The organism is Emticicia sp. CRIBPO, from assembly GCF_009905725.1.
Taxonomy (GTDB): Bacteria; Bacteroidota; Bacteroidia; order Cytophagales; family Spirosomataceae; genus Leadbetterella.
In genome coordinates this window covers 57,672-288,357 of the sequence record NZ_JAAAKV010000001.1, presented here as the reverse complement: position 1 = coordinate 288,357, position 230,686 = coordinate 57,672, and the positions used below count along the sequence as shown (strand labels likewise).

General features: G+C 43.3%; 202 protein-coding genes and 2 tRNA genes (2 of these 204 only partly in view). 92 read left to right on the top strand and 112 right to left on the bottom strand.

The window, feature by feature from the left end; genetic code table 11:
- Positions 1 to 995 carry the 5' portion of a D-alanyl-D-alanine carboxypeptidase/D-alanyl-D-alanine-endopeptidase gene (dacB, locus tag GVN16_RS01265; protein ID WP_166562018.1) on the bottom strand. 427 nt of this gene lie to the left of the window's left edge, so the window shows 995 of its 1,422 coding nt (coding positions 1–995); its start codon is at positions 993 to 995; its stop codon lies off the left edge, out of view.
- A gap of 93 nt (positions 996 to 1,088) precedes the next feature.
- Between dacB and GVN16_RS01260 the strand changes: the two genes are divergently transcribed.
- Genes GVN16_RS01260 through GVN16_RS01235 form a run of 6 tightly spaced genes read left to right on the top strand, consistent with a single transcriptional unit; the run spans position 1,089 to position 7,013 of the window.
- Positions 1,089 to 2,513, top strand: coding sequence for an MBL fold metallo-hydrolase RNA specificity domain-containing protein (locus GVN16_RS01260; RefSeq protein ID WP_166562017.1), 1,425 nt, complete (start codon positions 1,089 to 1,091; stop codon positions 2,511 to 2,513).
- Positions 2,514 to 2,523: 10 nt separating this feature from the next.
- Complete coding sequence (locus GVN16_RS01255; protein WP_166562016.1) at positions 2,524 to 3,477, top strand: acetyl-CoA carboxylase carboxyltransferase subunit alpha; 954 nt, start codon at positions 2,524 to 2,526, stop codon at positions 3,475 to 3,477.
- Between the two features lie 21 nt (positions 3,478 to 3,498).
- Positions 3,499 to 4,128, top strand: coding sequence for an HAD family phosphatase (locus tag GVN16_RS01250; protein ID WP_166562015.1), 630 nt, complete (start codon positions 3,499 to 3,501; stop codon positions 4,126 to 4,128).
- Positions 4,128 to 5,267, top strand: coding sequence for a site-2 protease family protein (locus GVN16_RS01245; RefSeq protein WP_166562014.1), 1,140 nt, complete (start codon positions 4,128 to 4,130; stop codon positions 5,265 to 5,267). Before GVN16_RS01250 ends, GVN16_RS01245 begins: the two co-directional genes overlap by 1 nt.
- Positions 5,268 to 5,286: 19 nt before the next feature.
- Positions 5,287 to 5,835 carry a 1-acyl-sn-glycerol-3-phosphate acyltransferase gene (locus GVN16_RS01240; protein WP_229243992.1) on the top strand — a complete coding sequence of 183 codons (549 nt, stop codon included), beginning with the start codon at positions 5,287 to 5,289 and terminating at the stop codon, positions 5,833 to 5,835.
- Positions 5,836 to 5,843: 8 nt separating this feature from the next.
- Complete coding sequence (locus tag GVN16_RS01235; protein WP_166562012.1) at positions 5,844 to 7,013, top strand: PLP-dependent aspartate aminotransferase family protein; 1,170 nt, start codon at positions 5,844 to 5,846, stop codon at positions 7,011 to 7,013.
- 45 nt (positions 7,014 to 7,058) lie between these two features.
- Here GVN16_RS01235 and GVN16_RS01230 read toward each other — a convergent pair whose 3' ends face one another.
- Positions 7,059 to 7,349, bottom strand: a complete 291-nt coding sequence (locus GVN16_RS01230; RefSeq protein ID WP_166562011.1) for a hypothetical protein — start codon at positions 7,347 to 7,349, stop codon at positions 7,059 to 7,061.
- Between the two features lie 307 nt (positions 7,350 to 7,656).
- Complete coding sequence (locus tag GVN16_RS01225) at positions 7,657 to 8,313, bottom strand: DUF2461 domain-containing protein (RefSeq protein WP_166562010.1); 657 nt, start codon at positions 8,311 to 8,313, stop codon at positions 7,657 to 7,659.
- Between the two features lie 150 nt (positions 8,314 to 8,463).
- On the opposite strand from GVN16_RS01225, the gene trpS reads away from it, so the two are divergent.
- The 3 genes from trpS to GVN16_RS01210 are packed head-to-tail and all read left to right on the top strand — an operon-like array spanning position 8,464 to position 10,451.
- Complete coding sequence (gene trpS, locus GVN16_RS01220; protein WP_166562009.1) at positions 8,464 to 9,441, top strand: tryptophan--tRNA ligase; 978 nt, start codon at positions 8,464 to 8,466, stop codon at positions 9,439 to 9,441.
- Between the two features lie 16 nt (positions 9,442 to 9,457).
- Positions 9,458 to 10,015, top strand: coding sequence for a phosphatase PAP2 family protein (locus GVN16_RS01215; protein WP_166562008.1), 558 nt, complete (start codon positions 9,458 to 9,460; stop codon positions 10,013 to 10,015).
- A gap of 10 nt (positions 10,016 to 10,025) precedes the next feature.
- On the top strand, positions 10,026 to 10,451 hold the full coding sequence (locus GVN16_RS01210) for a DUF2147 domain-containing protein (protein WP_229243990.1): 426 nt from the start codon (positions 10,026 to 10,028) through the stop codon (positions 10,449 to 10,451).
- 44 nt (positions 10,452 to 10,495) lie between these two features.
- Here the strand turns inward: GVN16_RS01210 and GVN16_RS01205 are convergent, their stop codons facing one another.
- The 5 genes from GVN16_RS01205 to GVN16_RS01185 all read right to left on the bottom strand — a co-directional run bounded on the left by GVN16_RS01205 (position 10,496) and on the right by GVN16_RS01185 (position 16,007).
- A complete protein-coding gene (locus GVN16_RS01205) occupies positions 10,496 to 11,227 on the bottom strand; it encodes a hypothetical protein (protein ID WP_166562007.1) in 732 nt (243 codons plus the stop codon).
- Between the two features lie 214 nt (positions 11,228 to 11,441).
- The gene (locus GVN16_RS01200) at positions 11,442 to 12,002 is read right to left on the bottom strand and encodes a DinB family protein (RefSeq protein ID WP_166562006.1); all 561 of its coding nucleotides are present in this window, start codon (positions 12,000 to 12,002) and stop codon (positions 11,442 to 11,444) included.
- Between the two features lie 34 nt (positions 12,003 to 12,036).
- The gene (locus GVN16_RS01195) at positions 12,037 to 12,501 is read right to left on the bottom strand and encodes a DinB family protein (protein WP_166562005.1); all 465 of its coding nucleotides are present in this window, start codon (positions 12,499 to 12,501) and stop codon (positions 12,037 to 12,039) included.
- A 298-nt stretch (positions 12,502 to 12,799) separates the two neighbouring features.
- On the bottom strand, positions 12,800 to 14,155 hold the full coding sequence (locus tag GVN16_RS01190; protein WP_229243989.1) for an MFS transporter: 1,356 nt from the start codon (positions 14,153 to 14,155) through the stop codon (positions 12,800 to 12,802).
- 46 nt (positions 14,156 to 14,201) lie between these two features.
- On the bottom strand, positions 14,202 to 16,007 hold the full coding sequence (locus tag GVN16_RS01185; protein WP_166562004.1) for an alpha-amylase family protein: 1,806 nt from the start codon (positions 16,005 to 16,007) through the stop codon (positions 14,202 to 14,204).
- Positions 16,008 to 16,108: 101 nt separating this feature from the next.
- On the opposite strand from GVN16_RS01185, the gene GVN16_RS01180 reads away from it, so the two are divergent.
- From GVN16_RS01180 to GVN16_RS01170, 3 genes are read left to right on the top strand one after another with little or no spacing between them, the layout of a single operon-like run.
- Positions 16,109 to 17,989, top strand: coding sequence for a glycoside hydrolase family 13 protein (locus GVN16_RS01180; RefSeq protein WP_166562003.1), 1,881 nt, complete (start codon positions 16,109 to 16,111; stop codon positions 17,987 to 17,989).
- Between the two features lie 2 nt (positions 17,990 to 17,991).
- Entirely contained in the window at positions 17,992 to 18,642 is a 651-nt protein-coding gene (pgmB, locus tag GVN16_RS01175) for a beta-phosphoglucomutase (protein ID WP_166562002.1), read from the top strand.
- 35 nt (positions 18,643 to 18,677) lie between these two features.
- Entirely contained in the window at positions 18,678 to 20,999 is a 2,322-nt protein-coding gene (locus tag GVN16_RS01170) for a glycoside hydrolase family 65 protein (protein WP_166562001.1), read from the top strand.
- Positions 21,000 to 21,078: 79 nt separating this feature from the next.
- On the opposite strand, the gene dnaK is transcribed toward GVN16_RS01170, so the two are convergent.
- The 4 genes from dnaK to rpmI all read right to left on the bottom strand — a co-directional run bounded on the left by dnaK (position 21,079) and on the right by rpmI (position 24,651).
- Complete coding sequence (gene dnaK, locus GVN16_RS01165) at positions 21,079 to 22,977, bottom strand: molecular chaperone DnaK (RefSeq protein WP_166562000.1); 1,899 nt, start codon at positions 22,975 to 22,977, stop codon at positions 21,079 to 21,081.
- Positions 22,978 to 23,262: 285 nt separating this feature from the next.
- The gene (locus GVN16_RS01160; protein ID WP_166561999.1) at positions 23,263 to 23,868 is read right to left on the bottom strand and encodes a DUF937 domain-containing protein; all 606 of its coding nucleotides are present in this window, start codon (positions 23,866 to 23,868) and stop codon (positions 23,263 to 23,265) included.
- Between the two features lie 150 nt (positions 23,869 to 24,018).
- Positions 24,019 to 24,363: a 50S ribosomal protein L20 gene (gene rplT, locus GVN16_RS01155; protein WP_166561998.1), complete on the bottom strand. Its 345-nt coding sequence runs from the start codon at positions 24,361 to 24,363 to the stop codon at positions 24,019 to 24,021.
- 93 nt (positions 24,364 to 24,456) lie between these two features.
- Entirely contained in the window at positions 24,457 to 24,651 is a 195-nt protein-coding gene (gene rpmI / locus GVN16_RS01150) for a 50S ribosomal protein L35 (RefSeq protein ID WP_166561997.1), read from the bottom strand.
- A gap of 306 nt (positions 24,652 to 24,957) precedes the next feature.
- Between rpmI and GVN16_RS01145 the strand changes: the two genes are divergently transcribed.
- The 5 genes from GVN16_RS01145 to GVN16_RS01125 all read left to right on the top strand — a co-directional run bounded on the left by GVN16_RS01145 (position 24,958) and on the right by GVN16_RS01125 (position 31,285).
- Positions 24,958 to 25,368, top strand: coding sequence for a VOC family protein (locus GVN16_RS01145; RefSeq protein ID WP_166561996.1), 411 nt, complete (start codon positions 24,958 to 24,960; stop codon positions 25,366 to 25,368).
- A 143-nt stretch (positions 25,369 to 25,511) separates the two neighbouring features.
- Positions 25,512 to 29,102, top strand: coding sequence for a DNA polymerase III subunit alpha (gene dnaE, locus GVN16_RS01140; protein ID WP_166561995.1), 3,591 nt, complete (start codon positions 25,512 to 25,514; stop codon positions 29,100 to 29,102).
- A 539-nt stretch (positions 29,103 to 29,641) separates the two neighbouring features.
- Positions 29,642 to 30,076, top strand: coding sequence for a hypothetical protein (locus GVN16_RS01135; protein ID WP_166561994.1), 435 nt, complete (start codon positions 29,642 to 29,644; stop codon positions 30,074 to 30,076).
- Between the two features lie 34 nt (positions 30,077 to 30,110).
- A complete protein-coding gene (locus GVN16_RS01130) occupies positions 30,111 to 30,644 on the top strand; it encodes an AraC family transcriptional regulator (protein ID WP_166561993.1) in 534 nt (177 codons plus the stop codon).
- A 446-nt stretch (positions 30,645 to 31,090) separates the two neighbouring features.
- Positions 31,091 to 31,285 carry a hypothetical protein gene (locus GVN16_RS01125; RefSeq protein WP_166561992.1) on the top strand — a complete coding sequence of 65 codons (195 nt, stop codon included), beginning with the start codon at positions 31,091 to 31,093 and terminating at the stop codon, positions 31,283 to 31,285.
- 27 nt (positions 31,286 to 31,312) lie between these two features.
- Here the strand turns inward: GVN16_RS01125 and GVN16_RS01120 are convergent, their stop codons facing one another.
- The 5 genes from GVN16_RS01120 to GVN16_RS01100 all read right to left on the bottom strand — a co-directional run bounded on the left by GVN16_RS01120 (position 31,313) and on the right by GVN16_RS01100 (position 34,462).
- Complete coding sequence (locus tag GVN16_RS01120; RefSeq protein ID WP_166561991.1) at positions 31,313 to 31,687, bottom strand: cupin domain-containing protein; 375 nt, start codon at positions 31,685 to 31,687, stop codon at positions 31,313 to 31,315.
- Between the two features lie 271 nt (positions 31,688 to 31,958).
- Positions 31,959 to 32,417: a PA2169 family four-helix-bundle protein gene (locus tag GVN16_RS01115; protein WP_166561990.1), complete on the bottom strand. Its 459-nt coding sequence runs from the start codon at positions 32,415 to 32,417 to the stop codon at positions 31,959 to 31,961.
- 12 nt (positions 32,418 to 32,429) lie between these two features.
- On the bottom strand, positions 32,430 to 32,942 hold the full coding sequence (locus GVN16_RS01110; protein ID WP_166561989.1) for a pyridoxamine 5'-phosphate oxidase family protein: 513 nt from the start codon (positions 32,940 to 32,942) through the stop codon (positions 32,430 to 32,432).
- Between the two features lie 272 nt (positions 32,943 to 33,214).
- Positions 33,215 to 33,775, bottom strand: coding sequence for an acyl-CoA thioesterase (locus tag GVN16_RS01105; RefSeq protein WP_166561988.1), 561 nt, complete (start codon positions 33,773 to 33,775; stop codon positions 33,215 to 33,217).
- A gap of 105 nt (positions 33,776 to 33,880) precedes the next feature.
- Positions 33,881 to 34,462: an outer membrane beta-barrel protein gene (locus tag GVN16_RS01100; RefSeq protein ID WP_166561987.1), complete on the bottom strand. Its 582-nt coding sequence runs from the start codon at positions 34,460 to 34,462 to the stop codon at positions 33,881 to 33,883.
- Positions 34,463 to 34,639: 177 nt separating this feature from the next.
- On the opposite strand from GVN16_RS01100, the gene GVN16_RS01095 reads away from it, so the two are divergent.
- Positions 34,640 to 36,544: a hypothetical protein gene (locus tag GVN16_RS01095; protein WP_166561986.1), complete on the top strand. Its 1,905-nt coding sequence runs from the start codon at positions 34,640 to 34,642 to the stop codon at positions 36,542 to 36,544.
- A 56-nt stretch (positions 36,545 to 36,600) separates the two neighbouring features.
- Here the strand turns inward: GVN16_RS01095 and GVN16_RS01090 are convergent, their stop codons facing one another.
- From GVN16_RS01090 to GVN16_RS01080, 3 genes are all read right to left on the bottom strand, one after another.
- A complete protein-coding gene (locus GVN16_RS01090; RefSeq protein WP_166561985.1) occupies positions 36,601 to 37,254 on the bottom strand; it encodes an OmpA family protein in 654 nt (217 codons plus the stop codon).
- A 156-nt stretch (positions 37,255 to 37,410) separates the two neighbouring features.
- The gene (locus tag GVN16_RS01085) at positions 37,411 to 38,319 is read right to left on the bottom strand and encodes a lysophospholipid acyltransferase family protein (protein WP_166561984.1); all 909 of its coding nucleotides are present in this window, start codon (positions 38,317 to 38,319) and stop codon (positions 37,411 to 37,413) included.
- 4 nt (positions 38,320 to 38,323) lie between these two features.
- Entirely contained in the window at positions 38,324 to 38,920 is a 597-nt protein-coding gene (locus GVN16_RS01080) for an NTP transferase domain-containing protein (RefSeq protein WP_166561983.1), read from the bottom strand.
- Positions 38,921 to 39,022: 102 nt separating this feature from the next.
- On the opposite strand from GVN16_RS01080, the gene GVN16_RS01075 reads away from it, so the two are divergent.
- From GVN16_RS01075 to GVN16_RS01065, 3 genes are all read left to right on the top strand, one after another.
- Positions 39,023 to 40,033 (top strand): VWA domain-containing protein, encoded by a 1,011-nt coding sequence (locus tag GVN16_RS01075; RefSeq protein ID WP_166561982.1) that lies wholly within the window; start codon positions 39,023 to 39,025, stop codon positions 40,031 to 40,033.
- 112 nt (positions 40,034 to 40,145) lie between these two features.
- The gene (locus GVN16_RS01070) at positions 40,146 to 40,358 is read left to right on the top strand and encodes a hypothetical protein (RefSeq protein WP_166561981.1); all 213 of its coding nucleotides are present in this window, start codon (positions 40,146 to 40,148) and stop codon (positions 40,356 to 40,358) included.
- Positions 40,355 to 40,777 carry a putative toxin-antitoxin system toxin component, PIN family gene (locus GVN16_RS01065; protein WP_166561980.1) on the top strand — a complete coding sequence of 141 codons (423 nt, stop codon included), beginning with the start codon at positions 40,355 to 40,357 and terminating at the stop codon, positions 40,775 to 40,777. The genes GVN16_RS01070 and GVN16_RS01065 overlap by 4 nt, the downstream gene beginning before the upstream one ends.
- A gap of 57 nt (positions 40,778 to 40,834) precedes the next feature.
- On the opposite strand, the gene polA is transcribed toward GVN16_RS01065, so the two are convergent.
- Entirely contained in the window at positions 40,835 to 43,657 is a 2,823-nt protein-coding gene (gene polA / locus GVN16_RS01060) for a DNA polymerase I (protein ID WP_166561979.1), read from the bottom strand.
- A gap of 114 nt (positions 43,658 to 43,771) precedes the next feature.
- Here polA and GVN16_RS01055 point away from each other — a divergent pair, with 114 nt between their 5' ends.
- The 10 genes from GVN16_RS01055 to GVN16_RS01010 all read left to right on the top strand — a co-directional run bounded on the left by GVN16_RS01055 (position 43,772) and on the right by GVN16_RS01010 (position 59,704).
- Positions 43,772 to 45,151, top strand: a complete 1,380-nt coding sequence (locus GVN16_RS01055) for a vanadium-dependent haloperoxidase (RefSeq protein ID WP_166561978.1) — start codon at positions 43,772 to 43,774, stop codon at positions 45,149 to 45,151.
- A gap of 541 nt (positions 45,152 to 45,692) precedes the next feature.
- Positions 45,693 to 46,220, top strand: coding sequence for a hypothetical protein (locus tag GVN16_RS01050; RefSeq protein WP_166561977.1), 528 nt, complete (start codon positions 45,693 to 45,695; stop codon positions 46,218 to 46,220).
- Between the two features lie 230 nt (positions 46,221 to 46,450).
- Positions 46,451 to 47,113 (top strand): RNA polymerase sigma-70 factor, encoded by a 663-nt coding sequence (locus tag GVN16_RS01045; RefSeq protein ID WP_166561976.1) that lies wholly within the window; start codon positions 46,451 to 46,453, stop codon positions 47,111 to 47,113.
- Positions 47,114 to 47,176: 63 nt separating this feature from the next.
- Positions 47,177 to 48,178 (top strand): FecR family protein, encoded by a 1,002-nt coding sequence (locus tag GVN16_RS01040; protein ID WP_166561975.1) that lies wholly within the window; start codon positions 47,177 to 47,179, stop codon positions 48,176 to 48,178.
- Between the two features lie 29 nt (positions 48,179 to 48,207).
- Positions 48,208 to 51,681, top strand: coding sequence for a TonB-dependent receptor (locus tag GVN16_RS01035; protein ID WP_166561974.1), 3,474 nt, complete (start codon positions 48,208 to 48,210; stop codon positions 51,679 to 51,681).
- A 20-nt stretch (positions 51,682 to 51,701) separates the two neighbouring features.
- The gene (locus tag GVN16_RS01030; RefSeq protein WP_166561973.1) at positions 51,702 to 53,132 is read left to right on the top strand and encodes a RagB/SusD family nutrient uptake outer membrane protein; all 1,431 of its coding nucleotides are present in this window, start codon (positions 51,702 to 51,704) and stop codon (positions 53,130 to 53,132) included.
- Between the two features lie 254 nt (positions 53,133 to 53,386).
- Entirely contained in the window at positions 53,387 to 54,967 is a 1,581-nt protein-coding gene (locus GVN16_RS01025; RefSeq protein ID WP_166561972.1) for an FAD-dependent oxidoreductase, read from the top strand.
- Positions 54,942 to 56,585: an FAD-dependent oxidoreductase gene (locus GVN16_RS01020; RefSeq protein ID WP_166561971.1), complete on the top strand. Its 1,644-nt coding sequence runs from the start codon at positions 54,942 to 54,944 to the stop codon at positions 56,583 to 56,585. The genes GVN16_RS01025 and GVN16_RS01020 overlap by 26 nt, the downstream gene beginning before the upstream one ends.
- A gap of 317 nt (positions 56,586 to 56,902) precedes the next feature.
- Positions 56,903 to 58,144 (top strand): MFS transporter, encoded by a 1,242-nt coding sequence (locus GVN16_RS01015; protein WP_166561970.1) that lies wholly within the window; start codon positions 56,903 to 56,905, stop codon positions 58,142 to 58,144.
- 237 nt (positions 58,145 to 58,381) lie between these two features.
- Entirely contained in the window at positions 58,382 to 59,704 is a 1,323-nt protein-coding gene (locus tag GVN16_RS01010; protein ID WP_166561969.1) for a Gfo/Idh/MocA family protein, read from the top strand.
- 85 nt (positions 59,705 to 59,789) lie between these two features.
- On the opposite strand, the gene GVN16_RS01005 is transcribed toward GVN16_RS01010, so the two are convergent.
- Positions 59,790 to 61,190: a DUF4932 domain-containing protein gene (locus tag GVN16_RS01005; protein ID WP_229243985.1), complete on the bottom strand. Its 1,401-nt coding sequence runs from the start codon at positions 61,188 to 61,190 to the stop codon at positions 59,790 to 59,792.
- Between the two features lie 348 nt (positions 61,191 to 61,538).
- Here GVN16_RS01005 and GVN16_RS01000 point away from each other — a divergent pair, with 348 nt between their 5' ends.
- Positions 61,539 to 62,435, top strand: coding sequence for an AraC family transcriptional regulator (locus tag GVN16_RS01000; RefSeq protein WP_166561967.1), 897 nt, complete (start codon positions 61,539 to 61,541; stop codon positions 62,433 to 62,435).
- 143 nt (positions 62,436 to 62,578) lie between these two features.
- The gene (locus GVN16_RS00995; RefSeq protein ID WP_166562530.1) at positions 62,579 to 63,565 is read left to right on the top strand and encodes an aldo/keto reductase; all 987 of its coding nucleotides are present in this window, start codon (positions 62,579 to 62,581) and stop codon (positions 63,563 to 63,565) included.
- Positions 63,566 to 63,645: 80 nt separating this feature from the next.
- Here the strand turns inward: GVN16_RS00995 and GVN16_RS00990 are convergent, their stop codons facing one another.
- Positions 63,646 to 63,984 (bottom strand): zinc ribbon domain-containing protein YjdM, encoded by a 339-nt coding sequence (locus GVN16_RS00990; RefSeq protein WP_166561966.1) that lies wholly within the window; start codon positions 63,982 to 63,984, stop codon positions 63,646 to 63,648.
- 207 nt (positions 63,985 to 64,191) lie between these two features.
- Between GVN16_RS00990 and GVN16_RS00985 the strand changes: the two genes are divergently transcribed.
- Positions 64,192 to 65,508, top strand: a complete 1,317-nt coding sequence (locus GVN16_RS00985; RefSeq protein WP_166561965.1) for a glycoside hydrolase family 28 protein — start codon at positions 64,192 to 64,194, stop codon at positions 65,506 to 65,508.
- Here the strand turns inward: GVN16_RS00985 and GVN16_RS00980 are convergent, their stop codons facing one another.
- The 5 genes from GVN16_RS00980 to GVN16_RS00960 form a co-directional block, all read right to left on the bottom strand.
- Positions 65,509 to 66,180: a hypothetical protein gene (locus GVN16_RS00980; protein ID WP_166561964.1), complete on the bottom strand. Its 672-nt coding sequence runs from the start codon at positions 66,178 to 66,180 to the stop codon at positions 65,509 to 65,511.
- A 104-nt stretch (positions 66,181 to 66,284) separates the two neighbouring features.
- Positions 66,285 to 67,382 carry a hypothetical protein gene (locus GVN16_RS00975; RefSeq protein WP_166561963.1) on the bottom strand — a complete coding sequence of 366 codons (1,098 nt, stop codon included), beginning with the start codon at positions 67,380 to 67,382 and terminating at the stop codon, positions 66,285 to 66,287.
- Positions 67,383 to 67,484: 102 nt separating this feature from the next.
- Positions 67,485 to 68,000 (bottom strand): DinB family protein, encoded by a 516-nt coding sequence (locus GVN16_RS00970; RefSeq protein WP_229243984.1) that lies wholly within the window; start codon positions 67,998 to 68,000, stop codon positions 67,485 to 67,487.
- Positions 68,001 to 68,031: 31 nt separating this feature from the next.
- Positions 68,032 to 68,688 (bottom strand): NADPH-dependent F420 reductase, encoded by a 657-nt coding sequence (locus tag GVN16_RS00965; protein WP_166561961.1) that lies wholly within the window; start codon positions 68,686 to 68,688, stop codon positions 68,032 to 68,034.
- A 101-nt stretch (positions 68,689 to 68,789) separates the two neighbouring features.
- Positions 68,790 to 69,368: a Crp/Fnr family transcriptional regulator gene (locus GVN16_RS00960; protein WP_166561960.1), complete on the bottom strand. Its 579-nt coding sequence runs from the start codon at positions 69,366 to 69,368 to the stop codon at positions 68,790 to 68,792.
- A gap of 182 nt (positions 69,369 to 69,550) precedes the next feature.
- Between GVN16_RS00960 and GVN16_RS00955 the strand changes: the two genes are divergently transcribed.
- Positions 69,551 to 70,888 (top strand): Fic family protein, encoded by a 1,338-nt coding sequence (locus tag GVN16_RS00955; protein WP_166561959.1) that lies wholly within the window; start codon positions 69,551 to 69,553, stop codon positions 70,886 to 70,888.
- Between the two features lie 145 nt (positions 70,889 to 71,033).
- Complete coding sequence (locus GVN16_RS00950) at positions 71,034 to 73,184, top strand: xanthine dehydrogenase family protein molybdopterin-binding subunit (RefSeq protein WP_166561958.1); 2,151 nt, start codon at positions 71,034 to 71,036, stop codon at positions 73,182 to 73,184.
- A 51-nt stretch (positions 73,185 to 73,235) separates the two neighbouring features.
- Here the strand turns inward: GVN16_RS00950 and GVN16_RS00945 are convergent, their stop codons facing one another.
- On the bottom strand, positions 73,236 to 73,733 hold the full coding sequence (locus GVN16_RS00945) for a hypothetical protein (protein WP_166561957.1): 498 nt from the start codon (positions 73,731 to 73,733) through the stop codon (positions 73,236 to 73,238).
- A gap of 253 nt (positions 73,734 to 73,986) precedes the next feature.
- On the opposite strand from GVN16_RS00945, the gene GVN16_RS00940 reads away from it, so the two are divergent.
- Entirely contained in the window at positions 73,987 to 74,568 is a 582-nt protein-coding gene (locus tag GVN16_RS00940) for a hypothetical protein (RefSeq protein ID WP_166561956.1), read from the top strand.
- A 199-nt stretch (positions 74,569 to 74,767) separates the two neighbouring features.
- Here the strand turns inward: GVN16_RS00940 and GVN16_RS00935 are convergent, their stop codons facing one another.
- Entirely contained in the window at positions 74,768 to 77,725 is a 2,958-nt protein-coding gene (locus GVN16_RS00935) for a PVC-type heme-binding CxxCH protein (protein WP_166561955.1), read from the bottom strand.
- A 584-nt stretch (positions 77,726 to 78,309) separates the two neighbouring features.
- On the opposite strand from GVN16_RS00935, the gene GVN16_RS00930 reads away from it, so the two are divergent.
- The 4 genes from GVN16_RS00930 to GVN16_RS00915 all read left to right on the top strand — a co-directional run bounded on the left by GVN16_RS00930 (position 78,310) and on the right by GVN16_RS00915 (position 82,679).
- On the top strand, positions 78,310 to 80,700 hold the full coding sequence (locus GVN16_RS00930; protein ID WP_166561954.1) for an ABC transporter permease: 2,391 nt from the start codon (positions 78,310 to 78,312) through the stop codon (positions 80,698 to 80,700).
- A gap of 395 nt (positions 80,701 to 81,095) precedes the next feature.
- A complete protein-coding gene (locus GVN16_RS00925; RefSeq protein WP_229243983.1) occupies positions 81,096 to 81,650 on the top strand; it encodes an alpha/beta hydrolase in 555 nt (184 codons plus the stop codon).
- 29 nt (positions 81,651 to 81,679) lie between these two features.
- Positions 81,680 to 82,156 (top strand): SRPBCC family protein, encoded by a 477-nt coding sequence (locus tag GVN16_RS00920; RefSeq protein WP_166561953.1) that lies wholly within the window; start codon positions 81,680 to 81,682, stop codon positions 82,154 to 82,156.
- Between the two features lie 100 nt (positions 82,157 to 82,256).
- Positions 82,257 to 82,679: a hypothetical protein gene (locus GVN16_RS00915; RefSeq protein WP_166561952.1), complete on the top strand. Its 423-nt coding sequence runs from the start codon at positions 82,257 to 82,259 to the stop codon at positions 82,677 to 82,679.
- A 71-nt stretch (positions 82,680 to 82,750) separates the two neighbouring features.
- Here GVN16_RS00915 and GVN16_RS00910 read toward each other — a convergent pair whose 3' ends face one another.
- Positions 82,751 to 83,383 carry a 7-carboxy-7-deazaguanine synthase QueE gene (locus GVN16_RS00910; RefSeq protein WP_229243982.1) on the bottom strand — a complete coding sequence of 211 codons (633 nt, stop codon included), beginning with the start codon at positions 83,381 to 83,383 and terminating at the stop codon, positions 82,751 to 82,753.
- 199 nt (positions 83,384 to 83,582) lie between these two features.
- On the opposite strand from GVN16_RS00910, the gene ispG reads away from it, so the two are divergent.
- Genes ispG through GVN16_RS00885 form a run of 5 tightly spaced genes read left to right on the top strand, consistent with a single transcriptional unit; the run spans position 83,583 to position 87,088 of the window.
- Positions 83,583 to 85,562 carry a (E)-4-hydroxy-3-methylbut-2-enyl-diphosphate synthase gene (gene ispG, locus GVN16_RS00905; RefSeq protein ID WP_166561951.1) on the top strand — a complete coding sequence of 660 codons (1,980 nt, stop codon included), beginning with the start codon at positions 83,583 to 83,585 and terminating at the stop codon, positions 85,560 to 85,562.
- 8 nt (positions 85,563 to 85,570) lie between these two features.
- Entirely contained in the window at positions 85,571 to 85,762 is a 192-nt protein-coding gene (locus GVN16_RS00900; RefSeq protein WP_166561950.1) for a DUF6728 family protein, read from the top strand.
- A gap of 4 nt (positions 85,763 to 85,766) precedes the next feature.
- On the top strand, positions 85,767 to 86,123 hold the full coding sequence (locus GVN16_RS00895; protein WP_166561949.1) for an MmcQ/YjbR family DNA-binding protein: 357 nt from the start codon (positions 85,767 to 85,769) through the stop codon (positions 86,121 to 86,123).
- Positions 86,124 to 86,125: 2 nt separating this feature from the next.
- Complete coding sequence (locus GVN16_RS00890) at positions 86,126 to 86,641, top strand: tetratricopeptide repeat protein (RefSeq protein ID WP_166561948.1); 516 nt, start codon at positions 86,126 to 86,128, stop codon at positions 86,639 to 86,641.
- 18 nt (positions 86,642 to 86,659) lie between these two features.
- Positions 86,660 to 87,088, top strand: a complete 429-nt coding sequence (locus GVN16_RS00885; RefSeq protein ID WP_166561947.1) for a gamma-glutamylcyclotransferase — start codon at positions 86,660 to 86,662, stop codon at positions 87,086 to 87,088.
- Between the two features lie 66 nt (positions 87,089 to 87,154).
- Here GVN16_RS00885 and gldC read toward each other — a convergent pair whose 3' ends face one another.
- Positions 87,155 to 87,493, bottom strand: a complete 339-nt coding sequence (gene gldC / locus GVN16_RS00880; RefSeq protein ID WP_166561946.1) for a gliding motility protein GldC — start codon at positions 87,491 to 87,493, stop codon at positions 87,155 to 87,157.
- Positions 87,494 to 87,800: 307 nt separating this feature from the next.
- Positions 87,801 to 88,520: a DUF4197 domain-containing protein gene (locus GVN16_RS00875; RefSeq protein ID WP_166561945.1), complete on the bottom strand. Its 720-nt coding sequence runs from the start codon at positions 88,518 to 88,520 to the stop codon at positions 87,801 to 87,803.
- 130 nt (positions 88,521 to 88,650) lie between these two features.
- On the opposite strand from GVN16_RS00875, the gene GVN16_RS00870 reads away from it, so the two are divergent.
- Together GVN16_RS00870 and GVN16_RS00865 are read left to right on the top strand one after the other, a co-directional pair.
- Positions 88,651 to 89,907 carry a competence/damage-inducible protein A gene (locus GVN16_RS00870; protein WP_166561944.1) on the top strand — a complete coding sequence of 419 codons (1,257 nt, stop codon included), beginning with the start codon at positions 88,651 to 88,653 and terminating at the stop codon, positions 89,905 to 89,907.
- A 21-nt stretch (positions 89,908 to 89,928) separates the two neighbouring features.
- Positions 89,929 to 91,188: a dihydrolipoamide acetyltransferase family protein gene (locus tag GVN16_RS00865; RefSeq protein WP_166561943.1), complete on the top strand. Its 1,260-nt coding sequence runs from the start codon at positions 89,929 to 89,931 to the stop codon at positions 91,186 to 91,188.
- An 80-nt stretch (positions 91,189 to 91,268) separates the two neighbouring features.
- Here the strand turns inward: GVN16_RS00865 and GVN16_RS00860 are convergent, their stop codons facing one another.
- Genes GVN16_RS00860 through GVN16_RS00845 form a run of 4 tightly spaced genes read right to left on the bottom strand, consistent with a single transcriptional unit; the run spans position 91,269 to position 95,351 of the window.
- Complete coding sequence (locus GVN16_RS00860) at positions 91,269 to 91,925, bottom strand: DUF4159 domain-containing protein (RefSeq protein WP_166561942.1); 657 nt, start codon at positions 91,923 to 91,925, stop codon at positions 91,269 to 91,271.
- A gap of 2 nt (positions 91,926 to 91,927) precedes the next feature.
- On the bottom strand, positions 91,928 to 92,614 hold the full coding sequence (locus tag GVN16_RS00855) for a 16S rRNA (uracil(1498)-N(3))-methyltransferase (protein ID WP_166561941.1): 687 nt from the start codon (positions 92,612 to 92,614) through the stop codon (positions 91,928 to 91,930).
- Positions 92,614 to 93,153 (bottom strand): hypothetical protein, encoded by a 540-nt coding sequence (locus tag GVN16_RS00850; RefSeq protein WP_166561940.1) that lies wholly within the window; start codon positions 93,151 to 93,153, stop codon positions 92,614 to 92,616. Before GVN16_RS00850 ends, GVN16_RS00855 begins: the two co-directional genes overlap by 1 nt.
- Before the next feature lie 5 nt (positions 93,154 to 93,158).
- Positions 93,159 to 95,351, bottom strand: coding sequence for a glutamine synthetase III (locus GVN16_RS00845; RefSeq protein ID WP_166561939.1), 2,193 nt, complete (start codon positions 95,349 to 95,351; stop codon positions 93,159 to 93,161).
- A gap of 105 nt (positions 95,352 to 95,456) precedes the next feature.
- On the opposite strand from GVN16_RS00845, the gene GVN16_RS00840 reads away from it, so the two are divergent.
- The 3 genes from GVN16_RS00840 to mtaB all read left to right on the top strand — a co-directional run bounded on the left by GVN16_RS00840 (position 95,457) and on the right by mtaB (position 100,399).
- Positions 95,457 to 97,298, top strand: a complete 1,842-nt coding sequence (locus tag GVN16_RS00840) for an LTA synthase family protein (protein WP_166561938.1) — start codon at positions 95,457 to 95,459, stop codon at positions 97,296 to 97,298.
- A 649-nt stretch (positions 97,299 to 97,947) separates the two neighbouring features.
- Positions 97,948 to 98,961, top strand: coding sequence for a glutamine synthetase beta-grasp domain-containing protein (locus tag GVN16_RS00835; RefSeq protein WP_166561937.1), 1,014 nt, complete (start codon positions 97,948 to 97,950; stop codon positions 98,959 to 98,961).
- A 91-nt stretch (positions 98,962 to 99,052) separates the two neighbouring features.
- Positions 99,053 to 100,399 (top strand): tRNA (N(6)-L-threonylcarbamoyladenosine(37)-C(2))-methylthiotransferase MtaB, encoded by a 1,347-nt coding sequence (gene mtaB / locus GVN16_RS00830; protein WP_166561936.1) that lies wholly within the window; start codon positions 99,053 to 99,055, stop codon positions 100,397 to 100,399.
- Positions 100,400 to 100,404: 5 nt separating this feature from the next.
- Here mtaB and GVN16_RS00825 read toward each other — a convergent pair whose 3' ends face one another.
- On the bottom strand, positions 100,405 to 101,277 hold the full coding sequence (locus GVN16_RS00825; RefSeq protein WP_166561935.1) for a thioredoxin family protein: 873 nt from the start codon (positions 101,275 to 101,277) through the stop codon (positions 100,405 to 100,407).
- Positions 101,278 to 101,693: 416 nt separating this feature from the next.
- Between GVN16_RS00825 and GVN16_RS00820 the strand changes: the two genes are divergently transcribed.
- Positions 101,694 to 101,945, top strand: a complete 252-nt coding sequence (locus tag GVN16_RS00820) for a hypothetical protein (RefSeq protein ID WP_166561934.1) — start codon at positions 101,694 to 101,696, stop codon at positions 101,943 to 101,945.
- A gap of 617 nt (positions 101,946 to 102,562) precedes the next feature.
- Here the strand turns inward: GVN16_RS00820 and GVN16_RS00815 are convergent.
- The 3 genes from GVN16_RS00815 to GVN16_RS00805 form a co-directional block, all read right to left on the bottom strand.
- On the bottom strand, positions 102,563 to 103,894 hold the full coding sequence (locus GVN16_RS00815) for an ammonium transporter (protein ID WP_166561933.1): 1,332 nt from the start codon (positions 103,892 to 103,894) through the stop codon (positions 102,563 to 102,565).
- A 46-nt stretch (positions 103,895 to 103,940) separates the two neighbouring features.
- The gene (locus GVN16_RS00810; protein ID WP_166561932.1) at positions 103,941 to 105,050 is read right to left on the bottom strand and encodes a porin; all 1,110 of its coding nucleotides are present in this window, start codon (positions 105,048 to 105,050) and stop codon (positions 103,941 to 103,943) included.
- Positions 105,051 to 105,592: 542 nt separating this feature from the next.
- Positions 105,593 to 105,940, bottom strand: a complete 348-nt coding sequence (locus GVN16_RS00805; RefSeq protein WP_166561931.1) for a 4Fe-4S dicluster domain-containing protein — start codon at positions 105,938 to 105,940, stop codon at positions 105,593 to 105,595.
- A 115-nt stretch (positions 105,941 to 106,055) separates the two neighbouring features.
- On the opposite strand from GVN16_RS00805, the gene GVN16_RS00800 reads away from it, so the two are divergent.
- Complete coding sequence (locus GVN16_RS00800) at positions 106,056 to 107,084, top strand: acyl-CoA reductase (RefSeq protein WP_166561930.1); 1,029 nt, start codon at positions 106,056 to 106,058, stop codon at positions 107,082 to 107,084.
- Here the strand turns inward: GVN16_RS00800 and GVN16_RS00795 are convergent.
- Together GVN16_RS00795 and GVN16_RS00790 are read right to left on the bottom strand one after the other, a co-directional pair.
- Positions 107,081 to 107,806 carry a murein L,D-transpeptidase family protein gene (locus GVN16_RS00795; RefSeq protein WP_166561929.1) on the bottom strand — a complete coding sequence of 242 codons (726 nt, stop codon included), beginning with the start codon at positions 107,804 to 107,806 and terminating at the stop codon, positions 107,081 to 107,083. The genes GVN16_RS00800 and GVN16_RS00795 overlap by 4 nt on opposite strands.
- 14 nt (positions 107,807 to 107,820) lie before the next feature.
- Positions 107,821 to 108,627 (bottom strand): esterase family protein, encoded by an 807-nt coding sequence (locus tag GVN16_RS00790; RefSeq protein WP_166561928.1) that lies wholly within the window; start codon positions 108,625 to 108,627, stop codon positions 107,821 to 107,823.
- A 105-nt stretch (positions 108,628 to 108,732) separates the two neighbouring features.
- On the opposite strand from GVN16_RS00790, the gene GVN16_RS00785 reads away from it, so the two are divergent.
- Genes GVN16_RS00785 through GVN16_RS00760 form a run of 6 tightly spaced genes read left to right on the top strand, consistent with a single transcriptional unit; the run spans position 108,733 to position 114,938 of the window.
- A complete protein-coding gene (locus tag GVN16_RS00785; protein ID WP_166561927.1) occupies positions 108,733 to 109,443 on the top strand; it encodes an alpha/beta hydrolase-fold protein in 711 nt (236 codons plus the stop codon).
- 35 nt (positions 109,444 to 109,478) lie between these two features.
- Positions 109,479 to 110,546 carry a RimK family alpha-L-glutamate ligase gene (locus GVN16_RS00780; protein WP_166561926.1) on the top strand — a complete coding sequence of 356 codons (1,068 nt, stop codon included), beginning with the start codon at positions 109,479 to 109,481 and terminating at the stop codon, positions 110,544 to 110,546.
- A gap of 7 nt (positions 110,547 to 110,553) precedes the next feature.
- Positions 110,554 to 111,654 (top strand): carboxylate-amine ligase, encoded by a 1,101-nt coding sequence (locus tag GVN16_RS00775; RefSeq protein WP_166561925.1) that lies wholly within the window; start codon positions 110,554 to 110,556, stop codon positions 111,652 to 111,654.
- Positions 111,655 to 111,694: 40 nt separating this feature from the next.
- On the top strand, positions 111,695 to 112,528 hold the full coding sequence (locus GVN16_RS00770; protein ID WP_166561924.1) for a type 1 glutamine amidotransferase: 834 nt from the start codon (positions 111,695 to 111,697) through the stop codon (positions 112,526 to 112,528).
- A gap of 12 nt (positions 112,529 to 112,540) precedes the next feature.
- Positions 112,541 to 113,740, top strand: a complete 1,200-nt coding sequence (locus tag GVN16_RS00765) for a hypothetical protein (RefSeq protein ID WP_205748761.1) — start codon at positions 112,541 to 112,543, stop codon at positions 113,738 to 113,740.
- Position 113,741: 1 nt separating this feature from the next.
- Positions 113,742 to 114,938: an aspartate aminotransferase family protein gene (locus GVN16_RS00760; protein ID WP_205748760.1), complete on the top strand. Its 1,197-nt coding sequence runs from the start codon at positions 113,742 to 113,744 to the stop codon at positions 114,936 to 114,938.
- Between the two features lie 32 nt (positions 114,939 to 114,970).
- Here GVN16_RS00760 and trxA read toward each other — a convergent pair whose 3' ends face one another.
- Positions 114,971 to 115,294 carry a thioredoxin gene (trxA, locus tag GVN16_RS00755; RefSeq protein WP_166561923.1) on the bottom strand — a complete coding sequence of 108 codons (324 nt, stop codon included), beginning with the start codon at positions 115,292 to 115,294 and terminating at the stop codon, positions 114,971 to 114,973.
- Between the two features lie 305 nt (positions 115,295 to 115,599).
- Here trxA and GVN16_RS00750 point away from each other — a divergent pair, with 305 nt between their 5' ends.
- The 3 genes from GVN16_RS00750 to GVN16_RS00740 all read left to right on the top strand — a co-directional run bounded on the left by GVN16_RS00750 (position 115,600) and on the right by GVN16_RS00740 (position 119,143).
- Positions 115,600 to 116,520, top strand: coding sequence for a hypothetical protein (locus tag GVN16_RS00750; protein WP_166561922.1), 921 nt, complete (start codon positions 115,600 to 115,602; stop codon positions 116,518 to 116,520).
- Between the two features lie 92 nt (positions 116,521 to 116,612).
- Positions 116,613 to 118,250, top strand: a complete 1,638-nt coding sequence (locus GVN16_RS00745; RefSeq protein ID WP_166561921.1) for a hypothetical protein — start codon at positions 116,613 to 116,615, stop codon at positions 118,248 to 118,250.
- 5 nt (positions 118,251 to 118,255) lie between these two features.
- Positions 118,256 to 119,143, top strand: coding sequence for a DUF1080 domain-containing protein (locus GVN16_RS00740; protein WP_166561920.1), 888 nt, complete (start codon positions 118,256 to 118,258; stop codon positions 119,141 to 119,143).
- Positions 119,144 to 119,211: 68 nt separating this feature from the next.
- Here the strand turns inward: GVN16_RS00740 and GVN16_RS00735 are convergent, their stop codons facing one another.
- From GVN16_RS00735 to GVN16_RS00710, 6 genes are all read right to left on the bottom strand, one after another.
- Complete coding sequence (locus tag GVN16_RS00735) at positions 119,212 to 120,132, bottom strand: OmpA family protein (protein ID WP_166561919.1); 921 nt, start codon at positions 120,130 to 120,132, stop codon at positions 119,212 to 119,214.
- Positions 120,133 to 120,311: 179 nt separating this feature from the next.
- Positions 120,312 to 120,938, bottom strand: coding sequence for an L-threonylcarbamoyladenylate synthase (locus GVN16_RS00730; RefSeq protein ID WP_166561918.1), 627 nt, complete (start codon positions 120,936 to 120,938; stop codon positions 120,312 to 120,314).
- A gap of 6 nt (positions 120,939 to 120,944) precedes the next feature.
- Positions 120,945 to 122,294, bottom strand: a complete 1,350-nt coding sequence (locus GVN16_RS00725) for an amidohydrolase (RefSeq protein WP_166561917.1) — start codon at positions 122,292 to 122,294, stop codon at positions 120,945 to 120,947.
- Positions 122,295 to 122,370: 76 nt separating this feature from the next.
- Positions 122,371 to 123,237, bottom strand: coding sequence for a glycerophosphodiester phosphodiesterase family protein (locus GVN16_RS00720; protein ID WP_166561916.1), 867 nt, complete (start codon positions 123,235 to 123,237; stop codon positions 122,371 to 122,373).
- A gap of 69 nt (positions 123,238 to 123,306) precedes the next feature.
- Positions 123,307 to 126,135, bottom strand: coding sequence for a leucine--tRNA ligase (leuS, locus tag GVN16_RS00715; protein ID WP_166561915.1), 2,829 nt, complete (start codon positions 126,133 to 126,135; stop codon positions 123,307 to 123,309).
- 167 nt (positions 126,136 to 126,302) lie between these two features.
- Positions 126,303 to 127,121 (bottom strand): glycosyltransferase family 92 protein, encoded by an 819-nt coding sequence (locus GVN16_RS00710; protein ID WP_166561914.1) that lies wholly within the window; start codon positions 127,119 to 127,121, stop codon positions 126,303 to 126,305.
- A 267-nt stretch (positions 127,122 to 127,388) separates the two neighbouring features.
- Here GVN16_RS00710 and GVN16_RS00705 point away from each other — a divergent pair, with 267 nt between their 5' ends.
- On the top strand, positions 127,389 to 128,927 hold the full coding sequence (locus tag GVN16_RS00705; RefSeq protein WP_166561913.1) for a hypothetical protein: 1,539 nt from the start codon (positions 127,389 to 127,391) through the stop codon (positions 128,925 to 128,927).
- Here GVN16_RS00705 and GVN16_RS00700 read toward each other — a convergent pair.
- The 6 genes from GVN16_RS00700 to GVN16_RS00675 form a co-directional block, all read right to left on the bottom strand.
- Positions 128,922 to 130,061: a DUF1624 domain-containing protein gene (locus GVN16_RS00700; RefSeq protein WP_166561912.1), complete on the bottom strand. Its 1,140-nt coding sequence runs from the start codon at positions 130,059 to 130,061 to the stop codon at positions 128,922 to 128,924. The genes GVN16_RS00705 and GVN16_RS00700 overlap by 6 nt on opposite strands.
- Positions 130,062 to 130,193: 132 nt before the next feature.
- Positions 130,194 to 130,706 carry a hypothetical protein gene (locus GVN16_RS00695; protein ID WP_166561911.1) on the bottom strand — a complete coding sequence of 171 codons (513 nt, stop codon included), beginning with the start codon at positions 130,704 to 130,706 and terminating at the stop codon, positions 130,194 to 130,196.
- 43 nt (positions 130,707 to 130,749) lie between these two features.
- Complete coding sequence (locus GVN16_RS00690) at positions 130,750 to 131,694, bottom strand: MBL fold metallo-hydrolase (protein ID WP_166561910.1); 945 nt, start codon at positions 131,692 to 131,694, stop codon at positions 130,750 to 130,752.
- A 147-nt stretch (positions 131,695 to 131,841) separates the two neighbouring features.
- A complete protein-coding gene (locus tag GVN16_RS00685; protein ID WP_166561909.1) occupies positions 131,842 to 133,011 on the bottom strand; it encodes a thiolase family protein in 1,170 nt (389 codons plus the stop codon).
- A 91-nt stretch (positions 133,012 to 133,102) separates the two neighbouring features.
- Positions 133,103 to 134,362 (bottom strand): sugar MFS transporter, encoded by a 1,260-nt coding sequence (locus GVN16_RS00680; RefSeq protein ID WP_166561908.1) that lies wholly within the window; start codon positions 134,360 to 134,362, stop codon positions 133,103 to 133,105.
- A 142-nt stretch (positions 134,363 to 134,504) separates the two neighbouring features.
- Positions 134,505 to 135,845, bottom strand: a complete 1,341-nt coding sequence (locus tag GVN16_RS00675; RefSeq protein ID WP_166561907.1) for a Gfo/Idh/MocA family protein — start codon at positions 135,843 to 135,845, stop codon at positions 134,505 to 134,507.
- Positions 135,846 to 136,019: 174 nt separating this feature from the next.
- Between GVN16_RS00675 and GVN16_RS00670 the strand changes: the two genes are divergently transcribed.
- The gene (locus tag GVN16_RS00670) at positions 136,020 to 136,436 is read left to right on the top strand and encodes a 6-carboxytetrahydropterin synthase (protein WP_166561906.1); all 417 of its coding nucleotides are present in this window, start codon (positions 136,020 to 136,022) and stop codon (positions 136,434 to 136,436) included.
- Complete coding sequence (gene folE, locus GVN16_RS00665) at positions 136,399 to 137,100, top strand: GTP cyclohydrolase I FolE (protein WP_229243981.1); 702 nt, start codon at positions 136,399 to 136,401, stop codon at positions 137,098 to 137,100. The genes GVN16_RS00670 and folE overlap by 38 nt, the downstream gene beginning before the upstream one ends.
- A gap of 67 nt (positions 137,101 to 137,167) precedes the next feature.
- On the opposite strand, the gene GVN16_RS00660 is transcribed toward folE, so the two are convergent.
- Positions 137,168 to 138,667, bottom strand: a complete 1,500-nt coding sequence (locus GVN16_RS00660) for a c-type cytochrome domain-containing protein (protein ID WP_166561905.1) — start codon at positions 138,665 to 138,667, stop codon at positions 137,168 to 137,170.
- A 1-nt stretch (position 138,668) separates the two neighbouring features.
- Positions 138,669 to 139,664 carry a cation diffusion facilitator family transporter gene (locus GVN16_RS00655; RefSeq protein WP_166561904.1) on the bottom strand — a complete coding sequence of 332 codons (996 nt, stop codon included), beginning with the start codon at positions 139,662 to 139,664 and terminating at the stop codon, positions 138,669 to 138,671.
- Positions 139,665 to 139,716: 52 nt separating this feature from the next.
- On the opposite strand from GVN16_RS00655, the gene GVN16_RS00650 reads away from it, so the two are divergent.
- The gene (locus GVN16_RS00650; protein ID WP_166561903.1) at positions 139,717 to 140,265 is read left to right on the top strand and encodes an NUDIX hydrolase; all 549 of its coding nucleotides are present in this window, start codon (positions 139,717 to 139,719) and stop codon (positions 140,263 to 140,265) included.
- Positions 140,266 to 140,299: 34 nt separating this feature from the next.
- Here GVN16_RS00650 and GVN16_RS00645 read toward each other — a convergent pair whose 3' ends face one another.
- Complete coding sequence (locus tag GVN16_RS00645; RefSeq protein ID WP_166561902.1) at positions 140,300 to 141,856, bottom strand: GH3 auxin-responsive promoter family protein; 1,557 nt, start codon at positions 141,854 to 141,856, stop codon at positions 140,300 to 140,302.
- Positions 141,857 to 141,903: 47 nt separating this feature from the next.
- A complete protein-coding gene (surE, locus tag GVN16_RS00640) occupies positions 141,904 to 142,680 on the bottom strand; it encodes a 5'/3'-nucleotidase SurE (protein WP_166561901.1) in 777 nt (258 codons plus the stop codon).
- A 98-nt stretch (positions 142,681 to 142,778) separates the two neighbouring features.
- Here surE and GVN16_RS00635 point away from each other — a divergent pair, with 98 nt between their 5' ends.
- Complete coding sequence (locus tag GVN16_RS00635) at positions 142,779 to 143,276, top strand: GNAT family N-acetyltransferase (protein WP_229243979.1); 498 nt, start codon at positions 142,779 to 142,781, stop codon at positions 143,274 to 143,276.
- 59 nt (positions 143,277 to 143,335) lie between these two features.
- On the opposite strand, the gene GVN16_RS00630 is transcribed toward GVN16_RS00635, so the two are convergent.
- On the bottom strand, positions 143,336 to 144,322 hold the full coding sequence (locus tag GVN16_RS00630; RefSeq protein WP_166561899.1) for a rhodanese-related sulfurtransferase: 987 nt from the start codon (positions 144,320 to 144,322) through the stop codon (positions 143,336 to 143,338).
- 106 nt (positions 144,323 to 144,428) lie between these two features.
- Between GVN16_RS00630 and GVN16_RS00625 the strand changes: the two genes are divergently transcribed.
- The 5 genes from GVN16_RS00625 (at position 144,429) to GVN16_RS00605 (ending at position 152,814) form a co-directional block, all read left to right on the top strand.
- Positions 144,429 to 145,061 carry a deoxynucleoside kinase gene (locus GVN16_RS00625; protein ID WP_166561898.1) on the top strand — a complete coding sequence of 211 codons (633 nt, stop codon included), beginning with the start codon at positions 144,429 to 144,431 and terminating at the stop codon, positions 145,059 to 145,061.
- Positions 145,062 to 145,160: 99 nt separating this feature from the next.
- Complete coding sequence (locus GVN16_RS00620) at positions 145,161 to 148,151, top strand: DUF2723 domain-containing protein (RefSeq protein ID WP_166561897.1); 2,991 nt, start codon at positions 145,161 to 145,163, stop codon at positions 148,149 to 148,151.
- Positions 148,152 to 148,258: 107 nt separating this feature from the next.
- Positions 148,259 to 150,619, top strand: coding sequence for a TonB-dependent receptor (locus GVN16_RS00615; protein WP_166561896.1), 2,361 nt, complete (start codon positions 148,259 to 148,261; stop codon positions 150,617 to 150,619).
- A gap of 58 nt (positions 150,620 to 150,677) precedes the next feature.
- Entirely contained in the window at positions 150,678 to 151,223 is a 546-nt protein-coding gene (locus GVN16_RS00610) for a hypothetical protein (protein ID WP_166561895.1), read from the top strand.
- A 235-nt stretch (positions 151,224 to 151,458) separates the two neighbouring features.
- On the top strand, positions 151,459 to 152,814 hold the full coding sequence (locus GVN16_RS00605) for a hypothetical protein (protein WP_166561894.1): 1,356 nt from the start codon (positions 151,459 to 151,461) through the stop codon (positions 152,812 to 152,814).
- A gap of 40 nt (positions 152,815 to 152,854) precedes the next feature.
- On the opposite strand, the gene GVN16_RS00600 is transcribed toward GVN16_RS00605, so the two are convergent.
- The 3 genes from GVN16_RS00600 to GVN16_RS00590 form a co-directional block, all read right to left on the bottom strand.
- Complete coding sequence (locus GVN16_RS00600; RefSeq protein ID WP_166561893.1) at positions 152,855 to 154,006, bottom strand: glycosyltransferase; 1,152 nt, start codon at positions 154,004 to 154,006, stop codon at positions 152,855 to 152,857.
- Complete coding sequence (locus GVN16_RS00595; protein ID WP_166561892.1) at positions 154,003 to 155,154, bottom strand: glycosyltransferase family 4 protein; 1,152 nt, start codon at positions 155,152 to 155,154, stop codon at positions 154,003 to 154,005. The genes GVN16_RS00600 and GVN16_RS00595 overlap by 4 nt, the downstream gene beginning before the upstream one ends.
- Positions 155,155 to 155,251: 97 nt before the next feature.
- On the bottom strand, positions 155,252 to 156,484 hold the full coding sequence (locus GVN16_RS00590; RefSeq protein ID WP_166561891.1) for a hypothetical protein: 1,233 nt from the start codon (positions 156,482 to 156,484) through the stop codon (positions 155,252 to 155,254).
- Positions 156,485 to 156,702: 218 nt separating this feature from the next.
- On the opposite strand from GVN16_RS00590, the gene GVN16_RS00585 reads away from it, so the two are divergent.
- Entirely contained in the window at positions 156,703 to 157,608 is a 906-nt protein-coding gene (locus GVN16_RS00585) for a glycosyltransferase family 2 protein (RefSeq protein WP_166561890.1), read from the top strand.
- Between the two features lie 56 nt (positions 157,609 to 157,664).
- Here GVN16_RS00585 and dnaJ read toward each other — a convergent pair whose 3' ends face one another.
- Entirely contained in the window at positions 157,665 to 158,819 is a 1,155-nt protein-coding gene (gene dnaJ, locus GVN16_RS00580) for a molecular chaperone DnaJ (protein ID WP_166561889.1), read from the bottom strand.
- A gap of 29 nt (positions 158,820 to 158,848) precedes the next feature.
- Positions 158,849 to 159,403, bottom strand: coding sequence for a nucleotide exchange factor GrpE (locus GVN16_RS00575; protein WP_166561888.1), 555 nt, complete (start codon positions 159,401 to 159,403; stop codon positions 158,849 to 158,851).
- Positions 159,404 to 159,540: 137 nt separating this feature from the next.
- Between GVN16_RS00575 and GVN16_RS00570 the strand changes: the two genes are divergently transcribed.
- From GVN16_RS00570 to GVN16_RS00555, 4 genes are all read left to right on the top strand, one after another.
- Complete coding sequence (locus GVN16_RS00570) at positions 159,541 to 160,293, top strand: hypothetical protein (protein ID WP_166561887.1); 753 nt, start codon at positions 159,541 to 159,543, stop codon at positions 160,291 to 160,293.
- 81 nt (positions 160,294 to 160,374) lie between these two features.
- On the top strand, positions 160,375 to 161,067 hold the full coding sequence (locus GVN16_RS00565; protein ID WP_166561886.1) for a GNAT family N-acetyltransferase: 693 nt from the start codon (positions 160,375 to 160,377) through the stop codon (positions 161,065 to 161,067).
- Positions 161,068 to 161,168: 101 nt separating this feature from the next.
- Positions 161,169 to 161,513 (top strand): YciI family protein, encoded by a 345-nt coding sequence (locus tag GVN16_RS00560; RefSeq protein ID WP_166561885.1) that lies wholly within the window; start codon positions 161,169 to 161,171, stop codon positions 161,511 to 161,513.
- Positions 161,514 to 161,568: 55 nt separating this feature from the next.
- Entirely contained in the window at positions 161,569 to 162,789 is a 1,221-nt protein-coding gene (locus tag GVN16_RS00555; protein WP_166561884.1) for an RNA polymerase sigma factor, read from the top strand.
- Between the two features lie 67 nt (positions 162,790 to 162,856).
- Here GVN16_RS00555 and GVN16_RS00550 read toward each other — a convergent pair whose 3' ends face one another.
- Positions 162,857 to 164,542 (bottom strand): FAD-dependent oxidoreductase, encoded by a 1,686-nt coding sequence (locus GVN16_RS00550; protein WP_166561883.1) that lies wholly within the window; start codon positions 164,540 to 164,542, stop codon positions 162,857 to 162,859.
- Positions 164,543 to 164,713: 171 nt separating this feature from the next.
- Between GVN16_RS00550 and queG the strand changes: the two genes are divergently transcribed.
- Complete coding sequence (queG, locus tag GVN16_RS00545; protein ID WP_205748759.1) at positions 164,714 to 165,661, top strand: tRNA epoxyqueuosine(34) reductase QueG; 948 nt, start codon at positions 164,714 to 164,716, stop codon at positions 165,659 to 165,661.
- Here the strand turns inward: queG and GVN16_RS00540 are convergent.
- From GVN16_RS00540 to GVN16_RS00410, 27 genes are all read right to left on the bottom strand, one after another.
- Positions 165,645 to 167,015, bottom strand: a complete 1,371-nt coding sequence (locus GVN16_RS00540; protein WP_166561882.1) for a HAMP domain-containing sensor histidine kinase — start codon at positions 167,013 to 167,015, stop codon at positions 165,645 to 165,647. The genes queG and GVN16_RS00540 overlap by 17 nt on opposite strands.
- A gap of 11 nt (positions 167,016 to 167,026) precedes the next feature.
- Entirely contained in the window at positions 167,027 to 167,719 is a 693-nt protein-coding gene (locus GVN16_RS00535; RefSeq protein WP_166561881.1) for a response regulator transcription factor, read from the bottom strand.
- Between the two features lie 3 nt (positions 167,720 to 167,722).
- Positions 167,723 to 169,414, bottom strand: coding sequence for a sodium:solute symporter (locus GVN16_RS00530; protein ID WP_166561880.1), 1,692 nt, complete (start codon positions 169,412 to 169,414; stop codon positions 167,723 to 167,725).
- A gap of 133 nt (positions 169,415 to 169,547) precedes the next feature.
- Positions 169,548 to 171,692, bottom strand: a complete 2,145-nt coding sequence (locus tag GVN16_RS26265; RefSeq protein ID WP_166561879.1) for a tetratricopeptide repeat protein — start codon at positions 171,690 to 171,692, stop codon at positions 169,548 to 169,550.
- Positions 171,693 to 171,785: 93 nt separating this feature from the next.
- Entirely contained in the window at positions 171,786 to 172,544 is a 759-nt protein-coding gene (locus GVN16_RS00520) for a patatin-like phospholipase family protein (protein ID WP_166561878.1), read from the bottom strand.
- 60 nt (positions 172,545 to 172,604) lie between these two features.
- A complete protein-coding gene (locus GVN16_RS00515; RefSeq protein WP_166561877.1) occupies positions 172,605 to 173,456 on the bottom strand; it encodes an MBL fold metallo-hydrolase in 852 nt (283 codons plus the stop codon).
- Positions 173,457 to 173,637: 181 nt separating this feature from the next.
- The gene (locus GVN16_RS00510; protein WP_166561876.1) at positions 173,638 to 174,072 is read right to left on the bottom strand and encodes a YMGG-like glycine zipper-containing protein; all 435 of its coding nucleotides are present in this window, start codon (positions 174,070 to 174,072) and stop codon (positions 173,638 to 173,640) included.
- A gap of 327 nt (positions 174,073 to 174,399) precedes the next feature.
- Positions 174,400 to 175,275 carry an aldo/keto reductase family oxidoreductase gene (locus tag GVN16_RS00505; RefSeq protein ID WP_166561875.1) on the bottom strand — a complete coding sequence of 292 codons (876 nt, stop codon included), beginning with the start codon at positions 175,273 to 175,275 and terminating at the stop codon, positions 174,400 to 174,402.
- Positions 175,276 to 175,375: 100 nt separating this feature from the next.
- Positions 175,376 to 175,960, bottom strand: a complete 585-nt coding sequence (locus tag GVN16_RS00500) for an alpha/beta hydrolase (protein WP_166561874.1) — start codon at positions 175,958 to 175,960, stop codon at positions 175,376 to 175,378.
- A gap of 26 nt (positions 175,961 to 175,986) precedes the next feature.
- On the bottom strand, positions 175,987 to 176,631 hold the full coding sequence (locus GVN16_RS00495; protein ID WP_166561873.1) for a redoxin domain-containing protein: 645 nt from the start codon (positions 176,629 to 176,631) through the stop codon (positions 175,987 to 175,989).
- 197 nt (positions 176,632 to 176,828) lie between these two features.
- Complete coding sequence (locus tag GVN16_RS00490; RefSeq protein ID WP_166561872.1) at positions 176,829 to 178,049, bottom strand: peroxiredoxin; 1,221 nt, start codon at positions 178,047 to 178,049, stop codon at positions 176,829 to 176,831.
- A 154-nt stretch (positions 178,050 to 178,203) separates the two neighbouring features.
- Positions 178,204 to 179,364, bottom strand: coding sequence for a methionine aminotransferase (locus GVN16_RS00485; RefSeq protein ID WP_166561871.1), 1,161 nt, complete (start codon positions 179,362 to 179,364; stop codon positions 178,204 to 178,206).
- A 64-nt stretch (positions 179,365 to 179,428) separates the two neighbouring features.
- Positions 179,429 to 180,718 (bottom strand): O-acetylhomoserine aminocarboxypropyltransferase/cysteine synthase family protein, encoded by a 1,290-nt coding sequence (locus tag GVN16_RS00480; RefSeq protein WP_166561870.1) that lies wholly within the window; start codon positions 180,716 to 180,718, stop codon positions 179,429 to 179,431.
- A 116-nt stretch (positions 180,719 to 180,834) separates the two neighbouring features.
- Complete coding sequence (locus GVN16_RS00475) at positions 180,835 to 182,091, bottom strand: TPR end-of-group domain-containing protein (RefSeq protein ID WP_166561869.1); 1,257 nt, start codon at positions 182,089 to 182,091, stop codon at positions 180,835 to 180,837.
- 36 nt (positions 182,092 to 182,127) lie between these two features.
- On the bottom strand, positions 182,128 to 182,928 hold the full coding sequence (locus GVN16_RS00470) for a DUF2490 domain-containing protein (protein ID WP_166561868.1): 801 nt from the start codon (positions 182,926 to 182,928) through the stop codon (positions 182,128 to 182,130).
- Entirely contained in the window at positions 182,925 to 184,184 is a 1,260-nt protein-coding gene (locus GVN16_RS00465) for a YeiH family protein (protein ID WP_166561867.1), read from the bottom strand. Before GVN16_RS00465 ends, GVN16_RS00470 begins: the two co-directional genes overlap by 4 nt.
- 401 nt (positions 184,185 to 184,585) lie before the next feature.
- Positions 184,586 to 186,019: an NAD(P)/FAD-dependent oxidoreductase gene (locus GVN16_RS00460; protein ID WP_166561866.1), complete on the bottom strand. Its 1,434-nt coding sequence runs from the start codon at positions 186,017 to 186,019 to the stop codon at positions 184,586 to 184,588.
- A gap of 91 nt (positions 186,020 to 186,110) precedes the next feature.
- A complete protein-coding gene (locus GVN16_RS00455; RefSeq protein ID WP_166561865.1) occupies positions 186,111 to 186,557 on the bottom strand; it encodes a hypothetical protein in 447 nt (148 codons plus the stop codon).
- Positions 186,558 to 186,561: 4 nt separating this feature from the next.
- Entirely contained in the window at positions 186,562 to 186,990 is a 429-nt protein-coding gene (locus tag GVN16_RS00450; RefSeq protein WP_166561864.1) for an Rrf2 family transcriptional regulator, read from the bottom strand.
- A gap of 209 nt (positions 186,991 to 187,199) precedes the next feature.
- The gene (locus GVN16_RS00445; protein ID WP_166561863.1) at positions 187,200 to 188,087 is read right to left on the bottom strand and encodes a DUF1684 domain-containing protein; all 888 of its coding nucleotides are present in this window, start codon (positions 188,085 to 188,087) and stop codon (positions 187,200 to 187,202) included.
- A 23-nt stretch (positions 188,088 to 188,110) separates the two neighbouring features.
- Positions 188,111 to 189,322, bottom strand: coding sequence for a sterol desaturase family protein (locus GVN16_RS00440; protein WP_166561862.1), 1,212 nt, complete (start codon positions 189,320 to 189,322; stop codon positions 188,111 to 188,113).
- A 58-nt stretch (positions 189,323 to 189,380) separates the two neighbouring features.
- A tRNA-Met gene (locus tag GVN16_RS00435) sits at positions 189,381 to 189,450 on the bottom strand.
- 372 nt (positions 189,451 to 189,822) lie between these two features.
- The gene (locus GVN16_RS00430; protein WP_166561861.1) at positions 189,823 to 191,115 is read right to left on the bottom strand and encodes a hypothetical protein; all 1,293 of its coding nucleotides are present in this window, start codon (positions 191,113 to 191,115) and stop codon (positions 189,823 to 189,825) included.
- 165 nt (positions 191,116 to 191,280) lie between these two features.
- Positions 191,281 to 192,885: a SulP family inorganic anion transporter gene (locus tag GVN16_RS00425; RefSeq protein ID WP_166561860.1), complete on the bottom strand. Its 1,605-nt coding sequence runs from the start codon at positions 192,883 to 192,885 to the stop codon at positions 191,281 to 191,283.
- A 33-nt stretch (positions 192,886 to 192,918) separates the two neighbouring features.
- Complete coding sequence (locus tag GVN16_RS00420) at positions 192,919 to 194,787, bottom strand: proton-conducting transporter membrane subunit (RefSeq protein WP_166561859.1); 1,869 nt, start codon at positions 194,785 to 194,787, stop codon at positions 192,919 to 192,921.
- 9 nt (positions 194,788 to 194,796) lie between these two features.
- Positions 194,797 to 197,298, bottom strand: a complete 2,502-nt coding sequence (locus tag GVN16_RS00415; RefSeq protein ID WP_166561858.1) for a YbcC family protein — start codon at positions 197,296 to 197,298, stop codon at positions 194,797 to 194,799.
- 180 nt (positions 197,299 to 197,478) lie between these two features.
- A complete protein-coding gene (locus tag GVN16_RS00410; protein ID WP_166561857.1) occupies positions 197,479 to 197,811 on the bottom strand; it encodes a hypothetical protein in 333 nt (110 codons plus the stop codon).
- A gap of 409 nt (positions 197,812 to 198,220) precedes the next feature.
- Here GVN16_RS00410 and GVN16_RS00405 point away from each other — a divergent pair, with 409 nt between their 5' ends.
- The 3 genes from GVN16_RS00405 to GVN16_RS00395 are packed head-to-tail and all read left to right on the top strand — an operon-like array spanning position 198,221 to position 201,532.
- Positions 198,221 to 198,811: a hypothetical protein gene (locus GVN16_RS00405; protein WP_166561856.1), complete on the top strand. Its 591-nt coding sequence runs from the start codon at positions 198,221 to 198,223 to the stop codon at positions 198,809 to 198,811.
- A gap of 2 nt (positions 198,812 to 198,813) precedes the next feature.
- Positions 198,814 to 199,986 (top strand): glutathionylspermidine synthase family protein, encoded by a 1,173-nt coding sequence (locus tag GVN16_RS00400; protein WP_166561855.1) that lies wholly within the window; start codon positions 198,814 to 198,816, stop codon positions 199,984 to 199,986.
- 25 nt (positions 199,987 to 200,011) lie between these two features.
- Positions 200,012 to 201,532 carry an FMN-binding glutamate synthase family protein gene (locus GVN16_RS00395; RefSeq protein WP_166561854.1) on the top strand — a complete coding sequence of 507 codons (1,521 nt, stop codon included), beginning with the start codon at positions 200,012 to 200,014 and terminating at the stop codon, positions 201,530 to 201,532.
- Here GVN16_RS00395 and GVN16_RS00390 read toward each other — a convergent pair.
- The 4 genes from GVN16_RS00390 to GVN16_RS00375 form a co-directional block, all read right to left on the bottom strand.
- Entirely contained in the window at positions 201,529 to 202,539 is a 1,011-nt protein-coding gene (locus tag GVN16_RS00390; RefSeq protein WP_166561853.1) for an AI-2E family transporter, read from the bottom strand. The two genes, GVN16_RS00395 and GVN16_RS00390, sit on opposite strands and share 4 nt — an antisense overlap.
- Before the next feature lie 126 nt (positions 202,540 to 202,665).
- A complete protein-coding gene (locus tag GVN16_RS00385) occupies positions 202,666 to 204,066 on the bottom strand; it encodes a rhodanese-like domain-containing protein (protein ID WP_166561852.1) in 1,401 nt (466 codons plus the stop codon).
- A gap of 102 nt (positions 204,067 to 204,168) precedes the next feature.
- Positions 204,169 to 204,657 (bottom strand): DUF6691 family protein, encoded by a 489-nt coding sequence (locus GVN16_RS00380; protein WP_166561851.1) that lies wholly within the window; start codon positions 204,655 to 204,657, stop codon positions 204,169 to 204,171.
- A 1-nt stretch (position 204,658) separates the two neighbouring features.
- Positions 204,659 to 205,234, bottom strand: coding sequence for a YeeE/YedE family protein (locus GVN16_RS00375; RefSeq protein ID WP_166561850.1), 576 nt, complete (start codon positions 205,232 to 205,234; stop codon positions 204,659 to 204,661).
- A 279-nt stretch (positions 205,235 to 205,513) separates the two neighbouring features.
- Here GVN16_RS00375 and GVN16_RS00370 point away from each other — a divergent pair.
- The 8 genes from GVN16_RS00370 to GVN16_RS00335 all read left to right on the top strand — a co-directional run bounded on the left by GVN16_RS00370 (position 205,514) and on the right by GVN16_RS00335 (position 214,807).
- Positions 205,514 to 205,587 (top strand) — tRNA-Ile (locus GVN16_RS00370).
- Between the two features lie 57 nt (positions 205,588 to 205,644).
- Complete coding sequence (locus GVN16_RS00365; protein WP_166561849.1) at positions 205,645 to 206,874, top strand: HD domain-containing protein; 1,230 nt, start codon at positions 205,645 to 205,647, stop codon at positions 206,872 to 206,874.
- A gap of 40 nt (positions 206,875 to 206,914) precedes the next feature.
- On the top strand, positions 206,915 to 207,931 hold the full coding sequence (lpxD, locus tag GVN16_RS00360; RefSeq protein WP_166561848.1) for a UDP-3-O-(3-hydroxymyristoyl)glucosamine N-acyltransferase: 1,017 nt from the start codon (positions 206,915 to 206,917) through the stop codon (positions 207,929 to 207,931).
- Positions 207,932 to 207,958: 27 nt separating this feature from the next.
- Positions 207,959 to 209,356, top strand: coding sequence for a bifunctional UDP-3-O-[3-hydroxymyristoyl] N-acetylglucosamine deacetylase/3-hydroxyacyl-ACP dehydratase (locus tag GVN16_RS00355; RefSeq protein WP_166561847.1), 1,398 nt, complete (start codon positions 207,959 to 207,961; stop codon positions 209,354 to 209,356).
- Positions 209,357 to 209,370: 14 nt separating this feature from the next.
- Entirely contained in the window at positions 209,371 to 210,162 is a 792-nt protein-coding gene (gene lpxA, locus GVN16_RS00350) for an acyl-ACP--UDP-N-acetylglucosamine O-acyltransferase (protein WP_166561846.1), read from the top strand.
- A gap of 2 nt (positions 210,163 to 210,164) precedes the next feature.
- Positions 210,165 to 210,788, top strand: coding sequence for an ABC transporter ATP-binding protein (locus GVN16_RS00345; protein WP_166561845.1), 624 nt, complete (start codon positions 210,165 to 210,167; stop codon positions 210,786 to 210,788).
- Between the two features lie 100 nt (positions 210,789 to 210,888).
- Positions 210,889 to 214,341: a gliding motility-associated C-terminal domain-containing protein gene (locus GVN16_RS00340; protein ID WP_166561844.1), complete on the top strand. Its 3,453-nt coding sequence runs from the start codon at positions 210,889 to 210,891 to the stop codon at positions 214,339 to 214,341.
- A 10-nt stretch (positions 214,342 to 214,351) separates the two neighbouring features.
- A complete protein-coding gene (locus tag GVN16_RS00335) occupies positions 214,352 to 214,807 on the top strand; it encodes a DUF4920 domain-containing protein (protein WP_166561843.1) in 456 nt (151 codons plus the stop codon).
- A gap of 20 nt (positions 214,808 to 214,827) precedes the next feature.
- Here GVN16_RS00335 and GVN16_RS00330 read toward each other — a convergent pair whose 3' ends face one another.
- From GVN16_RS00330 to GVN16_RS00290, 9 genes are all read right to left on the bottom strand, one after another.
- Entirely contained in the window at positions 214,828 to 215,271 is a 444-nt protein-coding gene (locus GVN16_RS00330) for a hypothetical protein (RefSeq protein WP_166561842.1), read from the bottom strand.
- A 12-nt stretch (positions 215,272 to 215,283) separates the two neighbouring features.
- Positions 215,284 to 215,775, bottom strand: a complete 492-nt coding sequence (locus tag GVN16_RS00325) for a hypothetical protein (protein WP_166561841.1) — start codon at positions 215,773 to 215,775, stop codon at positions 215,284 to 215,286.
- Between the two features lie 45 nt (positions 215,776 to 215,820).
- Positions 215,821 to 216,366, bottom strand: coding sequence for an RNA polymerase sigma factor (locus GVN16_RS00320; RefSeq protein ID WP_166561840.1), 546 nt, complete (start codon positions 216,364 to 216,366; stop codon positions 215,821 to 215,823).
- Positions 216,367 to 216,416: 50 nt separating this feature from the next.
- Complete coding sequence (locus GVN16_RS00315; RefSeq protein ID WP_166561839.1) at positions 216,417 to 217,370, bottom strand: transketolase family protein; 954 nt, start codon at positions 217,368 to 217,370, stop codon at positions 216,417 to 216,419.
- A gap of 21 nt (positions 217,371 to 217,391) precedes the next feature.
- Positions 217,392 to 218,258 carry a transketolase gene (locus tag GVN16_RS00310; RefSeq protein ID WP_166561838.1) on the bottom strand — a complete coding sequence of 289 codons (867 nt, stop codon included), beginning with the start codon at positions 218,256 to 218,258 and terminating at the stop codon, positions 217,392 to 217,394.
- A 158-nt stretch (positions 218,259 to 218,416) separates the two neighbouring features.
- Positions 218,417 to 219,283, bottom strand: a complete 867-nt coding sequence (locus tag GVN16_RS00305; RefSeq protein ID WP_166561837.1) for an ion transporter — start codon at positions 219,281 to 219,283, stop codon at positions 218,417 to 218,419.
- 120 nt (positions 219,284 to 219,403) lie between these two features.
- Positions 219,404 to 219,850 (bottom strand): thioredoxin-dependent thiol peroxidase, encoded by a 447-nt coding sequence (bcp, locus tag GVN16_RS00300; RefSeq protein ID WP_166561836.1) that lies wholly within the window; start codon positions 219,848 to 219,850, stop codon positions 219,404 to 219,406.
- Between the two features lie 6 nt (positions 219,851 to 219,856).
- A complete protein-coding gene (locus GVN16_RS00295) occupies positions 219,857 to 221,761 on the bottom strand; it encodes a M23 family metallopeptidase (RefSeq protein WP_166561835.1) in 1,905 nt (634 codons plus the stop codon).
- Positions 221,762 to 221,767: 6 nt separating this feature from the next.
- Positions 221,768 to 222,376: a fumarylacetoacetate hydrolase family protein gene (locus GVN16_RS00290; protein ID WP_166561834.1), complete on the bottom strand. Its 609-nt coding sequence runs from the start codon at positions 222,374 to 222,376 to the stop codon at positions 221,768 to 221,770.
- A gap of 103 nt (positions 222,377 to 222,479) precedes the next feature.
- On the opposite strand from GVN16_RS00290, the gene GVN16_RS00285 reads away from it, so the two are divergent.
- Positions 222,480 to 223,313, top strand: a complete 834-nt coding sequence (locus GVN16_RS00285; protein ID WP_166561833.1) for a M48 family metallopeptidase — start codon at positions 222,480 to 222,482, stop codon at positions 223,311 to 223,313.
- 53 nt (positions 223,314 to 223,366) lie between these two features.
- On the opposite strand, the gene GVN16_RS00280 is transcribed toward GVN16_RS00285, so the two are convergent.
- Together GVN16_RS00280 and GVN16_RS00275 are read right to left on the bottom strand one after the other, a co-directional pair.
- On the bottom strand, positions 223,367 to 225,046 hold the full coding sequence (locus tag GVN16_RS00280) for a serine hydrolase (protein WP_166561832.1): 1,680 nt from the start codon (positions 225,044 to 225,046) through the stop codon (positions 223,367 to 223,369).
- Positions 225,047 to 225,130: 84 nt separating this feature from the next.
- Positions 225,131 to 225,652: a DinB family protein gene (locus GVN16_RS00275; RefSeq protein WP_166561831.1), complete on the bottom strand. Its 522-nt coding sequence runs from the start codon at positions 225,650 to 225,652 to the stop codon at positions 225,131 to 225,133.
- A gap of 92 nt (positions 225,653 to 225,744) precedes the next feature.
- On the opposite strand from GVN16_RS00275, the gene GVN16_RS00270 reads away from it, so the two are divergent.
- The gene (locus GVN16_RS00270; protein WP_166561830.1) at positions 225,745 to 226,197 is read left to right on the top strand and encodes an FKBP-type peptidyl-prolyl cis-trans isomerase; all 453 of its coding nucleotides are present in this window, start codon (positions 225,745 to 225,747) and stop codon (positions 226,195 to 226,197) included.
- Positions 226,198 to 226,255: 58 nt separating this feature from the next.
- Here GVN16_RS00270 and GVN16_RS00265 read toward each other — a convergent pair whose 3' ends face one another.
- From GVN16_RS00265 to sucC, 3 genes are all read right to left on the bottom strand, one after another.
- Positions 226,256 to 227,908 (bottom strand): serine hydrolase, encoded by a 1,653-nt coding sequence (locus tag GVN16_RS00265; protein ID WP_166561829.1) that lies wholly within the window; start codon positions 227,906 to 227,908, stop codon positions 226,256 to 226,258.
- A gap of 76 nt (positions 227,909 to 227,984) precedes the next feature.
- Positions 227,985 to 228,794: an AraC family transcriptional regulator gene (locus tag GVN16_RS00260; RefSeq protein ID WP_166561828.1), complete on the bottom strand. Its 810-nt coding sequence runs from the start codon at positions 228,792 to 228,794 to the stop codon at positions 227,985 to 227,987.
- Positions 228,795 to 228,982: 188 nt separating this feature from the next.
- Positions 228,983 to 230,194 carry an ADP-forming succinate--CoA ligase subunit beta gene (gene sucC / locus GVN16_RS00255; protein ID WP_166561827.1) on the bottom strand — a complete coding sequence of 404 codons (1,212 nt, stop codon included), beginning with the start codon at positions 230,192 to 230,194 and terminating at the stop codon, positions 228,983 to 228,985.
- Positions 230,195 to 230,314: 120 nt separating this feature from the next.
- Here sucC and GVN16_RS00250 point away from each other — a divergent pair, with 120 nt between their 5' ends.
- A protein-coding gene (locus tag GVN16_RS00250) for an ABC transporter ATP-binding protein (RefSeq protein ID WP_166561826.1) crosses the window boundary here: on the top strand, positions 230,315 to 230,686 show its 5' portion. It continues 279 nt past the right edge of the window; only the first 372 of its 651 coding nucleotides appear in the window; its start codon is at positions 230,315 to 230,317; its stop codon lies off the right edge, out of view.

Below are 230,686 nucleotides of genomic sequence, written 5' to 3'. Positions count from 1 at the left end.
GTCGGAGCCACTCCTGAGGCTCTGCAGACCGCTTTTGCGAGAGCGTCGGCATAAATATTGATGCTGTAAAAATTACATTCGGCGATCAAATCCCTGAGCGGAACGGAGTTTACAGTCGCTATGATTTTACGCTCACTCAGGACCAGGTTCATGGTTTTGTCTTCCACTAAAATACTTCTTTCCAGGAGGGCGTTCCTGAATAATTTCTGAAGCAGATCCGGCGGGTTCGGGATTGACCCCTTGACCGGGAACGCAGGACTGCCGACGGGGATGGTACCTTTCAGTAATATAGTATTGGAAAGGGGAGAGGTGAATATCCTCACCTGGTCACCCGTGCCTCTTTCGGCTGACTTTACCTGGTTGATGATTTTCCAGTCTTTGTCAAATGGCTTGAAATTGATGATCTCGACCGGCTCACCGGTTTTGATGCCCGATTTAAAGAAAACGGTAAAATAATTTTCGTTGAGGTTGACATTCAGCGGAATGGCCCCGTAATAATTACCCATGTCTCCCCAGAGCCAGTTGTCGGGGATGTCATAAGTCTCGAATTCACTTTCAGGAACGATGATTTTCCCTTCTATTTTGTGAATGCCCATTTTTTTCAATTGCCAGCTCCATTCGTTCAGCAGGGTGTCAATGGGCCTGCTGTTTCGCGGAGAACCGAATGTGGGGTCGCCGTTACCTGTAATGATCACATTTCCTCTTAAGGTGTTGTTGATCACCGGGCCGTCGATCTGGAGATGGGTCTGGAATGTGAAGTTTTCGCCAAGAGACATCAGGGCGGTGGATGTTGTGATCAGCTTCTGGGTGGATGCAGGCGAAATCGCCAGCCCCTGGTTATATTCAAGGAAAACCCGATTGTCTGTTATGTTCCTGATACTGGCTGAAACCGTCAGCTGATTGCTGCCGGTACTCTCCTGAAAATCGGCTAATTGTTTCAGTAAATTGTCTTTATAACTGAGGAATTGTAAAATAACGAAACAAAAGATTTTCATCAGGTTTTCTCTATTTTAAATGTTCGGGAAACAGAATGTATTATCTTTGCAATCTTTGCAAAATTAAATCATACTCAAATTTAGTAATTTTTAATGAGGTTAACATTCTATGGTGCAGTAAGGAAAGTGACGGGGAGTAAGTTTCTGTTGGAACTGGATGATGAATACCGAATATTAATTGACTGTGGGACTGATCTGGATACTAAAAGTGACCAGAATAATGAAAATGAAAACTATTTCGGAAATTTTCCTTTTGACGCTTCTTTAATAAATCTTGTTTTACTCACACACGCTCACATTGATCATTCAGGACAAATACCTAATTTATATGTAGAAGGCTTTGAAGGCCAGGTTTTATGTACAAGCCCGACGCTGGATCTTACAGAGCTGTTATTATACGATGCGGCTTCGCTGAATCAGAACAAGCTGAAGAAACTGGAGAAAATTAAAAACCGTTCAAAGAAATTCAGGGCGATTGACTCCAAAGGCCTGTTTTTGAGCCGCCAGGTAAAGGAAGCCATCGGGAATTTTGTGCCGATCGCCTTCAACAACCGCTTCAGATTTAAAGAGAATGGTTATGTTACTTTTATTCCGGCAGGCCACCTGCTGGGTGCCGCTCATTTGCTGATTGAGGTTATGGACGGCGGAGTGATGAAAAAGATATGTTTTTCAGGTGACATCGGACGGGAGAATTATCCGCTGCTGGTAGACCCTCAGAAAATCCCTCAGGTCGATTACCTGGTCATGGAGTCCACCTACGGACGCAGGGGGCACTATAATCAGGAAAATCCGGAAGATTTACTGGAAGAAATTATCAGGGAAGCCTGTATCGATATCCCCGGAAGGCTCATTATACCGGCTTTCAGTGTGGGACGGACGCAAGCCATGCTGTATACGCTCAACAGGCTTTATGCTAAAAATGTGATCAAACCGATCAAGGTTTTTACGGACAGTCCGCTGGCCAAAGCCAGTACAAAAGTGTACGAAAAATATTCAAAGAGCCTGAATACTGCCGCCCGGGAATTTAAAGAAGACAACGATCTGCTTTTTGATTTCGAAAATTTAATATATTTGGAGTCTGATAAGGCCAGCCGTGAGATTTCGAACCATGGCGAGCCATGTGTAATTATTTCTTCATCCGGGATGATTCAGGGAGGAAGAATTGAACATCACATCGAAAAGAATATTGAAAATCCTTATGCCACCATTCTTTTGATTGGTTATGCCACTGAGGGTTCAATAGGGGCCAAACTGGCTTCGGGGGAGATCAAAGAGCTGACGATCAATGGCAAAAAGCTGGAAGTAAGGGCCAGAATCAGGAGGATTGATGTTTTCAGTGGTCACGGAGATATCCATGATTTGCTGAGATTTATCAGTTCCCAGGAGGTTTCAATGCTTAAAAATGTATTTTTGGTACACGGAGACTTTGATTCTATGGTCAGTTTTAAAGAGGTGCTTAACCAAAAGGGATTTGACAATGTGCTGATCCCGGAACTTAATCAATCATACGAAATTTAATTTTTTTTTAATGAGAACTTTGCTGGAATTTGAAAAACCAATCGCCGAACTGGAAGCGAAACTGGAGGATATGAAAAAATTGGCTGAAGAGAACAACGTGGATGTGAGTTCAGCTGTAAGAAATTTAACAGAGAGTATTGAAACATTGAGAAAAGAAACTTTTGAAAACCTTACCAGATGGCAAAGGGTTCAGCTTTCAAGGCATCCGGACAGACCTTACACACTTGATTACATTGAAAAGATCTGTTCGGAATTTCATGAATTGCATGGAGACAGGACGGTTAAAGACGATCCGGCCATTGTGGCAGGTATGGCTGACATCGACGGTAAAGCCGTGATGATCATTGGTCAGCAGAAAGGCCGGAAAACCAAAGAAAGACAATTCCGTAATTTCGGGATGCCTAATCCGGAAGGTTACAGAAAAGCCTTGAGGTTGATGAAAATGGCTGAGAAATTCAATGTGCCTATCGTTACCCTGATCGATACTCCGGGTGCTTTTCCGGGGCTGGAAGCTGAGGAAAGAGGACAGGGAGAGGCCATTGCCCGTAACATCAAGGAAATGATGACCCTTAAAGTGCCTGTTATCTGTATCATCATCGGCGAAGGAGCCTCTGGTGGTGCCTTGGGCATTGCGATCGGCGACAGGGTATTGATGCTTGAAAACTCATGGTATTCGGTAATTTCCCCAGAAAACTGCTCGACCATCCTGTGGCGTACCTGGGAGTTTAAAGAGCAGGCGGCTGAAGCGTTGAAACTGACGGCTACCGATATGAAAGGCAATGGTCTGGTAGATGACATCATCAGTGAGCCTAAAGGCGGTGCCCACCTGGACTATGATCAGATGTCCCTGACTTTAAAAAAGACCATTTTGTCTGAAATTAAGAAACTTGAAAAAATGTCTGCCCAGGACAGAATCAACAAAAGAATTGACAAATTCTGTTCAATGGGTGTGGTTGTAGAGTAATTCACACTTAATATTTACTTGATGAAAAAGAATTACAAAGCAGTCATTTTTGATTTTGGAAACGTAATTATCAACATCGATCTTAATCTGACTTACGAGGCTTTCGGTAAGCTTTGTTTTAAAAGCCCGGAAAGAATAAAGCAGATTTTTGATGAGAATGATATTTTTAAGCGATATGAACTCGGACTTTTTGAAGATGACGAGTTTCGCGAGATTGTCAGACAATCTATCGGTTTTCCATTAAATGACGCTGAAATTGACCAGGCCTGGAATGCTTTGTTACTGGACATTCCACTTGAAAGAATAGAATTGTTAAGAAATCTGAGAGAAAGGGTGCCGGTTTACCTGTTGAGCAATACCAGCTCTATTCATATCCAGGCCTGCGAAAAGTATTTCCAGAAAGAGTTCGGGATTTCAGGACTGGATGAGCTTTTTACGGAATCTTTCCTTTCCTATAAAATGGGGCTGTGGAAACCTGATCATCAGATTTATCTTAAAGTACTCGAAGAAATAGGTTTGAAACCCGAAGAAGTTTTGTTTCTGGATGATAACCCTCATAATGTTGAGTCAGCGGCCGAACTTGGAATTAACGTCATAAAAGTTGACCCGCCAAAGGGAGCCACTGCCTATATCAATTACCTTGAATTTTAATGAATAAACCCCGGAGAATAATTTATATACAGCTTAGTTTGTTCATTATTACGCTGATTACCACCACCCTTGCCGGTGCGGAATGGACCTTCGGGAAATCTTTCTTTTTTCACTCCGGTGAAATGGGCTGGAACGAGTTCAAAAAAGGGTTTTTATTTTCAATCCCTTTTCTGGGCTTCCTGACCACCCATGAGTTCGGTCACTACTTTATGGCCAAATACCGGAAAATTAAGGTGACTTTACCTTATTATATCCCTATATGGCTGGTGATATTTACAACCATCGGTACCATGGGGGCTTTCATCAGGATCAAGGAAAAAGTCAGGACCAAAAACGATTACTTTGACATCGGCATTGCCGGTCCGCTGGCGGGTTTTGTGGTTACGGTGGCTATTCTGATCTATGGTTTTGCCAATTTACCGACGGATGAGTATGTTTTCAGCATCCACCCGGAATATTTCCAGCACGGAGCAGATTACCGGGCTTACCTGGAAAACAGGACAGACGCAGGAGAGGCCGTGGTGATCGGAAAGAGTATTCTTTTCCAATTCCTGGAAAGTACTTTTGCCGACCCTTCACGTATTCCCCATGATTTTGAGCTGACTCATTACCCTTTTCTGCTGGCCGGGTTTCTGGGTTTGTTTTTTACGGCCCTTAATCTCATTCCCATCGGACAGCTGGACGGAGGGCATATTCTTTTCGGGTTGATCGGTAAAAAAGCTTTCGACATTGTATCTCCTGTCTTTTTAGTCATCCTGGTGACTTTCTCAGGACTGGGAATGTTCAGGATATCTGACTTCGGATATGGAGCCACTGAAGAGGCCGGGACACAATTGCTCTATTTTTTACTGTTTGTGTATTTCAATTATCTTTGCTTTTCGAGGATTTCCGAAAAAAGGATGACGAACTGGGCCCTGGCTCTCGCTGTGGTGCTGTTTCAGCTCCTTTTGACACACTGGTATCCTCAGGTAATGGGTTATTCCGGTTTTCTGGCTTTCGGGTTTCTGATCGGCAGAGTGCTTGGTGTATATCATCCCCCGACTGAAGACGTAAGGCCGTTGGGTTGGGTCAGGGTCGTGCTGGGATGGTTAACTTTAGGGGTTTTTATTCTTTGTTTTTCGCCTTACCCGATCAATTGAAATGAATGCCATTTTCAAAATGTTTTTTTATCTTTTCGGCTGGAAAATAGCCGGCAGGATTCCCTATGAAGTTAAAAAAGGGGTTTTTGCCGTTTGTCCGCACAACACCTGGAAAGACTTCTTTCTGGGTATCGGCGTGAGGGCCGCTTTGAAATTAAACATAGGATATTTTGGTAAAGAAGAACTTTTTAAGCCGCCGTTCGGCTTTATATTCAGGTGGTTAGGCGGGACACCTACGGTCAGAAACAAGAATACCAACCTGGTGGCCAGCCATGTGGAAGCAATTAATAAAGCAGAAGATAAATTATTCGCCCTCGCTCCTGAAGGCACCCGGAAGAATGTCTCAAAACTGAAGACCGGGTTCTATTACATGGCTCACGGGGCAGGCATACCCATTATCATGGTGGGTTTTGATTTTGAAAGCAAAGAGGTGAAACTGGCTGAACCATTTTACCCCTCAGGCGATTATAAAGAAGACATGAAGAAATATTTCGTGCCGTTTTTTGAGAACATCGGAGGTTTTCAGAAAGACTGGATTAAAAATTATAAAAATAATATATTCGAATAGTTGATTTGATGAAGAAGCAGACAAAGTTAATCAGGATTCAAACCGAAAAATCGGGTTTCAGGGAGCATTCGACTCCCTTGTATTTGACCAGTAGTTTTTGTTTTGAAGACGCTGAAATGGGTAAGGATCTTTTTGACAATACCCTGGAAGGAAATATTTATTCGAGATTCTCAAATCCGACGGTACAGGAGTTTGTAGATAAAGTGTGTATGCTCGAAGATTGTGAAGATGGTATTGCTACAGCCACAGGTATGGCGGCTGTTTTTGCTGCTTTTGGCGGACTATTGCAGAGCGGAGATCACATTGTGTCTTCCAAGGCTTTATTTGGCTCGGCACATCAGATCATTACACAGATTTTACCTAAATGGGGTATTACGCATACTTATCTGAATGCTGATGCTACTGAGCAGGAGTGGGAGAGTGCCATTCAGCCTGCTACAAAGATGATTTACCTGGAAACTCCTTCCAATCCGGGTCTGGAGCTGGTGGATATGGAAATGATCGGCAGACTGGCTAAAAAGCACGAGCTGATCTATTGCGTGGACAATTGCTTTGCCACACCGGTGATTCAGAATCCGGTGGAATACGGTGCCAATCTGATCATTCACTCGGCCACCAAGTTTATGGACGGACAAGGCCGTGTTTTGGGTGGGGTCATTTGCGGAACCAAAGAGATGATTGAACCACTTCGTTTCTTCTGTCGCCAGACCGGCCCTTCAATGTCCGCCTTTAATGCCTGGATATTGACGAAAAGCCTGGAGACGCTGACACTGAGAATGGAAAAACACTGCAGCAATGCCCTGAAAGTGGCAGAAGCTCTTGAAAAAATAGAAGGTGTAAACTCTGTTAAATATCCTTTCCTCAAATCACATCCCCAGTATGACCTGGCGGTGAAGCAGATGAGTTCAGGCGGGGCATTGGTAACCTTTGACCTGGAAGGTGGTTTTGAAAGGGTGGTCCGTTTTACGAAATTACTGACTATTCCTTCACTGACGTCTAATCTTGGTGACAGCCGTACGACGCTGACCAATCCTAATACGACGACGCATGCCAAAGTACCTGCAGACCTTAAAAAGGAACTGGGGATTACGGAAGGCCTGATGAGGCTTTCGGTGGGACTTGAAGATCCCGATGATCTGATTGAAGATTTTATTCAGGCAATACAGAATTCAAAATAAAAAAGGGGCTTTAAGCCCCTTTTTTATTGTATATATAACTGTATATCAGAATAATCTGTAGATCGCAGAGAAGATCGCCACAACAGCCGAAGCTATCATCGGCACTCTTCTTGTTTTGTAAGAATTGAAATTGTAAAGTTTCAGGTACTCAACCCTCACCCATAAAGAAACACCCAGCAACAATAAAAGAGTAGCGTTGGCAAAACTTGTTGTTTGCGGAGTATATGTTGTCGGATTGAAGTACAACATAATATTAATGAAAACTAAAAGTATTCCGAAAAAACTAAGGATTTTGAATAACCAATTGTAAGTCTCTTTGTCGATATTGTTTCTCATAATTAATTGATGTTTTGTTGAAACAAAGTTAATACAAAAGTTTTGCTATTTCCAAATTTTCGAAAGTATATTTTGTTTAAATGTTTAATAAAAGAATATAATTCTGATAATAAATTTAAATAGTTAATTAAATAATAAGAATAGTGCAATTTATTTTTAACTATTTCCGGAAAATGCGTTTAAAAATCTGTTATTGTTGAATAATATTTTATAATATTTTGAAAAACAGGTTTAAAATTATCAGATTTAATAAATTTTGACCTTTTTGATAAATGGAGAATTTTATTTGGTTTGGTTCTTCTGCCTTTTATTCGAAAACCTCATTCACATAATCCAGGTAGGGTTTCAGGTAAGTGCAGGCTTTTACTACCTGTGCCCGGAAGTCTTTGTTCAGGATTTCTCTGGCGGTAAACTCTTTCGTGTAGAAAATCTCCTTGAATTTAAGAAGTTCGATATCCGGGTGATCTGCCGGGTAGTTTTTAGGCGTTGTCTTTAGTTTCTCTCCATGCGGTTCACCGAAATATTCGAGGAAAGTCTTATCATAAATGATCGATTTCAATACTTCCGGATTATAGTCAATCTCCTGCCTGAACCTTGCCAGGTTCTGAGGCGAAGGCTGCCAGATACCGCCTCCGATAAATGCCCGGTCGGACTCCATCTGGAAATAGAAGTCTATTTTACCCGAATTACGGCCGTTAGGTCCGAAAGCCGCCGAGAAATGATTTTTGTAAGGGCTTTTATCCTTGGAAAAGCGGATGTCCCGGTTGATCCTGAATATACAGTCTTTAATGGAAGTGTTGAGTAAACTAGGTTGCAAAACCTTCAGGTCGGAGAGCAGTTCGTCGCAAAATTCGACAAAATTGGTCCGGCTTTCATCATAGCGGTTTCTGTTTTCTGCAAACCATTCTCTGTGGTTGTTTTCTTTAAGATCTTTTAAAAAGATTAATGTACTTTCGTTGATCATTTTATTTACCTGATTGGGATTTTTAATTAATTCATTTTATGCTCAAAAATAACTTTATCTGCTTAAAAAAAAGTATATTATTCCATTAAGGCAAAAAGTTCTTATATTTTTGTGAAAAAATAAGTAATATCTAATAGTCAAGTAAAAGTAATGGCAAGAATTCTTACAGGAGTACAAGCTAGCGGCAGACCACATTTAGGAAATATTCTTGGGGCGATTCATCCGGCAGTTCAACTATCTCAAAATCCAGAAAACGAATCATTTTTATTCATAGCGGACCTGCATTCCATGACCAGTATCAAGGATTCGGCTACGCTGATAGACAATACCAAAGCAGTGGCCAGTTCGTGGCTGGCGTTTGGTTTTGATGCAGAGAAAAATTACTTCTACAGACAATCAAGGCTGGCAGGTTATCATACTGAGTTAATGTGGTATCTCAGCTGTCTGACCCCTTATCCGATGCTGGCGAATGCCCACTCGTTCAAGGACAAGTCAGATAAGTTGTCGGATGTCAACGCGGGCTTGTTTACATATCCTGTGCTTCAGGCGGCTGATATCATTTTATACCAGGCCAATTTTGTGCCTGTCGGAAAAGACCAGAAACAGCACCTGGAAATGTCAAAAGACATGGCAGAAGTGTTTAACCGCACCTATGGTGAGGTATTTACCCTTCCGGAGCCGATGATCGATGAAAATTCGATGGTTATTCCGGGTATTGACGGCAATAAAATGAGCAAGTCGTATCATAATTTTATTGATGTCTTTTTGCCGGAAAACGAGTTGTATAAAGTGGTGAAGAAAATCGTAACGGATGCTACGCCTCTTGAAGAACCGAAAGATCCCGATACCTGCATTGTCTATAAGTTGTTTGCCCTTGTAGCAGATGAAGCTTCTGTAAGCACGATGAGAAATAACTTCCTGAACGGCGGTTATGGCTACGGACATGCCAAAAAAGAGCTGTTTGAAGTCCTTTGGAAGAAATATGAAAAAGAACGTGAGTTGTTTAATTTTTATATGAGCAACAATGAAGCCCTGGAAGCCAAACTGAAAATGGGAGAGGCCCGGGCTGAACTCATAGCCAGAGAGACCATCACTGAAGTAAGAAACAAGCTGGGATTCATCAGCTGATTAAATAGCCGGGAAATTGATAGAACATTTAAATAACGCGGAGTACGACTGGTTTTTATGGTTGAATGGCCATCATTCTCCCTTCTTTGATGTGCTGATGCACTGGATCAGTTACAAGTTTACCTGGATTCCGCTTTATTTGTTTCTCATTGTTCTGATATTCAGAACATTCCCTAAAAAGCAGGCTTTTCAGCAAATCCTGTTTCTCCTGATTGTGGTGGGATGTTCTGACTACCTGGCCTCGGGTATCATCAAGCCTTTTTTCCAGAGACCCCGGCCGTGCCATGACCCGGTTATCGGTTCGCTGGTTCATATAGTAGACGGCTGCGGCGGAATGTACGGTTTCGTGTCTTCTCATGCGTCCACTTCTTTCGGACTGGCGTGTGGCATCATCTTTGTATTCGGATGGCTGCATCCTGTCTCCAAATTCATGCTGATATGGGCAATAATTGTATCTTACAGCCGTATTTATCTTGGCGTTCACTATTTCAGCGATATATTTCTGGGGGGACTAGTGGGTGTCTTTTTTGCTTTTCTGTTTCAACTCTTACGAACAAGAATTATTAAAACCTAAAATTTTTACTATGAAGAAAAATGTTTTTTTAATGCTCTTTTTCTTTGCGGCATTCGCCGCCAGGGCCCAGGACATTACCAAAGGCACCTGGTATAATGAAGAAAAGAGTGCCAAAGTGCAGTTTTATAAGCAAGGAGATAAGTTATTCGGCAAGATTGTATGGCTTGATGATCCCAATAAAAACGGGAAACCCCGCACCGACGAATTTAATCCCGACCCGAAAAAGAAGGAGCTTCCGCTCATGGGACTTATCTTTCTGAAGAATTTCAAGGCAGACGGAGCTAAAAAGTGGGAAGACGGTGAAATCTACGACCCGAAAAACGGCAAGACTTATTCCAGTGAAATGACTTTGGTAAGTGCCACCCAGCTCAATGTCAGAGGATATATCGGCATTTCGCTGATAGGCAGAACAACGAAGTTTACAAAAGCGGACTAAATATAAAAACCGGGGATGTTCTCCCCGGTTTTATTTTTCATGTCTTATTTATCCTCTGAATTCCCTTCCATATAAGTTTCTGAGACAGACCCCGCAATTATTTTTGAAGCTACATTTTCGTGAAATTCCGAAATGACTTTCTCGTGGATTTTCGGATAGATCCTGGCATCTCTGAATTTGGATTTACTCCTGTAGAACGTCTCGTGTACAATTTCTGTATATCCGTTTTCCAAAGTCCTCATTTTGATGTACTGACTTCCTGCCGAAGCCCCGTTTTTAAGATAACATATCTGGATGAGCTTCTTTTCAGCATCTATGCCGGTTACTTTGTGGGCCACAGCGAGCTTATAAAGTCCCTTGAACAGCTTCAGCTGAATGAACAGGATCTGGCCCACCTTGAGTCCTTCATAAGGATCGTTGGCATAAATCAGTGGTTTTGACGAGGAGTTGAATAAAGTCCCGAATGACACCATTTTACCACACCAGCTTTGTTTGGGAGAGATGGTGCAATAAGTTTTCCAGACATTTTCAATGCTGTCATGCACATAGAAAGTCTTGGTGTGCCGGCTATAGGTTTCTTTTTCTTCCGTCAGTGTGCAAACCTCCTGCAGGTGCTCAAAATCATAGCTTTGGTGCAGGTCGTTTTTGAGCATCAGGCTCCGGATCTTTTTTTGTTTTATTTTGCCAAACTCGATGTCAGGGCTTACCTGGGCGAATGTGAGGGTGGAAAAAAGGCATAATGAAAGGAGGGAAGGTAATGTTAAGGTTGATTTCACAAGGTTATAAATTAGAGTATATTTAAAATTAGTATATTTATATTTATAAACCAGACTTTCGCGAAAAATTTCAGGAATAGTTTTTAAAGAACGCCGGAATGCTCTTTTTATGCAGTAAAAACGGGGAGAATGTGCAGAAAGAATTTTTAGTGGGGTGTGAGCCGGCAGGAGGGTGTTAAACAAAAAAGCTCCGGATCACTCCGGAGCTTTTTTGTTATATCAGGTTGTCATCAAAATCATCTTCGAAATAGCGGCTTCCTTCAAAGTCGTCATCGTCAAACTTGCCCGATGACTTGGCGGCCAGTTTTTTGAGGATGGCCATCTGGCCCGTGTGATAAAGGTCATGCTGAATGATCCCGTGAATCAGTGTATAATAGTTATACTCACTGCCCGGAACAATTTCATTCAGGAAATCATCATTTTTACTTTCCAGCTCCTTGATGAGTTCGTCATGACTCAGGGTCATTTCCATCATCAGGGTTTCGAGTTCAAAGGCGTCGATTTTATCGAAATTTCCCCAGTTCATTTTTTCATTTTCGATGTTGTACTCTGCATCACCCTGGAACCTCTTCAAAACGAAGATCCTCCAGCTGGTCATGTGATAGATCAACTCTGCGATAGTATGAACGTTACCGGCCTTGAAAGCGGCTTCTTTTACCTTTAATCCTTTGGTTACTTCCAGCACCGACGGCCCGTGCCATGCTCCGCCGTGAAAAGAAGCGTTTAATAATTCTTTGATTCTCAGAACGAGTAAATTGTCTGTTTTATCTGCCATTTGATTTATATTTAGTCAGGAAATTTCACCTTCATTATTCCCACAGAATCCATATCATCCCCAAATGATAGGTGTCATGCTGAATAATACCTGTTAAGAGTTTGTAGTAATCGTAATATTCACCGGGAACCCGTTTTTCGAGCAGCTCATCATCAAAAGTCTCCAGTTTTTCAACCAGCTGATTATGGACACTCTTTAATTCCGCTACCAGGTTTTTCCAGTTGGCTTCTGAGGTTTCGGTTTCTGTACCCCAGTTTTCTTCCTCAGAAGGCAAACTGAAGTGGATATTATCATTCAGTTTTTCGAGGACAAACTTTTTCCAGGACAGGATATGATAAACGTGCTGGGTGATGGTTCGTTTCGAAAAACCGTTGTTGAGATTGACTTTGTCGAGCGGAAGGCTGTTGATGATTTCCATGACGGAAGGCCCGTGCCAGGCATCCCCTCTGAAAACAGTGTCAAGATTGTCGATGATCCTTTCTAGTTCTTTATTATTCATACTTTCAAAATATTCACAAAAATGCTAAAAAACTTAATTTGTTTAGCCATCAAGGCCTTTAAATTTTTAAAAGTATGTTCCGAAAGGGTTAATCTGCAACTGAGATATTGCCGGATGAGACTTCAGTTTTGAAGGAATTTTGAAAACACCGGGATAATACTCAAAGGGGATGGGATAACAGAACAGATATGATCAGACGAATAGAATGAAGATTCATCCGTAACCGGAGGATAATAAAAAAGGATATAACATAAGCAATTACATTATACCCCTCCATATCACTCAGACTTAGTACTTTTCACTTCTCATCATCTTTGTCATCCACAAAAATGACGCTCGCTGCTGCGATAATAAAACAAACCCCGCCAAATACAAGACTGAAGATGGCCTGGTTGTCAAACAGGTGTTTAACCATGAGCCCGCCGATCAGTGCATTGACAATCTGGGGAATGGTGATGAAGAAATTGAAAATACCCATGTAGATCCCTATTTTTCTCGGCGGAATAGAGCCGCCCAGGATGGCATAAGGCATGGCAAGGATACTGGCCCAGGCCATACCGACGCCTACCATTGAAACGATAAGCATCTGGTGATTCTGAACAAAATAAATGGATATCAGGCCTATGGCACCGCAGATCAACGAAAAAGCATGGGTTTGCCTTCTTCCTATTCTTTCGGATATTTTGGGCAACAGGAAGGCGTAAATAGCTGATATGGCGTTGTAAACACCGAAAATAATGCCCACCCAGTTACCGGCTTCGTTGTAAGCCTCTGAACTGGTATCGCTTACCGGTAGCTTGTAAATATGCTGAGCGATGGCCGGCGTCGTGAAAACCCACATGGAAAAGAGGCCGAACCAGGAAAAAAACTGAACAACTCCCAGCTGACGCATGGTTTTGGGCATCGAAATGATGTCTGAAATGATGTTGGTTTTGTGATGTACTTCCGAAGCTTCTTCAAAAGCCAGCAGTTCGTCAGGTGAATATTCCGAAGTTTTCGCTACTGTCCATATAATGGTGGCTACCAGAAAAGCTGCTCCTATAAAAAATGACAGGATAACGTTTAAGGGGACCTGGCCTACGGCTGCATTTTTTTCTATGCCTACCCATTCAGCCAAAACGTAAGGAAGCCAGGAACCGAACACCGAGCCTACCCCGATCAGGACAGTCTGGATGGAAAAGCCTTTGGTCCTTTGAGAAGAATTTAATTTATCAGCCACCAGGGCCCTGAAAGGCTCCATGGCAACATTGAACGAGGCATCCATGATCATCAGAAAACCGGCACCTATCCACAAAGCGGGCAGTATGGAAGTGAAACTTCCGGCATTGGGCATCAGCAATAAGCCGATGGCCGACAAAAGGGCCCCGGCCAGGAAGAAAGGCCTCCGGCGTCCGAGCCTGGTCCAGGTTTTGTCACTGTAGTGTCCGATGATAGGCTGGACAATCATCCCGGTGAGCGGTGCTACGATCCAGAACCATGATAAATGCTCCACGTTGGCACCGAAAGTCTGCAGTATCCGGCTGGCGTTGGCGTTTTGCAGGGCAAAACCCATTTGAATACCCAGAAAACCGAAACTCATGTTCCAGATAGCATAGTTAGACAGGTTGGGCTTTTTGTTGAAGCCCCCGGAATTAAAATTAGAATGGCCAGCCATATTTTTAAGGTTAAAGTTTTGTTGTAAAGACCGGCAGACCGAGTCTTTATTTTATCTCAAATATGAGAAAGGAATCGGGTTTTAAAGTAACTTCAATACCCAGGTCTTTTCCGGTAAGGTCGGTCACTTCACTGATGTTCACTTTTCTCTGATCTTTTTTGTCAAATACGTTTTTCAACTGTATGTTTTTTGCTTCACCGAACTGTGTCTTTAAAACACCGGCAGGGAGCTTCACATGCGTAGAAATGGTATTATTCAAATCAAAGTTATAAATAAACAACAAAGTTTGGTGATCTGTATGTCTCAGGTAAGAATAAATTCTCGTCTGATCATAGTTTTCCGATTTACCATGATGATTCAGATATTGAAGGTCGTGGAAATGGCCATGGCTAACGGCTTCATTTTCAGTAGCAAAAGTGAGTATCTTTTTGTAAAAATCCCTGATTTCTTTTTGGTGGGGGCTTAAGGTTTTTTCTGAGAATTTCCCCTCATTGATCCAGCTTTGCATTTCTGTGATGCCCCAGTAGTCGAAAATGGTGGTCCGGCCGTCTTCTCCCTGAAATCCTTCGGCTTTGACAGGGTTGACACCCAGTTCCTGACCTGAATAAACCATCACAGGCCCGGTATGAAGTGTCGCCGAAAGCATCATGGACGTAAAGGCACTTTCCGGCCTTTTTCCGAAATATTTTGAAGCAATTCTCTGTTCATCGTGGTTTTCAAGGAATCTGAGCATGTGGCTGGAAAATTCCCCCGATTCTTTTTGCCAGACCCGGGTAATGTCTTCAGCATTGCCATGGCCCTCAATCAACCTTCTCAAAGCATCATAAAGGCCGACTTTGTCATATAGATAATCAAAATGTCCCTGGCGGATATAAGAGGCGTACAAATCAGGATTATAGATTTCGGCAATGAATATAATGTCAGGATTGATCTTTTTTACCTGCGGAATAACCCATCCCCAGAATTCAACCGGTACCATTTCGGCCATGTCGCAGCGGAATCCGTTTACCCCTTTTTCAGCCCAGAAAGAAAGGATATCTTTCATCTTGTTCCAGGTGTCGGGTACCGGATCAAAGTTCTTTTTCCGGTTGCTCAGGTAATCTATGCCGTAATTGAGTTTAACGGTTTCAAACCAGTCGTTGATCGTCGGTCTGGCACTGAAAACATCATTTCCGGTGGCTTTGGCCGGAAACTCCTCATACTTTTTGTCAAATTTTACGGGAGGGTTTACTTCTTCCGGAACTGCAAATGCCTGCCCGGGTATATAATAGAAGTTGTTCTGGTTTGAGAAAACGACATTTTTGTCGTCCGTTTCACCGAAATCCTTAACACCGGCCGGTTTTTTATCGGAAGCATACTGTCTGGCCACATGGTTGGGCACGAAATCAATGATGACCTCAAGGCCCGCCTGATGAGAGCGTTCAAGGAGTGCCTCAAACTCTTCCATTCTTTTGCTGACGTCTATGGCGAGGTCAGGGTTGACATCATAATAATCTTTTATGGCATACGGCGATCCCGCAATGCCTTTGACCACCTGTGGATGATCTTTAAGAATGCCATAGGCTGAGAAATCGGTCATGGTAGCATGTTCGATTACCCCGGTATACCATATGTGCGTAATGCCCAGTTTCCTGATAGAGTTCAGGGCATTTTTATTGATGTCATTGAATTTGCCTACCCCATTCTGTTCTCTGGTGCCATTGAAGGTGTTGGTGGTGTTCTGATTGCCGAATAAGCGGGTAAATACCTGGTAAACCGCTATCTTGTCTGTTTTTTTTTTCTTGTCCGTTTGAGCGAGGGCCATGTTCTTAAATACTAATAGGGCAATAATAATGGATAAAATTGATTTCATTCTAAGTTAAAGTAAAGTTTTCAAAGGTAATTAGGTTTTTTTTATGATAAAACACTCTTATTGCTTTATTTTGTACAACTGTAATACTTTAACAATATAAAATGAAATGTAAACTATCAGCCGGAACAGTGGTGTTTTGGTGGCTTTGTTGTAGTTTAACCGCTGGTGCCCAAATCCCCGAAATCAAAAGAATTGACCCATCCAACTGGTGGGTAGGGATGAAAAACCCTGAGGTGCAGTTACTTGTCTACGGACGGGACATTTCAGCTTCTAAAGTGGCTCTCAGGAAATATCCGGGAGTAAAACTGAAAAAAACACAGGAGACAGAAAATCCCAATTACCTTTTCCTGGACATTGAAATTTCAAAAACTGCCAGACCCGGAAAAATCACTTTCGTTTTTGAGAATGCTTCAGGAAATGTTGAAAAAACATATGAGTTGAAAGCCAGAACGGGTTTTCAGCCTGCCGGAGTGGACGCCAGAGATTTTATTTACCTGCTTTTACCGGATCGTTTTTCGAACGGTGACCCTTCCAATGATAAATTCAGTGACATGGCCGATACCCAGATGGACAGGAGAAATCCATGGTCAAGGCATGGGGGAGACCTTCAGGGCGTGATCAATCACCTGGATTATTTCACGGAGCTGGGGGCCACAGCCCTCTGGCTTAATCCGGTCATAGAAAACAACCAGCCGCTGACCAATGAAGGTGGGCAGATGAGGAGTGCTTATCATGGTTACGGTTTTACGGACCATTATGCCGTAGATAAACGCCTGGGTGGAAATGAAGCTTATAAAAAACTGATTGATGAAGCCCACAAAAAGGGCCTCAAGATTGTGCAGGATGCGGTTTACAATCATGTAGGGGTTAATCACTGGTTTATCAATGACCTGCCAATGGCCAGCTGGCTTAACCGCTGGGATAATTATACCAACACCAGTTATAAAGACCAGGCTTTGCTGGATCCGCATGCGTCGGCTTATGACCGCAAAGTAGCCAGAGATGGGTGGTTTGTGCCTTTTCTGCCTGATCTGAATCATGCCAATCCGTTTGTAGCCAACTACCTTATTCAGCATGCCCTCTGGACCGTTGAATATTTTGGTATAGACGCCTGGCGTATCGATACTTATTTTTATAACGATATGGAATTCATGAATCGCTGCAATCAGGCACTGCTGGATGAATATCCTAAAATTCATATATTCGGAGAGTCTTGGGTGAATTCTGTGGCTAACCAGGCTTATTTTACAAAGAACAACATCAACGTACCTTTTAAATGCAATCTGCCCGGAACGGTTGATTTTCAGCTGTATTTTGCCATCAATGCCGCTCTGAATGAAAAACCGGGCTGGAATGACGGCGTTCAGAAACTTTACCAGGTGCTTGCACAGGATTATCTTTATCAGCATCCCGAAAAACTTGTGAATTTCCTTGATAACCATGACCTGGACAGATTCTTATCGGTGATCGGAGAAGATGAGAACAAATTCAGGACCGGGCTGATCTGGCTCATGACCCTGAGGGGCATTCCCCAGTTGTATTACGGTACTGAGATCATGATGAAAAATTTCAAGAATCCGAGCGATGCTGAGGTCCGCAGGGACTTTCCGGGTGGCTGGGAGGGTGACGCTGCCAATAAATTTGTGAAGTCGGGCCGGACCGACAAAGAAAATGAAGCTTTCGCATTTGTTAAATTACTGGCTGATTTCAGGAAGAATTCTTCAGCACTGACCACCGGGAAATTCGTCCAGTTTACGCCTTTTGACGATGGTATCTATGCCTATTTCAGGGTCTCTGCCAGTCAGAAAGTCATGGTTATTTCAAATACTTCGGATCAGCTGAAGGAAGTCGGCACTTCCAGATTTGAAGAGATCATTGGTAAGACACCAACGGCACGCAATATCATCAATAATACTACACACGACCAGTTTAGCACATTAAAAATAAAACCAAAGGAAACCTTAGTGTTCGAAATAAAATAAGTATGATTAAAGGATTTTTATTTGATCTTGACGGTGTGATCGTCGACACCGCTGTATTTCACTATAAGGCATGGAAACGCCTCGCCAACGAATTAGGATTTGATATTGATGAAGAATTTAACGAAAGACTGAAAGGCATCAGCCGGATGGATTCCCTGAATGAGGTCCTGCTTCATGGTCAGATTGAGATCACGGAAGAAGAAAAAATCAGGCTGGCTACCCGCAAAAATGAATGGTACCTCGACCTGGTCGAAGACATGACCCCGGATGATGTGTTGCCCTATGTACTGGATTTCCTTGAGCTTTCCAGGGAGGCAGGCATCAAGATAGGTTTGGGCTCTGCCAGCAAAAACGCTCCGAAAATATTAGACAAAACAGGCCTTATTGAATACTTCGACGTCATCATTGACGGTACGAAGGTGTCCAAAAGTAAACCTGACCCTGAAGTGTTCCTGAAGGGGGCACAGGGGCTTCAGCTTGAGGCAGGGGAATGTGTCGTTTTTGAAGATGCCTTTGCCGGAGTTCAGGCGGCGATCGCTGCAGGGATGAAGTCTGTGGGTATCGGCAAAAAAGAAGTTCTTTACAATGCCAGCATGGTCATTCCTGATTTCAAAGGGGTAGATCCTGAAAAACTGGCCCGGAAAATTAAATAGTACGTTGAAATTATAATGTTTATACTCGCTTAATTATGAAAAATTATATCACACATGACGAATGGTGTGTCATCGAAGAGGGCTTTCATCCTGAATATAACGAAATAACAGAGAGTTTGATGAGTCTCGGCAACGGCCGGATGGGACAGAGGGGAAATTTCGAAGAAAGGTATTCAGGACATTCGTTGCAGGGTAACTATGTAGCAGGGGTCTGGTTTCCGGACAAAACCCGGGTGGGTTGGTGGAAAAACGGTTATCCGAATTATTTTGCTAAAGTCATTAACGCCTGTAACTGGATCGGGATCCATGTGGAAATAGACGGCGAAGCGGTTGATTTGGCCGAAAGTAACATCCTTGGTTTCAAAAGGGTGTTGAACATGAAAGACGGAACGCTCTGGCGTTCTTCTGAAATTGAACTGAAAAGCGGCAAAAGGCTGAAAATCGAATCTTACCGTTTTTGTAATATGGCTTTTGACGAATCAGGAGCCATTAAGTATGCCATTACACCGCTGAATTTCAGCGGAGAAATTGTCATTAACCCGTTTCTTGACGGTGACGTGAGCAACAGGGACTCCAATCACGGCGAGAAATTCTGGAATGAAGTAGAGAAGGAAACAGCCCATGGAGAAGGTTACCTGACGCTTGAGACCCGGAAATCTGCCTGGGATACGGTGCCTGTTTTCCAGGTTTGCTCGGGTATGAAGTTCGAAATTTACCAGGATGGTAAGGCTTTTGATTTTAAATCCCTGCCCGTTAAATCTGAGAAATTTGTAGGTTCGGAAGTGAAACTGTATGTTTTCGAGGGAGAAGAAACCATTATTTATAAATATGCTGTGAATCTGTCTTCTGAAAACTATAAAACAGAAGAATTGCTGACGGCTTCGAAAGCTTATATTGATAAGATTTTTGACCTTGGTTTTGAAGCTTTGCTGGATGCCCATAAATCGGCCTGGGCTGAGAAATGGAATCAGAACGATATCATCATCAAAGGCGATGTGGCTGCACAGCAGGGTATCAGGTTCAATATTTTCCATCTCGAACAAACTTACACAGGTGAAGATGCCCGTCTGAATATCGGCCCTAAAGGCTTTACAGGAGAAAAATACGGTGGAGTCACTTATTGGGATACCGAGGCATATTGTATTCCTTTCTATTTGTCGACAGCTGATAAGAAGGTAGCGAGAAACCTGCTGGTGTATCGTCATAATCAATTGCAGAAAGCCATTGAAAATGCTGAAAAACTGGGCTTTAGCGGCGGAGCTGCCTTGTATCCCATGGTGACCATGAATGGAGAGGAGTGTCACAATGAATGGGAGATTACCTTTGAGGAAATACACCGTAACGGGGCGATTGCCTACGCCATTTACGACTACATCAATTATACCGGCGATCAGTCTTACCTGGGTGAATACGGACTGGATGTCCTGATTTCTATTTCAAGATTCTGGTCGCAACGTGTCAACTGGTCGACTGATAAACAGAAATATGTGATGCTGGGGGTAACCGGCCCGAATGAGTATGAAAATAACGTCAATAATAACTGGTATACCAATTACCTGGCAGTCTGGACGCTGAAATATACCCTGGAAGCTATTGACCTGGTGAGAAAGGATGAGAACAGGTTTGCTGAGATAGCCTCAGGCCTGGCTTTTGATGTAACTTCAGAGTCTGAAAAATGGCAGCATATCATTGATAATATGTATTTTCCTTATGACGAAGAGCGTCAGGTGTTTCTGCAGCAGGACGGTTTCCTGGATAAAGAATTGCTCACGGTTGATCAGATCACAGAACATCGTCCTATCAACCAGAAATGGTCATGGGACCGCATCCTGAGGTCATGTTTTATCAAGCAGGCGGATGTTTTGCAGGGAATGTACTTTTTTGAAGATGATTTTGACCTGGAGGCACTGAGAAGGAATTTTGATTTTTATGAGCCGATGACTGTTCATGAATCTTCGCTTTCTCCGTGTGTGCACGTGATCCTGGCCAATAAACTGGGCAAGAATGAGAAGGCTTACGAGATGTATGTCAGAACTGCCCGTCTGGACATTGACGATTATAACAATGATACGGAAGACGGTCTTCATATCACGTCTATGGCAGGCACCTGGATGTCTGTCATCAAAGGTTTCGGAGGAATGCGGGTAAAAGGAGGGAAGTTACATTTCAGCCCGGTTTTACCTGAGCAGTGGGAATCGTTTTCATTCAGGATAGGATTCGGAGGATCGCTGATCCAGATCAATATAGAAAAAGAAGCGGTTCTGGTTGAAAACCTGTCGGATAAAGATGTGGTGATCAGGCTTTATGACCAGGACGTGGTGGTTGAGGCCGGAAAGGTGGCAAGACAATCAAAGTAATATCCTGAGAAGATCGATAAATAAAAAAAGGAAGCCAGACGGCTTCCTTTTTTTATTGAAATAATCTCTATTCTGTCAATTATTTAACTTCTTCGTAATTAACATCTGTAACGCCTTCGTCAGCTTTACCGGTGTTTTGGGTGTCTCCACCTGCTTCACCAGCCGGAGCCGCCGCTTGCTGGGCATTGTAAATGTCCTGGCTGGCTGCCTGCCATGCCGCATTGATTTTCTCAAGTGAAGCGTCAATGGCAGCGATGTCTTTGGTGCCATGAGCAGCTCTCAGCTCAGTCAACGCAGCCTCGATGGCTGATTTATTGGCTTCAGAAAGTTTGTCACCGTATTCTTTCAGTTGCTTTTCAGTACTGAAGATGGTTGAATCGGCCGCGTTTACTTTCTCGATTTTTTCTTTTTCAAGTTTATCAGCTTCTTCGTTAGCTTTGGCTTCGTCACGCATTCTCTGAATATCCGCATCCGACAACCCGCTTGATGCTTCGATCCTGATTTTTTGTTCTTTACCTGTGCCTTTGTCTTTGGCTGTTACATTCAGGATACCGTTGGCATCGACATCAAATGATACCTCGATCTGAGGAATACCTCTCTGGGATGGTGGAATACCATCCAGGTGGAATCTACCCAGTGTACGGTTCTGAGCCGCCATTGGTCTTTCTCCCTGAAGGATATGAAGCTCTACAGAAGGCTGGTTATCAGCAGCTGTCGAGAATGTTTCAACTTTGTTGGTCGGAATGGTCGTGTTGGCTTCGATCATTTTGGTAAACACACCGCCAAGGGTTTCGATACCTAATGAAAGAGGGATAACGTCAAGAAGCAAGATGTCTTTCACTTCTCCTGTTAACACACCACCCTGGATAGCAGCACCGATGGCTACGGCTTCGTCAGGGTTAACACCTTTCGAAGGTTTTTTGCCAAAGAACGCTTCCACTTCTTCCTGTACTTTAGGAATACGGGTTGATCCGCCCACTAAAAGTACTTCTGTGATCTGGCTGTTTGAGATACCTGCATTTTTCATAGCTCTCTTACAAGGCTCCATCATTCTTTTCAGAAGTGAATCTGCCAGTTGTTCGAATTTCGAACGGGTAAGAGATCTTACCAGGTGTTTAGGCACACCGTCAACAGGGAAGATATAAGGAAGGTTGATTTCAGCCTGAGTAGAGCTTGAAAGTTCGATTTTCGCTCTTTCAGCAGCTTCTTTCAGACGTTGAAGAGCCATGGCATCATGTCTCAGGTCAACACCTTCGTCTTTCTTGAATTCTTCAGCCAGCCATTCGATGATTACCTGGTCAAAGTCGTCACCACCCAGGTGAGTATCACCATCGGTAGCTTTTACTTCGAACACGCCGTCACCAAGGTCAAGGATAGATACGTCGAAAGTACCACCACCAAGGTCAAATACCACGACAGTCATGTCTTGTCCCTGTTTGTCAAGGCCGTAAGCCAGTGCAGCAGCGGTTGGTTCGTTGATGATCCTTTTGACATCAAGACCGGCAATGATACCGGCTTCTTTAGTGGCCTGACGTTCTGCGTCATTAAAGTAAGCAGGAACGGTAATAACGGCTTCTGTGATGGTTTGTCCAAGATAATCTTCGGCAGTAGACTTCATTTTCTGAAGAATGAAGGCTGAGATTTCCTGTGGTGTGTATTGACGGTCACCGATTCTTACTCTTGAAGTATCGTTTGCTCCTTTTTCAATGTCGTATGCGATGGTTTTAAGTTCGCTTCCAACGTCCGAATATTTTTTACCCATGAAACGCTTCACCGAAGCAATCGTGTTTTTAGGGTTTGTAATAGCTTGTCTTTTTGCAGGGGCACCAACTTTTTTCTCACCATTGTCCAAAAAAGCAACAATTGAAGGGGTTGTTCTGGCTCCCTCACTATTTGCAATAACTACAGGCTCATTACCTTCCATTACGGCTACGCACGAGTTGGTAGTTCCTAAGTCAATTCCAATAATTTTTCCCATTTTGTATGTCAGTATTATAAATTAAAATGTTTCTATGTCTCTGTTTCATCAATGAATATGCCAAGCAAAAAATCGGACAGAAATTCTGACAGATTGTCATGGTTTGAATTTGAAAAATGTATTTTGAAGCAATAAGGGCCGGTTTTCGGAGAATTATAAAATCAAATACTGACTAAATGAATGGATTTAAAATAAAAGACAGGCGTAATATTACTACACCTGTCAGGTTCGTGCCTCGATAAAAGTACGTTCGTGCCTCGAGGCACGAACCTTCAATTATGCTGTTTATTTTTTGCCGAACAATCCGCCCAGTCCACCCAGAAGGTCTCCCAGTCCGCCACCGCCGGCGTTAGGTTTTGATCCGCCACCTGAAGCGAGGTTAAGAAGGTCGTTCATGTCAAGTTTACCATCAGCCAGGGCATTGCTTGCCTGACCCATGATGCTTCCGAAGTCAATACCATTGGTTTTCCCGCCTGAAAGCGTACCCATCAGGCCGCCAAGATCTACTGAGTTGTCATTAGGATCATTGGTTTTCGAAATCAAACCTCCCAAAACCGAAGGAAGGATGTTTCCGATGATGCCTGAAGCTGCATTGTTGGATAAGCCGTACTTCTGCATGATGTTGCTGATTACATTTTTGGCAATCATCTGAACCATCGGGTTGCTCATCAGGCCGTTCACGCCTTGCGACTGGCTTGCACCACCACCTGTGAAAAGGCCTAAAAGGCTTCCTAAGCCGCCCTGTGCGTTAGCCTGTTTGGTCAGTCCGCCAAGGATACCCTGCGTGACATCCTGAATAATTCCTTCATTATGCTCATTAGGAACTTCCTTATTTTCGACTACGGCTCCCTGTCCGTATTGTCTTACCAGGCCTTCTAGTACGTCTAACATAGTTGTTTTATTTTTGAGTTTTGAATTTGGGTACAAATGTGAAATAAATTTTCATATTGCCACTATCATTGAGACAGAATCTTTGGTAAAAAGTAACAAAAAAAAGGACGCTTTTTAAGGGCGTCCTTTTTTCCGGATAAAAAAAATCAATTATTTTACTTTTTCTACGATAGCCTTGAAAGCTTCGGGATGATTCATCGCTAAATCAGCCAATACTTTACGGTTAAGCTCGATGCCAGAGTTTGAAAGTTTGTTGATGAATACCGAATATGACAAACCGAAAGGTCTTACACCGGCATTGATACGAACAATCCACAAACGACGGAAATTTCTTTTTTTCTGTTTACGGCCTATGTAAGCATAGCCTAAACCTTTTTCGACAGCGTTTTTAGCAACTGTCCATACATTTTTTCTACGACCAAAATAGCCTTTGGCTAATTTTAAGATCTTTTTGCGTCTTGCTTTAGACGCGGCATGATTGACACTACGTGGCATAAAAAATTAAGTTTTTTGACTAAAGGCGGCTTCGTTTCCGAAACTCTTTTAACGGCCTTGGGTCTGGTGAAACAATTGAACCTCTTTATTGAATTATAAACTCAACAAAGTTTTGATACGTCCCTCGTCAGAAGGACTTACGAGCGTAGCCGAAGCAAGATTTCTTTTTCTCTTGGTTGACTTTTTCGTCAAAATGTGGCTGTGAAAAGCATGCTTACGCTTGATTTTACCAGTACCAGTGATTTTGAAACGCTTTTTCGCTCCTGAATTTGTTTTTTGCTTTGGCATTTTTACAAAACAGATTTAAGTATTAGAAAAAGTTAATTGGGGTGCAAAAATAGTAAAAAAACTTATAATTAGCAAATTTAGATTATTTGTGCCGGTATAAAAGTGTGAATCAACGAGGGGACGGAAAAGGGGAGAAAGGACTCTGTCGCAGAAATGAAAGCGTTATGTTTTGATAATAAGGTGATTGTGTATTATTCCTGTCGCTAAATCCGGCCCCGGGCAGATTTGAATTCCCGGTATTTTTCCGGATTTTTATGTTGATTATTGACTATTTTTGATAGATTCATCATTTATTAGAGACTGAAAATGAAAGATTTAGTGTCAATTTCTCCGTTTTTTATTTCAAAACATGTGCCGTCTTCACTGGCATTCTACCGTGACCGGCTTGGGTTTGAAGTTACCTTCCAGGGGCTTGAGCCTGATGATATTTACTTTGGTATTGTTCAGAGAGGTGGTGTGGAGATACTGCTCAAACATATCGGCGTGACCCCGGTGCCGAATTACACCCGTGATGTTAAAATGGGAATCGCCAGCTGGGATGCGTTTGTGTATACCCCGGATCCTGATGCCCTGGCCCTGGAATTTGCTTCCCGTGACGTGGCGTTTTTTAGGCCATTGGGAAACACCGCTGATGGCCTGCTTGGATTTGAGATTGAAGATGCAGACGGATACGTCCTGTTTTTCGGCCGTACGAACCCCGTAAATGAAAGTCAGTAATTTTGTTCAGACCATATAAGCCTTGATCCGCGTTCCCTTTTTCCGTTCTCCGGAAGAAGAGCTATTTTTCAAAACATAATGGTATTGCATCACTATTTATCTTAAATTTGTTTAATCAAAGAAAGGTGAATCAACAATAACGAATGCAATTCTCTCATTTACATAATCATACCCAATTCTCACTCCTCGACGGGGCTTCCAATATTAAGAAACTTTTTGCCAAAGCAGAAAAAGACAACATGCCGGCCATGGCCATTACAGACCACGGCAATATGTTCGGTGTCTTTGATTTTGTGGCGGCGGCCGAGAAATTTAATGTCAAGCCGATTGTGGGATGCGAGTTTTACGTGGTAGAAGATCACACAAGAAAACAATTTACAAAAGAACAGAAAGACATCAGGTCGCATCAGCTGCTGCTGGCGAAAAATGCCCAGGGATATAAGAACCTGACAAAATTATGCTCCCTGGGTTTTATGGAGGGTTTGTACAGCAAATACCCGCGTGTTACCAAAGCCCTGATCGAAAAATATAAGGAAGGACTTATTGCCACTACCTGTTGCATCGGTGCAAGCGTTCCCAGGGCTATCCTGAAGCATGGGGAAGATGCCGGTGAAAAAGAATTCAGATGGTGGCTGGACATGTTTGGGGAGGATTATTATGTGGAGATACAGCGGCATGACATCCCTGAACAAAATACTGTAAATAAACTGCTGCTGAAGTGGGCCAAAGAATATAATGTAAAAGTAATTGCCTCGAATGACAGCCACTATGTAGACCAGAGTGACTGGGTGGCCCATGATATCCTGCTTTGTGTCAATACCAACGAAAAGCTGGCTACACCGTCAGCGAAGGATTTCAGTGACGACGAATCAGGCGGGTCAAGAAATACGCGTTTTGCTTTTTTTAACGACCAGTTTTACTTCAAGTCGACGGCTGAAATGACGCAGCTGTTTTCGGACATCCCGGCGGCGATTGACAATACGAATGAGATTGTAGGCAAGGTAGAAAAACTGCAGCTGAAAAAAGATATTTTACTGCCTAACTTCCCCATTCCTGAAGAGTTTAAAATCCACCCGGAGGATACACTCAATCAATGGGAGTATCTGAAGCACATTACCTACGAAGGGGCAAAGGCCAGGTATCATGAAATTCCCCTGACTACACAGGAAAGGATTGACTTTGAATTGTTTACGATCAGGACGATGGGTTTTGCCGGGTACTTCCTGATTGTAATGGACTTTATCAAGGCCGGGCGTAACATGGGTGTGATGATCGGGCCGGGCAGGGGATCTGCTGCAGGTTCGGTGGTGGCTTACTGTATCGGTATCACCAACATTGACCCGATCAAGTATAACCTGCTTTTTGAGCGTTTCCTGAATCCTGACCGTAAGTCAATGCCCGATATTGATACGGACTTCGACGATGAAGGCAGGCAGAAGGTCATCGATTATGTGGTTGATAAATATGGTAAAAACCAGGTAGCCCAGATCATTACTTATGGTACGATGGCCACCAAGTCATCCATCAAGGACGTGGCGAGGGTAATGGACCTTCCGCTGGCCGATGCCAACTACATTGCCAAGCTGATTCCGGATAAGCCCTCTTATGGTATTGATTTCAATAAACTGATCCATTTCCCGATTTCGGGAGAGGGCAGCCTTGAAAAGCTGGGACTTCAGCCCGAAGAGGTGGAGAATGTGAAGAAAGTAAGGGCCATGTATAATGGCTCCGACCTGACCAGTAAGGTACTTAAACAGGCTGAAAAGCTCGAAGGTACGGTCAGGAACACGGGTATCCACGCTGCAGGTATCATCATTGCCCCAAGCGACCTTTCGGACATTATCCCGGTATGTGTGTCTAAAGACTCGGATTTGCTGATTACCCAATATGAGGGTAAGATCATTGAAGATGCCGGTGTTATCAAGATGGACTTTTTGGGGCTGCGTAACCTTTCGATCATCAAAGAAGCCCTGAGAATGATCAAGGAAAATCATGGCGTGGATATCGAAATTGATGAGGTGCCCCTGGACGACACAAAAACTTTTGAGCTTTTTCAGAGAGGTGAAACCAACGCGATTTTCCAGTTTGAATCCGACGGTATGAAAAAGCACATGAAGGACCTTAAACCCGACAGGTTTGATGACCTTATTGCGATGAATGCCTTGTATCGTCCGGGTCCTATTGCTTATATCCCGAATTTCATTGCCAGAAAACACGGGCGTGAAGAAATTAAATATGACCTTCCGGAAGTAGAAGAGTTTTTGGGTGAAACCTACGGGATCACCGTTTACCAGGAACAGGTAATGCTTTTGTCGCAGAAACTCGGGAACTTCACGAAAGGGGATGCCGACGTTCTGCGTAAGGCCATGGGTAAGAAACAGAAGGCGGTACTGGACAAAATGAAGGCCCAGTTTATTGACGGAGCCAAGTCCAACGGCCACGATCCCAAAATATGCGAAAAAATATGGACAGACTGGGAAGCCTTTGCCCAATACGCCTTTAACAAATCGCACTCTACCTGCTACGCGTTTGTGGCCTATCAAACGGCTTATCTGAAAGCCCATTATCCTTCGGAATATATGGCGGGGGTATTGACCTCGCAGCTGGGTAACATCGATAAGATTACCTTCTTTATGGAAGAATGCCGGGCGTTGGGTCTCGAAATTCTCGGGCCCGATATCAATGAATCTTCCAAAAGATTCAGCGTAAATAAAAAAGGAGAGATCCGTTTCGGACTGGGTGGTATCAAAGGGACAGGCGATGCGGCCGTGGATGCCATCATAGAAGAAAGGGAGAAAAGAGGGCCGTTTAAAGATGTTTTTGATTTTATAACCCGCGTCAACATCAGGACGGTTAATAAAAAGACGTTGGAATCGCTGGTGTATGCGGGGGCATTCGACTGCTTTGAAGACATACACAGGGCGGTCTATTTTAACATGACAGAGAACTCTACTTTCATAGAGCGGCTGATCCGGTATGCCAATAAATTTCATGAGGATAAGTCTTCTGCCCAGAACTCTTTGTTCGGGTATATGGACGGAGACACCGGCTTTGATATTCAGAAGCCGAAGATTGAGCATGTGGAGCCCTGGGGGAATATCGAGAAGCTGAAGTATGAGAAGGATGTGGTTGGTTTTTATATTTCAGGACACCCGCTTGACCAGTTTTCGATTGAAATGAATCTTTGCAAGCCGCTGGACCAACTGATGCTGAAAGAAAACCAGGACCGTGAATTTTCGATCGGCGGGGTGATTTCCAGTGTACAGCTTAAGCAGGCTAAGAATGGAAACCCTTTCGCTATTTTTAAGATTGAGGATTATAATTCATTTATTGAACTGATGCTTTTCGGGAAAGATTATGTCAATTTTTCTAATTATCTGACCCAGGGACTCTTTGTGTTTGTCCGAGGGAAAGTGCAGGCCAAATGGAACCGGGAAGATGATCTTGAATTCAAACCAATCCAGATGGAACTGCTGAATGATATCAAGGAAAAGCGGTTCAGAGAGGTGAATGTCAGGCTTAATCTTCAGGAGATTGATGAGGTGATGATTGATGAACTGAAGTCTGTGAGTCAGGAGTATCCCGGCAAATTCGATCTTAAACTCAATGTTTTTGATGAAGAAGAGAGGATCGACCTGATGCTTTTCTCGCGAAGTACGAAAATTGAAATCAGCAAGGAAGTACAAAAAAGGCTGGCGGTCATTGCCGGATCCAAGAACGTTACTTTTGCCTGATCTTATATATTGAACGATGACAGAAACCCTGTCTGAAGAAACTGTCATAGCTTTTTGCCCGAACAAGGGGGATTTAGCTATGACGGGAATTTCTCCCATAGCTAACTCCCCGTCACCGGCCTCGCCTGCTGATTTCCGATCTTGATGATTCCCTGCTGATGCAACCTGAACATAACCAATAAGGGATACCTGTCTTTTGTTTTTTCAGGAGATAAGTATTTGAGTACCAGCGGATAATTAGGTAATTTGAAAAGTAGTAATTATGCAAGTTATTTCTATAATTGTGTAACGACATTTCTCATTAATAGGACGACCTTTGCACTAAGAATCCATATTGTTTCTTTGAAAATAAAATCTACCAACATAACTTCTGATTTCATATTTACTTCTGATTTTGAGCATTTTACAGATTATTTCAAAAGATATTTGAAATGAATCTCCGTGCCGGATCAGTAAGGGTTCTCAATGCCATGTTAAATCCACACACCATGTTAAATACTTCAAATCGCATTACAGACGATCATATAATTCTTATGATCATGCAAAATAACCGGGAAGGTTGGGAATGCATGTATGAAAAATACGGCTCCATGATGTATTCTTCGATCTTATGCCTTACTGATGAAAAGGATTTAGCTGAAGATATCCTGGCGGAATGCTTCTTTCAGCTAAAAAAAATGAAGAAAATTGAGGAAAGTACCAAACCCTTATACCTGTGCCTTTTGCACCAGACCTATATCACTTCTTCACAGGTTCTGAAACTGAAAGGACTGCCGGTGATTGAAAGCCGTTTCGGCAACAGCCTCTTTCCGGTCCTTAATATGGTCATCCAAAATCCTGTAACGATGGAGGAAATTACAGTTTTTTTCGGCACCACAGAAAGTAAAATAAAATCTACACTGCTTTCAGATTTTAAGAGAATCAGGGAGATATTTCTGAAGGAAGGTGATCATACATCTGCCGATAAGTACTAATAATTTCCGCGGATTTGTTAAAACGCCCTAAGTTATGAAACTCTATATTAAATTCATGGTCAGTATACGGTGCAAGATGATTGTGAAATCAGAGTTAAGCAAACTCGGATTAAAATACTTCAAAGTGGAATTGGGAGAAGCGGAGATTGAAGAAGATATTACTTCAGATCAGAAGGACAAGTTGCAAGCGGGCCTGATGCGGTCAGGACTGGAACTCATGGATGACAGAAAAGCCACTTTGATCGAAAAGATCAAGAACGTCATTGTTGAAATGGTCCATTATTCAGATGAACTTCCCAAAGTAAAGAATTCTGAGTTTATCAGCAAAAAACTCAATCATGATTACACTTATCTTTCCAATATTTTCTCTGAAGCAACGGGAATCACAATAGAGCGATTTCTGATTAATCATAAAATTGAAAGAGTTAAGGAACTCATCATTTATGATGAACTCAATATTACCGAAATTGCCTTCAAACTTCATTACAGCAGTGTAGGCCACTTGTCTTATCAATTCAAAAAAAATACTGGTCTGACTCCGTCCTTTTTCAAAAAAACTGGGGGATAAAAGGCGTAATCACCTTGAAAATCTGTGAATAATGTAAATTCTAATCATTATTTTGTAATAATTATTTGTTGAGAATCAGTGACTTTTGTAGGGTAATTAACGACGAGATATTGCACTAAAGCCTTTTCCTTTTAAATTATACTTTAATGAAATTCAGTTTAACTCCCGAAAGAATGGAACCGTTCCTTTTACGAAAAGTGAAAGTTCTTAAATATGTCCTTCTCAGTACGAGATTGCCGGAGCTTATCTTATACCAGCATCCGGAAAGGCTCTCAATTCAAAGAGTCTTTAAAAAAAGCGAGCAGTTTATGTATAGGTAATTGTAATGGTTACCAGATTTGATTCTTTATATAATAAAAGCACCACACCCTTGATGGTGCTTTTTATACCTTTCCCAAAACAAGTCCCCGGCTTAAATCATCTTTATTTTAAACTCAGTTACCATCATGCCAAATCTAAAATATGATCAACAACTCCCTGAAGGAAACGAACAGGTTAAACCTACGGCAACAGAAAATCAATCTTTAGCCAAAAGCCTCATTGTTCTTAATTTACTAAACCCGGAATTCGAAAATCTGAGCAGGGAAGGAAAACAGTTTATTATGCGATTACAAAATATCCTGGAGTACGGAGAAGCCTGATTTTTTGATGTAACAGACTTTGGTATCCTAATCTTCTTTAAAATCTTTGATAATGGTGGTTAACATTTTGAACTGCTTGTCAGCCTTAAAGCAATGCAATGCGTGTGCCGGGATGATCATCCCCTCTCCCAGATTAAGTTTGTAATCTTTATTGCTGACGGTGACTTCTGCTTTTCCGTCAATAATCTGAACGTAGGTGTCATATTCAATACTTTTTTCACACAGCTTTTCTCCTTCGTCAAAAGAGCTTGCGGTTACATCCCCGCCCGCTTTTTTTACAACAGTCTTACTTACGATGGAATCAGGAACGTATTCTGTGAGTTCAACGATAATATGGGATTGCGGCTGGGGAAAGCCGGCATTGCCGGTTTCTTTACCTGATTGATCTTTATGTTTTTTCATGGTCTTGATTTATTGAGCGGTGATTTTGACACTAAGAAGGAGTTAAAAAAAAGTGAATGTGAAGTCTGTGCGATTTTTGCTGTCTGATGAGATTTGTGTGGTTTCCGGGGGCGTTACCAAAGAAAAGGTATTGATAAATAATTCAGTTTATCTGCTGCATAGCCTTGATAACAGGTATAACAGTTTCAGAAACTGACTTTTCTGAAACTGTTTCTATTGTTGAACCCGATGATCACTGAAGGTGCGGTATGACATGTTCTGTTTAGCGTTATCAGGCTTCTGACAAGGCGTCACGCAATGACTTGACTTCGTTATGATCAGCTTTTATCAATGTATGTTGTGATTTGATCATTGCCGCTTGTTCATCTGTAATATCGGAAAGATGCTCACTCAACACTTTTTCGTAGGTGCTAACCGCTATATCTTCTCCATACTCACATGAATTAAGTATGGCTTTGCGGTCTTTCATGGTGATTGCGGCTTTTACATCCATCCAGACACGGAAGAATTTTCCGGAGATCATAGTTCCTTCGGCAGGAATGCCCCCCAGTTTACCGACTTCGCCTTCCAATTCTTGTCTGCATTTTTGACTGGTATTCGAAAACTGAGAAAACAAGCCTTTTAATTCCTGTTCATCTGTTTCTTCAAGGGCTGTCTGATATCCTTCAATCCTGTCGTTATTAATAGTAATAAGTGTATTTAGTACTTCGATCGATTTGGCATTTTCCATTTTAAAGACATTTTAATTTACATTTATAGATCCTTCCTGGCTATCAAGAAGCGTTGTTCCGGTGGCCACTGAAGCTACCATCTTTAAGAAGTTTATCATTTTATTACCCTCAGTGTCCCAATAATAGGCACTTACCGGAGCCACTTTAATTATAGAAATGTCAGGATCGTCTTTGCCGTCTTTAAACCATGTTTTTACTAATGGTGTCCATAGTTCTTCTGTCTTACTCCGGTCAATAATTACTTCTGCCTCACCGTTTACGACCAGGTATGAGCTTTTGCCAGGATGTGAAAAAAATAGCTGAACATTTTTATTTTGCTCAATTTCTTTGTTTTTGTAGCTGTTTACGTCGCTGAAAAACCAGATGTTTCCTTGTTCACAAACCTTTTGTGCTCCCATAGGACGGCATGTGGAACCGTCATCTGTTTTAAGATTGGTGCAGAACAGGCAAATGTTTATCTCCTCGACCAGTTTCTGAAGTTGTTTGATGGCTTCCTCATCGTGGAAATTGATTTTTTCGTTCATTTTGTATCAGCTTTAATTGTGATTGATTGTCTTATACAAAAGTCACCAAATCTACAGGTTAATGCATTACACAATTTTGGGTAAGGTTTATATAATACACACTTATCAACAGCCTCTGAGGTTTGAAGCCCGGTTTATTAACCAAAAAATGTGAAGGGAAAGAGATGTCAGTCTGCCGGTTTTATTACAGGCAGAAACGTCTCCTGCATGTCTCACTAAAAGCCGCGATTGTTCCGGCAGGGCGGTTTATCAGTGAGTATTGCGTACAGGTATTATTGAATCAGTTTTTTCTTTAATTTGATCCGTTGCCCGTCAAGTAAATGCAGGTCTTCATCCAGGTGCAGGCACGATTTTTCGTTATCGAAATCATCTTTGAATTTTTCTCTTAATTGCTTTCTTTTGATGGCTTCAAGGCACCTTCGTACATCATCTTCTGTTTCCAGGGTAAGGAAAGGGACTTCTTTGGGTTTACCTTCTTCGTCCTTGGCCACCATGGTAAAGTATGAATTATTGGTATGTTTCTGCTCTCCCGTAATGACATTTTCTGAAATTACCCTTATCCCGACCACCAGGGAACTGCGTCCGACGTAATTGACTGAGGCCATCAGGGAAACGAGCTCACCGACTTCTATGGGTTGTAAAAAATTAACGCCGTCGACAGAAACCGTCACCACATAGGCTCCGGCGTGTTTTGAGGCACAGGCATAGGCTACTTTGTCCATGAGCGACAAGAGTATTCCTCCGTGTATTTTTCCGCCGAAGTTGGCATAAGAAGGGATCATCAGCTCGGTTATGGTTGTCCGGGAATAAGAAACGGGTTTTGATTTTTCCATGAACTGGTTTTTTTGGGTAAATTAGAAAAGGATATCCGGGAATAAAAAAAATACCGCTTTAATTTTCATCAAAGCGGTAATCAGATGCCACAATATCGTAAAGGATCAGAAAAGTTTAAGGCCTGCAGTTATCTGCCAGCCGCTGCTTTTTTGCTTGAGATCTTCAACAGAAGAAACATTGCCAAAGCTGCCCAGATAGCGGACATCAATGTCTATACCCCCGAAAGTAACCCCGGCTCCGGCCTGGTAGCCGAATTTGGCATCTTTAAAGGTGTCTTTGGTGTTGGGGTCCTTGATGGCTTCGCCGAAAGCTTTTCCTTCTGCTATTTTAAAAGAGGCTACAGGCCCGGCATTCAATCTAAGAAAAGGAATGACTTTGATACCGACCAAAACAGGTACATCAATATCGGTGTAAGTGGCTTTGATGGGGTTATTGTCAACGACCACTTCTCCGCCTTTGGAGGCAACGATGAATTCGGGCTGCAAATAGATGGTTTTTCCCATTCTGGCCCATACCCCAAAAGCAAAGTTTGTTCTGTTTTTGAGACTTTCTTCAACATTGGCAGAAAATGAACCGGCATCTGTAGAGATTTTGGTAAGGTTTACTCCGGCTTTTACGCCAAACTGAGCAAATGCACCGACAGAAGTAATGGAAAGAATAATGATTAAACTTAGGATTTTTTTCATGGTGATTTTTAATTTGTATGTAGAACTGATAATATTGAAGACAAATTTAAAATAATATTGTAAAAAGTGAGAGAAACTGCCGTTTTTCTTTTAAAATCTCTGTTAATTGCCTGGGTGTTGTAATTATTCCGGTTTGTTGTCGTTAAATTACTTCCTTTGAAAAAATAACCATTGTCCATGAAAAAAATACTTTTAATCCTTTTATCCGCCGGCGGCCTTCTTTATTCAGTTTCCTGGATCCAGTCTTCTGAGAAATCAAATCCGTCTCCATCCAAACGAACAGATATTGTCGCTAAGAAAGCTGCTGAGCCCGTAAAAGGTGGCCCTGCCAATTCAGTAATTGTTCCGTATCAACTGGAAACCACCCAGAATACCTTTAATATTTCGCAGTTTAAGGACATGGCCCTGCCGGACAATCACAAAGCTGTATTGGGTTTCGGGTCTCCGGCTTTTATAGAGTGGAGCAGAAGCGAACCTCTTGAGATATATAAAAAGGGATTTACGCATTTTTCAAACAGCAATGCTTTTACGGCCAGCCAGGCTCCGGCCAGAACCCAGCACTGGTTTGTCGGCTTTACCGACTTGCTTAAGGAAGTGGCGGTAGAACTGGCCCCGAAATATCCTGATGCCATCAATGTGACCACCTCCAATTGGTCAGCTGTTTCGGAGAAAACAGCCATTGAGATGGGTAAAAGATGCTGGCAACGGAGGGGGATTGGCTACGATTATCCGGCCAAAACGTACAACAGGAAGTCAGATTATGGGTATTTTTTACTGGATGAGGAGCAATTTTCAGGAGGTGTAAACGCCTTTTTGGGAAATGTGCTCAAAGGCTGGCGGATGGAAAATGCCACCTGTATCATCAACCTCTACGGAAAGGCATTCAACTTTTTTTACCTGGCTAATCTTACCAGTTATCCGCATAAATTCACGCAAAGTGATATCCTGAATATCAGGGAGTTGCGAAGTTTTGCCTTTAACTTTCATTCTTATGCACAGGCCCGGGCCACCCTGGAAGTTTCAGGAGGGTATTTTAAAGTACCGGTAATAAAGGGTTCCATTTACCAGAAAAATGGCGGTAAATATGTGCTCGATGCTTCAGGAAAGAGGGTGCTCAGAAAAGATAATTTTACAGAGGAGATTTTCGGCAGGAAATTCAGGATGCTTAACCAGCCTGACGTGCAGTTGCAGAAACACAGCCAGATACCTGATAAAAAAGACTGGAAAACGGATGTGGAATGGATGCTGCAGGAGCTTTATCTGTACCAGGACTATCTCACGATCGCTTCCCTGAACTTTGCAAAATCCGAATTCAATGATTTTGATATTTCAAAATGGCGGCCATATGGTAAAAAGAAGGCGATCACATTCAGGCCGAGAACCGAGCCATGGACTTATGGAGGAAACGAGTACAAAATAAGAGAGACAGGAGAATATGCGATTTTATACCAGGTGTTGTTTGCCTTTTTTAACGGCGTGGATTACGTTGAAAGCTGGGATAACGGCTGGGCGGGAGAACCTCTGGCTTATGTGGGGCAGGGAAGGCAGGATATTAAACATATAGGAGAGAAACTCTATCCTGTGCCCGGATACAGCTGGGATAAGCCTAAGGATTACTGGAACAATACGGACGATGCTTCATACAACGATAACATTGCCGGAGATGACAATTATTCAAGGTATGTGGTCTATACGGCTGCTGTTCAGACTTTTGCCAAGGTCTGCAGAGATAATCAGTATAAGTTTGACCAGACTTTACGCTACATCAGGTTTAATCCGCCGGTGAATACCTTCAGAAATAAGGAAATCCTTGCTTCCGGAATTTACCAGGGGGATAAGCTGAGCCTGGTGATGATGTATCCGTATCATGATGAAACGGACAAAACAAACATAGAACTTAAGGTGGGTGATAAAATCATCAATTTTACGCTGAGCTCCAGGAAACCGGCTGTGTTCAGCTGGACGGTTCCTAAAAACGTTGACCCCCGCCGGATTACCATGCGATATGTAAATATTGATGGTCAGGAGCGGAAAATCAGGGGTTTTGTCGATGGGGACAAGAACAACACATACATAGAATAAAAAAGACATGGCTTAGCAGCCATGCCTTTCTAACGTTCTTACTTTTTTAAGCTGCGTTAATTATTTTTAGCCACTTCCTCTCTCATAGCGTTGGAAGGGATGATTACAAAGTCTACTCTTCTGTTTCTGTCACGTCCGGTGAGGGTTTTATTGGTGAATCCCGGGATTTTCTCTCCGTATCCTTCATAAAATAACCGGCTTTCTTCCACGCCGAACCTGTTCATGAAATTAGCTACCTGGTGAGCCCTTTCTTTGGAAAGCTTGTCATTGAAAGCTTTTGAACCGGTATTATCGGTGTGTCCAGAAACCTGGACATAAGTATCAGGAATCATCTTAAGTGAGTGCACTACTTTAAGGAAATCATGTTCACGGTCTTTTTTGAGCATGAATGACTCCACGTCAAAATAATCTCCTTTTTTCATGGTAACAATGATACCTTCGCCGACCTGGCTTACGGTGGCTACATCACTCAGGTTTTCGTTCAGCACTTTGGCATAATCTCCCATTTTTATATAGAGTTGCTTGCCGATTTCTCCTTTTTCTGAGTATTTATCGACGGTTCTCTCCATGTCATTGGCAGGAGGTGCCGAGTAAGAAGTCGCTTCAGTTTTTGATTTTGAGATCGTCCTGCTTGATTTACAAGATACGAAGGCTGACAGCACAAGGGCTGAAAGTACTAGTTTTACGATGGTGGTTTGATTGGTTTTCATATGTTATAGATGTTTTATGCCATAGAATAATAAAACATCGTTCCGGCTTATAATCAGTGATTTAGCTGGTATATGAGCCAAAGGCCTGCAGGCTTCGGGGATTTTATTCCCCAAAAAAGGTAGAATTCCTGTAAATTTAAGGATAAGAAGGGTGGGTCAGTCTTTTTTCGCTATGTTAAAACCATAGCTGACTCCTTCAGGCATTTTGTGTTTCCAGCGGCGGTGCGACCAGAGCCAGAATTCAGGGGCTGCTTTTATTTCATCTTCCAGGATTTTCGCATGTTTTTCCATCAGGGCTCCTTCAGGTTCTTCGGCCGGGTTTTCACTGATCAGTTCAAATGACACATGATAGTAACCACGTTTAACCTGTTTGATTTTGGTGAAAAATACCGGCATGTTAAATCGCTTGGCAATTTTCTCCGTACCCACAAAAAAAGAAGTGTCCTGGTTCAGAAACCTGGTCCAGTAAGCTTTGTCGGGTTGGGCCGACTGGTCGTTGGCCAGGCAAACAATAAAAGGTTGTGTATGTTTCTGCATGATTTCCCTGTAAGTATTGTGGGTAGGAAACATGTGAGCTCCGAAAATAGACCTGGCCCTGTTGAAAAGCCCTTCCATATAGGTATTGCTGAAAGCCCGGTACGGTACCTTGATTTGATGCGGCATATAAAGCGGCATGGTCATACAAACCCATTCGTGATTGCCGTAGTGTCCTGCCGACATGACACAGTCTTTGTTTTCATCGTACCACTTCTGAAAAATATCATTTTTTTCAAAACTTATTCTTTTCCTGATCTGGTCTTTTGAAATGGTGAAGCCTTTGAATATTTCAATGAAAAGGTCGGAGAGGTAATGGTAAAATTTAACTTCGATGGCTTTGATTTCTTCCGTTGTTTTCTCCGGGAAAGAATTGACAAGGTTTTCTCTCACTACTTTTCTCCTGTATCCGGTCAGATGGTACATTAAAGGAAATACCAGGTAATCCGAAAAACCATAAAGGACACTTAAGGGTAAGGAAGAGAAAAGGTAAATAAACGGTAACGAAAGATAATATAAGATTGCCTGCACCTGATTAGTTTTTTGATTGGATAAAATTAAAGTAGTCGGTCTGCGTATCAAGATCCACGACTCCCTTGTCAAAGTCAACAAAAAGTGCATTGGATTTGTTGCTTTCAATTACTTTTTTTGCCCCTGACTCTCCTTTTAGGTCAAGAAGCTGCTCCAGGACCTTCCTTCTGAACAAGGCGGGCACACCGACTGTTCCGGCATATTTACTGGCGATGACGTCTTTCTCGGGGTTTTCTATAGCCTTCTGGATGAGTGCCTTGATGCAGTGCCTGTTGACAAACGGCATGTCGGAGGTCATGATGATCAGGCCTTCAATGTCTTTACTGACCATATAAGTGCCTACCACGCCCATTTTGACGGAACTGCCGATGCCGGTTTCCCAGGCGGGGTTATCGACAATACTGATGGGCATATTTTTGAGTTCAGGAACGATCTTGGCTTTGTGGGCACCTACCACCACCGTGATAGGGTAGCATGGGGTTTCCATGGCTTCTTCAATAAAATATTTGATAAGACTGGTGCCAAACACCGGTAAAAGCTGCTTGGGAGTACCCATTCTCTGGGACGATCCGGCTGCTAAAATCACAATTCCTGTATTCATTCGATAAAAATTTACGCAAATTTGGCCATTTTTTTCGAGGTATTTAAAAGTTTTGGCAGGATTGTTTCGTTATCCGGATTGAAATTTATTAAATTTGGTACTATGAAAATAAAATATGCTTTCTTAATTACAAGTCTTGTGTTAGTTTCCCTTATTATGTTCAATTGCGGGGGGAGCGGCATAAATCCCAAGGGGAAAACCTTCGAAATTTATCTTGACTTCTGGAATATCTCGGGCAAAAGCCCTGAGGTGAGGTTCGACGAACAAAAAACTTCCAGGGAAATCAAGATTGACTTTACCAAAACTTTTGGCGGAGTAACAGAAGGGCAGAGCTTCACGAAGGTGATCATTGACAATTTCAGGATTGTAGATGCTTCGTCAAACAATTACAACATTGAATCTATTACTGCCTATGAGTATAGAAACAGTGAGTGGAAAAAAGACATTGAGTTTACGATGGACTTTAACCAGTCTGAAGACATCAGTGTCATGTTGGTTCTGGACCGCAGTGAATCATTAGGTGCTGATTTTGAAACGATCAAGCAATATGCCTCCGACTTTGTCGATAAGGTATTTACCGACCGGAAGGTTGTCCAGATGGGTGTGGTCGATTTTGCTGATGATGTCAGAAGCTATCCGCTTACGACAGACAGGGAAGCCTTGAAAAAGTATATCAAAGGGCTCAAGCAAGGGAAATTTACGACACTTTACAATGCGGTTGACGAAGGGATTGATAAACTACAGATGTCTACTTCCCAAAGTAAGGTTTTATTTATTTTTACGGATGGTGCAGACAACAACTCCAGCCCTAACGTCAATGTGGATTACCTGATCAATAAAATCAAGGGAGATAAAAATACCTATAAGATCACCAGTTTTGCGATCGGTCTGAACGGTAACGGCGGCGTGGATAAAACAGTCCTGAACAAGTTGGCGAGCAACGGAGGATCTGCCAGTTTCCCTGAGAATGTAAAGGAATTGAAAGGTGTATTCGAGAAATTCTCTAAAGTGATTTCCAATGTTTATAATTTAACCTACCTGAGAAATCAGCAGGTAATTCCGAGACTTTCACCCGCCAAATTGAAATTTGAGATAAAGACGATTCCGAAGTAATTAATAACCGGAAAAATATTTCAGAAAGAGAGTCATCGTTAACAAATGGCTCTCTTTTTTTTAGTACGAATTTTTTAGAGTTAAAAATGTCATATTTGTAAAAATGAGTTTTATGGAAACACTTACTATAGAAATCAAAAACCCCAAAGCAAGGAAGCTGATTGAAGATCTTATAGATCTGGATTTAATTTCTATTAAAACTTCGTGGCCGGATTTGTGGAATAAGCTGGAATCAAAACTGCCCCAGAATGAACCTGAAATGAGTGAAGATGAAATTCTTGAAGAGATTAAAGCTTTTAGAAGGGAGAGAAAGTCTGGTGTATGAATATTGTAATTGATACTAATGACTTTAAAAGTGCTTTGATCGGTAAAAAACACAGAGATAAGTTGTTCAGTGTTTTGGCTAATCCTGAGATCAGAATTTATGCTGACAAAACTTTATTAGAGGAGATCAGGGAAGTTGGGTACAGAGAGAAATTTCGTAAATATGTAAGCCTAAGTCATGTTGATGAATATATTGAGGTGTTAGAATACAGACTTACTTTTATAAATTCTGATATACAAATTTTTGATAGTATAGATCCTGATGATAACTATCTTTTAGAATTGGCAGTCTCTTCTGGGTCTGAATATCTTATCACTGGTGATAAAAAGCATTTACTTAACTTAACTCCTTTTCGCGGAATAAGAATTGTAAGGTTGCAGGAGTTTTTGGATACTCAGGACGCAGAGAAAATCACCTGAAGTTAAAAATGAAATTAAAATAAAAAATCCCCGGTTTCGCCGGGGATTTTTTATTTATCAGTGAGCTTCCAGCCAGTTTTTACCTACTCCGATGCCCGTGTCAATCTTCACCGACAAAGGAATGGCTGTGGACATCAGCTCGTGTACTTTTTCTTTCATCAGGTCTATCTCCGATACGTGTGTATCGAAGACCAATTCATCATGTACCTGCAGTATCATTCTTGATTTGAGTTTCTCTTCTTTGATAAACTGGTGGATGTTGATCATCGCCACCTTGATCAGGTCGGCCGCACTGCCCTGTATCGGGGCGTTGATGGCATTTCGTTCCGCAAAACCACGATTGGTCTGGTTTCTGGAGTTAATGTCTCTCAGATATCTTCTGCGGCCCAGGATGGTTTCTACAAATTCGTTTTCCCTGGCATTGACGATACAGCTGTCCATAAAGCCTTTTACTTTCGGGAATTGTTCAAAATAGGCGTCAATGATGTCTTTGGCTTCACCTCTCGGAATCCCCAGCCTCTGGGCCAGACCGAAAGCCGAAATACCGTAAATAATACCAAAGTTGACCATTTTGGCTTTTCGTCTCATATCAGAACTGACCTCGGCCAGGGGCACTTTGAAAACCTTGCTGGCAGTGGTCGAGTGGATGTCGATGTTCTGGTTGAACGCCTCAATCATACTTTCGTCCTCGCTGAAAGCCGCCATGATCCGCAACTCGATCTGCGAGTAATCGGCAGAGAGTATCACGTGCTGGTCGTCTTTCGGAATGAACGCTTTCCTGATTTCGCGGCCTCTTTCTGTCCTGATCGGGATGTTCTGTAAGTTCGGGTTGGTTGAACTCAGACGCCCGGTGGCTGTAACCGCCTGGTTATAAGAAGTATGTATCCGGCCTGTTCTCTTGGAAATCAAAGCAGGAAGGGCATCTACATAAGTGCTTTTCAATTTTGAAAGCTCTCTGAAATCAAGAATTTTTCTTACGATTTCATGTTCTGCTTCATAATTGGTCAGGATATCTTCTCCGGTGGCGTATTGGCCGGTAGGCGTTTTCTTCGGTTTGGCATCGATCTTCATCCTTTCGAACAGGATCTCACCCAGTTGTTTTGGAGAGCCTACATTGAACTCAAATCCTGCGATATCAAATATCTGACGCTGGGCATCCAGGATATCTTTGGTCAGCACTTCTGAAAGGTCATAAAGGGCATGTACATCCAGTTTCACACCTTCCATTTCCATGTCGCTCAACACCCGCACAAGCGGAACCTCAACTTCATAAAGCAGTTTTTCCTGGCTGGTTTTCTTTAATTCCTCATCCAGGATATGCTTGAGCTGCAGGGTGATGTCCGCATCTTCAGCCGCATATTCTTTGATCTGCTCGAGGTCTACATCACGCATGTTGGTTTGTTTCTTGCCTTTTTTGCCGATCAGCTCTTCAATCGAAACCGGTTCGTAATTCAGGTAATTCACGGCCATATAATCCATACCATGTCTCTGCTCGGGCTCCACAATGTAGTGTGCCAGCATGGTGTCATATAGTTTTCCTTTTATCTCTATGCCGTAATTAGCCAGGATAGTGAGGTCATATTTAAGGTTCTGGGCGATTTTGGTGATGCCGGGATGTTCAAAAACTTCCCTGAACTCTTCCATGATGGCCTGGGCCTCTTCCCTGTTGGCAGGGAAATTCACATAATAAGCTTCGTGAGGAAGATAGGCAAAGGAAAGCCCGACAATTTCAGCATCATTGGCGTCAATGTCGGTTGTTTCTGTATCAAAACAAAGTTCGTCCTGCACCAACAGGTATTGAATCAGGTCAGCTCTGGCTTCAGGGGTATCAATGAGATGATATTCATGTACGGTATTGTTGATCGTATCCCTGTTTTTAGGCGTGTTGTCTTCTCCTTCTTCCGGATCATCAGAAGGGGCATCGCCAAACAGAGAGATCTGGTTGTCAATTGTTTTTGTCTTTTTCGGAACAGGTGTAGAAATCCCTTCCGTTTCAGGAACAGCCCCTGATTTGATAAGCCTGCTTTTGAGGGTCCTGAATTCCAGTTCATCAAGCAGCTCAGCCAGTTCATCATTATTAGGATCGCCGACAAGAAGTTTTTCTTCCGAGAATTCAACAGGAACATTGATGTCAATTCTGGCCAGGTGTTTTGAAATGATGGCACTTTCTTTTCCTGATTTTATTTTCTCTCCCAGTTTGCCCGGAATCTGGTCCGCGTTTTCCAGTATCTGTTCCACAGAACCGAACTGGGCCAACAACTTGGCTGCGGTTTTTTCGCCCACTCCCGGAATACCCGGAATGTTATCCACTTTATCACCCATCAGTCCCAGCATGTCAATCACCTGGTCGATGGTGCTGATTTCCCATTTGGCCAGGATTTCGGGTACTCCCAGGATTTCCACGCCATTGCCTAGGAAAGCCGGTTTGTACAGGAAAATGTGTTCGTCCACCAGCTGACCGTAATCCTTATCAGGTGTGTACATATATACATCAAACTCATCTTTGGGGGCTTTTTTGGCCAGCGTACCAATGATGTCGTCAGCCTCAAAACCATCGAGCTCTATCAGTTCAAGGTTCAGGGCCTTAACCAGTTTTTTTACGTAGGGGATGGCAATGGTGATGTCTTCGGGCTGGGCCTCACGATTGGCTTTGTATTCAGGAAACTGATCATGTCTGAACGTCGGGGCTTTGGTGTCAAAGGCCACGGCCAGGTGAGTGGGTTTCTCTTTTTTTATGACTTCAAGCAGAGTATTCGTAAATCCAAAAACCGCACTGGTATTGATTTTAGTAGAAGTAATCCTCGGGTTTTTTATGAACGCAAAGTGGGCACGGTAAATGAGTGCCATCGCATCCAGCAGGAAAAGTTTTTTGGGCCGCATAGTTTTGTCTTTGAAAACTTTGATTTATTGGTACTTATAATTATTGTTACTAAATTGTATTAGAATTTTAGGATTCAATATTCGTTATTTTTAGCGTAGATTAAAACCAAAATCATGAAAAAAACCATATTATTATTTTTACTCAGCTTTTACGGATACGCACAAGTTCAACCTCAGAGACAATTTCAGGAAGGAAATACCACCCAGCTTATTCTTTTTGAAAACCGTCTTCCTTACAAGAAATATGATCTCAATACCTCCGATCTGCTGGTTAAATGGAACGTACTTATACTGGATCTGATAGAACAAACGAACGGATATTCGCCCAATGTGGCGGCGAGGTCCCTGGCTTATATCAACCTGGCGGCTTATGAATCTATTCTGCCTGCCTATCCGAAGAGCCTGTCGATGAGCGGGCAGATCCAGGGTTACATCCGGCCTCCGGAATTTGAACAGGATTCTTCCAGTTTTATTCCCCAGATTGCTCTGAACAATGCGGTTTTTAAGATGGTCGATTATATGTTTCAGCCCGCACCGTATATCTGGATGGAGAAAGTGATGGCTTTGAGAGACTCCGTCAACGCCAGTCTGACGAATGGAGTGGATCATTTGACCCTGATGAAGTCTACCAATTACGGCCTGAGTGTAGCCGACCTTATTTATCTGTATTCCATGAAAGACGGTGGCCACCAATCTTACCTGAGAAGCTACAGCCTGGGCTATAAATTACCGAAATGTGATGCATGTTTTGAAATCAACCGGGTGGCAGACCTCGAGAATACAGGACCCTTGCACCCTGATTGGGGTAAAACCAGGGCTTTCCATCCTGAAGACACCACTGATTTCGGCATTAACCCGAAGGTGCCTTTTTCCAAATACAAAAACTCGCCTTTTTATAAGCAGGCCCTGGAGGTTTACGATGAATCCAAAACCGTGGTAACCGGTTCTGAAAAACATACGATTGCCAACTTCTGGGATGACGCCGCTTCCTTCACGTCTACCGCCACAGGGCATTCTATTTCGATCCTTACCCAGGTGCTCAGAAATAAGTCCGTTCCGCTAGACGAGGGTGCCAGGGATTACTGCCAGCTGGGCCTGGCCATTCACGATGCGATGATCATCTGCTGGAAGTCGAAGTACAAGCATAACCTGATCCGGCCGGTTGCTTATATCAAAAAGTACATCGACAGCCGTTGGGAGGCTACACTCTTAACCCCCCCGTTCCCGGAGTTCCCTTCCGGCCACTCTGTTCAGTCTGCTGCCATGGCTACCGTGCTGACTTCCCTGATGGGTGACAGTGTCGCCTTTACTGATTATTCCAAGTATTGGGTAGGTGAGCCCCGGAACTTTAAAAATTTCTGGACTGCTGCCAATGAAACCAGTATTTCAAGATTATATGGAGGAATCCATTTCAGAGATGCCCTGGTTCAGGGTCAGGAAATGGGCAGGATGGTTGGCAGGAATGTACTCAAACTTAAATTTTTCAGGGAATAGTCCTGATAATCAGAGCTTCCGTTAATCAGTATTTATGTTGCACAAATTTGCATGTTATTACATGTTTTGTAATGACATGTATATATAAGAGTTTGTATTTTTCCAACACGTAAACGTACCTGAACGGTCTGATAATATATTTTATTAGATTTAATAAATATTGATGGTTTTACTTCTTTTATTTTTTGATTCCGGCCTTATATTTGCGGTACTTTTCTAAGTAAAAATTTAACTTATTCAAGTGAACAGGTTGAAAATCATTTATTTAAAAATGCTTTTTAATTTGAATTTTACTTTTTAACTTTATACGTAACAAATAAAAATTTTACCAATAGCTTTTTTAATAATAACCGGCCTTATAGCAGGCTTAGTGGTTACGACCGAAGGTGAATTCTGGTCAGAGATTCATGTTTCAACAATTGCATCTGTTATTCTGGAATTTATTCGTGTTTTCCGACACTTTTCATAATGTTATTATGCACAACAGACTATAAAAAACGGGGGGTATGGTACTTTTATAAACCTAGAACAAATCAAAAAAATGGAAGAAATCAGAAAAGCCTATGAAGAGATTTTTGATTCGATTGAAGATGCTGTACAAATGAAGAAGATGACACCTGCACTTATCCTTTTGTACACTTCGATGGACAGTTTTAGTGCCTTGACAGGATCATGCACGCATAATCCTGATGCTGAGAAAGGCTTTATGAGCTGGGTGAAAACCTGGATGTTGAAGAAAAACCCTTTGCCTTGTAATGAAAGAGACCTTTATTCGGAGAAATGCCGCATACTGAGTCATCCGGTTTCGGACCAGGAAAAAGAGTTGCTTGCTGACGCCAGGGAAATTTACTATGTTTCAGGGAATGCAGACATTCATTTTCTGCAAAACCTGATCGAAATGACAGGAAAGTCGGACACCGCTGTTTCCGCCAGGTTTGAGGATATCTTTGAAGCTTTCAGGAACGGGGTAAAAGACTGTTTGCATCACTTTGAAATGGACATGAGTGTTAGGAATATTTTTAAAGACAAAGCCAGGGATTCTTTTGCTATGGCTGCTTTACAGGTTTAATCTTATGACGTAAATTTATCTGTTCCGGATGACTTATTGTTTTTTTGAGTCAATAAGTCATCCGTCCGGTTTCCGCACCTTTATCAGCCTCTTTCACTACCCCTCAGAACCCTGAACGGGCAGTTGAAAATCTTTTTTTGCAAATTTTTAAAAAATATCCTGAAGGATGTGGGGTAAAATAATGCAATTTTGTCTTTGGTTAGTTCAATAAATAACCAACAGGTAAAATTATGGCAGAAATATATCCTGATCAGGGTGATCAGTCAGGTTCAAAAGGGCTGAGGATACACAGTGACGACAGTAAGGCTCCCGGGGTGATAGCAGAAGAACGTTTTATCCAGGCGGTTTTCGTACAGGATGCCGCAAAGGGCTGTGAGATGTTGTTCAGGAAGTATTACGGCAACTTATGCAACCACGCCATCAAATTTGTGTATTCCAGAGACATTGCAGAGGAAATCGTTTCTGAGGTTTTTGCCAACTTCTGGCAGGGACGTATTTTTGAACACATTACTGCTTCTTACCAGGCTTATTTATACAAGGCTGTCCGCTACAGGGCCTACAATTATCTTAAATTTGAACTGAACCGCACGACGTCGCTTGACGCCGTGGATTTCCGCTACAAAGTGCCGGTGCTCAAACCGGATGAAGTACTTCATTATCACGAACTCAGCCGCAAGCTCGACAGCATCATTGAACAGCTTCCCCCGCAATGCCGCAAGGCGTTTCAGCTCAACAGGCTCGAAGGAAAGAAATATACAGAAGTGGCTTCCGAGATGCAGATTTCGGTAAGTGCCGTAGAGAGACTGATCAGCAGGGCACTATCGAGGCTGAGATCTGAACTCAAGGAGGACTGGCTTTTGGGACTGCTGTTGATATCACATCTTCTGATCTGATTTTTAACTGTACGGTGTGGGGTAAAACTATTTGGATTTGTCTATGTGCTAAATATTTTAAAAATGGAAAAATCAATTCCGAAAAACGTAATATTTGATTTCTTTGAAGATAAGGCGACTTCTATCCAGAAAAAAATGATAGAGGCCTGGCTGACCGATCCACGCAATGAAGCCACTTTTTATCAGTACCTGGACGAGTGGGAAGGCATGCATCCCCAATACCTCCCGGATACTGAAGAAGCCCTGGAAAAATACCTGACGCTGATGGAAAAACCACGGAGCCAGGAACGAGCCTCAACGGAGGAAAATGTTTTCACGCCTGAAGTCTCACGAAGCTGGTGGGCCTGGTGGAAAATAGCCGTGTCTGTAACGCTGCTGATGGGGATCAACCTCTATGTTTTCAAAAAACAATGGATCTACGAGCGTTATGAAACCGGAAACGCCCAGACCCGTACCGTGTCACTCACAGACGGGACGGTGGTAACCCTGAACGCCAATTCTACGCTCTATGTGCCCAGATGGGGCTTTAATGTAAACAAAAGAGAGGTGATGCTGGAAGGGGAGGGCGAGTTCAATGTGACTCACACTTTTGACAATAAGCGTTTTAAGGTAGAAACGGATGGTGATTTCGGTGTAGAAGTTTTCGGAACCGAATTTATCGTCTACTCAAGGGAAAAGGGGAAAAAAGTGATTCTCAACAAAGGTAAAGTGCAGGTCAGCTATAATTCCGGCCGGAAACTGACCATGAAACCCGGAGATGTTGTCACTTTTAACCATAACTCGGGTAATCTGCTGCTGACTAAAACCAAACAACCTGAACTGTATGGCTCATGGAAGAACCATCAGTTCTATTTCGACCAGACCCCGCTTTCTGAAGTGGCGGTTATTCTCAAGGACCATTTCGGACTGGATGTGGTTTTTGAAGACAGTACGCTGGTGAACAGGCGGCTGGCAGGGTATTTCAAGGCGGAAAGCTCCCAGGAAATTATAGATGTGCTCACGGCACTTCTTGACCTGCCCGTCGAACAGAAAGGGAATGCGGTCATTATTCATTCCGACCATTAAGATTAGAAACAACCAAACCATTTTTAAGTATGAAAAAACAACTATCCAGGCTTTTACGGATCAAAATGCTGGTGATGTTCCTATTGACCTACCAGACTTTCGTAATGGCTCAGTTTGTGGCGTTTGCTCAACCGAAATCTTCTAAAACAGAGATAAAAAACAGCAAAACCGGGGCTAGAAGGCTCAAAGACGTTCTCAATACCTTAAGTAATCAGTATAAAGTAAATATCCTTTTTGACGAAACCATCGTACAGAATATCCTGATTAACCAGGACCTCAATTTTAACGGCAATAAGCTGGAAAAACAGCTTGACAACCTGCTGAAACCACATGGTCTTAAGTACAAAAAGATCAGTGAGAGCCAGTATGTGATCATCCAGGATCACCGGAAAACCGGTGACAGGGCTTCGTCTGAAGCAGCTGATCTGCCCGGAAAAGACGACTACAAACCCGCTACACAGGTGGCCGGCAATGTACAGGATGAAAAAGCGTCAGCCCAACTTCAGACGAGGGTGGCTGACGTATCAGTGTCAGGAACAGTTATTGATGATGCGGGCGAGAAACTCCCGGGTGTCAGTGTCATTATCAAGGGTACTTCCAATGGCACCACAACAGATTCCAACGGCTCATTTAACCTCACTGTTCCTGATGAAAAGGCCGTACTTGTGTTCTCATTTGTAGGCTACCTGGTCCAGGAGGCCACGGTCGGCAACAGGACTAAAATCGATATCGTTATGAAAACCGACACCAAAGCCCTGGAAGAAGTGGTGGTGGTAGGTTACGGTACGGTCAGGAAGAGAGACCTGACGGGTTCTGTGGTGACGATCGGTTCGGCAGAGTTGAAGGAACAACCCATCAGCTCCTTTAACCAGGCTTTGCAGGGACGGGTTTCGGGTGTGCAGGTGACCAATGCCTCCAATGCCCCGGGCGGGGGGATGACCATCCGTGTGAGAGGTGGGAATTCCATTTCTGCCAGCAACGATCCTTTGTATGTAATTGACGGTTTTCCGATGACGAATCCGGCTCCGGCGTCCGGGGCTTCCAATTCAGAATCATATCCCAACCCGCTGGCTACCATTAATCCCAATGATATAGAATCTATTGAGATACTCAAAGATGCTTCGGCGACGGCCATCTATGGCTCACGCGGAGCCAACGGTGTCGTGCTTGTGACCACTAAAAGAGGCAAGGAAGGGGTGGCCTCGATAGACTTCGAAGCCTATTACGGGGTTCAGAACATCACTAAAATGCTTGATATGGCTACTGCTGAAGACCATACCAATGCCAAAAACGAGCAGCTTCGTAACCTTAATTTTGCAGAAAGGTACGGTGTGGCCGGAGGAGCCTATCCCAAAAAGCCTTCAGAATACGGAGTGGGTACCAACTGGCAGAAGGAAGTCTATCGCCCGGCACCCATTCAGAATTATCAGCTGGCTTTTTCCGGAGGTAACGAAAAACTGAGATATGCGATCAGCGGTAACTATTTTAACCAGGATGGTATCGTGATCACCTCCAATTTCAAACGCTACACTTCCAGGATCAACCTGGACGCCCGGATAAGCAAGAGGCTGAAAATCGGGACTAATTTTATCGTGACCCGCAGCTACAACAACAGCGTTAATGAGCTGGGAGGCAGCAGCCTTGTAGGTTTGACGGTAAGGGCCTCTCCTGCGAGCCCTGTGTACGACGCCAACGGAAACTACCAGTTGCTGAATGTAGGGTCCGGTTCAGGATTCAGTTCTATCGCCAACCCGGTGGCTGTGGCCAATACCACCACCAACCTGCTGACCAGCGACAGAATTCTGGGTAATGTTTTCGGAGACATCAGCATCGCCGAAGGCCTGAGTGCCAGGATCAGCGTCGGTACGGATATTCTGAACACCAGAAGGAACATCTTCTATACCCCTCAAACGCTGATCGGGAACACACTGAACGGTTACGGCAGCAATGGTACCTCCAACAATATCAATTTACTGAATGAAAATATTCTTACTTATACCAAATCTTTCGATATCCATGCCTTTGACGTGGTGGCAGGGGTGACTTTCCAAAGTAACAGGGAGGAAAGGACTTATGCTGAAGCCCAGGATTTTCCGAATTATACCCTGGGTGCCAATAACATTGGTCTGGGTAACAAGCCGTTGCCTCCGAGAGGAGCGGTGCAGGAATGGGGACTGAACTCTTATCTCGGACGGGTAAATTATCGCCTGAGTGACAAGTACCTCTTTACCCTGACGGGCAGGATTGACGGTTCGTCGCGTTTCGGAGCGAATCATAAATACGGGTTTTTCCCTTCCGGAGCTTTTGCCTGGCGTATTTCTGACGAAGAATTCCTCAAAAACAATAAAACCATCAATGACCTGAAACTGAGGTTGAGTTATGGTATCACGGGTAACGACGGTATCGGGTTGTACAATTCATTGTCTCAATATGCTACTTTCAGAACCGTCTTCGGTGACCAGGAGGTGTTGGCTATCCAGGCCGACAAAATTGCCAACCCAGATCTGAGATGGGAAAAAACCGCCCAGTTTGATGTGGGTTTTGACCTGGGATTGCTGAACAACCGTTTCCAGTTTACAGCCGATTATTACACCAAAACCACAACGGATCTGCTTTTGGGCGTGGAATTGCCTGCTACCACAGGATTTACGACGGTAACCCGCAATGTGGGCAGTCTTAAAAACCAGGGTTTTGAATTCGGACTCAATACGGTGAATATCGACGGCGTTTTCACCTGGAAAACCAATGCCAATATTTCATTCAATAAGAATGAGGTCATCAAGCTGAACAACTCAGACCAGTTTTTTACCGGGAGTTCCATCGTGAAGGTTGGTGAGTCGGTAGGTTCATTTTACGGGAACGTTTTTGACGGTATCTGGCAAACCGCAGAAGAGATCAAGGCTGCCGGAACGCTGGCCAGACCTGGTGATCTGCCTGGTGCAATCAGGTACAAGGACCTGAACGGTGACGGGGTTTTTAATGAAGCCACCGACCGCCAGATACTTGGAAGCGGCCTGCCTACATTCATTTTCGGATTGACGAATAACTTTACTTTCAAAGGGTTTGACATGTCGGTTTTCCTACAGGGCGTACAGGGTAACAATATCCTGAATGCCACCCGCAAGTCGATGGAGCAGTCGGATCCGAGTGACAACCTGCTGAAAACGGTCATCAACGGAGCCTGGAGAGCGGATAAACCTTCCAATACCCTGCCGTCTATCAGACAATGGAGAAACACCGGCACCGATTCATTTTATATCGAAGACGGGTCGTTTCTCAGGGTCAAAAATGTGTCGCTGGGTTACCTGGTACCGCTTAAATCGAAGTATATCAGAAGGGCGAGGGTGTATATCAGCGGTCAAAACCTGCTGACATTTACGAAATACCGCGGGTATGATCCTGAAGTCAACTCGGATTTCAACAGCAATGTGCAGTACGGGGTCGATAACTACGCGTATCCTGCTGCCAGAACTTACACTGTCGGAGCTTCCCTGTCATTCTAACCACCTTAAAGTTTAACAATATGAAAATCAGAAATTTAATACTTTTCGGCTTCTGCCTGCTGGGCTCAGTGGCTTGTGAGAAAAACCTCGAGGAAGTGCCGCTCAGTTTCTTTGAAGAATCAAATTCCTTTAAATCTGCCGCAGATGCCACATCTGCCATCAATGGGGTGTATTCCCGTCTGAGGGGGATATATGGAATGAACATGATCGACCTGGCTGACCTGAACTCCGATGAGTGTGAAGTAAGGGAAGACAACGGGGGCGGAAATGAAATCCACAAGAACCTGTTCAATAGCGGCACCCGGCTTTTTGACATGTTTTATACCAACAGCTATGTGCTGATAGACCGGGCCAACCGCGTGATTGCCAATGTGCCCAAAATCAACATGGACATCAAGCTGCGTGACCAGATTGTCGGAGAAGCCAAGTTTATGAGAGCCCTCGCTTATTTTAACCTCGTGCGGGCTTTTGGTGATGTGCCTTTGGTAACGGTGATTTCCAATGATGTGGTGAATGTAAGAGTGCCGAGAGACCCGGCAGAGAAAGTTTACCAGCAGGTTATTCTTGATCTTCAGGATGCTGAAAAAACACTGCCTGCCAAATATACAGCTGCCAGCGAAAATGGCCGGGCCACTGTCGGGGCTGCCAAATCTATCCTGGCGAAAGTTTACCTGACCAGGAAAGACTGGACCAACGCCGCTGCTAAAGCCAAAGAGGTGATTGACAGCAAGAGTTACAGCCTCGTAGCGGATTATCGCGATGTTTTCCTGCCGGAAAAAGAAAACGGACCTGAACACATCTTTTCTATCCAGTACAGCTGCTATTTGCCTGCTTACGGAAGTGGAATGGCGGTCAGTTTTGCCATCTATTTCAGTTACCCGATCAACCTGACCGGCGGCAGCTACCAGGTGGTACCAGCCCATGTGGCTACTTACCTGCCGGGAGACTACCGCAAGGAGGTGACCGTGATCAATGAAAAGAAGATAGCCAATGGTACAACGGTACTTTCCCGTACTGGTCCGCACATGGATAAATACTGGGACCCGCTCGCTTGTGGAAGCGAGTCGGCCCGGAACAATTTCCTGGTGATCAGGTATGCCGACGTGTTGCTGATGTATGCTGAGGCGATCAACGAATTGGGCGGACCGAATGCAGATGCTTATGCGGCCATTAACCTGGTAAGGGCCAGGGCCAGAAAAGGTAATGAAGCCTCGATGCTGAAAGACCTTGTTGGTTTGAGCCAGGCCCAGTTCAGGGAGGCCGTCTTGCAGGAACGTAGCTGGGAATTGTGTTTTGAAGGACACAGACGCTGGGACCTGCTTCGTTCAGGCAAGTACATTGATAACATGAAGAAAATCGGTATCACCGCAGAATCAAAACACCTGCTTTATCCCGTTCCGATCCAGGAAATGGACGTAAACCCTGCCCTGACGCAGAATCCGGGGTATTGAGGGGAGTGTAGAATGATTGAATGTTCAATGCTTCAATGTTCAATGCTTCAATGTTCAGTGAATGAATGCTTTAATGATTGAATGTTTCAATGAATGGGTTTTCAATACGTAGATATTGGATATAAATTGCAGAGACGTTGCACGCAACGTTTCTGCAAATATCTGTCATAGTTATTTTGTTTCATCGGGAAGTGGTTATTGGAGTGTACGTTAATGTCTTCCTTCTTTTTCCCTTCTCCTTTCTCCAACAAAAAATGATTAAAAAAATAATACTTTCGTCGTTTTTGCTTTTTGTGTCTGTGTTTGGTTTTGCACAGACTTCGTATGATGTGGTTGTTTACGGCGGCACACCCGGTGGGGTGATTGCGGCAGTGGCTGCAGCCAGAGAGGGTTCCAAAGTATTGCTGATCGAGCAAACCAGGCATGTGGGCGGACTCAATACGAGTGGTATCGGCACGGCTGAATCCGAGCACATGATTGAAGAGACCATTTCAGGCTTGCCCCTGGAGTTTTACAGTCGGATGAGTAAGTATTACGGAAGACCTAAAACCGGGTTCTATTTTGAGTCGCACGTAGCTGAGAAAACATTCCTTGAATTGCTTTCTGAGGCTAAAGTGAAAGTGATTTATGAAGCATTTGTCAACAAAGTAGGCAAAAAAGGCAATGTGATCCAAAGCATCGGGCTGACCAACGGGCAGACCTTCAAAGCCAATGTGTTCATTGATGCCACCTACGAAGGCGACCTGATGGCCCGGGCGGGTGTGTCTTATACCTATGGCCGTGAGAGCAAGGAACATTATGGTGAATCACTGGCAGGCGTCAGGTTCATTGACGAGCCGATCGAAGCGTCTCCTTACGATGACTCCGGTAAACTGCTTCCGGGTTTTACAGAACGCAACACCATGACAGAAGGACAGGCTGATAACCGCGTCATGAATTACAATTTCAGGGTGATGATGTCTTCTAATCCTGACCGGGTGGCATTTCCGAAACCGGATAAATATGAACCGCAACGTTATATTTTGCTTACAAGACTCTTGAAAAACAAGCCGGATACCAAGTTCAGGGACATCATTGACATGTATTCATGGACTTACCCCAAAGGCAAGTTTGAAACCAATAACAAACAGAAATCGGTAATTTCGCTGGGGCACTTCGGAGGCAACGTCGAATATCCGGATGCAGATTATGCGAAAAGACAGGTCATTTATGATGATCACAAAAACTGGACCCTGGGCCTGCTGTATTTCCTGGCCAATGACCCGTCCGTGCCGAAGGGGCTCCACGATGAAGTTAATCAGTATGGTTTTACGGCAGATGAATTCAAGGATAATGGTAATTTTCCCTCTTATCTCTATGTAAGGGAAGCCAGGAGGATGAAGGGGGCCTTGGTTCAGACCCAGAAGGATATCCTGGAGGAAAGGAAAAAATCTGACGCCATCTGCCTGGGTTCACACTGGATCGACAGTCACCACGTGCAGCGTGTAGCGGTTTCAAAGACGCAGTTTGTCAACGAAGGCCGTATCTGGGAATCTATCTCAAAACCTTATGAGTTTTCGTATCGTACCATTACTCCCAGGAAGGAAGAATGCAGTAACCTGCTCGTGCCGGTGTGTTTATCGGTTTCTCATGTGGCGTTCTGTTCGGCCAGGGTGGAATGTACCTGGATGCAGATTGGTAACAGTGCCGGGATAGCGGCTGCTTTGGCTTCAAAACAGAAAAAAGCCGTTCAGGCTTTGGATATCAAGATGTTACAAAATGAACTGAAAAAAAATGGGGTGATATTCAGCATTGATCACCAGGAATGGAATGGAGAAAAAGACATTAGGAAATAAGCTGAGGAGCTTCACAGGGCTCATTCTGCTGCTGATCACCTCTGAACTCAATGCCCAGCATGTTTTTGACGTGGTGGTGTATGGCGGCACAGCCGGGGGAATCACCGCGGCCATACAGGTGGCTAAATCGGGCAGGACCGTGGCGATTGTAGAACCCGGCAGGCACATCGGGGGTATGAGTGTGGAAGGGCTCGGCGGTTCTGACATAGACAATCACAAGGAATTTCAGAACAGTCCCGCCGTAGGTGGTTTGTCTCTTGAGTTTTATAAGAGAATTGCCGGAGCTTACGGAAGGGAAGCGTCCCTTGAAAGTGCCATCAAAAACCGCATCAAAGACCCTTCGCTCTGGAGATTTGAATCTAGTGTGGCTGAAAAAGTTTTTAATGAGTGGGTTAAGGAGTATAAAATCAAGATTTTTCTGAATCAACAGCTGAGCGAAAACAAAAATGCAGTCATTAAAAAGGGTACACAAATTTCTGAAATAAAAACAGAAAACGGGGCCTCCTTCAAAGCTAAAATCTTTATTGATGCTACGATAGAAGGCGATTTGCTGGCCGGAGCCGGGGTAAGCACCGTGGTGGGCAGAGAATCAAATCATCAATACGGTGAAACCCTCAACGGCATCAGGGCCGTAACAGATCACGCCCAGTTTTCGGTGAAAGTGGATCCTTATAAAATACCCGGTGATCCGAAAAGCGGCCTCATTCCTACGGTTCAGGACGAACCTTTGGGAATGCCCGGTGCAGGGGATAAAAGATTGCAGGCTTTTTGTTTCAGGGTTTGTCTGACCCAAAATCCGGATAACAGGATACCTTTTTATCTGCCTGAAAAATATGAAAGAAGCGAGTATGAGATCTACCTGCGGTATCTCAAAGTGGGAGGGAAGTTGTACCGCCCCGGTGCAGGCCTTCCCAACGGTAAAACCGACCTGGGAGCCTGGCATGACCTTTCTCATAATCTTTACGGGATGAACCCGGACTATCCCGAAGGAAGTTATCAGGTAAGGGAGAAAATACTGGACCAGCACAAAACATTTACCCAGGGGCTTTTTTATTTTCTGGCTAATGACCCGGAGGTAGGGCAGCTGGACGCCGGATTGCAGAAAGAGTGGAAGTCATGGGGGTATGCCAAAGATGAATTTACAGACAACCGGGGTTTTCCGAGGATGTTTTACGTCAGAGATGCCCGCAGGATGGTGTCAGATTATGTTATCACAGAGCATCACGTGAAAAAACAAAAACCGACACCCGTGGAAGACCCGGTAGCCATGGCCTTCTGGCCGACCGATGTGCACAGTGTCAGGCGGATCGTGAAAGATGGTTATGCCTACAACGAGGGCTTTGTTTTCGGGGGTGATTACTGGCGGCCTTTGCCGGTTTCTTACCGTTCACTGGTTCCGAAGGCATCAGAGTGTACCAATTTACTGACACCTACCTGCCCTTCGTCGAGTCATATTGCCTATGGGGCTATCCGCCTGGAGTGGACTTTCATGGCCCTCGGCGAAGCGTGCGGAGTGGCGGCTGCGGAGGCAATAAAACAAAAAAGTACAGTTCAGCAACTTCATTATTCAACCCTAAAAAGAATCCTTCTTGATAATGGTGCAGTCATCAGTCTCTGAAGATCAGAATCACAGAACGGCGTAAATGATAATGTTAAAAGATTGATATCTCCGGCGGATTTCTGCCGGAGATATTTTTTGACCTGGCAAACCACTATGAGAACCACCAGAGGGTTGAAAAGTGATTTTGTTACGCAGAAAATTAAACGGGACAAAGTTTCATGAAGCATGACTAAGGGTTTTGGCTGACTTTTATGTCTTTAACTCTGATAATAACGACGAGAAAAGTAATTATAAAAAAAACATCTTCGTATGTAAGGATTCCCGGTTTCTTTTTGTCTCTCCTGAAACGATTGAGTAATTTTTAAACAACAACCATGAACGATATCCCTGATCAGAAAAACAAGTTTCAGCACCTTTTTAGTATTCCGGTTATTGTAGCCGCCCTGGGCTATTTTGTAGATATATATGATTTGCTTCTGTTCGGGATCGTGAGGGTGCCCAGTCTGAAAGATATGGGGCTCTCAGAAAATGAAATATCAACCACCGGGGCCAGTATTCTCAACTGGCAGATGACCGGGCTTCTGCTGGGAGGTGTACTCTGGGGAGTTCTGGGGGATAAAAAAGGAAGACTTTCCGTTTTATTCGGTTCTATCCTGACTTATTCCCTGGCCAACATCGCCTGTGGATTTGTGAAAGACCCGGAAGTGTATAAGATTTTCAGATTTGTGGCAGGCGTTGGTCTGGCAGGTGAGCTGGGAGCGGGTATTACCCTGGTTTCAGAAACCTTACCCAAGCACCTCAGGGCTATCGGTACCTCGCTGGTGGCAGGAATCGGGCTGTTGGGGGCGGTTTTTGCTTTTATTACCGTGGAGCTGTTCGACTGGAGAACTGCCTATTTTATTGGAGGAGGCCTTGGTTTCTCTCTGCTTTTACTCAGGATCGGCGTTTTTGAATCCGGTGTTTACAAGGCTGTTCAGAAAGATGCCCATGTAGTCAAAGGTGATTTCTTCTCTTTTTTTACCAACAGAAAACGCCTGGTCAAATACCTGAAGTGCATCGCCATAGGGCTGCCAACCTGGTTTGTGATCGGCATCCTGACCACCTTCAGCAATGAGTTCGGAAAGGCTTTGCATATCGAAGAAGTGATCAAACCCGGTCTGGCTATCATGTGGTGTTATGTGGGCTTGTCTGTGGGCGATTTACTGAGCGGGGTGATCAGCCAGCAGCTCCATTCCCGTAAAAAAGCCGTAGGTCTGATGATGCTCTTTACCTTAAGTTTTGTGTTGGTTTATCTCTTCTGGGGTTTGAACACCGCTTTTTCATTGTATGCCATCTGTATGTTAATGGGCATCGGCATCGGCTATTGGGCGATGTTCGTTACGATAGGGGCAGAGCAATTCGGTACCAATCTCAGAGCCACCGCAGCCACCACCATCCCTAATATGGTGAGAGGTACTGTAGTGGGTATGACTGCCTTATTCGCTTTCTTCAAGCCTTCCCTTGGGGTGATCTATGCCGGGGCGGCCATAGGTGTGATTTGTTTTGTCCTCGGGTTCCTGGCGATTTCCACCATTGAAGAAACGCACGACAGAGACCTGGACTTCCTGGAGAACTAAAAGGCCGGAAGGCCTTGATTACGATATTTTGAACTAAATGAGAGTGGGTTTTAGGTTAAAAATCACTTATCCCCGGCAGGCTTTGCCGGGGAATATTTAAAATCAGGCAAGATTTCACCGGAAATATCTGGAATTTAATAATCGCTTTCGATCCCTGCATTGTATTTTTGATGCCTGCCCGATCCGTCGGGGCACAGATACCAAATAACCTTATTATTAACAGAAAAAATAAAATTCATGAACAATCGCCGGGATTTTGTAAAAAAAGCTGCATTGGCCGGAGCCGGTCTTTTTGCCAGCCCCAACCTTTTTGCCTTTCATGGTTCTCCTAACGAAAAAGTAGTCATCGGTGCGGTAGGTACCAACAGCCGTGGCTTTTTTGTCTCCAGGATGTTTGCCCAGCTGCCCAACGTCGAGATAGGCTATGTCTGTGATGTAGACAGCAATGTATTGGCCAAAACCATTGCAGAAATTGAAAAACTGACCGGAAAACGCCCGAAAGGCTATACCGATGTCCGTAAAATGCTGGAAGAAAAAGACATGGATGCTATTTTAGTGGCTACACCTGACCACTGGCATGCCCCGGCGGCGTTGATGGGTGTTCAGGCGGGTAAACACGTCTACGTCGAAAAACCATGTTCACATAACCCTGCGGAAGGAGAAATACTGGTGGCGGCTTCTGCGAAATACAACAAACTGATACAAATGGGAAGCCAGCGTAGGTCATTCCCTAAGGTCATCCAGGGCATCAAAGAGCTGCATGACGGGATCATCGGCAGGGTATATTTTGCCAGGGGATGGTATGCGAATGCCCGCAAGCCGATTGGCGTGGGTAAAGTAGCTCCTGTACCTTCAAATATTGATTACGAACTATGGCAGGGTCCTGCCCCCAGAAAAGCCTATAAAGACAACCTGATACATTATAACTGGCACTGGTTCTGGAACTGGGGCACAGGCGAAGCCCTGAACAACGGTACGCACGAACTGGATGTGATGCGTTGGGGACTTGGGGTCGATTTTCCTAAAAAAGTGAGCTCTATGGGTGGTCGATTTGCCTACAAAGACGACTGGGAAACACCGGATACCCAAACCATCAACTATGAGTTTGCCAATAACACGGCCATCGCCTGGGAAGGCCGCAGCTGCAACGGATTTAACAGCGAAGGAGCCGGAAGAGGTGTGATATTTTATGGTGAAAAAGGCACGATGACGATTCCGGGCGGAGATGATTATAAGGTTTATGACTTGGATAATAAACTGGTGAAAGCCGTCAAAACCGACCTTGAAGAAGCCCAGAGGACCAATACCATGGGCATGGGAGAGCGTCTGGACAGCATTCACCTCAATAATTTTGTGGAGTCTATCAGGGGCAAATCTCAGCTGACCTGCCCGATCTCGATCGGACATGCCTCAACATTGCTGCCGCAGCTGGGCAATATTTCATACCGCACCGGCCGCACGCTCAACTGCGACGCCAAAAACGGTCATGTCCTGAACGACAAGGAAGCCATGTCATATTGGAAGCGTGAATACGCCAAAGGCTGGGAAATGAAATTGTAATGTTTTCTGGAAGCCACTTTCTGTTTATCCTGTCCGATCCCTTTACCTGGGACGGACAGGATTTTTTCAAATGCAGGCACTGCAATCATTTATTATCTTCAAACCATTTGACAATCAGAGGATATAAATCAGCTATAGTCTGACCTTTTGCCCTGTTCCGGTATATTTTAATCAGGTACTGATTAAAAAGTCCGAATTTTTTGAATCCCCTGATTTCTGATTGTTTCTTTTCGATATTTGCGATTAACTTTCCCTGTTCAGCAGCTGGAGCGTAGTCGAGGTACCTGAGACTTGTCAGACCCCAGTTCATGTACTCATTAAAGCAGGCATAAGCATTATTGTAGTATTGCCCTGCAGGTTTTGTTTTTTCATTCCATACCGACAGGTCGGAAAATGCCTTCGCTAATGATTTCTGATAGGATGGTTTTTTACCTTCCGGATTGATAAAACTATGATTTAATTCTGTAAATACGATATTGCCGTCTTTCACTTTTAGTGCCGCGACGGAAAAATCTTTCTCATCTTCAATGTTTCTGTACGGGAAATTGACATGTGCCTGGGCTTCTTTAAAGCCATTGTTTTCAAACCAGGCAGCTGATTGAATATTGCCTGCCAAAGGAGAGAAAATGACTTTAAAAGAATTGTATTTTGCAGAAGGGAAGTGATACGTCAGCCATTTTTGCATTTCCTGTAAACCGATGCTGTCTTTATATATCCTTATCTGATCGTTGTAAAATGAGGTGTTTTCTTTATAGAATCTCTGGAAACCGGATTTATCGGAGAAAGATTGAAGTTCCGCCAGAAAGGGTTTCAGCGTATTCACCCGGCCTGTATTGATCCGGTCATACACTTTGCTTTGTGTTATTTTCCCATTACCGTTCATTTCAAAAGCATAGGCATCCATTTTCAACGGAACAAAAGCCATCAGGTTGCCGGCTAAAATCTGCTCTGTTTTTTTGACGACAGGCTCGTCTTTGTACGCGTCAAACCATTGTAGTACCTGCTCATAGTATTTTGTGTTTTTGATGATCAGGCCATTGTCTTTCCTGCCGTAAGCGGTCAATGCCGATATGATATTGAATAATTCATAGACTTGGGGGATTTCCACAAATGACTTCTGATCATGTGATGTTACATATCGTCTATTAAATTGAGCTCCCGGAATGTTTTTAATACCATCAATCCTGGTGTAAGCACTGTCTTTTTCGTTTAGAACAACTATAAACGGGTAACTTTTGCCTGCTTTTACTTTAAACCGGATAGAGTCAACATCGGAAATAAAAGTAACCCACTTGTATTTTTTGTCAATGGTGGTTTCAAAAATGTCGGGCTTTGTTTTTGAGTCTATATTCCAGCGGTTTTTCCTGAGCTTATCCCCGTCCCGGATGTCGAGACTTAACCTATTTGATTTGAGAACCGGTAGTTTTTGGGCAAAACTGTTTGTAATGACGGTCAGGAGTAAAAAAAGAGAGATGGATCTTTTCATATTCATCAGTAAGCTTTTCATTTTTTTTCAATATTCATTTTTTTATCATAGAAAACTATTTTTCAAAGAAATTATTGAGGATAGGGCGACAGACAGCCGGACTTCTCCATTCGACCTGTCTGTCACGTCTGCGTCCTTTCTCCTTACTCCTTTCTCCAATACCGGAATTATTTGAAAATCGTAAGATTTGGTTTGAAAAACGTTATTCATGCTTTGAAACGGCTTTTACTTTTGCAGATTAAGTTTTAAATCCGGTGATTTTCCATTGGTCAGGAAAATTCACAGGGTAACTGATCGTAGTTCATCTAATTATGATTAGTTTTATTTCGGTTTTTTTAATTAAAAGGCATGGAAAAGGTTGAGAGTTTAGAAGATTTATACAAAAGGAAATTTGATTGGATACCCGATAACCTCCGCAATGAAATCGGGCATTTTAACCTGTTCCGCCTGGAACCTCTCAGTGAGGGAACAAAGCCATTGCCTTACAAAAGGCGTGATTTTTATAAGATCATGCTGATAAAGGGCAACAGCAGGGTGCATTATGCCGACAGGGTTATTGAAGTGCAGAAACAAGGGCTGTCTTTCTCAAACCCCCAGATACCTTACAGGTGGGAACATGCAGACAGCCACAGAGAGGGTTTCTATTGTATTTTTAATCAGCAGTTCTTTCATCAGTATGGTAACCTGAACCAGTATGATGTTTTCCAGCCGAACGGCACCCACGTATTTGAACTGACGGATGATCAGATGGAAAAAATCACTGCAATTTACGGACGGATGTTTGAAGAGATTGATTCAGAATACATTCACAAATATGATGTACTGCGTAACCTTGTTTTCGAATTGCTGCATTTTGCGATGAAAACGCAACCTTCGACCAAGTTTGATAAACAGCACATTAATGCTTCCCAGAGGATTTCTGCCTTGTTTTTGGAATTATTGGAGCGGCAATTCCCGATTGATGAAAGCCATCCGAACATCAGTCTGCGTGCAGCATCTGACTTTGCTGGGCAGCTGAATGTCCATGTAAATCACCTGAACCGGGCGGTGAAAGAAGTAACGCATAAAACAACCTCTCAGCTGATTGCCGACCGGATACTTCAGGAATCGAAAATCCTGCTGAAACACAGCAACTGGAATGTGGGAGAAATAGCTTTCTCCCTGGGTTTTACAGAAGTGACCCATTTCAATAATTTCTTTAAGAAACATACCCAGGTGAGCCCGACAAAATTCCGGAATGTTTGATTTTCGTAAGCTATTGTTTGGTTTTAGTTATTTTAGAAAGCAGACCGGGGCTAATTTTGTATCATTAAAAAAACACAGACACGGCTGTTAAGGCTCATTAAATCATAAGCATAATCTGTGTCTTATCTAAACAATTTAAGATGATGAAAAAACGTAAATTAGGAAACAGTGGCCTGGAAGTTTCAGCCATAGGGTTTGGTTGTATGGGGATGAGCTATGGCTATGGCCCTGCGAAAGATAAAAATGAGATGATACCTGTGATTAGAGCGGCAGTGGAGCAAGGCATTACTTTCTTTGACACCGCAGAGGTTTACGGGCCATATATCAATGAAGAACTGGTGGGAGAGGCTCTGGCACCGTTTAGAAACGAAGTGGTTATTGCTACCAAATTTGGTTTCAATATCCGCGATGGTAAAATGGCCGGTGTCAACAGTCGTCCGGAAAACATCAGGAAAGTAGCCGAAGCGTCTTTGAAAAGGCTCAATATTGAAGTGATTGATCTGTTTTATCAGCACCGTGTTGACCCCAGCATACCCATTGAAGAAGTAGCAGGGACTGTGAAAGACCTCATCAGAGAAGGAAAGGTGAAGCATTTCGGACTTTCTGAAGCCGGGGCGGGTACCATCCGTAAGGCACACGCCGTTCAGCCGGTCACTGCCCTTCAGAGTGAGTTCTCGATGTGGACACGTCAGCATGAAAAAGAGATACTTCCGGTTATCGAGGAACTGGGTATCGGTTTCGTGGCATTCAGTCCGCTGGGCAAAGGCTTTCTGGCCGGGAAAATTGATGCTAGTACCACTTTTGAAGAAGGGGACATCAGGAATATCCTGCCAAGATACACTGAAGAGGCCCGCGTAGCCAACAAGGCATTGCTGGATCTGCTGGATCGGTTTGCGGCGAAAAGGAATGCGACCCCGGCACAAATCGCGATAGCCTGGGTGCTGGCCCAGAAGCCGTGGATCGTGCCGATTCCCGGAACGACAAAGTTGCACAGACTGACTGAGAACAACGGAGCGGCTTTAATTGAACTCACTACAGATGAATTACTGGAAATCGAAGCGGCTTCTGCACAGATAAAAGTGATCGGAAGCAGGTATACTGAGGCAATGGAAAAATCAACGGGCTTGTAAAAGAACAACCATATGCTTTGATTAATAGCGAAAAAAAGCCTTCCGGATCAGTTCGGAAGGCTTTTTCTTTCAGTGGCATCTTACGCCTTTCGCACAAACTCCGACTTCAAAGCCATCGCACCGAAGCCGTCAATTTTGCAGTCTATGTTGTGATCGCCTTCTTTCAGGCGGATGCTTTTTACTTTTGTACCGGCTTTGATGGGTTTCGGAGCCCCTTTTACAGGCAAATCTTTAATAATCACTACGCTATCGCCGTCTTTCAGTTCATTGCCGTTGGAGTCCAGCACTTTGGTGCCTGTGTCTTCTGCCTCGGTTTCTTCAGGATTCCATTCGTGAAAACACTCAGGGCAGACCAAAAGGTTATCACTCGGATAGGTATATTCACAATTGCATTTTGGACAAGGAGGAAATTCAGACATTGGTTTTTTTGTTTAACTTTGATCAGATACCGCTTAGGTTTATATCATTTAATCGGCAATCCAGATTTTGTTCGATCCGGGCTGCAAATGTATTCAAAACTTCTGTAAATCTTTTTCTTATTCTTGGATTTCCATAAAATACCGAAGGGTCTCTCTGATCCATGGTTTATATTTGTATTTCTGAATGCATCTCATTATTACCATCTCATGAATAAAATACTGGCTCTTTTTCTGCTTCTTTCCGGTTCTATAAATAAAGCCGATGCCCAGGGGAACAAATTTCCGGACGGCACCGTCATTCCCAAATGGTTTTCTGACTATAAAAAGATCAGGGTTGAAAAACTGGGAAAACAGTTTGTGCTGACGGACTACGGCGTCAAAAATGACAGTACGATCGTGCAGACAGCGGCGATCCAGTCTGTTATAGACAAAGCTGCTGTGTCAGGCGGAGTAGTGGTGGTTCCGAAAGGGGTTTTTATGTCGGGAGCTTTGTTTTTTAAACCCAAAACACACCTGTTTGTATCAGATGAAGGCAAACTGAAAGGTTCAGATGATATCAATGATTACCCGATCATGCCTTCAAGAATGGAGGGTCAGAACCTGGATTATTTCCCGGCCCTGGTCAACGCATATGGGGTAAACGGTTTTACGATCTCCGGCAACGGCAGTATTGATGGCAATGGTCTTAAATATTGGGAGGCTTTCTGGCAAAGGAGAAAAGAAAATCCGAATTGTACCAACCTGGAAGTATCAAGACCACGGCTTTTGTTAGTCTGGAACAGTAATGACGTACAGGTGCAGGATGTCAAGCTTAAAAATTCGGGTTTCTGGTCAAGTCACTATTATAAATGTAACAATGTCAAAATACTGAATGTCAGCATCACCTCGCCGCATCAGCCGGTAAAAGCTCCGAGCACAGATGCTATCGACCTGGATGCCTGCACCAATGTATTGATCAGGGGTTGTTACATGGCCGTTAATGATGATGCCATTGCTCTGAAAGGAGGTAAAGGCCCTTTTGCTGATACCGATCCCGACAATGGCGGCAATGCCAACATTATCATAGAAGATTGCGAGTTTGGCTTCTGTCACGGAGCCCTGACCTGTGGCAGCGAAGCCATACAGATCAGGAATGTGATCATGCGAAATATCAGGGTAGACGACGCCCAGCGGGTCTTATGGCTGAAGATGCGTCCTGATACCCCTCAGAAATATGAATACATCAGTGTCGAGAATATAAGCGGCAAAGCCCGCAGCCTGATTTATGTAAAGCCGTGGACGCAGTTTTTTGACCTCAAAGGCCGCAAAGACGTGCCGCTGTCCTACTCCGAGCATATCACGCTTAAAAACATCAAACTGGACTGTGAAATCTTCTTCGATGTAGCCACCACAGAATATGATGTCCTCTCTGATTTTCACTTTGAAAACCTTAATGTAACGGCTAAGAAAGCAGATGTCAATAAGGGTATTGTCAAAGGGTTTACTTTGAAAAATGTGGTGGTTAATGGAGAAGAAGTAAAATGATTATAGCTTCGTGACGCTCAGGTCTGTGAAATAGCCCTCTGTACCCACGTCTACGAACAGGCCGAGTGCACCAGTTGCGTTTTCACCCAGTTTTAAGTCTTTGATGACTAATGAAGGCTGTCTGTTGTCATTCAGATACAACCTGGCCTGTTTGTCATTTACGATAATTCTGATATCGATCCATTCATCCAGGCCCATGTCTGCGTATGATTCATAGGCTTCCGGACTTATTTTTCTTAGTTTATCAAATTTAAAATCCGGATAAGAAAAATACTGAATGGAGTGGTTACGCCGGACCTGGTCATCGGACCGGCCGTTGGCAGGGCGGATATAAATACATTCAAATTTCGTGTTGTCTTCGTTGATCCTGAATGCTACGCCTATGAATCCGCGGGCGGTCGGCGAGGCGTCTTTTGTCATGCGGCTCAATACTTTTACTTTGATAGCCCCATCTTTAAAATCCAGGTCTTTTATGCGTACGAAAGTGGCTTCATCGACTTCCTTAACTGAAGCATCTTTCACGACCCTGACCACGTCTTTGCCTTGGAACTTCTCAAGAGACATCGTGACCTGGCTGGCTATAAGGCGTTTGGACTCTAAACTGATTTTTTGAGCATTGATAGTCAATGTTATCAGCAAAAATACTAGTATTAATGATGGTTCTTTTTTCATAACAGGCACACGATTTGAAAATTAAGTTTTGGACCAGGCCATTTAAATTAACTCCTTATTTATTCAAAGTAATAGCGTAATTGATAATCCCGCTTCTTTTCTTATCATTTTATATAAAACAACCCTGCTCCTATTGATGACCCGGTGGTGCCAGGTTTTATGTGAAGATAATTTCTTTTGGTCTGATCTTCTTCAATTTCCAGGTTATCGTCTTTTTTAATCACCACTCCCTCGGCAAACTTCAATTTATTTATGTCGGCTTTTAAACCAAAATCTGCCGGGCCGCCTCCTTTGGTTATCATCTCTTTAACTCCGATAACCATAGAGTTTGTTACAGTAAAGGAACGCTTTTCGTCTTTGTTCAGAACCCAGAAAATATTACCGTTACCTACCACATTGTTGTAAAATTTGAAATCTTCAGCTGCTGACCAGGTCCATACTGCTGCTCCGTAATGTCCCACGACCAGGTTATGATGCATCTCACAACGCTCCGCAGGGCGGTCTGAGAACCAATAAACCACCGCATCTTTAACATTGTAAAAAACACAATGATCAACCACAACACCATGGCCACTCGCAAGAATTGCCAGGTGATTCGGGACGGCATGTTTATCACCTATAAACAGACATTGTGTTATTCTGAGATCGTCCAGGTCCCGGCCTTCCCTGACGATCGGATAATTTCTTCTGACAAAGCCGTCTGCCGGTTTTTCATGCACCGGTGTGCCCAAAACCCTTAGCCCCTGAATGGTCACAAAATTAGTTTCTACCTGGATACCATAGGACGCCCCTTTGAATGGATCATTATTGCCATAAGGTTTGAAATTAAGCGGCATGGTTGATATAATGATAGGCATTTTCGCCGGATTCCATTCAGGATCATCAGGCAATATTTCAGCCCTTATGGTCAGCCTTTCCGTTTTAGAAAAATGCCAGTTGACCGGGTGGAATAAAACAGTAGCATCAAGGCCATAAATACCTTCAGCGAGATAGACAGTAACAGAACCTTTACCGTTCGCACTGTTGATTCTTTGTGCGGCTTCAAATAGCGTTTTAATCGGTTGGTCTTTTGAACCCTTGTTGGCATCGGACCCAGATTCAGGGTTCAGATAGATGTTTCCATCGCCGGGAATAGAAAAAATTGTTTCATTTCTTTGACCAGTAACGACATTTGTTATGGTCAGAGAGATAAAAAAAATCATAAGTTTTACCATAATCCTACTTTGCATTTTCATTAGCCTGCTTTATTAATTTTGAAATTGGAAATGGAGTATTCATCCATTTCCAATCATGAACCGGTTATTTTAAAACAATTTTTCCTGTGGTGGTTTCGCTCCCGCCAGACGAAGATAGACGGTGGTCTGCCCTCTGTGATGAGTCTGGTGCTCAAAACATTTCAGCAGTACCGTTTCTTTTGTCATATCAAACTGGCCGAACAATCTGACAGATTCCTCAAACTGGGAAGGCGTCATTTTCGTGATGTTATCGATCACAAAATCATAACCGGCTAAAACCAGACGGGTAACATTTGCTTTCGACTTATCAGTTGTTTTCTCTGACTCACCCATCCCAATGGGGCTTTTTATGCCGGTTGCAGCTGGTCCGAAACTGTAATTGGCGTCGGTCAGGTGCAGCATTTGTTCGGCAAAAGAACGCATTTCAGGCGTTGGCTTTAGGGCATAGCCTGATTCAGGCATTGCGTCAAGGTATTCTTTGGTATAGGCCTTGGCTCTTTCCCAATCTTTTATCGCAGAAGTCTGGGCATAGGAAGCGAGTGTTACTCCAAAAATGAAGCATAGGGTGGTGACAAATTTCGTCATGGTCATTTTTAATTTAATGTGTTCGTTATTATTATAGCTTCTCTTTTGCTTCCTGTAGGGTAACTGCTTTGCCGAGGGCTCCGAATTCATGCAGATCACCGAAGACTTCGATACGGATGGATTGGTCCAATCCTCCTACACGCAAAGGGACAAACCCGTTGTCAAGAATCAGTTTTTCCACTTCTTCATTAATGCTTAAGTCATCAGTAGCATAAAACAGGACTGAGGATTCAGGTTGCTGATTGGCTGCAGCGTCCAACGTGGCCGCACCCAGCGTTCCGAGGGCCTTGGCCAGTTTTGCACCTTCAGGCAGAACAGAGGCATTGATCAATCCGGCCGATTCGTTTTCTCCGATGATCTTGTCAAATCCTCCTTTATCGTTGGGGGCAATCGGGTTGGAAGGGTCAATGATGATTTTTCCTGCCAGCAGGGCTTCGTACTGGTAAAAGATTTCTTTTATGGCATTGAACCAGACGGCCATCACGATAATGTCAGCTTCTTTTATGGCGTCGCTGATAGACAGAGGCCGGGCCGTGTCACCGAGTTGTCCGGCTAATAAAGTTGCTTTCTCAAGGTTTCTGTCCGCAACAATGACAGGACGGTTGTTTTTGGCAAGATTTCCGGCCACTACACGACCGATATTTCCGAGCCCGATAACGGCTACTTTGGTGTTTGCTGAATTTTCCATAACGTTTGTATTATTAATTTGATGATACAAAGTTCGGTACTCAGCGAGCCATCTGCCCTTAACCTATTTTAATAAATACCCTTAACATAGTTTAAGGGTAACTACTGAGGCATGCTCAGTTCTTTGCGGATTTTACTTAAAAATTCCGGCGTAATGCCCAGATAGGAAGCTATTTGTGTGTTGGGTAAGCGTAAAGCCAGTTTAGGGTATTGCTCCAGGAAGTTGAGATACCGCTGCTGGCCTGTGGAGCTGATATTTTGTAAAACCCGGTTTTGTAATTCGATAAACTTGTTTTCGATGATTACCTTAAAAATGCGGTCCAGTTTCGGAATGTTGATGTAAAGAAAGTACAGGTCCTGCTGCTCAATCTGCAGGATAACGGAAGGCTCAATGGCTTCAATGAACAGCTTGCTCTGCTTTTGTGAATGAAAGCTCCCCAGGTCGGCTATCCAGTCGTTCTCGGCTGCAAATTGAAGATTATGTTCATTGCCTTTGTCGTCAACGGCATACATTTTAAAGCAGCCCTGCACTACAAAAGAATAATGTTTACAAATAAATCCTTCCTGCAAAATCATCTGTTTCCGTTTGATACGGCGTAAGGTTATTTTTGATTCCACTAATTTTGTTTCTTCTGCATTCAAAGGGATATAGCCCTGGAAATATTCTATGAGTGCCTGCATGAGGGGTTTTCTATCGTTTGATTAAAGGTAATTATAAATATTTACTTTCATTAAAAACTATTGACCGGATCGTTGTTTAGTGATTACTAAAAACTACTAATTCTGTTAAAGAATTAGTAATAAAATTATGATGTAATTGAATAATTACTAATTTTACATAACAATTAGTAATTATTAGTAGTATGAAAAAGCCGGAATTACCTCCGAACAGCATCATTGATCCTGATAAAGATATCAGCGATTTGAATCTTGTCTTTACAAGTACAGAATTACAAAGGAAATTAAGTGAGATTGAAGAAGAGTACCTCTATTGGGACAAGTTTAAATACAAAGTGAAAGATCTTGGAGTTTCACCTGAGTTGCTTTGGAAATTTGTAAAGCTGGGAAGAGGCAGATCAATCAACTTTCTGAAAATCAGTGAAATCAATGGATTTGTGTTTAAATATAACCAGACATCGGGTATCAACAGACAATTGCATGAGTTTGATCTCAACATGGGAGGCGTGCTGGAAGGCTCAGCGTTAATTCCAAAAGAAGATAAGAAAAGATACCTGATCAGTTCGATCATGGAAGAGGCAATTGCTTCAAGTCAGTTGGAAGGGGCCGTCATGACCCGGGAAGATGCGAAAGAAATGCTCAGAACAAACAGAAAGCCAAGGAATCATTCCGAACAGATGATCTTGAATAACTACCTTACAATGCAGAGAATACTCGAACTGAAGGACAAGCCGCTATCTGTGGAATTGGTTCTTGAGATTCACTCAATTATATCAAAGGATGCCTTGGATAAAGAACAATATGAGGGTAAATTCAGAGATAATGACCTGGTGAATGTAGTAGATGCCATTTCGGGGGAGATATTCTACTGTCCGCCAACGTACAAAGAACTGGAGGAATTGATGCAGGCGGTCTGTGTATTTGCAAATGCCCGGAATGATAAAACCTTCATCCATCCTATTGTCAGGGGAATTATCCTGCATTTTCTAATCGGGTACATCCATCCGTTCTTTGATGGTAATGGCAGGACAGCCAGAGCGGTTTTTTACTGGTACCTGATTTCGAAAGGATATTGGCTGATTGAATACCTTTCCATCTCGAGGATTATACTGAAATCGCCGACGCAGTATGCCAAGGCATATTTACATACTGAATACGACGAAAATGATCTGACCTATTTTATTGATTACAACTTAAAATCAATGGAACAGGCTTTAAGCAGTCTTAAGACCTATATTAGCAAAAAAATAAATGAAAAGAGCCGGCTGTTTGATGTGATAAAGAATGAAAATATCAATGAAAGACAAATAGAGATATTGCGGAATATCTTTAATAATGATGAGAGAATCATTACCATTTCGGAGGTTCAGGAAGAGTTTAATGTGGTTTATCAGACTGCGAGAACAGACTTGTTAAATCTTGAGAAAATGGGATACCTCGATTTAAAAACAAGAGGCAAAAAAATGTTGTTTTTTAAATCCGAAAACTTTGACAGTAAGATAAAAAAACATATAAATAAGTAAGACGTGTTTCCTTAAACATATTTTTCATTGTCTCACTATTTAAAAAAACATAGACTCCTGTTTGAAAATCGTAATGGAAAAGACATTCAATTCGGATACTTTTACATTAGAATAGTATGTTTGAATAACCTGTTCAGTGCAACACATGAAAAGCAGTCATTTATCCAGAAGAAATTTCCTCAAAATATCAGGGCTTACGACTTCAGCTTTTTCGCTTGGGGTTTATAATCGTGCGGATGCGGCGGCTGTTATCAGTACCATTGAGGCGGAGAGTCTGGGTATCGGGCTCAATGCCTGGATGTATATCAGTACTGCAGGAAAAGTGACACTGGTCTGCCACCGGGCGGAAATGGGACAAGGTGTTTATCAGGCCATTCCCCAAATCATTGCAGAGGAACTGGAGGTGAGTCTGGATGAGGTTAATGTGGTGTTTGCCCGTGGGGATAATAAGAAATACGGTAGCCAGGTGACAGGAGGGAGTTCAACCGTCAGAGGATCTTACAAAAACCTGCTCACGCTGGGAGCCACTGCCCGTGAAATGCTGATAGAGGCAGGGGCAGAATTTTTGAAAGTGCCTAAAACAGAATGTTATGCAGAATCCGGTCATGTGATTCACGGCTCATCAGGTAAAAAGGCGAACTATGGAGTACTGATAGAAGAGGCTGCTAAAATTACGCCTCCTCAACATGTTAAACTGAAGGAAGTATCCGAATACAAGCTGATCCGCAAGCCATTACCCCGCCTTGATGTTCCCGCGAAGGTGAACGGCGAGGCCATATTCGGCCTGGATAAGAGAATTCCCGGAATGCTCTTTGCGGCTGTGGAGCGGAACCCGCGTTTGCGTGGTAAAGTGAAAAGTTATGATGACTCAGCTGCACTGAAAGTGCCTGGCGTGAAAAAGGTCTTCAGGGTAAAAATGGGAGTGTACAGCACCTACCGGGAGGGCGTGGCGGTGGTGGCTACTTCTACCTGGGCGGCTTTCCAGGGGAAAAAAGCCCTGAAAGTAGAGTGGGACGACGGCGGGTTTGAGCATATAAGCTCAAAGGAGATTTATCAGCGGCAGCAGGAAGCACTGGCTAAGGAAGAGGGTTTGTTGTTCCGTCAATCCGGCGATCCGAGTGCGGTGATTGCCGGAGCCGGAAAGAAGATAGATGTGATGTATCAAACACCCTATCAGTCGCACAGCTGTATGGAGCCGCTGAACTGTATTGCCCATTACCAGCCGGATAAGCTGGAAATCTGGGGGCCGATACAGGCTCCGGAATGGGTGCAGGATTATATCACCAGAGAGATGGGAATACCAAGAGAGAAGATCATCGTTAACATGACTTTCCTGGGTGGTGGCTTCGGCCGGAAAGCTTTCATGGATTATCCGCATGAGGCAGCTGTTATTTCGAAAGAAATGGGTGTACCCGTACAGGTGGTCTGGACCCGTGAAGATGACATGACCCAGGGACCTTACCGGCCGGGTATTTCTTACCGTTGCGAAGGCGTGGTAGAAAACGGCGAAATCAGGGCGATGAAAATCAGGATGGCCGGACAGAACAATGACCACTGGAGAGGCGGCAGTAAAGATGTGGCCAACCGCAGCACTTCCGAAGGCTTTCTGAAACCTTATTTTGACTCGGTTAAAAACATCAGTTTTGCAGACGTGCCCTTTGAAACACCCCTACCAACGATGTGGTGGCGATCGGTATATGCTTCTACGAATGGGTTTGCATTTGAGAGTTTTATAGATGAAATGGCCGCCAAAGCCGGGAAAGATCCGCTGGAATTCAGAAAACAACATTTGAAAGACAAGCGGCTTCATCTGCAGATCGATAAAATCGCAGAAGTTTCCGACTGGAAGAAGCGGAGGAAGAATGAGGGTTTTGGGGTGGCTATGACAGAATGTTTCGGCAGCACGGCAGCACATGTGGTCAAAGTGTCAAAAAAAGAAAGCGGGGGCGTAAAGATAGATAAAGTCTGGGTGGTGATGGATTGCGGGTGGTATGTCAATCCCGATACCATCAGGGCCCAGATAGAAGGGTCAGTGGTGATGGCCCTGGGGGCTGCAACTCTTCATGAAATAACCTTCACTGATGGCATAACGGAACAACAAAACTTTCATCAGTACCTCATACCGAGAATAACAGATATCCCGGAAGTAGAAGTACACATCATGGAAAACCATGCAGATGCAGGTGGGGTAGGAGAGCCGGGTCTGCCACCTTTTGCCCCGGCCCTGACTAATGCCATTTTTGATTTGACGGGTAAGCGGATAAGAAAGCTGCCGTTCAGTATGGATGAGGTTTAATGCTGCCTCACAAAATGTTCCATCTGAAACTACCCTCTGCCATGGTCATCCTTAAGGAACTTCCACAACTTTTACCCTGGGATGTCTTATAAAGCTGATCAGTAATATCCCTCCGGATAAAACACCGAAACTGAGAACCAGGAAGGCTTTGAAGACAGCAAGATCATTGCTTTTTTCAGTCACGAGAAGGCTGTCCTCATCTATGATCCAGTCGGCACCGCCCGGTTTCTGTGAAATGTTTTCGTTGAAGGCCATGAGACAAGGTGCAGCGATTTCCTGGATCGACATCATCATCCTTATGCGTTTTTTGTCGTCTTCTGAAAAAACGGGATAGAAAGTCATCTTTTCAATAAGGAAAGGATCATCTCCGACATTCATACTTAAGTCTCTTACTTTGATTTTGTCAGGAAACGCTTGCGGAGGCAGCCCGGTAAGACAAGCCAGGTTAGCCTGTCTTGTTTTCAAGTGATACGACAGGTCTTTTGACCCTTGCAGAATCAGGGAAAAGGATAAAATTCCCCATGCAATTTTAATCAGTGTTCTTTTCATAAGGGATTGCGTGATTTAAATGAATTATAATAAAATCTGTACTTTTCGGGATTTTTGTTTTGTTATTAAGTGGATACAGGTCCGGTATAAGTGTTTTATAATTAGTTAATTGTGTACGCGACGCATGACTTAAACGCAAAACAAGGTAATAATACAAAAACATATTGAGATAATCATGCATTTTATGGAAAAAATATTTGCTAATTTTGACCCCTCGTTCATACGTTTCACATAAATAAAAACTAAAATGAAAATGTTCAAATTGTTGAGATCAGGACTTTTGGTTCTGGGTTTGTTTGCCGTTCAATCTTCGTTCGCACAGGGAGACCTGATCAAATTGCTGGACAGTGCCACCAGTTTACAGGCCAAAGGAGACAAAGAAAACCTGTCAAAAGTTTTGACTTCTGCGGCATCGGGTATCGAAGAAGAGGCTAAAAGCACAAAAAGTGCATTTGGCGGGAAGTTGTTGAATCAGGCAGGCTTGTTGAAAAAGCTGATTCCCCTGGCACAGAAAGGTCTGGCTCAGAAGGGTGCCCTGGAGAAGATCATCAATACAGTAAAAATGTTGCTGGGAGCCAATAAGATAAGTAACCTGCTGGGCAGCGGATCAAGCCTGATCGGACAAGCCGCTTCACTGAAAAGTAACCTGGGATTGATACAGACCGGTATGTCGGTGCTGAGCGGCGGAGAAGGACAAAAACTTGGTTCGTTGGTAACTACCGCTCTTGGCAGCGTAGGTAAGCTGGAAAAAGGCGGTATCACTGGCAAAGCCGCAGAACCGGTGCTTAAGAGTCAGCTGGGTGGTATTACTGAAATGGTCAAAGGTCTTTTCTGATTCAATTATCAGTGTTCAATGATTGAATGATTGAATGAGTGAATGGCTGACTGACGGAATAAGAATAGTCTTCTCGTCTGCCATTCACTCATTTTTTTTGTGTCCTCCGAAATCGCCACACCGGGCTGGCGTTTTCCTCGTCCGACAAAATTGCCGGCCCGTGTATGCTTTTTCCTTTCTACCTTTTTCCATCACCCCATCACTCCTTAATAAAAGCAATCAAATCAGCCATTTCTTTCACTGTAATGCTGTTTTCGAGGCCGTTAGGCATGGCAGAGTATGTCATTTTTTCTTTTGTGGCGATTTCACTTTTCTTTAATGACAGTTTGTTGCCACCCATCTGGTTGATGGTCAGGGATTCGTTGTTTTCATTGATGACAATGCCAAATAACACTTCTTTGTTTTTAAGGGTTACCTGCCAGTAGTCAAATTTATCTGCGATCGAGTTATTCGGGTTGATGATCTCCGTCAGGATAGAATGGGTATTCCTGTTTTTCAGCGAAGAGAGGTCAGGGCCGAAGTCGGTGCCTTTTTTGGCTTTCTGATGACAAACCGTGCAGTTTTTCTCAAAGACTTCGGCACCGTTGGCAGCATCTCCTTTTTGTTCCGTTGCGGTGAGGTATTGCTGCAAAACGGCTTTCCGGTCTTCGTTGATAGAAAACACCTTGCGGGCTTTGGCCCTTACTGCTTCGTCGTAATAATTCATGAGGTTGACGGTCTTCGGCCATTCTATGTCTGTTTTATTGATCTTTTTGTTTTCAATGGCCGTCAGCAACTGGATGGCGGAGGTGTTTTCATTGCTGAGCAGGTCGATGATCCCGTTTTTAGATTTAACAGGAAGCTTGTTCCATTGGTCAAATACGTCGGAAGTACTGCCTTTTTTAATGAGAATCGTAGCCACACGGGAAGCCAGCTGATCTGCAGGTTTCTGGTCAAGGATAGCTAATAACTGTTCATCTTGAACCGGATAACGGGCGGCCTGCAGGATGCTTAGTGCATTGGCTCTGATAGCAGGACTGACCTTTGGATCAAAAGCTTTTGCAGCTACTTCCGCGAGTTTATTTTTTGAAGAAAGCGGAAGCCCGGTGTAGCTTAAAAGTCCGGCAGAAACGGTTCCGTATTCATTGTCAAGGGTAGTGGCGTTCTGATACAGGTATTCCCTGGCGACATCCGAGATATTATATCGGGGTGCCTGGTATGTCCAGAATTTAAGCAGGCCTTTGGCCAGGTCAAGATTAACGGAAGGGTGCTGCGTATTGGTTTTCAGTATTTCAAATAGCTTGTTTACTTCTGCTGCGTTTCCGGAATTAGCAATGCCGGCAGCCAGGAAAGAGAAAAACGCAGAGGGGGTTTGTTGTTTATTCTTCTCAATGCCCGCTGAAATAAGGGCGGTCTCCTCATTTTCAGAGGCGGCCAGCAAGGCCACACCCAGCCATTTGTCATCCATGGCTTTTTCGATGAGCACTTTCCTGTCGGTCAGCAAATTCAGTCTTCCGAGGGTATTGATCGCCTGGAAAGCCAGTTTAGAGTCTTTGTCTTCCGCCATTTTCAGCACCAGGGGTCTGAGTTCCGGATACGGATTTTGCTCATATAATTTGAGGGCATTTTCTTTTACTCCAGCGACAGGGTCTTTCAAAGCCTGCTCAAGAGTCGCTTTATCCAGGGCTTTCAGATCATTGAGCAGCCAGAGGGCATGTATTTTTGATTCGTCGTGTTTCGGGTTGGCAAGTAGTTTTTTCAAGGGACCTGCTGCCGAGGCATCTTTTCCCTGGAAAAGTAAACGCTGGGCTGTTCTTCTGTACCAGATGTTGCTGTGGTCAAGTAAGCCTACCAGGGCCTCAGTGGATTGTTTTCCCAGGTCCAGCTGATTGGCCCAATTGGCTGCATCCGTTCCTTTTTTGGTAATCCGGTAGATTCTCCCTTTGTCTTTGCCGTTATAAAGAGCTCCTGATTTATTGACTTCATCAGACATCCATTCCGGGTGTTCGATCAACTGGCGGTAATAGTCAATCACATACAGGGCTCCATCCGGACCAATGTAAAAGTTGACAGGTCTGAACCAGGGATCTTTAGACGCCAGAAATTCTTTCTTTTCCAATAACCGCTTCGCCTTGAAAGTAGCCCCGGCATCCTCAATCACGTCGGCGTGCACCAGATTGTGTACGGGTTCACCCACAAAAGTCACGTTTTTGAACTCGTCGCCAAAAGCCCCGCCGAGGTACCAGGTGACGGCACAGGAAGAGGTCACTACGCCTACATCAGTCAGAAGCTGATGGTTGGGGTTTTCTGTGATAGGAAACACCTCGCAGGCGTCTCCATGGTCAGGAATCGACTCTACCACACCGGATAGGATCAGGTTGGAGTTATTTTTCAGGTATTCGGCTCCTATGACTTCATGAAAAAGGTGATTGGCATTGCTGGTGTAGAGTCTGTGGCCCCAGGCGTCGCGGGTATGCCCGAACTGGGTGGCACCTGACAGTTCTTCTGCCTCAAAAGTATCCGGTTTAAACCTCACCATCTTGCTGTCGGCATTTTTACCGAGGGCTTTTTTGCCTTTGAGTTGCGGCCAGGTGATGTCGGTTCCTTCATCGCCGAATTCTTTGGTGAAGGTAAACGGGGTGACGTTTTCTTCATGGCCCAGGTAAATCCAGTTGTCGGCCTCAAAACGCGGCGTGTTGAGGTTATGTTGCGGATTGGAAAGGGCAAATCCGGTCAGCATGACTTCCTTTTTATCGGCTTTGCCGTCGCCGTCGGTGTCTTCGAGATACAGGACATCGGGAGCATCTGTGACAATCACACCCTTCTTCCATTTCTGGATGCCGTTGGGTAGTTTCAGCCCTTCCGCAAAAACGATGGAGCTGTCCGGAAAACCATCTTTGTCAGTGTCTTTTAATAGTTTTATTTTACCGGAATTGGAAAGATCCAGCGGATAGCCCGGCATTTCCACCACATAAATATCGCCGTTTTCATCCACCTCCATGGCCACAGGGTCCAGTACCAGGGGTTCGGCGGCAAACAGCTCAATTTCGAAGCCATCCATCAATTCAAAATCCGAGAGGGCTTTCTGAAGTTCAGGACTTAACTGACGGGGAGATTCCTTTTTGCAGGATACAGTGAGGGCTAAAATGGCCGCAAAGGCGAGTAGTTTTCTTTTCATTAGAGGAGTTTAAGGCTGATGAAACGAAGATAAAAATTTTATGTGTCACTAAAAAGTCACCGGGCTTATTTCTCTCAAACGGCGTTTGGTTCAGGATCATTCCTCCCTTTCCATCTGAGAAATATCTCAGGTAATTTGACACAGTTTCATTTACAGACCCGCTCGTGTCGGTATGTTCCTCCGTGCAACGAGGCAAATCATACTTGCAGCGAGGCAAATCATACTTGCAGCGAGACGAATCATACTTGCAACGAGACAAATCATACTTGCAACGAGGCAAATCATACTTGCAGTGAGACGAATCATACTTGCAACGAGGCAAATCATACTTGCAGCGAGACGAATCATACTTGCAACGAGGCAAATCATACTTGCAGTGAGGCGAATCATACTTGCAGTGAGGCGAATCTATAATGTATCTGACAGGATTTCAGGATTGACAGGATAGATTTAGGTCCTCTACCCCGGCAGATATAGGCCAGTGTGTTAAATCATGTTAAAAATCAATGGTTTAGCTCTTTGCGTCACTGCAACTGACATTTTATCTTCTTAAATTCGCTCTCCATCATTCAATCATAACCGCCATGGTCAAAAACTACTTCAAAATAGCCTTACGTAATCTCAGGATGAATAAAACCTATACCTTGTTGAATATCATTGGTTTAAGTATGGGTATGGCGGGGACTATCCTGATATTCCTGTTTCTGCAGTTTCACTGGAAAACCGACAGACATCATCCTGATTCCAGCAGGATTTACAGGGTAGTGCTTGATCTGTTGCTGGATGAAGGCACGGAGTACGGCACAGGCTCGTCCTTACCGCTGACGGTGTCTCTTTCTCATGATTATACAGCGGTGGAAAAGGCGGGAATGATCAGGAAATTCCCGGATGCGACTTTGTCATCTCAACAGGGTGGGGGAGTGAAAAGGTTTATAGAAAAGGAAAACGTGGTGTTTGCTGATCAGGGTTTTATGGAAATGTTTGCCTTTGAAGGCAGACAAGGGAAAGGTGTCATGAATGAACCGGGTACGGTGGTGATCAGTGAGGAGATAGCGGAAAAGTATTTCGGAACAAAAGAAGCCAACGGCATGATCCTGAAGCTGAACAACGCCCATAACCTGCGGGTGACAGAGGTGCTGAAAAATCAAAAGCTGCCTACCGACCTGAATTTTGATATTTATATTTCTCTTCCGACACTCAAAATGGTGGAGCCTTCTTATGAATTTGATAATTATCATTGGTTAAGCGGCAAAAACGCTACGTTCGTTAAGCTGTCAAGCCCCGGGCGGGCCGCTGAAACCGAAAAACAGATCAGGGCTAACGGGCAGAAATACTACGGGGAGATCGCGAAATATTACAGTCACCAGCTTCAGCCACTCGCAGATGTACATTTTGATGAAAAATATGATGGAAAAATACGCCGCTCTGTTCTGTGGATCCTGGCGGGAGTAGGGTGTTTCCTGTTGATCATCGCTTGTATCAATTTTGTAAACCTGGCTACCGCCCAGGCTCTGAAACGTTCAAAGGAGATCGGAATACGGAAGGTGCTGGGGAGTACACAAAGACAACTATTCTGGCAGTTTATGAATGAAACGGCCTTGTTGGCTACCTCGGCTGCGGTGGTGGCTCTTGTCCTCACTTTACTTTTATTACCTGTGCTGAACAACTGGACCCATACCCGGGCTTTTGAGGCGGGGATGTTGCTGCAATGGGAATTGTTGTTGTTCTGGTTCATAAGCCTGGTGGTGGTGATTCTGCTGGCGGGATTCTATCCGGCGGTCATTGTTTCAGGATTTAACCCGGTGGCAGCTTTAAAAAACAGGGCGGCCCTGATGCAGGCCGGGGGCATCGGTCTCCGTCGCTCGCTGATCACCACACAGCTGGTCATTGCCCAGGTGCTGGTGATCGGCAGCCTGGTGCTGATGTTGCAGTTGAAATTTTTCCGGGGTGCTGACCTGGGTTTTGACCAGCAGGCGGTCATTACCGTTACATTGCCTAAAACAGCTTCAGACTGGCAGGTGAAGCAGTCACTGAAAAACGAATGGCAACAATACCCTGATGTAAGTTCCGTCACCTTCCAGTACGAAGCCCCGACTTCCTCGATGGGTTATGGCGGATCAGTCAGGTTTGACAATCGCAAGGACTGGGAGAAATTCGTGATCCGCGACCGCTTCGGAGATGAGCATTACCTGGAGACCTATAAGATGAAATTGCTGGCCGGCCGTAGTTTCATGGTTCGTGATTCGCTGATTGAATTTGTGGTCAATGAGGAATTCATGAAAAAAGTGGGCTTCAGGAATCCGCAGGAAATATTAGGCAGACAGCTGGAAGAAGGGAATTCGGGTTTCAAGGGTAAAATCGTGGGGGTGGTGAAGAGTTTCCATCTGAAGTCTCTGCAGGAGGCGGTGGAGCCCTGTGCGATTTTTGCTAACCCGAAGTTGTACAAAGAGGTGGCAGTTAAAATGAACACAAAGGATGTTACCCGGACGCTTGCCAATGTGCAGGCGGCCTGGCAGAAAGTTTATCCGGATGAGGTATTCAGTTACCAGTTTGTGGATCAGCAAATCGCCCGGTTTTATGAGAAGGAGCAACAACTGACGAGCCTGATCCGAACGTTTTCGATGGTCGCGATCCTGATCTGCTGCCTGGGATTGTATGGGATGATTTCTTTTATGGTGACCCAAAAGAGAAAGGAAATAGGCATCAGGAAAGTGCTGGGGGCGGGAGTGGATAGTATCATTTTGTTGTTTGGCAAAGAGTTTTTTGTGCTTGTTGTTATTGCCTTCCTCATTGCTGCCCCGGTGTCCTGGTACGTGATGAGCCATTGGCTCAATAACTTTGCCTATCGCATCAGTCTGCAATGGTGGATCATGGCTTCGGGAGGCTTAGCTATTCTTGTCATCACGCTATTGACCGTGAGTTATAAAGTTGTCAAAGCTGCCCTGATGAATCCGGTGAAGAGTATTGAGGGATAGAATGATTGAATGCTTGCCCGACCTGGGCTTTGCCCGGGCGGGAGTGAATGCTTGCCCGACCTGAGCTTTGCCCGGGCGGGAGTGATTGATTGAATGATTGAATGATTGAGTGAGTGAATGCTTGCCCGACCTGGGCTTTGCCCGGGCGGGAGTGATTGAATGATTGAGTGATTATGGGGAGCTATTGCAAGCCCGGGCCCGACAAAAAGACAGCCCCTTGGGGGCGAAACATCGTTAACCGTGAATTAACCGAAAGGAAAGCAAAGCCCTGTAAGGGCGACATATTCGTCTTGTCGCTTTCTTGGCTTTTTTACCCGCATAACAGAAGTAGTGTTTCAAAAGCTATAAATTTTATCCGCTATGTCCTGCCAATCTGTCCCTTCAAAAGCATAGATTTGCAGAAAGCATTATCTGATATGACCCATTATTTTATCTTACCCGGATTAGGCAACTCCGGACGCGAGCACTGGCAGACCTGGTTTGAACAATCCGGAGAACATTTTACAAGAATCAACCAGGTCGACTGGGACGCCCCGCTCTGTCAGGATTGGGTCGACACCATCGATAAGGCATTGGAGGACTACGATCTTGAAAACGTAGTGCTGGTCGGCCACAGCCTGGCCTGTGCCACGATTGCTCATTGGGCAAAGCAGACAGGGAAAATCGTTAAAGGAGCCTTGCTGGTAGCCCCGAGCGACCTTGAGGCTCCTCAATACAAAGATGCTTTTCCGGCCAAAGGTTTCGCCCCGATTCCTAAGGAGAAATTCAAATTTAGAACCGTCGTAGTCGCGAGTGAAGACGACATCTGGGTTTCTTTTGAAAGGGCCCAATACTTTGCTGAACAATGGGGTTCTGAATTCATCAACCTGGGAAATGCAGGACACATCAATGCTGCGTCGGGTTATGGAAAGTGGGAGGAAGGGCTGGAGATTCTGAGGGGTTTGGGGTGATAGCATAAATACGTAATTCAATTCTTAATATGCCCGTCATCAAACTCCAGACAAGAATAAAATCTGACATTGACATATGTTTTGATCTGTCAAGAAGTGTGGAATTGCATCAGATATCTACTTCTTCCAGTCGTGAAAAGGTAGTCGGTGGTGTTATGAAAGGTCTGATGGGATTTAATGATTCTGTAACCTGGGAAGCGACTCATTTCGGAGTGAGGCAAAGATTGACAGCCAGGATCACGGCTTTGGAGAAACCATTTCATTTCAGAGATGAGATGGTAGAAGGAGCTTTTAAAAGCTTTTCACATGACCATTTTTTTGTGCTGAACGGAGACCAAGTAATTATGGAAGATGTTTTCAGTTTTGAAACGCCTTTCAATATTTTCGGAGAACTATTCAACAGCATTATGCTTACCCGTTATATGACGCGATTGTTGTCGGAAAGGAATGCGGTTATTAAAGAATACGCTGAAACAGATAAATGGAAAACGGTTCTTTTTGAATAGTTTTTCTCATTAAAATTGAATAATCATTTGGAAATAAGGGTTATAGTAGTAATTTTATATAGATTGAAAATTGATCTTGAAAATACAAAACAACTGAGAGATGTCCCGGATAAAAATCACCAGACTCAAAGAGTGGTACAACAGGAAATTTAATTATGCCATTGTAGCTGACGGAAAGGAAATTCTTCAACTGGCCAACGGACAGGGACAAGTCATTGACCTGGAAGGATCTAAAACCCTGCAGGCAAAAATCATGTGGTGCGGTTCTAATAAACTCAAGCTGGATCAGAACCTGGGAAGTAATTCAGAAATAAAGGTAAGTGCCAATAAACTGATTCATAGATTCATTTCTTTTGCCCCGGTGCTTCTGCTGATTTCTGTAGTGCTGAGTAATCTCTTCGCAGGCTCGAAAATCGCCGGCTTTTTAACCCTGATGATCTTCGAAATGATGTTCTCCTGTATTATGCTGCTGACATTCTGGAGAAACAAATGGCTGTGGATAGAGGTAACAGAAAAACCATAAAAGAATAACGATTCGTAGTCCGTCCTCCCTGTCCGACGTGCCCCCCAGGCCGGGCGGGCTTTCTCCTTAAATCATGGGATCTCCATAAACTTATGCGTCTGCAGACTCACCTTCCATTTCGGATTGGCTTTGACGTAGTCTATGATCAGGGGAAGCATCTGGCTTTGCTTGTCCCATTCAGGCTGAAGCAGCAAAACACAATCGGGGTTAACCAGTGCAGCATATTTCTCGGCAAAAGCAAAGTCGGATTTATTGAAAATAATCACCTTCAGTTCGTCCGCTTTCTCATATATTTCAGGTTCGGGCTTCTTGAATTTCTTAGGAGAAAAACAAACCCAGTCCCAGTGACCCGAGAAAGGGTGGGCACCGGAAGTTTCGATATTGGTCTGGAAACCCTTGTTTTTTAAAGCCAGGGTGAGCTCGTCAAGGTTGTACATTAAGGGCTCTCCACCTGTAATGACGGCCAGCCTTCCCGGGAACTCCAGGGCGGCGTTCACGATTTCGTCCAGTTGCTGCACCGGGTGCAGCGAGGCATCCCACGATTCTTTGACGTCACACCACACGCAGCCCACGTCGCAGCCTCCCAAACGGATAAAATAGGCGGCTTTGCCCGAGTGGTAACCTTCACCCTGTAGTGTGTAAAAAGCCTCCATGATCGGAAGACCTGTCTGAATCGCTATGCTTTCCTCTGTCATTTTCATCATCTAAGCGGCAAAATTAATATATTTCAAACAGAATCCCTCTATTTCTTGTTAGTAAGTGAAGGAAAGCCCTTGATTCTGACTATTTTTTCCTGTATTCATCTCATGCGTCGCCACTCAATCTTTGCAAGTTTTTAGACCATTGTATTGTTTAAAACCGTAATTTTGTCAACTGAAAAATGATTTTCATAATTAATTCATAATGAGTTATATACCAACATATTGTGATTCGCTGTTCAGATATTCACGCAGAAAAACCCACCAGGTAAATATCGGCGGACTGGGCATGGGATCAGATTTTCCGATCAGGGTTCAGTCCATGACCACGATCGACACCATGGATACACCGGGTTCTGTAGAGCAGACCATCAGGATGATCGAAAGCGGCTGTGAGCTGGTCAGGATCACCGCCCCGAGCGTGAAAGAGGCCCAGAATCTCGACAATATCAAAAATGAACTGAGAAAGAGAGGATATACCACTCCGCTGGTGGCGGACATACATTTTACGCCCAACGCTGCCGAACTGGCCGCCAGGATCGTAGAAAAGGTGAGGATCAATCCGGGTAATTACGCCGATAAGAAACGCTTTGAAGTCATAGATTATACAGACGCCTCTTATCAGCATGAGCTGGAGAGGATCAGGGAGCGTTTTCTGCCTTTGGTTAAAATCTGTAAAGAATACGGCACTGCCATGAGGATCGGTACCAACCACGGTTCACTGTCCGACAGGATCCTGAGCCGTTACGGGGATACGCCGGTGGGCATGGTAGAGTCGGCCCTGGAGTTCCTGAGGATTTGCGAAGATGAGAATTACTTCAATATCGTTATTTCCATGAAGTCGTCGAACCCGCAGGTGATGGTAGAAGCCTACCGTTTGCTGGTGAAAAGACTGGATGAAGAAAAACTGAAACCGTATCCGCTGCACCTGGGCGTTACAGAAGCCGGGGAAGGGGAGGACGGAAGGATCAAGTCTTCCATGGGTATTGGTACCTTGCTGGAAGACGGGCTGGGAGATACCGTGAGGGTTAGCTTGACAGAAGACCCTGAATTTGAAGCCCCTGTGGCCCGGTCGCTGATTGACCGTTACACCGGAGCGGAAAAACTGGAGGCGGTCCCTGCTTTTGATCACTATCCCGTTGACCCGTTTCAGTATCAGAAAAGAAAAGTACATGAAGTCGGTAATTTCGGCGGACTGAATGTGCCGAGGGTGGTTTCGGATTATTCGGGACTGAAAGACGTCGAAATAGATGATCTGAAACCGGTGGGGCATTTTTACCTGCCGCTACCGGATAAATGGAGAATGAATGACCTGGGAACAGATTATGTTTTCTCCGGCGATACCCCGATCTCTTATATGCTTCCCAACGGGCTGAAGGAATGTCTGAATTATAATACCTGGCTGAACCAGGAAGATAAAACGCATAAAATTCCGGTGCTGACAAAAGAACAATTGCTCAGCGATCCTGTTCTGCATGCTGACATCAATTTCCTTTTCCTGAATACCGATGAGCTGGTTCCTGAGCTGATTACTAAGATTAAAGCCACTTCGAAGTTGGTTTTGGCGTTGAAATCATCAAGAAGCCTTCCCATGACCGATATCAGGAGGTTTTTTGTGGAACTGGTCAATCATGGCATCAGTAACCCGGTGGTGTTGAGAGCGGGTTATGAAAAACTGGATCTGAGTGATTTCCAGCTTTTTGCTGCTACTGACCTCGGAGGGGTGCTCGTTGATGGTTTTGGTGACGGGATTCTCCTGGAAATTCCCGCAGGACTGAACCGCGAAGAACATCTGGCTTTGACAAAAAGCTATAATTCTACGGCTTTCGGGATATTACAGGCGGCCAGGACCAGGATGTCAAAAACAGAGTATATTTCCTGTCCGTCTTGCGGACGTACGCTTTTTGACCTGCAGGAAACCACCGCGATGATCAGGAAAAGAACTGACCACCTCAAAGGTGTGAAAATCGGGATCATGGGTTGTATTGTCAACGGCCCCGGTGAGATGGCCGATGCGGATTATGGTTATGTGGGAATCGGAAAGGATAAAATTTCGTTATACCGTGGCCAGGAAGTGGTCAAAAGATCTGTGGTGGCGGCCAATGCCGTAGACGAGCTGATTGAACTCATCAAAGAAGATGGGAAATGGAATGAGCCTGAATTGATGGAAGAAATGATGAACTGATAAATAGTATGGAAAAGTTTTTGTCGTATTTAAAAATAGCCCCTGTATTCTCTTATTTTCTCAGGGTTTTCAAAAAAGATACTGAAGGGAAATACCCGGTGAGCACCAACCTCAAATTGATGCATGGAATCAACAGGATTTCCATCATTATGTTCCTGGTTTGTATCATTGTGTTGATTGTCAGGGCTTTTACCAGATAATCTGATGGACATCGAACAAGTCAGAGAATATTGTCTTGGTTTTAAGGGCGTCACAGAAGAGTTGCCTTTCGGTCCCGATGTCCTGGTTTTCAAAGTGATGGGAAAGATGTTTTGCCTGATGCCTTTAACGGGTGAAGACAAGAGGATCAGCCTTAAAAATACGCCGGAGAAAAACATAGAACTCAGGGCTGAATATGATTTCATCGCGGGAGCTTATCACATGAGTAAGACCCACTGGAATTCTGTGGATTTAAGATCGCCGGTAAAGATCAGTTTGCTGAATGAGCTCATCAGGGAATCTTATGACCTGGTAGCTGCCGGTCTGACCAAAAAACTAAAGGAAGAGCTTAACGCTTTGTAACAATGGAATTGCTGCTGTTTCTGGTTCCGAGTTTTATCCATGGCTGGCTCATGGGTAATTTTTCTTTTACCGAAACCGAAGAAGAAATGGCCAGCAAGCCGATCATAGAAGGGATAAAGCTGTATAATGAAGGTAAAATTGCTGAAGCATTCCGGTTTTTTGAAAGCCGGTCCGGGCAGACACTTAAGATTGCCTACCTGCATCTGTACCTGGGCAAGTGCCATTATCATTTTGAAAATTATGAAGCAGCCCTGGCCGCTTTTGAACAATGCATCCGCCTGGACTCTACCGTAAGAGAAGGATATTATTACAAAGCCAAAAGCCATTATAATCTTCAGCAGTGGCAAAAGGCCTGCTTCGAACTGAAAAAAGCATCAAGATTACACCTAGACAGGAACCCTGAATTGTTAAGATTACTGGCAGAGGTCGATTATCGCCTCGGAAATTTTGAGAATGCCCGAAAAAACCTTAGAATTGCCTTTGATTTAGACGGCCTCAATAACCAGATTAGTCATTGAAACGTATTTTTAATTGGAATGGAAGATAAGAAAGCAACGGAGTATATATTTGTATACGGTACATTATTAAGTGATTACGGTAAGCTGGACAGCCATAAATACCTGGAGACTTATGCGGAACTGATGGGCAAAGCCACCATGAAAGGCAAGCTTTATATGGTTGATTATTATCCCGGAGTCACGCCCTGCGGTTCGGACGAGAATTATGTGGTGAAGGGCGAACTGTACAAGCTGACGAACCCTGACGAGTTGTTTAATTTCCTGGATACTTATGAGGAATTCTATCCTATGGATCCTGATCACTCTGAATATGTCAGAAGGACTTCTGAAGTGACTTTAACCAAAACAGGGGAGACTTTCCTGGCCTGGGTATATTATTTCAACCAGGACACTACCGAACTGGAATGGCTGCCTAAAGGGGATTTTCTGAGAGAGTATCACAAATAAGCTCGCTGAATAGCATAAAAAAAGGCCACCCGATATCCTCAGGTGACTTTTTTATGAAAACATGACTTAGTTTTTCTTTGCTTCCTCGTTCAGGTGCAATGTCATTTCTTTACCTGCTCTCTCCAGGATTTCGATAATTTTCTGGTCATTAGTTGAATCCTTCAGCATTTGCGAAAGGTTTCCTACCACATCTATGGCAAAATGATTCATTTCATCCACCGGCATATCTTTAGTCCATAGATTGATTCCCAGCAAACCCCTGTGGTAATGATCCCATACACTGATTGATATAGCTTTGGTTTCATTGATCCCTTCGTTAGGGTTTTCAGTAGCGTCCCAGAAAATTTTCTCCGGCACCCTCTGTTCGTCCAATTCTACTGTAAAATGTATTTCTGATTTTGTCATAATTATAAATTTGGTGCAAAATTAGGCAATCGCCCCGTATTGTCCGTAATAAATTTAATATTTAATGATAAGCCCAAACCGGAAAATAAAGTTTCCGGCCCATCAAAATTTTAGTTCTTTTCTCAGAAATTTTAACGAGAGAGTGACCTGCACCCCGCCACTTATGTCCCGGGCCTTCAGGTCCAGAGAACAAAAAAGCCCCGGCACCAGCCGGGGCTTATCTAAAGGAATCTCAGTAAATCTTCTTTTCTCCCCGTCCGACATACGTCAGGCCGGGCGGGCGTTTTCCTTTCTCCTTATATGCTCCTTATATACTCCCAAAAACCCTTCTCAGCAATTCCGTCGTTCTTGCCAAAGGATTTTCCCTGATCTTGGCCTCTTCATCGGCTACAAGCAGGAACAATCCGTCAATGGCTTTCTGAGTGGCATAACCCTTAAGATCCGGGTTTACTTTGGTCACGAAAGGCACTTTATTGTACACATTTGCCAGGTCTGTGTAGTAACGGCTGGCCTGGGTCTTTTCAAGAGCCCTGACTACCGACGGCTCAAAAGCCGCAGCCAGCTGGGTAGAAGTCGTTCTTTTCAAAAACTGCGTAGCAGCATCTTTTTCGCCTTTCAGGATATTAATGGCATCGGTGATGGTCATTTGCCTGATGGCAGAAATAAAGATGGGCTTGGCTTCTTTGGCGGCTTCTTCGGCTCCCCTGTTCAGGGCCAGTACAAACTTGTCCACCTCTCCGCCAAGACCTACGTTTCTGAGTGTGGTTTCAATTTTCTTTACATCTTCAGGGAATGGAATTTTGATCCTCGGGTTTTTGAAATAACCGTCGGTAAGTGAGGCTTTGTCAGCCCCGAGATTGATACCCACCTGGAGAGCTTCTTTAAGTCCGGCTGCAATTTCGCCCTGTGAAAGACCTCCCTGTGTGCTTTTTGATACTTCGTCGAGGATTTTACCGAAATTAATTTTTTGTCCGCATGAAGATAGTGTCATTGAGATAAGAAGTGTAAAAACAAAAATTCTTTTCATTTTGATAATTAAATTGATTTAATAAAGTTTCATAAATTGGAATTCTCCTAATATTTAGAGAACTTCGAACGCGTTTTCAACTAGAACGCAAATTTAGCCTAAATAGTAATACAAAAAAGGATATTAATTAATGCAGCTCATCAACGCAGAAGTAATTACCATAGGAGATGAAATTCTGTTTGGCCAGATTACAGATACAAATACGCAGTGGATCAGTGCCGAAATCGATAAAATAGGTATCAAAACCGTCAGAAAATCCTCAGTCGGTGATACCCGAGAAGATATTGTCAATGTACTCAACGAAAGTTTAAAAAGAGCCGACGTGGTGTTTTTTACCGGCGGACTCGGACCTACCAAAGACGACATTACCAAACATACTCTGGCAGCCTATTTCAATGATGAACTGGTGATCAATAAGGAAGCCGAGGCATTCATCAAGGATTTTTTTGAAAAACGCGGCCGTGAATTTACAGAAATCAACAGGCAGCAGGCCGCCATTCCATCGAAGTGTACCTATTTACCTAATAAAACAGGCACTGCCCCGGGAATGTGGTTTGAGCATGAAGGCAAGATCATCGTATCGATGCCGGGCGTGCCCAATGAAATGAAATACCTCATGACTTACGAGGTCATCCCGAGACTGAAGGAATATTTCAAAACACCTATTATCACCCACAAGATCATCCGTACCATTGGTATCGGCGAGTCATTTCTCGCTGAAAAGATAAGCGACTGGGAAGACAGTCTCCCTTCACATATCAAACTGGCCTATCTGCCGTCTTTCGGACAGGTAAAACTGCGTCTGACAGGATATGGAGATGATTTTCAGGTTTTGGCTGACGATATTGACGCACAGGCGGAAAAACTCAGACCGATCATTGCTGAGTTTATTTATAGTTTTGATAACCAGGAACTTGAAGAGTCGCTAGGGACTATTCTGACAGAAAACCATGAGACCGTTGCTGTCGCCGAAAGCTGCACCGGTGGATATCTTTCCCATCTTTTTACGTCAGTTTCAGGCAGTTCGGCATACTTTATGGGAGGTGTTGTGAGTTATTCCAATGAAGCAAAGATGAACGTACTCTCGGTAAAACAGGAAACACTGGAGAATTTCGGGGCAGTAAGCGAGCAAACGGTTACTGAAATGGCAGAAGGGGTCAGGAAACTGATGAATACCACCTATGGCATAGCCACGAGCGGCATTGCCGGACCCGGCGGCGGCTCAGAAGAAAAACCTGTCGGAACCATCTGGATAGCCGTGAGCGGACCGGAGGGGACCATCGCCAGGAAGTTTCTTTTTATGGGACAAAGAAGTGTGAATATTCAGTACGGCAGTGTCACTGCCCTGAACATGTTAAGGAAATTGATCAATAGAACTTTGGCTTAAAGCCTCGAGAATGTATATATTATGGCAAGAATGGAGATTTTGATGCCTACCATGGGCGAAAGTATATTTGAGTGTACCGTTTTGAAATGGTTGATTAAAGAAGGAGATGTGGTCGATGTGGATGACATGATCCTTGAAGTGGCCACGGATAAAATCGATACGGAAATCGGATCTTCCCATAAAGGTAAAATTGTTAAGTTTCTCGTACAGGAAGGAGATATAGCGGTGATCGGAAACCCGATCTGTGAAATTGAAACGGATAATGTATCGAAAACGGACTCGGGTAAACCTGCTGAGAAAGAACCTGAAGTGCCTGAGATGGCCGGTGAACTTGAAAAAAGCATAGAAGATATTAAATCGCAGGTTGTTTCTTCTGAAAATACTTCGGGTAAATTCTATTCCCCTTTGGTATTGAATATCGCCAGGGAAGAAAACATCAGTTTCAGCGAACTCGAGAAGATCCCGGGTACAGGCTTAGACAACAGGGTGACCAAAAACGATATCCTGGCTTATCTGAAAAGCAAAACCCAGGGTGTGGAGTCACAGAATGTGAAGGTAAGCTCGGAAACCGACCAGATCGTTGAAATGGACCGGATGCGGAAGGTCATTGCTGAGCGTATGGTGGAGTCGAAGCGTATTGCACCGCATGTTACCTCGTTTGTAGAGACCGACATGACAGGCGTTACGATGTGGAGAAACAAGATCAAAAACACATTTGCTGAAGAAACAGGAGAAAATATCACCTTTACACCTATTCTCATTGAAGCGGTTGTCAAAGCCATCAAAGAACTGCCGGGAATCAATATCCAGGTGGATGGAGATAAGATCATCTATAAAAAAGACATCAATATCGGTATGGCTGTGGCACTGCCTAATGGTAACCTCATCGTACCGGTCATTCATAACGCCGACTCTTATAACCTCATCGGTTTGACCAAGAAGGTAAACGACCTGGCAAAAAGGGCAAGAAACAACCAGTTGAAACCAAGCGAACTGGTAGGCGGCACCTACACCGTCACCAACATTGGTACGTTCGGCAACCTGTCCGGAACACCCATCATCCTTCAGCCCCAGGTAGCCATCATGGCTTTCGGGGTCATCCGTAAACTGGCCTCTGTCATCGAAACACCGGAGGGAGACATGATCGGGATACGTCAGAAAATGATCATTTCACATTCTTATGACCACAGGGTGGTAGATGGTTCTTTAGGGGGTATGTTTGTGAAGAAAGTTTCCGATCACCTTGAGAAGTTTGACGTCAACAGGAAGATTCATTCATAAGATTTACGATCCGGTAAACCAACCGCATCAAATATTAAGCAGCTCATACACGGGCTGCTTTTTTTGTACGTCAGAAATGATCAGTAAGTCGTAAAAGCGTACTGGACGATGTTGGCTCCCATTTTAAGTGCTTCAATCCTGGTAGGCTCAGGATCGTCATAAACACTCTGATCTTCCCAGCCGTTGCCAAGGTCGCATTCGTAGCTGAAAAAACAAACCAGGCGTCCTTCAAACACCAGTCCGAAGCCCTGTGGCGGCAGATTGTCATGCTCATGGACTTTCGGCAGGCCTTTGGTAAAATTGTACTTCTGATGATAGATAGGATGGGAAAAAGGCAGCTCAACGAAGTCAAGCTCGGGGAAAACCTTCTTCATTTCTCTCCTGATAAACTTGTTCATCCCGTAGTTGTCATCGATATGTAAAAAACCACCCGACATCAGGTATTTACGGAGGTTGGAAGCTTCCGAGTCATTAAAAAGCACATTGCCGTGGCCGGTCATGTGAATAAAGGGGTACTGGTAAATCTCTGAACTGCCGGGTTCAATGATGTCCTCTTCAGGATGAATAGCCAGTTTAAGGTTTTTATTACAAAAACTGATCAGGTTAGGCAGCGACGTTTTGTTGGAATACCAGTCACCACCACCGCCATATTTCAGTTTGGCGATTTTAAGGGTAGGGGCTTGTCCGAAACTCTGGAATGCTGCGGCCAGGAATATGATCAGAAATAGTTTTCTCATTTTTATAATAAATTAAGTACACTCACCCCCACAACACCCGCTGTTTCTGTTCTCAGCCTGGAGTTGCCCAGGCTCACGGGGTTGAATCCTTTTTCGATAGCCAGACCAATCTCTTCAGGTGTAAAATCCCCTTCAGGGCCGATCAGTAAGATAACTTCCTGCTCAATGGTTTTATTTTGAATGGGCTCCGAGAAATCATTGAGATGGGCAATGAGTTTTTGTCCTTTCAGATCTCCGGCAATAAATCTGCCAAAGTCTGTAATCTCATGAATTTCCGGTAAATAAGCTTTGATAGACTGTTTCATGGCCGAAACAGCAATTTTAGTGATCCTGTCCAGGTTGACTTTCCGCTGAACGCTGTTGGTGGTTTTAATAAAAGAAAGTGTAGAAATACCAATTTCTACACTTTTCTCTACGAAATACTCTATTCTGTCGGCATTTTTAGTCGGACAGATAGCCACATGTATCTTTCTTGACGGTTTCTGAAACTCCTCCTGAACCCCGGATATACTCAGCTGACATTTCTTCGGATTCGGATCAGCGATCAGGCACTCATAAAAATTGCCTTTTCCGTCCACCACATGAATTGTGTCACCTTTTTCTTTTCTCAATACCCTGATGCAATGTTTTGAGTCATTTTCGTCAAGGTAGAGGGATTTTTGAATATCAGGGCTGTAAAAGAGCTGCATTAATCTTCGTCCTCAAGGTCATTTTTGAAACTGTACATGGTTTTATCCAGTTTGAATTTGCCTGAATTAAACTCATCTATGAAAGTGGCAATGACTTCCGGCGTGATTTCTTCGATGTTCAAAGCTACTTCCAGCCCGATACCAAAGTCGAAATCTTCGTCTGTTTCAAGGAATTCTGCGACTTTAACCGTCTCTTCTTCCTCCATTTCTTCCATAAACTCCTCCAGAAGCTCTTCAGCATCCTCATTGACTTTGTAGTTTTCCGTTCTTTCTTCAAACGGCACATAGTCTTTGTGGATCTTCAGTACTTTCTTTTCGGCTTCTTCATACAAGATGCTGTTATAGTGCATATGAAGGGTGTACAGCAATGTGTCATAAATGACCTCTTTGCCGTCTTTCTTTCCTACAAACTGAAAATGTACAAATTCGCCTGAGTCATCCAGGTCATCTTCGTCTTCCACGAAAATGTAGGACTGACCCTCTTCTTCACACTCAGCTTTTAACTTTTTTATTTCCTCTTCTTCAAATCCCTTGTTCATAATTATTATCTGATGTAAAGTAATTCACGGTATTTAACTAACGGCCAGTCTTCATCGTCGATGATCAGTTCCAATTGATCCACTTCTTTCCTGATGATCTCAAAGAAATCTTTCACCTCGGTAGAATAGATTTTGGCTGTTTCTTCGATGGTCTCACAATTGTTGGCTTTCTTCCTGGCCTCGGTCATGTCATGGGCAAGCTGCGAAATTTTAGCCACGTGACCAGAGATCTGCTTCACGATCTCAATGATAGGTTCCGCTTCAGTGTGCAGCTCCATGTCTTTCAGTGCCTTGGCGGTTTGTACCAGTCTTGTCTGGTATTTAACGGCCGTTGACACCACGTGGTTTTGAGAAAGATCTGCCATTACCCTTGATTCGATCTGGATCTTTTTGGTATAGTTATGCAGCTCAATTTCATATCTCGCCAGGATCTCTCTCTTCGTTAAAACCTTCATCTCTTCGAATAATTCGATGAATTTAGGTTGGATAAACGCTTTCAGGGCCTCAGGAGCTTCTTTGATGTTAGACAAGCCTCTTTTCTCTGCTTCGATCTCCCATTCTTTAGAGTAACCGTTGCCTTCAAAAAGGATGTTTTTACATTCTGTGATGTATCTCTTCAGGATCTTAACGACGATACCTTCTTTTTTGGTAGAATCCAGTTCTCTTTCAGCGTCATATTCTTCACGGAACTTGGTCAGCTGACGGGCTACAATGGTATTCAACACCATCATCGGGGTAGCCGAGTTGGCGGAACTACCCACCGCTCTGAACTCAAACTTGTTACCTGTAAAAGCAAAAGGGGAGGTACGGTTTCTGTCCGTGTTATCTAATAAGATTGAAGGAATACGGTTCAGACCCAGTTTGATATAGGCGTTTTCTCCTTTTTCAATCTCTACGATCTCTTTGTTTTCCAGGTCTTCAAGGGCCTTGGTCATCTGAGTACCTAAGAAAATCGACATGATAGCCGGAGGGGCTTCGTTGGCACCCAGACGGTATTCGTTACCTGCAGAAGCAATCGTGGCTCTCAGCAAGTCGGCGTTGTCATGCACCGCTTTGATCACGTTCACAAGGAAAGTAACAAAACGAAGGCTTTCTTTTGGTTTGGTACTCGGAGAAAGCAGGTTAACGCCTGTGTCGGTTGACATCGACCAGTTGTTGTGCTTACCGCTACCGTTGATTCCCGCGAATGGTTTTTCGTGGAAAAGTACTTCAAAATTATGTTTTTTGGCTACCTTCTTCATCAAATCCATCAAAAGGATATTGTGATCGCAAGCCAGGTTAATTTCTTCAAAAGTAGGAGCTACCTCAAACTGTGCAGGAGCTACCTCATTATGACGGGTTCTGACAGGAATACCCAGCTTAAGGGCTTCCAGTTCAAAATCAACCATGAAGTTCAGTACCCTCGGAGGGATCGAACCGAAATAATGGTCTTCCAGTTGCTGGCCTTTGGCAGGAGCGTGTCCGAAAACACTTCTGCCTGACATCAGAAGGTCAGGACGGGCATTGTACAATGATTTGTCTACCAGGAAATATTCCTGCTCAACTCCCAGAGTAGCGGTTACTCTTTCAACGTGACGGTCAAATATAATAGCAACGCTGGTAGCGGCTTTATCAAGTACGGTACATGAATTCAGTAAGGGCGTTTTGGCATCCAGCAGCTCTCCGGTATATGAAATGTATACTGACGGGATACAAAGCGTACCCGTACCTGCATCATTAAACATAATAAAGGCCGGCGAAGTCGGATCCCAGGCCGAATACCCGCGGGCTTCGAATGTTTCGCGGATACCGCCGCTCGGGAAAGATGAAGCGTCAGGTTCCTGTTGAACCAGGGCACTTCCCTTGAATTTTTCAATGGCCTGGCCATCAAATGAAATGTCGAAAAATGCGTCGTGCTTTTCTGCAGTACCTCCGGTCAGTGGCTGAAACCAGTGCGTGTAGTGTGTTGCTCCTTTCGAAACAGCCCACGATTTCATCGCCGAAGCTACTTCGTCAGCCACATTGCCTTCGATGTTTTCCCCGGATTTGATCGCAGAAGTAACTTTCCTGTAGGCATCAGGAGAAAGAAGTGCTTTCATTACGTCGTCGCTGAAAATATTCGCTCCGTAATAATCGGTCACCTTTCCTTCCGGGATTTCTATTTTAGGAATGCTTCTGCTTTGAGCTATCTCAACTGCCTTATGTCTTAATTGAGCCATTTTTATTGTATTGGTTTCGTTTTATTTATGTACTCGATATTGTTTTTTATATTTGGGGCAAATTACATATTACTTCTGCGTTTTACAATAATTTTAGAAAAAATAATGAAAGAGAGGATACAGTTTTTACTGGTGTATTTCGGGTTTTGGGTGGTCTATTTTCTCTCTGCCAGGGTAATATTCTTAAGCTACCATGTTGAAGATTCCAAGCTCCTGACCATCGAAACTGTTTTCGGTATTTTCTGGAACGGTATCCGTATGGATTTTTCGATGGCGGCTTATCTGTCTATCTTTCCGTTCTTTTGGGTGACGTTCTCCAACTTCATCAAAAAAAGCATTTTCCAGAATACCATCTTTACCTATACTTTCATTGTTGTCATTGTTATTACCCTGATTATCGTGATTGACCTTGAGGTCTATAACATATGGGGTTACCGTTTGGATTCTACGCCGCTCAATTATCTGAAATCGCCCCGTGAGGCCTGGGCTTCCGTAAAGTCGTCGCCGGTGGTTCAGCTGTTCATCAGTTTTCTCTTGCTCATTATCATAGCCAATTACATCGTTTACAGGATCATTGCCAATAAGATAGACAACTGGAAATACATCAAAAACTTTCCTTTTGTGGCTGTTTCACTTTTCCTTACAGCAGCACTCATTATTCCGATCAGGGGTGGCTTCGGAATAGCTCCGATGAACCACAGCACCGTTTATTTTTCGCCGGATAATTTTGCCAATATCTCAGCCGTGAACGCCCCCTGGAACTTCTTCAGTTCGCTGGTCCATAAAAGCAACAGTAACGTCAATCCTTTTATCTATGTGCCGATTACCGAAGCCCAGCGTTCAACAAGGGATTTGTATAATGAGTCTGGCCAGACCACCCAGGTGCTGAATACCAAAGGCAAAAAGCCGAATGTGATCTTCATCGTCTGGGAAAGCTTTACCAAAAAAGCTGTGGGCATGAAGTATAATGATATTGAGGTTACCCCGAATTTTAACCAGCTTAAACAGGAGGGAATATATTTCTCAGATGCCTATTCGGTAGGGGACAGGACCGATAAAGGTATTGTGACGATCCTCAGCGGATTTCCTTCACAGCCGACAGAGTCGATCATCAAAAACCCGAAGAAATCGGCTTCTCTTCCTATCCTCAGTAAGGATTTCGAACAGCACGGTTACACTACAGAGTTTTATTATGGCGGGGATGTGGATTTTGCGAACATGAAATCTTATCTTTTCTCGGCCAACTTTAACAAGATCATTAATAAGGACGAATTCCCCGAAGAACTTTCAACTTCAAAATGGGGTGTTCATGACGAATTCCTGTTCAATAAGTTTTTTGAAGACCACCAGGTCGTTAAACCCAAGCCGTTTTTCAGTACTGTGCTGACACTCTCTAGTCACGAGCCTTTTGACGTACCGGGCGAGAAAGCCATTCTTGGTGAGAAGAACGATGAGTTGTTCTATAACTCTCTTCATTATACAGATAAGGTGCTGGGCGATTTTATAGCCAAAGCCAAAACCCAGGACTGGTGGAACAACACCCTTATTATTATCGTGGCAGACCACGGTCAGCGGATGCCTGAGACAGGGAATAAAGTAGACGATTTTAAAATCCCGATTCTGTGGACCGGCGGTGCTCTTAAGGACAAGGCTTTTGAATACAAAGGTATTTGCTCACAAATGGATATCGCCTCTACGCTTTTGGCCCAGATGAATTTTGACAGGTCACTGTATTCCTGGAGCAGAAACCTCTTCGATAAGTCTGTAAAGCCTTGGGCGTTTTTTGTTTTCAATAACGGATTCGGTTACGTTAAACCTGACAAGCAGTTTGTTTTTGACAACGTAGGCCGCAGGACCATCTCCCAGAAAGGAAACATTACCGACAAAGACATCAAAGAGGCCAAGACACTCCAGCAACGTACCTTCCAGGATTACCTGGACAGATGATTGTGTTTATGGCTATTGGCTTTAAGCTATAAGCTTTAAGGGGTTTGAGGTAGAGACGTTGCAGGCAACGTCTCTTTTTTTTTGACGGAATTTTCCGTTCTCTAAAACAGCTTTGCTGATTGACCTTTTGCTAAATGATAAAAATTTCTCCCGGACGTTGCTTGCAACGTCTTTACTTTATCTGAACCTTTCAGGTCAAAGCCATCAGAACCTTGTCATTGCCTATGGCCTAAAGCTTATCGCCCAAAGCCAAATACCCCCACCGTTCCCTTCTCCTTTTTTCCTTCCACCTTTCTCCTTTCTCCAGCCACACACCCTTAGAATAGTCCAAACACTTAAAAAATAATGTTTATGCGAAATTGATTGAGAAATTGAACTATTCCGCTGATTTTTTTACAAATATTTCATTCTGTGATTAAGAATTCAGTCATATTTTCTTTTAAAATTAATTCTTGGTTAAAAATCAGATAAAATTTCGTTGCTTGGAAAGTTGAAATCTAAATATTTCGGTAAATAGTTGGATTATTTAAATAATTTAGAATATTATATATGAAAAATTCCCTTTTAAATAATTATCTATTGAGAATTGAATTATATTTGTAATCATATTCTTAATTCGTTTTACATCATTTATTAATTTAATACAATCATGGCAAAAGCTAAACTAGAGTACATTTGGCTTGATGGTTACAAACCGACTCAAAGCCTTAGAAGCAAAACCAAAATTGAAAGTAATTTTTCAGGTAAATTAGAAGACTGCGATATGTGGTCATTTGACGGATCGTCAACAGAGCAGGCTCCGGGTGGATCTTCTGACTGTTTGCTTAAGCCTGTATTTATCTGTCCTGACCCGCAACGTAAGAGTGCTTACCTTGTGATGTGTGAAGTTTTGAATTCTGATGGAACTCCTCACGATTCAAACGGACGTGCAACGATTGAAGATGATGATAATGATTTCTGGTTCGGATTCGAACAGGAGTATTTCCTTTGGGATAACGAAACCAATAAACCTCTTGGATTTCCGGCTAACGGTTATCCTGCACCACAAGGACCTTACTACTGTTCAGTAGGTGCTAAAAATGCTTTCGGTCGTGAGATTGTTGAAGAGCACCTTGACGTATGTCTTGACGCAGGTCTTAACGTAGAAGGTATCAACGCTGAAGTTGCTGCCGGTCAGTGGGAATTCCAGATTTTTGCCAAAGGTGCTGCTGAAGCCGGTGATCAGATCTGGGTAGCCCGTTATTTACTGGAAAGAATCGGTGAGAAATATGGTGTTTCTATCAACTGGCACTGTAAGCCGCTTGGTAACCTTGACTGGAACGGTTCAGGTATGCACGCCAACTTCTCTAACACGATCCTTCGTACTTGTGGAGATAAGGCGGTATATGATACCATCTGTGAATCTTTCCGTCCGTTCGTTAAAGAACACATCGAAGTTTATGGTGCAGACAACCACCTTCGTCTGACCGGAAAACACGAAACACAGTCAATCGACAGTTTCTCTTTCGGAGTTTCTGACCGTGGTGCTTCTATCCGTATTCCTATTGCAGCTGTAGAAAAAGGCTGGAAAGGATGGTTGGAAGATCGTCGTCCAAACTCTGCTGCTGATCCTTATAAAGTAGCAGCGAGAATCATCAAAACTGTTAAAACTGCCAACGTTTAATTTAAACCAAGGCTCTATATAATCTTAAAGCCCTTAAAACTTTGTTTTAGGGGCTTTTTGTTTGTATTTTTGCGGATTATTTTCAAAGATCATGAAGAAAGTTGCTTTTTACACTTTAGGCTGCAAGCTGAATTTTTCTGAAACTTCCACCATCTCACGTAGTTTTGAGGAGAGGGGTTTTCAGAAGGTCGACTTTAGTGCCCGTCCCGATATTTTTATCATCAACACTTGTTCGGTGACCGAAAATGCGGATAAGAAGTGTAAGAAGATTGTCAAAGAAGCCAATAAGATCAATCCGGATGGTTTTGTCGCCATCATTGGCTGTTACGCCCAGCTGAAGCCCAAAGAGATCTCTGAAATCGAAGGGGTGGATGCCGTTCTGGGTGCTGCTGAGAAGTTTAAGCTGCTCGATCTCCTCGGAACATTCGAAAAAGCTCCCGGAACAACCAGGTCCGAAGATAAAATTTATTCCGGCGAAATATCCGACAAGCTGGATTATCATACTTCATTTTCTCTGAACGACCGCACCAGGACTTTTCTCAAGGTTCAGGATGGTTGCGATTATCCCTGTGCCTATTGTACCATACCTTTGGCCAGGGGAAAAAGCCGCTCCGACACGGTTCTGAATGTCTTGAAAGCTGCTCACGAGATAGCCGCCAACGATGTCAAAGAGATCGTGCTGACCGGCGTCAATATCGGTGATTTCGGTATTCAGGGCGGTGAGCGAAAAGAGAATTTTCTTGAGCTGATCAGGGAGCTGGATAAAGTAGAAGGTATAGAGCGTTTCAGGATTTCCAGTATAGAACCTAATTTGCTGACCAACGAAATAATCGATTTTGTGGCCTCTTCAGAGCGTTTTGTGCCTCATTTTCACATACCGCTTCAATCGGGCAGTAATAAGGTCTTAGGCTTGATGAAAAGGCGTTATAAGCGGGAATTATACACCGAAAGGGTAGCCAGGATCAAAGAAGTTATGCCTGACTGCTGTATAGGTGTGGATGTGATCGTAGGTCACCCGGGCGAAACGCACGAGGAGTTCCTGGAGACCTATAACTTCCTGAACGATCTTGATATCAGCTATCTTCACGTCTTTACTTATTCTGAAAGGGAAAACACTGCCGCTGTGTCCATAAAGCCCGTTGTGTCTAAATCCGAACGTGCAGAACGGTCAAAAATGCTTCATATCCTGTCTGAGAAGAAAAGAAGGTTTTTCTACGAACAACAGACAGGCAAGACTTTCCATGTTTTGTTTGAAGAAGATGTTGAAAACGGCATGATGTCAGGTTTTACAGAGAATTATGTCAGGGTAACGGCCAAATATGACCCGATGCTGATCAACGAGACCAAAAAAGTAAAGCTGGAATCGGTGAATGAAAACATGCTGATGGAAGTGTCGGAAGCAGAAGTAAATGGCCCAACTTACGAATTGAGCCATTGATCAGGTTACTTTTCAAGTTCTTTTAATTTCTCCAGGGCGTTCTGGTCATTGGGTTTTAATTCAAGTACTTTCATGTAGTTTCTGGCCGCCAGTTCGGGGTTCATGTCCTCTTTGTAGGCTTCTCCCAGTGAATCATAGGTATTGGCAACACCCGGATAAATCAAGGTGTTGAGCCTGAAAACCAGTATCGCTTCTTTTTTAAGGCCTTTCGCCTTCAGTACATAGCCCAGCGTATTTAATTCTGCCGAACTGCTCACCTGGCTTTTCCATTCTCCCGACAATTCATTAAGATTCTTTTCGAGGTGTGACGCCTGATCCGATTCTATCCACCTGAATATCGCCGTAGGTATCGTGTAATGGCTTTTCAGTTTATTCCTGTTCAATATATTAAGCAGGTCCTGTTCCAGGCTGACCACCGGCGATTCTGTAATTCTTCCCGTTTCCTGTTTGTTTTCCCTGACGATGATCGTAGGTACGCGGTGGATACCCAGTCCGGCTTCTTCATGCTGCGGGCTTTGTTTGTAATTTCCTTCTGAATTGTCCAGGCAAATGATCCTGAGGTTTTCAGGCGGAAATCTCAGGCTGTCCAGGATTTTCAGGAATCGCGGAACCTCCCGGCGGGTATCGCCACACCAGGTGCCCATAAAAATGATGATCTCGGTCTTGCTGAGTTTTTGGGCCGGAACCATAATTTTCTGAACGCTGTACGCGTCGTATTCCTTCTGAAACCATTCGCTGTAAGGGGTTTTCAGCAGGGCATCGCGGGTGATCTGGCCCAGTAATTTCTTGCTTCCGTCTTTGGAAGTAACCTCCAGATTGGGCTGTGCAAAAGCCTGAAATCCGGCCAATAAGCAAAGTGAGAGTAGTAGTTTTGTCATCTTTTTAAAGTGTTTTGTTTATGATGACAAACTTAAAAGGAAGAAAACCGCACAGCTGTTAATGCCCGGTTAACGACTTGTTAGTGAAATGTTAAAGGGGTTTCTGTTGATAATGATACGCTGGTCGGCGGTTTTTAAAATGACCTGATTTCTTGCAGACGCACGGCCCTGCCTATCTACCGGGCAGGACGTCTGTAGGCTATTTTATTAATCTCTTCAGTTCGTTCATCAGATAAGTGCTTTTGTTGATTCTGCCGATCCGGCCCGTTTGGCAGGCAAACACCGTTTGTGATATTCTTCAGATCTGAAGGCTTAATGTTATCCTGCAGATATGTACCGCCGGGCCTATCTGCAGAATGACTGTCTGTAGGCCTGGAAGTTCACTCAGTGGCTTAAGCTGGGTTATCCCCCCGCTCATGACCACCATCCGGAATTCTGATTATCCCGCCCGCACGAAAGAAACTACCGACCCGACAGAAGAACATGCCAGCACGAGTAAGGAAACTACCGCCCCGAGTGAAGAATATGCTAACCAGACTGAGGAAACTACCGACCCGAGTGGAGAATATACTAACCAGAGTGAGGAAACTACCGACCCGAGTGGAGAACATGTCAACATGAGTGAGGGAACTACCGCCCAGAGTGAAGAATATGCTAACCAGAGTTAGGAAACTACCGACCCGAGTGGAGAACATACTAACCAGAGTGAGGAAACTACCGACCCGAATGGGGAACATGTCAACACGAGTGAGGGAACTACCGACATGAGTGGCAATTCTTCGGGAGTGATGAAAAAAACGGTCGTTGTTATTATAGATTATTTCAACATCACTGTACAATCCTTCATTGTAAATGCCAGTTGTTCAGACCGTACGGAATAATCTGTGGCCGTGACAGATAATTGTTCTGGCTGCAGTTTAAAAACAAGCTTTGTAACAAATCATTGGAGTGAGTACTCATATCAGATAACCCGGGTAAGAAGTAACACAGCCAGTGTCAGGGATAGTTATGTCATATAAGAAGTAATAATTAACGATTTCAGGGGGCTTATTCCAGCTGTTTTTGATGTTCCGGAGGGACAAAATATCTGTAAAGAAGGTAACCTTTGCGATGATCCGGCATCCCGGAGGGATGTAATATTTGTGAGTTTTTTTATTCCGGCCTGTTAACTGAGTGTAAATAAGCAATCGCCCTAAATAGAAAATACCCACCTAAAAGGCGGGTATTTTGCTTTATGGAGTACAACAAAACCACAATTAATTGTGATTTTGAAGTGCAAATATTCTTATGCTTCCAATAATGCTTCGTCGTGCTGACTAACATCAAGACCAAGGGCCTCATCTTCTTCAGATACACGAAGAGGAACGATGATGTCAGTGATTTTAAGTACTACGAACGACATAATAAAGGCAAATGCAGAAACAAGAACAAGAGCAAGAAGGTGTTTCAGGAACAATGAAGTTTCTCCGAAAAACAAACCTTGTTCAGCCACTGCTGAGTTTATAGCTGATGAAGCAAATACACCTGTTAAAACCATTCCGACCATTCCGCCTACACCGTGGCAAGGGAATACATCTAAAGTATCATCAAGGGCAGTTTTTGTTCTGTAATGAGCTAAATAGTTAGAGATCAGAGAAGCAACCACACCGATAACGATAGAGTGAGGGATCGAAACGAAACCTGCAGCAGGAGTGATGGCAACAAGACCAACAACTACCCCGATACAGAAACCAAGAGCTGAAACTTTCTTGCCACGGGCAGCGTCAAACAACACCCAGGCCAAACCTGCAGCACCTGCAGCAGTGTTGGTAGTAGCGAAAGCAGAAGCAGCCAGAGCACCGGCAGAAAGAGCAGAACCGGCGTTGAATCCGAACCATCCGAACCAAAGTAAACCTGTACCAAGAAGTACGTAAGGGATGTTGGCAGGAGGAAGGAAGCTACCTGACTCATGAGAGCGACGTCTTTTCAGATAGATGGCAGCAGCAAGAGCAGCCCAACCCGCAGACATGTGAACCACAGTTCCACCCGCAAAGTCTAACACACCCATTTTGAAAAGGAAGCCTTCAGAAGCCCAGGTCATGTGAGCCAGAGGAGCATAAATGAATATACTGAAAAGGATCATGAAAACTACATAAGACTTGAAGTTGATTCTTTCAGCCATTGAACCTGTTACAAGAGCAGGAGTGATCACGGCGAATTTTAATTGAAAGAATGCAAAAACAACTGCAGGGATAGTTCCCCATGGAGCGGCTTCCAGAACACCTTTAAACATAAAGTGTGTTGTAGGGTTACCGAAGAAGCCTCCGACGCTTTCACCGAAAGCTATACTGTAGCCAACTGTTACCCAAACTACAGAGATCACACCCATGGCGATGAAACTTTGAAGCATGGTTGAGATAACGTTTTTGGCGTTAACCATTCCTCCGTAAAAATAGGCAAGGCCCGGAGTCATGATCAATACAAGAGCAGAAGCTACCAACATCCAGGCAGTGTCACCACTGTTGATCCCTTCTGTTTGAATTACCGTAGGAATTCCCGGCATAAAAAGTGCCACAACTGTAACAGCCGCCAGAATGGCTAAAGGCACATAAGAGGGTTTTACTTTTTTTTCAGACATGATGAATAGAGTTTATTGTTGTACAATAATTTAAATGGGTTAATTATTAAAAATAGAATATCAGGGCTCCACCAAGGGTTGCTTGAGAATCTTTACCTTTTCCGTCTTTATCAACAAACTGCTCCGATCCTGCCTTACCTTTATTGTATCCGTCAAATCTGAATTCAGGCTTGAAAAGCAGGTTTTCAGAGATGGTTACATTACCGGTTAAAGTAAATGAATCAACAATCGCTCCGGTTCCGTCTGCTTTAAGCAAAGCTCTGATGGCCGAATTGTTATCAAAATGTTCGTAACGCAGACCTAAACCGAATTTCTCAGATAGCTGAGTGTTCGCATAAAGGGCCACACCACCCCATCCAAGACCATCCTGAGTACCATAGGCAGCGTTTAAGCCCAGGTTGAATTTCTCAGTAACAGCCATTGTGGTAGTTAAATCAATAATGTTATAGAATGATTTGTCGTCGTCAGTTCCTTCATTGCTACCGAAGTAGTTAAGATATACGTTCCACTTTTCAGTTGGTTTAAGGTAGATCTGACCGATGATACCTTTTCCTTTGTTGTTGTCCTGTTTGGTATCAAGACCGTTGGCAAGACCAAAAGTGAAAGAGAATTTGTCACTTGGAGCTACAGTAGCTTTCACACCAGTGTGGTAGAAAGGACCGTTACCAAAAAGATTTGACAATGAATAGTTGTAATTAACATAAGCATCAATTACTTCATAACCCACGTGAGTACCGAATTGACCGGCAGTGATAGAGAATTTGTCAGTAGCTTTCCAGGTAAGGTAAGCTTGTTTGATAGCAAGGGCGGTGCTGGTGCTTCCGGTGATCGGACTGGCCACGTTGCCATAGTTACCTAAATCTGCAGCATTACCAAATACCAGGTCAATTACTCCGTCCACTTTGCTGGTTGAGTAAGTGGTTTTGAACTGGGCCAGACCTACCTGGATTGAATTGGCATTCTGATCGAAAATCCTTTCAAATCCTGAAGCTCCAAGGTTAGAACGGACTCCGTTAAAGTTTACCTGATAATAAGTGTCAACATAACCTGAGAAAGTAAGGGGCTTAGGGTCTTCAGCAGATTTTGTTGGATTTTCCGTCGCGTTAGCGGTAATTAGTGTAAGGGCACTTAAAATTGTTAAATACATTTTTTTCATAATAATCTTTGGTTTAAGTAATGATTAAATATTGTACTCATTTTGATACAAATGTGAATGACAAAATGTAAAAAACCAAATATATCACTTAAAAAAATGACTAAAAATTAAAAAAAAATAAAAATTTATTAAAAATGTAGTTAAAAATTCAATTAAATATAAAAATAATATAAAATGTTTGAATATTCAGATGATTCTGTGAAATCAAAAAAATGCAGTATTATATTTTGTTGATTGTTTGAATGTATTTGGCTTTGATTTTGGACTTAACCAATATTTGCTATATAATATTTTGCAGTAAAAGCAGGGAATTGGCAGTAAAAAATCGTCAAATGAGGGTTTTCGGACCTTAAATCAGGAGATTATGCAGGGAAAATACCCGGGCGGGTAATCATCCGCAATCAGAGAAACAATGCTGCAGAAGAAAAAGGTAGTCCAGCTCTTTTCTGCGACAGAAAATTCAACAGACCGGAAGGGGTGGTGAGGACAAAAAAAAGCCCGGCAGGAGCCAGGCTTTTCCAAATCATACAGATTCAATATTTTTATTCAGCGTGAAGCCAGGCTTTTTTCGCTAACAAAGTTTCGGTATCTTCAACATTGTCCGGATCCGGAACACAGCAGTCAACAGGACAAACCGCCGCACACTGGGGTTCCTCATGGAAACCTTCACATTCGGTACACTTGTCACTAACGATATAATAAAATTCATTTGAGATAGGGTCCATGGCATCAGAGCCACTCACAATTGTACCATCTCCAAAATCTACTTCCGTCAATTTCGTTCCTCCTCCCCAGGTCCATTCTATGCCACCTTCATAGATAGCAGTGTTTGGACATTCAGGTTCACACGCTCCACAATTAATACATTCATCAGTTATTATAATCGCCATTAGTCTATAAAATCAGTTGGTTTTACAATTATTCAACAAATATAAGTATACAAAGTTTCAAGACCTTCGTATTTTTGAATCGAATTTGTAAATGAGGGGAGTAAATATAGAAAAAATGAAATTGGAAGAAAGAAAAGTTATATTTTGTCAGTTAGGAGAGCGGTTAAGTGCCAAAATCGGAACGGAAGAGGTCGACAACCTGATCAGAAGGGCAAAAAATAAAAATGCCTGGTTTACAGAGGATAATATATTGATGTCGTTGAATGAAATCATCCGTAATTTTCTGAACAAGGAAAAACTGGATAGTTTTTTAGAGCAATATAATGAAGAGCTGTTCAAGACAGATTCTCCGAAAAAAATCGGGATTGTAGCGGCTGGAAATATCCCGTTGGTTGGTTTTCATGATTTACTGACGGTGATCCTTTCCGGAAACATCGCCCTTTTCAAGCCGAGTTCTACAGATGAGGTTCTGATGAATTATGTAATTGAAGAGCTCATCAGCATAGATCCGGCCATGTCGGCCTTTGTAGAGGTAGTGGAGCGGCTGAATGCTGCGGATGCCTTTATTGCTACCGGCAGCAATAACTCTTCAAGATATTTTGAATATTATTTCAGTTCCAAACCGAGCATCATCAGGAGCAACAGGACATCGATAGCCGTTCTTGACGGAAATGAAGACAGGATTCAGCTGGGCAACCTGGGTAATGACATATTCTGTTATTTCGGACTGGGCTGCCGGAATGTTTCAAAACTGTTTGTACCCAAAGGCTATACATTTGATAAGTTTTACGAGTCTATCGAATACTGGAACACGATCAGGATGCATCATAAGTATAATAACAACTATGATTACAATAAATCCATCTACCTCGTCAATATGGCTCAGCACCTCGATAACGGCTTCCTGTTGCTGAGAGAAGACCAGGGTTTGTCGTCACCGATCAGTGTGCTGTATTATCAGCAATATGAATCACCTGCGGAACTGAATACCTACCTGGAGGAGCATAAAGATCAACTGCAGGCCATCGTTTCAGAAAATGTAAAAATTGAGAATGCCGTTGGTTTTGGCAAGAGCCAGTCACCTGAGCTGGGTCAGTTTGCAGACAATGTGGACACTATGGCGTTTTTGCTTAACCTGGCTTAAAGATAATATTTCCCTTTTTTGTCTACTTTAACCACAGGAAGGGAGCCGGTTTTTTCGAAATATTCAAATCCGGGCAGGAGTGTAGCCCAGAATGTCTTCAGATGCTCCGGACTCTGACCGTTTAGTTTGTCGTAATTTTCTCCCTTCATCCAGGCCGGGAAAATATGGACATTCGCCTGGCCGTTACCGTTTTTCGAAAGTACCGACAGCAGATACAATTCTTTGATGTGGTCGTCTCCCAAAGGTATACAGCCCACAGTGACGCAGTCTCCGTGAATGAAGATTTCGTTGCCTGGGTTTTCCTGATCTCCCAGGATCAGATCCGAGGCGTTGGGATAATTAATTCTGAATGATAAATGGTAACTGCTTTCGGGGTTATAAAGGTCTATTTTATAGAAACCCTCGGGAATCTGCAGGTCTCCTGATTTTCTTTTCGGTCCCAATACCCCGCTGGTCTGACAAAAGTCGTAGGTCTTAAGCGGTTTGTATTTCCTTTCGCTTTTGTTTTTTACCCAGACTTCCAGTTTTCTTTCCTGTTTAAAAGCCCGGATGAAAATATCAAAATGATCTTCATCCACAGCAATCGCTTTCAGCATGTCCTGTATGCCTTTTCTTTTTAGTTGATTGGCTTCCTTTACCCTGGGATATTCAAGTTGTTTTTCGAGAAAATTCATAGAAGAGGCTGCAAAGAAGATGAAGAGGATCAGTACCAGGTATTTCATTTTAAATCATTTGTTTATTGTAGTGCCCAGTCGAGAAACTCCGGGAAAACCTTTTTCCAGGTATCAAAATTATGCTGACCACCTTTGACTTCCACATATTTGATGTGCCTGCTCTGATATCCTATCTTTTTCAGTTCAGAGATCAGATCCAGCGTGTCGTCAATGGAGTCAATAATGCCGTTTTTATTTCTGTCGTCTTTCTCGTCATCCGTGCCGCATTCAAACCAGAAGCTTAGTCCGTCTCTGTGGGCAGAATTTCTGATTTTGGTGTGCATGATCCTGTCCTGGTCGTCGTCATACCCTTCTTCATAAGCTTTGCTTCTCCACCAGAACGACCCGCTGAAAACCCCTGCTTTTGAAAATATGCCTGGGTTCTCCCAGACAATATCAATGGCCGACAGGCCACCTAAAGAAAAGCCGCAGAAATAGTTGTCTTCCGGCCTGTTACTGGAAGGGTAATTTTTTCTGATAAAAGGCGTCAGCTCATTTTTTACAAACTGCATATAAAGCGTGGCTTTGTCGCCCCTGTTTTTGTAATCCGGAATATACGAGGTGCCGTAGTCTGAGAGCCTGTTTTCGTTGGTGTGTATTGCTACCAGGATGAAATCATGATGCGGGTAATTTTCCAGGAGTTTGGGGAGCTCCAGCTGGCCACCGTCCTGGCCGTCATTCATATAGATGGTCTTCAGCTTGCTGGATGATCTGCTGTTTTTCGGAACATAAATGTCTAATTTCAAATCTCTGCCGAGACCTTCAGAGTGTATGGTTTGGGATACAGTTTCGATATTTTGGGTTTGAGCTTTCGTAGGAGTAATGTTCATTGAAAAAATAATTACCAGAAAATAAATAAATTTATTTTCTTTTTTAATACTGATATTTTTATTTAAAATTATAAAACTTTTCATTAACACAAAATTAGATAAAGAATGCAGGAAAATGTAATTAATTTTTATTCTCATGTGATGGGGCGGTCGATAGACCTGTTGGTTACCGGTCATTGGGGATATCCGATTCTGATGTTTCCGACCTCTATGGGTAATGCATTCCAAAACAGGGATTCCGGTCTTTTAGAAGCTATCAGGCCGTGGATTGACGGTGGCAAGGTAAAGACTTACAACATTGACAGCATTGACTTTCAGTCCTTCTATGCCAAAGATCTTTCTCCTGCCCAGAAAATTCACAACTACAATCTTTATTCACGGTTTCTTATCGAGGAACTGGTCCCCCAGATTCAGAAAGAATCTAATGTACACCGGATAGGGACTGCCGGTTGCAGTTTCGGAGCTTATCATGCGGCCAATTTCGCTTTCAGAAATCCCGGCGTTACGGACTTTCTGATTGCCATGAGCGGGGCATTTGATATCCGGAGTTTTATGAAGGGTTATTATGACGACAATGTCTACTTTAACAACCCGGTTGATTTTCTGGCCAATGCAGAATCCTGGAAGTACAACCATATGAGAATTGTGCTGGGCACTTCCGACTGGGACATCTGCAGGGAAGACAACATCAGGATGTCAAGATTACTGGGAGAAAAACAGATCAATCACTGGTATGATGAAAAGAAATGGGCTCCGCATGACTGGCCCTTGTGGAACAATATGTTTCCCGAGTACCTGCTTGCCTACTTAAACTAAACTAAATTATAACTTTAATCTTCTAAATTAATCACATGAAAAAAATCGGAATTCTTTTCGGAATGGAAAATACATTTCCATGGGCGTTTATTGACAGGGTAAATCAGCTGAGTGACAGCAAAAATATAGTAGGCGAGGCTGTATTGATTGATAAGGTAGAACAGGGTGTTCAGAGTGACTACGCGGTGATCATCGACCGTATTTCACAGGATGTTCCTTTTTACAGGGCGTATCTTAAAAATGCCGCCCTTTGCAGCACGGCAGTTATCAATAACCCTTTCTGGTGGAGTGCAGATGAGAAATTCTTCAACAACTGCCTGGCCATTAAACTGGGAGTTCCGGTACCCAACACCGTGTTGCTGCCTTCAAAGGAAAGACCAACAGACACTTCAGACCAGTCGTTCAGAAACCTGAAATTTCCGATGGACTGGGGTTATATGTTTGATAAGATCGGTTTCCCTGCCTATATGAAGCCGCACTCGGGAGGTGGCTGGAAAAGCGTTTACAGGGTGGATGATCCGAATGATTTATGGTATAAACATGAAGAAACCGGCCAGCTGGTGATGTTGCTTCAGGAAGAGATACAGTTTACTGATTATTACAGATGCTATTGTCTGGGTGGGAAATATGTGCATATCATGCCGTATGAACCAAGAAACCCGCATCACCTGAGATATGCCACCCAGCCGAAAACACAGGGTGAGGCACATAAGAAACTGATGGCGACTATTCATGACTACGTTCTGAGACTGAATCACGCCTTAGGATATGACTTTAACACTGTGGAGTTTGCGATCAGGGATGGTATTCCTTACGCCATTGATTTCTGTAACCCTGCTCCGGATGCAGATGTACATTCTGTCGGACAGGAAAACTTTGAATGGATTGTGGAACATGCCGCTAAGTTTGCCATTGAGAAAGCCAAGAGCCATGTGGATGGTAGAAACAACTGTACCTGGGGTACTTTTATAGCCGGAGCAGCCATCAGTCCTGAGCCCGCGAAACCGGCAAAAGCAGCCAAAGAATCAAAGCCTGAGAAATCAGTGAAAGCCGAAAAGGAAGTTCCGAAGGAGGAAAAGAAGAAAGCAAGTAAGAAAAAATAAAGAATCTATGGGACTATTTACACTAGGGATCGAAGAAGAATTTCAGACCATTGATCCTGAAACCCGGGAACTGAAATCACACATGTCGCAGCTTGTAGAAGGCGGTAAGGTCATTCTTCAGGAGCGTATCAAGCAGGAAATGCACCAGGCGGTTGTTGAGATGGGAACCAACATCTGCGAAAACATTCAACAGGCCCGCGAAGAGGTGACTTATCTCAGAAGAATGTTGCTTGACCTGGCTTCAAAGCAAAATCTGCACATCGCCGCAGCCGGAACGCACCCTTTTTCCGACTGGCAAAATCAGTTGATCACCCCTGACGACAGGTATGACAAGCTTATTGACGAAATGAGGGACGTAGCCAGAGGTAACCTTATCTTTGGTTTACACGTGCACGTCGGCATCGAAGACCGGAATGAGGCCATCAAAATCATGAATGAGGTCAGGTATTTCCTGCCTCACATTTTTGCCCTGTCGGTCAATTCTCCGTTCTGGTGCGGACGTAATACCGGGTTTAACTCGTATCGCTCGAAGGTTTTTGATAAATTCCCGAGGACCGGTATTCCTGATTACTTCAGCAGTGCCTCTGAATATGACAATTATATCAACCTGCTGGTTAAAACCGGTTGCATTGATAACGGTAAGAAAATCTGGTGGGATATCCGTCTTCACCCGTTTTTTCCGACCATCGAATTCAGGATCTGTGACGTGCCGCTCAGGGCCGATGAAACTATCTGCCTGGCAGCTATTATGCAGGCCATAGTGGCAAAAATACATAAACTGAGGCTTCAGAACCTGAGTTTCAGGTCATACAGACGTGTGCTGATCAACGAAAACAAATGGCGGGCGGGCCGTTACGGCATAAAAGCCAACCTGATAGACTTCGGTAAAGAAGAAGAAGTGCCTTTCTACCAGCTGGTGGATGAACTCCTGGTCTTTATTGATGACGTGGTGGATGAACTGGGCTCAAGAAAAGAGGTGGAGTATGTGTATGAGATTCTCAGAAACGGAACCGGAGCAGACAGGCAACTGAAGGTTTTTGAAGAAACCAATGACCTGAAAGCGGTGGTGGATTATATGGTTTCCGAAACAAAATTCGGACTTTATTGAATTATTACCGACCTTTGCATTTTAACCAATTGTTATTTTAATGTCAACAAAACTAAAAGTAGGTATTCTTGATCTTTACAAAGGTGTCCCGAATGAGGGGATGCGATGTATAAAAATGCTTTTAGAAGAATTTTTCGATAAAAGCGACTTTGAAGGCTCATATGAGATTTTTGATGTCAGGGGGGAAGAGGCTGTGCCGGAGATTCATAATTTTGACGTTTTCATTTCTACCGGCGGGCCGGGAAGCCCGCTTTTGGAAGGACATACCTGGGAAGCCAATTATTTCGGATTTATTGATCAGCTGATACAGTACAACCAGGAAAATGAAAAGAAGAAACACCTGTTTGCCATTTGTCATTCTTTCCAGCTTTTAATTCAGCATTTCCAGTTCAGTCAGGTCAGTAAGCGAAAATCAACTTCTTTCGGTGTTATGCCTGTGCATAAGACAGAAACCGGTGAGCACGAAGCCATTTTTGAAGGCCTCGAAGAACCCTTCTGGGCTGTCGATTCAAGAGATTATCAGGCCATTCAGGCTGATTTTGATAAAATAGAGGCTTTCGGAGCCAGTATTTTGTGTATTGAAAAGGAAAGGCCTCATGTGCCGCTCGAAAGGGCCATCATGGCTGTCAGGTTTACCCCTGAGATCATCGGAACGCAGTTTCACCCAGAAGCAGATGCTGACGGGATGTACCGGTATTTTCAGACCGAAGAGAAAAGGGCGGCCGTGATTAATGAGTACGGTGAAGAGAAATTCAATGATATGCTCGAGTACCTGGAAGACCCTGAAAAGATCATGTTTACTGAATCTGTTATTATTCCTAACTTTTTGCGAATAGCAACAGGCCAATTGGTAGAACAAGGCGTTAACTATTAAATCTTTAATATTTTGAACAACTTATCAAGAAACAGGTTCAATGCTTCATTTTCGGTTGAGCAATACCAACTTATGCTTGCAGAAATTGATCGTGAGTTTCCGGGTATGCTTGATTTCAGGGTGGCCGAAACACCCGTATTTGTGGACAGGTCACTTAAAATCAAACTGCTGGAGGCCTGTAATGAAATCATTGAGAGGATCATGAAAGATGATTTCAAAGCGAAGACCGACAGGGCTATTCCACCACACCTCAATGTACCCGGTGAGTCGGCCCATCCTCATTTTCTGGCGATTGATTTTGCGGTAACAAAGAACAGTGAGAGTGAATACGAGCCACAACTGATTGAATTACAGGGATTTCCTTCGTTGTTTGCCTATCAGTCCTATCTGTCTTCAAAGTACAGGAAATTCTTTGACGTCGATAAAAACTACAGTGAGTTCTTTAACCGGATGAATGCCTACCAGTATTCGACCCAGATGAAGGACTTCCTGACCGGCGGAGAAGATCCGGAAAATACCATTTTACTGGAGATATACCCGGAAAAACAAAAAACGAGGCTGGATTTTGCCTTAACCAGGCAATTCTGGGGCATTGAAGCCGTGTGTATTACAAAACTGACCAAATCGGGTAAGCATCTATATTATGAGAAAGACGGGAGGAAGATTCTTGTAAAGAGAATTTACAACCGTCTTATTTTTGACGACCTCGAAAAGAATTACCCTGACCTGGTAACTGAATTCAGACCCCAGGATGAGGTTGATGTTCAGTGGGTCACCCATCCCAACTGGTTTTTCAGGGTCAGTAAATTTTGCATGCCCTTGCTGAAAAGCAAGTATGTACCTCAGTCTCATTATTTATCTGATCTGAAAGAAATACCTGAAAATCTGGAAGATTTTGTCCTGAAACCTCTGTTTTCTTTTGCGGGTAGCGGGGTCAAAATCGACGTGACAAAAGAAGACATCGAAAGCATTACCGATCCTGAAAACTATCTTCTGCAGCAGAAAATCACTTATGATCCCTGCATCAGGGATGTGGAAGGTCAGCTGATCAAAGCAGAGATCAGGATGCTTTATATCTGGGAAGACGGACAGGCCCGGCCTAAACTGATGACCAACCTGGCCAGACTCAGCCGCGGCAAGATGATCGGAGTGGACTTCAACAAGAATTTTGACTGGGTAGGAGGTAGCTCGGCATTTTTTGAAACTAATTAACATGGATTTAAAGCAGATATTTCTGGCCAACGTCGCTCAGACGTCGGACTCACCTTTGGCTCTTGAACTCGTAAGGGCCGAAGGTATTTTTTTATATGACAAAAACGGGAAACCTTATATTGACCTGATATCCGGTATTTCTGTCAGTAATGTGGGCCATCGCCATCCGGAAGTCGTCAAAGCCATCAAAGACCAGGTAGATAAGTATCTGCACCAGATGGTGTATGGCGAATACCTGCAAAGCCCCCAGATCATGCTTGCCAATGCCCTGGTAGCTACTTTAGAGGGCCTTTCATCCTCCAAAGGGAAGAAGCTGGATAATGTTTACTTTACCAATTCAGGTACTGAGGCCGTGGAAGGAGCCCTGAAACTGGCTAAAAAATATACCGGGAGGTCTGGAATCATTGCCTTTCCGAATGCTTATCATGGGTCTACCCACGGAGCCTTGTCTCTTGGTGAGGAGCAGTTCAGGAGAGGTTTCAGGCCACTTTTGCCGGACATCCGTAAAATTAGAAGGAATGAGCCTGAAGACTTAAAGTTTATCAATGAAAATACTGCTGCTGTGATCATTGAGCTGATCGGGGCAGAGTGCGGGGTGGCAGAAACCGATGCGGATTATCTGCATGCCCTGGCTGAAAAGTGTAAATCGACGGGTACTTTACTGATATTTGATGAAATTCAGACGGGATTCGGCAGGACCGGGAAATTCTGGGCTTCTGAGCATTACGGAATTTTACCCGATATCTTATTGACTGCCAAAGGTATGGGCGGCGGCATGCCCCTGGGAGCGTTTATTGCTCCTAAAGAGATCATGTCTGTATTTAAAGAAAACCCTGTGCTAGGGCATATCACTACTTTCGGCGGGCATCCTGTGAGCTGTGCGGCTTCGCTGGCCACATTGAATGTAATCAGAAATGAAATTAACCTTGATGATATTCCCGGGAAAGAAAAACTGATCAAAGAACAGCTTAAACACCCGAAGATCAGCGAAATCCGTGGAAAAGGACTGATGCTGGCTGCCCAGATGGAAAACTTTGAAGTATTAAAAGAAACCATTGACAAAGGCATAGAGAAAGGCGTGATCACAGACTGGTTTTTATACTGTGACTCCGCCATGCGGATTGCACCGCCTCTGAACATTACCCATGAAGAGATTATCCTGGCATGCTCTAAAATAAAAGAAGCCCTGGATAGTTGATCCGGGGCTTCTTTTATGAGTGGATTATGGAATCAGATAGCTGCTTCTAATTTTTGTACAAGGATGTGCTTAGGCACTGCTCCAACGATTTTATCAACCAACTGGCCTTTCTTAAAGATCATCAGCGTAGGAATTGAACGGATTCCGAACTCAGATGGAGTTACAGAATTGGCATCCACGTCCATTTTGCCTATAACGGCTTTATCTTCATATTCACCTGCGATTTCTTCAACAACTGGTCCTATCAATTTACAAGGTCCGCACCACTCAGCCCAAAAGTCAACCAAAACAGGTTTTTCAGAATTAATTAAATCCTTAAAATTTGAGTCTGTGATTTCCAATGCTTTATTTGCCATAATAATATTTTTTAAGTTTGTCTTATCAACATACAAGAGATTGGGTTTAGTTCCCCAGATAATTCACTAATATGGCTCTGAATTATACTTCATAAAATAATTTTTTTATTTAGCGGATAAGTATAAAAAGTTCAATAAAAGTTGGTTTTATTTTGTATTGATAATCAGTGTTTTATGTTGTTTTTGTGCAAATTTTTGTGGCTTGCGAATATTCTAAAAGTATAAGATAATCAATAAATAATAACTTATTTTTCACGTTTGATGAAAATAATTTGTAGATTTATTTTTACTAAATTAATATGACAATGAAAAATAAAAAGGAACTTCAAGCTTTGGATGAATTAGTAAGTAAGGGTCAGATAATTGAGGCTTTTGATTACTATTTTGCTGATAACGTCACAACCAGATCTGAAAACGGCGAGCACACTACTTCGAAGAAACAAAAAAGAGACTGGCTGACTAGTTTTTTCAATGAAATGTCTTCAGTCGATGAAATTATACTTCATGATCACTTTACGGAAGAAGACCGCTCACATTCTAAATTTACCTTTGTTTTTACCAATCGCTCAGGAGAAAAACTCAGATGGCATGAAATCATCAGCCGGAAATGGAAAGACGGAAAAGTAGTGGATGAATTTTATTCTAACGGGAGCCTCGAAGACCTGAAGAAGAACCTTAAGGAGAAGGAAAAAGGGAAAAAGAAGGAGAAAGGAGAGGGGAAAAAGGAGAAAGATAAGAAGGAAGAGAAGAAGGATAAAGACAAAAAACATAAGGGAGAGGATAAGAAAGGGGAAAAGGACAAAAAAAAAGACAAAGATCATAAGAAAGATAAGGACAAAAAGCCTGAAAAAGTAAGCAAAGAAGAAGTAGCCGTCCCTGAGGTGAAGGCTAAAGCTGAGCCGGTTGTCAAAGCAGCAGCTCCCCAAAGTGCTCCCGCAGCAAAACCGGCGGTGGCAAAAAAGCCGGTGGTCAAAAAGAGTGACGACCTTAAGATCGTGGAAGGCATAGGACCTAAAATTGAAGAAATACTTAAAGCCTATAAGATAACCACATTTGCATCATTGGCTAAATCGGAGCCCCTGCTGTTAAAAGAAATCTTATCCAATTCGGGCAGCAGGTTTAAGATGTTTGACCCGACTTCATGGCCGAAGCAAGCCCAGCTGGCCGTAGACGGCAAATGGGAGGAGTTGGAGCAACTTAAAAATACATTGAAGGCTGGAAAATAGCCGGCTGTTATTATTGAATATTATCGGGTTTGCCATTTTGGCAAACCCTTTTTGTGAACAAGCATATATCTTTTAATTATAATTCAGAAACCATGAATAAGTACTTTAAATTCATCATTATCTTTTGTCCTGTTTTGTCATTTGCCCAGGCAGGATTGAAGCCCTCCCTTGACAAAGCAAAATCTTTCGTAAAGGAAATAAAATTGGAAAAATCAACAGTTAGCCAATCGCTGAGCTATGACAATGCCAGTCCGTATGATTTGAAAATTGCGATTAACACCACAGACTCCAAAGGCAAAAGCACGGAAGAGGTATTTGAGTTTAACCTCGGACTCATCGGAGACGTTAAAAGGAGTGCTTCCACCAAGGAAATGAAGGTGGAACTCAGCGGACAAAAGGGCCTGAAGGTAATTAAAGTCACCAAAGGTGGTGAAACGCAGGGATATGAAAAAGAAGTGGTGATCCTCGCTGAAAATGTGGATGACGCCAGAGAACTGGAGAAGAACTTAAAAGATGCCATTGCAGCAGCCAAACCTGCCTGGGAAAGTACCATCAAGCTGCCGAAAGATGACCTGAATGCTTTACAGGCATGGTTGTCACAGAATATCAAAGATGTAGCGTCTGACAAGCAGAGCATCAAACAAAGCCTTAAGAAATCAGCGGTGTATAAGGACAAAGCCGTTCTGAGCATAGAAGAAAATGACGGTAAAAAGACCAGCGAAAGCCAGTCTGATTTCAGTTGGGGAGATCTGACCGAAAACAGCCCTGAACTTAAGATCAACGGCAAGGAAATCAGTATCGGAGTAAAGTCGAAAAATGATTTTATCCAGACGTACCAGGGGAGTACTTTCAAGGGATTTGAAGATAAACTTAAGTTTTATGCTGAAAGCCCTACACAGGGTTCGGTGTTGTTGATGGCCATTCAGAAAATCATTCCCCTGGCAGCCAAAGAACTCAAGGACCGCCTGCCTAAAGTGGCGACTAAAGAAGATGGTTTTAAAATACTGAAAGATAAACTGAAAGACTTTAAAGTCAATGAATCTGCCTACGGCATCCAGATAGAGCCTTCGTGTCTGACTACCTACACCGTTAAATCCGAATCGAAAGGAAAGGCTGTGGAAGAAGTTTACAAGTTCAGTTTTGGTGACCTGAACGATTTTAAATTGTCGGTTTCGAAAGACCTGGTCAAAATCTCTTCAAAAGTAAAAGACGGCAAAAAGTATATTCAGTATGTTAAAGACGGGCAGCCTCAGAATTATGACAACAGCATTGAGTTCCTTCTGAATGATGTTGAAAGCGGGAGGTACTTGGCTGAAGCCCTGCCGGCCATAGAGAAAGGATGCAAAACCGCGGATCCTGCCGCCGGTGATTTCAAATGGCTGGCTGCACAGGTGAGTGTGGCGGAAAATCCGAAGCAGACAATCGAGCTGAAAGACGGTGACAAATGCAAGATCAAACTGACCTCCAACCAGTCTGATTCGAAAAAGTCAGTGGAGACGATCCAGGAGCTGAACCTGTACGATCTTGACCCGAAGAAAACTGAAATCGACGTTTCAGGTAAAAATGTAGGAATCAGTGCCCTGACATTGAATAAAGAGAAGTTTATCAATCAAACCAAAGACGGCAAATCCACATTTGTGAGTGAGACGGGGTTTGTAGTCAACAACATAGAAACTGCCAAGAAAGCATTAATTACGTTTAAAAGTTTAATAGAAGGTTGTAAAAAATGAGAAAAATGAAGAAAACCCTGGCCGTGTTAATTTGTGTTTTATGTGTTAATTCAGTCGTGAAAGCTCAAAAAACAAAAAAAGAAGAATGGGAGCAATTGTTTAACGGAAAAGACCTGACCGGTTGGGACATTAAGATAGCCGGACATGATCTGAATGATAACTACAAGAATACCTTCAGGGTAGAGGATGGGATGATTAGACTGGCTTATGATCAGTATGAGCAATTTGACGGCAAGTTTGGACATATGTACTATCACAAACCCTATTCTTATTACAGACTGCGTTTTGAGTACCGTTTCACGGGTGAACAAACCAAGGGCGGGGCGGCCTGGAACGTGAGAAACAGTGGTATTATGCTGCACTCACAGTCAGCAGCCAGCAATTCAAAAGGGCAGGATTTTCCCGTTTCGCTGGAGCTTCAGCTGTTGGGTGGCTTGGGCAAGGGCGAGCGTCATACGGCCAATCTCTGCACACCTGGTACGGAAGTTGTGATCAACGGAAAACTGAATACCAATCACTGCATCGATTCGTGGTCAAAAACGTATGACGGTGACCAGTGGGTAACGGTGGAAGCCCTGGTTTTGGGAGATTCCCTGATTCAGCACATCATTGATAAGAAAGTAGTGTTTCAATTTGAAAAACCCACGATAGGTGGTGGCTTTGTAAGCCCGCAGTACAGCTGGAAAGATGCTCACATCGACAATGGCGACTATTGGGAGAGCAGAAAGAATACGCCGCTGACAGAAGGCTACATTGCCCTTCAGGCGGAAAGCCACCCGATAGATTTCAGGAAAGTGGAAGTGCTGAATCTTAAGGGCTGTATGGACCCGAAAGCAACGAATTACAAGTCTTATTTTGTGAAAGCGGATAATTCTTTGTGTACATACAAATAACAACAGGAAAGCAAAATAAAAAGCCGCCTTTGGAAAAAGGCGGCTTTTTTAATTCAGAACAGCGTTGATTATTTTCCTGCAGGAACTTTATCAGGGTTCAGAAGATCATAGAACTGATCCAGCTTAGGCATTAGGATGATACGGGTACGACGGTTGATCGCACGACCTTCTTTGGTGTCGTTGCTGGTCAATGTGTTGTGCTCGCCACGTCCTGCTGCAATAAGTCTGTTAGGATCAACCTGGAACTTCTCCTGAAGTGTTCTTACCACTGAAGTAGATCTTTTCACACTAAGATCCCAGTTATCTTCGATACAGGCTGTATTGATAGATACGTTGTCGGTGTAACCTTCAACAAGAATCTCAAGTTCCGGTCTTGATTTGATGATCTGAGCGATTTTGCCCAAAACTTCGTTTGCTCTCGGAGAGATTTTAGAGCTGCCGCTGCTGAACAACATCTTGTCAGAGATGTTCACCATAACGACAGTTTTGTCAACTTTAACTTCTACATCGTTGTCTGCAAGACCTTCGCTAAGTACACCTTTAAGGTTAACCGCCAAGGCAAGATTCATAGAATCAGCTTTAGATTTTGCTGCTTGCAGTAAGTTGATATATTGATCCTTTTTCTCAAGTTGGGATAGTGTTTTATTGATGTTGTTGCTGGCTGTTTGGGTAAGAACCGTCAGATTACCAACCTGCTCAACCTGGTTGTCACGAACCTTCTGAAGGTCGGAGATCTGAGCTTTAAGATCGGAGATCTGCTCTTCACGTAATTTAAGTGTACCCTGATTGGTTTTTAGTAAATTTTCTTTTTCCTGTTCACAAGTAACAAGTTTGTTTTTGAAATCATTTACTAATTCCCCTCTTCTTGCCAAATCCTGGTTGGCATTGTCCAATTGAGACTGAAGATTTGCAAATTTCTTTTTGGTAACACATGATGTCATGCTTAAACCAACAAGAACAGACAAACATAAACCGGTTGTTAATCTCATAACTGTTTTTTTGAAATTATATTCTAGCGTTAGAAAGTGAAAAAATGATATTGAATTCAAAATAAATTATTTTTATTAGAAAATACAACAAAACAGGTAGATATACTTCAAATTTGCGGAGTTTTTTAGGATTTTTTTTAGATTTGGGTTGATTATAAAAGAAATATAAAATTTTCCTTCTATTCTTCCTCAAACGGCCCCAGGCCTTCCCTGACCAGTTCAAAATTATCTGTGGTGGCATCGATTACCGTTGATGGAATAATGCCGCACCAGCCTCCGTCGATGATCAGGTCCACATGGTTCTGATTTTGTTCGAAAATCACTTCGATTTCATTCGGATATTCTACAATATCGTCAATGTCGTCTTTCACAGAGGTGGTAATGATGGGATTTCCCAGCTTCTCAATGATGATTCTGGGGATGTTATGGTCTGGTACACGTATACCGATGGTCTTTCTTTTGGTCTGGAGAATCTTCGGCAGGTCGCTGGTAGCCGGCAGGATGAAAGTGTAGGGGCCGGGCAACATTTTCTTGATCCGCCTGAAAGCTACGTTGGATACCCGGGCGTATTTTGAAATGTCACTCAGGTCGCTGCAGACGATGGAGAAATTATTTTGCGAAGCCTTGACCCCTTTCAGCCGGCATAGTCTTTCGACCGCCTTGATGTTTTTGGAATCACAGCCCATAGAATAGACGGTGTCTGTAGGATAGATGATCAGGCCACCATCCAGCAGGCATTGAATAATCCTGTCGATTTTTCTGTCGTCAGGATTATCCGGGAATATTTCTATGATCTCTGCTGCCATTGGTTGTTATTTCGAGTTCTTTGTTTTTTTGCCTGTTACAGCCGGTTTTGCGGCTCCCTGTTCCACTGTGCCCGCATAGTCCAGTACAAGGTTGGAAAGGGCCCTTATGCCCAGCGTAAACCCGGTTTCGTTAAGATAGAAATCCGGTGTATGGTGCGGGGCTACGTCTTCAGGTTTTTTGTCCGGATCCATTCCTCCTAAAAAGAAAAACAAACCCGGTATTTTCTCCTGGTAATAGCTGAAATCCTCAGCCCCCATCACGGCAGGAATAATCTTCAGATTGGCTTCGCCTGCCGTTTCTTCCAGCGACATGACCATTTTCCTGGTCAGTTCCGGATCGTTGTAAGTCACAGGATAACCTTTCTCTATTTTTACCGTCGCTACAGCACCCGCACTTTCCGCGATGTTGACAGCGATTTCCTCAATTCTCTTGTGTACAAATGTCCTTTGTTCTTTTCCTAACGTTCTGATGGTACCGATCATTTCAACTTCTTCCGGAATAATGTTGTTCCTGATGCCTCCGTGAATGGCCCCGACGGTGACGACCGCAGGGTTGTCAATCAGTTTGACATTTCTCGAAACAATGGTCTGAAGGCCTAAAACTATCTGAGAAGCGGTCACGATCGGGTCAATACCAGACCAGGGATAGGCTCCGTGCGTCTGCTTGCCTTTGATCTTGATTTTCAGGGCGTCCACTGCTGCCATGGTGGGGCCTGATTTATAGGTAATCATCCCGGCAGGAGTTTGTGAATTGATATGCAAACCGAAAATGGCTTCTACTTTAGGATTTTCAAGACAACCAGCCTTTACCATTCCATCTGCCCCGAAAGGTTTTGAAATATCCAGAATGCCCTCTTCAGCAGGTTGGAAAATGAATTTTACCGTTCCCGGAAGGTCTTTTCTGATGCCGCTCAAAACCTCAGCGACACCCATCAGGATGGCCACGTGGCTGTCGTGTCCGCAGGCATGCATCACCCCGGTTTTTTGTCCGTTATATTCTGCTGTCACTTTTGATTTGAAAGGAACATCCACTCTTTCAGTAACCGGTAAGCCGTCCATGTCAGCTCTCAACGCAACCACCGGACCGGGTTTGCCTCCTTTAAGAATGCCGATAACGCCTGTAACGGCTACATTTTCCTGTACTTCTATTCCGAGTGCTCTCAGGTGGTCAGCCACTATTTTGGCTGTTCTGAACTCTTCGTTACCCAGTTCCGGATGCTCATGAAAATCCCTTCTCCAGCCGATTACTTTCTGTTCGATACTTTTAGAAGCGGTTTCTATGGTCTTTTTTAAATTGCTCTGTGCCTGGGCAGCGACTGATAATCCAAGGAATAAACATAAAAAAAATGATCTCATTACAATATTTGGTTTAGAATGGGTATGATTTTCCAAGTTAATACATACGCCTTATATCACAAGGTGATTTAAAAAATTATTTGATCACGGAATAAGCTGCCTCCGGCCTGTCGGTAGACAAAATATCTGCTCCGTCATTTACCCAGGTCTTATAAAGATCGTTGCCTCTTTTTTCAGCCTTTGCGTCAAGGTTGCCCAGAACTCCGAGGATGGTCATGATTCCTTTGGCATGCAGAAAATCGGTCAGCTCTTTTTTAGGTTCTCTGGTTCCAATGAAGGCTATCATGTTTTTGTCCGGAATACCCGCTTCATGCAAACGGTCATAATCTGCCACTTTCATGATTTCGACGGAGATAAGTAAATTTGGATTAATCTTATATACCTCAACGGCGGCATTAAGGTTGTAAGTAATGATGGCGGCATAGTTTTCAGCCTTATTTCTAACGACTGACTCTATCACTTTTCTATAAGGCGTATTTCTCTTAACGTCCAGTGTATAAATGACTTTGTTCTTTCCCCATTTCAAAACTTCATCCAGTGTAGGGATTTTGTAAGGGGTTACTTTCCCTGCATTGTCTTTCAAAGTGAGTGTTTGCAGCTCAGCCCAGGTTTTGTCTTTTACTTTTCCGGTGCCTGTTGTGGTTCTGTCCAGATAGCTGTCGTGCAGCATAAACGTAACGCTGTCTTTGGTATACTCGATGTCACATTCAATGATACAAGGCATTTTTGAGGCAATATAAGCGAACGATTCAATACAGTTTTCAGGTAAACCGTCCATTTCTCCGCCACCCCTGTGAACTGAAATGATGGGTTTTCGGCCTTCCTTGTAAGTGAGATGATCTCTGAGAGAAACGGGTACTTTGGTGTAGGTAGGAAGGTGGGTAGTCTTGCAGGAAGTAAACCCTAAAAACAGAATCAGGGTTATGAGTGATAATTTCTTCATTGGTTAGTTTTTATTTATTGAACGGAATTAAATGCCAAACCCTCCGGTCGGGAGGGTTTGGGTGATTATTCAGATGACGACATTCACAATTCTTTTCGGTACCACGATGATTTTCTTGGCCGGTTTTCCTTCCATCCATCTGATGACGGTTTCATTGGCCAGTACTTCTTTCTCAATGTCCTCTTTAGGCATGTCAGCCGGGAAAACAAGGTTGGCCCTTACTTTTCCGTTGATCTGTACCGGGTATTCAAAAGCATCTTCTACCAGGTATTCAGGGTTCCATACCGGGAAGTCCTGACTGGTGATGGTTCCTTCTTCGTGACCTGTCAGTGCCCAGAGTTCTTCGGCAATATGCGGGGCATAAGGGGAAAGAATAACAAGCAATTGCTCCAGTACGGCTTTTTTATGACATTTCAATTCGCTCAGTTCATTGACACAAATCATAAAGGTACTCACTGATGTGTTGAACGAGAATGTCTCCACATCTTCCTGTACTTTTTTGATGGTTTTGTGCAGTACTTTCAGTTCTTCTTTGGTTGGTTCATCGTCTGTCAGGAGGTATTTCTCATTCTGATCAAAGAACAGACGCCATAGCTTACGCAAGAACCTGTAAGTACCTTCGATACTGCGGGTATCCCATGGTTTACTTTCGGTCAGCGGCCCCAGGAACATTTCGTAAAGTCTCAGGGTATCTGCTCCGTATCTTTCCACCAGGTCGTCAGGATTGACGACATTGAACTTGGATTTGGACATTTTTTCCACTTCAGCCCCACAGATATATTTACCGTCTTCCAGGATAAACTGGGGATCATCCCCGATATCATTCCTGGTGGTTTTGAATTTCTCAAGGTCCAGCACGTCGTTGATCACAATATTGACGTCTACATGAAGCTTGATGGTTTCATACTGATCTTTAAGCCCGAAGGAAACAAAGGTCGGCTTTTCAGACTCTTTCAATCGGTATACAAAGTTGGAACGGCCCATGATCATCCCCTGGTTGATGAGTTTTTTGGCAAACTCTTCTTCCTGCACATAACCCCTGTCTTTCAGGAATTTGTTCCAGAAACGGCTGTATAAAAGGTGCCCTGTGGCGTGTTCTGTTCCACCGATATATAAATCAATGTCTTTCCAATAGTCAACGGCTTCTTTCGACGCAAACTCAGAGCTGTTCTGAGCATCCATATAACGATACCAGTACCAGCTGCTGCCTGCCCAACCCGGCATAGTGCTCATCTCTAACGGGCCGGACAATTCACCCGAAGCATAATTCCAGTCTTTGGCCCTGCCCAGCGGCGGTTCACCCGTTTCTGTCGGCTGGTATTTGTCGATTTCCGGAAGAATCAACGGAAGGCTCTCTTCCCTGATTAAATAAGGTATAGCTCTGCCTTCAGCATTTTCTTTAAAAAATACCGGAACAGGCTCACCCCAGTAACGCTGACGGGCAAATACGGCGTCACGTAAACGGTAATTGATCTTTCCTTTTCCGATACCGTTGGCTTCAAGATATTCAACCAGCTTCTGAGTAGCTTCTTTGTACCCCAGGCCGTTGATGATGCCTGAATTGATGTATTTTCCTTCTTTGGTTGAATCAGCCTGGGTTTCGATTTCCTGCTGTGCATCAAGGATCTGAATGACAGGCAAATCAAAATGTTTGGCGAAATTCCAGTCTCTCTGGTCTCCGGAAGGAACGGCCATGACCGCCCCGGTCCCATATCCTGCCAATACGTAATCGGCAATCCAAACCGGGATTTTCTCTCCGTTAAAAGGATTGATACAGTAAGAGCCAGTGAAAGCTCCCGAAACTTTTTTAACATCTGAAACCCTGTCGAGTTCAGAACGCTTCTGGGTTTCTGCAATATAAGCATCAATAGCCTCTTTCTGATCAGGCGTAGTCAGATAAGGCACCCACTCGTGTTCGGGGGCCAGTACCATGAAAGATACGCCGTAAATAGTGTCTACCCTGGTGGTAAACACTTCGATGAACTCACCCTGACCACCTTCATACACCACAGGTTTTTCCAGTTTAAACCTGACCGATGCCCCGTTGGAACGTCCGATCCAGTTTCTCTGCTGTTCTTTTAATGACTCAGACCAGTCTATCTGATCCAGACCGTTGATCAGCCTGTCTGCATAAGCAGTGATTCTCATCATCCACTGACTCATTTTCTTTTGAATCACCGGATAGCCACCTCTTTCTGAAACTCCGTCTTTAACCTCGTCATTTGACAAAACCATTCCTAATGCCGGGCAGAAATTCACCACAGACTCAGCCAGGTAGGTCAAACGATAGTCAAGTGAGATTTCATATTTTTTATCTTCGCTGTATGATTTCCATTCTTCTGCAGTAAACTCCGGAAGGTCGTCAGCAGTTACGGCTTTCAGGCCTTTTGTACCGTTTTTTTCAAAGGCTTCATACAAAGTCTCGATGGCTTCTGCCTTGTCGGTGCCTTTGTTATACCAGCTGTTAAACAACTGCATGAAAATCCACTGTGTCCATTTATAATATCCCGGATCAGAAGTTCTTACTTCTCTGGACCAGTCATAACTGAACCCTATATTTTTCAATTGTTTAATATAGGTGGTGATGTTGTTTTCGGTGGTAATGGCCGGGTGTTGCCCGGTCTGGATCGCGTATTGCTCAGCCGGTAAACCAAATGAATCAAAGCCCATCGGGTGAAGGACATTGAAACCTTTCAGTCTTTTGTAACGGCTGAAGATGTCAGAAGCAATGTATCCGAGCGGGTGCCCGACGTGCAGTCCTGCTCCCGAAGGATAAGGAAACATATCGAGTACATAGTATTTGGGTTTAGTCTTGTCTATTTCAACTTTATAGGTTTGATTCTTTTCCCAAAACTCCTGCCACTTTTTTTCTATTGCTTTGTGCCTGTAATCCGCCATTATGATGATATTATATTAAAATTTTTGCAAAAATAGCAGTTTGATTTAACAAATGGAAGGTTTAGTCAAAATAGAGTGGGCCGATGGTCATAAATCAATAAGGTTATACATTTGAATGCATAACCTTATTGGCTTTGTAAATAATATTTTATCCGGTAAAACAGCTTTTATTTTTCGTAGATGTGCTTGTATTTGTCCCAGATCTCGGTGGTCCGGATCTCGTTGGTCCGGGTGTGCTCGTCTACCAGCCACTGATTTTCCTTGATATGATCATAGTATGATTCACCGGTATCAGCCCTGGCCCGTTTGATCTTCTTGAGATATTCTTCTTCCGACTTGGTGAAATAATGATTCAGCTGAATGATGTCGGTTGTGGGTTCGGTGTGAGACACACTTTTGACAGGTTTCAACCTGGCATCAACATATTTGCTGAACAATTTCAACTTCGCAAAATGCACGTGGTCAACTTTATAGATAGAGTCGGTTTTGTAAACAGACTTAAAATTCGGATGTTGTGATTTGGAAGAGTAAAGATAGTTGCCGATCAAAGGTCCTGCCTGCTGGGTTTTGTTGTGACCGTCGCCGAATGTCACCCAATTGATGGCCACGGCGTCATAATCTTCATAATCCCGCAGGAAATCACGGAGTGTTTCGTGCTTTTTGGGAAGGACGTATTCGTCAATGTCAAAAATGGCGATCCACTCGGTTTCATGTTTGAAATTTTTCATGAAATGGGCATAGCTCTGAACCTGGACACCGACCCCTGGAAATTCAATGATGGTGCAGCAGTCAAGGTAGTCTTTCAGGGTTTCCTTTACCGGGACTGTGCTCTGATTGTCATAAAAATAGAAATGTTCAACCCCATGATATTTGTAGAATTTGACGAAGTCAACCAGATAGTCGTGCTCGTTTTTAGCCGGCGAAAGTAAGGATAAATAATATTTCTTCGGCGTCTTACTTTTAAATACGGATGGAGTTTTAATCATGAACAGCTCTTTTTTACTGCAAAGATAATTGTACTTTTTAATTAATTTTATGGGAGTTTAAAATTATCAGGATTTAATAATCCATGCCGGTGAAGGGCATTATGGCTTTTACAGCGATTTTGATTAGCTTGCACCATGATTGCAGTCAGCCTCATAATAAACATTACTTTACTTCTTTTACTAGTTGGTTATTGCACAACCGGGTTTCAGAACGTTAAGATCTCAGAAATAAAAAGTCGCTACTTTATTTTAGCCTGCTTTGCTTTTTTGCTTTTTAATAAACTTCCTGCCCTGTTAAAAAACAGGGTCATTGATCCGGATGAAGCCTTTAACCTGGCTGAGGGGATGGCCCTAATGCACGTAGATCCGGTACTGTGGAGAAGCATCGATTTTTTTACCATCGGGCCGATACACATTTACCATTTTATTATCCCGCACCTGCTGGGTTTTGCAGGTGATTATACCAACGCCCGGCTGGTTTGGTTTGTCCTCACTTTGTTCACTTCCTTTTTTATTTTTAAAGCATTGGGTTACGCTTACCATTCGGCTGTCAGGAACCTGGCTTTTTTGTATCCTTTCCTGGTTTATGCCTTCGGAAACAGCTCCAGCTTTAACAGTTTTAACAATGAAGCCACCAGCAACCTCCTGCTTGCGGCCGGGGTTATGATCCTGTTCAAAAAAATGAAAGACCGTGATCAGGGTTTTACAATGGATGGTCTCTTTTACTTTTTGTTAGGGATGGTGCCTTACTGTAAACTTCAGAGTGCTCCGTTGGCAGTAGCCATGGTACTTTGTTTTTTCATTATCAGGATAGGGGAATTCAGGTCAAAAGAAGCCGGGTATATTTTAAAGGCATTTTTATCGGGTACACTGCCTTCCCTGGTTTTGGGAATCTACCTTCTTTATTACGGGCAGGTGAACAACTTCCTGAATTTTTATCTCATTTCAAACCTGGGATACGGTCAGGATTTTCCGATTATCTCTAAGATCCTCACCACGTTTCTGGTAAGGAGTGTCAGTGATATGCCCATCAATTATTTTCTGAAGCATGTGTATGTCCTGGTGTTTGTGCTGATCCTGGTGCTGGCTTTTGCCAGGAAGTTTAAAGACAAAACCATCAATATCATGTTGTTTCTTTTTGTGGTGACCATGTATTCAGTGGCTAAGCCTGGTTTTAATTACGGTCATTATTTCACCTATCTTTATATCACGCTGCCTTTTGGCCTTGCTATACTCTGGAAAGAGGTACATGCCCTGGAAGCAAAGAAAAGATACTTTTTCATCTTGCCTTACGTAGTGCTGATCATTGCCCTGAGCTTTTATAATCTGAAGCTCTATGTTGATGATAAAATATACGACAAACTGCCGGAAGAAATGGCCGGTTTCAGCTCTTCGGAAGTTGAACCCTCAAAGGCAGCCGGTGAGCTGATTTCTCTTAAAGAACAACTGGGTTATCAACCCACCATGACCATTTTTGACTGGTATCCCCAGATATATATAGAATCAGGAATTTTTCAGGGTACCCATCAGAATATCCCGGAAAGGCTGTTTGGTTTCCAGGCTTCAGAAAAAGAAGTGACCGCTTTTTCAAGGAAGATATTCCTCGAAGACCTGAAGAAGAACCGCCCGGAATTTATCCTGGTGGCCATAACTACAGAAAGGTCCTACTATGACTATACTTACGCCAATTTCCACCGCTTGCCGGAAATAAAGGCTTATTTTGACGCCAATTACTTCTTCTATAAAACATCGGATAATACGGATATTTTTATCAGGAACGACTTGAAATCGCGGCTGAAGTTATAAATACCTCAGCCATTGTTTTTCCGGATGACTGGTTTTGTATTTGCCATACCATACACAAACCGGGTATAAAGCAATCACCACACCTGCCCAGACCAGATAAATGTAAGGGAGCTCAATACCCGAACCCGGAGGCCTTCCAAACTGATTGGAAAGGATGTCAGACCAGCTAAACCCCTGCCATTTAACCATAATGGTGGAAATGATATGGATGAGGTAAAAATGCAAAATGAAATAGAACAGCGGGACTTTTCCGTAAACGGACACGATCTGAGATATCTTGCCCCATTTTCCTTCAGAAAAATAAAATACCAGGAATATAATTCCCAGAGTCACCAGGACATACAACAGCGATGGAGGGTACTTTGTGACGTTCATAAAAGAGAAGAAAGTATACAGGCCGTTTTTTTGAACAGACCACTTGGCAGGATCACCATAAAAGTTGATAAAACGGAGTATTACAAACAAAACCAGGGCACCGACTCCTGCCGATGCGAAAAGTTTCTTTCTTAATGCGTCTTCTTTGAAAAAATATGTTCCGGCTCCATATCCGGCCAGCATAATTCCCAGCCACGGGACGGGAGGATAGCCCATAATGAAAACCCGGCCTTCACCAAACGGAATTCCAGTGGGATTGAACAGCATTGAAAGGCCGGGGACTGATCCCACTGCCGGTCCGATAAGATTATGCAGGAAGATAATGGACAGCCCGATGATTCCTATGGTTTTGGGACTCAGTTTCAGCAGTAAACTTAAAATGATGAATCCAAAGCCTATTGCTCCTATGACCTGGAAAATGAAATTGTGAAATCCTATATCGAACCACAAACCGAAATTGACGACGGTAAATTCAAGAAAGATAAGCCATGCACCCCTGCTCAGAAGAAATCTACGGCTGGCTTTCAGATCTCCCTTGTTTGTCAGTGAAATAAATGCTGAAACACCGGAAAGGAAAACAAAGGTCGGGGCACACAAATGGGTAACCCACCGGGTCATAAATATTCCCGGCGTTGCCACCGATAGATCGGTAGTGCTCTGGGTCAGGGCAGTAGTATGCAGCAGATCCCGGACATGGTCAAGGGCCATGATGATCATGACAAAGCCACGTACAAAATCAACGGAGTAAATGCGTCTCATATAGGATAGGGGCTATAAGTTTTTATTGTAAAAAAACTAAATATTATCTGTCAGGGCAAATAATTTTAAAGAGAAGGTGGAATATTCAGAGATATATTCTGAAATATTGTAAAAATGCCAAATATGTTTTAGTTACAAACCGGCATAGGTGTCTGCCAGAATTTTAAACGTGCCGTCTGGTTGTTTTTTCCAGATCAGGATAAAATTGACCACGGATAAGGATTCTTTTCCGTTCCAGAGACTTTTCAGTTCCGACCTGCCGATCTGATAGAGAGTATCCTTAAGGTCGAGATTCAGTTTTTCCCATCCCGGAGGTTTGTTTGGAAGGCTTTTGTACACATCGGATTCAAACAAGGATTTTTCGTTGTCCGTAATCAGAAACGAGGTGAGTTTCCAGTCAATGGGATTTTTAATGGAAGTCCAGTATCTGTTGATCTGTTCCCGCCCCGTGGTAGATTCATTCGGAGATATCAGATATCCGTTGTCAAGATAACTCTGTGCTATCCCCAACAGGTTTTGGGTTCTGAAAAGGTTTTCCATCTGGCTCAACTGGCTTAAAACAGCCTTTTCGTCAGCTTTCGACACCGATTGGGCGTAAATAAACTGAAAGGAAGAGATAAACAAAAGGCATAATAACTTTTTCATGGTATTCACGGTTTTGTAATTTCTCAAAACGAATAATGATTTTTTATAATCTGAATGCTTTGCCTTGTTGCGGAAAAATAAGTTTCAGCTCCAGCGGATTGTTTTCCCGAAGCTCCTTCCTGATGATTTTTTCGTTGATAAGAGGCGGTTTTTTGTGGGTAATGATCAGTTTCAGGTCTTTCAGAGAACCTTCTCCGCTTATCTTCTCCAGGTTTTTCATTTCTTTTAAAAACCAGTTCGGGGTAAGGTGTCCGAACAGGAACTTGTCGGGTTGTCCGTTGGGAAATGATACTTCAATAAAAATACCCTTCAGTTTTTTATTTTGTATCAACGGAGCTATTACCTCCCATACCTTAGCCAGTTTATCACTTTTTTCGACCTCATCCGGTCCTGTATCACCGAAATACAAAGCATAATTGTCACCGCTTTTCACCAGGAAGGCGGTGCTCTGATAGGGATTCACATGACTAAGCGGAAAGGCCGTCACACTCATTTCAGTATTTTTGACCGGTATCTCCTGATGGGTTTCCAGGGTCTGAAAATGATATTTTTTGAGCTGAAACCCCGGACCTGCATCACCGAAGTTGGCCCAGGTCTGCCCGTTAAAATAATTGTTCTGCATCAGCTCCATGCACTCCTTTGTGGCATAAACCGGCTTGGATGAATCACCCGGTGAATTGATGATCAGCCCGGAAACATGGTCCAGATGGGCATGAGAGATGAAATAACCTTTGATATATTCTTTCAGGACCGTTTCCTCAGAAACTTTGAATGTATGTTTCTTTATCGCTTTCCTGATTCCTGCATTGATCGTGCCGGCATCAAGGGATATGAAGGCATTTGATTTGTCAGGGGCAATTAAATAGGCAGATAGATTACTTTCGTCTGTTCCGCCTTTGACACCAAGCGGAACTACTTTAAATGAAGTTTTCTGGCCTGAGGCAAAAACGGGAAGTAAAACCAGAAAAATAAACCGGAAATAAGACATAGTCTGTTGATTGTAAAATGAAATAAAGAGAGGAGTCTTTCCTGAAAGCAAGACTCCTGTCAGCTTGATCAATCAATACGCAAAACCGTATCTGCCCATTGATTAAAGTGATATACCGCTGACTTTATAAAATCCGGAAATCTGATTTTACAAACTCTCAATGATTATAGCACTGGCCCCGCCGCCGCCATTGCAAATGGCTGCCATGCCGTATCTGGCCTTTTTCTGTTTTAAAACGTTGATCAGGGTCACCATAATTCTCGATCCTGAAGAGCCGAGCGGATGCCCTATGGCGACCGCTCCTCCAAATATATTTATTTTTTCGCGATCAATCTCAAAATTTTTAGCAAATGCCATCGGAACTACCGCAAATGCCTCATTAACCTCAAAATAATCTATGTCTGCGATCGTCAGAGAGGCTCTTTCAAGTGCTTTTTCTGCTGCAATGATCGGAGCAATCGTAAACCATTCAGGTTCTCTGGAGCCATCTGCATAAGACACAATCCTGGCAAGGGGCTTCAGATGGTGTTTTTCTGCTATTTCTTTTGACACCAGCACCAGGGCTGATGCTCCGTCGTTGATCGTAGAGGCATTGGCGGCAGTCACTGTTCCCTCTTTGGTGAAAGCCGGTTTTAGTCCCGGTATTTTATCAAAATTGACTTTTTTGTACTCCTCGTCTTCTGTAATCTGACTCTTATTTCCCTTCCTGTCGGTCAGTTCGATGGCTATAGTTTCTTCCTTAAACACACCGTTGGCCCAGTTTTCTGCGGCCCTCTGGTATGAACTGATGGCGTAGGCATCCTGTTCTTCTCTGCTTATTTCATATTTTTCGGCGGTTGCATCTGCAAAACAACCCATAGCCTTTTGCTGGTAAACGTCTGTCAGGCCATCTCTTGACAATCCGTCGATCAGCTGTCCGTTGCCATAACCGTAGCCATACCTGGCTTTTTCAAGGTAAAACGGGATCTGGGACATGTTTTCCATACCACCGGCTACCACGATGTCATTCTGACCTAGTGCTATGCTCTGGGCTCCAAGCATCACTGACTTCATACCTGAGGCACACACTTTGTTGACCAGGGTCGTGGGAATACTGACAGGTAATCCGGCTTTGATGACGACTTGTGTGGCCGGGGCCTGACCCAGGTTGGCCTGAACGACATTCCCAAAGAAAAATTCGTCAGGTATAAGCCCTGTTTCGGCTGTAACTGCTTTAACCACCTCAGCTCCCAGGTCAACAGCCGGATAATTGGTGAATTGTCCGCCAAAACTCCCGATGGGTGTGCGTTTGGCTGCGACTATAAATACTTCTTTCATTGGTTTTTGTTGTTTTGAAGAATAAAAAAAGCATCACACTGATGATGTGATGCTTACAAATATAGAATAATTGACGTTAATTCCTCTTTTTTTACCAGGACTTTTTCTTGTGACCTGCGGTGGCAAAATACAGGATGTACAAATAACAGAATACCATGATCCAGAAACCTCTCTGAGGATTGGCCGGACCACCCAGTTCTGCATACAGAAGCGGAATAACCCCACCTCCGGGCCCGATTCCCATGATCAGCAAGGCTGAGCCCAGTTTGGTCAGCTTACCCAGGCCTTTGATAGATAAAGGGAAAATCGCCGGCCACATCAGGGCGTTCGATAAGCCCATCAGGGCAATGGCAAAAACCGAAGTATAACCACTCGAAAAAATGGCTACCAATGAGAAAAGTACGCCTGAAATGGCAGAATATTTTAAAGCATCCTCCTGCTTGATATATTTCGGAATGGCCACAATCCCGATCAGGTAACCTACCAGCATGGCACCCAGAGTATAGGTTGTAAAGTTTTTGGCTTCGTCAAGACTGATACCGATATTTCTTCCGTATTGTATGATCCCGTCTCCGGCAATTACTTCTGCAGCTACATAAAGGATAAGGGCAAGCACTCCCAGAACAATGTTGGGATGAGAGAATATGCTCTTCTTTGTTTTTGAGGTATCTTCTTCTATATCAGACTCTTCTTCTACCTCAGGAAGCTGAATGAAGTAAAATAGCACCGCAATCAAAATCAGAATGACTGCAAGATAGATATAGGGTGTTTGTATCCTGTTGACGAGTTCGTTTAGCAGATTGGCTTTTTCGGTGGCGTCTGCTGTTCCGGCTACTTTTTTCTCCAGGCCGTCTGCTCCTTTCAGAAGGGTGGCACCTAAGATAAGCGGAGCCAGCATCCCGGCTATTTTGTTGGCAATACCCATGATACTGATCCTTTTGGCGGCAGCTTCTATAGGCCCTAAGATACTCAGATAAGGATTGACAGCCGTCTGAAGCAAGGCCAGTCCCATTCCCTGGACAAACAAGCCTGTCAGGAACAACGGAAACGCCCGCTGATTGGCTGCAGGAATAAATATTAATGAGCCCAGAGCCACAATGACCAAACCCAGGATCATCCCGCTTTTAAACCCGATTTTATTAAGGATGACGGAAGAGGGGATCGCCAGGAAGAAATAGGACATGTAAAAAGCAGAAGTAACCAGGAAAGCCTGGGTATCTGTTTCAAGTTCACAGGCAATCTTTAAAAACGGGATCAGCGTACCATTGGTCCAGGTGATGTACCCGAAAGCAAAGAACAGGATTCCCATCATTACCAACGGAACGAAGTAGTCGGGTTTGGTTTGTTTCATGTCGAACAGTTTGGGTTAAGTTTTAACAGAGTTTTTAAATTTTTTTAAAAATAGCAAAACAAATTGTATTTCCTGTCAATTTCTCTGAAATTTTAATCTAAAAACGAAAAAGCTTCCTGCCAGGAAGCTTTTTCGTTTCATTTCAGAACTGATCGTTCAATCCGAAAATTCTTTTATTCGTTTTCCATTTCCCTCTTGTGAAGTCCGGAATCTCAACCGGAGAGCTTCCTCTGGCGATGGATAGCTCAGACAAAGGACTGATGGCACTCCAGGCCGCTGCATCGTAAACGTCGATCGGGGGAGCTACTTTGTTTTTGATAGATTCGATAAAGGCTCTGATCACAAAGAAGTCGATACCGCCATGGCCTGCTTTTTCTGCTGAAGCCGCGTGGTTGGCCCAAAGCGGGTGGTCGTAGGTTTTCTGGTAGGATTCGAACGGTTCCCAGCTGTGGGCTTTCGGGCTTTTGCCTTCCAGGTAAATAGATTTGTTATCTTCCGTCCATATCCCTTCGGTACCCTGGGCTCTGAAAGCCAGTGAGTAGGGGCGTGGGGAATTGGTATCATGAATGATCACAATATTTTCACCGTTTTCACACTGGATATTGGTCGTAACAATATCTCCCAGTTTGAATTTCACTTTGGCATTAGGGTGATCTGCTCCGCCTTTGTCTACAATATATTTATGCAAACCTCTCGACTTGGTAGCCATGGAGGTCAGGAAATTGAATTTGTTTCCGCGGTTAATGTCCATCCAGTGGGCCACAGGACCAAGGCCGTGGGTAGGATAGATGTCCCCGTTTCTGTCTACAGAGTGCTGTGTTCTCCATTTGGCTTCAGAAATCGCCTTCTCTCCGAATTCTACACCGCCGCCATAGAATTTTTTACCGTCGTTGAATTTCACTTCTCTCAGGTCATGCTGATAGCCGCAATGTCCGTAGAGCATTTCCCCGAACATCCCTTTTCTGACCATATTCAGCACGGTCATTACATCTCTTCTGTAACAAACGTTTTCAAGGATCATGCAGTGAGAGCCCGTTTTTTCATACGTGTCTACCAGGTCCCATGATTCCTGAAGGGTCACTGTGGCTGAAACTTCAACCGCGGTATATTTCCCGGCTTTCATAGATTCCACACTCATCGGCACGTGCCATTCCCAGGGCGTAGCGATTACCACACCGTCAATGTCGTCTCTTTTGAGCATGTTCAAAAAGTCGTGGTCGTTTTTGCCGTAAACCGCCGGGTCTTTTCTGTTAAATTTCTGAGTGATTTTTAAAGTTCTGTTGATGGCATCAGGATCCACGTCGCAGATGGCGGTTACCTCGACATCGTCACGATAAAGAGCCTGTTCAACATGGTTACGGCCTCTTAGTCCCACCCCGATAAAACCCAGTCTGACCTTGTCTGCCGGTTGCTCGTTTTTTATCTTGATAAAGGGGATGGTTGATGAGGCGAAGCCTGTTGCAAGAAAATTTCTTCTGTTCATTTGTTTGATTAATAAGGATGAATATGGTTAGCAAAGAAGCGGTAAATTAATAAAATAAAATTTATTTGAACAATTAAATGCCTAACTTCGTTTTAACTCCATAATGACAATTAACTTCTTGGAGGTTTTGCTGTGTAGTACACAAACTTTGTACAAGACTAATAAACTGTAAAATTGAATAAAAAGAGAGTAGCTGTATTTAGAAAGGAACATTTCAACGCTGCACACCGGTTAAATAATCCTGACTGGAGTCAGGAAAAAAACCTGGAAGTGTTTGGTAAATGTAACAATCCGAATTTTCACGGACATAATTACGAACTGATCGTTCAGGTAACCGGAGAAGTAAATCCGGCCACCGGGTATGTTTTTGATATGAAAATCCTTTCAGATATCATCAAGGCGGAAGTCCTTGATCATTTTGATCATAAAAATCTGAACCTTGATGTTGAGATATTCAAAGAACTGAATCCTACTGCCGAAAATATTGCGGTGGTTATCTATGATATACTTCGTGAAAAGATCAATGAAAATTTAGATTTAAAAATTAAATTATTTGAAACCGAAAGAAATTATGTTGAATACCCCGCTTGAATCCAAAGACAATATGCTGGACCAGATTGGCGATGACCACATTATGACCAACATTTCAACTCCGTTGAGGGCTGATGCTTTTGCATTGGACGATGACATGAAAATCGAACTGATTGAAAAGCATTTTAAAGATATTATGGATATACTTGGTCTGGATACCACTGACGAGAGCCTTAAAGGAACTCCGAAGCGGGTGGCCAAAATGTATGTCAATGAAGTATTTTCGGGATTGAATCCTAAGAATATGCCTGCAATGACCCTTTTCAGCAACAACTATAAATACGGTGAAATGCTGGTGGAAAGAGACATCCAGTTTTATTCCCACTGTGAACACCACTTTGTTCCGATTGTGGGTAAAGCTCATATTGCTTACATTTCATCGGGTAAGGTCATCGGTTTGTCAAAACTGCACAGGATCGTTAATCACTATGCCCGCAGGCCGCAGGTGCAGGAAAGAATGACGATACAGATCGGTAATGCTCTGAAAGAAGCCCTGGAAACGGAAGATATCGCTGTCATTATTGATGCGGATCACTTCTGTGTTTCTTCAAGAGGGGTGGCTGATCAGAGCAGTTCAACGGTGACTTCTTATTACAAAGGGGTATTTTCAAACCCTTTGAAAAGAGAAGAGTTTCTGCAACTGGTAAAACTGAGAGAAGCTTAATTCAGCTATTAACGATAAAACAATAAAGCCCGGCTTGCCGGGCTTTATTGTTTATATAGTCAACTGATTATTTTTTTTTGGCATATACATCGTCATTGATTTTCTTCTTTTCAATCTTCAGAAAATCTTCGATCTGTTTTTTGGTCGGCCCTGACTGGATGCTGACATTTTTAAACTGACCCCTTAATTCTTCTATTTTTTCATCGGGAATGCCTGTATCAAAAACATAAAGGCTTTTTAAGGTCTTGATGCTGAGTATTTTCTTTAAATCTGCTTCGGCCAGAGGGTTTCCGTTAAGGTTAAGGTATTCGATTTTCTTCAGTTTCAGTAGTTCAGTCACAGATTCCGGCTTCAGAGCTGTTTTTTCAAGATGCAGCCTCGTCAGGTTGGGTAAAGCCGTCAGGGTTTTAATGGTCTCCGTCCCGGTTTTGGTATTGCCCAGGTTCAGCCAGATGATGTTTTCCGGTAGTTTACCCAAGGCAGTAAATTCCTGGTCTGTCAGGCCCGGTTTTGAAAAGAACGTAATATCTATCAGGTTTGATTCTTTTGATATTTTGCTGATGACACCTCCTGTTTCCTTTACTTTTTTGTTGAAATCTTCCGTGATTTCTGGTACATTTTTCTTTAAAATCTCTTTTTCTTCCGGATAAGACACCTGGGCTATTTCCACTGCCCTTTCACTGGCTGCATTACTGTTGATTTTAAACAAGGTGGTAATCTGCGGAGTAACTTTTAATTCCTTTGTTTTTTTTGAAAAATCATGTCCGTTATCGATCCACCATTTCAGGATTTCCATTTCATCGGCAGTGGCCTGCGGTTTTCCCTTAGGCGGCATGTGCTCGTCGCTGCTTTCCGGCAGCAGCATTCTTTTGATCATTTCACTCTCGTCCGATTTCCCGGCCACCAGGATTTCTCCGTGCTCTCCACCTTTTAAGAGTAAATCCGGTGTGTCCATCCTGAGGTCGCCCTTCATCTTTTTGGGATTGTGGCAAGAAAGGCACTTTTCTTCAAGAATCGGCTTCACAATGTCCTGGTAAACCACCGCTTCATTATAATCCTTGATTTCTTTTTTTACCGTTTTCTGAGGCAGACCGGCTTCAGAAAAGCCCAGCATGCTTCTCAGCGGAGCGGGTAGTTTTTCTACTAGGTAAGATTCTCCGTGGGTCAGGTTACCTCCGTTATGCCCGGTGATGGTCACCATAATGCCTGCCGCCAGGATGGCCGGGACATAAAGAATGGAATTGAAACCAATTTTGCCTGTCAGGTAATCCCATTTGGATAAAAAGGCCACCAGGCAGATGATGGTCAGGGCGATACCCTGGTTCTGATGCTTGGTAAGGCTGGCTAGCTCGTAGCCACCTTCTTTTGAAAGGAAATACCCGGCCACAGAGCTGAGTGCTGCTGAAAGAAAAGCAATGAACCATAAGGTGGCTGTTGATGCAGATTCCATTCTGAATAATTTCAACAGTTTCAGGATCTCCACTGTAATCAGCAGAATGATAAATCCGATCGGTAGATGTACAAGTACAGGATGGAATCGCCCGAAGGCCTCGATCAATTGCTCCATTTTAGTATTCTATATGTTTTTGGTCGGTTATAAGGGTTTGTTTGTTCCAGATGACTTCCCTGTCAAAATCACTTTTCCTTACGGCACAGTTGCTGATCCTGCAATAATGGCAGCATTGAGGAATACAAGGGTCAGAATGAATAAATATTTCGAGTTCGGCATCCAGGTTTTCTTTTAAGATGTTTTCAAGGGCAGAGACCTCATCATGCGATTCTTCCAGGTTCAGATAATAAGGAAGCGTCAGATGGCAGTCAATGTGTATATCAGCACCATATTTTTTTACCCTGAAATTATGAATATCAATCCACCGGTCCTTGCGGTTTATTTTCAGAATGTCAATCAGCTTGTCGAGCATGTCGAAGTCGGTTTCATCCATTAAGCCGCCTATTGATTTCCTGGCTATTTTGTATCCGCTTACCATAATGAATATGGCTAAACCGATCGCAACGACGGAGTCAAGGTAGTAGATGCCGGTAAATTTGACAAGAAACAATCCGGCAAGCAGGATAAAGCTGCTGACGCTGTCTACCAGCAGGTGTTTCCCATCGGCCTCGAGCACAATGGAGCTGGTGGCTTTGCCTGTTTTGATGAGATATAAGCCCAGCAGGCCGTTGACCAGGATTGTTACAATGATCAGGTAAATACCGTCCAGGATATTCTCAATGGGTTTTTGACTGATCAGAAGGTTCCAGATGGCCGGCACGATGGTCAGAATACCCGCCATCATGATCAGAACGCCTTCTAAACCGGAAGAGAAAAATTCTATTTTACCGTGTCCGTAAGGATGGTTTTCATCTTTGGGCTGTTCGGCAAGATAGAGTGAGTAGAAAGCAAAAGCCGCAGCAATGACATTGACGATAGATTCGGAAGCATCTGTCAGAATAGCACTCGACCCGGTAGTGTAATATGCCAAAAACTTGATTGACATTATTAAAAAACCAACAACCAACGATAAGAAGATAGCCCTTTTCTTGCTGTTTTCGAGTATTCGAAACATGTTTAAACCTAAAATTTGCCTAAACTTAATCATTTCTGTTAATTTAGCGGCCATGAATAAGGAAAAAAATACTTGGGAGAAGCTCAGCACGCACGTTCCCTATGAAAATAACTGGATTGAAGTTCAGCACCATGAAGTCATTAATCCGTCCGGCGGGAGAGGGATTTACGGACAGGTCAATTTTAAGAATATCGCGATCGGAATTATACCGCTGGATGATGAAAATTATACCTGGCTGGTAGGTCAGTACAGGTTTCCGCTCGATGAATACTCGTGGGAGATTCCTGAAGGAGGATGCCCTTTTAATGAAGAATGTATTGACGCTGCCAAACGGGAACTGAAAGAAGAAACCGGGCTTTTAGCAGATAAATGGACCTTGATTTCCAAGATTCATACCTCCAATTCTGTATGTAATGAGGTCGGCTACCTATTCCTGGCTGAAAAACTTCACCAGGCCGATGCTGATCCTGAAGAAACGGAAGACCTGCAGGTAAGAAGGGTGAAATTTGAAGATGTGGTCAATATGGTGATGGACAACAGGATCACCGATTCGCTGAGTGTGGCCGGCATATTGAAAGTAGCCAGAATGAAAGGGATATAAAAAATGTCAGGTGTGAACCTGACATTTTCTGATATTAATTAATGGTTTTTACACCTTCTGTATAACTTTTCCAATCGTCATATAAGTCGCCTTTGATGACCCTCGGAAACTTATGCTGCCCGCCTTGTTTACCTTTCGATTTCATCCAGTCATAGAAAGTATGTGCCGGTAAAACCTTGCAAAAGACATTTTTCAGGGCGTGCTGACGTTCCACGACATAATCGTCGTTGATTTCCTTTAATTTATTGTCGATATATTCTCCCAGGGCCACTTCATCTACCTCGTCGTCTGTTCCGATGTACCACTGGTGAGCAAAAAGCGGCGGGTGTTTGATGCCTGCCACAGTAAATTCCTTCACACAGATGCCGAAATGTTCAGAAGCCAGGTCAAGGGCCTTGTTCATGTTGTCCACAGAAAGGTGTTCGCCGCAAAGACTCAGGTAATGTTTGGTACGGCCTGTGATGATGATCTCTGCTTTCTCGAGGTGTGTAAACCTGATGGTGTCCCCGATAAGGTACCTCCAGGCTCCTGAACAGGTTGTAATCAGCAAAGCATAGTCCACGTTTTCTTTGACTTCATTGATCATCAGTGTCTCCGGGTTTTCTTTCAGATTTCCGTCTGCATCAAAGTTCTGTTCTGTAAACGGAATAAATTCAAAGAAAATACCATTGTTCAAAACCATCTGGAGCCCTGCATCAGGTCTCACCTGGTAAGCCAGGAACCCCTCGGAAGCCAGGTAAGTCTCCATATAGAGAATAGGCTTGCCCAGTAATTTTTCAAATCCTTTTTTATACGGTTCAAAAGAAACTCCGCCCCAGGCAAAGGCACTCAGGTTGGGCCATATTTCATGGATATTCTTGAGGTTGTACTGGGTGATGATCCTTTCCAGCAACAACTGAATCCAGGCAGGAACCCCGGCAATGAACCCGATGTCCCAGTCTTTGGCGTTTTCTGTAATTTCCGCCAGTTTTTTCTCCCAGTTTTTCTCCTGGGAAATTCGCCTGCCCGGTTTGTAGAATCGTTCAAACCAGAAGGGGATAGTGCCGGTTGTGATACCGCTCAGATCTCCTTCAAAATGCCTGTCAACATCATTCAGCTTGGTGCTTCCACCCAGCATCAGGTAGTTTTTTTCATAAAGTTTTGAAGGAAGTCCTTTGTAATTACCCAGTGAAACGATCTGGTTGATGCTTGTTTTCTGGATGGCCTTGATCATGGCCTTCGTTACCGGAATTGTCTTGGAGGCTGATTCAGAGGTGCCTGAGCTCAGGGCAAAATATTTAATAGCACCCGGCCAGCATACGTTCTCTTCGCCATTTCTGGCTTTGTGCCACCAGTCATTATACATTTTATTGTAATCATGAATGGGCACAGTCTTTTTAAACACCTCATAAAACTCATTTTTACCATCAAAAACGATGGAATTGAGCAAATCGTCAAATTTATATTTTTCGCCGAATTGGGTATACCTGGCTTTGTTAACCAGTTTTTCCAGTTCTTTTTTCTGCCATTTATAAGGCTTGATTTTTCTGCTTTTCTGTATAGTACTCGTAAGCTTAATGCTACTTTTTAAGAAACCACCCAGTAGTGCCATTTTAAAACAGTTTAATGTCTGACTTATATTTTTTATACGCTGATGAATCAATTACTTAGATTCCAGTCTTTCAACTGGCTCAGGGCATTGTAATCCGTCATGTCATAATGACAAGGGACGATCGAAACATAGTTATTATCCAAAGCCCAGATATCGTTGTCCTGATTTTCCGGTTCGCGGTTGACAAATCCGCCTCCCATCCAGAAATAAGGTCTTCCGTGCGGGTCTTTCCTCGCATCAAACTCTTCTTTCCAGAAACCGTTGGTTTGCCTGGTTATTTTTACGCCTTTGATAGGTTCATCCTGTCTGGCCGGGAAATTGACATTCAAAGCCACGTTTTTAGGGATCCCTTTTTCAAGCACTTCTTTAACAATTTTCTGAATAAAAGGCCTGGCATGATCAAAGTCTGCATCATACCGGAAGTCATTAAGTGAAAACCCGATCGCCGGGATTCCTTCTATGGCCGCTTCAATGGCAGCCGACATGGTACCGGAATAAATAACAGATAATGAAGCGTTCATGCCGTGGTTAATGCCACTTACCACCAGGTCGATTTTCCTGTCCTTCAGTAACTCATGTTTAGCCAGTTTAACACAGTCAGCCGGTGTTCCGGAGCATTCGTAAGAGGCTATTTCCCCAAAGATAGGAGATTTTTTAATATGAATTGTGCTGTCAACGGTAATGGCATGACCCATGCCTGAATTCGGACTGTCAGGAGCAAGCACATAGGCTTCTCCTATTTTTTTCATTTCTTCAATTAAAACCGAAATGCCCTTTGAGGTTATTCCGTCGTCGTTAGTAATTAGTATAAGAGGTTTGCTCATTCATTTTTCAATTAAGCTGCAAATTAAAAAAAGACTGCCAATAGAACTAATATTGACCTGATTATTGTATGTTTGGTGTTTTATGAATGATACAAATAATGGAATTTAAAACGCTTGGTAAACAGGACACACAGATCATCAGACAGCTCGCTGAAAGTTCCTGGTATGACACTTATCTTCCTATCCTGGAAGAAAAACAATTGATTTACATGCTCGAAGTCATCTATTCTGATGAAGCCCTCAGCAGACAGATGGACGAAGGACAAAGATTTTTCGGACTTTTTGTGGATGATACCCTGGCCGGTTTTGCTTCCATATCCCAACTGGATAACGTAAGTTTTAAATTGAACAAGATTTACCTTTTATCTGCTTTTCAGGGTGGCGGGAGAGGGAAGGCTCTTCTGAAATTTGCAGAAAATGCGGCCATTGAATTAGGGGCTCAATCGATGATTCTCAATGTCAACAGATTTAACAAAGCCAGGTTTTTTTATGAAAGCCAGGGCTACGAAATTACAGCAGAAGAAGATGTGCCGATCGGGCCTTACTGGATGAATGACTATGTGTTGCTGAAGAGCTTGTCCGGTAAAATGGGATAACACAAAAAAGAGACGTTGCCTGCAACGTCTCTGAATAATATCTGCAAAACCGGGAGCAATTATTTCCCGATCCCCAATTCTTCTACTATGTGTATCTTCTTGGTGTTTTTCCTTGTTCTGAAAGCTATTTCAGGTTTGTAACCTTCCGGATTTCTCATGTAATAACCGGTGCCGTTGTAAGGTCTTTTCTTCGGATGACTTTTACAGGCATCTGAGCAGGCCCCTTCCATTTCTTCACCGCATTTCTCGCATATCGGCAGGTGTTCGTTACATTCAGGGTTGGCACAGTTCACCATCCTGTCAGACAAGGTTCCGCAGATGTGGCAGGTGGAGATGATTTCCGGGTTTACAGAATTCACATCCGTTACCAGACGGCCGTCAAACACATAGCATTTCCCGTAAAAATTCTCTCCGCCTTCTTCCAGACCGTATTTGATAATGCCGCCGTGAAGCTGATAAACATTGTCGAAACCATTGTCCAGAAGGTAGGCACTTGCTTTTTCACATTTAATGCCGCCCGTGCAGTAAGTAATGATCTTCTTATCTTTCAGGTGGGCAATTTCGTCTATGTGCTCAGGCAGTTCTCTCAGGTTTTCCATATCGAAAGTAACGGCTCCTTTAAACTTACCCACTTTGTGCTCGTAATTGGAACGCATATCTACCAAAACAACATCCGGATCATTCAGCATTTGTTTGAACTCTGCAGGTTCCAGGTGTTTTCCTGTTTTGACAGTAGGGTCTACAGGTAATTCAGAATGGACGATCTCCTTTTTGATTCTGACATAAAGCTTTTTGAAGGCGATTTCGTCATGACTTTCCACTTTAAAGTCAACGGCAGCAAACCTTGGATCCGACTTGACCCAGGTCATATATTTTTCACAATCTTCCTTAAGTCCCGAAACGGTTCCGTTCAGGCCCTCAGAAGCTACTATAATACGTCCCAATAAATGATTGTCTATACAATATTGGTGGTGAATGTCGCGGTATTCCACGAGATTCTCTATCGGACTGTAGATATAATATAGTAATACACTGTACGGTTTCATCTCTCTGTTTGTCAATTAAAGGTGCAAATTTACAAAACATGAGTTTAAATTTTATGATATTTATTATATTAAGCTTTATTTTGCCCAAATTTCTAAATAATCCTATATGCATATTGCCATTACCGGAAATATTGGTGCCGGGAAAACCACTTTAGCAGAAAAATTAGCCGAACATTATGGTTGGGAAGTTTATTATGAAGCCGTTGAAGGAAATCCATACCTTGCCCCGTTTTATACCGACATGGAGAAGTGGTCCTTTCATCTCCAGATTTATTTTCTGAACAGTCGTTTTGAGCAGGTTTTGAAAATCAAAAGCCAGGAAGACGGTAAGACCATCATCCAGGACAGAACGATTTATGAAGATGCTTATATTTTCGCCCAGAATCTCTACGAAACAGGCAAAATGAATGAAACAGATTTTGAAACCTACAAAGGACTTTTTAACACCATCATGAGGGCCATCACCCCTCCGGACCTGATGATTTACCTGAAAGCGGACATTCCGAAACTGGTAGGTCAGATCAGTAAACGTAACCGGGATTTTGAGCAGAATATTGACCCTAATTACCTGCTGAGCCTTAATCATTTATATGAGGGCTTCACCGCCAGGTATCACCACGGTAAATTACTCATCATTGATGTCAATGAAATGGACTTTGTGGCGAAGCCTGAAGACTTCAAAAGCATTACAGATACCATAGAAAAGAACATAAATCTGGGAACTCAGCTGCGTATTTAACTTTATTTATAAAATTATTTTACGGTGGTTTGGATTGGATTTTGTTATTTTGAATTCAGATACTAAACGAAAATTATTTTTACATACTAATAATCATTTATGAATTTTCAAAAATTAAACAATTTAGGAGGTTGGTTCGCCTGTCTGGTGGCTCTGATTTCTTATACCCTTACCGTAGAACCGACGGCAAGTTTTTGGGATTGCGGAGAGTTTATTGCCTGTGCATTCAAGCTGCAGGTGCCTCACCCTGCGGGTGCTCCGTTTTTCCTGCTGATCGGAAGAGTAGCTTCGCTTTTTGCCGGTGGTGATGTCACGAAAGTCGCTCTTATGGTAAATATGGTTTCGGTACTGGCCAGTGCCTTTACTATCTTGTTTATGTTCTGGACCATTTCGCTTCTGGCCCGCAAGGTCATCAGCAAAAAAGCCGAAGAGCTTTCCACGACTGAAATCATCCTTGTATTGGGAGCTTCCATGGTAGGTTCACTGGTTTATGCTTTCTCTGATTCTTTCTGGTTCTCAGCTGTTGAAGCTGAAGTTTACGGGATGTCCTCTTTCTTCACCGCTATCGTGGTATGGGCTGCTTTCCGTTGGGAACTGATCGAAGACGAAGCAGCGGCCAACAAATGGCTACTCTTTATCGCTTACCTCGTAGGTTTGTCTATCGGTGTCCACTTGCTGAACCTGGTGACTATTCCTGCCCTGGGTCTGGTGTATTATTACAAAAGGACCAAGAAAATTACGGTTAAAGGGGGCATTATCGCCTTTTTAGTAGGGATGTTTATCCTGGCTGTGGTTAACGTGGGTGTGATTACAGGTATTCCTTCTTTGAGTTTCTTCTTCGAGAAATTGTTTGTTAACTCGTTCGGGTTGCCATTCAGTTCCGGTATGATATTCTTCGTGATTGCCCTGATCGGAGCTTTGGTTTATGGTATTATTTATACCTCCAGAAAAGGTAAATCGGTGGCTAACACCATTTTACTTTCCAGTGCTTTTGTATTGATCGGTTATTCTACTTACACCATTGCTCTTATCCGTTCCAATTACAACCCGCCGATCAACGAGAACAATCCGAGTGATGTACTGAATTTTGTATACTATCTTAAAAGAGAGCAGTACGGTAGCCGTCCGTTGCTTTATGGACCGATATACACGGCTAACCTGACTGAAATCAAGAAGGGTGCTCCTAATTATAAGATGGGTAAGGATAAGTATGAAATTTATGATTACTCTCCTGAATATGAATGGGATGCCAAAGGCAAAATGTTGCTGCCGAGGGTATGGAGTCAGGATCCTAATCACATGGCTATATACCGGAGTATGTTGAACCTGGGAGAGGGTCAGCGGCCAAGTTTATTTGACAACCTGGGCTTTATGTTTAACCACCAGTTTGGCCACATGTACTGGCGGTATTTCCTCTGGAATTTCTGGGGTAGGGCATCAGACATTGAAGGTACAAAAGCGGTCAATTTATTCGAAAGTAAATCGTCTCTTCCTTCGAGCATTCAGAATAACAGGGGCCGTACCAATTTCTTCGCGTTGCCGATTATCCTGGGTATCCTGGGTCTTTTATATCAGTATTTTAAAAAGGAACGGGACTTCCTGATTCTCCTCCTGCTGTTTTTCTTTACGGGTCTTGCCCTGGTTATTTACCTCAATTCGCCACCTGTCGAGCCCCGTGAGCGTGATTATATTTATGTGGGATCATTCTACTTCTTTGCCATCTGGATCGGCCTCGGTGTGATGGGATTGGGTGAATATGTCCTTAAATTTATAAAGAACGGCAGAACCAATGCCATTGCTGCCACAGGACTTGGTCTGATCGTACCGATCATCATGGTTTCTCAAACCTGGAAAGGTCACGACCGTTCTGGCAGATATCACCAGATAGATTTTGCTAAAAACCTTTTGAACTCCTGTGAGAAAAACGGTATTCTCTTCACCGGTGGTGATAACGATACTTTCCCTTTGTGGTATGTACAGGAAGTGGAAGGCTTCAGAACCGACGTAAGGGTTTGTAACCTGAGTTTGCTGGGTACGGAATGGTATATCGAGCAGATGAAACGTAAGACTTACGAGTCTGAGCCGCTGCCGATCTCATTGAATATGGACAATTACAACAAGGGGATCAATGATCAGATACCGTTTGTGAAAAATCCGAATCCGCAGGTGCAGGCCGGTATTAATCTGCCTCAGTTCCTGAACCTCGTTAAGACCAATGATCCGGCTATCCAGGTTCCGATTTCGACAGGAGAAACTATCAATACTTTACCTTCTGCCAATTTCTATTTTGATTATGATGCAGCTAAAGTGGCGAACATGAGCTTCATTCCTGAAAAATACAAATCAGCCCTGACAGGACGCGTGGAGTGGAATTTCGGAGAAAAGGACATCCTTAAAAATGACCTGATCGTTCTGGACATCATTGCTCAGAACCAGTGGAAAAGACCTATCTATTTTGCGGGTACTTTGCCTCCGTCATCTTATCTTAACCTGAAGGAATACTTCCAGGTGGAAGGGTATGCTTACCGTCTGATGCCGTTCAAAATGGAAGGTGCCAGAGATGGTTTTGTGAATACGGACGTGATGTATGACAGGATGATGAATAAAATGTCATGGAGAAATCTTGATAACCCTAAGGTATATTATGATTCTGAGACGTTCCTGAAAGTACCGATCATCACCGCCCGTTTCTCATTCATCAGACTGGCAGATCAGCTGATCAGGGAAGGTAAAAAAGACCAGGCCCGTAAAGTACTTGACTATTCGATGAAAGTGATGCCTGACAAATCTATTCCTTATGACCAGCTGTCGGCTAACTACCCGATCTTCTATTATGAAATCGGCGACAATAAAAAAGCCAGGGAAATAGCTGATGTGATTGTCAAAAGAGCCGACGAAGACCTGACTTATTTTATTGAGAAATCGAGAGCAGCCAATGACAGACAGTGGGGGAATTCAAACATCCAGTCGATTATCCAGTTCAACATGAGGAACATTCAGTTGCTTTACTCCACCAGTGAGCAATTCGATAAGGATGCTGCGGCGAAATACAAACAGATTTATGACAAACACCTGGCTAAATTGCAGTAAACTGCACTAAAACCACTGTTTTTTCAAATAAAAAAGGCTTCACCGAACTAATTGGTGAAGCCTTTTTGTTATTTTTGCACTATAGTTGCATTTAAGATACTTCATCATTGAAAAAGCTTCTCTTCCTTACCCTGATCTCTCTACAGACACTGGCCCAGAAACAGGCTTGTGAGTGTTTCATTACCGGCAGAATAACGGATTTTACCACTAAAGAACCTGTAGTAGGTGCGGTGGTACTCATTAAGGAAATCAATAAGGGTGTCCTGACCGATGCAAAAGGGAATTATGAGATCAGGAACCTTTGCGAAGGGAAATATACACTAATCGGCAGAATCGTCGGCTATCAGCAGCAGGAGTTTGTGGTTAATCTTTCTCATTCTGCAGAGCAGGACATACATCTTAAAGAAGACGAAATACATTTGGCCAGGGTTGAGATCACGGCTAAAAAGCTTGAAAATATTACCCAGAACCAGACCTCAATTGATGATAAGGAATTAAAGTCAACCATGGGGGAAACGCTGGCAGGGGCTCTGAAGGGCATCGCGGGTGTAACCATGCTGCAAACCGGCAGTTCCATTGCCAAGCCTGTGATCCATGGTTTGCATTCCAACAGGATACTCATTCTCAATAACGGAGTAAGGCAGGAAGGCCAGCAGTGGGGGAGCGAGCACTCGCCTGAGATAGATCCGTTTGTGGCCAAGAAAATAACTGTCATCAAAGGAGCTTCAGGTGTCAGATACGGCAGCGATGCCATCGGTGGTGTTATCCTGGCCGAGAGCAACGACCTGACCGTTAAAGACTCAATACTGACGGAAATTAACCAGGTGTATTTCAGCAACGGCCGTCAGTTTGTCACTTCGGCTATTGCAGAAGGCGGAACAGGTAAAAAGTCTCATTTGCTCTGGAGGGTGCAGGGAACCTATAAAAAAGGGGGCAATATTTCGGCTCCTGACTACAACCTGGCCAATACCGGTGTGGATGAAAAGAACTTCTCGGCTACCGTCGGCTATCATCATAACGGCTTTAAAAGCGAAGCTTTTTTCAGCCAGTTCAACACCAAAATCGGGATATTTGCCGGGTCTCATATCGGGAATGTTACAGATCTGAAACTGGCCATTGAACAGCCGAGACCCCAGGAAATTTACACTCCTGAGAAATTTACTTATAAAATCGACCGCCCGTACCAGGACATCCAGCATAACCTGGCGAAACTTAAGTTTTCAAAAAAACTGGGAGCTACCGAAAACCTGAGTGTTACCCTGGGCAGACAGTATAATTTCAGATCTGAGATAGATGTATTGCGGGGCGACAGGAACCTGGCCCAGGTATTTAAAATCACTACGTACAGTTATGAAGTGCTGTATGACCATAAGCCGTTTAAGGGTTTTAGAGGATATTTCGGCAGCAACGGTTTGTTTCAGCAGAACCTTTCAACGGGAACTGTAAAATTGCCACAAAGGAGCACGGTCATCATTCCTAATTTTCTGAACAATACTTTCGGGGTATTCCTGATTGAAAGACTGGTCCGGAAAAAAACAGAGTGGGAGGGTGGACTCAGATTTGACTACCGGAAGCTGAACGTTTATTATCTGAACAGGGAATCCAAAAACCTGGAAAAACCTGTGATCCATAATGCTAATTTTTCAGGGACACTGGGCTTTAACCACCGTTTTAATAACCATCTGGATCTGAATGTCAATCTGGCGACCACGTTCAGAGGCCCTTCCGTAAACGAACTGTACAGTGACGGAGTGCATCATGGTTCGGCCAGTTATGAATTGGGAGACCCTAGTCTGAAGCCGGAAACAGCTTATAACAACTCGGTGACCCTCAAATACGTTTCAGGTAAGTTTGATGCTGAGCTTCATGGTTATCTGAATTATATCAATGATTACATATTTATCAGTCCTACGGGGCGGCCGCTGCTGACCATTAGGGGGGCTTTTCCTGAATTTAAGTATACCCAGACCAATGCTTTTTTCAATGGCATTGATTTTAGTTTTAATGTTTCGTTGCTTTCTCATCTGAAGCTGACTTCCAAAGCTTCGTACCTGGTGGCCAACGACCGGAACAATGATCAGCCCCTTATTTTTATTCCTGCCAACAGGATTGATAATACTTTAAGATGGACGCCGTCCTTTAAACTACTGGACGAAATCAGTATCAATCATTTGTTTGTGGCGAGACAGACGAGGGTACCCAGCAAAATCATCTTTAATGATGCAGATCCTTCAACCATTGTTTTTAATGAGTTCGGGGGCGATTTTTCTGCTCCGCCTGCTGCTTATCATGTCTTTAACCTGCAAATGAAGAAAGACCTCGTATTGACCGGAAATAACCCTTTAACGCTGAGCCTGGAGGTTAAAAACCTTTTCAATACCGCTTACCGGGATTACCTGAACCGCTTCAGGTATTTCACCGACGAAATGGGTCGCAACATTGTTGCAAGAATTACCTATAAATTTTGAGTCTTTCAGAAATCTTTATATATTTGCATCAATGTTGCAAATTAAAAACACCAAAGAAATGAGAAAAGTAAGTCATCTGTTGTGTTCTGTTTTATTGGTTTCTGCTGTCTTTTCGTGTAAAGATGCTGAAGTGGACCCTGAAGAAAATGAGTTAATCACTACTGTAAAGCTGGAATTTACTAATGGAGCGACCGTATCTACCTTTAGCTGGAAAGATGCTGACGGCGATGGCGGAAGTGCCCCGGTCGTGGATAAGATTATCCTGAAACCCAATACGGAGTACAGTGTGAAGGTTTCGTTTCTGGATGAAAGTAAATCGCCGGCTGAAGACATCACAGCAGAAGTCAGAGAGGAGTCACACGAGCACCTGGTGGTATTCACACCAAGCCCTTCTTCGCTGATGGCATACACTTACCTGGATAAGGATGTCAATAACTTTCCAATCGGTCTTTCAGGAAAAGTGAACACAGGGGCAGCCGGAACAGGTAAACTGAAAGTGCAGCTAAGACACCAGCCGCCTGTTAACGGAGCTAACGTCAAAAACGGCACAGCTGCTCCGGGGAGTGACGATGCCAATGTTGATTTTGATGTGGAGTTAAAATGATCTTTTCAAATCCTTAGCGAGCTTAAAGCCAGTATTTTGATTTCGTCGTGTATAATTTAAAACCAATCTGAACAGGTTGGTTTTTTCTGTATATATCACGGAGAGAAAACTAAATAAAATGGATTAATTAATGTGCTTTTTGATAAATTAGTCGTTTTATTTAATGATGATTAGGTGTATAAATCGATTAAAAAACCTTAATTTTGCCATTTAAGTAAATCATTCCATATTACAGATGAAGGGTCTTCCAGATAAGATAATCAGTAACCGAGAAACCATAGCTTTTTGCACTTTCCTGTTTGGTGCTCCCATTGTTTATTATCTCCGGGATGGAATAGGTCTTGCTCCGAACAACATGTATTTCACTGTGGCCTTGTTGATTGGCCCGCTGATGATGATTCTGCCTTTCAGAAATTTCAAGGTACTTTATGAGGTTAATGGCCCCTTGTACCTGATTACCTTTGTGTTCCTGCTTTTTTGCATGATTCATTTGTATTTTGAGATCAGGATACCGCTGTCAAAAAAGATATACGAGCTCTTTGTGATTTTCATCATTATGTATATCTATTTTATCCTCGTTCTGATCAAAAGGGATGTTATTGAAAATGTGTTTCTTGAAATGACGATAGTGTTTTGTTTCATAGGAAGTTTGCTGCTGATCTATTACGTTTATACTAATCCATTGTATGTTTTCGGTCAAAGGGCAACCATCAATTTCAGAAAGGAAGGGGAAGAATTCAGTGGAAACCCCCATATTTTTTCCAAGGTCGCTTTTTTCGGGATTGTCGCAGGGGCCATACTCTTCAAATACACCAACAAAAAAATCCTGAAATTCCTTGTTATCATTTCTCTGGGAGTGTTCTTCCTTATTCTGATACTGACCCAGACTATGCTGGCGTATCTCGCTACTTTTTTATTCGCTGCTCTCTTTTTTTATTATAATATTACTTTCAGAGGGATCTATAAATCCTCCGTTTACCTATTTTCGAAATGGTATTTCTGGGTCTTTATTTTGCTGGTGGTTTACAAGGGGATAGATGTACTGAATAAGAACGAAGATTTTTTTTCCATGGCTTACGGTTTTTTTGAGAACCGGCTTACGGGGATTTTCAGCTCTGTTTTTGCTGACAAAAATGATAAACTCATAGAGAGTTTTTATGCTTCGGGTGATGATTCTGCCAACACGAGGGTTTATCTGATCCAGGTGGTTATTGAACAATTTCTTGAGAATCTTGAGGAAAATAATTACTTCAGCCTTGTTTTCGGCAATGGTTACAAAAACCTGTACGTGGATGTTCCTTTCCTGGAGGCCCTTGACTCTTTTGGGATTGTCGGTTTTATAATGCACACATTTTTGCACATCTACCTGATCTACGTTTGTTTTAAAGAGATCAGAAACCCAAGATCTGCCTTTACAGAATTCATCGCTTACGGCTTTATCTATTTCATGATTCTGAACATTACCGGGGGATATATTGTGGATTATGCCAGGTGGGGCTACATCGCCCTGGTGGCCAGGTTTATCACCGTAAGGGCCCCTCAGAAAGCTAAAGCCTTAGAACCGGTAAAAGGTGTTGAAAACCTTGTCTGAACTCGCTGGGCTGATTTATTGATCCCGAAAAAAGATCTGGTTATTCAGGTTTACTCAGGGAATCTTCATACAACCTGATGATTCTTTTATTGACCATGTCCGGACCGAATTCCGTTTCCACCAGTTTACCGGCATTTTCAATATACTCACGGGTCTCGTCCGGATTTTCAAGAATATCCTTAATGGCTTCATAGACTTCGTTTTCATTCAGTCCTGTTACTTTCCCGGCGTTGTACTGCCTGATAAAGGTATCGATCCTGGTCTGGTCTGAAACAACCACGGGAATGCGGAGCGACATGGCTTCCAAAACAGACATAGGAAGCCCTTCGGAGTAAGAAGAAAGTACAAAGACACCGGCAATAGAGAAAACGGTTTCTTTCTCCTTTCCGGACACAGAGCCCAGAAATAATATACGGTCCCTGATGTTCAATGCGTCTATCATTTCCTCGGCCGTGTGCTTGTATCCTTCATCCGGACCGGCAATCAGGAGCTTGGCTTCCGGAATTTCAGCAGACAGCCTCGCAAAGGCTTTTAAAAGCAAGTCCAGCCCTTTTTTCTTGTGTATCCTTGACAGGAAGAGTATATTGACGGAATCGCTTTTCAGGCCGAGTTTATCAAGCAGGTCTTTTTTCTGTTGTACAGATGGCACTTCTATTTTTTCAATACCATTGGGAATCACATGGACTTTTGACTCCTTCAAAGGAATGTACTCCAGCAGTTCTTCTTTTTCAGCCTCTGTAAGGACGATCACGGCGTCAGATTTTCTGAGGAATCTTTTTTGAAACACTTCCCCGAAAATTTTTTTCTTGATGCCTCCCTGGCTCAGTGCCCATCTGGAAAGCATGCCGTGAATTGAAATGATAACCCTGAATTTGCCGGATACCAGAAACGGGACTATACTGCCCCAGTGCCAGATGCCATGGATATGGATGATGTCGTAAAGGTCGCGATTGGCTTTCAGATAGGCATAAAAACCCGGAGAATAGTCTGATACGTATTTGTTCAGAGGACTATAGCCGACTTTTATCAGACCGGCCCCTTCAGGCAGCGGATAGGTTTTTTCACCCGGGAAATCTACTGTAATGATGTCAACGGTATTTCCCTGCAAAAGCTGGTAACTGACATTGTCAAATACCACTTTTGATGTTCCACCTCTTTCAACGGTATATCCTGTAATATGTAATATTCTCATTTTCTGTTCAAAAAAGTAAATGAATCAACCATCCTGCCTGCTACCGATTCAACACTGAACCTTCGGATGATTTCTTTGGATTTTAGGCCCATCTGCTCAGAAAGATGGTCATTTTTTACAATGGTCGTCATAGCTTCGATGAGTTTTCCGGCATTTCCTGAAGGAAAAACAAAGCCGTTTTCTCCTTGTCTGACAAGGTCGGGAGCACAACCGCACTGATCAGATACAATTACTGAAAGTCCGCAAACCATGGCCTCGTTGACTACGAGGCCCCATGTTTCAGAGAAACTCGGAAGTATGAGGGTTTGGGAAACGGTAAAGAGTTTCGGGATTTCGTACCAAGGCATTGCGGGTATGAAAGCAATGTCCTGCAGGTTATTTTCGGTAACATAAGACAGGCATTGGCCTTTTTCTTCTCCATCGCCCAGGATGATCAATCCCCAGTCTTCAGCTGCCTTTTCATGGGTTTTGAGTGCCTTATAAGCTTCAAGAAGCAAGGAAAGGTTCTTGACAGGAATGAGGCGGCCGACAAATATGAAGTTTTTCTTTTTTTGTATCGCCGGATGCGTAAAACCTTCCTCCTGTGCCTTCAGAAACTCTTTCAGGACGGTTTTGTCGTCTACTATGGCTGCCGCATCTTCAAATATCTGGGAGGGACTGGCTCCCAGTTTGAGCATGTATTCGCGGGCAAGGGACCCGAAGCAGAAAAAGCCGTCTGCACAACCGACCAGGAATTTCTTGATTCCTTCTTTCAGGCTGTTCCTGGACTGGTCTTGTACGGTCGATTCGCTTGAAATGATTATTTTGATACCGAGAATCCGGGCCAGGAGTATGGATAAGGTAATGGAAATATCGATGCCATAACCGCTGATATTGATGACGTCGGGTTTGTATTTTATGATGTACCTGAATACCGCTAAAATTTTGGCAGAAGAAGATATATTTTCAAGATAATCGTCAAACAGCAGATGGTATTTGTATTTCCATTCCTCTGTGTTCTGACTTTCCATTCCTTTCCTTGAAATCTCATTTCTGGCAATCTGGAGTACCATTACCTCAACACCGGAAGGTGCTTTTCTGTAAATTTCCTCAAATAAAACAGATTTATAGTGCGTCCATAATATATTGTGCAAAATAAGAACTTTCATAGGGCTATTTTCATTTGAAAAACTTTCTATCGTTTTTAAGAGTATTGACCGGTAAAGTTAACAAAAAAATCAACAGGCATTTTAAGCGTCATCAGTCTCAGATAGCCACCTTATCTTTGATTTCCGGTGTATTTATCCTGAAAAGCAAATAGATGCTCAATGCAATATAGATCATCTGAAGGCTGTAATCCATCCACTCTGCCGGCTTTAAATTACCGAACCCTGTATAAAATTTAGCTCCGAGTGAATACCACAGAGAGGGCTGCACTGCCGCAATGCTGTTGAGAATCAGGATGGATACCCAGTCTTTACGGGTAAAATTCTGACTGTAAAAACAGATCAGCGGCAAAAGAATGATGTAGTAATAATTGGGCAAAGAGTTCTTATGAGCGATGATCGTGATCAGGTGAGTCAGGATAAAGACGGACAGTATCAGTGAAGGATAATCCGTTTTGATCTTATATCTGATAATGAAGAAAGACGTACCGAACAGGATCAGGAAGAGACCTCCCCAGTTTAATATCTTGTTTCCGGGCTCTATTCCACCGATCAGGGGGCTGATTAAACTGACCAGGTTGGGTGCAAAAGGGAAGTCGCCGATTTCCAGGGGGGCGAAGATGCGGTCGCCGACCAGGTAGAGCATGATGGCTACCGACGGAATACCTACCATCAGCAAACCTTTGAGGAGTCCGATCCGTTTGTCGGAAAACAATACCAGGAGAAACAATGGGATGATCAGTAATATTTTGGTAGACAATAGCCCCAGACCTAAAATCACCCCGACTAAGACGATATTCCCGGTTTTTTTATATACCAGAACGGACCATCCGACAAACATCCACATCATGATATCCTCCTGTCCGCCTAAAACCGAAAAGATAAAGGGGGCTGGAAGAATAAGGTATATCAAAATGGAAAAATCAATATTCTGATGTGCCGATGCAATTTTTCTTGTGATAATAATGGCAACCAGTTCGTAAAGAAGTATCCACGATAAAATGGCTTTCGATGAATTTAAGAAAAACAGGGGTATCGCATTCAGATAAGGAAAAATAGGCGAGTAAGGTTGCCAGAAGTCTTTGTAGACTATAGCCCCTTTGATTGCCTGACCGGAAGTCTGATAGAAAAAGATGACATCTGACTGCGGATTATAATCGTAAAACGTATAAACAATAAAAAAAGGAAACAACCTGAAAACGAACCAGTAGACATAAATGGCTTTCGGATAATTCTGAAGAGAAGAGCTGATACTTTTTTTATAGTAAAGAGAAACTAAACATATAAAACTGAGTAATATTGAAATAAGAAATTTCCCCCAGACGACGGTCATATGATGAATTTAATTGGTATAATTTATATAGCTTTACTTTGGGTTAATCTTTGATAACCGGCGTCAAAAGTACTCTTTTTTTTTATATTTTTAACTGCTTTCTCACTCTCAGGTGATACGAAAAGAATTTAAAAGCTGAAGATTTTAGAAAATTGGTTGCTTTCATTGTAGTTTTGCAAAATTTTAGAGGGTAAAATTCCTTAAGAAACACAGTATTTATGTCAATAACTGCCATTATTTTAACGTCAAATGAAGAAATTCATATTGAACGTTGCATCAGAAGTCTCCAGCGGGTTTGTTCCAGGATTTGTGTAGTAGACTCGTTTTCAACCGACCGTACCATTGAACTGGCCCGGGAGTTGGGAGCTGATGTATTTCAGAATAAATGGGAAAACAACTATTCAAAACAACTGAACTGGGGGATTGAAAATTGTAATATTACCACACCCTGGATCATGAGAATGGATGCGGATGAATATCTCATGGAAGAACTTCAGTCAGAAATCAATCAAAAGATAGAAGGCATACCACCGACGATTTCCGGAATTGAACTTACCAGGAGGGTATATTTTAAGGGGCAGTGGATAAAGCACGGAAGCTATTATCCTATAAGGCTTTTGAGGATATGGAGAACGGGTCAGGGGTATTGTGAGAAAAGGCTGATGGACGAGCATATTATTGTTGACGGTGGGGAAGTGGTCAGGTTTGACCATGATCTTGTGGACGAAAACCTCAACTCTCTGCACTGGTGGGTGACAAAACATAATAATTATGCCAGGAGAGAAGCTGCCGATGCCCTGAATTTAAAGTATAACCTTATTAATTCTACGGACATAAGAGAACATAGTGCCGGCAATCAGGCCAAAGTCAAAAGGTTTTTAAAGAACAGAATGTACAATAAGATGCCCTTGGGTTTAAGGCCTGTATTGTATTTTTTGTTTAGAATGACTATTCAGCTCGGGGTTCTGGATGGGAAAAAAGGCCTTGTATTTCACTTTAACCAGGGCCTGTGGTACAGGTTACTGATTGATGTGTTGATCTGGGAAGTGGAAAATGAAGTCGGGGGAGATAAGGAAAAGGTCCGCGACATTATAGAGAATCGCTGGAAAGTAAGTCTTGTATAAACAAAGAGGCGATATGGGATCCCATACCGCCTCTTTGTTTTTCTGAAGAATATATCTTAATTAAAAAAATCTTTCATTTTATCGAAGATACTTCTGTTGCCGCTGCCCGGTTTGGGCTGGAAGTTCGGAGAGTCGCGTAGTTTTTCAAGTACGGTTTTCTCTTCGGCACTGACAGATTTAGGGGTGTAGATGTTGACATAGATCAGTTGATCGCCTGTACCGTATCCATTTATTTCTTTCAGACCTTTGCCTTTCAGACGTAAAACTTCACCCGCCTGCGTCCCAGGTTTGATAGAGATTCTTACTTTACTGTCTACCGTCGGAATCTCGATGTCTTTACCTAGTACGGCATCTACGAAGTTGAGCGGCAAGTCATAAATGATGTTGGTGCCGTCACGTTTCAGTTCCGGATGCTCTTCTTCTTCGATCTGGATCAGCAAATCTCCGGCTACGCCGCCTCTGCTCGGCACATTACCTTTGCCGCTCATCGACAATTGCATGCCTTCGCCTACACCTGCCGGGATTTTGATGTTGATCAGGTCCTCCTCCAGCATTCTGCCTTCGCCGAAACACACATCACATCTTTCCAATATTACTTTTCCTTCACCGTTACAGGTAGGGCAGGTGCTGGTGCTGACCATCTGGCCGAGCATCGTTTGCTGAACCCTCCTGACCTGGCCGGAACCGTTACATGCGGTACAATTCTGAAGAGAATTGCCATGTTTCGATCCGTTACCGCTACAGGTATTACAGGAAACGTATCTTTTAACTTTAATTTTCTTTTCTGCTCCTTTGGCAATTTCCTGCAGGTTCAGTTTTAGTTTGATCCTCAGGTCAGAGCCTTTTCTGACTCCCCTGCGGCCTGAACTTCTGCCGCCACCAAAGAAACTTCCGAACGGACTTTCGTCGCCGAAGATATCACCGAACTGGCTGAAGATGTCTTCCATATTGACACCACCGCCATATCCGCCGCCTCCGGCTGCACCGCCCACACCGGCGTGTCCATACTGGTCATAACGTGCTTTTTTGTCAGGGTCTGACAAAACGCCGTATGCTTCAGCGATCTCTTTAAATTTATCTTCTGCCTCTTTGTCGCCCGGATTCTTGTCAGGGTGGTACTTAATAGCTAGTTTACGATAGGCTTTCTTAAGTTCGTCAGCGGTTACATTTTTTGAAACCCCCAGTAACTCATAATAATCTTTCTTTGCCATTTTATATTTATTTCAATTTACCGGGTGGCTTAATTACCCACTACTACTTTTGAATACCTGATTACTTTATCGTTCAGGTAATAACCTTTTTCTACTTCGTCGATGACCAGACCTTTCTTGTCGTCGCCGGCAGCAAATTGCGTTATACACTCGTGAAGCTCCACGTCAAAAGCCTGATCTTTAGCCTCAATAGGCTTCAGTCCTTTTGATTGTAAAGTTTTCTGTAATTTATTGAATATCAGCAAAATGCCTTCTTTAATAGCGTTGATATCCTCTGTTGTTTCTATTGATTTCTGAGCTCTTTCGAAATCGTCCATTACCGGAAGCAGTTCTTTGATTAGCCCTTCTGAGGCATTCTGGATTACTTCTATTTTCTCTTTGGCAGTTCTGCGTCTGAAGTTTTCAAACTCTGAATACAACCTGATAAATTTATCTTTACTTTCTGCCAGTTCGCTTTTAAGTTTATCCACTTCACTTACTTCAATTACTTCTTCTGCTTCAATGTTTTGCGTTTCTTCAGCACTTTCGGATCCCACTTCAGCAATAGTTTCGTTCAGTTTTTCCTCTTCGTTTTCTTGTTGCATATTTTTCTTATTCTCAGACATAGTACAATGACATTTTTTTATTTGCTTACTCAACAATCAGACCATTAAATAAAAAACTGTCAATATGACAGCAATGCTGTATTGAACTGTGACAGGTTGTAGCCTATATTTACGATATGAAGCTAATAATTCTCCTTATTTTTCCTGTTACAGTGTTTGCCCAGATGAATGGCAACTGGCAGGGCATGATGACCGGTAACGGAGGCTCTCTGAGCAGTACCATGCAAATCTCCCTCAAAGGTAATCAACTTACCGGAATGTTGAATCTTTTTCAAAACGGACAAACGGAAAGCTACCGGATGGATGGCAGTGTTGCCGGAAACAAAGCTACCGGAAAACTGACCCTCAATAACCAGGAAGGAATGACCTTTGTACTCAATCAGAACGGAAACGCACTTTCAGTCAGTATCAGTATTTCAGGCCAGCCACTGCTGAAAGGCTCCTACACTAAAGCCGGAGCAGGTCAGCTCAGCCCGCCTAAAAGTGTTGATATGGCCGGGGCAAACCGTGACCCGGCTATTCTGGGCAAATGGTATCACGAAACCACCTGGACCGGCGGATCCAATACTGAATACTACATCTTTAATGCCGACGGGACCATGGACGGCTACAAAAAGGGTTATGTGGCAGCCTATTCTAAAAATGCCAATGCAAGCAGCATTGACGAAGGCTCTAAAATTGCGGATGTGGAACAACTGAAATCTATGGGAGCAAGGTGGTATACTAAAAACAACCAGTTTTGTGTTAAATTTAACTACGAAGGAAAGCTCCAGGATAAATGCACTTCCAGGTACGGGTTCGTGGATGGTATTTTAAAACTGACCGATCTTAATTCCGGTAAGGTGGTTTACTACAGGAGGGCGAGATAATTCAGTCAATTTTTTTTTTTTGAGGAATGGAAATGATAAAAGAGGTGTTTCTGAATAACAAGTAACACCTCTTATTTTTTCATGGATATCGATCAATACTCTAAACTGGACAATCCTGTCTGGTATGCCTTAAACGAAACTCATCAGGCTTTTTCCAGAGGTAGCGGGGATATCAGGGCTTATGTATCTGATGTAGCTCCGTTTGTTGGTTTCGAAAATCAAAACGGGCCGGCGGATTTGGATGATGGTTATATTGCTGACCTGGATTCTTTTTTTATCGTGGGTACAAAACCTCTTTTACCGGGACACATCTGGGCTGAACTGGAGCTGAAATGCCTTCAGATGGTTTGTCTTAATCCGGTAGAGATGGAGATCTCAGAAGAAATCGTCCCATTGACAGAACGGCATAACCAGGAACTCGTAGACCTTGTCAATTTAGTCCAACCCGGCCTGTTCAGAGAGAAAACCCGTTTGATGGGTCAGTATTATGGTATTTTTAAGGATGGTAAGCTGGTGTCGATTACCGGTGAAAGGATCAAAATGAATGACTTTACCGAAGTAAGTGCTGTTATTACCCATCCGGATTATGTTGGTAAAGGCCTGGCCAAACAACTGGTAGCCCATGTAACCAACAATATCCTTGCTCAGGGCTCAGTTCCTTACCTTCATGTGCTCGATACCAATGAAAGAGCCATCGGCTTATATGAAAAGCTGGGGTATGTTTCAAGAAGAAACATTACGTTCTGGAAAGTGAATAATCTTATGCTGGGGTGATTTTAAGATTAATTTTAATAAATTGAAAAATATTTTCAAGAGCTTGTCCAATTCATTAAATTTCATTTGATATAAGGGTAAAACATTTAAACTTTACGACAATGGATGAATTCTTATTGATTTTCAGACACCAGGATGGTGGTAAATTGGTTTCACCTGAACAAATGCAGATCTGGATGCAGCAAACCATGGACTGGCTGGGAGGCATTGCTGCTCAGAACAAGCTGGTCAGCAACGGTATGGGCTTGTCATTTGACGACAGCCGGGTAGTAAGACCCAATAACATCGTGACCAACGGCCCGTATACCGAAACAAAAGAAGCGATCGGGGGATTTGTAGTCGTCAGGGCTGAGTCTGCGGATGAAGCTGCCGAAATGGCCAAAGGCTCACCTGTGTTGCAGGGACCTGACAACAGCATAGAGGTAAGGAAAGTCGCAAGACATTGATATCTTAATTCAAAAACAATGAAAGCCTCCCTGAACAGGGGGGCTTTGATGTATAATGGAACAGCAGGATCTTATCCCTCACTTATTCAGGACAGAGTTCAGCAAAATTGCGGCTGTACTGTGCAAGTCATTCGGTATTGAGCACATAGAAACTGCCGAGGATATCACAAGCGAAACTTTTCTGGCTGCTTTCGAATCCTGGACTTATAAAGGAATACCTCCTAACCCTGCAGCCTGGCTGTATGCCACGGCCAGGAACAAGGCGGTGAATCATTTTAAGAGAGAAAGGAATTTTCATGATAAAATAGCGGGAGAACTGGCCTACACTTCCGGTTCTTTCCAGGAAATTGATTTATCAGAACAAAACATTACGGACAGCCAGCTGCAGATGCTTTTCGCGATCTGTCACCCTTCCATTCCCGCCGAAGCACAGATTGGTCTTGCCCTCCGGATTTTATGCGGATTCGGGATTGATGAAATCGCCGATGCTTTTCTGACCGGTAAGGAAACCATCAATAAAAGGCTTTTCAGGGCCAGGGAGAAGCTCAGACTTGAAAAGGTAGAGATAGAAATGCCGTCAGGAGCAGAAATCGACAGAAGACTGGAAACGGTTCTGACAACCCTCTATCTTTTTTTTAATGAGGGATACTATTCTGCTGTCGAGGATTCTGTATTAAGGAAAGACCTGTGTCTGGAAGCCATGCGGCTTACCCATCTGCTGATAGAAAATGAACAAACCAACCAGTTGCAGGTCAATGCCTTACTGGCCCTGATGTGTTTTCAGGCTTCGAGATTTGAAGCCCGTAAAGATGAAAAGGGAGAGCTCATTTTGTATGATGATCAGGATGAGAATCTCTGGAACAAAGAACTGATCATGAAAGGCAGTTTTTATCTGCATGAAGCGTCAAAAGGCACGCAACTTTCCCGGTATCATCTCGAAGCCGGTATTGCTTACTGGTACACCATTAAAGCTGATACTCCTAAGAAATGGGAGAGTATCCTGATGTTATACAATCAATTACTGATCCAGGAATATTCGCCGGTGGCAGCACTCAACAGAACTTATGCCCTGGCCAAAGTAAAAGGAAAACCTGCCGCTATCGCAGAAGCCGAGAAACTTGCCTTGACGGACAATCATTTTTACTTTACGTTGCTTGGCGAACTCTACACGGATCTGGACAATCAGAGAGCAAAAGAACATTTTGAAAAGGCCCTGAGTCTGGCAAAAACCGGAACGGACAAACAGACGATACGGAGGAAAATGGATGGTTTATAGAAGAATAGATGAATTTGCAGATCATTTAAAAAGCTCATCCCGGCTTAGCCAGGATGAGCTTTTCTATTTAATTCAAAGTCAATCGTTGCTTCTGATTCAGCAGGTGTTTCTTTAATTTATCGTAACTTAGTTTTTGGGGAGAAACCTTGTCTTCTATCGCCAGAACAGCGGCCGTTGCGGCCGATTCCCCTAAAATCATGAACACAGGTTCCATTCTGATCGATCCGAAAGCAATATGGGAACTGGACACACAAACCGGGACCAGCAGGTTTTTACACTCGCTTTCTTTAGGTAAAATAGAACCGTAAGCAATAGAGTAGGGCTGTTTCGGATGCACTCCGATGTCTCCTTCATTTTGTACATAGCCATCCTCTTTCACATATCGCTGAGCATTATGGGAATCCAGGGAGTAGGAGCCCATTCCGATGGGTTGGGGTACTTCGGTTTTTCCAAGGGCGTCGGCTTCTTTCATGACAAATTCACCCGTCATTCTTCTGGCTTCACGGATGTATAACTGATGCGGCCATCCGCCGTTGTCTGTAAATTCATCTTTCGGTAGCCCCCATTGCTTCATTTTGTCCTGCACATCCGCCGGTATCTGCGGGTCATTGGCCAGGAAATACATCAGTCCTTTCTGGTAAAGCTCATGTTCTTTGATGATCTCGTTCCTTCTTTCATAGGAAGCTTCCGGATAATCATAATTTTTGCCGATATAATCGGTGCTGAAAGGACCGTGGTTATTGGTATCCGTCTTTCTGTTGGGAATCGGATCATACTTATCAAAGGTTTCACGCCATCCGGTTTTGAACACCCTCGCCAGAAGTTCATATCTTTTGGGATCATACCCGGCTGGTTTCGGAAACGGAATGCGGTTGTCCGGATTATTACTCAGGCACATTCTGAAACAGTAGGCCTGTATTTTGTTATCTCCCTGACCTTTTATGCCCGGTTTTTCTGAGGAAACTTCAGGCAGTAAACCGCTCTTCGGGTCATTTTCAACCACATAAGGACTGACTTTCGATTTAAAATAATGACCATGCTGGAAAACTTCCGTCTGAACTCCGTTCCAGCTTTCTCCGTAGACATCATTGGCTTCACGGCCAACGTGGTAAGAAACACCCGCAAGGGCCATCAGGTCGCCTTCGTAGGTAACATCGATAAACATTTTTCCCTGGAATTCATCCCCATCCAATGTTCTGAACGATTGGATAGATCCGGATTTCATGGTGATGCCTTTTTTAGACCTGTCCAGCCACTTATTCCGGTAGACCTTCAATTTATATTCGCTTACAAAATCTTCAAATACTTTTTCGGCAGCGTGAGGCTCAAAAATCCACATGGTGCGGTTGGCTCCGTCCAACGCAGGAGTTCCCTGTCCTTTGTTGCCGTATTCGTCCTTTTTCTGCCATTTCCAGTTTTCTTCTTTCTGATAATGATTGTACAATCTCTGGTAAAACTCGCGTGAAAGGCCCCCGATCACTTCCTTGTTTCCTGTGTCGGTAAAGCCTAGTCCGCCGGAAGATAATCCGCCGAGATGCTTGTCAGGAGATACAATGATGACGCTTTTACCCATTTTTGTGACCTGAACGGCCGCAGTAACCGCCGCGGAAGTACCCCCATAAATGATGACATCTGCTTTGTAAACAGTGGGTTTAAAAGATTTAAATGATGTTAAAGGAATTAAAATAACGAGGAAGCTGAGAAGTAAAGAAACTTTTGCCCGGCTGGATGGACCGGAAGAAACATTGTTCATTCTTTTTTGTTTTTAAGGTTGAAAATAGATGATCAGGTACTGGCTATTATTGATAAAACGAATTTCACAAAGTTTTCCCGTAATTGCAAGCTGTTTGGTCATATCGAACATAAAACAGGCCTTTCGTCTTAAAATAGGATCAGTTTTGTTAATTTTACAAAAAAATGTCCATTGGGTACTTCAATACTTTCAGACAGAACACGGTTAATCAAGGAGAAATCAAAAGCTTTGGGTTTTGATTTCTGCGGGATTTCCAAAGCTGAATTCCTGGAAGAAGAAGCTCCGCGGCTCGAAAACTGGCTCAACAAAAACTACCACGGCCAGATGGCCTACATGGCCAATCATTTTGACAAAAGACTGGACCCCAGGAAACTGGTGGACGGTGCAAAGTCGGTGATCAGCCTGATGTTTAATTATTATCCGGAAAAAAAACTGCCCGAAGGTGATGAGCACCTGAAACTGTCTAAATATGCCTACGGTACAGATTATCATTTTGTGGTAAAAGACAGGCTGAAAGAACTGCTTTATTTTATAGAAGAAGAGATCGGGGAAGTAAACGGACGGGTATTTGTCGATTCAGCCCCCGTGATGGACAAGGTATGGGCAAAAAAAAGTGGCATAGGCTGGATAGGCAAACACAGCAACCTGCTGAACCGCGAAGGCGGGAGCTTTTTCTTCATCGGTGAAATCATCCTTGACCTTGATCTGGAATATGACGGCCCGATGAAGGATTTTTGCGGTACCTGCACAGCCTGTATCGATGCCTGCCCCACAGACGCCATCGTAGGGCCTTATGTGGTAGACGGCAGTAAGTGTATCAGTTACTTTACGATAGAACTGAAAGAGTCTATCCCGAAAGAAGTGGAAGGGAAGTTTAAAAACTGGATGTTTGGTTGTGACATCTGTCAGGACGTGTGTCCATGGAACCGTTTTGCTAAGCCTCACAAAACCCCGGCATTTACGCTGAATCCAGACCTGGAAAATTTTTCCAATAAAGACTGGGAAGAGATAACGGAAGAAGTTTTTCGCGAATTGTTTAAGAAATCAGCGTTAAAGCGAACAAAGTTCGAAGGTCTGAAGCGTAATATACAGTTTCTCAATCCTACAAATGAGGAATGATCACGCTGAAAACACTGCCGGAATGCAACTCACTTTTTACGACAATCCTGCCTTTGTGCATGTCTGCGATACGCTTACAAATAGAAAGCCCTATGCCATGCCCTTTAAATGTAGCGGCATTTTTGGTGCGGTAAAACGGCTCAAAAATCCTTTCGATTTCTTCTTTTGGAATACCGATCCCGGTATCCGCCACTGAAATCAGGCAGTTCCGCTTGTTGAATTTGATTTTTACTTCTGCTGTCTTGTTATCTGAATATTTACAGGCATTTTCGATGAGATTGTTAAATACTGTTTTCAGCAATGGCTTGTTTCCGCTGACGGTCACCCAGTTATCATCATCCGGGATATCGTCAAAATCGATCATGATCTGGTAGTTCGACTGCTGGTGAGTAAGCTCATCCTGTACTTCAAACAGAATCTCATCGATTCTCAGCGGCACCATCTGGACATTCTCATTGGTTTTTTCAGATTTAGCCAATTGTAAAAGCCCATTCGTGAGCTGTATAAGTCTTTGGTTATCAATATACAGTGAATGAAGGGTGCTTTTGTATTCCTCAGTAGACCTGTCGTTTTCCAAAGCGACCTGAATCTCAGATTTTATGGCGGCCAACGGCGTTCTCAGTTCATGAGAAGCATTGCTTACAAAACTTTTCTGTAATTCAAATGATTTCTCGATCCTGGACAGCATCTCATTGAAATTACGGGCCAACTGAGCGATTTCGTCCTTATTATTGCCTGTACTGAGTTTTTTGGTCAGGTTATAGGCCGTTATTTTTGAAACTTCATGGTTGATCCTCGAAATCGGCTTTAAAGATTGTCCTGCAAAAATAAAACCGAAGATGATGGTCAGAAATATGGCTGAAATCAAACCGTAAATCATGGTTTGCTTGATGTTGGCCAGTTTTTGTTTTCCATAGACGTCTTTGGCCTGGGCCAGGACTACGAAACTTTTTCCGAATTCGTTGTCATAAATGGTCCCTACCACTTCTTTATCGTTAAAAGAAGATTCCAGGTATTTTTCAGTCCGTATTTTTTTTAACAGCTCAGGAGAATAATAAACGGTGTCTGCTTCATAGTTGGAATATGCGAGCTCATTGAGGTCATTAAAAACCATCACTTCGGCTGCATAGAGTGTCGAAAGGGTGTTTTTGTCTACAATTTTAAGCAGTTTTTTGTCAATGCCCTTCTCCTTGATTAAAAGCTGGGCTGTTGTCCGTGCCCTGTCTTTCAGACTCAGGTAGAATTCCTGCTTCCGGTTATTTTCCGACAGATAGTAAATAACAAGGGAAAACACGGTCAGGATAGTGGCAACTATCACGGTAAACTGCAGGGCTATTTTAGTCCGGATCTTCATTCTTTAACAGATTATTCTTCTTTAAGAATATAGCCCATCCCGGTTTTGGTATGGATCAGTTTGGGATGAAAATCCTTGTCAATTTTCTTTCTGAGGAAATTGATATACACTTCAATGACATTAAGGCTTTGCTGGGAATTCTGTTCCCAGAGGCTTTCCGCAATATCTACTTTAGAGACCACTTTTCCTTTGTTTTTGATCAGGTATTCGAGCAGAAGAAATTCCTTGGGTGTCAGTTCAATGTTCATGCCCTGACGGGTTACAATCTTGGAATCCAGGTCCATTTCAAGGTCAAGGATTTTCAAATGATTGATGCCCTGGTAGTTATCCGCATTTCTTCTTTTAAGAAATACATTGATTCTGGCCAGTAACTCTCTGAAATCGAATGGTTTAACAATATAGTCGTCAGCCCCCTTTTCAAAACCTTCGATCTTGTCTTCAGTTTCGCCAAGGGCGGTCAGCATGATGATGGGAATATCGGCCTTGCGTTTTCTGACTTCTTCGCACACTTCGTAACCGTTCATTCCTGGTAAATTAAGATCCAGGAGAATGAGGTCGAATTCTTTATTGAGGGCCATTTTCAAACCGATTTTGCCGTCAAAAGCAATCTGGGTCAGAAATCCCTTTTCTTCAAGTCCTTTGCTGATGTTCTGAGCAATTCTTTGATCGTCTTCAATAATCAATATGTTTTGTGATTCGCTCATGTTTTATTTTGATGTAATGGTAAGTTTCTGGATGCTCCAGCTAAAGGCAAACACTAACCCGACACCAATGGGATTAAGCCATAAAAATGCGACCAATTCATATTTCCAGATGGCAATCACGAGGATTTGTGAAATGATGGCCCCCCAGAAAATGGCTTTGGACCCGATAGATTTCGTATAAAATGCCACTAAAAATATGCCTAATATAATACCATAAAACCAGGAACCCAAAATATTTACCAATTCAATCATACTGCTGCCCAGTTTATGGGTAAACGAAGCAATCAGAATACAGAATAAACCCCAGAAAATAGTCAGGTATTTGGAGTATTTTAATTCCAGATCCGACGAAATTTCCTTGTTGGTAGTCTTTCTGACCACATCCACCAGGCTGGTAGCTGCCAGCGAACTGTAGGCAGAGGCCACGGAACCCATGGAAGCAGAAAAAATAATGGCAATCAGCAATCCTATGAACCCGTGCGGTAAATGATCAAGGATAAATCTGAGGAAAATGTAATTGACGTCATTGGAGTCACCGGTAGGGTTATTCTTTTTAATAAGGCCCGAAACCTCTTTTTTCAGCTCTTTTGACTGCTTGTCGAGGCTTTGAATGGTGCTCTGGCTGATTTCGATTTCAGGCTGTTTTTCAGATTGGATGGCCTCGTGAAGTTTACGGATTTCAACTTCTTTTTGCTTCCCCAACGCAGCATGGCGGTCTTCCAGCAAGCGGTACTCGGCCGCATATTCACTGTTGACCAGTTTGTCGGTTTCTACCGTATTGAAAAAAACAGGGGAGGAGTTGAACTGGTAAAAAACAAAAACCAGCACACCGATCAGGAGTATACCGAACTGCATCGGGATTTTAATCAGACCGTTCATTAGTAAACCGATACGGCTTTGTTTGATGCTTTTAGCCGTAAGATACCTTCCTACCTGCGACTGATCTGTTCCGAAATAGGAGAGTTGTAAAAAGAAACCACCCAGCAAACCCGACCAGAGGTTATATCTTTCCTGCGGATTGAACTTGAGGTCCATGATGTTGACCCTGCCTGCTTTTCCGGCTACTTTCACAGCATCAACCAGCCCGATGTCGGCAGGTAAAAGATTGACAACTAGGTAACCCGCAAAAATCATGGCGGCTGTTACAAAGATCATTTGCTGGATATGGGTATAAGAAATGGCCTTGGTGCCTCCGATCACAGAATAAGTAAGTACAATTCCCCCCATGATCACGTTGGTCCAGGCGATGTCCCATCCGAAAATAGTAGACAAAATAATAGACGGGGCATAAATGGAAATTCCGGTGGAAAGCCCCCTTTGAATCAGGAACAAAACGGCTGTAAACACCCTTACTTTGGTGTCAAACCTGTTTTCAAGGTATTCGTAGGCTGTATATACCCTGAGACGGTGAAAGATCGGAATAAAGGTAATACTCAGAACGACCATCGCAAAAGGCAAACCGAAATAGAATTGGACAAAGCCCATCCCGTCCGTAAATCCCTGCCCCGGGGCCGAAAGGAAGGTAATGGCACTTGCCTGGGTGGCCATCACCGACAGACCGACGTGGTACCACGGAAGAGACTTGCCTGCCAGCAAATATTCATTGATGGTCGTGTCTTTCCTGTTTTTATAAACTCCGTAGGCAATAATGAAGAACAGGGCCAGGCCCATGAGTAACCAGTCTAAACTCGTCATGAATACATTTTTGTCAATAGGTAAAATAGGATGAATAAAGCTACCGAAGTCAGGATAACAAACCAGTAGGCTGCTTTCCAGGACTTAAATACGGGGGGCTTTTCTTCATCTTCCGGGTCATTGTTTTGCTTTGTCATTTATTTATTACAGCTAACATGTCTTTAGCTTTTAGGGTTAGATCAGAGTTAGGATAACTTCTTAAAAAGTCCTGCAGGGCAATCTGGTATTGGTCTTTATTTTGTTTTTTGGCCAGGATCATGATCCTTAGCATGGCCATTTTGTCTTCTACCTGGCTGCCGATATATTCATTCAGTCCGTTTTCAAGCGATTCAAGGGTTTTGTCGTAATTACCTTCAGAATAAGATTTGAACACCGCCGCGTAAAAATTCTGGGCTTCGGTTTCTTTGTCACTGCTGATTTTTACATTTCCTTTTTTGATCTGACGGGCAAAAGAAGAACCGGGGAATTTTTCAAGCAAGGTGGTCCTGTAAACATTATCGGCCGGATTTTCCTCCATGATGGCCAGGAAGTAGTAAGCTTCCGGTGCATAGATACTTTTCGGGAATTTCTCTGTCAGGGTGATAAAAGTAGCCCTGGCTTTTTCATTGTCCTGAAACTGTAACTTGTATATCTTACCCAGCTGATAATAAGCTTCTTCCTGCTTTCTTTTTGAGGCAGCCTGCTGTATCGGTGTTTTAGGGATTTTCTGCAGCAATTCACTTTTTCTGAAAGCCAGCTGACTTTCAGCAGCCTTATTGGCCTTGTCCAGTTCTTCTTCCGTTTGTCTGGCTGCCAATGAGTCTTTTTTCTCCACGCCCCGCTCAATACTGAAGCTTACAGACCCGGTCTCTTTGTCAGCTCTTCTCCAGTTGTCGTCAAGATTCCTGTTGCCCCACAACCTGGTAAATTCATTTCTGGATTTCAGCAATTCCGCAGGATCATACAGTATCCACCTGTTTTTAGCACCGTTGCTGGCCACCATCTGGGGCGGGTTTTGCTGATTGGCAACGACTTTGGCGGCATCGCTCAGCTTTTTCTTGTCTTTTTCCTGCTGGATGATGATCTCTTCTAGTTTGTTGTCCAAAGCCAGCGGGTTCATCGCCGCAAGCGTCTGGAGACTGTCTTCAAGGTCCAGTGTTTTTTTGTATTTCAAAAAATCATTGAGCGACTGAGTCTTTAAAATCAGCGTTTTATAATCAGGATAGTCTTTCGGAATGGTAATAATAGTGCTGTCATAGTAAGACGCCGATTTCTCAAAATCCCCCAGGTGATTAAAGTAGATATCACCGATGGCTTTGTAGGAATAAGCTTTCTGGACATTGTCGTCTGTACTCAGGGCCACCGACTTCTGATAATACTCGATGGCCTGGTCATAATTGCGTTTTTTTGACTCCAGTTCCCCCATTTTGAAGTAAATCTTATCTTTCAGGTCGGTGTTTTTCCGGTCTGTAAGCATCCCTTCAAAAGTGTTGATGGTGTTATTGGCCAGTGACTGGTTCATCATCAGCCCCAGGTTGGAATAAAACTCGATGTCATAATCCGGCCTGTTTTTCTTAGCCATCTGGTAGTTTTTCCGGGCATAAACAGGGCGGTTGAGCTGATCAAACAGCTGACCCGCTATGAAATGGTATCTTGCTTTTTCAGCAGATTTGGGCATGTTTTTGAGGGCTTCTTCCAGTAAAACCACCGCCAGGGCGTCTTCACCCTGTACCTGGTGGAAATGGGCTTTTACCAAAAGATACTGTGCTTTGTCCCTGGGGCTCAGCACCGCCGACTTAAGGATGTCTGAAACCTGGTTGGCCGTCTGAAAATCACCACTTTCGGTATAGGCCCTCATCAGCCAAATCAGGGCTTCATTTTTCTTATCCTGTGATTTGCCGGTAGTGTTGACATATTTGAAAGTTTCTATCGCATTGAAAATCTCGCCTTTCATTAATCTTGCTTTTCCAAGCAAAAGATAAGCTTCATCAATGTATTTTGAGTTGGAGTGTCTTTCCGCGATCAGGGAAGTCTTTTTGACCACTTCTTCGAGGTGAGGCCTTGCTGTTTTCAGCTTGGTACTGTCTATTTTATGGAATATGGGCAGAACTGTACCGAAATTCTCCTTTCTTTCCTTAATATCGATGGTCTTTGCAATTTTGTAGTTGTCGCGGGCGATAAGCAGGGAGTTATATTTGGCATTCAAGTTGTGCCAGGCCTTGCTCGTCGGGCTGTTGCTGAATTGTGAGCATGATATTAATATACAGTTTGCCAGAAGCAGGGTAAAAAGTCTTTTCACAAAATATTCTTTAAATACCATTATAAACTGATAACGACCGGTACAGGCTAAAATTATCCAAATTCCGGACCAGATCATTAAACGAACGCAAACTTACAAAATATGAGACAATTTCCCTTCTAATTCTGCTTTTGCCGATTCGTAGCCCAGATTATAGAGTTCTTTGGCCTTTGAAAGGCTTAATCCGTCATATTTGGCGATTTCGCTGGGTTCGATGGCAATGTCAAGCCGGTCGAGTTTATCTTTGGCCTGCTGACCGATAGACAGGAACAGGCATTTCATCATAACATCTTTAGCCGATTTGATAGGAAGGGTTTTCTCGATAGGAGTGACGTTAACGCCGATCAGCAGGTCGCATTTTCCTTCCAGGGGTTCCAGAGGCAGGTTGTTCATCACCCCTCCGTCAATCAGGGTATGTCCATTGTAAGTCACCGGTTCAAAAATACCCGGAATACAGCAGGAAGCCAGCACAGGCTTGGCCAGATCTCCCGAATCAAAATAAACGGTTTCTCCCCTGACAATATCCGTGGCACAAACCACCAGGGGAATCTTTAGTGCTTCAAAACTATTGTGAGGGATATAATCATGAAACAGCTTTTCCACTTTGTCAAGGCTGAAAAGTCCGAAACGGTTGAATGCAAATTTAAGCTGACTTCTGATGCCTAGTTTCAGGATGGTTTCCAGGACAAAATCCGGGGAATAACCGGCTGCAATGAACGCCCCGACCAGTGAACCGGCACTGGTGCCGGAGATCATGTCCGGACTTAATCCCAGTTCATTAATGGCTTTAATAACCCCTAAATGAGCAAATCCCCTTGCTCCGCCTCCTGAAAGTACCAGTCCTATCTTCATATTAAGTATGATGTGATTTCAAATTTCCTGTCAATAGATAACGTATAGATAATTTATCTGTTATAAAGATACAAAATCTTTCAGACTCCCTGAAAATTCAGGCTTAAAGCCTTTTTCTGTTTTAATGATACCGGATACTTCGTGCACCGGGTCGTGATCGTAAAAGATCAGCCACTTTTCATCGCTGATGATTTGAAGCAAACTTTCCTTTTCCTGCATCGTTTGTAAAGGCCTGATGTCATAACTCATGCAATAAGGCACATGAATGTGGGCATGAGAAGGGACGGTATCTGCTATGAAAATAATCTTCTGTTCTTTAAAGGTAACTACCGGCATGATCATCTTTTCCGTATGGCCGTCTGCAAACAGGAAGCTGAACTTGTTCCCGAAAAAATCAGGCTGCTGATCAATAAAATTCAGATGCCCTGATTCTTCTATGGGCAGCAGGTTTTCTGTCAAAAATGTTGCTTTTTCCCTTGGATTCGGGTGAATGGCCCAATCCCAGTGAGCGGAATGTGTCCAGTACCTGGCGTTTTTGAAGGTAAGCCGGTAACCGTCTCTGGCGGTATTCCACGAAACCGCCCCGCCGCAATGATCAAAATGGAGATGACTCAGGATCACATCAGTGACTTCGTCTTCGTGGTAGCCGGCTTTCCTGATGGATTGGATCAGATCGCCGTCGCCGTGTTTGAAATAATATCCCTGCCACTTTTCAGGTTGCTTGTCACCCATGCCTGTATCGGTCAGGATCAGTTTGCCTTCGTTTTCGACCAGCAGGCATCTCATTTTCCAGCTGCACAAATTCAGCTCATCTGCCGGTATCATTTTTTGCCAGATGGTTTTCGGCACTACCCCGAACATGGCCCCGCCGTCGAGTTTAAAATTGCCGGCATCTATTACAGATATTTTCATAGATAGTTTGATCTGTTAGTCTGTTGTTGTCTCTAAGAACCTCAAATATAAGCTGAAAAGGCATAAGTGGATAGGTTTCGGGACTAAAATGGTATAATAAAAAAGTGTCAGAAGTTTCCCTCTGACACTTTAGTTTCGGTTATATGGACCGTGTGTGGAAATATTAACTCTAACTATATCATTAATTGTTCTTTTTATTATGGTCAATGATGGCTCCTGTGGCGGCACCTGCTCCGGCTCCCACGACACCACCAATGATGGCACCTTGTCCTTTCTTTTTGGAAACGACTGCTCCGGTAATTGCACCAGCCCCGGCCCCAATCAAGGCTCCCTTGGCTACATTATTCATCTTTTTGCGTTGGGTTTTTGTAGCAGGAGAGGCTGTGTTATTATGATTGTCGTGGACATAGATTACTTTTTCAGTGACTTCAGCTTTTTCATTGGCACGGTTAACCGAGTCAATAGCTGCTTGTTTGATGGCTTCGATTTCTGTTGCTTTATGCATTGAATCGATGGCGGCTTGCCTGGCCTCTTCTATCTTGGCATTTGTACCTGCATTAGAAGTACAACTCATGATAGTTGCCGCGGTAGCGATGGTGATCAATAAATTTTTCATAAGACTTTTTTTTAGTTGATTTTTTAATTACTGTGAGCTTTTAAATATTTAAAGCTTCAGAGCAATTAGTTAGGTACGTTTCGTCTTTATTTAAAAAAATAGTGATCCACACTTGCGGGATTTTTACAAAAATCAAAAATTTGGGTTTAGTTGATTGATATTGAGGTGATTAGTGTATTTTTTGTGCAGTGAGATAATTTTCTGAGGAATTTTCGTTCATGGAAAAATGCGTGAAAGTGGGGAATTTGTTACACAGCAGAACGGGGATTTCTGAAAACGGGGCATAAAAAAGCCGGCATCGCAAGATGCCGGCCTGAAGAATTTCTTTTATTGAATAGCCACCTGGTATATTTCGTACCAGTCTTCGTGGCTGAGTTTTATTTTTGATGCACTGGCTGCATTGACGATCCTCTCTTCAGACAGTGAACCGATGATAGGCAAAGTGCCTAATTTCATCAGCCATGCTACGGCGGTCTGCTCAATATTGGCATCGTATTTCTTGCTGATGTCATAAAGCTTGGCTCTCAGGATGATTGATTTTTCATCATTGCCGTTCATGATCACACCTCCAGCCAGGGGAGCCCATGCCAAAGGTTTACAGAAACGCTGCTTGGCGTAATCTATTCTTCCGTCATGAAGGGCCGAAATATCCACCAGGTTAAGCTCAATATGATTCGTCACCAAAGGAATATTCAGATAGGAATCCAGCAACTGGTGCTGAGAGGCCGAGTAATTAGCTACACCGATGTGCTTGGCTTTACCAGAGTTAACCACTTCTGTGAGGGCCCTGGCTGTTTCTTCCGGGTCGGTCAGGAAATCATTGTGTTGCAAAAGAAAGATATCAAGGTAATCGGTATTGAATTTCTTTAACGAGTTTTCAATACTTTTAACGATATGGTCTCTTGAAGTATCATAGAATGTGAACTGGCCGTCTTTTGACTTACGGATCCCGCATTTACTGAATAACACAATGTCTTCCCTGTTGAAAGACTTGTTTTTGATGATCTTTCCGAAATGTTCTTCTATGGTAAAGTCACCGTAACTGTCGGCGTGGTCAAATGTATTGATACCCAGTTCTAAACACAGATTAATTATTTTCTCGATCTTTGAGGTGGTTTCTGTTCCCCAATCTTCCCATCGCCAGAAGCCGTAAATTGCCTCAGATACTTTAGGGCCAGAATCACTAAGATATACTTTTTTCATTGAGATGCGGTTTTTTTAGGAATTGAAGCACAAATATAGACAAAATTTATAATTTTAGCTTCTAACGAGATTTCCTGTTGACGTATTATTCAGGGATTGGTTAATAATTGATTAATGATTCATTTTCAAAAAGAATGCCATTTTTAGCGGACAGTTTTTTCAGCAATTGTTTGCCTTCTTTCCAGTCTCCTAATTTTGAAATGGCGTTGATATGTCCTTTCTCACCAAGATTGACAAAGTTGCTTCCCCAATCCATGGCAAATTTCCTGGAGCGGTCAATGTCCGCAAAGGGATCATTGCTGCTGGCCACGACTATGCTTTCAAAAGGTAGCTTTTCTTCCGGAATTGGGCAGAAATCAACTACAAAATTAAGCCTCTTTGACCTTTCCACATCTGCAGGAGCGACAAGTAGTGCCCCTGTAATGTAAGGAGAACTGTATTTTCTGGCCCAGTAAGCTACTGTAATACAACCCATGCTATGGGCTACCAAAACAGTGGGGCCGGTCAGTGCTGCTACATACTCCTGCAATCTTTCCACCCAGACCTTTCTTTCGGGCCAGTCCCAGTTGTCCTGTTCCACCCGTTTGAAAAGTTCAGGTGACTGGTCTTCCCAGATGGTTTGCCAGTGTTGCGGCCCCGAAGATGCCAGTCCGGGATGCGTTAAGAAATGTGTGCGACTATTCATCTTTGCTCAATTTAAAGGACGTTGATTCAGGTAGCAAAACGGTATCTGTTGTTATAAGGCACCCGGCTTGCTGCCGCGAAAACCGCTCCCAAAACTTCCGTAGGAGAAAACGGCTTGTCAAAATCTTCATCAATGGTATGATAAATAATAGAACCCGACTGATTAACGACAAACGTAGCCGGAACGGGCACTTCTTCGGATATTCCTGAAATACGGTCCCAAACCGGGGCCGTTTCAGAGTACAGACCGAATTTTGTCGCAATCTGATTGTCCGGATCCACCACAATATTAAAATCGACTTCAAAATAACGGATCATTTCCAGAGAATCGGTATAAGAGGCATTTAATATTACCAGGAGGTTGCCGTTTAAAGCTTTAATTTCCTGGTATACACTCTTTAATGTTTCAAGATGCTGTTTGCCATAATTATTCCAGCCGCCAGCCAGAAAGCTGATCACCAGGGGTTTATTGCCGATCAGTGAGAACAGGCTTGGTTTCTCGAATTTAAATTTCTTTGGAATATTCTGCCAGAAGGCCATGTCTTTTGCTATGTATAAATCAGGCATTTTAGCTCCGGTCTGCAAATGGAGCAACTTTTCATTGGACCTGTTCAGCGGGATTTCCGTATCCCAGAATGCCGGATCATATTGAGGTAAATGCTTTTTAATCATCTTATAGTATATTTCGCTTGCTGATTATAGTGCAAATATAATTAAATAACTCTATATAGTCTAGTATATTAGTAGATTAAATTTTCATAAAGAATGCCGGTTGGCTAGCCGGCATTCTTATTTATTGATTTTCAGTTTGTTCCGCTTTCTGGAAAGAATAAGAGTAAATATCCTTTTTCCATACTCGTTTTCTCCGGTCATTTCCCCGTCTGGCCTTTGCCTGCATCACTTCCCAGCAGGGTGTCGATATCATGGTTGAATTCTTTAACGAATGCTTCATAATATTTCCCTGTAGCAGGTCCTGAATAACCGGTATGTATCTTGCTCACGTTCCCGTTTTTATCAATAAAGATCGTGGTAGGGAAGGAGATAAAGTCAGTCAATGACGGCAACACCGACTTGACATAATTGTTATCGGATAAGCCCGCAAACAATAGCGGATAATCAATTCCGAACCTTGTTTTTAAAGCCTCCAGCCTTGTTTTGGCAAAAGCCGCATCGTTCTTACGTTCGAAAGATAATCCGATGATTTCAACGCCCCTGTCTTTGTTGGCTTTGTACCATGGCGAAAGAAAAGTAGCTTCATCGATACAGTTGGGACACCAGCTACCCAGGATGGTTACCACCACTACTTTGCCTTTGTATCTTGTATCTTTCAGAGATACCGGTTTGCCAGTGAAGGCATCCGGAAACGTGAAGTCAAATGTGGTTCCTTCTTTTATTTTGGTCAGAGAGTAAGCATCAGGTAAAGCGGCTTTTTCATTCCTCGTACCTTTTACCGGCTGTGAGCCTCTGATCGTGATGTATTCAGCTGTCAGCTCATCTCCCGAAATTTTCCCTTTGATCAGGCTGGGACTTGAACCGCTGAACGCCGAAAGGAAAAACTCGTCACCTTGAACAGAACCCTCCAGGAAACGGTAATCACCGGTTTTTGATAGGAAAGTACCTGAAAGTTTGTTTCCGGTCTGGGTAAATACGCCCACCAGTTTATTCGGGCTGGTACCGATGACCACATCCCAGTTGCCATGCAAACTCACGCTGGCAGCCCCCGGGTTTTCAAAGAAACGGTAAGTTTTGCCTTGCTCAGCGGTGAAACTGATATCCGGAATGGTTGAATTCAGTCTTCTGAAAATACCTGAAAGTTTACCCGCACTTTCCACCTTCGCCTTGATGACGGCATCGAAAATATCAATGGGAATAAAAAGAGAATCGTTTTTCTGATAAACACCTTTGATTTCAAAACGCTCTTTACCATTGATCAGGTAAGCGTTTTTGTCTTTAAGTTCAAAGTTAAAAGGAGCTTCTGCCCCGTTGAATAATTTGAAAGTCCCTCTCCATGGTCCTTGTTTGGGTGTCACCTGGGCACTGGCCAGTGTAACCGAAAAAACAGAGAGAATTATTAACCTGATCGTCTTCATTGATTTTAGTTTGTTTAGTATGTAAATATAAACAAATAAGTCTATCGATTTGGTAGATTTATCGCGGAAAATCGATCATTTTGTTTGAAATGTACTATTCTTTATCAGAATATTTTAAAAATCAATCAGGAGAAATCTTCTGTGGAAGAAGAAATCAGAGTTTTGAGAGCTTTTCTCCGGCTTTTTCAAGGGTTTCCCGGTCTTTTGCAAAGCAGAAGCGGAGTATCTTGAAATCGTTTTTCTGATGATAAAAAACAGAAACGGGAATGGAAGCCACACCAATCTCCTTAGTGAGCCTGACGGCCAGGTCAAAGTCGTTTTCATCGGTAAGGGCCTCGTACGAAACATTCTGAAAAAAACTTCCCTGTGAGGGTTTGAAATTAAACCGCGAGCCGGCTATGGCGGACAGGAACTGGTCTCTTTTGCTTTCATAAAACGCCGGAATGGAAAGATAGTTTTCAGGAGTTTTAAGATATTCTGCCAGGGCATACTGAGCAGGTGTGAACGTACTGAAAGTGAGGTACTGATGTACTTTCCTGAATTCGACACTCAAGTCTTTAGGAGCGAGACAATAGCCTATTTTCCAGCCTGTTATGTGGAATGTCTTCCCGAATGACCCGCAGATGAAGCTCCTTTCTTTAAGTTCAGGGTGAGTAAGCAGGGAATGATGCGGCAAGCCATCGAAAATAATGTGTTCATAGACCTCATCGCCCAGCACAAAAATATCTGTGTCCCTGACCAAAGCAGCCAGCTGATTTAAATCTTCACTGCTCAACACGGTTCCGGTAGGATTGTGGGGAGTGTTGATGATGATCATCCGTGTTTTATCGGATATTTTGCCTTTAACTTCCTGCCAGTCAATGGTATAGTCGGGAGGTGTTAAGGTGACATAAACAGGTATACCGCCATTTAGCCTGATGGCCGGGGCATAGCTGTCATAAGCAGGGTCGAATATAATGACCTCATCGCCGGGAGAAACGACCGCTGAAATCGCTGCAAACAATGCCTCTGTAGCTCCTGAAGTGACTGTAATCTCAGTTTCAGGATCATAATTTACTCCATAAAGAGCCGAAGTTTTTTCTGACAGTGCCTCTCTTAAAACCTGCACACCGGTCATCGGGGCATATTGGTTGAATCCTTTGCGGGTATATTTATCCAGTAACGACGTCAGCTCCGGTGCCACATCAAAATTCGGGAATCCCTGTGAAAGATTCAGAGCATGGTGCTCCAGGGCCAGTTTAGACATGACTGTGAAAATAGTGGTGCCGATATCAGGAAGTTTGGAAGAGATTACCGGCTTGGCAGAAAGGGTCATAGAGGTGTTTTTTGCAGCAAATATAATTTAAAAACAGCCGGACCAGCCGGCTGTTTTACTTATTTTATGACAACAGGGCAAATGCCTGTTCGAAATCTTCTTTGATGTCGTCAATGTGCTCGATACCCAGGGAAACCCTCAGTTGGGTCGGTTCAACACCGGCAGATTGCTGCTCACTTTCAGATAACTGAGAGTGGGTGGTGGAAGCCGGGTGAATGATCAGCGTTTTGGCATCGCCTACATTGGCCAGGTGACTCACTAATTTAAGGCTGTTGACAAATTTCTCTGCCGTTGCTTTGTCTCCTTTCAATGAGAAGGACAGAACACCGCCAAAGCCTCTTTCCAGGTACTTTTTAGCGAGTTCGTGATATTTATTGTCTTCAAGACCGATATAATTGACGGATTTAACCGCCGGGTGACTTTCCAGCCATTTTGCCAGTTTCAGTGCATTTTCAGCAATTCTTTCTACTCGCAAAGTCAATGTTTCAAGGCCTTGCAAAAGCAGGAAGGAGTTAAACGGACTTTGTGCAGGACCCCAGTCGCGAAGACCTTCAACCCTGGCTCTGATGATAAACTGGATGTTGCCGAATGGTCCGCCAACACCAAAAACATCATTCAGCACCAAACCATGGTAACTTGGAGACGGGCTGGTAAACTGAGGGAATTTTCCGTTGCCCCAGTTGTAAGTTCCTGCGTCAACGATCACCCCGCCGATGCTGGTTCCGTGTCCGCCGATCCATTTGGTGGCTGACTGCACCACCACGTGGGCACCGTATTTGATGGGCTGAGAGATAGCTCCCGCAGCACCGAACGTATTATCTACTATAAGCGGAAGGTCATATTTGCCTGCCAGCTGAGCAAAAGCTTCAAAATCAGGCACGCTGTAACTCGGGTTACCGATGGTTTCGAGGTAGATGAATTTTGTTTTGTCATCAATCAGTTTTTCGAAACTGCTGACGTCGTCGCCATCCGCAAAGCGGGCTTCCACGCCGATGTTTTTGAAGGAGTTTTTAAACTGGTTGTATGAACCACCATACAGAAATGAAGTAGTCACAAAATTATCTCCTACCGTAGTAATATTATTGATGGCGATAAACTGGGCCGCATGACCAGAGCCCACAGCCAGTGCTGCCACGCCACCTTCCAGGGCCGCAATTCTTTTTTCAAATACATCATGGGTAGGATTCATGATCCTGGTGTAGATGTTACCGAATTCCTTGAGTGCAAACAGGTTGGCACCGTGTGTGGTATCGTTAAATACGTAAGAGGTGGTCTGATAAATAGGCACCGCTCTTGAATTGGTCGTAGGATCAGGCACCTGGCCCGCATGCAGTTGAAGCGTTTCGAATTTCATGGTATTTATTACGGTTTTGTTATTAAAAGCAAATATAGATATTGTCTATAGAAATTATAGGTTGTTGCTGTGATTTTTTTTCAACAATTTATGGTGATTTTCTTACCGGAAGTAAATCACCTGGACAGTAAGTAACTGAAAAGCATCGGAGCTTCATATTTGTTATTGTCAAGGCTAAAGTCTTTGTTATAAGCTTTCCACGGAGAATTGCCAAAATAATACAGCATATCGTTCATGGCAAATGCCAGGGCAGGTTCATCCAGCTCTTTGCGGTTGTTATCAATCACTTCTGCACGGACAATCCGCTCACCTTTGTCGTCAAGAAAATACCTGACTATCCTGATCGGCTGAACGCCGTTGTGAATGGCTATCAGAGAGTTTTTGTAATGAATCAGCCCGTCGATGCCTTTTTTAGTGGCATCTGAAGGAAAATCCATCCATTTTCCGGATTCCGGATGATCTGCAGGTATTTTCAAAATGCCTTTGAGATAGTCGGAAATGTATATGTTCTTTTCTGCAGCGTCGAAGCTCAGGCCTTGCAGGTTAAAGGCTTCTCCGCTAAGGTCAAGCCAGGGCTGAACGGTCCCACCCGTTATTTTGTAGATGACCGGCTGATCACTGTCTGAAATAAAAACCTCCCCCTTTTTACTGACGATCAGGTCCCCGAAAACATGGCTTCCTCGGGTCTTCAACCGCTCAACTATTTTATGGGTTGAAATGTCCACTTTCAGGATTTCAGCCTGTCCTTCCAGTTCTTTACTGAAACCCTCCATCTCCGGCATCGCAGCTGTAGCCACCCAGAGATATCGTTCATCCTGATCCGGTTTAAGGGCAAAAACTGACAAAATGCCGACTTCTGCAAGCCAGTCGGTACATTTTCCTGTTTTGGGATCAAAACTGACGATCTTCCTTTTCCTGATGGAGGAAGCCAGCCAGGTATTGCTTTTCTTCAGAAAAAGCACACTTTCAGGATGCAGGTCTTTGATGTTAAGGCTGACGATCAGCTTACTGTTTTTCACTTCCAGACCAAGTTCTTTTTTTAACAGCAGTAATTTCCCATAAGCTGGTGCAGATTGAAGCGAAACAAAGTCAGAATCTGATTCAAAAGCTGTTTGGTTGTTCGTCCTGATCAGTTTCTCCAGAACCTCAAAGGCCTTTTCCTTTTGCCCGTTCAGGGCGTAAGCCGACGCCAGGTTGTAGGTGATCCGGGGATGGGAAGGCCTGATGTTATCCAGTTTTTGTGTAAGTGTAAGAAAGGATCCGAAGTCTTTCTTTTTATAGGCGTCTGTGCTTTGGGTGAATAATTCCTGCAGACCCTGGGCATTGGACAGGGAGTAAGAAAAGATCAGTGTCAGAAGTAAAGCTTTTTTCATTTTTCATAAGATATTGTTGATCAAATATACAAATTTTCAATGATGATCTGCAGCAGGTTTTTTATTGCCTCTGAATTGGCTGAATACATTATAGATCGTCAGCACACCCCAGAGAATGTTGGAAAAATCGAATTCGTTACCTGAGTTTCTTTGCTGAATTCCCCAGATGTAGCCCAGGTTCCCCTTGATACGCTTTGAAAAACTGTGATTTACGCCCAGATAAAGCCTGTTCTGATCAAAAACGTTAGGATTGCTTCTGACGGCCTTGCCAAACTGGATAAACACCTCTTCATAAGCGACGAGACTAGTAGGTTTCTTTATCCAGGAGGCCTTCAGCGGCTTTTCCAGCCGGATCATGTACCGCACCCGCCAGTTGGGTTGAAAAACATTGTTGTTCTGAAGGTCCCGTATCCGGTACTCAAGGTTATGCCTGTTGAGTACATTGAAATATTTGCCTTTGGTTTCATGGTCCAGCCTGGCCGCCCATCTGAATTCCCTGATCCCGTCTCTGTCGATATCTGTCGGGTGGGCGATCAGGATCCAGCTTTTAAAATAGCCGACCGGGGAAACCGAGAGTTTGGTTGAAGGCGATAGATTGTAATGAAACCACAGCCAGTAACTGGTAAATTGGGAAGCTTTGACGACATTCCAGTCGCTTTCTTCGGTATTTTGCCTCCGGTGCTGAATGAACAGTTCCCAGCGGAGTTTGCTGCTGAGCGTATCGGTCAGGGCCAGCCTGCCCCAGACAATATTATGGTTATAACGCTTCTGAGCAAATAAGGCCGGCTCAGAAAACAGCATCAACAATATAATCAGGGCAGGATTTCTCAGGGTCATTTAAATAAAAAATAAGCGATTACTAAAGTCACAACGATATTAAAACCTTGTGCAATCAGGAAGGCGTAAAGTGGTTTTTTGCTGTTTTTGTTAAACAGGTCAGAGAAGTTCGTCTCCAGCCCGATACTGGTAAATGCCAAAGCAAACCATAAGCCCTGCAGGTTTTTAAGACTGCCTTTTACCTCATTGATGGTTTCTGAGGAAAGAATGAAAGAGAAAAGGAGGGAGGCTCCTATAAAGCCCAGGACAAATTTCGGAAAACGTTCCCAGATGACGTTTAATGTCGGTTTAGTTTCCTGGTCTTTGGCCAGTGGGTTATTGGTGTAAGTCCAGTAAATGGAGATGGCAAAAGCCGCTACTCCCAGCAAAACATTTTGTGAAAACTTGACAATGGTACTGATTTTAAGGGCTGTTTCTCCTACCAGTGTACCCGAAGCCACCACCGCTCCCGTCGTGTCGATGGTACCGCCCAGCCACGCTCCAGTGACTTCTTCGGACAAACCCAGCCATTTGGCAATGTAAGGCATGAAAATCATCATCGGGATGGCTGTGATCAGCACTAAAGAGATGACATAAGATAGTTTTTTAGAGTCTCCCTTGATAGCCCCCGAAGTAGCGATGGCCGCAGAAACCCCGCAGATAGAGACGGCACTGGACAACATAATGGCCATTTCTTCATCAATTCCCAACTTTTTGGAAATCCAGAAAGCAAAATACCACACTGAAAGTACTACCACCAAAGCCTGGATAAGTCCGAGGGAACCGGCCTTCAGGATATCCGCAAAAATGACAGACGTACCCAGAAGTACCAGCCCTATTTTAACAAATAACTCCGTCGAAAGCGAGTTCCTGAGCCAGTCCGGAATATCCAGGAAATTTCCGATAACCAGGCCGATCACTAAACTGAAGATCACCGCTTCCAGGTTAAGGGCTTTTACCTGGGCGTTTCCGGCCAGGATAAGGGCAAGCACAGTGAGCCAGTAAACCACCGGGAAACCTTTGAGAAAGGAGGGAACTGATTTGCCTGTAAGAAAAACTCCTGCAATTCCTACGGCATAAATGAGCACAAACTGCCCGAAAACAAACAGCAGATTAGAAGGTTTCAGGACTTTGGAAGATAATTCTGAAAAATTTTCCCATCCGAAAACAGGAACAGGAAGTATAAAACCAACAATAGAAATAAGGATGATCAGAAAACCGAGCAGCACGACGGTCCAGTCTTCTGTGATTGAGAAACTACTTTTTTGATTTGACATATATAATTGGAAGGGTTAAATTTTCCGGAGAAGTTTAAATAATAACACCGTGCCGGTCATCAGTTGAATGATCAACCACCGAAAATTCCCCGACGCCCGGACACGGATGTTATTATCGTTTTTCAGAGGTAATGTTCTTTATTCCCGTTTAAATAAATTTCATTGGTTTCTGCTTATATGTTCCGGCTATAAAATGGACACTTTTTCATGGCTTTGTCAGGGAATACCTGGTTTTTTTACCCCTATAATATTCACATTATCAACCAGTAATATAAAATCTATTTAATCTATAGACAAAGTAAATTCATTTTCACACGATTTACAAATATTTGTCCTTGTTTTTACTCATTCCGGCTGATACTGGTTGGTGAATTTTTTGTTAAAGCTGCATTCCGCAGAAGTCAGTTCCTGATGTCAAATACTTCCTTCAAAGCTTTTGTTGCAGCCCTGTAACCGCACATGCCATGTACACCACCACCCGGAGGCGTGGATGACGAGCAGATGTAAAGCCCTTTGGCTGATGTCCTGTAGGGCGACCAGCGAAGGGCAGGCCTGGTAAACAGCTGTGTGATGTCTAACGACCCGCCATTGATGTCACCGCCTACATAGTTGGGATTATATGATTCCATCTGGCCGGTATTCATGACGTTTTTAGCCAGGATTCTCTCCCTGAACCCGGGGGCAAACCGCTCTATCTGGGATTCTATTGCCTGCGTCATATCCCTGGTGGAGCCGTTGGGTACATGACAGTAGGCCCAGACGGCATGTTTGCCTTCGGGAGCCCTGCTTTGATCAAACAAACTCTGCTGGGCCAGCAAAACAAAAGGTTTTTCAGGATGTCCGCCCTTCCAGGTCAGTTTTTCTGATTCACGGATTTCTTCAAATGTATTGCCTATGTGGATGGTTCCGGCATTCCTGCAGTGTTCGTTGGTGAAAGGCACGGGTCCGTCCAGAGCCCAGTCTACCTTAAAAACCCCCAGTCCGTACCGGTATCTTTTCAGCTGCCATTGATATAGCGAAGAGAAACGGTGCCCGGCTATTTCCAGCATCTGTTTAGGCGTAATATCAAACAAAACCGCATGGGAAGAAGGCAGTTGGGAAAGGGATTTGACATGAAAATTGGTCTCAATTTCCCCACCCAGCGAAATGAAATAAGCAGCAAGGGCATCGGCAATTTTTTGCGACCCACCCTTTGGAACCGGCCAGCCCCGGTGATGACCCACCGTGCTCAGCACCAGGCCGATAGCCGATGTCGTGAGTTTGTCCAGGGGTAAAATAGAGTGAGCAGCCATACCTGCCCACAAACCTCTTGCTTCTTTGGTTTTAAACCTGCCCGCCAGATACGAAGCAGACGTCAATGCTTTCAGTCCGAATCTGGCCAGCTTAAACGGATGGTCAGGAATATGTAACTCATCGAGGATCTCAGGAGCCAGGTACTTCCAGTCTTTGAGAATGGGTAAAATCAGGTCTTTATATCGCCCGGCATCATCTCCCAGTGAGCGGGCTGTTTCTTCAAGGGATCTGCTTAAAAATGCAGCCCCACCGCCGTCAAAGGGATGGGCAGCCGACACAGGCGGGTCAAGATATTCCAGGCCGTGCTGATCCAGGGGCAAGGTCTTAAAAAAAGGAGACTCTGCAGCCAGAGGGTGGATAGCCGAACATACATCATGTCTGAACCCAGGCAGGGTAAGTTCTTTGGTCCTTAATCCGCCCCCTATGCTGTCCCTGGATTCCAGTATCAATACAGATAAACCTGCCTGTTGCAGGGTAATGGCAGCGGCAAGTCCGTTGGGCCCTGACCCGATCACAACAGCATCACATTCTTTTTTTAACATCTGACTAAATTACAGCTTTTTAAGATAAAAAAACAGGATGCCGCCATGGCAAGCGGACATTCCTGCTTTGGGTTGGTTGATGAAGTGCTGTTTAATAAAATTGAAATTTATTCTCAAAATCTACAATCTCTCCCTTTTCATTAAAAAGCCTTCCGCGGATGATCCCGCAGATGTCTGCAGTGGGTTCAAGAATCCGGATTTTAGCTTTGAATTCAGCTTTTTCTGAAAAATAACTTATGCCTTCTTTCCAGAGCTGGTTTACAGGGGCAGGGTATTTTACCAGTTCAAACGACCCGTTTTCAGAAGACAGGAAACCGATTTGTCTGGGACCATTGTCGGTGCTTTTGAAACCTGCTCCGTATAATTTCCATCCCGGGCTTATTTTGGCCGTAAAAACGATGTCGACAATCGACTCACTGTTCACGACCTCAGAAGCTATGGTATACTTCCAGGTAATCAGCTTGGTTTTCTGTTGGGAAAATCCATCATGGCCGGCTAATAAGACGACGGCGAAAGCAAGAAAAATATACCTGGTCATATTTTTAATCTGTTTTCTTGTTCTGAATAAAATCCAGCAGGGTAGTTTTTTCATACACATGCAGGTTGGCATCCCTGACTTTCAGCATCACAGGCCTGATCGGACAGGTTTCTTCGTCCGGGCAATCTTCACATTTGTCGTAATAATAAATCGACACACAAAGGGTGGGAGCAATAGGCCCGTCGATGATTCTTAGTACCCTTGCCAGGGTAATTTTATCCGGATCAACTTTTAACGAATATCCTCCGTTCTTGCCTTTATGACTCGTCAAAAGGCTGTTGTTTCTTAACTCCAGTAAAATGGCCTCCAGGAATTTCCTTGGAATATTTTCGAGAATCGCAATTTCTGAGACCGTCGATGATTCTGCCTGTCCGTGCCTTTCGGCAAGTACTTTCAGGGCCTTTAGTGCATATTTAGCTTTTTTTGAAATCATAGTTTTAATCGTTTAAAATATCTGACCTGGTTAATGATAAACCAGGCCAGACTAAACCAGGAGTACAACAAAATTTTATCTTTAATTTCTTTAATCTATTGAATTTCAATAAGATATATTTTCAGTTTCCTTTGAATGGATTCAAAGAATCCCTGCCGTAAACAAAGTCACGTCAATTTCCAGGTCAGTAAATCGTCTTTTACAGGGCGTTAATGGTAACTATAGTTTTTTTCGCCGGCATTAATGCTCACCTCAAGTAAGTTCTGCTTTGGTGGTAAAGGACAGGTAGCAAAAGGAGTAAATGCACACGGCGGGTTAATCGCTTTATTAAAATCTAAATAAACACTTCCGTCTGATTCGACTGCAGAATACAGGAACCTGCCTGCTCCGTAAGTTTCTTTTTTATTCGTCTTGTCTCCGAAAATAATGAAAAGTTCATCCGTTGTCCCGACAGCGTCCAGGTTGTAAGATTTCCCCTTGATCGTAAACACCAGCCGCCCAGGAGAATCCTGTAGCGAAGTCTGTCCCAGAACATCAAGAATAGGGATTTGTCTGCCGTTTGAAGGAACAAAGGTGGCTTTCACTTTCCACTTGCGGTCTACAGGGTAAGTGTCGATATCCTTGAAATTCTTCAATTCTTCACTCTCCAGGTCACGTAGTCTTACGCCGTATTTGTCGCCTCTTTTGATAATGGTCCATTGAAGGCTTTTGTGTTTTAACACCACCGGTTTTTCAGAAGGAAAAACTTTCAGTTGACTTACCGGTAAACCCTTTTCATCCGAAACCTTTTGCTCCGCCTGACTTTCAAATACCACCTCATCATTTTTGAGGATCACTTTGCCTAAAAAGTCATCGCTTTTACCCTTGGGAAAAACAAGCTCATTGGAAGGGTCAGACCCGAAAGTGTTTTCGCCTGCTTCCAGCCAGAACAAACCTGCCAGGTTAAGCCAGCCGTTTTCTTTTTTCAGGCCCTCAATCCTTTTCTGATGAAAAGTTTTTATCTCTTCCTCATAATCATCCGCCGGTCTTCTGAAACCGCTGAAAGCAAGGGCCGTCAGAAGAAAGGTGGTGAGGGTGGTAATTTTTAAAGTTTTCATTGGTTTATTGATTTAACCTGTGGCTATATTTTCCCATAGACCAGGTTCAGGTATTGTTTCTTGATGATTGAATAATAAGAGATCAAAGCCACGATCATTACATAAAGTACTATTATCAGTTTAATATTCGGATAATAATAAAACCCGGTGATCAGTACCAGGCTGATCCTGGCAAATTCCAGGAAGAACACCCACTTTCTTTGTTCCAGTATGGCCCCGCAGTTGATCACGGTAATAATAATGAATAATGACGCTGAAACCTGTAAAAATGTGCTCAAATGACTTTCAAACAGCAACATGACAAAAAGAAATATCAGGGTAAAGCTGATTTGAATCAAAACATAATTTCTGAATCTCTTCGAGCCCGCAGGGGCTTTGTCTTTGGCCAGGAATCTCTTCTCAGCCTGTGCCCTTACTTCCGGGTTAAAATCTTCCGGACTTCCGAAAATCACTTTCAGCTTATTCCAAAGCCCTTTTTCTGCCTTGGCGGCATACCAGATCTCTACCAGGAAATGAAAATGCTGCCATAAAAAACTATAACTGCCAAGTTGCTTGGTCAGACCGTATACCGGCTGTTCTTTTTCTTCCTCAAACGTCCCGAAGAGCTTGTCCCAGATGATGAACATATCGCCAAAATTCTTATCCAGGTACTGCTCATTGCTGGCATGGTGTACCCTGTGGTGTGACGGCGTCACCAGGAAATACTCCAGGAATCCGAGTTTGCCGATCAGCTGGGTATGCGTAAAAAACGGATACAGGCCATGGATGATCAGGATCACGGAAATCATGTGAGCCGGAAACCCGATAATCGGAAGTATCGACCAGAAAAGCGTTCTGACCACCGCCTGAAAAATGGTTATCCTTGTACCGGCCGTATAATTAAATTCTTCACTCTGGTGGTGCACCACATGAAAACCCCAGAACAGGTTTATTTTATGTCCGAACCTGTGGTACCAATACCAGAGCAGGTCCGTTCCGAAAACCAGTGCCACCCACATCAGCACACCGGGCTTGATATCAAAAATGGCAAAATGCTGATGCAGATAATCGTAAAAATAATAAAACAAGCCAACGGTAAAAAGATCGGTCACCCTCTCCACAATCCCCACATTGATGTTGGCGATTGAACTGTCGAACTTAAAATAAGGCTTCTTGTTTTTTTGTGCCACGTAATATTCCAATCCGATAAAGAAAAGAAAAAACGGGACAGCCAGGGCAAAGTAATTTAATTCCATGTTGATGTTATAAAATTTTGTTTTCCGGGTTGTTCAGAAACCGGGGTTCCTGAAGTTGAGGCCGTGAATGGATTCGAACCATCTGACTAAGCTTATGAGACTTATGCCTTCCATTAAGGCACACGGCCGGAAATCAGGTTTGCTGCAACGCATCACAGCAAACCGGGAGAATTATAGTTCAGGGGTTAAAATTTAGCTTATTGTTCTTTCCGGAACCGAACAAATTCCCTGTTTAATTTCCGGAAATGAATACCTGTTTTTTCTTTGTTGATTATGATAATGCAAGATTAATATAGACTATTAAGTCTACCAATTTTATAGACTAATAAAATATAAAATTATTGTAAAATTTATATAGAATCCTGATAATGTCAAATTTATGACCGTGAAGTGAAACAGGGAGTGAAATACTCGTCGGGAAGGGAAGAAGGCGGAAGCTTTGAAAGGGCACAAAAAAAGCACAGATAAAATCCGTGCTTTTTAAAATTGTCAATAGTACGTTAATTAAAAAATGCCTGATATTGAACCACAAGTGCTCCTTTTCTTTCTGATAAATCACCATTGTTCAGGTATACCGGACGGTTCTGATACGACGCCGTCAGCTTTGAGGTGTGCCCACTGAGCAGCCAGCTTACTCCCAGATCAATAAAGTTCATCGGGGTGTTCAGCTTCTCATAATTGGCATGCTGTATAGCCGCATAAGGCATCAGCGTTGTTTTGCCGATCAGGTTATCACTCAGCTTGTATCCCGCCTGGGCATACAGCACATTACCCGTTCCATACGCCGGGAAACCGTTGCCACCACCATTCAGAATATTTTTGTCATTTGTCCCGTTTGCCGGGTTCATGACACCCAGGTTACGGATGTAATTAGTGCCGAAGTCAAAGTGCGTTACACTGCCGTAAAGGCTCACAGCCTGTCCTTTTGTACCTACAGGGGCGTCATAATACACGTCTGCTGCCAGCTGAAGCATGTTGGTCTGTACGGTGTCTTTCATATTGGCACCCAGTTTCCACATCGCGTCCGGCTGGTAAACAAAACCTACCCCTACATTGAATACTTTCTTTTTACCCAGGTATGTACCCGTCATATAAGGCGTCTGGTTTGATTCCTGGTCTTTAAACTGGTATTGGAAATAGCCGTTCCACTGCATTTTGGGAGGCAGGGAAGAGAAATTGGCGGTAGGGCTGAGGGTCGCAGAGTAACCTGTTCCCTTCTGAAAAGCCATCGGTTGTGCCATCACCAGGCGGTAGTCAAACTTGCCCAGTTTACCTTTGGCATATACCGACAATTTCCTTAAAAACTGGTCCGTCACATCATTGGTCGACTGCTGAAACAAAGGTGCATCAACACCCATAATCGAACCCACGGAAGGGGATGCAAACCTCGACAAACCGCTCCAGGCCGATAATCCGCCACCCAGCGAAAGGTGTTTTTTTACAACGGCATATTCTCCGAGTGCATCATGAACAAATAAGCCTAACTTCCTGTCTGAAAGATTATTGAAGTTGTTTTCACCGATCTGGCTGTAAATAAATACCCTGTCGGTCAGCTGACCGAAAAGCTGCATTCTGAACCTCCTGATACCGATATCGGTACCGCTGTTTTTGCTGTAACCGAAGATCGTGGTGCCGGGGTTATAGTCCTGTGTCCTTAACCAGATCTGCGAAACCAGTGTGAATTTTACAAAATGAGAACCGTCTTCATTCAGGTATACTTTGCCGTCTTTAAGGGTCTGAGCTTGAGAAACGGAAGGCAACAAAGTAGCTAACAGCCCTGTGAAGGCTATCATTATTTTAAAAAATTTCATAATAAAATGTTGTTTCTGGAGGCCCGGAGAGGCCTGTTCAAATGAATAATATTGTAAAAAAGAATGATAAAATTAGAACAGGCCAATTAAGAATCAAAATCCAGCGGCGAATTTTAACAAATAACTGACCATGTTCAACCCCTTATATTACCCTAAGGCTACCTTCGCTTTTTTTCTTGCAGACAGTTTGTGACCCGAAACCGGCTTGTGGTCATCCAGCCCTATGATGCTTACTTTTCCACCTCTTTCTACATAATCATGTTCAAAATGGTGCAGGTTTTCCATCACTGAGTGATCTACCAGCTTTGTGTTTTTAAGGTCAATAGTGACATCAAATCCCGGAGGAATAGCATCAAGTTTACGTTTAATTCCCAGGTAATTGGTAAATACAGCAGATTTGTCAATCTCAACAAGGTATTTGTCGTCTGTAAATGAAACCACAGTCGGAGCCTTGAAGAACGATGAAATAGGCGTTCCGTTGATCAGGTGAATGATCATTTTAAGGATCATACCGGCAAAAATACCCACCAGAAGGTCTTCAAATAAAGTAAAGAATATCGTGGTTAAGAAAATCAGCAATTGTTCCTTACCGATTTTGAAAGTCTGAACAAATTCTCTCGGGTGCGTCAGTTTAATACCCACCGTGATCAGCATCGCAGCCAAGGCCGTGTTCGGGATCAGCTCAATCAGGTGAGAAGCCAGCAATACAAACACCAGGATGAAGGCACCATGGAAAAAGTTGGCCCAACGGGTCTTGGCACCGTTGTTCACATTGGATGAACTACGGGCTACTTCTGAGATCATCGGCAGACCACCCAGAAGGGCCGCCAGCGTATTACCGATGCCAATAGCAATAAGGTCTTTATTCGTATCGGATTTACGTCTGTACGGGTCAAGCATGTCAATCGCTTTCACTGTAAGAAGTGACTCCAGCGTACCAACCAAAGCAAACATAACCACATATTTAATGAATACACCGGTTTGTGAAAAACCACTGAAATCGACATTCCATTTGATGCTATCCATCAGGTTGCCGATGTGAACCAGGGCATAGGCAGGCTCAGTATGTTGAAAATCCATGTACAATTCAGCAGGGATCGCAATCAGTAAAACCACAAGCGGAGCAGGTATTTTCTTGATAAACTGGTTCTTGATAAACGGCCAGCCCAGCATCACCGCCAAACTCACCACACCGATGATCGTAGCCCTCGGGTCCAGGTGAGCGATAAACTGGGGAATGGCCCCGATCAGGGCCAGCGGGCCTTTGCCTTTGGTCATGGCCGGATCTACATCAAGCAGCACCGGGATTTGTTTGGCAATGATGATCAGCCCAATGGCTGCCAACATGCCGTGAATGGCGGAAAGTGGGAAGAAATCCGCCAGTTTACCAAGTTTCAATACCCCGAATAGGATCTGGATCAAACCGGCCACCACCATAGCTCCCAGAGCCAGGTGCCAGCCTGTTTCTCCACCACCAAATTCACTTACCGCACCTGCCACAATCACGATCAAACCCGCTGCAGGTCCTTTTATGGTCAATCTGGACCCTGAAAAGAGACTCACAACGACCCCGCCGATGATCGCGGTCACCAATCCCATGATCGGAGGGAAGTCCGAGGCTTTGGCGATACCTAAACTGAGGGGTAAAGCGAGTAAAAAGATAGTAAATCCTGAAACTATGTCGGTAGACCAGTTTTCTTTTAAGCCTGCAAGGCCGTCTTTAGGAATGGTTTTTTTAACAGTACTTTCCATTTTAAATTATATTTTTAATATTTTGAGAAATATTTAGGATGATTTGTAAGGTAATTCGTGGTAGGTCTTGATATGGGGTCCAAGAAAGACTCTCGCATATACCCTCATAATAGATATACCACTCAGTATAAACCCCGATGAAATTAAGAATACCAGGATAAACTGATCATCGTGGATGTGGCTGAAGATCAGGTCCTCTCCGATGAATGTAGGGGTGATCGGGAATCCCGTAAGCCCCAGACAGGCAATCAGAAAGACCAGGGCCAGTCTCGGATACTCAAAAGAGTGTCCGTGAAATCCGTTGAGATCAATCACATCTTCTCTTGACTTGAGCCTCATCAGGCATACATACCCCAGCGTACCGCTGACGATAATGCCGCTCAGGTAAAAGGCGATTTCGTAGTTGCTGAAATGATCATTGAAAGAGATCGACAGTACAGTCCAGAAATGATTCATAATGATCAGAAACCAGCTCATCACTGGGTTTTTACGTTCTGAGAATGACTTAAGCACCATGATCAGCCCGATAAAGGCGAAAAAAGGTGGCAGGTAGGCATGGATCTGCGTTGGAAGCTGATCCTGGTAAAAATAACTGAACAAGCCGATCAGATACATCGGGATGAACATCGCAAACAGGATCGGAAGGGTCAGGAAATCGAGTTTTCTTCCGGTTTGTTTCAACGGTTTCCAAACCAGGTAGTCCATCACGAGGTCAAGATTCCATTCTTTGAGACTCAGCAGGTAGACCGAGTATTCGATTTTCTTCGGCCATGAGTCTTCGATCGTATGTTGACGGGGAACAAAATTATAAAACTGCTCCCTGATCATGTAACTCACAATGGAAGGAGAAACCAATAGCTGGTAAGTTCTTAAAAAGGCATTGCCTGCAAAGTGAAGCAAAGCGAGGTTTTCAAACCCGGCCGCTACTTCAATAAAAATCAGGCCTATCTGGGCAATAGAGGCATAAGCGATCTGACTCTTTACTGAAGACTGGACCCTGGCAATCAGCGAGGCAATAATACTCGTTGTCAGGCCGAGAATCCCGATCAGAATCCTGACTGAAATCTGCTGGTCCCAGAAAGGGTGTGTCCTTAGCAAAAGGAATACACCGATATGAACAGACAAGGAACCATAAAAAATGGCACTTGAAGGCGTCGGCCCTTCCATAGCCCGCGGCAACCACGACGAGAAAGGAAGCTGAGCCGATTTTGCGGCAGCTGCTACAAGGATCATCAGTGAAATAAACGCACCGATAAAGGTGTGACTTAAAAGGTGGTCATGAACCAGGGTGTAATTACTCAGCTTCAGAAAAGTAATGTTTTCGTGCCACAGGTGGTGGCTGGCCCAGATCGCGAGGATCAGCCCCACATCACCGATTCTGTATACTGAAAACACCTTGATCGCATTTTTGACAGGAAGATACCTGTCGCGGTAAAAAGCGATCAGCAGGAATGAGGAGATACCCAGCATTTCCCAGCCGATAAAAAGGGTTTCAAAATTGCCTGAAAAAATAGTCAGGTTGTATCCCGTATAGAAGAACAGAATGGTATTGAAAAAACGCTTGTAACCTGTTTCCCGGTGTAAATAATACCTGCTGTAGATCGTCACCAGGAAAGTAAGGAAAGACCCTACCAGCAGGTAAACAGCCGTAATTTTATCAAAATAGAAATCAACCAGGAAAACATAGTCTTTGGATTGAAACAGGACAATTTCTTTCAGGTTAAGGGAGACCCTTCCATGAGTCAGCCAATAGACCAGAAAGACCAGGAAACTAACCATATGAAGACCAACGGTAAAGAAAGCCACCCAGGAGAGAATTCCTTCCTTTTTGCCGGGAATAAGCAGGCTGATAAAAAAGCCGGCTATAGGAATAAAAACAAATATTTGAAGGATAGAATTCATAAGTAACAATTAGTTTACTAAACTGACCGGTAGATTTTCCTGGTGTGATTCAAAGATCAGGAACAGATCTTCGATGGCCTCAATGTCTTGTTTTACAGGACTGTATACCTCGAATTTTCCGTCCTTAAAAAAGAATAACTTATGGGTTTTAGGATGCACAACCACTAAATTCACCCATTCATTGATAAACCACTCATACATTTCAGGTAATTTCTGTATGGTTTCCAATACTACTTCCGGTAAGTGTTCAACTATAAAAAGCATCCTGATCGGATCATGCACTTCGACCATCTGATAAGGCAGCCCGGGCCTAAGGTCACCGTCGTTACCGTTGGCCACGCCAAATAAGCCCATCACATTGTGAGGTAGTTTGGTCCCTGCTCCAAGCTTTTGATTATCAACCCTTGAGAAATAATATTCGAGGTTGATACCACCACAAACCGGGGCGGCGGCTTTCAGGATATTAAACAGGTATTTTCCTTCAGGGTCAATCTCATAGTCGTAAGAATTCATGAATGCCCTGCGGTCCAGGAACAGGTCTTTTGACAGAGACCTTCTGCCTACGATACAAAGCGAATTGGTAGCATGGTTCAGCTCCGGCCTTGGCTCAAAAAGAGAGACAGATCTTTCTCTGATCTTTTCATGGACTTTCTCGGGACTGAGGCTTGAGTCTACCGATTCAAATCTCCTTGAACGCTCCTTGGCATTATAATCAAGGGCTTTTTCGAAGATTTTATCGTTTGTTTTATGTCTTTCTGTATTTTCTTTTGACAGGATGTCCTCGTCGTAGAAGGCGATTTCATCTCTTGTAGTATCATGCAATGCCCCTACAAACTGGGTTGTATCAGGAATATCAATGCCTCTTTCTCTCAGAATTTCCCTTACCTGCGGGTGATTGGCCATAAAGCTCACCACCCTTGCATTTACAGAGCCCGGTCTGCCTGAACAGGCCCCGCAATCATAACCGGCATAATGGGTATTGTTAACGCTGCTGGCTCCATGCCCCACCACATATACGATAGGAGCAAACTGGTTGACCAGGCCAATACTTTTGAGCAGGCCTTCCACACGCGTAACCATTTCATCAACGGTGTAACCAACCTGGAGATCGTGTTCGTGGTGATGCGACTGGTTCGGTTTGTGCTCAATGGTCAGCTTGGAATATTTGTCCATGTGACGGAAAGATGACACCGCCGCCGCGGACATGGTTGGTCTGAAAATATTCGAAACGAGTTTGAAAGCTGACCAGAAACCAAGGGTCTGTGACATCAGCCAGCCTCTGACCAGCGAATGGGTCTGCTTGGTGAAGTGCACATCTTTCTTGTTTTTAGACCGGGTGCCGATTTCCTTGATCAGGAATTTCGGGGTAACCGGGGCCGGGCATTGTTTTGTGAAAGAATTGGCATGCTCAGGTTTGTAGTAAAACTCCACACCAAAGAAACCCGGTGTGCCGAAAGTTTCACAATTCTTATCTGTTTTCTCCAGGTAACGTCTGATGGAACATTCGCGGTCATCGATACAGAACATCGCCTGGAAACTCTTATGATCCTGAACAGGAGCCGCCTCCTTTTCAATCTGGATACCGCCCAGCACCTGGTCATAATAAGTCCATTCAAAAGCATCCTGCCAGAGTGAAATCACTTCAGACAAATCTGTCGAAGGTACTTCTCCGAAAATATTAATGGATTTTAGGTTCAGTCTGTTGCTCAACGGAGCCCAGTTAGGTCCGAATTTCTGATCAAGGGCGTCAATTTCAAGAAGAAGCTCAAAAATGATCAGATCATGTAAAGAAATTTTTCTGTGGTCTGACAGTGTCTGAGGAGCATCCTCAACCACCGAAACCATTCCTGACCATCCCTGGTGAGCAAACTGCTGATCAAAAAGATATTGATTGTACAAAGCCTCATCGCCTACCACCAGCTTCAGCAGGTCCGTCATTCTGACATTAGGCTGAAGCAGAAACTGTTTGGCCCGGCTTGTCTTGAAAAAACTCATGTAACTGTTTTTTTCAATTTCACGGAGCGAGGCTAGGAATCCCTTGTGCATCACCGGAAATCCCCAGATGGAAATGCCCTGGTCAAGGTAGCTGCAAAGAATTCTGAATAAAATAGGGTGGATCAGTAGATCCATGTCAATATAATATTCCTTCTTCCAGTTGGACCTGATCGATCCGATTCTCGGGGTGATGGAAGTATTGTAGGACCTGTTGATCATTTTTTCCATCCAGGAAGAGATGTGCTGAGACCCTTTACGACGGGCAATCACCTTCTCAAGGATGATGGAATTGATCTGGTTCTTTTTGTACATGTCTCTGTATTCTCTTAAAGAAAGAGAGACTTTGTAACCGAAAATCTGAGAAGCATTTCTGATAGCATCATAGAATTTAAGATGCTGAAATGCATGCAGCGAATTATGATGAATAAAATCTTTTAGCGGGGCTTGTGCCGGTAAAAAGTGTTTCAGTTCATGCAATAACTCTTTTTCATTGAATGATGAATGATGAGTTTTCATTTTAAACTTAGGTATAAATGATTAAACCGGGGTGATTTTTTAACCAATACACGCCTTTTCCCGAAAAACTCTCTGCTCTTAAGATCCGGACGGATAGAGCAATGTCAGATAATGACCAAACAAACGGCATTAACCTCAGTCAATAAAATAAGGGGAATAAAAAGGCTTAAAATGGAGATCTCATATCCTGAGATTGTCAAAGAAAATAAAAAGACGGGTGAGAATAAATGGGTTGGCTCTGTGAATAGTGGCAACCGAATCCGGAAGGATATGTCTGAAAGTAAAATCAAGGACTAAATCTTCTGTGAAGGGCAGGTCAAAATGAGCATCTTCTTCGCTCTGTTCCTGCTTGAGTAAATCCGAAAGGACCGGCTTGTCTGAGTCTTTGTTTTCCTTAACGGCACACTCATCAGAATTCGCCAGCGTGTAGATCGTCTGCAGGTTATCAAAAGCGTAAATCCTGCTCACACTGAAAATCAGCAGAATGACGACTTTTAAAATTTTGCTTTTCAAATCCACAATTTTATGGTTTTTTTGGACAATGTTAGTTTTAATTTTAAATTAACCAAAATATAATCTTTAAATTTTATCTTCAATATTAAAATTTTTATACTTTATCCTTGAAATATCGAAGAAATGGGCAGTTGATAGTGGTAAAATTATGATTTTGCCTTTAAAATATTAAGAAAAAATAAATAATTTTATCTTGCTTTTATTTTTCTTTAATTTTTAAAACAGGTAATTACGGCGGTATCCGAAATCAATTCAGACCGTTGATAATGATTAATTGCCGCATTCATAATAATTAACCGTTTTGGTAAACGTTCCCTGTTTAAAACATGTTATCTCTGGAAATGGATTTTAAAAACAAAATCAATCATAAAATTGACCTCCCTCTATTTTGAATAAATATTAAATCATTATGAAAAAGAAATATCTTGATCTGAGTTCCGGCAGCTGGAAAAGAGGCCTTCCCAAAAGCTTGTTTTACATTACAGCGTCTGCGATGCTGGCATCCAGCCTGGCCTGTAGTTCGGACTCGGGAGAGGTTCAGTATGAGGATGTCAAAGTTACCGAACCGACCAAAGGTGTTATCACTACCGTAAAAGAAGTCGAGCCGGGTAAATACTCCATTATAGACGAGAAAGTCGTGGAAGATAAAGCCCAGTCAAAATTTATCATACAGCGTTTAAACGGTGAAGAAGAGGTCATGGGAGTTGCCCAGGCGTCATTGCTGGTAGACGAAAAAGACAAAGACTCTACGACCGTACATAACAATCACGTGAGACACGGCGGAAGCGGCCTCGGAAGTATTCTGTGGTGGAGTGGCATGGGTTACATGATGGGCCGTAATATGTCCTCCAATTCATACAATGGTTTTTATCGTCCCGGCGTGGCGGGCGTGAGCAACGACCTCAGGAGCAGTTCAGTGACCAGGACCGTCAGCAGACCTGTGTCAGGTGGCCGCAGCGGATTTTTCAGGTCTTCATCCAGGGGTTCATTCAGCAGTTAATCATGATCAGAGAAAAAAGAATCGTTGACCTTCCCAAAAGCATTTTTAATGAATTGGGTTGGGAATATTATATTTCGGAAGACGCTAAAAACTACCTGGCCAATGACCTTGTCAGGGTCAGTGAAAAAGAAGCGGATGGTTTCTACAGGGCCGGCAACGCCCTTTATCCCATGCTGGTTGATGCGGCAGAATACATCCTCAGAAACGATCTCCTGGGCACCACCGGCATTCCTGCGAACCTACATCAGATCATCAGGTATACCTGGGAGAATGATCATCATTTCCATTTATTCGGCCGTTTTGATTTTGCCGGGGGTATAGATGACCTGCCGGTTAAATTGCTGGAGTTTAATGCAGATACACCCACAACATTGCCCGAAACAGCGGTGTTGCAATGGCTGCAACTCAAGGCCAACCACATGAACGAAGAGGCTCAGATGAATTTTGTTTACGACGCCCTGGTGGAAAACTTCAAAAGGCTGAAAAACCTCAACAGGAACAAAGACCCCTTTATATTATTTTCTACGATGTTTGACGCTCCAGAAGACAACAACAATGTTGCGTTATTAATGGAGGCAGCATATGAAGCTGGTTTTGAAGTGTCTTTTAAAAGCATAGAAGAAGTTATATTTTCAGAATCTGACGGTATTTTTGCCAATAATGAAAACGGAGACCCTGTAAACTATCCTTTCTGGTTCAAACTTATTCCGTGGGAATATATCGCTGTGGATGAACCTGAACTGGCAGAGATACTAACCAAGATAGTAACCGCCGAAAAAGCGGTCGTCTTGAACCCGGCTTATACCATGTTGTTTCAATCGAAAGCCATTTTAAAATATCTTTGGGAATTGTATCCGAAAAATGAGTACCTCCTGGAATCGGATTTTAAAAAACTGAGAAATAAGACCTTCGTAGAAAAAGTGGTTTTAGGAAGAGAGGGAGCGAACGTCAGGATCGTCGATGAAAACGGCGGCGTTATAGAGGAAGAGGGCGGGGATTATGACGATCAGCTAAAAGTTTACCAGGAATACGCTCCCCTGGCCAAAGATTTCAGAGGGAATTTTTATCAGGCAGGGGTGTTTTTTGCCTATGAAGCCTGCGGATTGGGCTTCAGAAGAAACAACCATAAAATTTTGAATAATTCTGCCCAGTTTGTGGGGCATTATATAGATTAAGTCGTACACATAATTTAGATTTAATATGAGAGCAAGAGAGATCTTTATTGTTACTTCCATCAGTGTTATTTCAGCCGTTATCATCATCAGCTTTTTCTGGACTCCGGTACTCTGGAGTCTGCTTCTTTTCGGCCCGCTGGTATTACTTGGCGTAAGCGACATACTGCAGAAAAAACATACCATCAAAAATAATTTTCCGCTGATCGGCCGTTTCAGATATATTCTTGAGGACTTCAGACCTGAGATCATGCAGTATTTTGTAGAAACAGATACGGAAGGCTCGCCCATCAACAGGCTGAACAGGTCGTTGATTTACCAGAGAGCCAAGAATGAAACAGATACCACCCCTTTCGGGACACGACTGAATGTGTATGCCGAAGGATATGAATGCATGGCCCATTCCATGTACCCCAAAAAGGCTGAAGAAGTAGATAAAGATCCGAGGGTGCTGATAGGAGGGGAGGCTTGTAAACAACCTTATTCTGCCAGTATTCTGAATGTTTCTGCCATGAGTTTCGGTTCTCTAAGTGAAAACGCCATACTTTCGCTCAACAAAGGAGCTAAAATCGGAGGTTTTGCCCATAACACGGGTGAGGGAGGACTAAGCCCTTATCACCTGCAAAACGGCGGTGATCTCATCTGGCAGATAGGAACGGGCTATTTCGGTTGCCGGACAGAATCGGGTGACTTTAATCCTGTCACCTTTAAAATAAATGCGGCACAGCCCAGTGTCAAAATGATAGAACTTAAGTTGTCACAAGGGGCAAAACCCGGACACGGCGGAATACTCCCCGCAAAAAAGAATACCCTGGAAATCGCCAGGATACGTGGGGTAAAACCTTTTACCGACGTACTCTCGCCAACTTATCATACCGCTTTCAGCAATGCCGAAGGGCTAATGCATTTCATAGCTGAGCTCAGAGACCTTTCTGAAGGTAAGCCTGTCGGGTTTAAACTCTGTGTCGGTAATAAGGAAGAGTTTACAGACGTTTGCAAAGCCATGGTGAAAACCGGAATCAAACCTGATTTTATTACCGTCGACGGGGGAGAAGGAGGCACAGGGGCGGCTCCGGTGGAATTTTCCAATTCTATCGGACTCCCTCTGGAAGAAGGTCTTACTTTCGTAAGTGATACACTCAAAGCCTTCGACTTAAAAAAAGACATCAGGGTCATTGCCTCGGGTAAAGTTTTTGACGGTTTTCATATTGCCAAAACACTCGCTTTGGGGGCAGACCTGGTTAACAGTGCCCGGGCAATGATGATGGCTTTAGGCTGTATTCAGGCCCTTGAATGCCATACCAACTCCTGTCCTGTGGGTGTTGCCACGCAAGACAAGAGCTTGATGAAGGGCCTGGACGTAGGGGAGAAGTCGGTACGGGTGGCTAATTTTCACAAAAATACCATTCACAGTTTTGTTGAACTGCTGGCTGCCGCCGGCCTTGCCAAATCATCAGAATTGAAACGCAAGCATATCCTGAAAAGGACCGGTCCGTCAAAAATGGTGACATTCAGTGAATTGTATCCCGAACCCGAAATGGCCGTCTAACTTTTTGCTTTGCTGAATTCTATGGAATAAATCCTGATCAGTAACAAAAACAGCGAGATCAGGATCGGTCCGAAAATCAGACCCACCACCCCAAAAATCTTTAAGCCGATCAATACCCCGAAAAGAGTGATCATAGGGTGTGTTTGCCCGAGTTTATTCAAAAGCCAGATCCTGAAGACATTATCTACCGTGCCGATGACAAGGAAGCCGTAGAGCAGGATAATGATGCCTTTGGTGGGTTCATCCTGCACAAAGAAAATAACAGACAGCGGGACATAAGCTATGGCCGCCCCAAGGATCGGGATCATGGCCGCTATACTGGTCAGTACAAACCAGAGAAAAGGGTTTTCAACTTTGAGGATAAAGTAAATCACAAGCCCTGCAATACCCTGTACTATAGCTGTTAAAGGTATCCCGATAGCGTTTGAAAGGACCAGTTTATTCAATTGTTCTTCTACATTTTTAGAGTTTTTACTGTTGAGAGGCAGGGCCGCCAGGAACATTTTTTCCATTTTTTCACTCTCGACCAGCATAAAATAGAGCACAAAATACATCACCGCAATATTGGCTACGCCATTGATGGTTTTGCTCAGGACCTGTCTTACATTTTCTGTGATGAAAGAAGAAGCTTTGCTCAGTGTGCTTTTGTCGATCAGCTCAATGTTGTACTTTTTCTCGAGCATCTCGATGTAGTTACTGAGCGAATTGATCAGCTGGGTAGCTTGCTTGACACCTTCTGAATAAGAGTTAAATGCGGTCTGAAAAAGGAAAAACAAAGGGAGCAACAGGATCAGGAAAGACACCAGCAAAAGGACTGATGCTGCTAGACCGGGTTTCCATTTTCTTTTTTCAGTAAGATATTCATACGGCCTTTTAAGCAATATAAAAAAGGTATATGCTCCCAGGAACGCCGGAAGAAAAGTCGAACTGTTTAAAAATAATAGTAAACCGAAAAAAACGATAATAAGAATGAGTGCAATCTGGCGGATGACTGTGTTTGAGATCATAGTGGTAGATTTTAGTTGACATTAGCTATTGTGATGCTAATATATTCAATTACCAATAGGTTTCTGCAAATACACCGGAAAATTTTCTCAAATTCAGCCTCCGGGGTTTACTCATCCCGGATTCACTTAAACGCCGGTGTGTGCCTTGGTTTCGGATACCTCAAACAGTTCCGTTTTTTTGATTGCCGCGTAACCGCCCTGCACATCCATGACCTCAAAACCCCTGGCCTTCAGAATAGAAGCCGCTACCATGGAGCGGTATCCTCCGGCACAGTGTAAAACGTATGGCTTATCCTTGTCAAGTTCCTGCATGTTGTCGTTGATAAAATCAAGCGGAAAATTCCTGACCCCTTCTATATGTTCGGTGTTATATTCGTTTACATTCCTGACGTCCAGGATGTCTCCGGTACTGAAGTTTTCATGCAGATATCCGGGGCTGACAGACTGAATGCTGTCGGTCTCAAAACCGGCTTTTTCCCAGGCCTCAATACCCCCTTTCAGATAACCGAGGGTATGGTCGTAGCCCACTCTTGCCAGCCTGATGATGGTTTCTTCGGCCTTGCCGTCCTCTGTTACAAGGATAATCTCCTGTTTAAGGTCGGGGATCAGGGCACCAACCCAGGGAGCAAACTGGCCGTTCAATCCTATATTAATAGAATTCGGAATAAATTTCTGAGCAAAATCCTGGGGATTTCTTGTATCCAGGATCAGGGCAAAAGTAGCATTCGCAATGGTTTCAAATTCTTCGGGGCTTAAGGCCTGTGAACCTCTGTCCATCACGGTGTCGATGCTTTCATAGCCTTCTTTGTTCATTTTTACATTCTGCGGGAAATACTTGGGAGGGGGTGCCAGTCCGGTAGTTACTTCTTTGATAAACTCTTTCTTGGTCATATCGGCCCGCAGGGCATAGTTGAACATTTTCTGATTACCGAGAATGTCCGAGGTTTCCTTGCTCATGTTCTTTCCGCAGGCAGAACCGGCCCCATGGGCAGGATATACCACCACATCGTCAGGAAGCGTCATGACTTTCTCTCTCAGCGAATCAAAGAGGAATCCGGCAAGGTCGTCTACGGTCAGATCTGATTTCTGAGCAAGGTCCGGTCTGCCTACGTCACCGATAAACAGGGTGTCGCCACTGAACAGGGCCTTCTCTTTTCCGGACTCGTCTATCAGAAGATAGCACGATGATTCCATGGTGTGTCCGGGAGTATGAAGCACTTTAATACTTACATTTCCTAATTTAAAAATCTGCCCGTCTTCAGCCACTATGGCTTCGAAATGGGTCTGAGCATTCGGGCCGTACACAATCGGGGCCCCGGTTTTCTGAGAAAGGTCTATATGACCGGAAACAAAATCTGCATGAAAATGAGTTTCAAATACGTATCTGATGACAGCACCTTCTTTCTGAGCTTTTTCAATGTAAGGACTTACTTCTCTCAGAGGGTCAATAATGGCTACTTCTCCATTACTTTCAATATAATACGCTCCCTGGGCCAGACATCCTGTATATATTTGCTCAATTTTCATTTTCAATTTTGTTTTGATTTATGAAATTACTACAAATCCTCAGAACTTTTAGTTTCATCTAAAATCATGAGATTGATCATAATCCGGCAAATAAATGCCTGGTTAATGCGGCAGTTTATTCCTGATCAGGCCATAGAACCATGTTCCGGCAACGGCACTCAGCAGGGTAACAATGACAGCCAGGTATCCACTGCCGATTTGTGCATATAGCGGGCCAGGACAGGCCCCTGTGATGGCCCAGCCCAAACCAAAGGCCAGTCCTCCGAAAATCTGCCCTTTGTCAAACACTTTCGGGATAACAGAAATGGATTCTCCGGAGATGGTTTTTATATTAAATTTCCTGATGATCAGCAGGGAAATAAGCCCGGTAGCCACGGCACTTCCTATCACACCGTACATATGAAAACTCTGGAACCTGAACATTTCCTGGATTCTGTACCAGGAGATAATCTCGGCTTTTAAAAATACAATTCCGAAAAGAATACCTACCACAAGGTATTTCAGATTGGAAAAAGCGGTTTCCGATACACTCTGAGTGTTTTGAACATCATCATCGTGTTTAATTTCCTTATTGACAATAGCAGATGGCATCTTAGAAAATGAGTTTAAATATGAATGGAAAGAGAACGTTGGTCATCAGGATGCCACCCACCATAAAACTGATGGTAGCCACCAGTGAAGGCCACTGAAGGTTGGAAAGACCCATGATGGAGTGTCCCGAAGTACAGCCACCGGCATACCTGGTTCCGAATCCTACCAGGAATCCGCCCAGGACAAGAAAGATCAACCCTCTCAGGGAAAAAATGTGATCTGTGCCGAATAATTCGGAAGGCATAAGGCCGCTGAAAGTAGTCAGACCAAGTGCCTGCAGATCAGACTTTGTAGACTCGGCGATCACAATTTCATTGGGGTCAGATAAAAACTGAGCACCCAGAAAACCACCGATCGCGATGCCCAACACAAAAACCAGGTTCCATGACTCTTTTTTCCAGTCGTATTTAAAGAAAGGAATATTGGAAGGTATAATGGCCGCACACATATGCCGGAGGGAGGAAGAAATCCCGAACGACTTATTCCCTAAAATCAATAATGCAGGCACGGTCAAGCCGATGATCGGTCCGGCTATATACCAGGGCCATGGTTGTCTTATTAAATCTATAAAATCCATATAGTATATAGTTTTTTTGATAACAACTAAATTAGGAAGAATAATTCAATTGACAGATTTTTTTCGGAATAAAGTAGAAGAAACGGCTTGTGAATAAAGGTGTGCCCTGACAGAAACGCCCCGGCTATAGTACTTTATGCAATAATGACACTGAACACTTAAAAAAAGCAGTTTATAAAGTTCTAAATATCAATCTTTAGCAATTAGAAATAACAATTTCTTAATCAGAATTTTGGAAAATCATGATTTAGAGCTACCTTTGCATCGCTTTTTAAAGCAGGGCCTATAGCTCATTCGGTTAGAGCAACTGACTCATAATCAGTAGGTGCCTGGTTCGATCCCAGGTGGGCCCACAAAAAGGAGGTTTTTGCCTCCTTTTTTTCTTTATTCCTCTTTATTGTTATCATATTTTGACTAACAAGCGAAAAATATTCAATGACCCGGTCTATGGTTTTGTTACCATACCTTCTGATCTTATCTACGAACTCATTGAACATCCTTATTTTCAGCGTTTAAGACGAATCAAACAACTCGGGATGGCCGAACTGGTTTATCCGGGAGCTATTCATACCCGTTTTCAACATGCTTTGGGTGCCATGCACCTCATGGGCCAGGCTATTACGACCCTGCAATCCAAAGGGCTGATGGTGATGGATATTGAAAAAGAAGCCGTACAGATTGCCGTACTTCTGCACGACATCGGCCACGGACCGTTTTCGCATGTTCTTGAATATGTGATCCTGGATCAGATCAACCACGAGAAGATTTCTGAGCTGTTAATGGAGGAACTTGATAAACAATTTGACGGCCGGCTGGGTTTGGCTATTAAAATGTTCAACGGAACTTACGAACGTCCTTTCTTTCATCAGCTGATTTCTTCTCAGCTGGACATGGACAGGATGGATTACCTTAACAGGGACAGCTTCTTTACAGGGGTGGCTGAAGGTAAGGTGGGTGTAGACAGGATCATCAAAATGTTGCATGTCGTAGACAATCAACTGGTGGTCGAAGAGAAGGGATTGCTCAGTGTGGAGAACTTTCTTAACGCAAGAAGACTTATGTATTGGCAGGTTTACCTGCACAAGACGGCCATCTGTGCAGAATCGATGCTGATCAGGATATTTGAAAGGGTAAGGTTTCTGCAGCAGGAAAACCTTCCGGTTGAAATCCCCGGATGCCTGGAAACCTTTATTATCAACAAAGTAAGCCTTGAAGATTTCGTTTCTGATAATAAATATCTGAAAAGTTTCGTATTACTTGACGACATAGATATTTGGTACGCGATCAAAAAATGGCAGTTCAGCGAGGATCATATTCTCTCACAATTGTCAAAAAACCTGATCCGCCGCCGGCTATTTAAAATCAACATAGGAATGGACTATCAATCTGAAAATGATACTATTGGTTATAAAGAGAAACTGCGGCTGAATAACATTCCTGAAGACGAAATGAAGTACTATTTTTATGAGGGATCGATCAGCAACAGCGGGTATTTTCCGAAAAACTCAAATATCAATATTCTGACAAAAAACAGGCAGATTATTGACGTTTCAGAAGCTTCTGACCTCCCAACTATAAAAGCTTTAAGTAATATTGTTAAAAAAAATTACCTTTGTTATGCCAATGATGTATATTTGTAGGAATATTCTACGCTACAATTTACATGCTTTTTAAAAAAATATGCAGTTCACTATCCGTCAAATAGCAAATCTTGTCAACGGGGAAGTCCTTGGGGATGATTCTTTAAATATTTATAAATTCAATAAAATTGAAGAAGGCGAAAGCGGGGGCATAACCTTTCTTTCCAATCCCAAGTATGAACAGTTTCTTTATGAAACGCAGGCTACTGCGGTCATCATAGCCAAAGATTTTGTTCCTAAAGGCCAGGTGTCGGCCAGCCTTATTCTTGTTGAAAACCCTTATCTGGCTATTTCCAGCCTGATGACGGAATATCAGAAAATTATCCAGGTCAGAAAAAGCGGTATTGAAGAACCCAGTTTCATCGCCAAAACAGCTGAGATAGGAAAAGATATATTTGTCGGGGCCTTCAGCTATATTTCTGAATATGCGTCTATAGGAGAAAATACGGTCATTATGCCTCAGGTCTTCATCGGCAAGAACGTTAAGATCGGTAAAAATACCATCATCAATTCGGGTGTAAAAGTTTTGGACAATTGTGTGGTAGGCGACCACTGTGTTTTGCACAGCGGCTGTGTGATCGGATCCGACGGTTTTGGTTTTGCCCCTAAAGATGACGGCACCTACCAGGATATTCCTCAGATCGGAAATGTCGTACTCGAATCTAATGTAAGTATCGGTTCCAATACCACCATCGACAGGGCCACTATGGGCTCTACACTGATCAAAAGAGGTGTAAAACTTGACAACCTGATACAGATTGCCCACAATGTGGAAATCGGTGAAAATACCGTGATCGCTGCTCAGACCGGCGTGGCAGGATCTACCAAGATCGGAAAAAATTGTGTTATCGCAGGACAGGTTGGCATCGTAGGTCACATAAAAATAGCGGATGGCACTAAAATTGGTGCACAGTCAGGAATAGGAAAAAATATCAACGAACCTAATCAGTCGTTTTCAGGTTCGCCGGTTCTGCCGATCCAGGATTATCTCAAGTCAATAGTCAGTATCCGGAGACTTCATGACTTCATGAAAAACAACCAGGCATCCCAAAATTAAATTAAGTAAGAACTAAAAAGAAATCTAATGAATTTAAAGCAACACAGCATAAAAGAGAAAGTCTCGGTTTCAGGTGTTGGGTTACATACAGGAGAGTTTGTAACGTTAAGCATCGTTCCTGCCCCGATAAACCATGGTATTGTCTTTCAAAGGGTGGATATTGAAGGTAAACCTATTATTCCTGCTGATGTTGATTACGTCGTAGATACTTCCAGAGGTACTGTCCTTTCAAAAGACGGCGTCAGGGTACACACTACCGAGCATATCCTGGCAGCCATTGTCGGTATCCAGGTAGACAACGTACTGATTGAAATCGATGGTCCAGAAATTCCGATTCTCGACGGCAGTGCTTTGCTTTTTGTAGAGCTGCTGGAAAAAGCCGGGATTGTGGAGCAAAATGCACTCAGAAACTATTTCGAAATACCTGAGGCCATTCATTACAAAGACGAGGACAACAATATTGAGCTGGCAGCTCTGCCTTTGGACGACTACCGTCTGACGGTGATGGTCGATTATAATTCAAAAGTTTTGCACAGCCAGCACGCACAATTGCATGAATTAACGTTATTTAAAGAGCATATAGCCCCTTGCAGGACTTTTGTTTTTGTTCATGAACTTGAGGCTCTTTACAAAGCAGGCCTGATCAAAGGTGGAGACACCAGCAACGCCATCGTTATTTCTGAAGAAGAAATGACAGATGAAAAGGTCAGCGAACTGGCTAAATTGCTCAATAAACCTTCATTGAAGATCGGTCAGTCAGGCATCGTAAATGACGAGCCGCTTAAATTCAATAACGAACCTGCAAGACATAAGCTGCTTGACCTGGTAGGTGATTTAGCTTTGGTAGGACGCCCTTTAAAAGCCCATATTCTGGCTGCCCGTCCGGGTCACAAGTCAAATGTGGAGCTGGCTAAAAAAATAAAGAAGAAAATCAAGGAGATCAGCAATTCTGCCCCTTATTTCGATCCGGAAGCAGAACCTGTACTGAATATAAATGAAATTTCGTGTCTGTTACCCCACAGATACCCGTTCCAGCTCATTGACAAAGTTGTTTCACTGGATGGTACAACCGTGGTAGGCATCAAGAATGTAACCATGAATGAACCGCATTTTACAGGACACTTTCCGAACAATCCTGTGATGCCCGGTGTTCTTCAGGTGGAAGCCATTGCTCAGACCGGCGGTGTACTGGTACTGACATCGACAGGAGAGCCTGAGAAATACTGGCCATACCTGGTGGGAATTGACAATTGCAGGTTCTATAAAAATGTAATACCGGGAGATACCATAGTGATCAGATGTGTACTTTTAGCCCCTATAAGACTGGGTGTTGCTAAAATGCACGGTGAGGCCTGGGTAGGTAAAAGCCTTGTTTGTTCGGTAGATATGACAGCAAGACTAGTAAAAAAAGCTATTAATAACTAAAATCAATACATCATATGAATCAACCTTTGGCGTATATTCATCCAGAGGCAAAAATAGCTCAGAACGTAGTAATTGAGCCGTTTTCAGTAATAAGTAAAGACGTTGAAATAGGAGAGGGTACCTGGATCGGGCCCAACGTAACCATATTTGAAGGGGCAAGAATAGGGAAAAACTGCAGGATTTTTCCTGGTGCAGTAATCTCTGCCGTTCCTCAGGATTTAAAATTCAAAGGTGAATATTCCATCACGGAAATCGGTGATAACACTACCATCAGGGAATGTGTGACCATCAACCGCGGAACTGTCGACAAAGACAAAACGGTGGTAGGGGCTAATTGCCTGGTGATGGCCTACGTGCACATTGCCCACGACTGTATCATCGGTGACCACGTTATTCTGGCCAATACAGTTCAGCTGGCAGGACACATCACCATTGGTGACCATGTATTTATCGGCGGAACAAGTGCGGTGCACCAGTTTGTAAAAATCGGAAATCATGCGATGATTGCCGGAGGATCATTGGTGAGAAAAGACGTTCCCCCATTTGTAAAAGCCGCCAGAGAACCAATCTCTTATGGTGGTGTCAATTCTATCGGTTTGAGAAGGAGAGGCTTTACCAATGAAAAAATTGAAGAGATTCAGGAAATCTACAGGGCTATTTACCTGAGAGGGTTGAATAATTCAGCTGCTATCGCTAAAATTGAACTGGAAATGTCGGCTACGGCAGAAAGAGATGAGATCATCAATTTTATCCGCAATTCAGAAAGAGGTATTATCAAAACCGGAAATTCAAAATTCGAAGACTGATCTTGTTTGAGGTAAAGCTTGAAAATATTGGCAAGAAGTTTAAAAACGAATGGATTTTCAGGAATTTGAGTTTTTCCTTTCAATCAAATCGGTCTTATGCTGTCGTCGGGCCTAACGGCTCAGGCAAATCTACTTTCATCCAGGCCATCGGGGGAATTATTCCGGTCAACGAAGGCCAGGTACAGTATTTTGAAAATAATGTACCGCTTGAGGAAGAAACATGGTATAAGAGGTTTTCTATCGCCTCTCCTTATATGGAACTGATAGAAGAATTTTCTCTGAAAGAAGCCGTTGAGTTTCACGTCAGGTTCAAGCCTTTCAGAAAAAAGATAACAACAGAAGAGTTTCTTGAATCTATACTACTACAAAAACACACCTCCAAGCAACTTAAAAACTTTTCATCCGGAATGAAACAAAGGCTAAAATTGGGTTTAGCCTTTTATTCTGATTCTGAGATCCTCTATCTCGATGAACCCACTTCCAACCTTGATCACACCGGTTTTGACTGGTATCTCGGCCTGATTGAGCAATTTTCAGCAGACCGTATCATCATTGTTTCTTCCAACGAACCCAAGGAATACCAATTTTGCGTAGAAACCCTAAATGTTTTAGATTTTAAACCATAATTTTGATTATTTCGATTAAATTTGTTTTACATCGAATACTGGTCAATTATTTATGAGTCGAAAAATATTTATAAATATTCTGGTTTTTAGCTTACTTTTTTTGCCGAAACTTTTCGCTTCTCATCCTCTCGACAAATATTTGTTTGTAAGGAATGAAGGGCAGTGGGAAGACAGTATTCTCTACAAAGCAGATATCCCCGGAGGCTACCTTTGCATTACTCCGAAAGGCCTTGAATACCTGCTTTATGACACCAGGCAACTTGACCATCTCAGAAACAAAAACAAACAAGATAAAGCCGATCAACTCAGAACCACGTCCTCCCTCATCAATTCCCAGAAAATAGCTTTTTCTTTCAATGCCTCTTTAAGTGCTTCCAATGTCATTGCGTCTTCACCCGAAGAACAGACCTTTAACTACTTTCTTGGTAATGATGCCTCAAGATGGAGAGCGGGTGTGAAAGCCTACAAGGAAATTTACATCAGAAATGTTTTCGAAAACATAGATTTCAGGATTTACAGTCTTGATCAGGCCCTTAAGTATGAATACATCGTCAAAGCTAATGGTGATCCCGGGAAAATAAGGTTGAATTACCAGGGAGCTTCGTCGGTTGAAGTGCTGAATAGAGAATTACACCTCAAAACGGCCTTCGGCCATTTTAAGGAATTCGAACCTTTTACTTATCAGAAATCCGGGGATCAGAAAAGACAGGTCAGGTCGCGGTTCAAAATGAGCGACGGGGCTGTTTATTTTGAATTGGGAGAATATGATAAATCAAAAGAACTCATCATTGATCCTGAGCTGGTTTTTTCCACGTATTCTGGCTCTGCTTCCGACAACTGGTCTCATACGGCCACTTATGACTCCAAAGGTAATTTGTACGCTGCAGGCACTGTTTTCGGGCCGAATTTCCCTGTTACTGCGGGTTCACTACAGGAAAAACTGGGCGGGGCCTCAGGAGGGGGAGGGCTGTTGTCAAGAACAGACATTGTCATTATAAAATATTCAGACGACGGTAGTAAAATACTCTATTCGACATTTCTGGGAGGGCAGGAGTCGGAAGTGCCTCACAGCCTGATCGTCAATTCAAAAGACCAGCTTGTGGTTTTTGGGACCACCTCTTCCATCAATTTCCCGACGTCATCAAATGGCTACGATAAAACATACAACGGAGGGGTAACGGTCAGCGAACCCCAGAATACTACAGGAATCAGTTACCTCGCAGGATCTGATATTTTTGTGACACTCATCAGCGAGGATGGTAAAAAGATACTGGGAAGCACCTATGTCGGTGGTTCGGGAAACGACGGCTTAAATGACCACAGGGTATTGTCTATCAGGAACTATGGAGACGAATTCCGGGGTGAGGTGTATGTAGACAAAGACGACAAGATTTATGTGGCTTCGGTCACCAGCTCCGAAAATTTCCCCCTGGTCAATTCAAGCGGACCAATCCATTCTTTTTACGATGCTGTGACCTTCAGATTAAACGGAGACTGCTCGGCCCTTGAATTCAGTACCTATATCGGTGGAAATGATTACGACGCCGGATACGGCATAAGGGTGAACAGTAAAGGAGAGATATTTGTCTGCGGGGGCACGAAGAGTAAAGATTTCGGCCCGACGGCATCAGCCTACAAAAAAGACTTCGGAGGAGAAATGGAGGGATTTGTTGTCAAAATAGCCGACGGGAAAATAATATCCAAAACCTACCTGGGAACCCCCAATTCAGACATTGCCTTATTGCTCGATATTGACAAGGAAAGCAACGTTTATGTTTTTGGATTAACCACCGGAAGCTATCCCGTCAGTTCCGGTGTTTACAGTAACCAGCGAAGCGGACAGTTTATACATTGTCTTGACAATCAGTTGTCTAAAACTATTTTTTCTTCTGTTTTCGGTACCGGCAGGGGTAACGGCAGGATCGACATTGTTCCCACTGCTTTCCTGGTGAATGACTGCGGCAATATCTATGTGGCCGGGTGGGGTGGAAAAGTGAATGTAGGTAACGGATACAATGAATTCAGCACCACGACTGGCTTGCCGGTTACCAGGGATGCCTTCAAATCCACCACGACCGGAAGTAACTACTACATTGCTATTTTTGAAAAGAATTTTAAGTCTTTGCTTTATGGTACCTTTTTCGGGTCCAATGCCCCACCTGTGGCAGAGGATGAGCGTGGCGATCACCTGGACGGAGGAACCTGCCGTTTTGATAAGAATGGCATCATTTATCATTCAGCCTGTGTCTGTAAAGCGGGTAATTTTGTGGAATTCCCTTTGAAAAATGCTGTTCAGAGCAATCATAACAACTCCAACTGTAATATGGCTGCTTTTAAGTTCAATATTGATGCACTGCTTGCCAAATTTAACCTGACCAGCGGAACACTGGTCAATATGCCTGAGCTTTGTGCCCCGGCCAAAGTGACTTTTGACAATAAAAGTGTGGGGGCTGTTACCTACCAGTGGAAAATAAATGATAAAGCCATCTCTACTTCAGAGCATATCAATTATGTTTTTTCGGACTCAGGGTATTATGCCATTAAACTCAAGGCTTTCAATAACGTCATTTGCAAAGCCACTGACTCCACTACGCGGTTTATTCGGGTAAAATCTTTTAACAGCTCTGCCAAAGGGGATACAACGATTTGTACCGGGGCATTGGTTCAGTTGGGTGCTACTGGCGGAGACACCTATAAATGGGCTCCGGCTACCGGCTTGTCGGATCCCAATATCGCCAATCCGACAGCCAATGTACAGCAGTCGGTTATTTACGAGGTAACCATCAGTAATTCCGAGTGTACAGTGAAAAGAGAAGTGAACATCAAGGTAGAAGATACCAAGGCCGATTTCAAAGTGTCTGAAAACAAACAGATATGTTCCGGCAGTTCTGTTTTGCTGACGGCAAGCGGGCTGGCCGATAGATTTGTCTGGTCTTCTGCCGGAATGGCCGACTCTGTAAAAAACAGCATCCTGATCAGGCCTTCAAAAACAAGCACTTATACCGTTCAGGGTTTTTATAAAGATGGTTGTAAACCTAAAAAAGAGGTGCTTGTAAGCATTGACAGCTCAGTCAAACCCGATTTTGAGGTGGCTTATGAATTTGACTGCAATAAACCTTCCGTCATTAATTTCAATAACCTGACCGGAAGCTCCGCCTCAAAGTTCGAATGGCTGATGGATTCCGGAGAACGTTTCAATACGGAATCTGTACGAAATTACCAGGCAAGGGAAGACAAAGTATACCAGGTTACCCTGAAAGCCTACAGTGCCCTGGGCTGTGAGTTTACGATACAAAAGAATATAGACCTCAGTAAATACGACGGTCTGATTCCCAATGTGATAACTCCCAATAATGATGGTAAAAATGATTCTTTTGTAGTTGGATTTCCGGGAATAAAGTTGCAAATTTACGACGCTTGGGGTAGAATTATTCTAAATACCCAGGAGTATGAGAACAACTGGGGAAAGAATGCTGTGCCGGGCACCTATTATTATTTATTGAATCTGCCTGACGGAAAAGCCTGTAAAGGTTGGCTGAAGGTAATAAAATGAACACTTTATCATGAAAAAAACACTTTTTACATTAGTTTTAGCGGCATTTGGTTTTTTGGCCCAGGCCCAGAAATATGAATCATTCGGAGAAAAAATCTCAGATAAAGATGCCCTTCCGGCTAAAGTCCTGGTAGAAGAATCAGGTACGCTGGAGAAAAAGAATCTTAAACTGGAAGGTGAAGTTGAATCGGTTTGCCAGATGGCGGGCTGCTGGATGAAAGTTAAGACGGCTGACGGAAAAACGGTAAGGGTTTCATTCAAAGACTATGGTTTTTTTGTCCCTACGGATATTGCAGGCAGAAAAGTAGTTTTCGAAGGTGAGCCGGGTACAAAAGTAGTCAGTGTGGAAGATCAGCAGACTGCAGCGAAAAAAGCCGGTAAAACCGAAGAGGAAATCAGTAAAATTACGACACCGAGAACAGACATCGTTTTTGTAGCGAACGGTGTACTGGTTCCGAAAAAATAATCATAAAAAAAGGGGTAAAATTAATTTTTACCCCTTTCTTTTAACTTCTCCATCAACATCTGGTTAAATTTCCTCTCGGTTTCCAGTAAATCAGCATATTGCTTGGCTGTAATTACTTTCAGAAAACTCGCCCTGTATTGTTTTACCAGTTCAATTTCTTTCGACTTCAATTCCAGAACCTCATCCTGTTGCTTTAAAACCTCTTCATCAGAAACGCCGGTATTGGCTGCACGTTTTGTCTTTTCTCTTATCTGGCGGTTGATCAGCATGCGTTCATCGGAATAGGCATTGTAAACGGGCCAGAACTTCTCAGCCTGTGATTCGGATAGCTGAAGTTGTTCGGTGATCATTCCAATTTTTACGGCTTTTACTCTTTCTCCCCCCGGATGATCACCTCTTTTCTGTGCAAAAGAGAAGACACTGAAGGTGGAGAATAATAAGGCCAAAAATGTTATTTTTTTCATTTTTAGTTTAAATTAAATACTTTTAACGATTTTTGCATCGGATTCCAGGAAGATGTCACTTTCATGTATCTCCAGATCCTCAGGCAGGATATCTTTATTATCAAATGCATCCGGCTCTAAAAAACCGGCAATTTCACTTGAACTGATCGACTGGTACTCCAGGTAAGCCACCATCTCATCATTACTGAGGTCATCAATTTTTACGTTGTCAGACGAATAGTAATAATATCCCAGTCCAAGGCCAAAAAACATCAGGAAGCCTGCTGCCATTCTGTAAATACCCTTGAAACTGCTCTTTTTATACGTCACCGTTAGCGGCTTGGCTTCTTCCGTGGTCCTGGCCAGAATTTCTTTTTCCATTTTACTGAAGAAATCCTCTTTGACCTTGAAAGGGGCCTCTATTCCACGTAAGCTGACCTCACTAAGGATACGGCTTTCCATCTCTTCAAAGTAATTGTCGGGTGTTTTAAAGGGATGTCCGGTCTTATTGTCTTCTAAGTTCATAATTAATCCTGCTTTGGTAATTTGACAGTTTAAAACACAAAAGGTTTAATTTGTTTTAAGAAATTCTTCAATTCTTTTCACTGCAAAGTGATAAGTAGCCTTCAGACCACCCACACTGGTTTCAGTGATCTCTGAAATTTCCTCGTATTTCAAATCCTCAAAATATTTTAAGTTAAACACCACTCTCTGTTTGTCTGTGAGCTGCAGCAAGGCTTTTTGCAACTTGATCTGAATCTCGTCGCCGTTGAGGTATTCATTGCTCTGGGGAGCTTCGAAAATTGAAAGTAACTGCTCGTTATCATCGATAGACACTGAATTTTCCTTTCTTTTCTTCTGCAGAAACGTCAGGGCCTCGTTGGTCGCGATCCTGTAAAGCCAGGTATAGAGTTTCGAGTCCCCTCTGAATTTGTCGAGGTTTTTCCAGATTTTGATGAAACTCTCCTGGGTCACGTCGTCGGCATCATCATGATCGATCACGATTTTGCGGACGTGATAGTAAATTTTTTCCTTGTATGTCTTTAGTATAGCCTCAAATGCCCGGTTTTGTGTTTCCGGATTTAAAAGAAGCTCTATGATCTGTTCATCTTTCATGGATAAAAAAAAGATCCCGGAAACAGAAGTCCCGGGATCTTAAAAGTTTATTATTTTCTTGAAATTACTTTCAGAACAGCTTCAACGATGTGCTCAGCTGTTAAACCGTATTTTGCCATCAGGTCTTCAGGAACACCCGACTCGCCAAATGAATCTTTCACTGCAATATACTCCTGAGGAGCTAAAAAGTTCTGAGACAAAGTCTGAGCTACAGCGTCTCCCAATCCTCCGTTAGCCTGGTGTTCTTCACAGGTTACCACACATTTTGTCTTCTTGACACTCTTCAGGATGGCTGCCGTATCAAGTGGTTTGATGGTGTGTATGTTGATGATTTCAGCGTCAATGCCTTTTTCTTCCAGGATTTCACCGGCTTTGATGGCTTCCCATACCAGGTGGCCTGTAGCAATGATACTCACGTCTTTTCCTTCGTTAACCATCCAGGCTTTACCTATTTCAAATTTCTGGTCCGCAGGCGTAAATACGGGAACAACCGGTCTGCCGAATCTCAGGTATACAGGACCTTCGTGATCAGCAATAGCAATGGTTGCTGCTTTGGTCTGGTTATAATCACATGGATTGATAACCGTCATATTGGGCATGGCACGCATCATCGCAAGGTCTTCAAGGATCTGGTGGGTGGCACCGTCTTCCCCAAGGGTTAAGCCTGCATGTGATACGGCGATCTTCACGTTTTTATCTGAATAAGCTACCGACTGACGGATCTGGTCATAAACACGGCCCGAGCCGAAATTGGCAAAGGTAGTAGCATAAGGAATTTTACCACCGATCGCCAGACCTGAGGCTATACCGATCATGTTGGCTTCGGCAATACCTGTCTGGATAAATCTTTCAGGGTGGTTTTTAATGAACGGAGCAATTTTCAGTGATCCTACAAGGTCGGCACATAGGGCTACAACATTGGGATGTGATTCTCCAAGTTCGGTCATGGCATCACCAAATCCCGAACGTGTATCTTTTTTCTCTGTGAACGTATATTTTTTCATGATTTTCGACTTCTTTGTTAATTAATAATCACCAAGGGTTTCAGGAAGCTGAGCCAGGGCTGCAGCCAGTTGCTCGTCGTTCGGAGCTACACCGTGCCATTTGTGGCTACCCATCATAAAGTCTACTCCGGCACCCATCTCGGTTTTCATTAAGATCATCACCGGCTGGCCTTTGCCAGTCAGTCTTTTGGCTTTTCTTAATCCGGCTATCACAGCATCCATATCATTACCGTTAGCGATTTCCATCACATTCCATCCGAAAGCTTTGTATTTGGCTTTCAGGTCACGGTTTGACATGACGTCCTTGGTGGCTCCGTCAATCTGCTGACCGTTTAAGTCGATCACAGCGATCAGGTTATCCACTTTATGATGCGGGGCAAACTGGGCTGCTTCCCAGATCTGTCCTTCCTGCTGCTCGCCATCACCCATTAAGCAATAAACCAGTTTATCATCACCATCAAGCTTTTTAGCCAGGGCCGCTCCGATAGCTACCGACAAGCCTTGTCCTAAAGAACCTGAAGCCACACGGATACCCGGAAGGTGCTCGTGGGTGGTCGGGTGACCTTGCAGTCTTGAGTTGATTTTTCTGAAAGTGGCTAATTCTTCAACACCAAAATATCCTTTTCTTGCCAGAACCGAATAAAAAACAGGAGAAATGTGTCCATTGGATAAAAAGAATAAATCCTCGTCTGCACCGTTCATTTTAAATGAAATATACCCGCCTTTTCCTTTACGGTTACTTACTTTCATTTGTTGAAAATAAAGGGCTACCAACAAATCTGTACATCCGAGCGATCCTCCCGGATGACCGGATTTACACCCGTGCACCATTCTAACAATGTCTCGTCTGACTTGTGAGGCAATGTCCTGTAGTTCTTTGGTCTGCATTTAATATATGTATGTTTATGATTAATTAGAAATTACTGCAAAACTACCATTTTTTGCAGAGTTAGAAAAATCCAATCCGTAGAAAAGAGAAGATAATCAGTGCTTTTGGTGATAATTTTATATTTCGAAGCGATGTATGGCATGATGAAGACCCGGATTTATCTCCTTTCGTTCAGATGATGTCCGCAAAACTTACAATAAACGGCATTATGATCATGTCCGTCCTTCCCGCAATTGATGCATGCCTCCGATGTACTTTTCTCCGGTTTATCGGCATTCATGACCGCAGAGGTCACAATACCTGTCGGAACAGCAATAATGGCATAACCCATGATCATGATCACAGAAGCAATCATCTGGCCCAGGGGAGTAACAGGAGAGATGTCGCCGTAACCTACCGTGGTGATGGTCACAATAGACCAGTAAATACCCCTGGGTATGCTGTTGAACCCTTCATTGACTTCATGTTCGACCAGGTACATGACCGAACCGAAGATGTTAACCAGTAAAAGTACAAAAAACATGAAGATGGAAATCTTGGTACGGCTTGATTTTAAAGCTGCTACGATGACATTGCCCTGGTGAAGGAAATTATCCAGCTTAAATATCCTGAAAACCCTCAGCAACCTTAAACCCCTGACAATCATCAGCGATTGTGTGCCAGGGAAAAATATGCTGAGATAACTGGGCAGGATCGAGACCAGGTCGATAATGCCAAAAAAGCTGATAACATATCTTTTGGGACTGTAGACACAATACAGCCTGAGCAGGTATTCAATCGTGAAAAACACGGTAAAGGTCCAGTCCAGTACTTTAAACTCGTCCTGCCACCTGGCCTGGTAAGAAGGCACCGTTTCCAGCATCAGCACCAATATGCTCAGGAGGATCATTACCAGTAAAATGACGTCGAACAGCTTACCCTGGGGTGTTTCTGCTTCAAAAATGATTTCGTGCAACCGCTCCCTGAAAGGGCTTAACTTATCAGGTTTCTGTTTCAGGTCCTGGCTGTCAAAACTTATTTTCATGTGACTAAAAGATAGTAGATTTTCAAATTACATATTTTTTCAGAGATTTTCAGAAACTCTTTGGTGTAAACAAAAAAAGCAGCATCAGAAGATGCTGCTTTTCATATGGTCATTTACGATTTACATGATCTGATTGGCATGATCGTTCGCATCAATCTTGTCGATGATTTCGGTAATGATACCTTTTTCATCAATCACGAAAGTGGTTCTGAAAACACCCATGAATTTTTTACCATACATGCTTTTTTCAACCCAGACCCCGTATTTTTCACAAAGTTCATGCTCTTCGTCAACCAGCAGGTCGAACGGCAATTCATATTTCTTAATGAATTTTTTATGTGATTTGGCACTGTCCGCACTTACGCCTATCACTACCATGCCTTTGGCAAGCAATGCATCATAGTTGTCGCGAAGGTTACAGGCCTGGTCTGTACATTTGGGTGTGCTGTCTTTCGGATAAAAGTACAGCACTACTTTTTTACCTAGAAAGTCCGAGAGTTTTATGGTCTCGCCATCCTGGTTCTGGGCTTCAAACAAAGGAGCCGGTTTTCCTATCTGAGGGGTCATTAATTTTTAATTAAGATTGGTTTCGAAAATCTGGACATTGTTACAGTTGTCTGTAATGGATAACTCCACTTTACCACTAAAAGGTTTTGAATTATCCAACTTTTCTGACCAAATGTACCCGTTTTTATATTCATAGTTCATCAGTATCCATTCATTATCCACCAGGCATTTGATTTCTTTGATGCCCGACAGGCCATCTGAAACGACAAAGACCAGTTTATCCGGCGTCACAATTTTCTTTGTGATGTATGGCGGGTCAAAATCGGTAAGGATCTGGTAAGTTCCGAGTTCTTTGGCATCAAATGAAATCTCATTGCCGGCCCAGGTTCCTCCCACGTATTTAGGTTTTGCCCCTTTGATATACACTTTCTGTTTTTCTGGGAAATTAAGCGGCATGGTGGTTTTCCATTTCACTTCTGCCGGTTTTTTCAGAGGAATGTAGTCCCTGTCCAGCAAAAGTTCGTTTCCATAAGTCGCCAGGTTAAGAAATACTTCGCCGTAAGTAGCCCCGCTGAAATCGGCGGAGAAGCTTTCTTCTTTCACTTTCGTGTTTTTCGGCGACACCCTGTGGGTAACCGAAACCGGCATATTCAGGTCTTCAATCTTAAAACTTTCTATCAGGCCTTCTCTGAAATCATAAATAAATACTTTTTCCAAACCAGTCTGATAGGCCAGCGGTAATGCCGTTATCTTGCCTTTATTGTTCAGATAGGCCATATTGGTTTCTCTTTGTGTGCCGTTAGCCTTGATGATCAGGTAATGATCATAAATCTCTGTACTCACCGTCAGTGGCTTCTTTCCGGCAATCACTGTTTCTGATACTGTATTTTCAGCAATTGCCGCACCATTGATCACGAAATCCAGCTCTGACACATTATCGAATACATCCCTCACACTCAGTGACACCTTCCTGTTTTTACCGGGCTCGATGGTGAAGGTTCCTTTGGTGGCATTGGTTATATAGAAATCATTGGAAACGTTAGGTTCAACATAACATTTATGTATTTTCTGCCCTTTGGATATCAGTTTATCATAGTTGACGTGTGCATTCATATCCATTTTATGCTCAAATGACATTTTTTCAAGCCTGAATCTGTACACACTTTCTTCATCCACACTCAGGTCAATCTGCTTGACACCGAGTCTGAAGGGTGTGTTCTGGGCTTTGTCGAAAGTCAGTACTTCCATCGCTATTTCCCCGACAGCCTCGATCCTTTTCGGTAAGGAGACTTTCCCGCCTTTTCCTCTGACCGGATAGAAATTAAATATACCGAATTTTCCGTTGATTCTGGCGTCTTTGGAGACACATTTCAGGCTGATCAGCTCAATGGTAGGAGGGAGCACGTCCCTGATTTCATAAAACCCGAACATGGCAGGATCCAGTGCATTTTCTTCTTTGTCCCTGATTTCAAAATGCAGGTGCGGGCCTGCAGATCCACCCGTATTGCCGGAAATGGCTACCAGCTGACCTTTCTTCACCGGGATTTCATCCGGTTTGAGTTCAATGTCCAGTTCCCATGACCGGGCCTGGTATTGTTTTGCTCTCAAATACACGCCGATTGTATCCGCGTATTCTTTGAGGTGGGCATAAACGGTGGTTAAGCCGTTCGGATGGGTGATGTACAGGGCATTGCCATATCCGCCTTTCATGACTTTAATGCGGGATACATACCCTTCAGCAGCAGCGTAAACACTTTTACCTTCCACGCCGCCTGTCCTGACATCAAGGCCTGCATGAAAATGGTTGATTCTTATATCACCATAACAACCTGACAGAGAGGTGATCTCTCCCGGAGCAATGGGCAGGATAAAATATCCTTTGGAAAATGGATTCTGTTCTTTTTGTTGTCCGGAGGCTGTGATTCCTTTTATAACAAAAAATAATACTAAAACTAACTTTAATCTTACCATCAACAACTATTTCACTTCAAAGTCAAACATTAATTTATTTTCTAAATGACCGGTGAGGTGGTCACCTGTTTTAACGGGAGAAACACCGCTCGGAGTTCCTGTAAATATAAGGTCGCCGGTTTTCAGGGTAAAGTACCTGGAAATAAAGCTTATCAGATAGTCAAACGAAAAAAGCATCAAAGACGTATTTCCGGTTTGCTTTCTTTCCCCGTTGATGTCCAGCGAGAAATTAAGATTTGACAAGTCATAATCTGATTTGGAAACAAACTCAGAAACAGGGGCAGAGTCGTTAAAACCCTTAGCCAGGTCCCAGGGAAGGCCTTTGCTCTTCAGTTTGCTCTGGATATCCCTGGCGGTGAAGTCAATCCCCAGGCCGATTTCCTCATAATATTTATGAGCAAACTGCTCTTCAATATTTTTACCCATTTTAGAGATTTTGATCACTACTTCCACTTCATGATGAATGTCGGTAGAGAAGTCAGGGTAATAAAACGGTTCATTGTTTTTAAGCAATGCTGTTTCAGGTTTTGAAAAAATAACCGGTTCGTCCGGTTTCTCATTACTTAATTCCTTGATATGCTCGGCATAATTACGCCCGACGGCTAATATTTTCATAAGACTGTGATACTTTTTCTGCAAAAATAAGTCTAAAGGTTTTAAAAGACTCAATTAATCTGATGTATTATCGTTTAATTTGTAAATTAATAAACCATATAAAATGAAAACACAAACAAGAATTCTCTTAACTGCGATCGCACTGGTCACCACAATTATTGCCTGTCAGCGAGTTCCGTTAACCAACCGTAAACAATTCGTCGGTATGGTTTCGGGAGAGCAAATGATGGCTATGAGCTTTACTGAGTACAAAGGGTTTATGGACTCTTCAAAGGTAGTCCCTTATAAAAACAGGGATGCTGAAATGATTACCAGGGTTGGGGGCCGTATCAAAAAAGCGGTGGAAGATTACCTGATCCAGAACAACTACAGTCACATCATTAACGGATATCAATGGGAATTTAAACTGGTGGAAAGCAAGGAAGTTAACGCCTGGTGTATGCCTGGTGGAAAAGTTTGTTTCTATACCGGTATCTTACCCGTTTGTAAGGGAGAAGATGGTGTAGCGGTGGTGATGGGTCATGAAATTGCCCACGCGATTGCAGAGCACGGACGCGAAAGGATGAGCAATGCCATGGTGGCACAAGGTTTTACGCAGATCGGAGCCCTTGCTACGGGAGTAGCTACCGGTGATGAAAGACTGATGAACCTTGCGGGACAGGTACTTGGTATCGGAACCACAGTAGGCGGTGTTTTGCCTAACAGCCGTAAACAGGAATCTGAAGCCGATCAGCTGGGTTTGATCTTTATGGCTATGGCGGGATATAATCCTAACGAAGCGGTAGCTTTCTGGCAGAGAATGGCTGAGGCCGGTAAAAATTCTTCTAAGCCGCCTAAGCTGCTTTCTACTCACCCTGCAGATGCAGACAGGATTGCCAGTCTTCAGAAAAACATGGATAAAGCGATGAAATATTACAGTGCTTATGCCAATAAGTAATAAAGTAGTGTTTTAGAAGAGAGGGCTGTCATTTTTCAATGATAGCCCTCTTTTTATGGTATTGATCTCTGTTTCTTCTCAAATTTTAAACCGGAGACCCTCCCTGAACTGAGCGTAAAACCGGTTATCCTGCCTGTGTCACCCCTGCTGAATTTAATGGTGGCCCGCTCCAGGTTCTGATAACTGAAATAACAAACATCGTATTTAATAATGATCTCTGCTTTCACTCCGGGGTTTGTACCTGTTTTAAACCACAAGGCTCCGTCCTGAATATCAAACACATACGAGGCTTTTTGTTCGTCACTGTAATACGTTCCTGCAAACTGACCGAGCACCTCTCCTGAAGCAAACCCGAGTTTTACTGCTTTGGTAGTTCCCTGGCCCTGAACGATATTCAGCTGGAATACTTTTCCTGAAGAATCGGTCTTGAAAACAGCTTTGTCGTTTGTATTGCCGATTTTAAAAGTATTTCCGGCTTCATGATATAGTGTTTGTGCAGCTTGTCCGCCTACCTGGCCAATCATCTGGTTATTTTCTTCCCGGATATCAATGAAAAGATTTAGAGCGACCTCATATTTTCCTGTGAAGGCCTTATATGAAACAGGAAGAGTACTTGGTGGATTTTCGTCATTTGAGAGGTCCATTTTATCCTTAAAAACGTAAATATCAGCAATTTTCCTGGTAATCTCTTCCGGATTAATTTCGTCAGAATTGCCTAACAGAATGACAGAGATCTGTAGTTTCGGGAAGCGGAGTATCTCAGATCTGTAACCTAAAAAAGCCCCGGGATGTGTTTGCACGGACTGTGTCCTGTAAGTATTGAACATTATGCCTCTTCCGTAACTTAAAATGTTGCCGCTTTCTAATGCCCCTCTTTTCAGGATATCCTGGTTAACGGAAGTGCTGTCGTAAAATTCCTGATCCCATTTGATCAGGTCATTCAGCGTTGTCGACATTCCGCCGTCGCCGGTGGCGTGATTGCCATTCCGGTATGACCTGTACTTGTTTTCATTCTTTTTATAACTTATTGCCAGCGTGTGATTGCCGGGAATTTTGTAGCTTTCAAACCCAGATTGCTTCATTTTCAGTCCTTTAAAGATGTTTTCGTCAGCATAGTCGCTTAAAGATCTTCCGGTGATCCTTTTGATGATTTCTGCCAGTAAAATGTAGTTGGAATTGCTGTAAACGCAGCGTTGACCGGGTGTAAAGTTCAGAGAGCCTTGCCTGTTAATGATCTCAAGTGCGTCCCGGTTTAAAAACGGTTCTTCAAAACTCTTGCCTGTCAGCCACATCAGGACCATATAATCACGGATTCCGCTGGTATGATACAGCAGATGGCTGACAGAAATACGCTTGCCATAATCCGGAAACTCCGGAATATAGGTACGGATATCATCATGCAGAGAAAGCTTATTTTGTCTGATCAATTGTGAAACGGCAGTAGCGGTAAACTGTTTACTGACCGAGGCAATTTTATACATCACATCAGGGTGATTCGGTATTTTCTTTTCGAGGTCTGCCATCCCGTAACCCTTCTGATATACCAGCCTGCCGTGGTCTATGATGCCGATTGTAGCACCGGGGCGGTCTTTTCCAATAAAGTTTTTGAGAATGGCATCAATCTTTATTTCCAGTGAATCAGGATTGTTTTTTGAAGCAAAACCAGGGGTTTCAATTCCCAGAAAAAGAAGAAAAAAAGAGGCCAGGTAAAGCGACATATGTTGATTTTTCATGGTGCAATTTAACAGATGCATCCTCTCATTTTAACGTCATTTGCCCGTCATTTACCCGCAAAACCTGGAGCCGGATACAGAAGATTATTGCTTAATGCCCGGATTCAGGACCCTTATTGTTACCAGCAGCTGCCCTAAATGCCGCATGGTATGTTCGGCCGCGTGGAACAGCAATCCCAATTTGGTAGATGGTATCTGGTTTCTTCCTACACCTCTGACCTCCGTCAGGGTATCCTGATCCACATTTTTCAGGTACTCCATTGATTTCTCTATCTGTTTATTGAACCTGGAAAGCAGATGTTCAGCATTCATACATTCAATAAACGCCTCATTTTCTTTCGCCAGATCGGCCAGTTGTTCAGGATTCAGTAAATGGCCGTCGGCATAGGTAAAAAGTCTGTCCAGTACTCCGGATAAATGTTGCAGATGAAAAGCAACCGAGGCCAATCCTGAAGGTCTTTCCCAAAGATAGGTTTCGTCAAAATCAACCAACAGCAGATTCAGTTCTTCCTGGGCCTGAAGCAAAGCATGGGCGGCAGGTTGCAGCAAGGGGGGTATGCCTTCAAGTGGTCCGCGAAGCCATACTTCAAGTGAGTTTTTTGACATAAGATTTATATTTGTACTCCTGGTTTGACTTAATAACCGAAATTAAGATTTAATTTTGATCTCTCAATTATCTTACTAAAAAGAAATTATTCATGAAAAGACTCACTTTAGGTTTTACATTTATTTTACTATCTATTTTTTCGTGCCAGAAAGACGAAGTCTCGTCCCTTCCAGAAGAAGAGCAAATCGAAAATTATATTTCAGCCAATAATATTGTTGTGACAGAAAAGACTTCCAGCGGGCTGAGATTTATCAGAACCAAGGAATCAACCGGACTGGCAGTTAAAACCGGGCAAACCATTAATCTTAACTACACAGGGAAACTTTTGTCAGGAAAGAAATTCGATAGCGGCAATTTTAATTTCGTTTTAGGAGCCGGAAGAGTCATCAAGGGCTTTGACGAGGGTGTGGCCAAAATGAAAGTGGGAGAGAAGGCTACCCTGATTTTCCCCTCTTCCATCGGTTACGGTTATGCCGGATCAGGAAAAGATATTCCTCCGTACGCCCCGCTGCTGTTTGAAGTAGAGGTGGTTTCCGCTAAGTAAACCGTTATCAATAAAGTAAAAAAAGCCGCTTTCAATATCCTGAAAGCGGCTTTTCTGCTTATTTGTCAATGACAGCCGGCAAAATATAGTCCTGCATCATCTTGTCTACCTGGGGGTGTCCATAAGGTGCCCCGTAGGCTGTGGCGGTCACCACAATCACCAGCGGCTGATCTTTGAAGACGAATATTTTGTTGCCTCCGTTACCGGCACAATAAAAAGTCTCATATTCTTTATTGTTGACCAGGTATTTTTTGTTCCAGAATAAATATCCGTAAAATTCATTATTTCTTCCCGGAATAGATTTATGCTTTGTAAAAGTCTTGTCCACCCATGTCGGAGGGATGAGCCGCTTATTGTTCCAAACCCCTCTGTTCTTATATAATTGTCCGTATTTGGCAAAATCAAGCGAGTTCATTTGTATTCCTCCGGCTGTGTTGGCCACATGCTGAGGAGTGTACTGCCACTGATATTGGGTGATTCCCAAAGGCTTGAAAAGCTTCTCATCAGCATATTTTTCGAGACCGCCCGGTACTTTCTTATGAATGATATCGCCAAGAAGCACGACTCCGGCTGTAAAATAATGCCAGGGTTTTTTCGCAAGGGCTGAGTCTGCTGGCAGATCCAGTGTGAACTTTACCCAATCGGCTGTCGGATACATGTTTTCTTCATTACCCGGAGAGTCGCTTTGGTCATCGTTCCCATCAAAAACGGAGCTCATTGTCAGCAAGTCCTTTACCGTCGTATTGTCTTTCAAAACAGAATAATTCTGATACTTTTTCAGGTCATAAACAGCTTTAAGCGGTACATCCTCATTTTTAAGATATTTTTCATGAATCGCGATTCCGGCCATTGTCGAAGCAAACGATTTGCCTACAGAACGGGGATCGTGACGACTGTTTCTGTCAGCCCCGTTAAAATATTCTTCTATCAGCAGCTTACCGTTTTTTATGACCACCACACTCGTAATGCTCCTGAAAACAGCTTCGTCCACATTTCCTTTCAGTAGTTTGATCTTATCAGTATCATAATGCTCTTTGGAAACTTCAAACCCCGGATAAGGCTTTACCTCATTTAACCGGACTTTAGAAATATCAACTTTCGGAAATCTGACATTCAATTCAATTTCACCAGACGCAATTAAGTCTCCTGTTTTTACCTCCATCAGGTTCACATAAGGCCGGATCTCCAGCCTAAAAATATGTTTTCCTTCTGTCAGGGCTTTATTTCCGCCGTTGTTTTTAAACCTTTCCCACATGTACTCGCTCCACCAGCCAACGCGGTTAGGATAGCTCAGAAATGGCCTTATCAGTACCGTTTGATGGTCTTTATGATCAGGCAGACCTGCACCGTAATTTATATTTTCCTTGTAGATCAGTTGATTGTCCACAAAAAATGAGAATTGAAAATTTCCTGCTTTATAAAGCTCTTCCCTTGATAGCTCCGGAGCGAGCGGATGCATATAATTGGTCAGAGACTTCTCCATAAATACCGATATAAAGAGGCTGGACTTATTTGTCAGATCAGATTGGGTGATAAAATCCGATTCTTTCAGATTTTCCAGGGTAATGGCTTTGGATGTAAAAGCGATTTTGCCCAGGTTGGCCCGGTGCAGGGGAGAACTGATCCCATTGTCTTTGACAAAATCTGTTGACTGAGCTGCGACAGGTAAAACACAGAGTAGCACCAGCAGCATTGATAAGAAGTTTTTCATTTGAATATTGTTTTAATCTTTCACAAAGCTACCCTCCCGCAATCCACGAAAATAGAACAGGTTTAACACTTCTGTTTTATTTTAATAAAAGTTTCCGGTAATGTGAGGGATTGATATGATTGGATGCCTTGAAGCAACGTATAAAATGACTCTGGTCTGAAAAACCACATTCCAGTGCGATATCCGTCAGCGATAATTCTTTATCAGATAACATGGCCAGGGACCTTTGGATCTTAATGTTCCTGAGGTATTCACCCAGGTTACAATTAAAATATTTTGTAAAATCCCTCGAGAGATGTACCGGATGAATATCAAGATAAAGTGCCAGGGCATGCAGGCTCCATTCTTCGGTAGGGGAGTCATGCAATGTTTCTTTCAGTTTATTTACCCAGCCCGGCGGATTCCTGTGTGACGCGGATGGTGTATTGACTATCCTGCTGAATATATCAATCAATAAAGTATTGATAGCCAGCTGTTTTGAAGTATCGTTGAGTTTTGTTTCCCTGAATATATTGTACATCAGGATCTTCACCTGCGGATGTACCAGCTTTACACTTCCCTGTACCGCATCAGCATTGAAATCAAAGGAACGATACCAGTTCTGATCCAGCTCAATGTGGAAGCCCCTGGTAAAACCATCCGGTTTTATATTGTAGTGGGCATCCTGCCAGTTGTGAAACAATAAACTGCCGGCATCGCAATGATAGGTTTCTTTTCTGTTGCCTTCTATGACACTCCCTTCCAGGATAAAAGTGAAATAGGCATTTTCATGATAGTGCCAGTCCACCTTGCTGTGGGTATACTCCGTGTCTGTCAGTGTTAATCCATCCAGGTGAATAATTTCGTTGGTCTGGCCGAAGAACTGGCCTGTTTTCAGATTTTCCATTGAGCTTTTACTTTTTCACAGCCGGTCAGTTTTCTAACCTGTACAATATTAACCTTCTGAAAGTAAAGATATTTGAAAAAGTGGTGAAAGTCATGTTTTATGGGATGAGTGGCAGCGAAAGTTCTTTTAAACAAAAAACCGTAAGGCATGCCTCACGGTTTTCATTATTTGTAATAATACTTAACTTTTTAAGAAATTACCTTCTGAACAAGCTCAGCTGCGTCTTTCAACAATACGGCAGAAAATACTTTCAAACCTGATTCGTTGATGATTTTAGCTCCTTCTTCAGCGTTCGTTCCCTGAAGTCTCACGACAATCGGAACAGGAATTTCGCCGATGGTTTTGTAGGCTTCCACGATACCGGTAGCCACCCTGTCACAACGAACGATTCCACCAAAGATGTTCACGAAAATAGCTTTAACATTCGGGTCTTTAAGGATCAGTCTGAAACCGGCTTCAACAGTTTTAGCGTTAGCTCCACCACCCACGTCAAGGAAGTTGGCAGGCTCACCACCGTAAAGTTTGATGATGTCCATAGTCGCCATTGCCAGACCTGCACCGTTTACCATACAACCAACGTTTCCGTCAAGTTTCACATAGTTAAGGTCATTTTCAGAGGCTTCTACTTCCATCGGATCTTCTTCTGCCTTATCACGAAGGACAGCCAGGTCTTTGTGTCTGAACAAAGCGTTGTCATCCAGGTTCACTTTGGCATCAACAGCAAGGATCTTGTCATCTGAAGTTTTCAAAACCGGGTTGATTTCGAACATAGCAGAATCTGATTCTTCGTATGCTTTGTAAAGGGCAGTGATGAAGCTTACCATTTCTTTGTTGGCAGTTCCTTTAAGACCCAGTTTGTTGGCTACTTTACGTGCCTGAAAAGGCTGGATACCCACTCTCGGATCAATCCATTCTTTAAATATTTTCTCCGGAGTATGCTCAGCTACTTCTTCGATGTCCATACCACCTTCGGTAGAGGCCATGATCACGTTACAGGCTTTGGCCCTGTCTAACAAAATAGAAACATAAAACTCTTTCGGATCACTCTCACCAGGATAGTAAGCATCTTCGGCGATAAGAAGCTTGTTCACAAGCTTTCCTTCAGGTCCGGTTTGTATGGTCACCAAAACATTACCAAGAAGGTTCTCAGCAATGGTTTTAACATCATCAGCAGACTTTGCCAACTGAACACCTCTTTGTTCTGTACCGACAATTTTACCCTTTCCTCTACCACCGGCATGAATCTGGGACTTAACAACTGCAAACTTTGAGTTGGTTAACTCCGCTATTTTCTGATACCCTTCTATGGCTTGTTCAACAGTCTCAGCAACGACGCCTCTCTGAATCCTTACTCCATACTTAGCTAAAATTTCTTTTCCTTGGTATTCGTGAATATTCATATTTAATTGAGAATAAAAATTGAACTTTTCTAATTTTTTGCCAAATTAGCAAATTATTCCGCCGTTTCATAAGATAATCTTAAAAAACTAAGTTTTAGTGTTCATTAAAACCAATAAAAAATGTTAGAAGCAGTCAATATTTCAAAAAAATATGGTCATCTGGAAGTTTTAAAGAATATTAACCTGAAAATAGAGGCTTCAGAGATTGTTTCTATTGTCGGTGCATCGGGTGCCGGCAAAAGTACCCTTCTGCACATATTGGGGACCCTTGACAAGGCCGATTCCGGAAAAATTTATTTGGATAAAATAGAGTTGAGCCAATTGAGCGACAAGCTTCTTTCAGGCGTCAGAAATGAGAAAATAGGCTTTATTTTCCAGTTTCACAACCTCATGGCAGAGCTCACGGCCCTCGAAAACGTATGCCTTCCGGCCTGGGTAGGGAAGGCCGATAAAAAGAAAACAGAAGAGAAAGCCCTGGAGTTGTTAGACCTG

Bases quoted from the DNA above. Each gene is read 5' to 3' on its own strand.
- GVN16_RS00495 (WP_166561873.1), bottom strand. From the start codon at position 176,631: ATGATTAAAAAGCATTTACCTCAATATGATCCGGCATTCTGGGATACG.
- GVN16_RS00805 (WP_166561931.1), bottom strand. From the start codon at position 105,940: ATGGCGATTATAATAACTGATGAATGTATTAATTGTGGAGCGTGTGAA.
- GVN16_RS00745 (WP_166561921.1), top strand. From the start codon at position 116,613: ATGAATAAGTACTTTAAATTCATCATTATCTTTTGTCCTGTTTTGTCA.
- GVN16_RS00975 (WP_166561963.1), bottom strand. From the start codon at position 67,382: ATGATTTTTTTTATCTCTCTGACCATAACAAATGTCGTTACTGGTCAA.
- GVN16_RS00625 (WP_166561898.1), top strand. From the start codon at position 144,429: ATGCATATTGCCATTACCGGAAATATTGGTGCCGGGAAAACCACTTTA.
- GVN16_RS00325 (WP_166561841.1), bottom strand. From the start codon at position 215,775: ATGAACTTAGAAGACAATAAGACCGGACATCCCTTTAAAACACCCGAC.
- GVN16_RS00530 (WP_166561880.1), bottom strand. From the start codon at position 169,414: ATGACGAGTTTAGACTGGTTACTCATGGGCCTGGCCCTGTTCTTCATT.
- GVN16_RS00655 (WP_166561904.1), bottom strand. From the start codon at position 139,664: ATGTTTCGAATACTCGAAAACAGCAAGAAAAGGGCTATCTTCTTATCG.
- GVN16_RS00945 (WP_166561957.1), bottom strand. From the start codon at position 73,733: ATGAAAAGAACACTGATTAAAATTGCATGGGGAATTTTATCCTTTTCC.
- GVN16_RS01260 (WP_166562017.1), top strand. From the start codon at position 1,089: ATGAGGTTAACATTCTATGGTGCAGTAAGGAAAGTGACGGGGAGTAAG.
- GVN16_RS00485 (WP_166561871.1), bottom strand. From the start codon at position 179,364: ATGACCCTTTCTGCCAAGCCGGTAATCTCTTCCAAACTTCCTGATATC.
- trpS (WP_166562009.1), top strand. From the start codon at position 8,464: ATGGCAAGAATTCTTACAGGAGTACAAGCTAGCGGCAGACCACATTTA.
- GVN16_RS00385 (WP_166561852.1), bottom strand. From the start codon at position 204,066: ATGAAAATTGAGCAAATATATACAGGATGTCTGGCCCAGGGAGCGTAT.
- GVN16_RS00595 (WP_166561892.1), bottom strand. From the start codon at position 155,154: ATGAAAGTTCTTATTTTGCACAATATATTATGGACGCACTATAAATCT.
- GVN16_RS00465 (WP_166561867.1), bottom strand. From the start codon at position 184,184: ATGTCAAATCAAAAAAGTAGTTTCTCAATCACAGAAGACTGGACCGTC.
- GVN16_RS00730 (WP_166561918.1), bottom strand. From the start codon at position 120,938: ATGGCAGCAGAGATCATAGAAATATTCCCGGATAATCCTGACGACAGA.
- GVN16_RS00355 (WP_166561847.1), top strand. From the start codon at position 207,959: ATGAATTTAAAGCAACACAGCATAAAAGAGAAAGTCTCGGTTTCAGGT.
- GVN16_RS01030 (WP_166561973.1), top strand. From the start codon at position 51,702: ATGAAAATCAGAAATTTAATACTTTTCGGCTTCTGCCTGCTGGGCTCA.
- GVN16_RS01010 (WP_166561969.1), top strand. From the start codon at position 58,382: ATGAACAATCGCCGGGATTTTGTAAAAAAAGCTGCATTGGCCGGAGCC.
- GVN16_RS00455 (WP_166561865.1), bottom strand. From the start codon at position 186,557: ATGACCAGGTATATTTTTCTTGCTTTCGCCGTCGTCTTATTAGCCGGC.
- GVN16_RS01020 (WP_166561971.1), top strand. From the start codon at position 54,942: ATGGAGAAAAAGACATTAGGAAATAAGCTGAGGAGCTTCACAGGGCTC.
- GVN16_RS00470 (WP_166561868.1), bottom strand. From the start codon at position 182,928: ATGACCCTGAGAAATCCTGCCCTGATTATATTGTTGATGCTGTTTTCT.
- GVN16_RS00265 (WP_166561829.1), bottom strand. From the start codon at position 227,908: ATGAAAAACTTCTTATCAATGCTGCTGGTGCTACTCTGTGTTTTACCT.
- GVN16_RS00825 (WP_166561935.1), bottom strand. From the start codon at position 101,277: ATGACAAAACTACTACTCTCACTTTGCTTATTGGCCGGATTTCAGGCT.
- GVN16_RS00900 (WP_166561950.1), top strand. From the start codon at position 85,571: ATGGAAAAGTTTTTGTCGTATTTAAAAATAGCCCCTGTATTCTCTTAT.
- GVN16_RS01080 (WP_166561983.1), bottom strand. From the start codon at position 38,920: ATGAATACAGGAATTGTGATTTTAGCAGCCGGATCGTCCCAGAGAATG.
- GVN16_RS01070 (WP_166561981.1), top strand. From the start codon at position 40,146: ATGGAAACACTTACTATAGAAATCAAAAACCCCAAAGCAAGGAAGCTG.
- GVN16_RS00520 (WP_166561878.1), bottom strand. From the start codon at position 172,544: ATGAAGATAGGACTGGTACTTTCAGGAGGCGGAGCAAGGGGATTTGCT.
- GVN16_RS00775 (WP_166561925.1), top strand. From the start codon at position 110,554: ATGGGACTATTTACACTAGGGATCGAAGAAGAATTTCAGACCATTGAT.
- GVN16_RS00700 (WP_166561912.1), bottom strand. From the start codon at position 130,061: ATGAGACGCATTTACTCCGTTGATTTTGTACGTGGCTTTGTCATGATC.
- GVN16_RS00275 (WP_166561831.1), bottom strand. From the start codon at position 225,652: ATGTCAAAAAACTCACTTGAAGTATGGCTTCGCGGACCACTTGAAGGC.
- GVN16_RS00850 (WP_166561940.1), bottom strand. From the start codon at position 93,153: ATGAACAAGGGATTTGAAGAAGAGGAAATAAAAAAGTTAAAAGCTGAG.
- GVN16_RS00460 (WP_166561866.1), bottom strand. From the start codon at position 186,019: ATGTTAAAAAAAGAATGTGATGCTGTTGTGATCGGGTCAGGGCCCAAC.
- GVN16_RS00560 (WP_166561885.1), top strand. From the start codon at position 161,169: ATGGATGAATTCTTATTGATTTTCAGACACCAGGATGGTGGTAAATTG.
- GVN16_RS00270 (WP_166561830.1), top strand. From the start codon at position 225,745: ATGAAAAGACTCACTTTAGGTTTTACATTTATTTTACTATCTATTTTT.
- GVN16_RS00935 (WP_166561955.1), bottom strand. From the start codon at position 77,725: ATGAAAAGAAAACTACTCGCCTTTGCGGCCATTTTAGCCCTCACTGTA.
- GVN16_RS00675 (WP_166561907.1), bottom strand. From the start codon at position 135,845: ATGAACAGAAGAAATTTTCTTGCAACAGGCTTCGCCTCATCAACCATC.
- GVN16_RS01235 (WP_166562012.1), top strand. From the start codon at position 5,844: ATGAAGAAGCAGACAAAGTTAATCAGGATTCAAACCGAAAAATCGGGT.
- GVN16_RS00965 (WP_166561961.1), bottom strand. From the start codon at position 68,688: ATGGAAAATTCAGCAAACACCAAAGTAGCCGTTATCGGGCTCGGAAAT.
- GVN16_RS00785 (WP_166561927.1), top strand. From the start codon at position 108,733: ATGCAGGAAAATGTAATTAATTTTTATTCTCATGTGATGGGGCGGTCG.
- GVN16_RS00630 (WP_166561899.1), bottom strand. From the start codon at position 144,322: ATGAAACCGTACAGTGTATTACTATATTATATCTACAGTCCGATAGAG.
- GVN16_RS00285 (WP_166561833.1), top strand. From the start codon at position 222,480: ATGAAAACACAAACAAGAATTCTCTTAACTGCGATCGCACTGGTCACC.
- GVN16_RS00845 (WP_166561939.1), bottom strand. From the start codon at position 95,351: ATGGCTCAATTAAGACATAAGGCAGTTGAGATAGCTCAAAGCAGAAGC.
- GVN16_RS00685 (WP_166561909.1), bottom strand. From the start codon at position 133,011: ATGAAAGAAGTATTTATAGTCGCAGCCAAACGCACACCCATCGGGAGT.
- GVN16_RS00480 (WP_166561870.1), bottom strand. From the start codon at position 180,718: ATGAAATTCGAAACGCTTCAACTGCATGCGGGCCAGGTGCCTGATCCT.
- GVN16_RS00290 (WP_166561834.1), bottom strand. From the start codon at position 222,376: ATGAAAATATTAGCCGTCGGGCGTAATTATGCCGAGCATATCAAGGAA.
- GVN16_RS00620 (WP_166561897.1), top strand. From the start codon at position 145,161: ATGAATTTTCAAAAATTAAACAATTTAGGAGGTTGGTTCGCCTGTCTG.
- GVN16_RS00420 (WP_166561859.1), bottom strand. From the start codon at position 194,787: ATGAATTCTATCCTTCAAATATTTGTTTTTATTCCTATAGCCGGCTTT.
- GVN16_RS01000 (WP_166561967.1), top strand. From the start codon at position 61,539: ATGGAAAAGGTTGAGAGTTTAGAAGATTTATACAAAAGGAAATTTGAT.
- mtaB (WP_166561936.1), top strand. From the start codon at position 99,053: ATGAAGAAAGTTGCTTTTTACACTTTAGGCTGCAAGCTGAATTTTTCT.
- GVN16_RS01240 (WP_229243992.1), top strand. From the start codon at position 5,287: ATGTTTTTTTATCTTTTCGGCTGGAAAATAGCCGGCAGGATTCCCTAT.
- lpxD (WP_166561848.1), top strand. From the start codon at position 206,915: ATGCAGTTCACTATCCGTCAAATAGCAAATCTTGTCAACGGGGAAGTC.
- GVN16_RS00650 (WP_166561903.1), top strand. From the start codon at position 139,717: ATGAATAAGGAAAAAAATACTTGGGAGAAGCTCAGCACGCACGTTCCC.
- gldC (WP_166561946.1), bottom strand. From the start codon at position 87,493: ATGACAAAATCAGAAATACATTTTACAGTAGAATTGGACGAACAGAGG.
- GVN16_RS01065 (WP_166561980.1), top strand. From the start codon at position 40,355: ATGAATATTGTAATTGATACTAATGACTTTAAAAGTGCTTTGATCGGT.
- GVN16_RS00995 (WP_166562530.1), top strand. From the start codon at position 62,579: ATGAAAAAACGTAAATTAGGAAACAGTGGCCTGGAAGTTTCAGCCATA.
- GVN16_RS00990 (WP_166561966.1), bottom strand. From the start codon at position 63,984: ATGTCTGAATTTCCTCCTTGTCCAAAATGCAATTGTGAATATACCTAT.
- GVN16_RS00605 (WP_166561894.1), top strand. From the start codon at position 151,459: ATGAAGGGTCTTCCAGATAAGATAATCAGTAACCGAGAAACCATAGCT.
- GVN16_RS01005 (WP_229243985.1), bottom strand. From the start codon at position 61,190: ATGAAAAGATCCATCTCTCTTTTTTTACTCCTGACCGTCATTACAAAC.
- GVN16_RS00280 (WP_166561832.1), bottom strand. From the start codon at position 225,046: ATGAAAAATCAACATATGTCGCTTTACCTGGCCTCTTTTTTTCTTCTT.
- GVN16_RS00920 (WP_166561953.1), top strand. From the start codon at position 81,680: ATGCCCGTCATCAAACTCCAGACAAGAATAAAATCTGACATTGACATA.
- trxA (WP_166561923.1), bottom strand. From the start codon at position 115,294: ATGGCAAATAAAGCATTGGAAATCACAGACTCAAATTTTAAGGATTTA.
- GVN16_RS01015 (WP_166561970.1), top strand. From the start codon at position 56,903: ATGAACGATATCCCTGATCAGAAAAACAAGTTTCAGCACCTTTTTAGT.
- GVN16_RS00985 (WP_166561965.1), top strand. From the start codon at position 64,192: ATGAATAAAATACTGGCTCTTTTTCTGCTTCTTTCCGGTTCTATAAAT.
- GVN16_RS00895 (WP_166561949.1), top strand. From the start codon at position 85,767: ATGGACATCGAACAAGTCAGAGAATATTGTCTTGGTTTTAAGGGCGTC.
- GVN16_RS00450 (WP_166561864.1), bottom strand. From the start codon at position 186,990: ATGATTTCAAAAAAAGCTAAATATGCACTAAAGGCCCTGAAAGTACTT.
- GVN16_RS00750 (WP_166561922.1), top strand. From the start codon at position 115,600: ATGAAAAATAAAAAGGAACTTCAAGCTTTGGATGAATTAGTAAGTAAG.
- GVN16_RS00980 (WP_166561964.1), bottom strand. From the start codon at position 66,180: ATGAAAAAAGAACCATCATTAATACTAGTATTTTTGCTGATAACATTG.
- GVN16_RS01105 (WP_166561988.1), bottom strand. From the start codon at position 33,775: ATGGAAAAATCAAAACCCGTTTCTTATTCCCGGACAACCATAACCGAG.
- GVN16_RS01250 (WP_166562015.1), top strand. From the start codon at position 3,499: ATGAAAAAGAATTACAAAGCAGTCATTTTTGATTTTGGAAACGTAATT.
- GVN16_RS01055 (WP_166561978.1), top strand. From the start codon at position 43,772: ATGAAAAAAACCATATTATTATTTTTACTCAGCTTTTACGGATACGCA.
- GVN16_RS00600 (WP_166561893.1), bottom strand. From the start codon at position 154,006: ATGAGAATATTACATATTACAGGATATACCGTTGAAAGAGGTGGAACA.
- ispG (WP_166561951.1), top strand. From the start codon at position 83,583: ATGAGTTATATACCAACATATTGTGATTCGCTGTTCAGATATTCACGC.
- GVN16_RS00565 (WP_166561886.1), top strand. From the start codon at position 160,375: ATGGATATCGATCAATACTCTAAACTGGACAATCCTGTCTGGTATGCC.
- GVN16_RS00710 (WP_166561914.1), bottom strand. From the start codon at position 127,121: ATGATTAAAACTCCATCCGTATTTAAAAGTAAGACGCCGAAGAAATAT.
- GVN16_RS00865 (WP_166561943.1), top strand. From the start codon at position 89,929: ATGGCAAGAATGGAGATTTTGATGCCTACCATGGGCGAAAGTATATTT.
- GVN16_RS00320 (WP_166561840.1), bottom strand. From the start codon at position 216,366: ATGAAAGATGAACAGATCATAGAGCTTCTTTTAAATCCGGAAACACAA.
- GVN16_RS00310 (WP_166561838.1), bottom strand. From the start codon at position 218,258: ATGCAGACCAAAGAACTACAGGACATTGCCTCACAAGTCAGACGAGAC.
- GVN16_RS01090 (WP_166561985.1), bottom strand. From the start codon at position 37,254: ATGAAAACCAATCAAACCACCATCGTAAAACTAGTACTTTCAGCCCTT.
- GVN16_RS00445 (WP_166561863.1), bottom strand. From the start codon at position 188,087: ATGAAAACTTTAAAAATTACCACCCTCACCACCTTTCTTCTGACGGCC.
- GVN16_RS00735 (WP_166561919.1), bottom strand. From the start codon at position 120,132: ATGAGATTAACAACCGGTTTATGTTTGTCTGTTCTTGTTGGTTTAAGC.
- GVN16_RS00500 (WP_166561874.1), bottom strand. From the start codon at position 175,960: ATGAATAGTCGCACACATTTCTTAACGCATCCCGGACTGGCATCTTCG.
- GVN16_RS00725 (WP_166561917.1), bottom strand. From the start codon at position 122,294: ATGAGATCATTTTTTTTATGTTTATTCCTTGGATTATCAGTCGCTGCC.
- GVN16_RS01075 (WP_166561982.1), top strand. From the start codon at position 39,023: ATGAAAATAAAATATGCTTTCTTAATTACAAGTCTTGTGTTAGTTTCC.
- GVN16_RS00930 (WP_166561954.1), top strand. From the start codon at position 78,310: ATGGTCAAAAACTACTTCAAAATAGCCTTACGTAATCTCAGGATGAAT.
- GVN16_RS00540 (WP_166561882.1), bottom strand. From the start codon at position 167,015: ATGAAGATCCGGACTAAAATAGCCCTGCAGTTTACCGTGATAGTTGCC.
- GVN16_RS01135 (WP_166561994.1), top strand. From the start codon at position 29,642: ATGCAAAATAACCGGGAAGGTTGGGAATGCATGTATGAAAAATACGGC.
- GVN16_RS00800 (WP_166561930.1), top strand. From the start codon at position 106,056: ATGAAATTGGAAGAAAGAAAAGTTATATTTTGTCAGTTAGGAGAGCGG.
- GVN16_RS00940 (WP_166561956.1), top strand. From the start codon at position 73,987: ATGTTCAAATTGTTGAGATCAGGACTTTTGGTTCTGGGTTTGTTTGCC.
- GVN16_RS01210 (WP_229243990.1), top strand. From the start codon at position 10,026: ATGAAGAAAAATGTTTTTTTAATGCTCTTTTTCTTTGCGGCATTCGCC.
- GVN16_RS01120 (WP_166561991.1), bottom strand. From the start codon at position 31,687: ATGAAAAAACATAAAGATCAATCAGGTAAAGAAACCGGCAATGCCGGC.
- GVN16_RS01200 (WP_166562006.1), bottom strand. From the start codon at position 12,002: ATGGCAGATAAAACAGACAATTTACTCGTTCTGAGAATCAAAGAATTA.
- GVN16_RS00505 (WP_166561875.1), bottom strand. From the start codon at position 175,275: ATGAAAAAAGTATATCTTAGTGATTCTGGCCCTAAAGTATCTGAGGCA.
- GVN16_RS01255 (WP_166562016.1), top strand. From the start codon at position 2,524: ATGAGAACTTTGCTGGAATTTGAAAAACCAATCGCCGAACTGGAAGCG.
- bcp (WP_166561836.1), bottom strand. From the start codon at position 219,850: ATGACCCCTCAGATAGGAAAACCGGCTCCTTTGTTTGAAGCCCAGAAC.
- GVN16_RS00810 (WP_166561932.1), bottom strand. From the start codon at position 105,050: ATGAAAAAAATGTATTTAACAATTTTAAGTGCCCTTACACTAATTACC.
- GVN16_RS01025 (WP_166561972.1), top strand. From the start codon at position 53,387: ATGATTAAAAAAATAATACTTTCGTCGTTTTTGCTTTTTGTGTCTGTG.
- GVN16_RS00550 (WP_166561883.1), bottom strand. From the start codon at position 164,542: ATGAACAATGTTTCTTCCGGTCCATCCAGCCGGGCAAAAGTTTCTTTA.
- GVN16_RS01185 (WP_166562004.1), bottom strand. From the start codon at position 16,007: ATGAAATCAATTTTATCCATTATTATTGCCCTATTAGTATTTAAGAAC.
- GVN16_RS00395 (WP_166561854.1), top strand. From the start codon at position 200,012: ATGAGAGCAAGAGAGATCTTTATTGTTACTTCCATCAGTGTTATTTCA.
- GVN16_RS00690 (WP_166561910.1), bottom strand. From the start codon at position 131,694: ATGTCTTATTTCCGGTTTATTTTTCTGGTTTTACTTCCCGTTTTTGCC.
- GVN16_RS01130 (WP_166561993.1), top strand. From the start codon at position 30,111: ATGAAACTCTATATTAAATTCATGGTCAGTATACGGTGCAAGATGATT.
- GVN16_RS00950 (WP_166561958.1), top strand. From the start codon at position 71,034: ATGAAAAGCAGTCATTTATCCAGAAGAAATTTCCTCAAAATATCAGGG.
- GVN16_RS00770 (WP_166561924.1), top strand. From the start codon at position 111,695: ATGTCAACAAAACTAAAAGTAGGTATTCTTGATCTTTACAAAGGTGTC.
- GVN16_RS00960 (WP_166561960.1), bottom strand. From the start codon at position 69,368: ATGCAGGCACTCATAGAATATTTCCAGGGCTATATCCCTTTGAATGCA.
- GVN16_RS00405 (WP_166561856.1), top strand. From the start codon at position 198,221: ATGAAAAAGAAATATCTTGATCTGAGTTCCGGCAGCTGGAAAAGAGGC.
- GVN16_RS00635 (WP_229243979.1), top strand. From the start codon at position 142,779: ATGGAATTTAAAACGCTTGGTAAACAGGACACACAGATCATCAGACAG.
- GVN16_RS01040 (WP_166561975.1), top strand. From the start codon at position 47,177: ATGGAAAAATCAATTCCGAAAAACGTAATATTTGATTTCTTTGAAGAT.
- dnaK (WP_166562000.1), bottom strand. From the start codon at position 22,977: ATGGGAAAAATTATTGGAATTGACTTAGGAACTACCAACTCGTGCGTA.
- GVN16_RS00570 (WP_166561887.1), top strand. From the start codon at position 159,541: ATGAAGCTAATAATTCTCCTTATTTTTCCTGTTACAGTGTTTGCCCAG.
- GVN16_RS00740 (WP_166561920.1), top strand. From the start codon at position 118,256: ATGAAGAAAACCCTGGCCGTGTTAATTTGTGTTTTATGTGTTAATTCA.
- GVN16_RS00375 (WP_166561850.1), bottom strand. From the start codon at position 205,234: ATGGATTTTATAGATTTAATAAGACAACCATGGCCCTGGTATATAGCC.
- GVN16_RS01145 (WP_166561996.1), top strand. From the start codon at position 24,958: ATGAAAGATTTAGTGTCAATTTCTCCGTTTTTTATTTCAAAACATGTG.
- rplT (WP_166561998.1), bottom strand. From the start codon at position 24,363: ATGCCACGTAGTGTCAATCATGCCGCGTCTAAAGCAAGACGCAAAAAG.
- GVN16_RS00510 (WP_166561876.1), bottom strand. From the start codon at position 174,072: ATGAAAAATTTATTGATCACCATCGCTACCGCGGCAACTATCATGAGT.
- GVN16_RS01195 (WP_166562005.1), bottom strand. From the start codon at position 12,501: ATGAATAATAAAGAACTAGAAAGGATCATCGACAATCTTGACACTGTT.
- GVN16_RS01110 (WP_166561989.1), bottom strand. From the start codon at position 32,942: ATGAACGAAAAAATCAATTTCCACGATGAGGAAGCCATCAAACAACTT.
- pgmB (WP_166562002.1), top strand. From the start codon at position 17,992: ATGATTAAAGGATTTTTATTTGATCTTGACGGTGTGATCGTCGACACC.
- GVN16_RS00780 (WP_166561926.1), top strand. From the start codon at position 109,479: ATGAAAAAAATCGGAATTCTTTTCGGAATGGAAAATACATTTCCATGG.
- GVN16_RS00645 (WP_166561902.1), bottom strand. From the start codon at position 141,856: ATGGCACTACTGGGTGGTTTCTTAAAAAGTAGCATTAAGCTTACGAGT.
- GVN16_RS00915 (WP_166561952.1), top strand. From the start codon at position 82,257: ATGTCCCGGATAAAAATCACCAGACTCAAAGAGTGGTACAACAGGAAA.
- GVN16_RS01125 (WP_166561992.1), top strand. From the start codon at position 31,091: ATGCCAAATCTAAAATATGATCAACAACTCCCTGAAGGAAACGAACAG.
- GVN16_RS00430 (WP_166561861.1), bottom strand. From the start codon at position 191,115: ATGATAGCCTTCACAGGGCTGTTAGCTACTTTGTTGCCTTCCGTTTCT.
- GVN16_RS00315 (WP_166561839.1), bottom strand. From the start codon at position 217,370: ATGAAAAAATATACGTTCACAGAGAAAAAAGATACACGTTCGGGATTT.
- dnaE (WP_166561995.1), top strand. From the start codon at position 25,512: ATGCAATTCTCTCATTTACATAATCATACCCAATTCTCACTCCTCGAC.
- GVN16_RS00335 (WP_166561843.1), top strand. From the start codon at position 214,352: ATGAAAAAAACACTTTTTACATTAGTTTTAGCGGCATTTGGTTTTTTG.
- GVN16_RS00870 (WP_166561944.1), top strand. From the start codon at position 88,651: ATGCAGCTCATCAACGCAGAAGTAATTACCATAGGAGATGAAATTCTG.
- rpmI (WP_166561997.1), bottom strand. From the start codon at position 24,651: ATGCCAAAGCAAAAAACAAATTCAGGAGCGAAAAAGCGTTTCAAAATC.
- GVN16_RS00955 (WP_166561959.1), top strand. From the start codon at position 69,551: ATGAAAAAGCCGGAATTACCTCCGAACAGCATCATTGATCCTGATAAA.
- GVN16_RS00475 (WP_166561869.1), bottom strand. From the start codon at position 182,091: ATGAAAAAAGCTTTACTTCTGACACTGATCTTTTCTTACTCCCTGTCC.
- GVN16_RS01225 (WP_166562010.1), bottom strand. From the start codon at position 8,313: ATGATCAACGAAAGTACATTAATCTTTTTAAAAGATCTTAAAGAAAAC.
- GVN16_RS00855 (WP_166561941.1), bottom strand. From the start codon at position 92,614: ATGCAGCTCTTTTACAGCCCTGATATTCAAAAATCCCTCTACCTTGAC.
- GVN16_RS00585 (WP_166561890.1), top strand. From the start codon at position 156,703: ATGTCAATAACTGCCATTATTTTAACGTCAAATGAAGAAATTCATATT.
- GVN16_RS00490 (WP_166561872.1), bottom strand. From the start codon at position 178,049: ATGAAGACGATCAGGTTAATAATTCTCTCTGTTTTTTCGGTTACACTG.
- dnaJ (WP_166561889.1), bottom strand. From the start codon at position 158,819: ATGGCAAAGAAAGATTATTATGAGTTACTGGGGGTTTCAAAAAATGTA.
- lpxA (WP_166561846.1), top strand. From the start codon at position 209,371: ATGAATCAACCTTTGGCGTATATTCATCCAGAGGCAAAAATAGCTCAG.
- polA (WP_166561979.1), bottom strand. From the start codon at position 43,657: ATGCGGCCCAAAAAACTTTTCCTGCTGGATGCGATGGCACTCATTTAC.
- GVN16_RS00835 (WP_166561937.1), top strand. From the start codon at position 97,948: ATGGCAAAAGCTAAACTAGAGTACATTTGGCTTGATGGTTACAAACCG.
- GVN16_RS00815 (WP_166561933.1), bottom strand. From the start codon at position 103,894: ATGTCTGAAAAAAAAGTAAAACCCTCTTATGTGCCTTTAGCCATTCTG.
- GVN16_RS00610 (WP_166561895.1), top strand. From the start codon at position 150,678: ATGAGAAAAGTAAGTCATCTGTTGTGTTCTGTTTTATTGGTTTCTGCT.
- GVN16_RS01180 (WP_166562003.1), top strand. From the start codon at position 16,109: ATGAAATGTAAACTATCAGCCGGAACAGTGGTGTTTTGGTGGCTTTGT.
- leuS (WP_166561915.1), bottom strand. From the start codon at position 126,135: ATGGCGGATTACAGGCACAAAGCAATAGAAAAAAAGTGGCAGGAGTTT.
- GVN16_RS00590 (WP_166561891.1), bottom strand. From the start codon at position 156,484: ATGACCGTCGTCTGGGGGAAATTTCTTATTTCAATATTACTCAGTTTT.
- GVN16_RS01045 (WP_166561976.1), top strand. From the start codon at position 46,451: ATGGCAGAAATATATCCTGATCAGGGTGATCAGTCAGGTTCAAAAGGG.
- GVN16_RS00535 (WP_166561881.1), bottom strand. From the start codon at position 167,719: ATGAGCGAATCACAAAACATATTGATTATTGAAGACGATCAAAGAATT.
- sucC (WP_166561827.1), bottom strand. From the start codon at position 230,194: ATGAATATTCACGAATACCAAGGAAAAGAAATTTTAGCTAAGTATGGA.
- GVN16_RS00660 (WP_166561905.1), bottom strand. From the start codon at position 138,667: ATGGAGCAATTGATCGAGGCCTTCGGGCGATTCCATCCTGTACTTGTA.
- GVN16_RS00555 (WP_166561884.1), top strand. From the start codon at position 161,569: ATGGAACAGCAGGATCTTATCCCTCACTTATTCAGGACAGAGTTCAGC.
- GVN16_RS01050 (WP_166561977.1), top strand. From the start codon at position 45,693: ATGGAAGAAATCAGAAAAGCCTATGAAGAGATTTTTGATTCGATTGAA.
- GVN16_RS00515 (WP_166561877.1), bottom strand. From the start codon at position 173,456: ATGAAAATATCTGTAATAGATGCCGGCAATTTTAAACTCGACGGCGGG.
- GVN16_RS01115 (WP_166561990.1), bottom strand. From the start codon at position 32,417: ATGGAAAATGCCAAATCGATCGAAGTACTAAATACACTTATTACTATT.
- GVN16_RS01170 (WP_166562001.1), top strand. From the start codon at position 18,678: ATGAAAAATTATATCACACATGACGAATGGTGTGTCATCGAAGAGGGC.
- GVN16_RS01245 (WP_166562014.1), top strand. From the start codon at position 4,128: ATGAATAAACCCCGGAGAATAATTTATATACAGCTTAGTTTGTTCATT.
- GVN16_RS00885 (WP_166561947.1), top strand. From the start codon at position 86,660: ATGGAAGATAAGAAAGCAACGGAGTATATATTTGTATACGGTACATTA.
- GVN16_RS00400 (WP_166561855.1), top strand. From the start codon at position 198,814: ATGATCAGAGAAAAAAGAATCGTTGACCTTCCCAAAAGCATTTTTAAT.
- GVN16_RS01100 (WP_166561987.1), bottom strand. From the start codon at position 34,462: ATGAAAAAAATCCTAAGTTTAATCATTATTCTTTCCATTACTTCTGTC.
- GVN16_RS00415 (WP_166561858.1), bottom strand. From the start codon at position 197,298: ATGAAAACTCATCATTCATCATTCAATGAAAAAGAGTTATTGCATGAA.
- GVN16_RS00820 (WP_166561934.1), top strand. From the start codon at position 101,694: ATGACCACCATCCGGAATTCTGATTATCCCGCCCGCACGAAAGAAACT.
- surE (WP_166561901.1), bottom strand. From the start codon at position 142,680: ATGAGCAAACCTCTTATACTAATTACTAACGACGACGGAATAACCTCA.
- GVN16_RS01035 (WP_166561974.1), top strand. From the start codon at position 48,208: ATGAAAAAACAACTATCCAGGCTTTTACGGATCAAAATGCTGGTGATG.
- GVN16_RS00575 (WP_166561888.1), bottom strand. From the start codon at position 159,403: ATGCAACAAGAAAACGAAGAGGAAAAACTGAACGAAACTATTGCTGAA.
- GVN16_RS01160 (WP_166561999.1), bottom strand. From the start codon at position 23,868: ATGTTAGACGTACTAGAAGGCCTGGTAAGACAATACGGACAGGGAGCC.
- GVN16_RS00970 (WP_229243984.1), bottom strand. From the start codon at position 68,000: ATGACGAAATTTGTCACCACCCTATGCTTCATTTTTGGAGTAACACTC.
- GVN16_RS00720 (WP_166561916.1), bottom strand. From the start codon at position 123,237: ATGAAGAAATTATCACTCATAACCCTGATTCTGTTTTTAGGGTTTACT.
- GVN16_RS00860 (WP_166561942.1), bottom strand. From the start codon at position 91,925: ATGAGAAAACTATTTCTGATCATATTCCTGGCCGCAGCATTCCAGAGT.
- GVN16_RS00695 (WP_166561911.1), bottom strand. From the start codon at position 130,706: ATGAAAAAGTTATTATGCCTTTTGTTTATCTCTTCCTTTCAGTTTATT.
- GVN16_RS00440 (WP_166561862.1), bottom strand. From the start codon at position 189,322: ATGGAATTAAATTACTTTGCCCTGGCTGTCCCGTTTTTTCTTTTCTTT.
- GVN16_RS00875 (WP_166561945.1), bottom strand. From the start codon at position 88,520: ATGAAAAGAATTTTTGTTTTTACACTTCTTATCTCAATGACACTATCT.
- GVN16_RS01190 (WP_229243989.1), bottom strand. From the start codon at position 14,155: ATGGCTGGCCATTCTAATTTTAATTCCGGGGGCTTCAACAAAAAGCCC.
- GVN16_RS00390 (WP_166561853.1), bottom strand. From the start codon at position 202,539: ATGATCTCAAACACAGTCATCCGCCAGATTGCACTCATTCTTATTATC.
- GVN16_RS00330 (WP_166561842.1), bottom strand. From the start codon at position 215,271: ATGAAAAAAATAACATTTTTGGCCTTATTATTCTCCACCTTCAGTGTC.
- GVN16_RS00795 (WP_166561929.1), bottom strand. From the start codon at position 107,806: ATGAAATACCTGGTACTGATCCTCTTCATCTTCTTTGCAGCCTCTTCT.
- GVN16_RS00760 (WP_205748760.1), top strand. From the start codon at position 113,742: ATGGATTTAAAGCAGATATTTCTGGCCAACGTCGCTCAGACGTCGGAC.
- GVN16_RS01095 (WP_166561986.1), top strand. From the start codon at position 34,640: ATGAAAAAAATACTTTTAATCCTTTTATCCGCCGGCGGCCTTCTTTAT.
- GVN16_RS01230 (WP_166562011.1), bottom strand. From the start codon at position 7,349: ATGAGAAACAATATCGACAAAGAGACTTACAATTGGTTATTCAAAATC.
- GVN16_RS00680 (WP_166561908.1), bottom strand. From the start codon at position 134,362: ATGAAACAAACCAAACCCGACTACTTCGTTCCGTTGGTAATGATGGGA.
- GVN16_RS00260 (WP_166561828.1), bottom strand. From the start codon at position 228,794: ATGGAAAATCTGAAAACAGGCCAGTTCTTCGGCCAGACCAACGAAATT.
- GVN16_RS00295 (WP_166561835.1), bottom strand. From the start codon at position 221,761: ATGGTAAGATTAAAGTTAGTTTTAGTATTATTTTTTGTTATAAAAGGA.
- GVN16_RS00380 (WP_166561851.1), bottom strand. From the start codon at position 204,657: ATGCCATCTGCTATTGTCAATAAGGAAATTAAACACGATGATGATGTT.
- GVN16_RS00305 (WP_166561837.1), bottom strand. From the start codon at position 219,283: ATGAAAATAAGTTTTGACAGCCAGGACCTGAAACAGAAACCTGATAAG.
- GVN16_RS00790 (WP_166561928.1), bottom strand. From the start codon at position 108,627: ATGAACATTACTCCTACGAAAGCTCAAACCCAAAATATCGAAACTGTA.
- GVN16_RS00910 (WP_229243982.1), bottom strand. From the start codon at position 83,383: ATGATGAAAATGACAGAGGAAAGCATAGCGATTCAGACAGGTCTTCCG.
- GVN16_RS00840 (WP_166561938.1), top strand. From the start codon at position 95,457: ATGAAAGAGAGGATACAGTTTTTACTGGTGTATTTCGGGTTTTGGGTG.
- GVN16_RS00890 (WP_166561948.1), top strand. From the start codon at position 86,126: ATGGAATTGCTGCTGTTTCTGGTTCCGAGTTTTATCCATGGCTGGCTC.
- GVN16_RS00425 (WP_166561860.1), bottom strand. From the start codon at position 192,885: ATGGAAAGTACTGTTAAAAAAACCATTCCTAAAGACGGCCTTGCAGGC.